We start from the raw sequence: 177,254 nt of genomic DNA, 5'->3' as shown, positions 1-177,254 counted from the left end.
CGTCAAGAGAGTCGGTAACACCCGAAGGCCCCTCACGGGGACTAAGGTGGGACCGATGATAGGGACGAAGTCGTAACAAGGCATCCGTAGCGGAAGCTGTGGATGGATCACCTCCTTTCTAGGGAGATATCAATTCTTAAATTAGTGCTCGCACTGTTTAGGAATATGAAGGTCGATCTTTTGAAAAGCAATTTTCATAAGATACAAATTACGTGTAATCGGCGCCTGTTAGCACAGAAACCTACGATATAAAAAAGACATCTTTATTAGATGTCTTTTTTTGTTCCGTTAAAATATTTTGCTAGCCGCCGCTTTATTTTTTTAATAATTTTTCTTAATCAAATTTTCACGATTTTTTAATCCTAATTTCATTTCCTTATTTTAAACTTCAGTTATCATTACGCCGGACGGCTGGCATATTTTATATAAGAATTTAAATATTATAAGTAATTTAAAAATTATGGAACTCCAAACAAAGATTTTTCTTTGGAAAATCAAAGCGGCAAGATTAAAAAGAAAAATTAAAAAAGCGCTGAAGACCGCAACGCAGGCCATTTTAATTTTAGCGGCGGTTTTTAGCCTGGCGCTTACTCCTCTAAATCAAACTCAAGGCGCGGCTGCCGGGTTAAATGCCAGCCACGACGTTACGGCCGTTAAAGAGCGGCGGGCAAGAAAAGTGACCCAGGCTGACCGGGAAGCCGCGGCCGCCGCCCGAGCATCATCTACGATCGAAAACAAAAATCAGGCTGTCCCCCAAGCCGTCCCCGGCGGGACTCCGGACTATTATAATACGGCAAACTATGCCAATAGCCCGATTTTGCGCAAGTTCGTCGACTCGCTGCCCGGCCTCGGATCGGCTAACGCCAATAACCTCGGCCAGTATATTTCGGTTGCCAATCCAGATACAGTAACTTATCCGGGATCGGATTATTATGAAATTGCCGTAAAAGAATATACTGAAAAGATGCATTCCGATTTGCCGGCCACCAAACTGCGCGGCTATGTCCAGTTAAATAAAGGTACGGACGCTAATGGCCAGAATACAATTTTGCCGGCGCCGATTCATTATATGGGGCCGACGATTGTCGCGACCAAAGACCGCCCGGTCCGAATTAAATTTACCAATATGCTTCCGACCGGCGCCGGCGGCGATCTTTTTTTGCCGGTTGATACGACTGTCATGGGAGCCGGACAGGGACCGTTAGACGCTAGCGGGAATTCCTGCGATCCGATGATGGCTCCTATGCCTGGCATGCCGGCTTGCGAAAGCTACAAGCAAAACCGCGCTACTTTGCACTTGCACGGCGGACGGACCCCCTGGATTTCCGACGGGACGCCCCATCAATGGATTACTCCGGCCGGTGAAAATACCGTTTATCCTAAAGGCGTGAGCGTAACTAATGTTCCTGATATGCCGGATCCGGGCCCGGGATCAATGACCTTTTTTTATTCCAACCAGCAATCAGCCCGGCTTTTATTTTACCATGACCACTCCTACGGCATCACCCGGCTGAACGTCTACGCCGGCGAAGCGGCCGGCTATATTCTACAGGACGCGGCCGAAAAGAATTTAGCAGCCACCGGAGCGATTCCGGCGGACCAGATTCCTTTGATTATCCAGGACAAAACTTTTGTCCCTGACCCGGTTTCTTTAGCCGCCACTGATCCCACTTGGGACACGGCTAAATGGGGAGGGAAAGGAAGTTTGTGGACGCCTCATGTTTATATGCCAAATCAAAACCCCAATATACCCGGCGGCGTTAACGCGTTTGGACGCTGGGATTACGGCCCTTGGATTTGGCCTCCTTTTAATATGATTACCCACCAGCCGATTACGCTTCCTGACGGGACGCTAATCCCGGGAACGCCTAATAATTCTATGGGCATGGAAGCCTTTATGGATACGCCGGTCGTTAACGGCACGGCCTATCCTTACGCTAATTTACAGCCGAAAGCATACCGCTTCCGGGTTTTAAACGCGGCCAATGACCGCTATATGAATCTTCAATTATACGTGGCTGATTCAGCGGTTACGGCTGCGGACGGCCGGACTAATACGGAAGTAAAAATGATTCCGGCTACGCCCGGTACCCCTGTTCCCGCTTATTGGCCTCCGATGGACGGCCGGGCAGGAGGCGTGCCGGATCCAGCGTCCGCCGGACCTTCGATGATTCAGATTGGAACTGAAGGCGGATTTTTACCGGCTCCGGTCGATATTCCCGCTACTCCGATCGGTTGGGATACAGATCCTAAAAGCGTAACGGTCGGCAACGTGAAAGAGCATGGCCTCTTGCTCGGTCCGGCCGAACGAGCGGACGTGATTATTGACTTCTCCGCTTTTGCCGGAAAAACTTTAATTCTCTATAACGATGCTCCGGCGGCTCTTCCGGCCGGCGACCCGCGCTACGATTATTATACCGGCAATCCGAATTTAACATCTACCGGAGGAGCGCCGTCTACATTGGCCGGCTATGGGCCAAACACAAGAACGGTAATGCAGATTCGGGTGGCGGCCGGAACACCTCAAGCGTTTAACCCGGTTTCGTTAAATACCGCTATACCGGCTGCTTTTGCCGCTTCCCAGGATCCGATCATCATTCCCCAGGCGGCCTATAATACCGCCTATGGAAAGACGTTCGCTGATAACTTCGGAAAGATTGCCGATACTTCAATGACCTTTACGCCAGACGGAGCGGCCGCTCCCTTGAATGTCGCTTTTCAGCCTAAAGCCATTATCGAGGAATGGGAGACTAATTACGGGAGAATGGTTTCTAACCTCGGCGTGGAGATGCCTTTTACCAACGGCATGAACCAGACTTCGATTTGGTACGGTTATTTGGATCCCGCCACCGAGCTTTTGAAAGATTCGGGAACTCCTTTGTCGCCGGTAGCCGGGGACGGAACCCAAATTTGGAAAATAACCCATAACGGCGTCGACACCCACACCATCCACACCCATCTCTTTGACATGCAATTGATTAACCGGGTGGATTGGGTCGGGGTGATAAAACCGCCAGAGGCCAATGAACTCGGCTGGAAAGATACGCTTCGGATGAATCCTTTAGAAGACGTGGTTATAGCCCTTAGGCCGGTGGCGCCGAAACAGCCATTCGGCGTTCCTGACAGCGTCCGGCTTCTAGACCCGACTATGCCGGCCGGATCAACCATGCAGTTTAGAAATATTGATCCGATTACCGGACAAGCGCCAGCCGTAACGGTCGCTAACAATCTAACCAATTTTAACTGGGAATATGTTTGGCACTGCCATTTATTATCGCACGAAGAAATGGATATGATGCGCCCGATACAATTCAGCGTGGCGAGCGCGGCGCCGTTCGCGCCTTCGGGGCTGACTGCCGCCTCAAACGGGGCGGGCGTCAATTTAAGCTGGAGCGATCCGACTCCGGCCGCGAGCGCGACAACGCTTGGCAACCCGGCGAATGAAATCGGATTTAAGGTTATGCGCGCCGCAATAACCGGCGGTATTCCCGGCGCTTATACTCAAATCGGTACGGCTTTGGCTAATGCCACTAGCTTCACTGACGCGGCGGCCGCTACTGGAAATTTTAGCTACCAAATCGTTGCTTATAATGCCGCCGGTTCAGCTACCTCCAGCCCGGCCAATACCCAGGTGACGATAAACCAGACAACATCCGCGCTGGCGTTAGCTCCCGGCTGGAATCTAGTTACTTTGCCGATCCAACCCGTTGATGCCCAAACCGGCCAGCCAATCAATTACACTGCCGACTCTTTCGGCGTCTTAGCCGGAGCTGACGTGGTAGTTAGCTGGAACGCAACTACCCAGCAGTATGCCAGCCATGTTGTCGGTTTGCCGATCGGTGATTTTTCACTTACTAACGGAATGGGATTTTTTGTCCACGTCGCGGCGGCTAAAACTCTGTCGATTATGGGAACTCCTTTTCCGCAAATTACGCCGGCGCTTTCGGCCGGCTGGAATGCCGTAGGGTTTAATGGCGCGGCCGCTACTACGGCCGAAGCGTACGGACTTTCGATTGGCGCTAATATTATTACCAAGTTTGACAGCGCCACCCAGCAATACTCGAGCCATATTATCGGCTTCCCGATTAATAATTTCACCATCAATCCTGGTGACGGCGTGTTCGCCCATAAATAATAGAAATGCCTAATACTCATTATTTTATGGATGAAATAATTACAAAGCTAATAAATTTATATATTTAATAAAACTAAAAAAATATGCGAAAGCTAAAGAAAATTATCCAAGCCGCGACGCTTTTCGCCTTAGTGGCGGCGCAACTAGCCTTTCCCATAGCCAAGGCGCCTAAAGAGGCCCAAGCCGCGCAAAACTGTTCCCTGAATTCATTTTACGGCACAGTCACTTATAACGGCGTAGCTACTGACGGTATAACCGTGACTTTAACTGACCTGACTAACGCCGCTTCGGCGCTTACTAACGTAACTTCAGGAGGCGGGATGTATTTGATTGAGTCGGCTAACCTAACGGCCTGCGCCGCACCCGGCGACCAAATTCAGATTTCTGCGACGTATAGCGGCGTGACCGCCACCCAAACCGTGGCTTATGCCGCTCAAGCTTTAACAAACGTTAATCTGGCTCTAACGGCTGTGGTCACTCCGGCTTTAACTAGTATTGCCGTTACTCCAGCTACGGCTTCCATTGCAGCCGGCGCAACCTCACAGTTAACTGCTAACGCGCTTGATCAAAACGGCGCGGCCATGTCTCCCCAGCCGGCTATTACCTGGACCACTTCTAATCCGGCCGTAGCAACGGTTAGCGCGGGAGGCCTGGTTACCGGCGTTAGTGCCGGCGGTCCGGTTATTATCACCGCCGCTTCCGGCGCGGTTTCCGGAACAGCGAGCATTACGGTTACGGCCGCGGTAATTCCGGTTTTGACCAGCATTTCAGTTACCCCGTCCGCCCCGCAAATAATTATCGGTTCAACAGTACAGCTAACCGCCGCCGGATTAGATCAAAACGGAACGGCTCTAGCCGCCCAGCCCGCATTTACTTTTACTTCTTCCAACGCGGGCATTGCCTCGGTCAGCGCCGCCGGATTAGTGACAGCAGTTACTTCCGGGTCGGCGATTATCACCGCCTCTTCCGGCGCGATAACCGGAACAGCGACGGTTAATGTTACCGCCACCCCGGTTACCCCGGTTTTAACTGCAATAAACGTTACCCCGGCCACTGCTTCGGCCACGGCCGGAGGAAACCAGCAATTTAGCGCCGCCGCTCTAGACCAAAATGGCGCGCCAATTGCCGCGGCTTTAAGCTGGTCATCCACTAATCCGGGCATTGCCAGCGTTAATGCCAGCGGTCTCGCAACCGCGGTATCGGCCGGATCAGTTACTATCACCGCCTCTTCCGGCGGAGTTTCAGGAACCGCGAGCTTTACCGTTACTACCGTAGTCCCGACTCCGGTTTTAACCAGTATAAATGTTACCCCGGCGACCGCTTCGATTAATGCTGCCGCTACCCAGCAGTTAACTGCCAATGCCTTGGATCAAAACGGCGCGGCCATGAACCCGCAACCCGTAATTACCTGGACTTCTTCCAATACTGCTATTGCTTCAGTTGATGCTACTGGACTGGTTACCGGCGTTAGTGCCGGCGGGCCGGTTATTATTACCGCTACTTCCGGCGCGGTTTCCGGAACAGCCAGCATTACCGTAACGGCTGTAGTAATTCCAGTTTTGACTACGATAAATGTTACTCCGAACACTCCAGCCATAACTGTCGGCGGAGCTAACGTCCAATTGGCCGCCAACGCCTTAGATCAAAACGGCGCGGCCATGGTGCCACAGCCAGCCTTTACCTGGACCTCGTCTGATCCGATGATTGCCATGGTTGACGCCGCTGGTTTAGTAATGCCCATGGCTGTTGGCACTGCCGTCATCACCGCTACCTCGGGCGCTGTGTCTGGTACGGCGACTGTTACTGTTTCTACTACACCAGTCACTCCGGTGATAACCACTATTAATTTCACTCCGATTGCCCCGTCGGTTATAGCCGGCGCTACTTCACAGCTAGCGGCCAGCGCCTTGGATCAAAACGGCGCGGCCATGGTGCCACAGCCAACCTTTACCTGGACTTCGTCTAATACAGCCGTGGCAACAATAGATGTTAATGGACTGGTGACAGCCGTTTCAGCCGGTACCGCTGTTATCACCGCTACTGACGCTGTTTCTGCGGTTAGCGGAACGGTTACAATAACTGTAACCGCGGCCGCCGCTCCGGTACTAACCACAATAAATATCACTCCGGCCGCTCCGTCGATTCTAACCGGCGCTACTTCCCAACTAACTGCTAATGGGTTAGATCAAAATGGAACCGCTATGAATCCCCAGCCTGCCTTTACCTGGACTTCAGCTAGCCCGGCCGTTGCTACGGTTAGCGCTACCGGCTTGGTTACTGGCGTTTCAGCCGGTACCGCGGTTATTACGGCGGCTTCCGGGGGAGTGAGCGGCAATACTACGGTAACTATTACGGCGATTGTTCCGGTCTTAACTACGATTAACGTCACTCCGGCCGCTCCGTCAATGGCAATCGGAACAACGGCTCAACTTGCTGCTAATGGATTAGACCAATCCGGTGCAGCCATGAATCCCCAGCCTGCCTTTACCTGGACTTCAGTTAGCCCGGCCGTTGCTACGGTTAGCGCTACCGGTTTGGTTACTGGCGTCAGCATAGGTACGGCCGTAATCACGGCTGTGTCAGGGAGCGTTAGCGGAAATGTTACAGTTACTATAACGGCCGCGCCTCCGGTCTTAACATCAGTTAATTTAACGCCGGCTCCGGTTTCAGTTATTGTTGGCGGCACCATCCAGTTTAACGCTACGACCCTTGACCAGAATGGAGCCGCGATGACTCCGGCGCCGTCCTTAACTTGGACTTCGGCCAATCCTTTGATCGGGACCATTAATGCCAGCGGCTTATTTACCGCGGTTGGTATAGGGACAACGACCGTGTCTGCCACCAGCGGGGCTATCACCGGTACGGCTAATATCACCGTTGCTTCGACCAGCCCATTATTAACTGTATTGACTATCAGTCCGGGAACCACGAGCTTAAATGTTGGCGGTACCCAGCAATTCACTGCTGCCTCGACTGATCAATTCAGCAACCCGCTTTTCCCCAGCCCAGCTCTTACCTGGACATCATCTGATAACGGGATTGGAACAATTAGCGCCTCCGGGTTATTCACTGCCGTAGCCGCCGGGACTGTTACAATTACCGCTTCAGGCTTAGCTTCAACTACTCCGGTCAACGCGACGGCTACTATTACTGTTGCCGCGCCAACTCCCCCAGCTCCTTCTGGCGGTAGTGGAGGAGGCGGCGGAGGCGGCGGACATAGCTCTCCTGCCCCGACTCATGTTGAATCCGTAAACGTATCTTTGGCCGTTAGCCCTTCCCAAAGCGGAGAGGCTGCCTATCATTTCGCTAACGGAACTGGAATTGAAATTCAGGTTCCGGCCGGCGCGGTCGCTAACACTACAATTTTTTCCGTCTTCCAGGGCGGGCTGTCAGACAATAATACTCCGATTGATACGGCCGGCGCTTTTCTTATTGGCGGCCAGGTATTTAATATCTCGGCCATGAGCGGAAACAGCCCGGTTGCCAGCTTTAGTAAGAATTTAGAACTGAATTTTACTCTCTTAAACATCCCTGATGACCAGCCGAATATCGGCGTGTTCTACTTTGACCCGGCCCAAGGCGCCTGGATCCTTATTCCGGATTTTTCCTACGACGCTTCTAAGAGCCAATTCTCGGTTTCAGTTAACCATCTGACCGAATTCGCGGTAATAAGGGTGCCTGGGCTGCCGGCCGCGGTAAAAGCTAAACCTAAGACCGCAAGCGGAGAAAGCTCTAACGGTTCGACCGGAGGGCAAGTATTAGGAGAAAAACGGTTCGGAGAAGGTTCGCTTCTACGCGGCCCGGATAAAAAGATATATGTAATATCGGGTGGAAATAAAGTGAGAGTTGCTTCCTTAGCTGAACTGAAGAAATACAAAGGCAAAAAAATCAATAACGTTTCGCAAAGCGAACTGGACAGATATCCCACTGCCAAATCCGTAAGCGCGGCAGCCGCCGGCGTAAAAAAATTTGCCAACGGGACCTTGATAAAAGCTAAGGACAAAAAGATTTACGTGATAAGCGGCGGAAAAAAAGTTCATGTTAAATCTTTATCCGATCTGAAGACCAAATACGCCAGAAAGACGATAATAAGCGTTGATGAGGCGTTATTTAGGAGCATCCCTTAAACAGCTTCCAGGCCTGGCCAATTGGAAATTACCAAAGAAAAACCCCTGTTTCATGCGCATGAAACAGGGGTTTTATTTTTCCGGCAAGGCGTTGATTTTTTTAGCCTTTTTTTGTATAATCATTATGCTTTTATTAGCCTTCATGGGAAATTAATCCATCTTAACTAATAATTAATGATGGATAAAAATCCCTATTTTTCTAAAATAAACCGCATGTTCAGCCGGATTTCGATTTCAAAAAAATATGTGGCCGCGCTCCATCTGACGGTAATTTTGGCCGCGCTCTATTTCACGAGCCTCTATAGCTACCTTTTATTCCATTCTTTGGCCGAGATCATAAACATAGTGGTGGCATTGGCGATTTTTCTTATAGTCTGGAATTCCTGGCGTTATATTGATAATGCCTATTTTTTGATTATCGGCGTCGCTTTGTTTTTTTCCGGCCTAATATACGCTTTCCACCTCTTGGCCTATAAAGGCATGAATATTCTTACTAACGACGCCAACCTGGCCACCCAGCTTTGGGTTTCCGCCCGCTACCTTGTTAGTATTAGTTTTTTTTCCGCCCCGCTATTCATAAATAAGAAGATAAGAATCGGAAAGATATTCACAATTTATTTGGTGCTTTTTACTCTGCTTTTTCTGTCAATTTTCTACTTTAAGAATTTTCCGACGGCTTTCGGCGCCGACGGCCTTACCCCTTTTAAAAAAATCAGCGAATTCGTAATTTGCGGATTTTTTATCGGCGCGATTATTTTATTGCGGCGGAAAAAGGAGCGCTTCGACCGCCGGGTACTCCAGATGATTTACGCTTCACTCGGTCTTATGGTCGCAACCGAGCTTTTCTTTACCCAGTATGCCTCTGTTTACGGCTTTATGAATCTTTTAGGCCATATGCTTATGATCGCGTCCGCCTATTTTTTGTATTTAGGAATCGTGGAAATCTCTTTAATGAAGCCCTACCGCCTTTTATTCAAAAATATCAAGGATTCGGAAACGGCTATCCGGGCGTCGGAAGAGCGCTATCTCACTTTGGTGGAAATGTCGCCGGAAGCTATTTTTGTCCATCGCGGCGGCAATTTCCTTTATCTTAATTCAGCCAGCCTTAAATTATTCGGCGCTCGGACTAAATCCGATCTGGAGAATAAAAATATTCTGGATTTAGTTATCGCGGAGGACAGAAAAAAAATGGCCGGTATCACTAATAGCCTTTTAGGGGCGGATATTAATTCCTCTTTCGCCGAGATCGGACTTATTAATTTAAAAGGAGAAAATATTGACGTAGAAATAAGGGAAAAGATGATTTTTTACGAAGACCAGGCGGCGGTGCAGGCATTAATGATAAACATTTCCGAACGAAAAAATATAGAGAAAGCGCTCTTAAACGAAAGGAACCGGCTGATCAATATTTTGGATACTATGCCGGACGGGGTTTATATTACCAGCTCCAGTTTTGAAGTCGAATACGTAAATCCGGCTTTCCGAAAGATTTTCGGCGAGGATTTTGCCGGAAAAAAATGCTACGATTATTTTCACGGCGGGGCATCCAAATGCTCCTGGTGCGAAGCGGATAAAGTTTTAAAAGGCGAAACCCTTCGTTTTGAGTCCAATCTTCTAAAAAGAGCGGGAAAAGAGTATGACTTGGTGGAAACCCCGCTTTATAATCCGGACGGAAGCTCGTCGGTTTTAACAATTTGCCGGGATATGTCAGTGGCGCATCAAGCGCAAAAACTAATTAAAGAATCCGAGCGGCGCTACCGGATGATCTTTGAAAATACGGGGACCGCAACCATTCTTTTTGACGATAACGGGAAGGCGGTTTTAGCCAATAGCCAGTTTGCCGGATTATCCGGTTATGAAAAAGAAGAGATTGAAGGGAAAATGGAGTGGGATAAATTAATTTATGAAAAAGACTTGGAGCGGGTCGGAGAATACCGGCGCATAAGGCTTTTGGATCCGGGGAAAGCGCCTAAATTCTACGAATATCATTTTAAAACTAAAGCCGGAGGCTTGAGGAATGTTTTTGCCACAGTGGAAAGAGTCCCGGAAATAAAGAAAACCATAGTCTCCCTTATCGACATTACGGAGAACAAAAAGATGAGGGAAGTTTTGAAAGCCAGCGAAAAGCGCTATAAGGCCATAGGAGAATTGATACCGTTCGGGATGTGGGAATGCGACGCCCAGGGCCGGTCGACGTATTTAAGTCAAAATTATCTGGATAAAATCGGCATGACTTTAGAGGAATATAAAAAAATCGGCTGGAAAATGATGGTTCATCCCGATGATTGGGAAAACGTCAGCCGGGATTGGAAAGAGTGCGTCGAAAAGGGGAATGAGTGGAGCCACGAGCACAGGATTAAAGACAAAAACGGGGCGTATTATACTATTCTAAGCAAAGGCGCGCCGATTAGAAATGAACTGGGGAGGATACTATCCTGGAGCGGAATCGATCTGGATATTACCCAAAGAAGAAAGGCCGAGGACGCCCTAAAGACTTCCCACGACGCCCTTGAGGACGAAGTCCGGCAAAGGACCGAAGAGCTGGTAAGCGCCAACGAAAAATTAACCAAGGAGGCCGAGGAAAGGGCTCGGGCCGAACGCATACTTGGACTAAAAACCGGAATTTTGGAATTTTTATCGAGCTCCTCGGACCGGAAAGAATACTTGGAATTTATCGTCGAATTTTTGAAAAAAGCCAGCCGTTGCCGCTATTTGGGAATCAGGCTCACAGACGGCGGGAAGAGGATCCCTTATGAAGCTTATCTTGGATTCAGCCGGGAGTTTTGGGAAAAAGAAAATTCCATTTCTATTGGCAAAGATGCGTGTGTTTGCACCCGGGTAATCGGCGGCGAATCATTTGAGGCGGATTTGCCCTACAAAACCGCTAAAGGTTCTTTCTATTGCGGCAACACGGCGGCTTTTGCGGCATCGTTAGGAGAAGAAGCAAAAAAGTTTTTTAGAGGAGCCTGCATCCAAAGCGGTTTTTTAACTATCGCGGTTATCCCGATTTACGATAATGATAAAATAATCGGTGCTATCCATATTGCCGACAAGAAAGAAAATCGGATTAATTCGGAAGAACTTGAAGCGATAGAATCGCTTACTCCGCTGATCGGCGAAGGAATTTCAAAGTTTAACCTGACGGATAAAATCAGCAGGCTGAACCAGGAGCTGGAAGGCCGGGTTTTGGAAAGGACGGAGAAGCTCGCTTTGATGAATGAATCGATGACCAAAGAAATCGTTGAGAGAAAAAAGATTGAGGAAGAAAGGGAGGCCCTGTTGAAACAGCTTGAACAAAAAAGCAATAATATAGAGAATCTGGCCCATAGCCTGAAAAAGGAAAGGGATATGCTGAAAATTATCATGGAAAATACCGGAACCCAGCTGGCTTATCTTGACCGCTATTTTAATTTTATCAATGTTAACAGCGCCTTTGCTCTTAGTTCCGGATATTCCAAGGATAAGCTGATGGGAAAAAATTATTTCCAAATTTTTCCCCACGAAGAAAACCAATCTATTTTTGAAAAGGTCCGCGATTCCGGAACGCCGGCCGAATTTAAAGCCCGGCCGTTTGTTTTCCCTCAACAGCCCTGGCGCGGCGTAACTTATTGCGACTGGACTTTGATTCCGATTAGGGGCGTAAACGGCCAGATGGAAAGCCTGGTGTTTTCCCAGATGGATGTTACTGACCAAAAAAGGAATGAAGAAAATCTAAAAATTCATACGACTAAGCTCGAGCATCTAACCGATGAGCTGGGTAAATTTCAGCTGGCGGTAGAAAATGCCTCGGATTTCATTTTTATAACCAATCCTGAAGGGCTGATCCTTTTTGCCAATAAAGCGGCTAAGGAGATGACTGGTTTTCTGCCATCCGAAATTATTGGCCAGACTCCCTCGATTTGGGAAGACGGGGCAGCCGAAGAAAGCTACGCCGATATTTGGAGCAAGGCCGGGGAAGAAAAAACTCCTTTCAGGGGCGAAGTGGTTAGCCAAAGGAAAAATAAAGAGCAGTTTATCGGGGAATTGAACCTTTCCCCGATTACAGACAGCTTCGGCAGCGTGATATTTTTTGTCGGGATAATGAGGGACATTACCAAAGCTAAAGAAATAGACCGGGCGAAAAATGAATTTATCTCCATGGCCTCGCACCAATTGCGAACGCCTTTGACGACCATAAACCTGTCCGTTGAACTTTTGATGAGAGGCATCTCTAGCATAATTAATGAAAAACAGCACGGTTATTTAAAAGAAATTTACTCCTCGGCCAGGCGGATGACTGATTTAATCAGCGTGCTTTTGAATGTTTCAAGGATTGAATTAGGAACTTTTGTAGTTAAAGAAGAGGTTTATGACTTGGTTGCTTTAGCCGATCGGATAGTTGAGGAATTGGACGAGCATCTGAAATCCAAAAATTTGAAATTGGAAAGGCAGTATGGCGTTCCCCGGCTGGATATAAATTTTGACATGAATATCTTTAGGATTGCCTTTGAGAACCTTTTGACCAACGCTGTCCGCTATACTCCGACCGGCGGGGAAGTAAAAATCGGCCTTGCCGTTAAAGGCGGAAAGGCCGTTGTGAGCGTTAAAGATTCCGGGTGCGGCATTCCCAAAGATGACCTGGACAAGATCTTCCTTAAATCTTACCGCTCGGAAAACGCAAAAAAAATCAGCTCGGACGGGACGGGCCTGGGCTTGTACATTGCCCGAAGCGTTGCCCGCCAGGCCGGAGCTGAAATAACCTGCGAGTCTTTAGAAAGCAAAGGCTCAACCTTCTACTTGTCTATTCCATTAAATGTTGAAGTGGCTTTAAAACAAGAGTCCTTAATTAGCGTTTAGCCGGTAGCCGATCCCGCGGACGGTTTCTAAAAGCCGGCCGTTTTTATCGCCGATTTTCTTTCTTAAATTAGTGACGTGGACGTCAACGACGTTCGAGAAAGAGTCAAAAGCGAAATCCCAGAGATTGGAAGTGATTTGTTCGCGGTTCATCACCTGGTTGGGATGGCGCATTAAATATTCGAGCATCGAGAATTCTTTTAAGGTAAGCTTTACTTCCTTATTATTCCGGTAAACTTTTTTTTCGGTCGTATTTAAAACCATGTCTTTTACCCGGATTTCAACCGGCAAGACGGGCTTGGGACGGCGCAGGAGCGCCTTAATCCTGGCAGTCAAAATTTCGAAAGAAAAAGGCTTGATTAAGTAGTCGTCAGCTCCGACATTCAGTCCGGAGACAATGTCGTTTACTCCGTCCCGGGCGGTAAGCATTAAAACCGGGGTAGAGATTTTTTTCTCCCGTATGGCCTGGCAGACTTCGATTCCGGTTTTTTTAGGCAGCATGATGTCCAAAATGATCAAGTCATAGTCGTCATGGTTCATTTCAATCCGGTTTTGTCCGGCTTCTCCGTCTAAAACGTAATCCACCGTATAACCCTCGGTTTCCAGCCCGTCTTTAACCAACTTAACGATGTTTTCCTGGTCTTCAACCATTAATATTCTCATAGATTTGCTTATTATTAAATATTAGTATAAATTTGTCAAAAAATCCAGTCAAAATTCAAAAGATGAGATTCTGCATCCATTCTATTAAGAATATATTAATTTTTGATTAAGGCCTTGATTTTATGCCGCTTTTTTGTTATTCTTATTAAGAACTTGCAAAAGTTCTGTTTTATTTGCAGGTGAAACGAGCCCCGCACTTGCTGGGCGAGTGAACGCCGAAAATATCGGTAAAATACAGATATTTTACAATGGGGCAAAAATAGGCTAGAGTTATATAAATGCTTTTTCATTCGGGCAACTAGCCTGCCTGCCGGCGAGGCAGGCTCAGCTGGTTACCTGCCCGAACGTACCGTTCGGTACGGGCGGGGAGCGCGTCCCTTTCTAAGAAATATAATTGAGGGCAACTAGCTCAGCTGGTTACCTGCCTCATCGGCAGGCAGGGAGCGCGTCCCTTTCTAAGAAATATAATTGAGGGCAACTAGCTCAGCTGGTTAGAGCGCGTCCCTGATAAGGACGAGGTCGGAGGTTCGACTCCTCCGTTGCCCACCAATCAATAGTCAATCTTCAATGATCAATTATCAATAAATATTGAAAATTGTAAATTGACAATTGAATATAGCGGGGTAGAGCAGCTGGCAGCTCGCCAGGCCCATAACCTGGAGGTCGGGGGTTCGAATCCCCCCCCCGCAACAAGTTAATCTTCAATTGGTAAATGGCCAATTTTCAATTAATTGAAAGATTGATAATTGTAAATTGATAATTGAATAAGCCTCGGTAGCTCAGTGGTAGAGCAAACGACTGAAAATCGTTGTGTCGTCAGTTCGATTCTGACCCGGGGCACAATTTCAGATCGAAAAATTCGGATGTCGTCCGGATAGGAACTTAGTCCGATATTCGACAGCTGAATTCTGAAAGCGGGCTGTCGTATACCGGTAGTACGCATGCTTTGGGAGCATGTTGACTGGGTTCAATTCCCAGCAGCCCGACAAAATAATTAATACGCGGGTATCGTATAGTGGCTTTTTATGACAGCCTTCCAAGCTGTAGAGGGGGGTTCGATTCCCCCTACCCGCTCCGTAATAAAACAAAAACAGGGTTTAGCGCCCTGTTTTTGTATCCTGAAGAAATGCTGATAGTTAATTTATTTCCACCCCCCGAGCTTTCAGTTCCGCCAGCTTCTTTTTTGAACATTCATCGCATCTGTACTGGGGAGCTTTGTCCTTAGAGCGGTCGTAGTTTTTGGCTTTAACCACCCGGAAGCCGCGGTCTTTTTTTCCGCAGTCGTGGCAAACTGTCTCTTCTTTTATCTCCCAATAAATCGGCACTATCTTGTTGGAAAATATATATTTATCCACCCAGAAGAAAATTAATCCGCCGATAAAATTCGCGGCAATAACCCCGTAAACTCCGGAGCCGAAAAGTAAAAGGCACGGATAAAGGGTAATGGAGGTTAACTGCCAGCGCCCCAGATAAAAAGCGTATTTTTTTACAAGATCGGTCCGGTCCGAGCTAAACAAGAATTTATCGATCCAAAAAAATATTAGCCCGCCGATCAGGTTGGCCATAACGGCCCCCTTTATCGTCGCTCCGAAATACATCGTAACCGGCAACATAACCGGAGTAGAAAGCTGCCACCTTAAAAGATACAGGGCGTAAATCTTCAAGCTGACTTTAGAAGCCATAATTTTATTGAAATTAGATTTAAGTCAACAATCGGCAGGCACTAATTGGAAGTTTTTGCTCTACTGTTATTTTAACCTATTTAGCTAATATTGAAAAGGATTTTTGATTTTGCCGATTGCGTAAACGGGATTACGCCATTTTAGACTCTACGAAGTGGTAAATTTTTTCTAAAACTTCTTCGCGGGTTAAATGGGAAGTGTCGAGGACAAAGTCATAATTTTTTTCTTCAAAGACGTCAATGCCGTAATACTTTTTATAGCGCAGGCGGTCGGATCCCATCCTTTTCCTTTGGCTGGCGATCAAATCTTCCAGGGTGTTTATATCCTTGTCTTCATTGCGATGGTTCTCTTTTTTCAGCTGATCAAAAATTCTTTGGGCGCCGATCATTTCATCGACGGCCAGGAATATTTTTAATGAGCGGGGGATGAAAATCCAGGAAGTTCGGCCCTCGATGACAAAATTGTCTTCGGTTTCTCCTAATTTTTTTTGGTATTCGTCCACCTCATTGTCGGTCGACGGGTCAGTCTCCCCAAGTTTATTGTATTCGGCCAAAGTCATGCCCCGGTCTTTGGCTTTTTGCCTGCGGATGCCGCCCATGTAATAGCGGGGCCAGCCCAATTTTTCGGCCAATTTTTTCGCGATGGTTGATTTTCCCGAACCCGGAAGTCCGCTGAATGAAATAATCATAAGCGCTTATTTAATAATTTCTAATAATTCTTTTAACTTTTTCGGCAATCCGGCCCGGAAAGTAAGCTCTTCACCGGACAAATTTTTTATGGAAAGCTCAATCGCGGCTAAAAATATCCTCCCTAAATCCAATTTTTTATTTTTTTCCCTCGAATCCTTGGTGCTATATAAATTATCGCCGACAATCGGGTTGCCATAAGCCGCCAGATGGGCGCGGATCTGGTGGGTGCGGCCGGTTTTTGGGCGGGCTTCAAGGAGCGTATAGTTAATATATCTTTTTATCACCTTAAAATGAGTAACCGCGATTTTCCCGGGCTGGTTAGCGGGCCGGGCGGCCATCTTTCCTTCGCGCGACCTTTCTATCGGGAAATCAATTACTCCCTCGTCCTTTTCGATTCGGCCGTAAACCAAAGCAACATAGGTTTTTTTAACCTCGCGCTCCATAAATTGCCGCTTCAGGTTTTCAAATGACGCCTGGCTCTTCGCGATAACCATAACTCCCGACACTTCCTTATCAAGGCGATGGACCACCCCGGGCCGGCAAGGGTCATCGCCGATTTTTTTTATGGCCGGGTATTTTTTTGCGACGATATCAATCAGCGAAGCTTTTATTTTCGGGTCATCGCCCGGCTGGCCGTGAACCGCGATGCCCGAGGGCTTGTTTATTATTAGAAATTCATCGGTTTCGCCAATTACTATTTTATCCAGCTGGATTTTAGGAATTTTTTTCGCCGGGACTCTTTTTTTCTCAATTAATTTTTCCTCCGAAGCTTTAGTATTTTTTCTTCCAGAGAGATCGACAACGTCCCCGGCCTTTAAGAAATAATGCGGCGCTACCGTTTTCCCGTTGACTTTTACCCCGCCCTCTTTTATTTTTTTTTGGATTTTGCTTCGGGAAAGCCCGGGCATTTTTCCCAAAAGAAAAATATCAAGCCTTTGTCCGGAACTGGTTATGTCGATATTATGCTTCATATCTAGTTTAATGCCTTTATGAAATTTTCCGCCATCTTATCAAGATTAAAATCCCTGTCAACCAGCGCGCGGGCGTTTTGCCCCAGCTGGGCCCGAAGGTTAAGATTCTGGAAAAGCTTAATTAATTGGCGGGCGAGCATTTCGCTTAAATCCATCTCAATTACGCAGCCGGTTTTGTTTTGGATGATTATATCTTCAAACCCGAGGCCAGCCGGAGCGATAACCGGAACTCCGTTAGCCATAGCTTTTAGGACGTAAGAAAAGTCAGTAAGCACCGGCTCTTCGCAAACTGAAATATATAATTCAAAACTGTCCAGCCATTTTTTAGGAAAATTTATTTTTTCCCCCGCCTGGCCGGCCGGTTCCGCGCCCGGGCCGGGTTGCCCCCCGGGGCTTATGAACCAGACTTGGTTGTCAATTTTTAATTTTTTTGCTATCCAGGACAAGTTTTTTCTCTCTTTCCCGTCGCCGATAATTACCAGCTGGAGATTAGGTATGGCCGAGGAGCATTCTTTTATCGCCTGGAAAAGGATTTCGGTTTTTTGCTTTTTATCCAAATCAACAACCGTGCCGACCGTGAAAAATTTGCGGTGAAAATTACTTTTGTCGGCTAGCGTCTGAAAAAGGCTGGTCTGGTCTTCTGCCGAGGATTTTATTCCCGGTACGACGATCCGAATCATCTCGTCTTTTACGCCGGCGCGCAAAAGATCAGTCCGGCCGGCGCTGGAAAAAGAGACTACTCTAGCGAGCCTGGACGATTTTAAATAACGCTTCAGAAATGATTTGTAAAACGGCATCCGGGAAAGCTTTAAAAAATTATGCCCGGGCAATTCGGCGAACACAAGCTGGATTCCCAGCCAGCGGGCCGCCGGAGACAAAATAAGCTTTTCCCTTAAACCAAAAACTATCAGGCTTTTTAGAGGTCTCTCCCTCGAGTGAAGGTAGAGCCTTAACAAAAAAAGGAAGCGCAAAAAAGGGAGGAGGATAAGAAACAAAAAATTTTTTGTTCCGCTTCCCAGCCGGGGGCCGAAAAAAAATTTTTTCCTTGAGCCGTTTAATTTTTCTAAAAAAGGCCCGTCCAAAGCGTCTTTGGAAGACCAAAAGAAAAGGCTCCAGCCGCTAAAGTACAATTTTTCAAAAACTTCCGCCATTACCGGGTCGAGACTGGGCGATGAATCGGCGATTAGAATATTTTTCATGGAATTTTGTTTATATCTCCCGCAACCGGCGCCGGCAGTTCTCTGTTTTTTAAGATTAACAGATCGTCTTTGGTTATTCCTTTTAATAAATAAAGAATCGTGAAATACGACAAAACCCCGGCGAACATTTTTAAGAACAGGTTTATTTCACCCAGCCAGGCAAGGAAAGCGTACATTAGGGCGGCGGCAAAAAAGGATTTGGCCAGGACTTTCCAATTCATCCTGAAGCCGGTAAATCTCCAGACAATATAAAAGGAAGAAAAAGCGATTAAGACTTCGCTGTAAACCGTAACCCAGGCGGCGCCAAAGTAGGAATAGCGCGGAATAAAAAGAAGGTAGCCGGCAACGGAGCTTAAGGCTGTAAAAATATAGGCCGGAAGTATGCTTTTTTGCTTATCAATGGCAATAATGGCGTGGGCGAAAATATTCCCCAAAAAGATCGCCCCGGCGGCCATCATTAAAATATTCAAGGCCGGCCCGGCGGCTAAAAAATCCCGGCCGGCCACCAGCTCCATGGTCTCGGAAGAAATCATCCAGGCGCCGGCCACTAAGGGAAAAGCCAATATCGCCATTATATCGAAAGATTTTTGGAGCACTTTTTTGAAATTTTCTTTATTGCCCTCGGACCAGGCAAGGGTTAAAATCGGCAGGATAATTCCGGAAAAAAGGAAAGGCAGTGTTATTAAGACATCAATGACTTTATAAGCGGCGCCGTATATCCCGACCTCGGCCTGGCTTTTTATCAAAGACAAGATCAAGGTATCGGTTTTTAAGTATAGAAGGTTAAAAGTGATGGTTAAGGCCAGCGGCCAGGATTTTATAATTATTTCTTTCCAAAGGCCCCAATCGAATTCTAGTTTGATCCGGACCAACCGGCGCGAGAACATAAAATGGAGGAAAAAACTTATGGCCGAAGAAATTACCGTTGCGGCTAAAATTCCGTAAAGCCCGTAATTCCGGCTGGAAGCGAAATAAATCCCTAATAGCAAAGCGATCCTTCCGGCCACTTCGGCGATGGAAACCTTGTCCATCCGCAAATGCCTCTGGAACAGCCCGACAAAGATTTGGTTTAAGGCGATGAAGAAAAAAGAAAGGGAAGAAATAAGGACGCCGATTTTAACGGCTGATTGGTAAGGGAAAAAAAATACAGCCAGCGGGCCGATTCCGATGAAAATCAAGGCTGAAAGCAAGCGGAAGGACAGCAAGTTATTTAATATTTTTTTCTCATCGGCGCCCTTGTGACTGGTTAGCTGGACTGTTACCAGGGTGAGCCCGAAATCGGCAATAATCGCGAAAAAGGAAAGAAAGGTGATAATGGTCGTATACTGCCCGAATCCGGACGCGCCTAAATACCGCGTCATTAAGGCAATCGAAAAAAGCCCCAAAACGGTAGCTATTACTTTACTCGCGGTTTGAATTATGGTGTTGTAGGCGACTCGGGTGGATAACCTCATATTTTCCTCCTCTTTGTTATTCTGCTCGCTTAAATAATAACCTTTTATTGTGAAAAATGCCAGGTTGGGGTATAATTACACGAGAACATAAAGATGCGGGAGAGTAAATAATTTAATTTCATATCGTTTATGAAAAATTCTTTCTTAATTGAACACAAAAAAGCGCCTTTAAGAAAAAGAAGCGTTTTTTTGGCCGTCTTTACGATTTGCCTTTTTTTCGGCGCTATTTTTCAAAATAATATAATGACTGTTTTGGCCGATGGAAATTTATGGAACACGGTCAAAGGAGGATCGTCAGGCAGCGGAGGCTCTCTTCTTGGCCAAGTGGGCACGGATGTTTATGGAAGCGAGGATCCGACATACCACCTTGAAGACGTCATCGTCGGCGTTATCAAGGTTTTTCTTTCCATTCTCGGCTTGGTTTTTCTCGTCCTGCTTGTTCTCGGAGGCTTTAAATGGATGATGGCCCGAGGGGATGAAGCCAAAGTAACCGAAGCAAGAAACCAAATAACCCAGGCGGTAATCGGCCTGACCATAATTCTTGCCGCTTATGCGATAACTTATTTTGTCTTCAATACTCTCACTAATGAAGTTATGTCCGTAACTTATTAATTTCCGGCTTATGGGTTGGTCTCCAAGAAAGTCGCTATTACTCCTCGTATTATTTTTCCTGTCGTTAGTTCTCGCTTTGTCCTTAGGCAAAAATTATCCGAAAAGCGAGCTCTCCTACGGTTTAACTTTTTCAAAGAAAAAAGCCAGCGACTTGGGCTTTGACTGGAAAAAGGTTTACTTATCTGTCTTGGATGAATTAAAAGTAAAAAAATTGCGCCTGGCCGCGTATTGGGACGAAGTCGAGCCGGCTAAGGGAAAATACGAATGGGCGGATTTGGATTGGCAGGTAAAGGAAGCGGAGAAAAGAAACGTTGAATTAATTTTGGCAGTCGGCTCCCGCCTGCCGCGCTGGCCCGAATGCCACTATCCCGGCTGGGCAAAAGACTCTTCAAAAGAAGAGACGGATTCGAGGCTATTGAATTATATTAAAGAAACTGTTAAAAGGTATAAAGACAGCAAGGCCGTTAAATACTGGCAGGTGGAAAATGAGCCCTTTTTAAACCATTTCGGCGAATGTCCGAACCCGGACAAAAATTTATTGGATAAAGAAATCGCTTTGGTTAAAAGCCTTGACAGCCGCGAAATAGTCATCACTGATTCGGGCGAATTGTCTTTTTGGATTTCGGCCGCCCGCCGGGCCGATGTCTTCGGAACAACAATGTACCGGGATACTTATTCCAAGCTTTTTAACACCTATATTCATTACCCGATTTTTCCCGGATTTTTCCATTTTAAAAAGAATTTAACCTCTCTTTTTGCCAGCCCGAAAAAATGGGTGGTAATTGAGCTCCAGGCCGAGCCCTGGGGGCCGGTTCCTTTCGAGAAATTGCCGCAAGCAGACCGCAACCGGACTATGAGCCTCGGCAAGCTGAAAGAGATGATAGATTTTTCTTCAAAAACCGGCTTTAACGAGTTCTACCTTTGGGGGGCGGAGTGGTGGTATTGGGAGAAAGAAACCAACCGCAATCCGGATTTGTGGAATGAAGCAAAAGAAATATTCGCGGATAATCAAAATAAATAAGGATTCAAAATATGGTTAAAGACCTGAATAAAAAATATTCCATCGGCGTCGATATCGGCGGGACCAATATGCGGGCGGTTTTGTTTGACGGTGAAAAAGTGATTAGCGATTATCTTTTGGCCACGCCGAAGGAAAGCCTGGAGAATTTTCTCATAATGCTGAAAGCCCTGGTTGAGCCCCTGATTCTGCGGGCGGAAAACGACAAAGTTAAAATAAAAGGCATCGGGCTTGGCGTAGCCGGCATGATAAGCCACAAAGACCGGCGGGTTATTAAGTCGCCCAACCTCTCCATTATTAATGATGTCAAATTGGCTTTCCAGCTGGAATCAAAAATAAAGATCCCCGTTTTTATCGAAAATGATACCTATTGCTTTACCCGGGCCGAAGCCAAATTCGGGGCCGGCAAAGGATATACCAACGTTTTCGGAATAATTATGGGAACCGGAATCGGCGGCGGCTGGTGGAATAACGGCAAGATTTACCGCGGCTTTCACGGGAGCGCTTGCGAACACGGGCATATGGTAATTGACTATAAAGAGGGGATAACTTTTGAAACGGCGTATCATAAATTAACCCAGAACAATCCGGCTTCTTTAGCCGAAGAAGCTTACCGCGGCGACACTTTGGCGCAAAAAGCCTTTAACGAGATCGGCCATGATTTAGGCATTGCCCTAGCCAATGTTGTTAACATGATCGACCCGGAAATAATAGTTTTAGGCGGAGGATTTTTCGAATCAAGCGATTTATTTTTAAAGCGCGCCAAAAAAGTCATGAGCCGTTCCGTAATGAATCCGGAAGCCAAAAAAATAAAAATCGTTAAGGCCGGGCTGGGCGTTTTTTCCGGCGCGATCGGCGCGGCGCTGTTAGCCGAATAGAGTCGGCTTTTTATGGACGAAAACAATTTTGACTAAAACTCATCACTCTTTTCAATAAAAAACGCGGCTAAATAGCCGCATTTTATTTTGCCAAACAAATATTCAGGCTGTATATGGATTAAATTTCTTCCAATTTTTCGCGGCGGACGAATCCGCCATTTTTACCTACTTGCTGTTTATAACATTATTAAAGACAAAGGCGATAATATTATAAGCCGAGAAAATAATAATTAAGCCAAGGGTCGCCCAAACCATCGTATCCCGTCCCTTTTTAACTTTTTCCGAGTTGCCCTGGGCTGTCATCCATATAAACCCGCCGTAAATAAACATAGCCAAGGCCAAAGATCCGACCAATCCCAAAGCCGCCCCAATAACTTTTCCTATTAAGGTTTGCGGGTCTTTCAAATCTCCTAAGGGGTTCGTAAGGGAGACGGTGGAACCGGAGGTGCTTGTGGTTGAATCGCTTGATGTTGAGCTAGAGTAGGAGTAATAATCACCACAACCGCTATTACAAGCAGCTTTTGATGCCGCGTCACCATTATAGGTTACATTTCCGGATTCGTCATAGCAGACACAGGTTCCGGCCATGGCAGAATGGGGGCCAACAAGAAAAAAAAGATAAATAGTAAAAAAAATTTTTATTAGATTTGAGGCCATAATATAATTATTTTTTTACCCCGTCCACTTGCGGCAGAGTAGTTCATTTAAAGTATACCAATTTTTTGAAAAAGAAAAAAGGGCACTCTTTTGGAATGCCCCTTTTTTGAATGTGCACTACATGAAGTCAACATCTATGATTGTGAAAAGACGTTGATTCTCACCGTATACCCACCCTCATCTTCGGCCCGTATTTTGAAGGTGCCGGGAAATTCGGGTGGAAGTTTGACGTCGTCACCCTTCATTCTTTTCGGTTTCCCGATATTAGGGATAACCGAGAAGTCGGGGTCGTCTTGCCCAGGCAAGCCTTTGGCGCTGAAGGAGAAATTCAATCCTTCCTTCACCTTAAACCAGCTGGTAGTCATTCCGGGTTTTAGGGTCACGCGGGTGGCTCCGGTTTCGTTGATGTAAACAACATCGCCCGACGAGCTTGTTCTGTGACCATTTCCGCCTCCGTTTCCTGACCACGGATTTACGTAGTCAATGGCGGATTTGACGGCCGTGGCGCCTTCCTTCATTCCATTTTTTGTTGCCTCCCAAGCGCTACCCACCTTTTTTTCATTGTAGGTAGGTATGGGGTCGGGAGCTCCAGCCACTACCACCTCGGCTTTTTCCGCAGCAGCTTTCGCCGCGGCGTAGGCCTTTTTTATTTCGTCCAAGGTTGCGGTCGGGTTGTTCAGCGTGGCTTCGACTGCCGCCAAAGCCATATCGGACTTTATTTTGTCCAATTGGGCTTTGGTTAGCTTTTCAGCCGCCTGATTGAGAAGTCCTTTCATTTCAGCCTCTTGGCGGTTGGTAAAACCGAGCATCTGGCCCGACAAATACAGCATGCCGACTATCAGGGAAATACAGATGCCAGGCCAGAGAATTTTGTATGACATTCTCCGGGACCACTCCTCTCCTTTGTCCCAGATGAAGGACATCACGGTGATGCAAATCATCACCACCGCAACCGGTCCCCACCAAGCGGGATCATTTCCTTCAAATATCTTGGTCAGGGAATTAACCCGGTAGATGATATACCGGAGCCAATTAATTACCACCACCAATGCAATGAAGGCGATGGGATTGGCCAGTACATTTTGGGGGCCATGGCGCCAGTAGATAATGGCGCCAACCAACATAATGAGCCCTGCCTCAAGTCCGAGGAGCTCGAGATATTGGATGTGGTAGAGACCACCAAATCCCGGGCGAAAGTAAAGGATTGCGGCCGCGGTACCGGTGACGGTAATAGCCGTAAATGCCAATACATTCCAGAGAGGGCTATTTCTGGTGATATACCTGGTCAAAACAAACCAGGCCACAACCCCGGAAAAAATCCCAACAGCGATAGAAAAATAAACCGCGGCGTAACCTCCGCCCACTGCCTGGGTGAGTTTCTGCATCCAGGGCGAAATCACAGGCTGTAACATTACCAGCCCAAAGATTCCGCTTCCGAAAATGGCGATTGTCAGCATTGACTCCCGCCAGTCCCCTGCTTTAGCCCGCTCAGTCGCCAGGGCGAGCAGGAGAATCCCCATTGACCATACTGCCAGAGTTTCAATGCTGGTCATGTTATTTCTCCTTATTTTCCTGAAGCTTTTTGAGGGCTTCATCTATACTTTTCCGTGCATTACCCAATTCAACATCTCGCAGTGCGCGAGTTTCCGTTTCCTTACTTACTACATCGTCCGAAGGGGACTGGGTCGGCGACTCTTCAGGTTTGAAGGCTTTTTCCACTCCCTTTTCAAGAGCTTTATAGCCTTTCCGCACGCCGTCCCCCGTGGCCTTACCGACCGAGCCGTCCTGAACTCCCTTGACTATTTCTTGGGCACTTCTTTGGACGTCAGCCCGGAAAATTTTTTCCCGCTTCTCGGCTTCTTCCCGCTCAACCTTTTCTTTGGCTTCGCGGGTTGTCTTTTCGGCCGGAGTCTCTTCCTTAACTTTAATCCCGACCTTTTCCTTCCCCCATGTAATAGGGTCTTTAAGAATACTTGCGTCAGGCTTAGTACCAGAGTACTTCCAGTAAAGCCCGCCGATAAGGAAAATCCCGACTAATACTGCAACGAAGGCGTAGACTCTGACATTCGAAGCAGTAATCCATCCACGGGTTGACGAAAAAGCCTGTCGAGCTTGTGGCGCTCTTGCTCTTGCGGCCGCCGTTGCTCCCCTAGCCATTCCGGGAACGCGCCTTGCTCCGGCCTTGATGCCCCTCCAGGCTATTGCCAGGGGAGCAGTCAAGATTTTTTTTCCGAGCCAAAGGACAAGAACAACAACTCCAAGTCCTATGGCTAAGGCCCAGCCCGGGTTAGTAACACTAAACACAACCCAGTCTTTGGCAGCGCCCAACAAATTCCATATGGTCAACAAAAAATTCCACATATCGTCTCCAGTCTGAGTTTATTTTTTAGCTTCCGGTTTCGATTTTTCGATTATCAGCTTTCCTGTCTCGTCTCTTCCCAGAAGGCGGAATATGGCGCCTATCAGGGATTCATAGAGAATGAAGCTGAAAGTGGTCAAGGGAGCGGGACCCTTGCCTTCTTTTTTATCCTTATCCTTTTGATCCTTAAAGGATTTCAACCTCTGGGCCAGTTCAATTGGTCCTGAAGTTAATAGGATCAGGATAAGGGCGATCAGCCACTTGATCGCGTCAAAGAAATCGCTCCCCGTGAAAAACAATCTTGCGGCTTCCGCATAAAGGTGCCAGCCCATGGTAGGCTCTGCCGATCCTTCAATGTCCGGCATGAAGGCCATATGATCAAAGCCAAATAGGATTAGCAGAGAAAGACTCAAATTCACTCCGACCATGGCCAAGCAGACATGGGTCATCCACCAAGGGAAGGAATCCTTCTTCGTCACCTTCTCGTAGATGTAAGAAGGCGGCCCGACTATCAGAAACAGAGTAGCCGCAATGAAAAGCGGCGCCCGGATGATGAAGTCGAAAAAAAGCGAGAGCATAGTAAGTACTCCGGCTATTTTCAAACCCCGCCGGGTATCAATGGCCTTACTGATAGTTGTAAAAAGACCTATCACCAGCCCAAAGATAACCGAGATCCAGAAGTTTCCGATAACGGGGAGAAAGTACCAAATCAAGATGGTCACTACATACATGATCAAAATGATATGTCCTTTATTGGTAAGGACGTGCTTTACGCCCTCAACCTGGTCTTGCACGGGGTTTCCTGCCGCGTCCAAGACAGGCATTCGTTTTAATGTTTGCCCGACTTTCTGTTCTTTGAATTGGGGCTTCATTTCTCCGCCCCAAAATTTTTCAGCTCTCAGCCGGTACCCTTTAGGCCCGCTCCAGTTATTTATTACTTTCCAGAGGCCGACGCAAACCAGGGTAAACGGGAGACCAACAACCACCAACAAGAAGAAAAGTAGGTTCCAATTCATGATAGATCCTTTCATATCAATAATTTCAGAAGTAAATCAATTTTTTAAGTTGTCAAAGAGCCGATTCTCTTAGACAACCAAACCCGAACAAAAATCTCATAACACATAACATTGAATTCATAGCCTTATTTTGATTTTGGTTACGCGCTCAATGTTATGTGCTAAGGCCTACATGAGGCAAAATTTGCCAGGCTTGGCTGAAAAAGGAAAGAGCTATTGACGGCTGAATGCCCAAATGGCGTAATTCCAGCCGATTTATAATTATAGCACAAATATCATAACTCGTCAATGATATGTGGCAATATTAGTTTAATATTAGCCATAATTCAGCAATCAGTTTGATTTATAGTTATCGTTTAAGTATAATAAGGTAAGAAAATAGCATTAATTTGTGATTATTTAAGTTTTGCTTCAATTTTTTTGGAATACATGAAATATTTTTTTATCTTAGGCAACCATCCGGCCCTTTCCTTAGCTGAACTCTTAGCAGTTTTAGGAAAAGACGGATTTATTACTGCCGGAAACGAGGCGGCGGTTTTTGAATTGGACGGGGGGCTGGACGCGGAAAAGCTGATTAAGAATTTAGGCGGGACGATTAAAGTCGGAATTATCGGCAACGAACTGGAGCAGGCTAACTCGGAAAAAATACTTTCCCGCCTGTCCGGGATTTTGCCTAGAGAAAAAAAAGAAGGGAAATTTAAGTTCGGGATTTCGGTTTACGGGAATTTGAAATTGAACGAGAAAAAAATGGGGATGGAAATAAAGCGCCTGCTAAAAGAAAAAGGTATTAGTTCGAGGTGGGTGATTAGTAAAGAAAAACAATTGTCGAGCGTGGTGGTAGATACTAATAAGCTGGTAACGGAAAACGGGATGGAAGTGGTAATTATGAAGATGGGCGGAAAAATTATTGTTGGAAAAACTTTAGCGGTCCAGCCTTTCCGGGAGTTGTCATTCCGGGATTACGGCCGGCCTTCTAGAGACGACCTGTCCGGTATGCTCCCGCCTAAGCTCGCGCAGATTATGATTAATCTGGCCGGTGTGGGAAATGAAGATGGACAGAACTATAAAGAGGGGGATAAGAATAAAGATGGATATGAAGATGGGCATAAGGAAAAATATGGCGCAGTCATCCTTGACCCCTTTTGCGGATCCGGGACGATTTTAACCGAGGCTATGCTTATGGGTTTTAATAATTTAATCGGGTCGGACATTTCCGAAAAAGCGATTGCGGACACGAAGGAAAACGTCCTATGGATGAAAGAAAAATTCCGCCTGCCGGAACCGGAGCTGGAATTGTATCAGAAAAGCGCGACCGAACTGTCAAAGTTTTTAAAGCCTGAATCGGTTAGCGCAATTATTACCGAGCCGTACTTAGGCCCCCAAAGAGGGCAGGTGGATTTAAGGAAAATAAAAAAAGAGCTGGAAGATTTGTATGGCCAGGCTCTTCTAGAATTTAAAAAAGTATTAAAAAAAGACGGGAAAATAGTGATGATTTGGCCGGTTTTCCACCGGGGAGAAGAATGGGTCCAGCTAAGCCCGAAGATAGACGGTTTTAAAATCGTTAATCCGCTTAAAGGCGCTGGCAATTCGAATGGCGGGTTTAAAGGATTAACTAATAGAGGAACTCTTATCTATGGCCGCGAGGGGCAAAAGGTTTGGCGGGAAATCGTTATATTGGAAGCTGAATAATAATTTAAAAAGCCGGGCCTGATTATTTTAATTTTTGTTCAATATATTGCCTAAAGCTCAAAATTCTTTGCTGGTCATCCGGCCTGACGAGGAACGGCATTACATCGCGGGCCATTACTTTCATATCAAGATCGGTAATTGCTTCCAATAGCTTTCTTCTTAATTCATCTTTATTCTTTATGCCGAGTTTTGCTTCCAGATAATCATAATTAAAGTCGGCCAAGCTCAAAAGATAAACCGTATCATAAAAATCCCGGCCTTTCATGCGCTTGCGGCCGAAGATGGCCCCGATTTTCATGGATAACAAAAGGTCGGGCGGGGTAAGCTTAATATTCCGAAAAACATCAAATTTTTGCAGTAAAAAATTATCCGGTTCATAATTAAAGCCGTGCGGCGCGGTATCAACCTGGATTAAAATTTTCTCGCCTTCAAGGGCGCTTAAATTATTTTCCTTCAACAGCTTGGGAATTTTTATATAACAGCGGAACGCGCCTTTAAAAACATTCCTCACCTCAACCTCATAGCTTTCAAGCTCAAGCTCTTTTTTTATTATCTCCGATAATCGTTTGAATTCATCTTCCGTAAGACCAAAATTATCAAAATCCAGATCCTCTGAAAAGCGCGTGCCGCCATAACAAATTTTAATCGCTGTTCCGCCAAGGAAAGACAGTTTAGGGCCGATCCCGCTTTTAAAAATTATATCCAAAATCTTATACTGCAGGTATTCCCGCAAAATTCCCCGGTCAAAACCGGACAGGTTTGGATAATATTTTTTTATTTCACTGATATTAATCATTCCATTTCTTTATAAATTTTTACAATTTTCCGAAATAAAACCTTAGAGCCGAAAGCTTCGGCATACTTAGCCATTTTTTCCTTATTGATTATTTCGTTAAACACTCCCTTGTTGATTCTTAATCCCTCTAAATCATTTTCATCCTTAATGTCGCTTCGCAGGTAAAGAAAATCTAAAAGCGCTTTTTCCGGCTCGGCGATTTTAAACGGCAATCCGGCCGTCTTAATAACGTTATAGCCAAAAAATAAATTTTCCTTGACGCTCCGATATTGAAAATTGCTGATTGGGGTTTTTATAAGTTTGGTCTTCCGGGAAGTTATGCTGGTTACCAGATAAACTATTTCCGGAATGAGATTGTAATATCTCATTGCGTATTCCAGGCTCAAGTAAGAGGGTTCAAACAGTTTGTTGGCAATAAAGCAAATCTCATTTTCTCCGATATTTTTATCAGTGAAAATATAATAAAGCTTAGAAAGCTTCTTTAGATGCCCTTTTTTTTGCCATTCATAAAAACGTCTGGAGTCAAAATCAGGAAAAACATTTTTAACTTCGCGTACATCTATAAGTATGCGATTATTGAAAGAATTCTTAAAGTCTATATATTTCATTTCCTTTATTAGTTAATTTTAACTAAAATCTGAAATGATTATAGCATATACAACAAATATGTCAAATAATGTGGCATTGCAGCGTCAAGTTTTCTTCTTGCCCTGTTGCCTTGTAATGCCGTTATCAGCATTTTAGTGCCGGCCCCGGTTACTCCTGATGATATCATTTATTTGGGCAGGAGAAAGCTTTTTAGCGAGTTCATCCGCTTGCTTTCGCGTCATTTTAAGTGTTTTGCGTCCTGTTCGGTGGTCACCAAACCCCCAATTCTAACCTTCTTGTCTCTGGACATGACTTCTCCTTATCTAAATATATTATTTGTTAACAAGAAAATTACAAATATCCCCATCCTGGATGATATATTCTTTGCCTTCGGTCCGGATCCAGCCTTTTTCTCTAGCCTGCGATTCTCCTCCGGCTTCCAAGAATTTTCTATAATCCATAACTTCAGCCCGGACAAAACCTTGGGAAAAATCCGTGTGGATTACTCCGGCCGCCTGCGGGGCTTTAGACCCGCGTTTTACGGTCCAAGCCCGGGTCTCGTCCGGCCCGGTCGTAAAAAAAGTAATCAGTCCCAATAATTCGTAAGAAGCGCGGATCAGTTTATCGAGCCCCCGTTCAGAAATGCCCAATTCGCTCATAAATTCTTTTTGCTCGTCTTCGTTTAAATTAGCGATCTCTTCTTCAATCTTTGCGTTGATTTTTATTATTTGCCCGTCCCATTTTGACGTATCCACCGGTGCGTCATTATCCGTGTTTAGCGCGTAGATAATCGGTTTTAAAGTTAAGAGGCTAAGGGACTTAATTATTTTTTTCTCTTCTTCGTTCAGATCAATCTGCCGGGCCGATCGACCGGCTTCCAGTCCGGCTTTTATTTTTTCAAGGATTTGCTTTTCCAGGATCATGTCCTTATTGCCGCTTTTAGCTTCTCGTCCGGCCCGGTCGAGCGCTTTTTCAACGGTTTTCATATCGGCAAATATGAGTTCCATGTTTATAGTTTCCTGGTCGCGCTCCGGATCAATTTTTCCCTCAACGTGGATTATGTTTTCATTGTCAAACGCCCGCACCACTTCGCAAATCGCGTCGCATTCTCTAATGTGCGACAAAAATTGGTTTCCGAGCCCTTCGCCTTTATGGGCGCCTTTAACCAAGCCGGCAATATCGACAAACTCAATCGCCGTGGGGATAATTTTTTTTGGCTTTGATATAGCGGCAATCTCTTCCAGCCGTCCGTCCGGCACGCTAACTACCCCGACATTCGGGTCAATAGTACAAAACGGGAAGTTTTCCGCCGCTACGCCCTTTTTGGTTAGGACGTTAAATAAGGTCGATTTTCCGACGTTCGGGAGCCCGACGATTCCGATTGAAAGCATATTAATATTTTTCTAGTCCTTTTTTATGGCTAATATAATTTACTAATCCAGCTTAGCAGGGATTTTGCCTTATTTCAATATCTGCCCCCTCCCGCGTTTTCATTAAAAGTGGTAGAATATGTATAGCTTGGGCCTCGAAGAAAATTAAAGCTCATGCTTACGCCGCCGGCTTTATATTAAGAATTTTTAATATCCAGGCATGAATTCGAAAAAAGATATAATTTCCTTTTCAATAATTGCCGTACTATTAGTTGTCGGCGTGGCTTCATATTTTCTTTTTACTAACGCCGGATGGATGAACTCTAGCCCATGGGACAAAGCGCAAAATGAAAATACCAGCATACTCCCGGCGGATTTAATTGGCATTATCGAAAAGAAGAAAAATAACGAGCCGTTGTCGCCTGAAGAAGAGAACGTATTGGATGAGGTAATAAAGGAAAAAGTTAAAAAACGGGTAGGCGAGATCCAAAAAGCGGCCGAAGGAAGATCTTATACCCAAGAAGAACTTAATTTTATTTATAATCCAAGCGTGATAGTAAAAAATGAATTAGGGATAGATTAATATGAAAGCCCATAAATTAACAATTTTAATAATAGCTTCGGTAGTTATTACTCTTGGACTTTCAATTTCTCTTCAATCCCTTTTGGCCGCCTGGATTTCTCCTAAAGAGACCGCGCCAGACGGAAATATTTCCGCCCCTCTAAACACTTCTTCGGCTTTCCAGCAAAAAGACGGCGGAATAATTTTAAATCATACCGGCGCGGCCGCTTCGAGCGGCTTATTGGTTGAAAACGGCAACGTCGGGATAGGGACGCTAGCGCCTGGATACCGATTGGATGTTGTCGGGGAAATCCGCGCTCAAAACGCCTGGCTGCGAACTACCGGAACGACTGGCTGGTATAACGAAACCTACGGCGGAGGCTGGTATATGTTTGACTCAAACTGGATAAGAGCCTTTAACAATAAAAACGTATGGGTGGATAATGTCCTGGGCAGTAACGCCGGATTAACTATTGGATACAGCGGAGCTCTTCCGCCATCAAACGGAGCGATTATTGGCGGAAACGTAGGCATTGGAACAACTAATCCTGGGCAAAAACTGGAAGTAAATGGAAAGATAAAAATAACCGACGGCAATCAGGCCGCCGGAAAGGTTTTGACCTCGGATGCTAATGGAGTGGGGACTTGGCAGGCTTCAGGCGGAAAAGCAAGAAAATATTACGCTTCTTTCAGCGGTTGTGGCTCAAATCGGGAATTGTTTGGCGTTCGTACAGACGAAGACGAAGAAGATACGCATCTTAGCATAAATGGCGGCAATGAACGTAGCGAAGTAAAATTGTACTTTTGTATGGAATTGCTGCCGGAAGATTTATACAAAGGATACCACACAGAGGCCCAATGTACTGCCGCCGGAGGAACCGTGTCGGGTGATTACTGTATTTTCCCCAGCTACTGCGCTTCTGGCTGGACTTATGTGGCTAATTGGTCAACTACTTATCCGCACGTCTGTAAAGGCGAAGCGGCAGTTAATCCGACTGGAGGAATGTGCCCCCCCGCGGATTGTACTACCGGAAGCCATGGTTGGAGCAACACTCCCCTGGAAACTCGCGACTATGGCGACGCATTTTATAACGGGGAAACGTCGAGTTGTGATATCATAAATAAAACCTGCTGGGCGAATTTTGCTCAAACCCTCTGCTATTAACCTCGGAATTATGTTAAACAAAGAAAAAATCATTGTTTTACTTCTGATATTTAATCTGATACTTGGGGTGTCGGCTTTTGGGATGTCGTTTTATCTGATTAAACTGTCTAATGCAGGGAAGTTAAATTCAATCAAGCCGGCGGATTCAGTAAATGCAAATGACGAAGCAGTCAAAGCCGGATCTGTAATACCGGATATCCAGCTGCCGGAAGATATAGATATTCAAGAGCTTGACCCAGTAGCCGGGGAGCTCGCGAGCTCATTCGCCCAAGCCTATGGCAAAGCTACTCTAAAAGAGCTAGGTCCGAAAATGACGGAGGAGATGAAGAAAGAGGAAGAGCAAAAGGAAAAAATAATTAGCCAATCAAAAAATCCGGCCGGCCAATATACCACTACCGAAGTTTTATCCCAGCAGGTGATTTCACTGGATGACAGCGCCGGAAAATATCTTCTTATGTTTACCTTAGAGCGCCAAGAAGCCAAAGCGGGAGAAAAAGGCGGCCGGAAATTTAACCAAGACTTGCTTCTGACGATAGTCCGCGTTGGCAACGGATGGAAAGTGGATAATGCCGAATGGCAAGAAGAAAGCCAGTAATTTAATTTGAATAATAGCGGAAAATGATGGATTTTTACCGGATTTTTGGCATAGATAGGCGAGACGCCGCCGACAATAAGCCGTAGCACGTCCGGTTTTGCTCCCGGCCAAGGGGGTTTGTTTCCCTATTTATTATAAAAATGGTAAAATATATATTGTACAGTCCGAGGGGAGGGGCAGCCTCCGGCCCGCTAAGATATTGCGTATTCGCATTGTTATTACTAACGCATGGATCCAAAGAAAGCCATAGTGTATTTGTCAATTATTGCCGCGCTAATGATAATCGGCGCGGATCTGTATTTTTTCATTGATAAAACCAGATGGACAAATCCGGAAGCCAAGGCTCCAAATACGATGGAGAAGGCTGTAAGCCCCCGGGCTGATTCAAATGGCATAATTGAAAAGAAAAAAAATAACCAAGCGCTTACGTCCAAAGAAGAGGAAATATTGAACGCGGCTATAGAAGAAAAAATAAGAAAACGGCTTGATGAGATCCGAGTCGCGGCTAGCGGAAGAAACTACACCCAGGAAGAAATGGATTTTATTTACGACCCAAGCGTAAAAATTAAAAATGAATTAGGGATACGCTAAAACTATATCTGACCCCGGGAATTCGGGATCACTCATTCGCAAGGAAGCGGAAAAACGGGCTTTTACGCTTCCCGCGCTTATATCATTTATGAGGACTCATAAATTAGTAATCTTATTCGCCGTTGCGATAATAGTTACTCTCGGGCTTTCCATATCCTTCCAGTCGCTCCTTGCGGTCTGGATTTCCCCTACCGTAGGTCCTCCAGGTGGAAATATCGACACCCCGCTAAACATATCTACCACCTTTCAAACAAAAAACGGCGGCTTATCGTTAAACCACCTCGGCGCCCCCACCACCAACGGATTGTTGGTTGAGAACGGCAATGTCGGCATCGGGACGCTAGGGCCAGGGGCAAAACTTGAAGTAAACGGGAATATTCTTCTGTCAAATGACTATATTGATCTGGGAACAGTATCAACCGATTCTACGGCAGGTGTTTATTGGCATACAGGAGGATCCGGGAATGACTATGGAATATACAGATCATCGGGGGCTTGGGTGGCGCCGTACGCGCAATTAACCCTTGACTGGCCAACCGGGATTGTTATGAACCCGGGGATGGCTTACGGCAAGAGCTTTGTCGATATTCAAGGCGGCGGATTAAGAGTTACCGCCGGCAACGTCGGCATCGGATCGACGGCGGCGCCGGGCATCGCTTCAGGCGGCGACACCGGGGCAAAACTTGAACTTACAACTACTAGCGCCGCGGGCGCGGCAGGAAACGGCGCACTAAGATGGTACGGGAATAATGGAGGGTATGTTGGCTGGATCGCAAAGGCCGACGCGGTCATTGATACGAATGGCTGGGCCGGCGCAAGATTGTCTTTTACAACTCCGAACAGTTCCGGCAATCCGCTGCAAACATTAACAATGAAAAATGGCAATGTCGGCATCGGGACGCTAGCGCCTATATCGGCTTTGCATGTCTATTCGGCTACGTCAGGGATTATTACTGACTCCGCGGCCGCCGACCAGGCGAGAGTCGGCTGGGCAAAGGACGGAACTTTGAAATGGCTGGGGTATGTCGCCGGAAGTTCCAATGATTTAAATTTCTGGGACGGAACGGATAACCGGGTTACTTTCAAAAGAGGCGGCAACGTCGGCATTGGAACGACTGAACCGACAAAAAGGCTGGATGTTGCGGGAGCTATTCACGCGTCTGGCGATATTTGCACTGACCAGGGAGGCGGTAATTGCTTAAGCACTATCGCAAGCGGGGTTTTGCCGGTAAATTTTGTTTTCGCGCATGCTACAGCCAACCGGTGGGATCATTGTCCTGCTGGATATGTTCAACTCTTTTCTTTAAATCCTTATTTCATTGACGATGAAGGCGATTACGGCTACCTCGGTTTTTATTATAAGGGTGGAACTAGTGTCGGTGGTAACTATCTAGAAGTATGCAGAAAACTAAATCCCGATGAGCTTTACGGCGGGATCCACACCGAAGCCCAGTGCACTGCCGCCGGCGGAACCGTGTACTGGGCTGATTATTGCCTTTTTACTGGCTACTGCGCTTCAGGCTGGACTTATGTAGCCAACTGGTCGGCTACTTACCCCAATACCTGCACCGGCGCCACAGGGGATGGCTGTCCCGGGTCGTCTTGTTCTACCGGAAGCCATGGTTGGAGTAACACTCCCGCAGAAACTTGCACCTATGGCAACGGATATTATGAATATGACGTTGGCTGCAACACTTCTTATATTACCTGCACGGCGAATTTTGCTCAAACCCTCTGCTATTAACCTGGAAAATTATGATAAACAAAGAAAAAATTATTGTTTTACTTCTGATATTTAATCTGATACTGGGAGTGTCGGCTTTTGGGATGTCGTTTTATCTGATTAAACTGTCTAATGCAGGGAAGTTAAATTCAATCAAGCCGGCGGATTCAGTAAATGCAAATGACGAGTCAGCCAAAGCCGGCTCTGCAATACCGGCTGACCAGTTGCCGGAAGATATAGATATTCAAGAGCTTGACCCAGTAGCCGGAGAGCTCGCCAGTTCATTCGCTTCAGTTTATGGCAATGCCTCCCTAAAAGAGCTAGGTCCAAAAATGACGGAGGAAATGAAAAAAAGGGAAGCGCAAAAAGAGAAAACGCTTAGCCGGTCAAAGACCCCTGTTGTCCAGATTACTACTACCGGGATTTTGTCCCAGCAAGTGATCTCATTAGACGATAAAGCTGGCATGGATTTGCTTATGCTAACTACTGAGCGGATAGAAAAAAAAGATGGAGGCGACCGGAAATTTAGCCAAGGCTTGCTTCTGACGATAGTCCGCGTTGGCAACGGATGGAAAGTGGATAATGCCGAATGGCAGAAAGAAAGCCAGTAGCTTAAACGTGAACACTAATTAGTTAAAAGCCGGATCCCCTCCGGCTTTTTTGGTAATTGATAAGATTTTCCTTAGTGCTTCGCGTAGAACCCGAAAAGATACAAAGTTATTTTTTTAAAAGTAAGTCATAGACTTCTTTTAGCTTTAGCGCTAAGACGGATTTGCTTTTGGATTGGGCCAGTGCCAAGGCGCCAATCCCCAATTTTTTTCTCAAATCCTCATCGCGAAGAAGCTCGTTTAGATATTTAGAGAACTCATTGTCGTTTTTAGCCTTAAGGCAATTTTCTCCGTGCTTGAGCCAGCCCTCGTAAACCGGGATGTCGCGGACCAAAATCGGCAAGCCTAAAGCCGCCGCCTCCAAAATAACCATCCCCTCGTTTTCTTCATAAGAGGGGAAAAGGAAAATGTCCAGCGCGTTAAAGCCCGCCAAAATATCGTCGATAAAGCCGGTAAAATTTACGTTAGCGGGCAGTTCGCCCGGAAGGGATTTTACCATCAGGCGGTTATATTTTTTTCCAATCCAGATAAATTTATTTTCCTTAAAGCCTTCGGCCAGTTTTAAAAAGGTGTCCGTGCCTTTTCTCGGAATTATCAGCCCGACCGTACCGACAGCCAGCCGCCCATCCAGCCCGAATAACTGCCGGCCGGCTTTTCTTTTTTCTTCACTTTTATAAAATTTGGCCAAATCAACGCCGTTTGACTGGACGATTAACTTTTTTTCGGGCAAGCCGTGGGCAATCATCAGTTTTTTGGTATATTCTGAAGGGCAAAGGATTACGTCGGCGAGATTGTAGGCGTAAACGAGATATTTTTTTATTGCCGGGTAGATAAAGCGGTTGATTCTAAAAACGTGCTTGGCGTCTTCGGGAGATACATGCGCCCAGACTATGATTTTTTTATTGAGCTTTTTTGCCCTTTTCATTAGATATATGGATTTAAACCAGGGGGTGTTAATCTGCAGAATATCGCAAGACGGATCCCAGCGGCCACTAAAAGGGATCGCGAGATGCTTTAGCATGTCTTCCTGATTTTTATAGGAAGACAAAAGCCCGGTGCCGATTTTTTTGTAAAAAAGGCCGCCCAAAAAATTTTTAAACTCGAGGTAAAGGCAAATTTTCATAATTGATTTGAGCCAGGGAATGGCTAGACTTGCCAAGCCGCTTCCTGGTGAATGAAATTATATCATCAGATATAATTATGCTAATAAAGAAGAATAATGCCCGATTAATTTTTCCGTTATTATTTTATTGGAAAAACGAAGCGCGATTTCTCTCGAGTTTTGGGAAAATTTATTTTTAAGTTTCGAGTCCCTCATTATTAAAATAATTTTTTCCGCCATTTCCTCCGGTTTATCGGGCTTGGCTAAAAACCCGTTTTTGCCGTCATTAACAATTTCCGGCAGGCCTTCGGCGGAAACCGCGACTATCGGCAGGCCGCAGGCCATAGCTTCCAAAACCGATACTGGCTGGTTTTCGCTTTTCGACGCGGTTATAAAAACGTCGGCGGCTTGCAGGGCTTTTAATAGCTGGCCTCCAAAAAGATAACTGGTAAAGATTACTTTATCACCCAGCTTAAGCTTCTTGACTAACCGTTCCAGATTTTCCCTTTCCGGCCCGTCGCCGATTATCATCATTTTCGCATCCTCCAATTTTCCTGACGCAATAGAAAAAGCCTTGATAGCCTGATCGATGCTTTTTTCATAACTCACCCGGCCCATATAGGAAACCACTCGCCCGCCAACGCCAAACTCCTTTTTAACTGATTTTTTTTCTTCTTCAGTTGCGGCCGGCTTGAAAAAAACCGTATCAATCGGATTGGGTAAAACTAAGGAAGGCTTGGTTAAGCCGTTTTCTTTCAACTGGTCGTTTAAGACGCGGGAAGGGTTTAAAACAAGATCACAGCGGTTGTAAAAACCGGCGGTATACTTCCAGGAAAGTTTTTTCGGAATTTTATAATCCAGCTTAATGTGCTTTAGATAGTAATCGTAGAAGGTGTGATGGGTGCCGACTAGGGGAACTTTTAACAGCTTAGAGCAAAGCACCCCTTCCCATCCGGCCCCGAAGGGCGTCTGGACATGGATAATGTCCGGCTGGAATTTTTTCACTTTTTTTAAGGAAAAGCTCGCTGGCAAAGTTATCCGGTAGTCGCTGTAAGCCCAGAAAGGAAGGGAGGGAAGAAGGATGACTTTAAACCGGTTGCCTAATTTTCTGTTCAATTCCGCTTCCGGCTCCTGCGAAACCGTAAAAACCGCGACCTCATGGCCGGCCTCGCTCAAATTAACGGCAGTCTGCCGGGCGACAGAAGCAACGCCGTTTACCTGGGGAAAATATGTATCGCTAAAAATCGCTATTTTCATAATTTTGGCTGGCAAGTCTCGCAATTTTAAATTTATGATACGAAGTTTTCTTTTAAGAACCTTAAAATAATTTCCGCCACTTCCTCCTGCATGTCGGTGGCGATAAAATGGCTGGGATTATCCAGGGTAAAAATTTTTACTTTAGGAATCGCTTCTTTTATTTCTTTTAATTCCTTTTTAGTGAGAAAGGGGTCGTAGCTTGAATGGATTATCCAAACCGGCGCTTTTATTTCCTTAATTAAACTCCTTAAATTTAAGTTAATCATGTGGGATACGAGCCAGAGGTTGACCGACAGAGGCATGGTTTTAAAGCCTTTCCAGACCGTATCCCAATAGCTTTTTCCCTTCCAGGGCTCGTAATAAAGATATTTTCTGCGACTTTGCCAAATTAAGAGCCAGGCTAAAATATTAGTAATCAAATCGGCCAAAGGAGAAGCCCAGCTGGGTCCGATGAATTTCAGCGGCCCGGCGTGATTGGCGCTTACAAGTATAATCCCGGATACCATGTCCGGGTGGCGCAAAGCGAAATCAAGAGAGATAGAACCGCCGAAAGAATAGCCGGCTAAAATTATTCTAGCTAGCCCCTCTTTTTTTAGAATTAAGTCCAAATCCCGGCTTAAATTTTCGAAGTTATAAAGCGATTTCCTTTTTCTTTTATCAGAATGGCCGTGCCCGCGGATATCGATTAAGAGGCTGTTGAATTTTTCATTGTCCAAGGCGAGCGCCGCCGGAACCCAAGTCCGGTGATTGGAAGACAGGCCATGCAAAAATACTACAGTCGGCCGTCCCGGGTGGCGGCTGTTGGTAAAATAAAATATTTCCCCTTTTCCCGTTTCGATTGATTTTTTTACTAATTCATCCTGATTCATAAATTTTTCAGAGGCCTATAGGCGCGGCCAGAATTTTTTCGACCGGTAAAGGTAAAGGAGGATGGCGGCAATAAAGGCAATACCGGCGAAAACGGCAAAATAGTCCATGGCCGATCTTACCCGGGATATGGCCCTGCCGAAATAATAGCCGATTAATAATAGGAATAAAGTTTTCGGCAGGGTGCCGAGGATATTGTAGCCGATAAATTTCCAAAAATTCATTTTAGCCGCGCCGGCCGCGACTAAGAATACTCCGCCGATCCCATGGGAAATTTTTCCGGCCAGAAGGGTTTTTCCGCCGTGGTCTTCAAAATGCTTCTCCAGGCTTTCTACCTGGCTGATGTCAAATCTTAGCAATTTCCCAAAGCGTTTTATGATCTGGGCTTTGCCGTAAAAACCCAAGGCATAATAAACCGCGTCGCCGACAATGTCGCCTAAGGATAAAATGGCATAAGCCGCCCAAAAATCCATTATTCCGATAGCGGTAAGGCTCCCGGTAATTACGGTTATGATCGGGCCCTCAAAAATTGAAATCGGAAAAAGCAGCATGTACCTGTACTGGATTATGCTGGCGGTGATTTGCGATAAGGTAAGAAGCATGAGCTTTCAAGTAAATTTCTACACCGTTTTATTATAGCAGTAAAGCCGAAAAAAATGCAAAAAAGTGCCAAGATTTAATAGATTTTTTTATATTTTCCAGCCCGTCCTTAATTAAAAATTAATTATTTTGGGCGATAATTTAGTAATGAATTATACCAATCCGCGGGCTTTATTTCCATAAGACGAAACCCATGGACGCCGAAAAAAATTACAGTCTGAAAAAAAATTGGGCGATAATTTTTTTAGCCGCCGTTTTTCTGTTTGGGGGCGATTTTTCTCTGGCCGCCGCCCCTTCTGAAAGCAAAAATTATATCGAAGGGGAAGTGCTGGTTAAATATAAAGAAAGTAAAATTGATTTGGACACTCCTTCGGGCCAAACCGCGGCTTCGGATTTGGCCGGGGGAAAATTCCTTGCTCGAAACGGGGACTTGGCTGAAGAAAACAGCGAAGTTTTGAAGATTAAAGATAGTAAGTCTGTCGAAGAAAAAGTAGCGGAATTAAAAAAAGATCCGAATATTGAGCTGGCCCAGCCCAACTACCGATATCATCCGCTTTCAATCGATTCCAACGACCCTTATAAAGATTATCTTTGGGCCATAGAGAACTTCGGGCAAAACGTCGGCGGAATTTCAGGAATCGATGGCGCGGATATTAAGGCTAATGAAGCCTGGAAAATTAGCGAAGGACAAAACGGCGAAGCAGTCGTCGCGGTAATTGATACCGGAGTTGCTTATAATCATCCGGATCTGGCGGCCAGCATGTGGGACGGGACTGGCTGCGCGGACGAGAACGGTAATGCGTTAGGCGGATGCAGCCACGGCTATGATTTTGAAGATAATGACCGAACGCCGATTCCAACCGGAAGTTTCCACGGCACCCATATCGCCGGAATTATCGCCGCCGCGAAGAATAACGCCAAAGGCATAACCGGCGTCGCTCCCCGTGCAAAGATTATGGCCCTAAAAACTTCCTTTACCACGGCCGAAATTGTCAAAGCCATCCATTTTGCCAAACAAAATAACGCGAAAATTATTAATGCCAGCTGGGGCGACGATTTCCAAAACGGAGCCTATACGCACGATTGCCTGGACCAGTTTTTGTACGATGCCATCGCGGATTTCCCGGGAATTTTTGTCGTTGCCGCGGGAAACCAAGCCCAAAACCATGATTCAGGCGACTTCGGCTCAATGATTTACCCGGCCGGGTTCCGAGTCGATTCATCGGCCGGGCCGGGATTAAAAAACGTCATCGTTGTCGCGGCGACTGGCCAGGATGACAGCCTGGCTTCGTTTTCCGACTATGGCAATCTTTCGGTTGACGTCGCCGCGCCGGGAAAAAATATTTTTAGCACCATCGCCGGGTCGGCCTCTACCACGCCGTTTTCGGAAGATTTTCAAACCGCTAATCCGCCCAATTTGCCCGGCGGCTGGGAGGCGGGCGGAAATATGGGAATCTATGATATAGCGAGTTCTACAGACTTTGTTTTATTCGGAGACTTGCGGCAAAATCCATATGACGGCGATTCAAATTACTTTGCTTCCTCGCCGGTAATTGATTTAAACGGCGCCGCCGGAGCCAAAATTGATTTTTGGGCGGCTTGCGATACGGAGTACCGGACTGACCGCTGGACCGATTACATGGCTTTAGAAATTAGTTCTGACGGCGCTACTTTCCAGGAGTTTAACCTTATTCCGTCTTTTGGAAGCAAATTCGACGAACCGACCCTGGACATCCTAAATTCCGAATCGCCTCCGGATCCAGCCGGGAGCGCCGCCTACCATTTTAAAGACGCGATCCTTCCGGCTGGATTTTTAACTTCCAATTTTAGATTCCGCTTCCGCTGGGTTTCCGACGGGCAGGATAATGATTATGGGGGCTGCTATATCGATAACATTAAAATAATCAAAGAATTTTTTTCCGACGGATCGGATGAACAATACGGTTTTATGCAGGGGACTTCTACGGCCGCTCCGCAGGCGGCCGGCCTAGCGGCTTTGATTTGGGGTTATAAGCCCGGATTGGACGCGGACAAGGTTAAGGATTTAATTTTAGAAACCGGCGATTCTTTGCCGCCGCTTGACGGAAAAATTGTTACCGGCAAAAGAATAAACGCATTAAGCGCCTTAGAAAGCTTAGCCCCTCCCGTAATTTCCAATATCCAAATCGCGTCAACTACCGCGGACTCGGCAATCGTTGCCTGGCTTACTGACAAGCCGGCCAAAAGCAAAGTCGCCTATGCAACTTCGACTATAGATTTTGACAATTCGGTTTTTGACGGCCAGCTAACTGTCAGCCACAACAGCCTGCTCGCGAATTTGTCCGCGAGCACGACTTATTATTTTTTCGTTGAATCGGTTGATGAATACGGTGATATCGCGACGAGCTCAATTCAGGCGTTTACCACGCTCCCGCCGCCAGACATTGTTATTTCCCCGTCTTTGCCAGCCTCACCCTATAATGGAGGCGGCCGGCCGGCCCAAAGTCCAGACAGGGAAAGAGAAGGTTCTGGCGGGAGTGGAAGCGGTGATGATAAAACCAGAGGCGAGAATATTGCCGATGGAGCAAGCGGCAATAATAAGAGTAAAGCCATAGATAGCGCCGATCAACCGCTTCTAAAGCCGGAATTTATAGCCGCAGAAAAACCGGCGGCGGTTATATTGGGAGAAAAAATTAAAAAAGACCCTTACAAAGAGTCTGCCGCCAAAAAAATATTTAAAAAAATTTATAAAAGGAATCCAAAGCCCGGCGATTTGAGCGACGATGCCGCCGTTTTGATAATCGCCTATGGGCCAAAGCCGGGCAAGAGAAACCTGGGGAGCGAAGCCAGCTCGATAAAGACTTTTATGGCCGTCTATGGGCGCCAGCCAAAATCCTCTTTTGATTGGGACATAATTCACGCCATAGCCTACAGCGGATCAAAGAGGTAAGAGCGCTTTATTATTTATTCGGTTGGGAATAGCCGCCCCGCGGCGGCCGCTTGCTCAAGGGTTGATTTTTTTCTAAAATCTGCTAAGATACTTCAAGTTAGGGATAGCCCCAAAGGCTATTCTTTTTAATTGACTAATATTAGCCAATAAATGAAAAGAATAACTAACAGCGAGCGCAAAAGACGGCTTAAGAAAAAGAAGCTAAAAAACCGCAGAAAATCAAATAAAGCCGCTATTATAAGCGCATCGCCCAAGCCATCCTTAAAGAGAACTAATCTGTTATTTACCCACCTTTTGGCCGGTATTACGTTTTTTATTTTCTTTTCCCCGTTTTCAGCCGCTCCGTCTCCGGACGCCAATGGGATAGAAGGCGAGAAAGAGGTGGCTTTAGCCAGCACTTTTGATTCTGACCCCCAGGATGCCGATTCAACCGAGGACGGGCGAATTTCGGCGGCTGAAGCTGAACAGAAAAGAGCCGAGAAATTAAAAAGGGAAGTCCTTTTGATTATCAAAGGCACTCCTATGGAGGCCATGACCGATGAGATAGCTAAGAGAGACCGGGCTACCGCCGCTTATATAGTCGGCATCGCCTTAAAAGAAAGCGAGTTCGGCTTTCATGCGCCGAGAAAAAGCAACAATGTCGATTGCTATAACTATTGGGGATACCGCGGCCGGGAAAATCCGACTAGAAGCGGCTACTCCTGCTTTGACTCTCCCGCCCAGGCGATAAGCGTCGTCGGCAACCGGATTGACTCGCTCATAAAGCAAGGCGTAAAAAACCCGGCCGGGATGGTTGTTTGGAAATGCGGCTATAGCTGCAGAGGATTTGACAAGGCCAGCGTAAAAAAATGGATTAATGACGTCGGCATCAACTATTATAAGCTTAACCCGGCTGACGGGCTCGCGAAGAAAGATTAAAACTGAAAAATTATTGGAAAATAAATGCCTTAATTAAGGCGTTTTTTTATTTACCGAATATAAAAACGTCATCAATTTTCGCCTTTAGCGCCCGCGCCACGTCATGCGCCAATTTTAAGGAAGGATTATATTTTCCTTGTTCCAAAAAAATAATAGTTTCCCGCCTGACCCCGGCGATGTTCGCCAGTTCTTCCTGGGTGAGTCCGAATTTTTGCCTTAATTCCTTGATTCTATTAGTCATAAGATTATTGTCCGCTGGCTTTGCCACAGACCGAATCCGGCATCGGGGATCTTGGATGGCCGTGCTCAACCCATTGGCCGTTTACACAGATCCAGCCGTCTTCTCCGGAAAATAGCCTTAACCCGGCAACGGTAAAGATTAAAATCAAAACCGCGGCCAGGATAAAATATAGGGTTTTCCGTCCGCCGGTAAAGGATTTATTTAAATAGCTAAAGATCAAACCATTTAAAAGAAGCAGGGAGCAAATCGAATAGGCTAAGGCCGAACCGACGGCCTCAAAAATAGGGTTTTCGCTCCGGAGGGCCAGTAAAACAAAAACTGCTATTGAGCCAATGATGGAAAAGATGGTTAATGACCAGCGGGCCGCTTTGCCGGCAATCTCATAATCCCTCTCATCCGCCACTACTTCTTTTACCTGGCGGCGCATTATCAAAATTAGGGCCATGGCGATTAATACGCCCGCGGCCGCGAGATAAAAATTGTTGATGATTACCGCCTGGGCTACTAAGGCGGAGAGGATGGCGGCCACGACAATTTTTAGCGCCCGGAATTTTTTAAGAGTCATAGGTTTTTAAGGTTAATTATTTCTAACTATTTATATGTTATATTATTCTAACATTAATGTCAAGAGCCGGAGGTAATAAGCTGGCATGCCCTTTTTATGATAATATGCCCACTCCAGCAAAATAAAAAAACAGAGCCTTGAACTGGCCCTGTTTTTTTATGGTCTAGTCTTGAAACGTCCTTATTCAATTTTTAAAATCTCATATATTACTTCCTTTTCGGCTAAGCGCACTTTTACCCGGTCGCCGGCCTTGCGGCCTAAGAGCGCCGAGCCTATCGGAGAATTGCGGGAGATTATTCCCTTGTCCGGGTCAGTTTCGGAAGAGCCAAGGATTTTATAAATTTTTTCTTTCCCCCGGACTAAAACCGTTACCTTGTGCCCGGCCTCAATCCGAAAGTTATTTCTCGGGCTGATAATTATTGCCTGTTTAAGATGGTCTTCCAGCTCAATTATGCGCTGGTTTAAGCCTCGGAGGCGCCCTTTGGCAATCTGGTAAGCGGCGTTTTCCGAGAAGTCGCCGTTTAGGGCATGGAATTTTACTTCTTCAATCAGGGGCGGACGCGACTTTAACATGCGAACCAGTTTTGACTTGAGCTCATTATATTTTTCCTCGGTCAGATGGGGGTCTGGCTTTAGATGGGTATATTTTCCTGGTTTTCTAATTGGCACTCTCATGGTTTTAATTATAATGCTATTAAATATTTTGGCAACAAAAAAAGGATGCAAGGCGCTTTGTACGGTAAGGGACTTTTGGGTCCGTTTCCCGCAACTTGCGTGTGCCTTACATCTATTTGGTAATTTTTTCGGTTATAAAAAAACAACCCTTGCCGGAAAGAATAAAAATTCCGGCAAGGGTGTGGCCCGGGCAACGCCCAGGCTAATCATTTAAAGGTTCATGTAGGTCTGCCTGCGTTGCAGGCCAGACTCGCTACCGGCTTGCCGCCTACCAGTTCTGGTTCCTCGGCAGGCTGGGCCGCGACCGTCAAAAGGATCGCCAGAAAAATTACGATCCCAACAATTATGAGTCCCAAACTTGCGAAAAATTCTTTCACTCTCATGGGAGGAACTCCTGTGTTTGAGGTTTATGATATAAAAATGGCCAGCCGATTAGATTACCATATTTGTTCGTTATAGTCAATGACAACAAAAAACAGGCCATCAAGCCTGTTTAAAGTTATTGCGGAGCGGACGGGGCTCGAACCCGCGACCTCTGCCGTGACAGGGCAGCGCTCTAACCAACTGAGCTACCACTCCAGGTAGTTTTTATTTTTTCTTTGCCACATCCTGATTTCCAGTACTTTTCTTTTTGGCGTGCGTTTGTCCGGTTTTCTGCTTCCCCAAGAATTGCGACTTGGAAATTTCCTCTGTTTTTTGTGGATTTTGTCTTTCCACGTTTATGATCTTTTATTCGGGTTTCTAAATCAGACGTCATACCGACGTATATTCTGCCTGATTCAAATAACAGAGCATAAATATAGAACATAACAGGGCAGCGCTCCCTGCCTGCCGGCAGGCAGGTAACCAACTGAGCTACCACTCCAGGTAGTTTTTATTTTTTCTTTGCCACATCCTGATTTCCAGTACTTTTCTTTTTGGCGTGCGTTTGTCCGGTTTTCTGCTTCCCCAAGAATTGCGACTTGGAAATTTCCTCTGTTTTTTGTGGATTTTGTCTTTCCACGTTTATGATCTTTTATTCGGGTTTCTAAATCAGACGTCATACCGACGTATATTCTGCCTGATTCAAATAACAGAGCATAAATATAGAACATAACAGGGCAGCGCTCCCTGCCTGCCGGCAGGCAGGCAACCAACTGAGCTACCACTCCAGGTAGTTTTTATTTTTTCTTTGCCACATCCTGATTTCCAGTACTTTTCTTTACTTAACTCCAGCTTAATGATTTTAAGCTATGGTTAATGTCCTCTGAAAAATAAAAATATCCCTTTACGGGTCAAAAATATATTAACAAAGAAAGTGCTGTTAGTCAATTAATGGCGGAGGCAGAAGCTTAATCCCGCGTTCGCTGGCGCAAAGCTTCATAGACTATTACGGCGGCGGAAACGGAAACATTCAATGAATCGATTTTTCCGTACATGGGGATTTTAACTTTTTCATCGGCCGCTTTTAGCCAGGCGTCTGACAAGCCCCGGTCTTCGGTTCCCATTAAAATTGCGGTCGGTTTTTTTAAATCAATCTGGGTGTAAAGTTTCTTTGCTCCCGGCGTCGTAGCTATGAGGGAAATGCCTTTGGATCCCAGGAACGCAAGAATCTCGCCGCGCGAACCAGCCGCGACCCGCGTAGTAAAAATCGTTCCCTGGCTCGCGCGAATGACATTGGGATTATATAAATCGGTCTTCGGATCAGAAATCAAAACCGCGTCGACACCGGCCGCGTCGGCGGTCCGCAGGATCGCCCCGAGGTTGCCGGGCTTTTCTACCGCTTCCAAAACTATTACCAGTGGATTTTTTGAAAGTTTAATGCCGGCTAATGAAGGAGGGGTTAAGCGCAGTATTGCCAGGACGCCGTCCGGATTTTCGCGAAAAGAAATTTTTTCAAAGACCGACGGCGAAACCTCAATCAGTTTGTCTGGTGGAAGATTAAATATTGGCCTGCCCTTTAAAAATTCGGGGCAAAAAAAGAGGGAATCGATATTATGTTCAGCTTGCAAGGCTAAATTTAATTCCCGGTAGCCTTCGGCGACAGCCAAGGCCTTGGCTTCGCGCTCTTTGCGGCTTGATTTCAGCTTGATTATTTCTTTTATTTTCGGATTTTCCCGGCTGGTAATAATTTTATGATTCATATAAGAAAACATTAGTATTTTTCCTCTTGCGCTTGACAACCCCAAATATGTGTGCTATATTGGTAAGTTCTCGTGGCAATAGCGAAAACATTGCATTATAGCAAACAAATATATAGTAAAATAGTGTAATTAATAGTGCAAAGGCCGTATTAAGCGGGCCAGGCACGACAAGCATGGGGATTTTCTCGTCACGTTTACCCGGTTCTTTAACTGGGGAAATGGTGATGGAAACTTCTTGCCTGCCCGCTTAATCCGGCCTTTTTTTATTGGCTTGGAACTGGCGGGGTTTCCCCGGAAGAAGGGACGGCAGGTGCGGGAGTCTGGATAGTACTTGAGCCGGTGCTCTGGACGGCGGGAGTCTGGACATTTGCTTCGGCCGATAATTTTTCCACCCCTAAAAGGCAGACTGCCTGCCAGGGGCGATAATGGGAAGAAAATCTTTTTTCTTTTGCCTCGCCCGAAGGATAGATGACTTTATAATCAAAATAGGCGTCCGCGCCGTTATGGGCTTTTTCCGTGCACTTTTTTTCGCCCGGCTTTAAGTCGGTGGTTTCAACGATTTTCTGGGGCGCGGGTTTAACAATGTTGTAGATAACGGGCTTGGTCTTCGTAATTTGGCGGCCGTCTTTAGCTCCCCAGAAATCAAAATATAAATAATTGCCTTCAATGCGGGACTGGATAAGGATGTAATTTCCCGTGTCATTTAAAAATTTTAAATCCGGCGCCGGATCATAAATCGTCGCGTCAGTTCCGGCCGGCTCATAATACTGGACCCGGTAAGAATGGTTGGCGCGAGCGGTAATCGGCAGGCCCGAAGCCAAAGCGGCGCGGAAAACCGTTGTTCCGATTTGGCACAGCCCGCCGCCGTATTCGGGAATGGTTTTGTTGCCTTTGATTACCAGCTCGGTGAAATATCCGGTAGTGCCGTCAATTTTGCCCAAAGCTTTAAGCAGTGAGAATTCTTCGCCCGGGCGGATTAATACTCCATTTAACTTATTGGCGCCGGTACGGATATTTTTTCTCCGGTTGGTCGGACTTCCGGCAAAATTCGATTCTCCGATTCCGACAATTTCTTTTATCCCGTATTCGTTTACGCTTTCTTGGCTTAAGCCGCTTTTGGTAACCTCGACCGCCAGCTCGACTTTATTATTTTTTTTGATAGCCAGCTCAAATTCTATTTTAGCCAGACTTTTTTCCAGGTCTAATTTTTGTCCGTCGTTTGATCCCTGGAATTCGGTAACGGCGCCATTCTCGATTTTAAACCTGGCATCCTGGGCCGCGATATCGATTTGCGGAGATACGTTTTTTTCCAGGTATTCCCTGAACTTATCTTCATCGATTCCAACCTTAATCTTGCTTAAAGCTGTATTTTCGCATTCCGCCGGATTGGCCTGGCAGTAAGCATAATCCTTTTTCAAGGCAAGGAAGCCCGCCAAGTCCTCTTTCGCGATTGGCCATTTTTTGTCCTTGCAGGTTAAAGTCAGCGGCGCCAGGCCGATAATGCTTTCCGCGCGGTTAATGGCGTCGCTTTCCAAAACTTCGCTATAGCTTACTTCGGGACTGGCAACTTGGCTAATTTCGACTTCAATCGGGGAGAAATTGGCCCGCCTTAAATTGCTTTTTAAAGAATTTAAAGCCTTGTCATAATTTACCAGCTGGCCGGACTGCTCCCGGGTAACGGCGAACGCCCCGTTTGCGTATTCAAGGCCGGCGCTTTTAGCCTGGACTTCTAGGGGAGTGAAGCCGTTTTCCAAAAGCTCTTTTATCTTTTCATCATTAGTTTCGACGGCTAAAAAAACTCTTTCCCCGTAAACCGCGGCGTTTAAGATATCTAAAAGGCCGGAGAAGAAGCTTGCCCCTCTTCCGTATTGGAAAATATTTTTTGAGGTCGCGTCAAGATCGAGACTGATTAAGTTAACGGCAATATCGGCGCTTTCCGCCAATGCCGGGTAAACGATAACTTGGCCGTTTCCGCGATAAAAAAGAATGCCGTTTTTATCAATCTCGGAAAATTTTTCTGCCAGGATGGAATTAACCTCATTTTGGTTTTTTCCGCCCAGATTAATATTGCCGGCGTAAACCCCGGGGTAGGCCTTGCCTTTATACTGGCTTTGAAAAATGAAAATAGCGGCGCATAGAATCCCCAAAAAAACTAATAAAGCAATAAAAAAAACGACTGCTAAACTAAGCAATCTGTTCTGCTTCCAACTGTCGAATTTGGCGGATAAGCTCGGCATTGATTTTGAAACAGGCTTCTTTCCCTTTTTTCCGGCCCGACGGCCTTAATTGTCAGGGCTTTCTTCTTCCAGATTTAAAATCTCATTTAAAACGTCTTTGGCCTTTTTTCTCTTTTCCTCCTCGGCTTCTTTCAAAGTTTTTAAGTCAAAATTGATCATCGCCCCCTCGTTTGCCGCTGGCAGAAGGCGGCGGGGAAAGGCTACCGTCTCTTTTCCGTCTTCGGTTTTTAAAATGGCTTCTTCCCCCTCGAAGCGATCGATTATGAAAATTATTTTCATGCCTTTAAGATTAGCCGGTATTTTCCCGTATCGCGGATTTTCCCCATCCGAAAATTCATTATAATATTTCTTTCACCTTAACCGAAATCTGCTTCATAGTCTTAGCCTTAGGCAAGACAATGGTAAGAATGCCGTTTTCCAAAGTAGCTTCGATTTTTTCCGCTTTTACTTCCACCGGCAAAATTACCGAGCGGGAAAAATTGCCCCAGTAGCATTCCCGGAAAAGGTAATTTTCTTCCCGGACAGTTTCTCCCATTTCCCGCCGTCCGCGGATGGTCAGCATATCATTGTTGATTGAAATGTCAATATCCTGGGGTTTTACGCCGGCGATGGTCGATTTTACTACGATATTTTCCGGAGTCTGGTAAACATCAATCGAAAGCTGGCCCTCGTCAAATTCTTCACCCAGCCATCCGTCTTCTTTGGCGCCTTCTTCGCCCCATTCCCCGGCTTCGGTTTCTCCTTCGGCCAGGTTGGTTATTTCAATTGCGTTATTGAGACCCGCTAATTTTTTGAAAAGATTAGCCATAGTTTTATTGCCGGGTTAGTTTTTTTAAGTTTTGCCTGCTTTCATTATATTATTTTTTTACGGTAGTAGCAAGGGGCAAGGGGGGGGGTCTAAAAGACTAAGGCGATGCGCAATTGTTGACTGGCCACTTTTAATCAGATATAATTAGTGCATAGCTTTGGGAAAGTCCCGTGAAAATCGGGCGCTGTGCCGCAACTGTAATTTTTGTTCCGCGCTATTTAGGCGAAGAACAAGGAAAGCCAGAACACCAAGGCCTAAAATAAATATTTTCTCTTCGAGCAAAGAGGAAAATAAATTCAGGCCTTTGTTTATTTTTTAGTTCAAGCTTTGGCTTTACAACAGTTGAATTTATTTACCCGCTCGAAAGGCGGGTTTTTGTATGATAAATTTTTCCAAAAAATTTAGAATGATTGTGTTGGCGGCTTTTTTCGTCTTTTTATCCTTAACGTTTATTGGAAATGCAGGCTGGCTGGATTCGGACGCCAATAAAGAACTGCCGGTCTCGGAAAAAATAAGCGGCGATTCTAATCTGGCCGCCGAAGAAAGCGCAGAGCCTCAAGGCAGTGTTTCGGAAGATGGTTTGGGATTAACCGATAATCCGGGGTTGAATGGTTATATAGAGAAGAAGACCTCGGCCGATTCTGACAAATCGAATAATCTGCCAAAAAAGGAAGTGGCGGGCAATAAAATTGGGTCAGATACGGGTTCCGCGGCGGTTAATCAATCTGTTTCGGCTGTAAATGAAACTGTGCCAGGCGGAGATGGCGCTCGCGAAAAGGAAGTAGAGATTGTCCAGTCAGAAAACATGTATCCGGCCGCGCTTTATATTGGCAGTGAAAAATTCGGCGCCTCGGTTTTGCCCAGAAGTACGGTTTATGATTTAATGGACAGCCTGAAAAATAAGGGAGCGCTGTCGTTTAGCGGGAAAAATTATTCAGGAATCGGGTTTTTTGTTGAAGAAATAAATGGAATAAAAAATAATCCCAAAACCGGAGAGTTTTGGATTTACTATATTAACAACAAGCCGGCTAACGTTGGAATTTCAGGGTATGAATTAAAGCCCGGCGATGTAATCAGCTGGAAGTATGAAAACGCAGAAAATCAGTTTTAAAAATTCAGGAATTATTATCCTGGCCGCGCTTATCCTAGCCGCGCCGTTTGGCGTTAGCGCCGCCACTATTCATTTAAGAATGGAAACCGCGGGCGAGAGCTTGTTTAATGGAGATATAAGCGTTTCCCCCTGCAAAGAAAGTCCGGACGCGGAGACCGAAACCTTAAACGCCAAGTGCGCCATAGAGCAATCGGGGCTTTTGAATAATTTCAGCTATTGGGGCAGCGACGCTTTTTTAAATTCAATCGGAACTTATGAAAACAATAAAGACGGCAACGGAATCTATTGGTCCTATTTTTTAAACCTGGACTATGGCATGCTAGCTTTAAACAAACAGATATTAAGCGAAAATGATTCTTTGCTCCTTGTTTATGATACAAACCCTTTAAAAATTGAAACTTCCACTACAACGCCGACGGTCGGCAGTGAGGTGGAGATAAAAGTTTATCAGTTTGGCTTGGACGCGGACTGGAATCCGGTTTGGAGTCCGTCCGCGGGCAGTAAGGTTTTGGTGGACGGAGCGGAAAATGAAGCGGCCGACGGAGGCTATAAATTTACGGCCGCTACAACAACTCCTTTAACTGTTTACGGAAAAAAACCGGGGTTTTTAGACAGCCCGGCCATAGTAATTAGCGGGCATGAGGCACCGGCCGAAGAACCAGTACCTGAAGCTGTTCCGATAAACAGCGGAATTAACGGCGGCGGGGGATACTTTTTGCCCTTGGAAAAAGCTTTTGATCTGGGAAAAGCCATAGAATTTTTAGCGAAGAATCAAAAGGAGGATGGGTCGTTCGCGAGTCCCATGATTACCGACTGGGCGGCGATCGCCTTTAGCGCTTACGGACCGGGAGAAAATTTAGAAAAAATAAAAAGCTATTACCAGGGCGCGTCGGATAGCGGTTTTGGCTTAACCGATTATGTCCGGCGGGCCATGGCTTTAATGGCTCTAAATATTAATCCTTACAACGGGTTAAAAATCGATTACATAAAAAAAATAACCAGCCAATTTGACGGCGTCCAGTTCGGCGATCCGGATTATAATAATGACGATATTTTCTCCCTCTTGGTTTTGGAAAATGCCGGGTTTGGCGCGGGCGATGAAATAATCGCCAAAGACGTAAACTATATTTTGTCAGGACAAGACGCAAGCGGCAGTTTTGGCGGAGTCGATCTGACGGCGGCCGCCATCCAGGCCTTGCGTCCGCTTTCCCAGGACGCGAAAATAGGCGAAGCGATAGCCAAAGCAAAAAGCTATCTGGCTGCGAGCCAAAAAGAAGACGGCGGGTTTGGCAACAGTTTTTCTACCAGCTGGGTTTTGATGGCGATAAATGCTTTGGGCGAGGATGCTGGTGGCTGGGCAAAAAACGGGAGCGATCCGAAAGATTTTTTAGCAGCCTTGCAGGCGGCTGACGGAGGGTTGGAAAAAGAAGACGCGCCGTTAGATACCAGGATCTGGGCGACGGCCTACGCGGTTCCGGCGGCTTTAGGGAAAGACTGGAATTCCTTAATGAATGATTTTTCCAAAGTCGAGGGCGTGAAAAATGAAATTCCGGCTGGAGAAAGCGTGAACGAAGAAAAAATAGAGGAAGGCGGTAAGGATAAAGAAAAAATTGAAGAGTTTGTCAAAGACGATAAGGATGATAGCGAAAAAAATGCTGATAAAAACGTTAATGAGGAGAAAAAGAATGAAGACCAGGCGAGCGAAGAAAAAGGGGAGGTGCTGGGAGTGAAGGTTGATTATTTGGAAAATTTTTCGGCGGCGGAAAAAGAAGAAATTTTAAAATCGTATTTTGACGCCTTTGGAAAAAACCCGGAGAGCGAAAGCGAATGGGAAGACGCGCGAAAAATCGCTAATGGCCGCTGGCCGTCCCAAAGAAATCCGGAACGCGAAGAGGCGGTAAAAGCGGATTTTGTTAAAATCTATCACCGCCAGCCAAACATGCTGGACTCTTACGATAACGCCGCCATAACTATCATGGCTTACGGCCTCCGCCCCCAAAGGGATGTTTTAAAGGAACAGGCGGCTTTAAGTACCTTTGCCCAGGTTTACGGGAGGTTGCCGATAAATTACCAGGATTGGAGTATAATCCGAGCTATAAGCTATTCGGGCGCCAGCCGATAAAGTTGACATATTGGCTAAAATTTATTAAATTATTAAGTAAGAAGATGCCTTTTAGGCAAGCGGGGCTAAAGCCCTTTTCTTTTGTTAGGCGCCCATAGTTCAATGGATAGAACACCAGCCTTCTAAGCTGGATATGTTGGTCCGATTCCAACTGGGCGTACCAGGCGCTGATTGGTTTTAAGTAATAAGGAGGTTGATATTCTGATTTTGATGGTAGTTGATAGAAGCAGACCACAATTCGTTCATTTTACATTATTATTACTGCTTGGTATAATTTAATTATGCCAATAGTTAAATGTAAAATTTGCGACAAAGAATTTTACTCAAAGCCTAATCATCAAAAGTTAGGATGGGGGAAATACTGCTCCAGGAAATGCAGTTCATTAGGAGTCAGGAAGGGGAAATATGTAATTTGTGGAATTTGCGGAAAAGAAGTTTGGAGAATGCCCAGGCATCTTAACGGATCGAAAAGCGGTAAGTTTTTTTGTTCCAAATCTTGTCAAACTAAATGGAGAAATGTATATTACTCCGGCGAAAATCATCCGCTATGGCAGGGTGGCACGTTTATTTATAGGAGTCTATTAATAAAAAGTAAAGTACGGTTGATATGCAAGAGATGCGGAACAGAAGATAAACGGGTTTTAGAAGCCCACCATATTGACAGTAATAGAAAAAATAATACGATACAAAATCTTGTATGGTTATGCAGAAACTGTCATCATTTAGTACATAACCATAAAGAAAAATTGTAAAATGGTGAGATTGGTGAAGTGGTATCACACTAGCTTGTGGCGCTAGCGTTACGGGTTCGATCCCCGTATCTCACCCAATGTTAGCTAAAAATTTGAATTTTTGAATTTAAAATCGCTTCATTGGTGGGGCGATTTTTAAGGTTAATAGTATGGCTGAAGAAGTAATTTTACGGTTCGACGAAGTCGCATTTGAATACGAGGAAAAAAAGCCGATTTTGGACGCGGCCAGTTTTAGCGTGCGAAAAAGCGCGAAGATTACTTTAATGGGCCAAAATGGCGCAGGCAAGAGCTCGATGTTCGCTTTAATCATGGGTGAATTAAAACCCAAGTCCGGCCGGGTTTCGGTTGCGAATAACGCGACTATCGCGACTGCCCGCCAGGTAATGGCCCGGGAAGATTTGGACTTAACCGTGGAACAATATTTTGCCAAAGCTTTTGAGATCGTGCCCGGCAACTTAGCTAGCCGAATTTCTAAAGTATTAGAGGCGGTAAACCTGGATGTGCCAACTGACCGGCGCGTCGGCGACCTTTCCGGCGGCCAGCAAGCCAGGCTCTTACTGGCTTTCGCTTTAATCCAAAATCCGGATATCCTACTGCTTGACGAACCGACCAATAACCTGGACCAAGAGGGAATTGACCATCTAATTACCTTCTTAATCATGTACGATAAAACCGTGATCGTAATTTCTCATGACGCCGATTTCCTAAATTGCTTTACTGAAGGCGTTATTTATCTTGATGTTTTTACCAAAAAAATCGAAACTTACGTCGGCGATTATTATTCGGTAGTGGAAGAAATCAGTAAAAGGGTCGAGCGCGAGCAGAGAAAAAACGCCCAGTTAAAAAAACAGATTATCGACCGCAAGGAAAAGGTAAATTTTTTCGCCAATAAAGGCGGCAAGATGCGCAAGCTGGCCAAAAAATTAAAAGATGAAACTGCCGAGCTGGAAGAAGATATGGTTGACGTCCGGCAGGAAGATAGAACTATCCGGCCGTTCGATATTCCGACCCAAGAAATTGTTGGCGAAATCGTTAAGATTAGCGCCGTGAAGATTATCTATAACCACGAGCCGCAGATAAAAAAAGTCGATAAAACTCTCCGCAAAAAAATGCACCTCTTAGTAACCGGACCGAACGGAGTGGGCAAAAGCACGTTTTTACGCTCGCTTGTTTCGGGCAAAAATAAAGAAGCGAAAATTTTGGAGCAGGTAAGAGTCGGCTATTATAGCCAGGATTTTTCTAACCTCGATTTTAACCAGACGGTTTTTGAATCGCTCCAAAGCGTTTTGGCGGATGGTACTGACACTCAAACCATGCGCTCGGTCGCGGCCGGGTTTTTAATTACTGGCAGCCTGATGGGCCACAAGGTTTCCGAACTTTCGGAAGGGCAAAAAGGGCTCTTGTCTTTCGCGCGCCTTACGCTTATGCGGCCCGGACTCTTAATCTTAGACGAGCCGACCAACCATATAAATTTCCGCCATCTTCCGGTAATCGCCAAGGCGATTAACGAATACGAAGGGGCGCTCATTATGGTAAGCCACATGCCGGATTTTGTTAAAGAAATAAAATTTGACGAGGTTTTGGATTTGGGAAAAGTCTAGTTTTTAGTGAAATATTTCCGGCCCTGCTCCGCCTTTATTAGCGTACGCAATTTAAGAGCTATGTTTATCTATTGCCCTAAATGCAAAAACAAGCTAAAAACAGAAAAAAACCAGCATTGGTGCTCCGAATGCGGTTTCAAATATTATCGCAATCCGAGTCCGGCGGTCGGGGTAATTTTAGTAAACAGTAAGAATCAAATCTATCTCATTAAGCGGGCCAAAGATCCGCGGGCAGGCTTCTGGGATTCACCCGGCGGGTTTATTAATTTTTATGAAACCGCCGAAGAGGCGGCCCGGCGCGAAGTAAAGGAAGAGATCGGAATCCAAATCGGCGAACTCTATTACCTTGGATCTTACACGAACGATTATTTATACCACGATATCGAATACGCGCCCCTGGATTTATTCTTTTTTGCCAAGGCAGAATTCGATGACGCAAAAAAATTTGATTTAGAAGAGATTCTGGAAGGAAAATTTTTCGATCTGGAAGACCTTCCGATGGACAAGATCGCGTTCAAATCCAACAAAAAAGCTTTGAAGGAGTATTTAATAATTCACCGCTAAAAAATATGAAAAATATTTTAATAATACTTTTAGCGCTAGCAGTGATGGTTTTGGGCGGGTACCTGGTGCGGCGAAGCAGCCTAAAGACCGACACTAGATCGGCTGGAAATGCAGATACTTCTTTGCCAAACGACAATACGCCAGCCGTTTCCGATAACCCAGCGCCCGGTAAACCGGCTTCAGGCGGAGCCGCGGATCAAACCGCCGGCGATCCGGCCGGTAATTTCGGCGGTCGGGGGCTAACTGAATTTCCCAGAGAAGCGTTGGCTGATAAAAATATTAAAAAGCTGGTACTTTCCGGCAATAAATTAAAAACGCTTCCGTCTGAAATCGGCGAGCTCCAAAGCTTGGAAGAGCTTTATCTTGATAATAATAATTTGGAAGGCGCTTTGCCGGCTGAAATCAGAAAAATGGCAAAATTGCGGATTTTAGACGCGCACAATAATAATCTTACCGGCATCCCGGCCGAAATAGGCCAGCTGAAAAATTTAAGATTTATTAATTTTAGCGGCAATGAAATCGATACTATGCCGAATGAGATTGAAAATATAAAAGACAACCTTCAAATTCTGAATTTATCGGAAAATAAATACAATCTGGACTCTATAAAGTCAATTGAGGAAAAACTCCCTAATACGCAGGTAATATTTTAAGCCTGTCGGAAAATCGCTTTGCAGACGGGGCAGCTTTTTACCGGAAGAAATATCGCGTTTAAAAGAAAAGAGCGTCTGGCCGCCTTAATTTAACGAGCCGCGGCTCTTCATTAAAATTTAATTATACTGCTATAATAATAAGGTATCTTATTTTTAACAAAAAAGTATGCCTCAAAAATTATATTCTCTCCCGTCCTTGTCTTACGAGTATGGCGCGCTGGCACCGGTAATGAGCGAAGAGCAGTTAAAAATCCATCACGATAAACACCACGCCGCTTACGTTATTGGCGCGAACGCGATTTTAGAAAAGTTGGACAAAGTCCATAAGGGTGAAATAGAAATTGACATAAAAGCGGAACTGAAGGCCTTGTCTTTTAATATTGGCGGGCATGTTTTACACTCTTTATTTTGGGAAAATTTGGCTCCTGCCGGACAAGGAGGCGGCGGCGAGCCTTCGGGAAAACTGGCGGATAAAATAAAAGAGGATTTTGGCGATTTTAACCGCTTTAAAGATGAATTCAATAAAACCGGAATTTCAGTCGAAGGGTCGGGCTGGGCGGCTTTGGCTTATTGCCGGCTGACCGATCGCCTTCTGCTTATGCAAATAGAAAAACACAGCGTTAACCTTTACCCGAATTTTAATATATTGATGGTGGTTGACGCTTTCGAGCACGCTTATTACATAGATTACAAAAACGATCGGGCAAAGTTTTTCGCCTCAATCTGGGATATAATTAACTGGGAAAAAGTAAGCGAACGATTAGGATAAAAAAATAGCAAAAAGTGTTCTTTGGGAAATAAAAAACGCCCCGGGTTGGATCCGGGGGTTTTTAGTAATGGAATGCGAAAAAATAATTATTTAGCGTTTTTCCAAAGATAACTGAAAATCTCCTTCATCGCTTCGGCGATTTTTTCGTTTTTGATGATAACGCCGGACGGATTTTTTTTGTCATAGGCGACAATGGAAACTTTTGAGCCGTAGATATTTACGTCAATATTTAAGTCTTTAAACAATTTGATGAATTTCATCTCTCTAAGCATCTTTTTCGCGTCTTTTAATTCCTTTCTTCCTTCCGCGCTTTCGGGAATTAAGTTTTTTATCCAAACGCCGTGCCCGATTCTTGCCGGCAAATACTCTTGGCGGAAAAATTCACCCAAGTTTTCGTAGGCGCTATGGTAATCGGTAATTCCGTAAATTAATTTTTTCGGGTTGTCGCGCCAGGTATCGGCGTAAAGGCTTCTGATTCCTTCGATTCCTTCAAAACATTTCATCTCTGAAAAAAGGGACGCTTTTTTATTTTTTGCTTGTTCGCCTACCCAATGCAAAAGCTCGCGGTTGTTTTTTTTCAGCTCTTTTTCTTTCCTTTCAGCCCAAAGCGCGAATTCTTCTTTTGAAATCGGCTGGAACCGAATTTTTCCCTCGACTTTGATTTTTGAAACCAAACCCTTGTCAGCGAGCTTTTCCAGGATGGGGTAGAGGGTGGTCCGGTTAATTAAGGTTTCTTTGGCGATTTTTTGGATTGAACAGTCTTCCAGCTTATACAAGCCGGATAAGACTCTTTTTTCGTTGTCATTTAGGTAGTTATTCATTTGCTTTAGCCTAGGTCATTTGTCAAATGTTGTCAACAGTTTGACAGTCTTTTACCTTCTTACTATGTTTTACCATGTCCATTATAGGGATGGATGCGGTCTTTAAAATATGCTGACAATGGATGAAAGGATATTAAAAATGCAACTCAAGGAACTGATTAAATTTAAGAAAGATGATGGAATAGTTATTCGAGGCCCAAACGTTCAGTCGAAAGCAATTATCAACCCAGCGCGCCATTTAAAGTATTATTCGGTTAACAAGGAAACCGAAGAAATCATGGCCCATAATCTCAAATGGGTGAAGAACGGCGAGGGAGATCCGCGTTTCCAGTTTGTCTACATTATGCTACCTACCTCCTGTAACCAAGTCTGCCGCGGCTGTTTTACCGGTCAGGATAAATCCAAATTGTTGGCCAATCTGGATGGCCCATTTTTTAGAAACGAGGAGCTTGAGGCAATACTCGGTACAGCCAAACAGGTTGGCGTTCAGGCCGTGATCTACGCCGGTGGAGGCGAACTTTTTACCTGGAAGAGCGCCTTTGATTATATTGACCGGATTATCGGACATGGGCTGGGAATGGTGATATTTACCAACGGAACCTTACTCTCAAACGCGGAAATAGCTTGGGTGAACGACCGGAATATCGCTTTGATCATATCGATCCGCGATACGATCGAAGCGAAGCATAACCAGCTCGTCGGGCGGCCGCATTTCCGGTTGGCTTTGAAAACGATTGAAGAATGCTTACGTCTGGGAATGCAGGGTGACGGGAGGCTGGCGGTTGAAATGCCGGTTACCATTAACAACGAGAATCGGGCGTTAAATGACCTCTTACCATTCTGCCGGGCGCTTGGCATTGTTCCCTGGATTGAGGAATTTATTCAGATCTCGACTTCAAATGAAGAGCAATCAGTCTGCCATGATTTTGGCCGGGCCCGTGAATTTTTCCAAAAAATGGCGGCCAAAGACGCCGAACTGGGAATTGTCTGGTCGCCGGAACACGGTACGCGAATGATTGATCAGCCGCAATGTCGCCGTCCGCTTTATTCGTTCACTGTTTACCCGAACGGCGATGTAGTGGACTGCCCAAGTCATAGCCGGAAGTACGGAAATCTGAAAGAGGAGCCGCTCGAGCGCATCTTGGATTCTGAGCGGGTGAGGGAGGTATTTAGATTATTTGAGTATTGCCCCTGTTCAGTTTTTTATACTGACGGGGATGAACAAATTCCATTGGCACTGCCTGATTACCTGGAGGAGTTGAGATGAGGCCGATAATGACAGAAAAAGAAAAAAATTTCCAAGTTATGTTTATCCATCCCCACAAGACCCGCTTTAGGTTTCAATTAAAGCGGATCGGGATGCCCAGCGGCATTCTTCAATTAGCCGCCTGTCTTGAAGAAGCCGGTATAAGCGTTGCGTTTTTGGACGCGGCAGCCGAAGGATTCGAGAATGAGCATCTTACCGGCGAAGTTTCCCCGATCGACGGAGAGCCTATTCTTCGTTACGGGCTGGAAATCGAAGAGATTCTGAACCGGATCGCAGCGGTTAAACCGGCTATTATCGGCTTGTCCTCCCTTACTACGTCCCAGTCCGATGTGGATGTTGAGCTGGGCAGGGCAATCAAGAAAGCCTTCCCCGAAATAACGGTAGTTACCGGCGGCTACCACGCCTCAACCAAGCCCGAGCAGTCTCTGGCTACCGGCGCTTTCGATTATTTGGTTAAGGGTGAAGGCGAGATTGCTTTCACTAGTCTGGTCAAGTCGCTTCTTGGCGGCGATCCGCCCAAGGAAAGGGTTGTTCAGGGCCAGCCGGTGATAAACCTGGATAGTCTGCCGTTGCCAGCTTATCATCTGGTTCGCAATATCCAGTACGGAGGCGAGCGGTTCCATGGTGGAAAGGCGCGAAATACGAAAGTTGCGGAGGTTTTCACAACTCGGGGCTGTCCATATAATTGTGATTTTTGCGCGGTGGAAACCGTGCACGGCCACAATCATCGCGCATATTCTCTGGAGTACGTGCGGCGCCTTTTCGACAAGCTCATGGAGGAAGGCTATAAAGAAGTCGTCATTGAAGACGACAACTTCATGGCCAATCCTAAGCGAGCCGTCCAGATAGCCGAGTTGCTCCATGAAGCGCGGTTGGACTGGACAGCCATCGGCGGAATTGGCATCCGCCAGCTTACCGTCCAAACAAACCAGAGCCTGGTCGTTAACCAGGAGTTGATTCAAAAAATGGCCGCTTGCGGCTGTTACCGGATCTATCTGGCGGTTGAAAGCGCCAGCCGGGAAACTCTCCGGTCGGTTAACAAGGGCAATCTTTATTGCGATCCGAAGATCGCAGAGCAGGTTGTGATGGCGCTTAATTCCGCTGGCATTGAAGTTTATGGCGGATTCATGATCGGCTTCCCGTCCGAGACCATGGAAGATGTGGAAAAAACAGTGCGCTATGCCGCCCGCCTTCGCGAGTGCGGCATGAAGTGCGCCGTCCTCTTCTTTGTCACTCCGCTTCCCGGTACGGCGTTGGGCCAGCAGCTGGAAAAAGCAATAGTTGGGTGCCAAGCTGACTATTGTTACGAAAGAAGTAACTACAATTCTCCTCATATCAAGGCGAAAACCTTGAACAGGGAGAGACGCAGGCTTCTTATTATCGCCAATGGCCCGGAACTGGTTCGGGCATGGGAAAGCGGAGGTCCCTGGCCGACCTAGATTCTTAGATTAGATCTTTAAAGTCTGACAGGCGACGCTCACCTGTCTTGATGCAAAACGCCCATAGATTTATCACGGGCGTTTTTTCTTTATTTATTACTAAACTAGAGCTTGAATAGTTTCTCGATAGCAGCAATTCCCGTTAAAAGTTTTGGGGTCGTGGCAGGGAAATTTTTCGATTATTATTTTTCGCAGCTCTTTGATGGAGTGGGTTTTTATATTGCCGACGATGTTTTCGTTGCCGACGCAGGGCGAGACCCGGCCGTCGCCATAAATGCACATAAATTCGACACAGCGGGAAGTAAGGAAGTTGTTATGTATTTCATGATGGAAGCCGTATTCTTCGTCAACTCTTTTTACAATTTTCTGGATTTGCCTTTTTTCCTCTTTGGCAAGCAATAGAGATTTATCAAAATTATTGCGGCCGCTCCGGCCAGAAGGGAGATAAAAAGAAAAGATTACCCATAAATTATTTTCCCGGCAATATCTTAAAGTTTTTTCCACCTCGCGCATATTTTTCCGGCAGACCACCATGTCGAAGCCGAGCCGCGTGGTGCCATCAGCTGCCGGTTTATTAAATCCTTCTTCAATTAGCATTTGTATCGCTTCGTTTCTTTGATCAAAATACTTTCCGGTTTTGTCGCCGACTACCCAGTTTTGAAAATCCTTATTCCAGAGGCTGTCGCATTTAGGGCAGACCGAAGCGCTGGTCGCGCTTATTCTCTTTACAAAATCCCTGTCCCTAAGCTTGGTAGCCGCATCGGTAAAAATTATCGGCTGGATGCCTTTTTTCGCCGTATATTCAATTATCTCGAAAAAATCCTGATCTAAAGTCGGTTCGCCCTCGCCTAAGTAGTCAATGGCGATAGTTTTCATTTCCGCGAGCTGGTCAATTATATTTTTTATCTCCTTTAGGGTTAAGGTCTTTTTTAACTTGTCGGTAAAACAATGGAAGCAGTCGTGCAGGCAGGCCGGAGTCATGGCTCTAAAATCAACCACCGGAAGGGAAGAAGCGTCCTTAAAATGCTCTTCAGTAATATTCCAGCCTTTTAAGACTGCGCCAATACCGATTGGCACCCGGCCCAAGCCAAAATATTTTTCTTTGGTTAATTCTCTTTTCATAAAACCCACCTCTCTAGTTAGCATAGACAAATTATAGGCATAATAATTTAATCTGTCCTTAATGGGGACATATTATATTAATTATTGACAATTAATGAGCTAATATTATACATTATTAATGACGACCTTTTTGACGACATAATTTATAATTAATATAAAATTTATGCTAAACTTAGAAGACATCGGCTTAAACAAAAAAGAAGCCCAGGTATATTTAAGCCTTCTAGAGCTAGGGGAATCATCTATCCAGCGCCTTTCCGAAAAATCAAAGATAAAAAGAACTACTCTTTATGACGTTATTGCAACTTTAAAAGAAAAAGCTTTGGTAGGCATTACTTCAAGAAAAAGTAAGAAGTATTATTACGCCGAGGACCCGCGGAAAATTGAGGGGCAAATTGAAGAAAAAAAAGAAAAATTTTTAAGAATGCTTCCGGAGCTCCTTTCGGTCTGCAACTTTATTGATCGGAAACCGAAAATCAGATATTTTGAAGGGATGGAAGGAATTAAAGAAGTGTACCGCGATACTCTAAATTATCCAAAATCGGAAACTATGGCTTGGGCTTCGCCTGAAGTGGCGACGAAATTCGATTTTGAATGGCTAAAAAGTTACATTGCCAAAAGGGTGGAAAAGAAAATCTGGCAGAGAGCGCTTTTTCCTGACCTGCCGGCCTTAAGAGGATTGAAAGATGATGATCAAAAACAGTTCCGTAAAACCCTTATGATCCCGCCCCAAGATTTTCCTTTTGACGTGGAAATAAATTTATACGCCAAAAGTAAAATCGGCTTTATGTCTTTCGAAGAGCAGATCGGATTAATTGTTGAGAGCCCGAAAATTTACAATACTCTAAAGAGTGTCTTTGAAATGAACTGGAAGTTATTTGAGAAGACAAATTAATTAATTGTTTGTAGTCAAGCGAAAAACATCTCCGACTAAACGGAGGTGTTTTGTTGAAAATTTTTTTACCTTTAGTAGCTATAGCCCCGGCCCCACATCGGCATCGGGACGGCGTGGAATACTCCGCCGGCAATCAGGGCGGCGACCAGGCCGATAATGATTATGGTAAAGAGGATGACGATAATGATTGACGCCCAGTTACGGCCGGTAAAAAAGGAAAGGCCGAGGAAGATTATTAGGAGCGGCCAGAGCTTTTCCCATTCAATATTAAAGCTGGCCGGGAGAAAGCCTAAATTTTTAGCAAGATATAAGAGGCCCAGGCCGATTAAGAATAATCCGAAAAAGAGTTTACCCGGGTTAAACCCGCCGCGGTGGCCGTTGCAACAACCGCCATGGCGATGGTGGTGATGGGAGTGATGGGGATGGGGGTGGCTCCAGCCTTTATTTTGCTCCGCCTCTTTTTCCTTTTTTTGATCAGTTGATTCAGGATTCTCTTTTTCTTTAAATTCGCCTTCTTGGAAATCCATATTATTGTTTATGCTTAATTAATAAGACTAGGCCGAGAAAAATAAATAGAAGCGGCCAGAGCATTCCCCAGCCGAACCAGCCGAAGATGAAAGGAAAAATTTCCTTCAGGAGGAGTAATATCCCAAAGAAAACGATTATCAGGCCGAAGATGTTTCTCATTCCCTGCCTCGGCTCTTCCGCGTTTACGCTTTCCCAATGCCGGGAAGCTCTAAACTCTTCCGCCATTTCCTTGGCCTTGGCGCCGACGTCATGGGCAAACTCCCGCACTTTTTCTTCCCGGAAAAACGGTTCACCGGTTGCCGGGCCTGATGAATCTGATGAAGCGGATTGGCTTTGGCCGGACGGCTGGCCGGCTGACTGATATCCAGGCTGGCCGGGCGCTGGCTCCAAGGGAATTACCAAAGCCAGAATCAAATAAATTATTATGCCAAAGCCGTTAAAGGCCAGTAAGATAAAAATAATTCTAATGATCGTGGCGTCAAAATGAAAATAATCCGCCACTCCGCCCGCTACGCCGAAAATTATCCGGTCAGTCCGGGAACGGTATAATTTTGAATCTTGAATGCTCATAAATTTAAGTAATAATAAGGTATAAGTTTTATGGTTTTAATATACCATAAAAATCCGGGAATGCAACCGGGGCGAGAGATATTATTAAGAAAGCGGATTGACACCTTTATGGCAATTTGTTATTATGTGAATAAGCTAGTTTAAGACTTTTAAACTAGCCTTTTTTATTAAAAATAAGGAAGAGTTAACAGTTGCTCCTATTTTTCTTGAACTCCCGGACGGGCGTGCATGATTATGCGGAGATAAACAATATATGTCGGAAATTTCAAACGCGATAAAACAAATTTGTTCAGAAAAAGGATTAAGCTATGACGCCGTTTTGGTTACGATTGAGGCGGCTTTGGCGGCGGCCTACCGCAAAGACTTTGGCAATCGGATGCAAAACATCAAGGTTGAATTTGACCCGGAAACGGCCCACATCAAAGCTTATGACGTTAAAACCGTTGTTCTTGATTTGACCGAAGAGGAATTGAAAGCCGAGGAAGAGGCGCGGGCGAAAATGGCGGAAAGAGCTGAAGAGGCGAGAGAAGGCAAGCCGAAAAGAAAATCCAGAGAAGAGGAAAAGCCAGTCGAGCTTGAAGTTAAACCGGCCGGGGGTGCCGAAGTTCCGGGAGCCGAAACCGGGGAAGAAGCAAGGAAGTTTAATCCTAAAACCGAAATTCAGCTAAAAGACGCTTTAATGCTGAAAAAAGACGCCCAACTCGGTGAAGAAATTAGGATGCCGCTGGAAGTGCCGGGCGAATTCGGGCGCATGGCCGCCCAGACCGCTAAGCAGGTTATTATCCAGAAGCTCCGGGAAGCCGAGCGCGACATGGTTTACGGCGAATTTAAAGATAAGGAAAAGGAAGTAGTCTCGGGCGTAATCCAGCGCCGCGAAGGCCGGGTGGTTTTAATTGATTTGGGAAAAGCTATCGGCATACTGCCCGCCGAAGAGCAGATTTACGGAGAGAATTACCGGCCGGGGCAAAGGATAAAAATTTACGTCCGGGAAGTGAAGCTCGGACCCCGCGGAGCGGAGATAATCCTATCTCGCACTTCAGAAGAAATATTGCGCAAAGTTTTTTATCTGGAAATTCCCGAAATCGCGAACGGCCTAATTGAAATAAAAGCCGTGGCCCGCGAAGCCGGTTCCCGCTCAAAGGTAGCGGTCGCGACTGACGCTGAAAATGTTGATCCGATCGGCTCCTGTGTCGGCCAGCGCGGCTCCCGGATCCAGACTATCATTTCCGAGCTGGGCGGGGAAAAAGTCGATATTATCGAATTCGATTCTGCTCCGGAAAAATTCATTGCTAACGCCTTGTCGCCGGCCAAAATCGTAAGCATTGCGCTAAATACTGAAGAAAAACGGGCAACGGTTAGCGTTAACGCCGACCAGTTTTCTTTAGCGATCGGTAAAAGCGGGCAAAACGTCCGTTTAGCCGCCCATCTAACCGGCTGGAAAATTGATATCGAGGAAAGCAAGAAAGCCAAGGAGGAATCCGCCTCTCCGGCGGACGGGGAAGGTGAAGAAGAACTGGACGGGGAAAAAGCGGAAAGCGCTAAACCTGCCGGAGGCGCGGATGGTGAAGCTAATAGCAAGGCTGAAGAGGCAGAGATGCCTGAAGAAAAACCCGAAGCCGAAGTATCCGTTGATGAAAAAAAAGAGAAAAAAACCAAAAAGAAACCGGCTAAAAAGAAAAAAGCGGCTGAAGCCAAGGAAGCTGAAGCCGAGACAGAAGAGTAAATTATAATTTAAATAAATTTAATCTAATTCGCTCGTCCGCCCAGAGCGGACTCGAACAAGCCGAATTATGAACACGATTTTCTTCGCTATTTTCGGAAGCGCGATCCTGGCCATTATTTATGGTGTGGTTTTAATCAGGATCATTTTAAAGCTTCCCTCCGGCAATGACAAAATGCAAGCCATTGCCAAAGCCATCCAAGAAGGCGCTAAAGCTTACTTGAACCGGCAGTATCGGACCGTGGCGATTGTCGCCGTTGTCCTTTTTCTCATTATCGGTTTTGTTCCGGGCTTAGGCTGGACAACCGCCGTTGCTTTTTTAATCGGCGCGGTTTTATCCGGCGCTACCGGTTATATCGGTATGAATGTTTCGGTCCGGGCTAATTTAAAAACCGCCGAAGCCGCCCGGTCAGGGCTTAAAAAAGCTTTGGCAGTCGCGGTGCAGGGCGGAAGCGTTACCGGCATGTTAGTCGTTGGACTTGCTTTACTCGGCACAGCCGGATTTTATTTTGTTACCAAAGATGTCCACGCCTTAATCGGTTTAGGTTTTGGCGGATCTTTAATTTCTATTTTTGCCCGTTTAGGCGGCGGAATTTTTACCAAAGCCGCTGACGTCGGAGCCGACTTAGTCGGTAAGGTGGAAGCCGGAATTCCGGAAGACGATCCGAGAAACCCGGCCGTAATCGCTGATAATGTCGGCGATAACGTCGGCGACTGCGCCGGCATGGCCGCTGACCTTTTTGAAACTTACGTGGTAACGACCATCGCCGCTATCATGCTCGGCTCTCTTCTTTTCGCCGGTTTTGATAACGCTATTATTTATCCTTTGGCTTTAGGCGCAGTTTCCATTATTGCCTCAATCATCGGCACCTTTTTTATCCGATTGGGACAAAGCCAAAACATCATGAACGCTTTATACAAGGGTTTGATCGCGGCCGGAGTTTTATCGGCCATTGCCTTTTATCCGGTAACCAATTACTTCATGAGCGCCAATCCGGATTATAGCGTTATGAATATTTACCTAGCTTCCTTAATCGGCTTGGCCGTAACCGCCGCTTTGGTAATAATTACCGAGTATTATACTTCAACTAAATATAAGCCGGTAAAAGACATTGCCCAGGCCTCGGAAACCGGACACGGCACCAACATCATTACTGGCTTGGCCGTTTCCATGAAATCCACTGCTTGGCCGGTTATCGTAATTGTAGCCGCGATTTTAGCGTCCTATAATTTAGCCGGAATTTACGGCGTGGCGATCGCCGCTATGGCCATGCTATCCATGGCCGGCATCATCGTTACTATTGACTCTTACGGCCCGATTACCGATAACGCCGGAGGGATTGCCGAAATGGCGGAGATGGGAGAGGATGTCCGAAACGTTACCGATCCTTTAGATGCGGTCGGCAATACAACTAAAGCCGTTACCAAAGGCTATGCTATCGGATCAGCCGCTTTGGCCGCTTTAGTGCTTTTTGCCGATTTTACCCACGCTTTGCCGGTTGGTAAATTTACTTTTGACATATCTAACCCCGGAGTCCTGGCCGGATTATTTATCGGCGGACTGCTTCCATATTATTTTGGCGCTTTGTCCATGCAAGCGGTCGGCCGGGCGGCCGGCGCGGTAGTGCAAAATGTCCGCGACCAGTTTAAAGCCAAGCCGGGCATTATGGCCGGCACGGAAAAACCGGATTATGGCCAGACCGTGGATATCGTTACTAAAGCGGCGATCCGGGAAATGATTATCCCGGCCCTGATTCCAGTGCTTGCGCCAATCTTGGTGGGTTTTGTCTTAGGTATTGAAGCTTTAGGCGGGCTTTTAGTCGGCTCAATCATCACCGGAATCTTTGTCGCTATATCTATGACTTCGGGCGGCGGAGCCTGGGATAATGCCAAGAAATACATTGAATCCGGAAACTTCGGCGGCAAAGGGAGCTTTGCCCACCAGGCGGCGGTTACCGGCGATACGGTCGGCGACCCTTATAAAGATACGGCCGGGCCGGCGATTAACCCGATGATCAAGATTTTGAATATCGTCGCCTTACTCATCATCGGATTACTCTTAGCTTAAACTTCGTTTTTTAAAAGAGGCGGGCATAGTCTTTTTCAAAGACGTAAAATTTTTTCCTGCGAAAAATTTTACTCCGATTTTTGGCAAATTCCGCCTGGGCGGACCAAGCAATTTGCCAAAAATAGGCTTCTCAAAAGACTATGCCCGCCTCTATACATATTGATTATGAATGTTCAAAAACAAAATTTAGGTAAATCACAGGTGGAATTGACCGTAGAAATATCGGTGGAAGAATTCGCGCCGTATGTCGAGAAGGCGGTGGAAAAAATCGCTAAAGACATAAAAATTGACGGATTTAGACCCGGGCACGCTCCGGCCGACATGGTGAAAAAGAAAGTCGGGGAGATAACTATCCTGGAAGAAGCGGCTAATCTAGCGATTAATAAAACTATCGGCGAGGTGTTCCGCGAACACCTGAAGGACGAACAGCCGATCGGCCAGCCAGACGTCAGAATTACCAAACTAGCGCCCAATAACCCCATGGAATACAAGGTGGCGGTCGTATTACTACCAAGCGTGGAATTGGGAGAATATAAAAATTTTGGTTTGAAAAAAGATGAGGTGAAAGTTAGCGATGAAGACGTCAATAAAGTCGTTGACCAGCTAAGGGAGATGAAAGTTAAGGAAACGCCGGTCGAGCGGGAAATAAAAGAAGGGGATAAGGTTATCGCTGACATTGAAATGTTTTTAGATAAAGTGCCGATTGAAGGCGGCCAGGGGAAAAACGCTTTTGTCATTATCGGCAAGTCAAACATTGTTCCGGGCTTGGATAAAAAATTAATCGGCGGAAAAAAAGGCGACACCCGGGAATTCAGCCTGCCTTACCCAGATAACTTCCATCAGAAAAATATAGCCGGAAAAATGGTTGAATTCCGGGTGAAAATAAATGACGTATTCGAGCGGGAGATTCCGGAGCTGGATGATGACTTAGTAAAAACTTTTGGCGCTAAAAATCCCGAGGAGCTTAAAAAAAATATCGCCGATAGCTTAAAGCAGGAAAAGAATCAGCAAACGGAAGTAAAGCTGGATGCCGATATCATGGAAAGAATCGTCAAAGGCTCTAAGTACGGCGATATCCCCGAAACGTTAGTTAATGAAGAAGCCCACGCCTTAATGCATGAGATTGAACACCAAATCCAGGGGCAGGGCGGAAAATTCGAAGACTATCTCGCGAGCCTAAAAAAATCCAAAGCCGAATTTATGCTGGACCTCGCGCCAGAGGCTATGCGGCGGGTAAAGATGGGCTTGGCTTTAAGGGAAATAATAAAGAAAGAAAAAATCGACGTTCCGATGGCTGAAGTAGATAAGCGCCAGGAAGAATTGATTAAGCAATACAAGGGCTACGAAAAGGTGGAAGAGCGGGTAAAGTCGGATGACTATAAAAGACAGCTTTATTCCGCCATGCTTAACCAAAAAGCGGTTGAAAATTTAAGAGAGTGGAATTTAGCTAATAAAGAAAAAGCGAGTGAAGAAAATATTGCCAGTAGGAAATAGATAATTTCCGGAATTGCGGCTGAACATGGTTATTTTTTCATGGTAACAACAATCTTAAAAATCCGTCCCGAACTGGGGCGGTTTTTTTGTCTTAATGGAAAGTTAAGGAGATTTTATCATAATATCAGGATATTTATTAATCAGGAAAATGCGTATATATAGTAGGGAAAATTATTATGAAAACTACTTATGAAAGTGCATCTGAAAAAACTTATCTTATCAGGCTTTGTAATCGCCGCCTTTGTTTTTTACTCGGCTTTTAACCGCTCCGCGGTAAAAAATACCGGCGGAGGATTGGTCCGGGCCGAAGAAAATAATTCTTCGGGGCCAGGCCAGCCGTCCGGCTTGGCGGGCTACAAAGACGGGCAATATGTTGGCGCCGCGTCCGACGCGTATTACGGCAATATCCAGGTTAAAGCCGTTATCTCCGGGGGAAAAATTACGGATGTGGTTTTTCTTGACCACCCCCAAGACCAGCAGACTTCAATACTGATAAATAACCAAGCCATGCCAATCCTGAAATCCGAAGCCATTAACGCCCAGAACGCCCAGGTCGATATAGTTTCCGGCGCTACCGATACGAGCCAGGCTTTTATCAGTTCGCTTTCTTCGGCCCTAAGCCAGGCATCGGGACAGACTTCGGTTCAGGCGGCCGGGAAATCTGATTCCGCGAATAATAGCGCTTCGCCCCGGGCTGCCGCCCCTTCTGCCCCTCCAGCTTCTTCAGTGCCGCCCTCTACAAAAATAACGGTAAAAAAACAAACAACCGCCTCTTCTCCGGCGTCTTCTTTAAAAGACGGGACTTATACCGGAGCTTCGTTTAATGTCTATTACGGCAATGTCCAGGTAAGGGCGACTATCGCGGGCGGGAAGATTACTAATGTCGCTTTTCTTGACTACCCCAAAGACCGGCAGACTTCGGTCTTGATAAACACCCAGGCTATGCCGATTTTAAAATCGGAAGCGATAAAAGCGCAAAATTCTAACGTTAACACTGTTTCCGGAGCGACCTATACCAGTACTGGTTTTAAACAATCTCTGGCTTCGGCTTTAAGCCAAGCCGCGGTTAAGACCCAAAGCCGGACGCAAGCCTCTGGCTCGCCAGCTCAAAGCCAAAACATAAGCCAGGCTCAAAGCCAGACTGTAAAACTCCCCCCGCCATCGCAGGAGGATGAAGGCGGGTATGAAGATGAGCGTGAATATGAAGACGATTAATTATTCTTTTTATGAAAGAGGCAAAGCCTTTGATGGGAACCGTAATTACTATTGAAATCGCCGACTCCGGAGCTGATTTAGGGGCGATGGAAAAAGCCTTTTCCTATTTTAGATACGTGGATGAGAAATTCAGCCCTTTTAAAGAGGAAAGTGAAATAACGAAAATCAACCAGGGAAAAATCGCCGAAGAAGACTGGAGCGAGGACATGAAGGAAATTTTCAAATTGGCGGAAATTACGAAGATTGAAACTGATGGCTTTTTTGATATCATGGCTGATGACGGCCGGATTAATCCTTCAGGAATTGTTAAAGGCTGGTCCATCCATAACGCCGCCCGGATATTACTGGATTTGAGGTACAAAAATTTTTACGTAAACGCCGGCGGAGACATTGAGGCTTACGGCAAAAATTCCCGAGAAGAGCCCTGGAGCGTAGGCATAAAAAATCCGTTTAACCAGGAGCAAATTGTTAAAGTGCTCCGTTTAAAAAATGCCGGTATAGCCACTTCCGGCACCTATATCCGCGGCCAGCACATATATAATCCTTTTAAAAGGGGAGAGCCGATTACGGAAATCGCGAGCCTGACGGTAATCGGACCGAATGCTTACGAGGCCGACCGGTTTGCTACTGCCTGCTTCGCCATGGGCAGAGACGGAATTTTTTTCATTGAGAAGCTCAAGGGCTTTGAAGGCTATATGATTGATAAAAACGGACGATCCACGTATACCAGTAATTTTCAAAAATATATTGACCCGAACAAAAATGAAGCTTAATTACTAGTTTGTCTTAAGTAAGTATGTTAAAAAGAATTGATAATTTCCTGAACAATATAACCATGTACCGGGTGACGCTTTACAGCCTGATATTTATCTGGCTCGCCGCCTTGGTCTTGAGCATTTTTAATGTTTTGTATTTTGCTCCGGCTGATTTAATTATTTCCGCCGCTTTTATACTCGCGGTTTGCGTTTTTTCCGATTTGGTTTTCGCTTTTGTTTTTGAGGCGCCGACCAATATTGATTCGGTATATATCACCGCCGCTATTCTCGCCCTGATAATTTCTCCAGTCAATCCGCTCGGAAACCTGGCCTTTCTCGCCTGGGCCGGGATTCTTGCCATGGCCTCAAAATACATAATCGCGCCCTATAAAAAGCATATTTTTAATCCGGCCGCGATCGCGGTCGCCCTGACCGCGGCGGCGATTAGCCAGCCGGCTAATTGGTGGATCGGCAACTTATATATGGCGCCCTTTGTGCTCATTGCCGGGCTGTTAGTAGTTAGGAAAATAAAAAGGTTTGACTTGGTTTTTACTTTTTTTATTGCCGCCTTGGTTTCTATTTCCCTGACTGGCCCCGCGAAAAACATTCCGACTTCGCTTTATCGCGCGGTTATTTCTTCGCCTTTAATGTTTTTTTCCTTTATCATGCTCACTGAACCAATGACTACGCCGCCGCGAAAAAGAATGAGAATTGTTTACGGCGCCCTGACCGGCCTTTTATTCGCACCGTCCATCCATATCGGCCCAATCTATTCCACCCCGGAACTGGCGCTCCTATTAGGCAACCTTTTTTCCTATTCAGTCGGCCCGAAGAAAAAATTCATTCTGGCCTTACTGAAAAAAAGAGAACTGTCGCCGGACATTTTTGAATTTTCTTTTAAGCCTGATTCAAAGGCGGTTTTTACGCCCGGCCAATATATGGAATGGACGCTTGGGCATAAGGGAGAGGACAGCCGGGGCATTCGGCGTTTTTTTACCCTGGCCTCTTCACCTACCGAAAAGGAAATCAAGCTCGGCGTAAAATTTTATCCCGAGCCGAGCAGTTTCAAGAGGTCATTCGCGTCTATGGGCGAGGGCAAGACTATTGTCGCTTCCCAGCTCGCGGGCGACTTTACGATGCCGGCCGACAGGAAGCAAAAATTGGTATTTATCGGCGGCGGCATCGGCATCACTCCTTTTCGGAGCATGATCAAATATCTCTTGGATACGAACGAGCCCCGGCCGATTGTCCTTTTTTATTCCAATAAATTCGCCCGGGATATAGTTTATAAGGACGTCTTTGACCAGGCTGAAGAGAAAATCGGCTTAAAAACGGTTTACCTGGTCACGGATAAGGACTCGGTTTTGCCAAATTGGTGTTATACCGGAAGGATTAATGAATCGATGATTATTAAGGAAGCGCCTGATTACCGAGAGAGGATTTTTTATCTTTCCGGCCCGCGGGGCATGGTACTCACCTTTGAAGAGCTTTTGAAAAAAATGGGTGTCAGGCGAAAACAAATCAAAACCGATTATTTTCCGGGGTTTGCTTAAAGCTATAAGCTTTCATGTTAAAGGCATCTTTTTATCAAAGAAAAAAGAGCCAATTGTCCGGACTGGCTCTTTATTTGAATTTTTGGCTGACCTAAGGCCAGCCACGGTTTAAAAGGAACGGTTAAAATTTTCGGATTCCAGGCCAAAACCGATGCCGTTTTTCGATTTCCGTCTTGAGTTTTTCAGCATAGCCGACGGTAGTATAAGGGTGATAGGCGCGGCCTTCATCAAAGAACTGCCAGACCGGCTCGGTTCCGAATTCCTCGGTTTCGTAAGGAAGGTTAGGGTTTGAGCTGGGATAGTCGGCCAGAATACTGTAAGACACGTAGTCCGGCTTTATTTCTCCAATCCGGTCAAGCGTCTTTTTAGCCCAATACCAGTCTTCCTCCTCGTTGTTATGGACTCCGAACATGACGTAGACGCCGATTTTCATCCCAATTTCTTTAGCAAACAGAGCTTTGGCAGTCACGTATTCGGGATCAATGCGCTTGCCAATCTTCCGGAGTGCATCAGGCGAAAGATTTTCCAGTGAAAAGGTGATATAGGAGCAACCGGCGACTACCATCAACTCCAAGACTTCGTCAGTTACTTCTTTGACCAGGGCGGTTTGGCAGCCCCATTCCAGAAAGTTAAGGCCGTTCGCGACTATCTGCCGGGAAAGTTCGGCGGTGCGCCGGGCGCTCGAGATGAAATTAACGTCGTTAAAGAAAAATGCCTCGTATCCAAGATCAGCAATTTTTTTCAGATGCTCAACCACCACCGGAACTTTCAGCGGAATGTAATCTTCGGTACCGCAGAAAAGACACCTCATATTACATCCCCTGGAAGACATGTATTGAACCATGCTCTTGCCCTCAAAAAGATGCTGGTCAAAACGGTAGCTCGGTTCATTCATGTCCAAGAGATGATAGGCCGGAAAAATCGTCCGCCAGTCGACCCGCATGTTTTTTCCGGTCATGATTTCAACCAAAGCGTTTTCGCCTTTCCGGTCGGTCACCACATGATCAATCCAGGGATACATTTTTCTGGTGATGTGTCCGCGGTAAGATTCGTGCGGGCCGCCGCTGATTGTAATGACTTGCGGGTACTGGTCATGGATTTGCTTCAGGGTGGCTTTGGCGCTGATGTTATTAGGCGTATAGCTCGTGATGCCGACATGGGTCGGGCAAAACTCACTCAATATTTTCTCCAGCTCCACAAAAGACCGCACGTTCAGGTCAAAGATTCTGACCGGAACAAAAGCTTCAATCGCGGCGGCCAGGTATGCCAAATTCAAGGGAGTCTGGCCGTTGATTTTTCTTTCAAAGTTCGGGTTGATAAGAAGCAGGCTACTCATGGCATGTCCTTTTTATGGTTTGAGGTTTTTTATTAAGGTTTGGGTTTTTAAAGGGCAGTCAAACTTTTTATAGCTTGACATATTAGTGTAACACATGAATAGTATTATGTCAATAATTTCGACAAAATAAGATAACAAGGAAGCTAATATTAGCGATAATAAAATAGCTATAATCTAGATTTTTTAAGGAATTTAATGGTTATTGTGATTAATTGCTCTTGACATTATTGTCAATTATGATATACTTAAAATGTAGTCGAAAATATCGACATTTTATGAAATATTAATAAATATGCTGGTTTCTACCCTGAAACAAATTGGACTAAATGAAAAACAAGCCCAGATATATGTAGCTTGCTTGGAGCTGGGCGAAACTTCGATAAAAGAGATAGCTAAAAAATCCGGGGTAAAGCGGACAACTATCTATGATTTTATTGATGATATGGTCAATTCCGGTTTTATTAAACAGACTGTGAAGGGCAAGAAGAAAAGATATGTTGCCACTGAACCGGATGAGCTAAAAATAGTTATTAAGAAAAGAGAGGCCTTATTATCCCAAATTCTTCCGCAGTTAAACTTAATCAATAATGTTGATCGAACCAAGCCTAAGATTTGGTTTTACAACGGAGTCGAGGGTTTAAAAGAAGTTTATTCGGATACGCTTAATTATAAGGGAGAGATTTTAGCTATTAGCGGGGAAGATGTTATTAAAGTAGTTGGTCTTGATTGGATTCTATCCTACGTTAAGAAAAGAGTTAAAAAGGGAATTCGGGTAAAAGGAATCGCCGCTACGACTGATTTTTTAAAAAAAGAAATAATGGACAAGGATAAGGAGCACTTGAGAGTTTCGAAATCAATTGATTATAAGAAATACCCGTTTCCGATCGAGATCAATATTTATGGCGGAAAAAGAGTATTCTTCGTTTCGGCCTTGGAGCAAACGGCGATAATTATTGAAGCGCCGGAGATCTATAAAGCCATGAAATCGTTTTTTGAAATGCTTTGGGATCATCTGCCAAAATAACATGCCAGCACAACCTTCTTGATCTAAAAGCTTGAGTTTGACAAAACCAGCTAAAATGCTATATTTATTCCAGTATGTCAAGAAAAAAGATGCTGACAATTCTAAAAAAATTCCAAAAAGCCCCGGAAAAAAGCAAGCTCCGCCGGGATTATTTTCGTGATTTTGAGAAAAAAATGATCTATCGCACCACCAAAACCGAAAATCCCGAGGTTACCTTTAGTATGGTAAAAAAAATATTAAATAAATTTTCAGCCTAAAAGAATGCGAAGGCAAGGCGAAACCAGCTACAAAGATACTTCATTCGGAATTATCCCACGCTCAAAACTAATTCCATTAGAAATAGAAGGGATTAAAAGAGCGTGGGATTTTGTATTAGCCAGCCGGAAGCGCGGAAAAATTCCTATTACTCCCGGCTTTATTTTAAAAACACACAAGGCTGGTTTTGGATGGATCTTTCCAAAAACCGCTGGCCGGTACAGGTCTTTAGATGTTAGAGTTTCAAATTATGAACCCCCGAAATTTTATCTCTTACCGCAACTGATGCTGAATTTTACTAATGATTTAAATATCCGGATGAAGCATATTCCTTTAATTGATGATGAAAGTTTTTTTGAAGAACTGGTTGGCTTATTGGCTTGGGCGCATCATCAATTTTTATGGATTCATCCTTTTAACGATTACAACGGAAGAATCGGCCGGCTTCTAATTAATATGATTTTATTGAACCTTGACTTGCCGCCTGCTGAATTAGAGGTTGAGACAAGGAGCGGAAGAAAAAAATATGTTGAAGCTCTCGGGGCGGCTGACCAGGGAAACAATAAAAAGTTAGAAAAGCTCATTTACTCGGCTTTAAAGGAGGCTTTAAGAAATTTGGATCAGAATAGAAAAACATGAAAGCTTTAGCCGAGAACAAAAAAGCGTTTTTTGATTATGAATTACTGGAAAAAATTGAAGCCGGTCTGGTTTTGTATGGCCATGAAGTAAAATCGATTAAGACCGGGCACGTCAGCCTGAAAGGCTCGTATGTTACTTTCAAGCTGTCATCCAAACCGGGAAAACTGCCTGAAGCCTACCTGATAAACGCCCATATTCCTTTATATAAATTCTCTAACCAGAAGTTGCCGCACGACCCTTTGCGCTCGCGAAAGCTTTTGATAAAGAAGAGCGAAATTAAGCATTTAATGGGCAAAAAGCAAGAACAAGGCTTGACATTAGTGCCCTTGAAAATATATACTGTACGTGGTCTAATAAAGCTTGAATTCGCGCTGGCCAAGGGAAGAAAAAAGCATGACAAGCGCGAAGTAATTAAGAAAAGAGAGCTGGACCGGAAGATTAGAACTTTGACAAGAAATAAATAAAATAGGGGATGATCGGATTCGATAATAATCATCCTTCTAGTATTCGGTGCAGGCGTTCCGGGAGCCTGCCAAACACCCGGAAAAACATAAGTGCAAAATCATTTGCCAGCAAGGTTAGCAACGGCGTTTTCGCTGTTCCAGCCTTCGCTCCTGTTGTAGCTTAACTAAGCCGCAACCATTCGCCCGGTGATTTCTGATATCCGGTAGCGGGTGTTATAACATCAGGATGCATCCGCGGCCCGCCTTTGGCAGCGGATTAAGACTTAATAGGCTAGCCGCTATTTGTTTTGTCTGGTTTTTAGGATAGCGGTTAAACAACAAACCGGAATATTTCCGTAAATGTGCTAGACAGTAGATTATTAGACGCGGGTTCGATTCCCGCCATCTCCACCATTTTTCCATTCTAGTCTAAAGGGTAAAGGCAATAGCAGACGTTTGTCTAAGCCTTTACTTTTTGTTATAATGGGAGATATGAGACCAAGAAGCTGGACAGAAAAAGAACTTCGCCAAGCAGTAAAAACGTCCTTAAGCATAAGACAAGTGCTGAAGAAATTAAATTTGCGCATGGCTGGAGGAAATTATACGCAAGTAAAAAAGTTCATAAAAAACTTGAAGATTGATGACAGTCATTTAAAGGGAAAAGGATGGAGCAGAGGATTAATAGGAATAGGAAAACCAAGAATAGCTTTAAATAAGGTTTTGGTTAAAAATAGTTATTTTCAAAGTTTCAAGCTAAAAAAACGCCTTTTTAAAGAAGGAATAAAACATCCAAAATGCGAAGAATGCGGCTGGGCTAAAAAATCTGCTGACGGGCGCATACCTTTAGAGCTTGATCACATCAATGGAAATAGCCGGGATAATAGATTAGTAAACTTAAGAATTCTTTGTCCTAATTGCCATAGTTTAAAACCGACTCATCGAGGCAGAAACAGAATGAGAAATGGTAATTAGGTCCAGTGGTGGAATTGGTATACACGCAGCACTTAAAATGCTGTGCCGCAAGGCATGTGGGTTCGACTCCCACCTGGACCACAAGTGTTCGCCTCTTAGTGGATTCTTACGAAGCTTGCACGTAAGAATTTACTTGGAAGCGGACTTACGCGGGTATCGTATAGCGGCTATTATGCTACCTTGCCAAGGTAGAGATGGGGGTCCGACTCCCCCTACCCGCTCAAAGAAAAAAGCAGCCCCCAAAAGGGGCTGTTTTTTGTTTTTTTAGCTAAACTTGCTATAATTAGACTTGTATCTATTAAATAAAGAAATCTATGTCTGTTGTTAGGAAGGGTGAAGGGTCGGCTGGTCGAAGTAAGGCCGAAATCCGTTCCCGGCCGAGAAGAAGTTTTTTATTTATTAAAAAAACGAAAATATGGAAATAAAGAGCTGGAAGTCAATATTCATAATAGCTTTTGTTGTCGGCGCCGCCACAGTCATTGTCTGGCTCGTTTCTGGCGGTAGCGGAGTCGCTAACTGGAATATTATTTCCAGAATCAAAACCAGGCAGGCCAATGAACCGACCACAAGCCAGGTAAAAACGGTTGACGGCGCGGTAAAGTTATATGTAAACGGCCGGGAATTAAATACCGCTTCCGCTCAATTATACTATTTTCCAGAACTTCGAGCCGCCGAGGATGTACCGGCGTATAGTTCGGCTGAATGGGTAAATAGAATGGAAAAAGTGATTGATGACGCCAAAAATAACGATACTAAAATTGTCATTCCCCAAATCTGGTGGTCTGATGTTGATAATGCCGCCGCGAGAACGAATAATCCGGAAACAAAGTATGATTTTGAGAGTCTGGACAAGACGATGGATTACGCGTCCCAAAAAGGAGTTTATATAATGTTAAGCTTATCCCTTCAGCGCTACGCGCCTGATTGGTGGCTCAAAGAAAACAATTTTCCTCCGCTTTATAACAAGGACAAGACTTGTGATTTTTGTGAAACAGATTCTTATGGCAATGTGTATGATAATCCCAGCATGAATAGCGACGTCACCCGAAAAGACTTCGGGGCATTTCTAAAAATTATTATTAACCGCTACAAAAATCATCCGGCGCTTATCGGCTGGGTAACCGGAATCGGCGCGACCAGCGAAGATAATTACGGGCCAAATTATCTCGCCATCGCTGGAAATCCCGGAGGAATTGGCGAGCTTGAACGAAAACCGCTGATGTTCACCGACTACTCGCCTTTTTTCCAAAGAAAATTTAAAGAGTGGCTAAAAGATAAGTACAAAACTAATTCAGCTTTGCAGACCGCCTGGAAAGATAATAAAATAGTATTGGACAAAGCTACTGTTCCCCCTTCCAAAGAACTGATCAAAGATTCGGACAAGTGGATGGGGCTTTTCCCCGAAGAGTCACAGCTGTGGCTAAGCGGCGATATAAATAATCTTACGGAAGAGGGAAAAGACTTTTACGAATTCCGGACTTTTATGGCAGACAGCAGCAGGAATTTTTACACCGATCTTTTTAAGGACAATGATCCAAGCCACATCCTTGTTTTTAATTCCGGCGGAAGTATTGCCGCTATGAATAACGCAAAAATTGACGGATTTATCCGGAATGATAATATCTGTTTTGACTGTTCATCATCATCAAAATTCCGCGAAGACCAATATCTGGGGATTATTTCTTCAGTAGAAAACGCCAATAAATACAAGAAGCTGTCTTTCTTTGGCTTTGAAAATGGCAGCGCCCAACAAACAAAGCGCGAATCCCCTGACCAAATTGCTTACGCGACGGCTATCGGGAAAGGAGTAAAATGCGCTGGCGGAATTTTTGGCTATGTTTCTGATCTGGCAACTAGGGGAGTCAGTATTTATCCTAGTTGGTTTTCCGAAAACAATCAGAAAGCGGTTAATGAAGTAACAAAATATGCTCCAGGAACGGATTGTTCCTGCCGGATAGTAAAAGACCTGTGGGAAAAGACGAGTTGTGATAGTGATCAGTCAAAAGATGGATGCCATTTTATCAGCAAGGCCTATAGCGAATATTGCCATGCCAGCGTTCCGGAATCTTCAGCTTCCCAGGATTTCAAACCGCCAGCCAACAATCCAGAGAATATAATCCCAAATGTAAACGCGCCTAAAAATAGCGGGCGATGCGGCGACGGGGTTTGTGATGACATAGAGAAAAAAGCCGGAGTCTGCCCGGAAGACTGCAAGGAGGGCTAAAATATTAAAGCCGGCTGAAATGCCGCCTCGGCTTCTGCCAGAGCTATTGAAACGGACGTAAAAAAATGAGAATGGCGATAAATTAAAAATCTTGAAGGCTTTGACAAAATTGACATTATCTCTGTATAATAGCCAGGAAAGATAACCTTTTTATTTTATGCGGAAAATTTGGAGAAGAGCCAAGCCAAAAGAAGAAAAGCGGTTTCGGGTCAATGATTTTATCAGGATTCCCCAGGTTTTTTTAATTGACGAAAATAATGTGAGGGTTGGAGTGGTCGCGATTGAGGAAGCGAGAAAAAAGGCTGAAGAAGCCGGCTTGGACCTGGTCGAAGTTGATCCGACTCCCAATCCTTCCATCGTAAAAATAATGGACTACGGGCAGTTCAAATATACCCAGGAGAAAAAGTCCAAAGCCAACCAGAAAGGGAAAAAAGCCGAACAAAAAAGCATCCGGCTGACAGTGCGCATCGGAAAGCATGACCTTAGCGTCCGGGTTGATCAAGGGGTAAAATTTTTGCAAAAAGGCCATCCCTTGCTTGTTGAATTACAGCTAAAAGGACGGGAAAAAGCCTATCCCCAGAAAGGGGAAGAGATAATGCGCGAATATCTGGCTGAATTGGAAAAAGCCGAGGGGCTTTCTTTGGTCCGCGACCAAGACTTGACAAAAAAGGGCGGAAGATTTACAATAGAGCTATCTAATAGGAGATAATTCTTCTAAATTCAGGTGTTTACCTGTTTTTTTATATTTACGGATATCTACAAAAGCCGTTAAACTTGGGCTACCCACGTTACGGTCCAATACTATGGGAAAACTGAAAACGCACAAAGCTACGGTTAAAAGGTTTAAAATAACCAAAAATAAAAAAGTCCTGAAAAGAAAAGCCGGACAGGACCATTTCAATTCCCGCGAATCGGGAAAAGTCACCCGCCGAAAGCGGAGAGACATTCTTTTGTCAAAAAGGGACGTGAAAAACATTAAAATGTTAATACCATATAATTAGAATGAAAAAGCCTGAATCCGGTGAAAGCCAGAGAAACAGCTTGAACCTCGATTCCTTACATAAATATGCCTAGAGTAAAACGCGCGAAAATTCACTTGAAGAAAAGAAGAAAAGTCTTATCCAGGACCAAAGGTTATAAATGGAGAAGAAAGAATACTATCAAACAAGCCAAGGAAGCCGTAGTTAAAGCCGGCGTCCATTCGTATATTGACCGGAGAAAGAAGAAGCGGGATATGCGCGGCCTTTGGCAGATAAGAATCGGGGCGATGGCAAGAAATTACGGATTAAGCTATTCCAAATTTATCCACGCCTTAAAAGAAAAAAATATCGGCTTGGACCGGAAAATTTTAGCCGATTTGGCGGTCAACGACAAAAAAGTTTTTGAAAAAATAATCGAAAAGGTGAAAGCTTAAAATTTTTCAATTATGAAATTTCTTCAAATAGTCCAGCCCATAATCGCCATCCTGCTAATGGCGGCCATTCTTCTTCAAAACAGGGAATCGGGGCTTTCGGGAGTTTTCGGCGGTTCAGGGACTGTTTACCGCACCAAACGGGGGGTGGAAAGAATACTTTTTATTTCGACTATCGTCTTGGCCGCGCTTTTCATTGGGGTCGGAATCCTTAATATGTTCCTTGGCAAGGCCTAAATTGCTATTCGCCTCGCGTCCCGTATCGGCTTGAAATTTTTGCCCGGCAATGTTATCCTATATACAGATATATTCTCCTAATTTTTAGGCGGCCGCTTCTCAACTCCTAACATAATTTCTAATTTTTTATTGCCTGTGGACTCTAAAAATTCGAAAAGCTCTAGTTTTTTTATAAGAATCGCGTCCCTTATCTCCCTGGGTAGGTTTAAAAATTTCTTTAATCGGGGGCTCTTCAAAAAGTTCGGCTCCATAAAAAGGGACGAAATCGACAAACGGCTCGTTTATTCTTTGTCCCCTTCAAAAATACCGACTCTCAAGCAGGTTAAATATTTAAAAATGTTTTTAAGCCCGCGCGAATCGTTCATAATGAAGATCTGCCTGGGCGTAATTATTTTAAACTTTTCTTTTTTGGGAATCCGCTTTTACCAAAATCATTTAAAAACCGTTCCCGAAACCGGAGGCGAATATCGGGAAGGGCTGGTCGGAACGCCGAAATATTTGAATCCGCTTTTTTCCTCCTTAAACGATGTTGATTCGGATATCAGCCAGCTGGTTTTCTCCTCGTTATTTAAAAGAGACCGGGAGGGGAAATTGGCCGGAGACCTGGTTGAAAGCTATAAAACAAGTCCGGACGGAAAAACTTACGATTTGAAAATCAGGCCGAACATCAAATGGCATGATAAAGAGAATTTAACGGTAGACGATATTGTTTTTACGTTTTCCGCGATAAAATACAGTGAATACAAATCTTCGCTTTATTCAAGTTTCGGAGGAGTTGAGCTTCAAAAAGTTGACGACCAAAATATCCGCTTTACTTTGACCGAATCTTATGCCGCGTTTTTAGACCTTTTAACTTTCGGCATTATTCCCCAAAGGCTTTGGGAGCAAATTCCGCCCAGTTCGGCGCGGCTGGCTGAATTGAACTTAAAACCGATTGGTTCCGGGCCTTATAAATTCAAATCCCTGGTTAAAGACAAAAATGGGAATATCCGGGCCATTAATTTAATCCTTAATCCGGATTATTACGGCCCCAAGGCTTATATTAAAGAAGTTGATTTTTATTTCTATCCGGCTTACGAAGAAATGGTCTCGGCTCTAAACGACAACCAGATTGACGGGATAAATTATCTGCCCAAGAGCATGAAATCTAATATTGTCGCCGCCGGCTCCTATAATTTCAACAAGCTCGTACTTCCCCAATTGACCGCCGTTTTTTTCAACCCGGCCAATAATGGGATTTTAGCCGATAAAAAGGTTAGGCAAGCCCTTAATTACGCGCTTCCTAAAGAAAAGCTCGTTAATGAAATTTTGGGGAAAGACGATTATAATTTAATATACTCGCCGATTTCATCCGACAGCCCTTACTATTTTTCCGAGATTAAAAAGTACGAAAATAATTTGGCTGAAGCCGAGAAACTTTTAAAGGATGCCGAATGGCAGTCGGGCGAATTAAATGATGAGGCGATAAAGAAGGCCCAGGAAGATTTAAATTCAAAAGACGCGGACGCCAAAGCTAAGGCCGAAACGATTATCGCGATGGGCAAAGGAAAATGGCTTTTAAATAAGAGCGGCAAATATTTTATCTTAAGGCTTACGACCGTTGATGTCGAGGAAAATTCTAAAACAGCGCAGTTTATAAAAGAAAGTTGGGAGAAAATCGGGGTGAAAGTTGAAGTCCAGCTGTTGCCGGTCGAAGAAATCCAAAATTTGGTGAAAAACAAGGATTATGAGGCGCTCCTTTACGGAATTACCCAAGGCGCCGACCCCGACCCCTACGCTTACTGGCATTCATCCCAGGCGGAGAAAGGGCTGAATATCGCCAACTACAGCAATAAGACCGTGGACGCGCTATTGGAAGACGCGCGAGCGACCCTAAACGCCGGCGTCAGAAAGGATAAATACAAAAAATTCCAGGAGATTATCGCTGATGACGTCCCGGCCATTTTTCTTTATTCCCCGATATACGATTATATTCAAAGCAAGAGCATTAAAAATTACGGGGTTATAAAGATATACGCGCCGGCGGACCGGCTTTCCGATATTAACGAATGGTATATAAAAACGAATAAGAAAATAGTCTGGTAACGGTTCTCATCAAGGGGATATGGTGAAATTGGCAGACACGCTAGCTTCAGGTGCTAGTGGCAGAAATGCCGTGAGAGTTCGAGTCTCTCTATCCCCACCAATTAAAAAACTACATCTCTTCATTTATTAATTAACTAAAAAAGATTGAATTGATGGAAAAGCGAGTTAGGCTCGCAATAAGAAAAATATGATTACAAAGTACAAACCAGCTTCCCGCCCGGGACACCCGGGAAGGGAAGCTAAACCGAAGCGTACCGGTTTTTCCAAAGATCCGGCCGCAAGAAAGATGGGCTTTCCTTTCCGGGGTGCAGAAACCGGAACAGAAACGGCCCGGCCGGTGATATCAACCGGACGGTTAGCTACCCCGCCGGCCTTCGCAGGAAGCAAAACGGCCGAAGCGGAAAAATTAAAGATTATCGTTCTCGGCGGCCTGGAAGAAGTCGGCCGGAACATGACCTTAATCGAATATGATAAGGAAATTATCATTATCGACATGGGACTCCAGTTTCCGGAAGAAGACATGCCGGGAATCGATTACATTATTCCTAATACCGCCTACTTGGAAGACAAGCTGGATTGGATTAAGGGGGTAATCATCACCCACGGGCATATGGACCATATCGGCGCCATTCCCCATTTAATGGGTAAAATCGGCAACCCGCCGATGTTTATGGGCAAGTTAACGGCTGGCTTGGTCAGAAACCGGGTTCAGGAATACAGGGATTGCCCAGTCTTAAATATCCAGGAAATCGACGAGAAAGACCATGTCCGGATGGGCAAAAGCTTTATGGTGGAGTTCCTTAGGGTAAACCATTCCATCCCGGATTCTTTTGCCGTGATTATTACCACTCCGGTCGGTAAAATCGTCCATACCGGCGACTTTAAGATTGATTACTCGCCGGTCAACGACAAGCCGGCGGATTTAAACCGGATCGCCCAAATCGGCGGCGCGGGCATCCTGCTTTTGATGGCTGACTCGACCGACTCCACCCACCCGGGCTACCAGGTCTCTGAATCTTCCATCGGCGACGAAATGGGAAAGATTTTCGAGAAAACCGACGGCCGGATTATTATCGGCACCTTTGCCTCGCAAATCAGCCGCGTCCAAAAAATATTTGATATCGCCGAAAGATTCGGGAAGCGGATTTTTCTCCAGGGGCGGTCAATGAATACGAACGTGGAAGTGGCCCACCAAATTGGCTACCTTAAATTCAATCCGCGAACACTGATAAACAACGAAAATGAACTGCGAAAAATCCCGGACAACAAAGTGATTGTCCTTGGAACCGGCGCCCAGGGCGAATCGAACGCCTTCTTGATGCGGGTCGTTAACGGCGAACACCGGTCAGTCCATTTGCAAGAAGGGGATACGGTTATCTTTTCTTCCTCGGTCATTCCAGGTAACGAACGGACCATCCAATCTTTAAAGGATATGATTGTAAGACAAGGCGCCAGGGTTATCCATTACGAAATGATGGACGTCCACGCCGGCGGCCACGCCAAGCAGGAAGATTTGAAGCTCATGATGCGGCTCTTTAAGCCGGAATACTTCATGCCGATTGAAGGCAACCACTTCATGCTCCGGGCCCACGCCGATTTAGCCGAGCAGGTAGGAATCTCCAAAGAAAAAATATTCGTCGCCGACAACGGCCAGGTGGCTGAATTTTCAAAGTCCCGGGAAGGGGCTACGGTCGGAAAGCTGACTAATAATAAGGTGGTAACGGATCACGTAATGGTGGACGGGCTCGGCGTCGGAGACGTATCTAACATCGTGCTCCGCGACCGGCGGGTTATGGCCGAGGACGGCATGATCGTAATTATCGCCACTATCGATTCTTCAACCGGCGATATTATCGGCAACCCGGACATAATTTCCCGCGGCTTTGTTTATATGAAAGAAAACAAGGAATTGATTGAAAAGACCCGGATGAAAGTGAAAAAGATGGTAAAATCTTTAGACGCTTCCACTCCGGCCGACGATGATTATCTGAAAAATAAAATTCGGAACGAAATCGGCTCATTTCTTTTCGGCCAGACTAAAAGAAGGCCGATGGTTTTACCGGTGGTGATCAGGGTATAAGGACGCGGACTGAACATAGAGCGAGTATTGTTTGATTTAAAGGGCGGCAGAAATGCCGCTCTTTATTGTGCCAAACAAAACACCGCCACTAGGGCGGTTTTTTAAACGCATTTTTTAATTTCTGGCGGGCTATTTTCTTACCAGCATGGCTTCGGCGTCGGCCCAGCGTTCATTCAGCTGATCTTCCATCTGCTCGTAATCGTCATCATCGGTGATTTTTCCTTTTTCCTGAAAATAGGCAATGGTTTCGTCGATAAACTGCTTGTAAGCCTCGCGGTCATAGGCGCCTTGCTCGCGCATTTTTTTCATTACCAGGTCGAAAATTTCCTGTTGTAAATCGTCCATATAGTTAGTGTTCAATTTGATTATGTCTGACGACATAATCTCGCTCGCTCGCCCCGCAAATGCGATGCGGGACTCACTCACTTCGATTATAACAAATATAAAGCAGATGTAAATATCATCTGTTTTTATTATTAAAATTCGGTTAATTTTTCACTATTTCAGAGGAAGATTGGGCTCGGTTTTTATCTTATCAAAGCGGGTATAGGCTTTCCTCTTAGCCCGGAAATATCCGGCCGAAGCGATCATGGCGGCATTATCGGTCGTGTATTTAAGTTCCGGGATGTGCAATTTAGTTTGCGGCAACTGTTTTTTTATGGCTTCGCCCATTTGTTTTCTTAATTCAATATTCGCGGACACTCCGCCGGCCAGCATTATGGTTTTTGTCTGGTTGGCTTTTGCGGCCTTGAGTGTTTTATGGATAAGTACGTCCACCGTCGCCTGCTGGAATTCATGGCAGTATTCAGGAATTTTATTTTTCCAATCCGGATCTTTTTTAATCTGATAGAGGAGTGCCGTTTTTAATCCGGAAAAGGAAAATTCAAAATTCGGCGAATCAATCATCGGACGGGGAAGATGGATGTCGCCTGGTCCTCTGCCATGAGTAAGCGCGGTCTGGGGTTTAGTAAACTTAATCGGTGTCGTGGTTTTTGCTTTTTCCGCTAGCTTGGCAATTATTGGACCGCCAGGGTAGCCGACGCCCATAATCTGCGCGGCTTTGTCAAAGGCTTCGCCGGCCGCGTCGTCCCGGGTCTCGCCAATGGTTTTATATTTCCCGTGAGCTTTCATTAAAACCAACTGCGTGTGCCCGCCGGATACGGTAAGTATTAAGGCTGGAAATTTGATATTAGGGTTGTTGATGAAGTTGGCGTAAATATGTCCTTCAATGTGGTTAACCGCTACCAAGGGCAATTTCCAGGCATAGGCTAAAGTTTTAGCGGTTTCGACGCCAACCATTAAGGATGTAACTAATCCCGGGCCAATAGTAACCGCTAAAGCGTCCGGCCTTTTTATTTTCGCCTTAGCCAAAGCTTCGTTTATAACTGGCAATATTTTTAGGACATGTTCCCGCGCCGCCACTTCCGGAATAACGCCGCCGTATTTTTTAAATATGCCGATTTGCGATGCGATGATATTTGAGAGAATGGTAACTTTTTCACCCTTTCCCTCGGCTACCGAGGCGGCGGTTTCATCGCAACTCGTTTCAATGCCTAATATTTTCATGTTAGTTTTTTGTATAATTTCAAATACTCACCAGCCGATTTTTTCCAGGAAAAATCTTTTTTCATGCCGTTAAGCTGTAATTTTTTCCACAGGCCTGGTTTATTATAGTACCTGTCCAAAGCTTTAATCAAGGCGTGGGCCAGGGCTTCGGACGTATAATTCTTAAAGCTAAATCCCACGCCGGGATTAACGGTATCTTTTAGTCCGCCGGTGGCGCGGACTATTGGAATACTGCCATAACGCATTGCAATCATCTGGGTTAAGCCGCAAGGCTCGAATTTTGACGGGACTAAGAACAGGTCCGAGCCGGCGTAGATTTGGCGGGCCAGCTTTTCATCAAAACGAATCAGGGTTTTTATATTTTTCGGGTATTTTTTCGCCAGATTTTTTAGCTGTTTTTCGTATTTTTTTTCTCCGGTCCCTAAAAATACAATCTGCCAGGGCTTTTTTATGGAATTAACCTGACTGATTAGCTTCTCGGTAAAAAGTTCAATGCCTTTTTGCCCGGTCAACCGCGTTACGACGCCGGCTAAAAGGATTTTTTTATCCGGTTTCCAGCCGAGTTTTTTCTGCAAAAATAATTTATTTTTTATTTTTTCGCGGATGGAACCTGACGTGAAATGGTATCGGACAAGCGGGTCTATTTGCGGGTTATATTCGGCCGTATCAATTCCGTTTAAAATTCCGGAAAGGGATTTTTTCTTTTTTTGCAGTTTTTTTTCCAGCCCGGCACCGAATTCATGGGTTAAAATTTCTTTGGCATAAGCCGGGCTAACTGTGTTTACGAGATTGGCTCCGAGTATGCCTTCGGCCATGAAATTTTTTCCGCCGGTTTTTCCCTGATTCGCCAGGTTGTGGATGGTGTACAAAATTTTTGTACGGCTATAGAAGCGGTTAATTTTTTTTCTGTCTTTAATCATGTCCGGAGCCAAGGCAGTATGCCAGTCATGGGCGTGAATGATCCCGGGCTGGAAGAATAAAAATTCCATGGCTTTGAGCGAGGCGCGGGTGAAAAAGGCAAAACGCCGAACGTTTACCGACTCATTATTTTTCTTCTCTGACATATAAATTTTTTTGGAAGAAAAAAAATAATGCTTGATCAAGTATACAGGAATTCTCGTTCCCGGAAGATACGTATTATAGAGGGAAAATTTTTCTTTCTTATTATTAAGATGAACGGATAAATTGTTAGTAATGAGTTTAACCGGATATTTTTTTATATCAATACAGCCGTAAAAGGGCAGACACATCCTAATCTCGCAGACGTCTTTGTCTAGAGCCTTAGGCAGGGCGCCCAAAACGTCAGCCAATCCGCCGACTTTGGCCAAAGGCGCGATTTCGGCTGAAAGAAAAAGGATTTTAATCCGCCGGCTGTTTTTAACGGGTGATGTTTTTTTCATTTTTTTGGAATACCATTAAATTTTTAGCTACCCACCAAACCGCTTTTTTCTCCGCCATTTCTTTCCGGACCACTCCGGTGAGCTTTGTCTTATACGTGAAGCCGCTAGCCTTAAGTTTTTTTTTCCAGTAGGCATGCGGCCTTTCGTTAATATGCCCGATTAACAGGTCTCCCTGGCCGGGCGTGGCGGCGGTATAAATAAGCGTGTCTGAAAGCCGGACCAGGCTGTTTATCAAGGTGTTTTCGCAAGTTTCGGGCAAATGTTCGGCTACTTCGACGCAAAGGCAAAGATCGAATTTTCGGCTTAATCTAAGGGGTTTGACAAGGTCGTGATATTTAATTTTATCGCCAACTAGTGAATTTTTTATTGCCGCCGGAGCGCCATCATAGCCCGATATTCCAATTCCTTTTTTTTCGAATTCCTTCAAATAAATCCCGATTCCGCAGCCGATGTCGATAACTGATTTAGGCCGGAAGCGCTTAATTAGAATATTAACCACGGCTTTAGCCGAAGACTCCTCAAGCTTTAGAGTCCGGTCAAAAAAACGCTGGTCATAAATACGGGTATCAACTGCCATGGATTTAGTTAATATCCAGTCCGGCCATCGTTTTAGCTAAGAGCTCTTTGGCTTTTTGGGGCTGGGGGTTATGGAAAAGGAAAAGGAAAATCGCGGTTCGAAAACTGGTCCAATAATAATAAGTTTTTATCCTTTCCGCTAAATCAGGCGTTAATTTAAGGTTCGTTTCATGAAGATAGGCGTCGAGAAATATTTTTTTTAGCTTTTCAATATATCCGCCGTCCTCGAATTTTTTCCGGCACTTATATTCGAGCTGTTGGATAAACGCGCCCAAGTCGCGGGCGAAATCGCCCAGGCAGATATCAGTAAAATCGATCATGGCGATTTTTTCTTCACTGACCCGGATAACGTTCTCTGAATGGGCGTCCCCATGGATTAGGCACCTGGCTTTTGTCTCATCCAGATGTTTTTCCTCGCGCCCTATTATTGCCTCGTAGCATTTGGCTACTGAAGCCAGCTGGTCCGGGTAACGGTCGCGAATTAAATTTAGCGTTTCTTTCCGCCCCGGGATTATAGTTTCCACCCGGCTGTTTATTTCGTTGAAATTCTGGGCCGCCCCGGCTGGAAGGCGGTGGAGCTTAGCCAGCCAAAGGGCGGTCTTTTTGACCAGGCTTTCGATTTCGGCAAAATTTTTGGATTGAATGTAATAGTAAAGGTTTTTTCCCCTGACTCCGCGGTAAAAAACAGCGTTATACTCGGACTCGAAAAAAAGCGGCCGGGGAATAGTGAAATTGCCGTCGGAGAAACTGGAGTCCCATAAAAAAGATAAAGCCGTAAAAACATTTTTTCTCGGTTCCGCGCTATGCGCCGACGTGTAAATAAGCAGTTTTACCGTTTCCCCGCTATTTTTTTTGAAAATTGTCTCGTATTCAAAGACAACATGATAAGCTTTATTCCAGATATTTTTTTTAATCGGATTGATAGTAATTTTTTCGATTGACCGAAAAGCCGGATAAAGCGGCAGAACTTTTTTTCTAAATAAATCGGCCACTAATTGCTCGTCCAGCAAATTGTAAATCTTGTTCATAACCATTTTTATTTTATTGCCTTTAATCCAAGGCGGATTTTTAGCTTATTCTCCTCTCCAATGCTTTTCCCAAATTAGCTTTTTAATTTCCAAAGCCATTTTTTCGGCTTTCAATTTGGTCTTTAAATCAGTTAATTTTTCCAGCGAACGGATTGAGCGCGTAAGCTCGTTTACGCCTTTTTCAACCTCATCCGGGCTCCAGGCTTTAGGCCCGAAAGAATGGCTAAAATCTTTTCCCGAGGCCCACCAAAAGCCGCAGCTTGAGAGCCCCCGGGCTAAATGCCAATAAGACCAATAGCTGGCGCCTGGTTCAGGCGCCGAAGCCTCGCTTTTATGCTTTAAATATTGCTTTTGGGCCAAATTAGCGAGCTTCCATAGTTTAACGTGGATTTTGTCGCTTCCGGACCAAAGGGAAAACGCTTCGCCTCTTTTTAATTCTTCCGCGGTTGTTTCCCAGGATGAAGAGACAATTTTTAGTTCCTCGGGCGGCTCTTTTTGGCAATCAATATACTCGGAAATAGAAGCGGTTTTAAGCTTATCATGGCTCAATAATTTTGCAAAATTCCTTGAATGATCATTGTGTTTTAAGCCGTAAAGCTCGGCATCAGTCGCGGTAATCAGGGTTTTTCCCTCAAGCTTTCCCCAGTCTTCGAGTAGGTGCTTAGGGATGTAGCCGGATGACCGGCGCCGGTTGCGGAAAACAACTTTCAGCCCGCTGTTTTTGTCCAAATAAATTTTTGACGTATCAATTTTCCCGAGCCCTTGCCCGGCCGAAATTTCGTCTAAAATTATCCATTCATATTCGAGCCTTTTTATCATTTTTGCCGCCTCCGGCGAATAGGCCATCTCGGGGAAAAAAAATCCCCTCGGCCTCGGGCAATCAAAAAATTTTTTTAAAATTTTTTCCTGCTCTTTTATCTGTTCAATCGCAACTTTACCGCGGATTAAGGGCAAAAGGGGATGGTAGGCGGCGGTTCCGGCGATTTCCAGCTGGCCCCTTGAAAAAAGCCGGGCAAACCTTTCGATTAGCGGCTGGTATTTGAGATCTTCGTCAAAACGGAGAAGGAGGCAGCCGGACAGGTTTATGGTGAATTTTACTTTCGGATTTTTTTCAAGGCAATCCAGGATATAAAAATAACTTTTTTCCGCCGCTTCGATAATTTTTTCTTTTTCAATATTGGCGGGCTGGTAGAAATGGAGGAAATTTATCCAAAGCATAAATGTCTGGTTAGGAAGGTATTAAAGGCGCGATGCCTAACCCAATAATCCCTGGCGCGGTTTGGCCGCAACCGGCTTAAAGGCTTGCTCGGTAATTTTTAAGCTCAATGCTTTGCGGTATAAGGTAATATATTTTTTGGCCGGTATTTCCCAGCTACTCGACTGCTTCATCGCCCGTCCGGCAATAGAGCGCCACATCGGCCGGTTTTTATATATTTCCAAAGCGATAAGAAGCGCGCCGTACAGGGAATAGGTATCAAAATTATTAAAGCTGAACCCGGTGCCTTGATTTTTTCTTATATCATAATTTTCCACTGTATCGTACAACCCTCCCACTTTCCGGACAATCGGCACGCATCCGTAGCGCATGGCAATCAGCTGGTTGATTCCGCAGGGTTCGTGGAAAGAAGGCAGGACAAACATATCTGAACCGGCATAAACCAAGTTTTCTAATTTTTGGTCAAAAGGCAGCCAGGCGAATTTTTTCGGATATTTTTTTTGGAAGCTTTTAATTTGGCTGATGTATTCTTTCTCGCCGTCGCCCATAACCACCAGCTGGACATCAAGCCTGGAGAGCTGGTCAAGAATTTTTACGATCAGCTGGAAGCCTTTTTGAAAGGTTACCCGCGAGGTTACGCAAACTAACGGAATTTCGCGGTTAACCGCCAGACCCAGTTTTTTTTGCAGGAATTCTTTATTGACCTTTTTGCGGTAGATGGTCTTGGTGTTGTAGTTTTTAACCAAGGTGCCGTCTTTGACCGGATTGTAGGCGTTGTAATCAATGCCGTTGATGATGCCGAAAAGCCGGTTTTCCCGGTTAGCTAGAATCCTATGGAGATCCTGGCCGAAATTTTTGGTCATTATCTCTTCCCGGTATTGTTCGCTTACGGTGTTAATGACGTCAGCGTTTAATATCGCCCGTTTGGCGAAATTCACGTATTCCAAATCCGGCGAAGCGAATCTCGGAATTTTGCTCTTGCCGTAATCTTTTTTTTCAGCCGGCACTTCCCACCAGTTTTGGCCGAATTGGAAAGCCAGGTTATGGATGGTGTAAACGGTTTTGGCTTTTTTTAATGAGGAAGATAATTTGAAGTCGGCTTTCAAATAATAGGGAATCAGGCCGGTATGCCAGTCGTGGCAATGGATAATATCAGCCTTGAATTTTAAAAGGGTTAAAAGTTTCAGGGCGGCTATATCAAAAACCAAAAAGCGGGCATTCTCGCGGCTTCCGCCATAGATCTTTTCCCGCTTGGAAAAAAAATTCGGCTCTTCGACAAAATAAATTGGAAGGTCTTCCATTAAAAAGCCCTTCCAAAAATTTATCTTAAATTCTTCCTTGTCGATTTTTACCCCGACGCCTTCGAAAATCAGCTTTAAATCATACTCTTCTTTGGCAATTATTTTGCCGTAAAGCGGAGTGATTACGATTATTTCATGGCCGAGCCTTTTAATCGCTTTTGGCAGGCTGCGGGCTACGTCCGCCAAACCGCCAGTCTTGGAAAAAGGCGCCACTTCACTGGCAATGGAAACAATTTTCATAACTGAAGTGAGTGATCCCCGCAAATGCGGGACTAGCGAATTAGATTATTTCATCAGAAATAATTAAAGCGAGGGAGTCCGCACGCTGACAGCGTGCGGACGAACAAGATTATATCTTAGGCGCAGACAAATTTTATCCGACAAAGTTAGGCCCGTCAACACTCGATTTAGGAAAATCGGCCGCTATTTTCTTTATCATCGCCCGGGTTATGTCCCGGCCGCCCAAACCGGCGATAAAGCTTTTAATTTGGGTTTTTCCCGCGAGGCTGATTGAACGGATGTCGGATGCCAGGGGGCCGAGATGCCCCAAAGAAATGGACTTGTCTAAAACAGCAACCTGCTTGGCAGTTTTTAAAATATCCGCGATCTCTTTATGAGGAAAGGGGCGGAAGCATTTAATTTTTAATACTCCGACTTTATTTCCAAAGCCGAATTTTTTCGAATTGATCTCATCCGCCGCTTCTTTCATTGTCCCTATGACCGAACCCAGGGCCACTAAAATAATTTTAGGATTTTTAGGGCCGTAATATTCGACAAAAGGGTTGGCCGACGAATGACTGCCGGAAGAATTAAGAATTTTTGCCAGCCGGGCGCCTTCCTCGGCTAAGGCGGTTGCGGAGCCTAGAACGTCCTTGCTTAAATCTTCCCGTATTTCCATGTAATCGTCCGGCGTGGCTAATGCGCCTAAAGTAACCGGATTAGCCGGATCAAGATATTCTCCAGCTTTCGGCCGGTAATCAGGGAGGAATTTTTTTATGGTTTTTTTGTCCGGAAGCTCCACCGGCTCAAAAGTATGGGTTAAAACAAATCCGTCCAAATTAACCATAACCGGAATTTTTAATTTTTCCGCGACCCTAAAAGCCAGAAGATGCTGTTCGATTGTTTCCTGGATATTTTCCGAAAAAAGCATAATCCAGCCGGCATCCCGGACCACCATCGCGTCGGACTGGTCATTCCAGATATTAATCGGCGCGGAAATAGCGCGGTTCGCCACGGTCATAACAACAGGGAGGCGCATGCCGGCAATATTAAAAACCACTTCGCACATAAGCAAAAGGCCTTGGGAACTGGTAGCGGTATAGGTGCGCACGCCGGTAGCTGACGCCCCGGCGACGATTGACGCCGCCGAAAATTCGCTTTCCGCCCGGACATACTCATAACCGGCCTGGCCGTCGGCTTTGAATTTTGCCAGGTCTTCAACGATGTGGGTCTGGGGGGTGATCGGGTAAGCCGAAACCACGCCCGGGCTAATGTCTTTTATCAGCCGGGCAATCGCGTTTGATCCTTCTAGTATTTGCCGCATATAAGAAATTTTCAATTATCAATTTCCAATTTATAAATTATTTAATGGTAATTACTTGCAATTCGGCAATCGCATGAATCATGATGATGCGCGGATTATTTATCTTCCAGCTCCATATCTATGGCTTTAAACGGGCATTCTCTCGCGCAGAGCCCGCAACCCTTGCAGTAGTCAAAATTGATTTTGGCTTTGGGCCGGGAAACGGCGCTGGCGGGAGCGGCCGCGCCTGGAGCTGTTTTAACTTTTTTTGCGTCTGTATTTTCCAGAGAAATTATTCCTTCGGGACAAAGCCGGGTGCAAATCCCGCAACCGGTGCATTTTTCCAAATCAACGCCAGGCTTAAAAGTCCGCCAGGCGCCGGTTTTGTTTTTGATAGTTGAATTGGGTTTGACTGATATCGGAAGCTTCATAAATAATTTAATGAATGCGGTTTAGCCGGATGCATGTTTATTTAATCGACGCGTAGGCTTTTTCAATAGCCGCTATATTTCTTTTTACCACTTCCGGGCCCTTGGATTCAAGCTGTTCCTTAATCGCCGCTTCAAGAGATTTTAAGCTAATGACCCCGGCAATTTTTGAAAGCGCCCCGAGAATTACCGTGTTTACAATGTTCCTCCCGATCGTATCCAGGGCGATTTTTGTCGCGTCAAAAGTGTGGATGCTGCTCGCGGGAAAACCGGCCAGCCGGCTGACTTCTTCCGGAAGTTTCGTCGTGTTTACAATCATTATAGCCTTGGCGGCCGCGCCTTCGGACAAATTGACCGCGCCCAAAAGCGTCGCGTCCTGGACAATAATTATATCCGGATGATATACATGCTCCCTTAACCGGATCGGCTTCGAGTCAATCCGCGCGAACGCCATAATCGGCGCGCCCCGGCGCTCCACGCCGAAATAGGGAAAGGCTTGCGCTTCTTTGCCGTCCAAAAAAGCGGCGACGGCGATTAGTTCGGCTGAAGTAACCACCCCTTGTCCGCCCCGGCCATGAATGCGTACTTGTATCATATAAATTTTTTCTGGTATAAATTATTCTATCATCTGGTTAATTAGCTTTTCCCAAATCGGCAAGGGTATATCTCCATATACCATATATCCGTTAATAATCCAAGTCGGCGTTCCGGACAGGGAAATTCTTTGCCCTTCCTGGGCGTCGTTTTTGATTAATTCCTGGTATTTTAAGCTATCAAAGCAGGTTTGGAACCGGCCGGTATCCGCGCCGATTTCCCGGGCCGCTTCGAGTATTCCGGCGGCGGTATTTATTCCCTGGTTTAAGAATAATTTATCATGCATCAGCCAAAACAGGCCCTGCTCCCCGGCGCAGCGGGCGCCATTGGCTAAATCCAGGGATTCGTCAAACTGCGGGTAGTCTTTAAAAACCAATTTTACGTCTTTATTGTATTTTATTACCAGTTCGCGGATCGTCGAAAAAGAATTTTTTGAATTGGGACAGGCAAAATCGGAAAATTCAATTATGGTCACTTTAGGATTGTTTGAGCCGAACCAATAATCGCCCTTGGTATTGATCTCGTATTTTGGGCCGCTTAATTGGATTTTTTGGGACTGATTTTTAAGATCGGCCTTCGCGTCGCGATAGATTCTGAATACGTAAAGGCCGAAAGCAACGGAAAAAGCCAGCACTAAAAAAAATGCGAAAAGAAAAATTATTTTTACCGCTTTTTTCCCCATTTGTCGGCTATCCTATCTTGGATTATAATAAAAGAAGTTAAGTTGATTATACCATTTTCCTTATGAACAAACAAAATGGGGGCGAACATGACCGCCTTTTAGCCGCCCTGGAAAAAAAACATGAAAAGCGAAAGAATAAAAAGCGCGCGAAAATGAAAGTTTCCGGCGGTAGCGTAAAAAAGCTGCAGGAGTTGATAATAAAGAAGACGGTAAAATAAAAAAGCTTTTTTGGCATATCTCTTAATAAGCTCTTGAAAATTCTCAAAAATTAGCTTAATATTAGGAGCATAATATTTTTGTATTAAAATTTTTAAGAATTATGAAATACGACCATAAAGCGATCGAGCCAAAATGGCGGAAAAAATGGGAAGAATGGGGGATTTATAAGACTGGCGAGAGCGTCGGGGGACGAGATGATGAAAAAAAGCCTAAGTACTACATTTTGGACATGTTTCCGTATCCTTCGGGCGCCGGACTTCATGTCGGCCATCCCAAGGGATACATTGCTACAGATGTGTACGCGAGAATGCGGATGATGCAAGGGTATAATGTTTTGCATCCTATGGGCTGGGACGCTTTCGGCTTGCCGGCGGAAAATTACGCTTTGGAAAATAAAACCCATCCGCGCGTTGCTACGGAAAAAAACGTTGAGACTTTTAAGCGCCAGCTCGCACAACTCGGGTTTACGTATGACTGGGACCGGGAAATAAATACTACTGACCCGGAATTTTATAAATGGACCCAGTGGATATTTTTAGAGATGTTTCGCCGCGGCCTGGCTTATGAATCCAACGAGCCGATTAACTGGTGCCCGTCCTGCAAAACCGGTTTGGCGAATGAAGACCTGGAGAATGGAAGATGCGAACGATGCGGGTCTGTTGTCGAAAAAAAGCCGATACGCCAGTGGGTTTTAAAAATTACCGCTTACGCCGATCGGATGCTTAACGACCTGGAAAAATTACCGGACTGGGAAGAGTCGATTAAGGTAATGCAAAAAAATTGGATCGGGCGGAAAGAGGGAATTGATATCGATTATGAAATTGAAGGCTTGGACCAAAAATTATCGGTATTCACCACCCGTCCGGACACTAACTTTGGAGCGACTTTTATTGTAGCCGCGCCGGACAGCGATTTTGTAACCAATAATCTCGATAAGTTCCCTAATAAAAAAGAAGCGGCCAAGTATGTTGAAGAGGCTAAAAATAAAAGTGAGATTGAGAGAATAAGCGAAGGCCGTGTTAAGACCGGAGTAGCAACTGGCTGGGCCGCAATCAATAATCTTACCGGAAAACGCATGCCGATCTATGTCGGCGATTTTGTCTTAGCCTCGGTCGGAACCGGAATTGTTGTCGGCGTGCCGGGCCATGACATCCGCGATTTTGAGTTTGCCCAGGCCATGGGACTCGACGTGATAAGAGTTGTTGTGGGAAAAGATGGTGATGCCTCGCCGATCACGAAACCGGAACAAGTGCAGGAAGAAGAAGGCGTTATGATTAATAGCGAATTTTTAGACGGCCTTGATATTCATGCCGCAACGAAAAAGATAATGGATTATATTGAAGAAAAAGGCTGGGGCCGGCGGACAGTCAGCTACAAAATTAAAGACTGGGTATTTTCCCGGCAAAGATATTGGGGTGAGCCGTTCCCGCTCGTTTACTGCGAGCATTGCAAGGCTGAAGTGGAAAAATATGTTTTTGAGCATCCTGATGTGGTGGAAAAAATAAAACATGCGGGAATTAAGGAAAAGGCGGAAAAAATAAATGGGTTTACCGCCGGAGAAATTATTAATCCGGGCTGGGTGGGCGTTTCCGAACTGCCGGTTACCTTGCCGGAAGTTGAGCATTACGAACCGACCGGAACCGGCGAATCTCCGCTGGCGAATATAAAGGAATGGGTGGAAATAAAATGCCCGAAATGCGGTGGCCCGGCTAAGCGGGAGACCAATACTATGCCGCAATGGGCCGGGTCATCCTGGTATTACCTTCGCTACATTGATCCGCGTAATAACGAAGCGCTGGTAGATAAAGAAAAAGAGAAATATTGGTCGCCGGTCGATTTTTACGTCGGCGGCGCCGAGCACGCGACGCGCCACCTAATATATGCCCGATTCTGGCACAAATTTTTATTCGATATCGGCGCGGTTAGTTATGACGAGCCTTTCACCCGCCTTCAGCATGTCGGATTAATACTTGCCGAAGACGGACGGAAAATGTCTAAGCGCTGGAATAATGTTATTAACCCGGACGAGGTGGTAGAAAAATTCGGCGCGGACGCTATGCGGGTTTATGAAATGTTTATGGGGCCGTTTTCCCAGCCGGTCGCTTGGTCGACGAATGGACTAATCGGCGGAAGGAAATTTTTAGAACGGGTGTGGAAGTTGAAAGAAAAAGTTGATGGAAAGGCTGGCGGAGGCAAGGATGCGGAAAGCGGAAAGGGAGCGCAGGCTGGTGATGATAACGCAGGCAGTGATGTAAATAAAATTGATAACTTACTCCACAAAACCATAAAAAAAGTCGGCGAAGATATTGAATCATTTAAGTTTAATACCGGCATTGCCCAGATGATGATTCTGGTCAACCATATGTCTGACGCGGAAAATATAACTAAAGGCCAATACGCGGCGCTGTTAAAAATTTTATCGCCGTTTGCCCCGCATTTGACCGAAGAACTCTGGAATGGGCTCGGGCACGCGGAAAGCATATTTAAGGAAGAGTGGCCGAAGTTTGATCCGGAGCTTATTAAAGATGAAACAATCGAACTCGTCGTGCAAGTCAACGGGAAAGTGCGCGACACGATTTCCGCCGCCGCCGATATTTCCGAGGAAGAGGCAAAAAAAATCGCGCAGGAAAGCGCGAATGTGAAAAAGTGGGTCGAAGGGAAAAAGATCGAAAAAGTTGTTTTTGTTAAAGGAAAGCTGGTTAGTATTGTAGCGAAATAGCAGTAAGCTCGCGCCGAAAAAATTAACAAATTAGAAATCTAATCCAAATTATTTTAAAGATGGGAATATCAATAGCGCCCCAAAAAGGGCGCTATTATAAATTGGCCAAAAGCCATTTTTTGCCTACCTTTTTTACTTTGAAATTAACTTTGGTTTTTTCACCGTTAAAATAGACTTCGGAAGTATAGATTTTTTCAGCTTCTTTTGAACTGGTTAAGGCCGAGGCCGAGAGAGTGTTTCCCAGGGCCAGCCGGCCTTCCTTATCCAGTTTGTCAAGAGTATATTTTACCGGGGTTTGGGCTTCGCTTGTAAAATAGCTGATGGCGGAAGAACTGCCTGAACGGATAGCGCTCGCGGCTGAATCGATAGTATCGCGGCTGTCCGAAGAAAATGAGTCGCCGGAAGATTTATCTTCTTCGCCGACAGATGGAATTCTGTCAATATCCGTATTTTTTATTCCCAGGGCCAGGCCTTTTATAACCTTTAGAGCCAGCGGAGAAGATCCAAAAAAATATCTCTTTTTGTCTTTTGGATTAAGATACCAAAGCTCGCCATGATTTTCAGCCTGGATAAATATTTTGCCCGAATTTTCTATTAGGAAGCTGGGATTAAAGGAAACTTTTTCTTTACCCAAGGGCGAATAGCCGCCTACAGCCTCCTCTTTATCATTATATCCGTCATTATCACTATCCTTATTATAAGGATCGGTCTTTAGGCTTGCTTCAAGGCCGTCCGAAAGGCCGTCCGCGTCCGAGTCCTTAATATCTTTATAAAAGTCTCCTAGCCCCAGGGGGATTTTTTCCAAGTCTTTGTCTTTGATGCCTATGGAAAATTTGGAAAGGTTATTATTTATATCAGTTAGGCCGTTTAGATAATATTTTTTTCCGTCTTTTGGATTAAGATACCAAAGCTCGCCATGGCTTTCGGCCTGGATTAAAAAATAACCTTTCAGCCTTCCGGCTAAATTATTTTCAGCCGATATTTGGACTGGAATCATCAACGCCAGGAGAGCGAATATTATCAGCAAGTGATTTTTCATATTTTTGGAATCCCAGGATGACTTGAATCGCCAAATTTGATATAATTAAAGAGTAAAGAATTGGCGTATGACAAAAGTTAGAAAAAGCTTATTTATATTTTCCGCCCTGATTATAATCGCGTCCGGGTATATAGTTTATGATTATTACCGATGGGGAAAATTTGTCCGGGAAATTAACGCCGGAGGAAGCTGCGCGGTCCAGGATGGCGGGAACATAACCAAGGTAATGCCCTGCGTCTTGGATACTCCGGCTAATTATCCGGTAACTTGCGAGGCTTCCTGCCCCTTGGTAACTCCGGTTTTTGAGACAGCCTGCGCCGGCTACACCGAATTAGATACCCAGAGCCAGCAGGGAACGACTTTTCTCGCCGTGCCAAAAGGTTTTGTCTATAAAGGCGGAGGCACGACTCCGACGATGGGCATGCAATACCTTTACTGCGGTTCATCCAACGCCTATCCTTGGGTAATTGGGATTCCGGGAGTGGCGAAGAATAATACTGATCGGGTTTTTGACTGGTTCAGGTATATTATAGCAGGATTTAAGGATAAGATTAAATAATTCGCCAAACGCCGGGCATGAATTTAACTCCCCAAATAAAATATCTTTGCGAGCTTTATGATATTGTCCCTTCGCGATCAAAGGGGCAAAATTTTTTAATCTCGGAAAAGATATATGACGATATTATCCAAGCGGCCGATTTAGAGCCGCACGACGTTGTTTTGGAAATCGGGCCGGGACTCGGGTTCCTTACCGCCAAACTGGCAAAAAAAGCAAAACGGGTAATTGCCGTTGAACTGGACGACAAACTGGCGCAGGTTCTAAGGGATGGGCTGAATATGCATAACGTAAAAAACGTCGAAGTGGTTAATAAAGATATTTTAACTCTGAAAGCCGGGGACCTTAAGCTGGAAGACAAAAACTACAAGGTAGTCGCCAATCTGCCATACAATATCACCTCGATTTTTTTAAGGAAATTTTTGTCGGAAGAAAAAGCGCGGCCCGAGTCTTTGACTTTGATGCTTCAAAAAGAAGTAGCGCAGAGGATTGTTGCTAAGCCGCCTAAAATGAGCATGCTCGCGGTTTCGGTCCAATTTTACTCTCTGCCGAAAATCATAAGGCAGGTTTCCAAAGGGAATTTTTGGCCCAGCCCGAAAGTGGATTCGGCGATTATAAAATTGGATAGCCGGCCAGAACGCATAGAAATTGATGAAAGAAAATTTTTCCGGCTGGCAAAATTCGGTTTTAGCTCGAAAAGAAGAATGCTAAAGAACAACCTGGCGGCCGGACTGCAGATCAATGCCGAAGAGGCCGAAGCCGGGTTAGAAGCAGTTGGCTTAAACCCTAAAATCCGGGCTGAAGGACTGACTATAGAAAATTGGGTAAAACTATTTGGTGAGTTAGGAAAGTTTATGGTATAATATCGGCAATGGATAGGTTATAGAACAGCGGCTCAAAAAGACCAAAAATTTAAATATACGCATTGCGAAAGCAATTACTATTTTCCCCATGCAACCAGACCCGGAAAATAGCCAATATGGCGATCCGCAGGGTAACCAACCGCCGCGGCCGCCAGAATTAGGCAAAGGCCAAAAGATAGCCGTAGCGGTTTTGGCCGTTTTTGCGTTGTTCGTGGTTGTTATATGGACGGTCCAGTTTAAAAAAAGTTTGACCCAGCCTTTTGTATATAACGGCGAAACCGATACCGCTGATAACGCCGCGACGAGCGCCTGTTCCGGACCGGACTGCCCGGAAACAGTCGCCAGGCAGAAATCCGCCGACACCGATCATGACAGCTTAAACGATTATGACGAGCTCTATATTTACCAGACTTCGCCTTATTTGGAAGATAGCGATTCGGACGGGATTTTAGACGGGGTTGAAGTAAAAAACGGGACTGATCCGAATTGTCCGGAAGGAAAAGTTTGCTACAAAAGTTCAATATCTTCCGGCGCCCAAACCCAGGCCAGTTCGACGCCCAATAGCGTCAACCTGGAAACTCTTCAGCAGATGTCCCAGCAGTTGGATGCTTTAAGCCCAGCGGTGCAAAATGAGGCCAGCCAGCAAACCAATTCAAATACGGGTAGCGACGCTCTTCAGCAATTAACCAGCGGACAAATCGACGCCAAAACTTTAAGGCAATTATTAATCGACCACGGCATGCAAAAATCAGTATTAGATAAAATAAGCGACGATGAATTGATTAAGAGTTTTGGGGAAGTGATGAGCCAGTAGTAGTAGCTATTTGAAGTTATTATAGTTTTCATATTTTAATAAAATGACTGAGAGGCGCGTAGAAAATAAATATAATTGTTCCAGTAAGGCAGTATTAATTCTTTTTATTGTTTTTGTTATTGTAGGATTATTTTGTATTAAAAATGTAAAAATTGCAAGCGCGCAGTCGGAGGGTTACGGAAGTGGATGGGTTGGCACTAATGGTGAAACTTCAGATCCATCAGCAGTATCTGTTGATGATAAGCAGGCAAATCGATCTTTGAGCGCACAACTAAAAACACTAATGGGTATAAAATCCAATCAGCCAACGATTTGGTCGTGGCAGAAATTATGGGATGAGAAGTGGAATCTTTTAAAAGAGGTCGGCGGAGCGGCTTTTAAAGCGGCATTGGGTTCTTTTTTAAATGAATTCGCTTACGAATCGGCGACTTATCTCGCTACCGGCGATACGGGCCAGGGATCAATGTTTTTCCAAAGCAGTTGGGAGGATTTTATCGCTGATGCCGGCGATGCCGCCGCCGGGGCGTTTTTGGAGAAAATGATAAGCGGTATTGGCAATACAACCGGCTGGTGGAAAGGCTTTAACGTCTGTGATCCGAATATATCGGTAAAAATAAAAATTGCCTTGGGACTTTATAACAAAACCTGGAGCAAACCAAAGTGTTCATTCTCTACCATGGCCAAGAACTGGAAGGAAAAACTATCTAGTGAAACTTTCTTAAGTGACTTTCAGAACATGTTCAATCCCTATGAAAACGACCTTGGAATTGCTTTGATTATGAATGCCGGGAGTACGGAATATATCACGGGATACGTCAAGAGCAAAGAAAAAACTAGAGACGAGGCAAACGGAATGAAAGCGGTTACGGAAAAGATAAGTAAATGGATTAAAACTCCAGCTGAAACGGTAAGGACTATGCAGGCGGCTGCTTGGGAGAAATCCACTTTTGGACAGACAGTATTCACCGGCACGGCGGCTGACGCGATTGATATTTTTATTAATACTCTTTTAGGCAAGTTAATGCAGCAATGGCTAAAGAGCGGATTAGTTTCAGACTATACCGCGGATATTGAAGTAACTGAACCGGACGCTGATTTTACCTCTTCTGAAGGCATAGAAGCGGCCGAGGCGCGATTCCGGTCTTTGACTGAACCGAGTTTCGGCGTCCGGGGAGATTATAATATTTTAAGCGAGCTTACTGTCTGCGCCAACCCTTCAAAAGCCGGACCGACCAACTGCGTAATAACCGATAAGTTCAGACAGGCAATAACTAAACGCCTTACAGTCGCCGAGGCTATAAAAGACGGATACTTAAAATCCAGCGGTAAATTCGGATTTTTGACCGGCGGATCGGCTGAAGCCGAGCCGAAATACAAGGATGAAGATTATCCTTACCGCTCTATGGTGATATTAAGAAAGTTTAGGATTATTCCGGTCGGCTGGGAATTGGCGGCTCAATATATTTCAAAAAATTCCGGCGTCGGTTCCTGCACTTTAGGCGATATGGTTTACTGCTTTGATGAAGTAAGCGCGGTTGACTACAAAAGCCTGAAGAGCGGAAGCTGTAAAATGGACAGCAAATGGTGCCGGGGGATGGTTGACCCGGGCTGGGTGTTAAAGGCCCCCTTAAATTATTGCCGGAAAGAAGGGGCGGGGCCGGAAATTGAATCGTCCCAAACGTCCGGCGACGGGGACGACAGCAAAGTGGAGATATCTCGAAACGATAATTATTGCGCTGACGAGCAGACCTGCGTTGACGAGGATACCGACGGATCGTGCAATTCTTACGGCTACTGCACCGAAGAAAGAAGAACCTGGAATTTTAACACAAAATCATGCAAACCGTTAAATAATACCTGCCAAAGCTTTAAGTCCGACAGCGGCAGTTCGGTTTCTTATCTGCAAAATACTCTGGATTTTAGCTCATGCACTGAAGCCAATGCCGGCTGCCGGGGGTATTGTACAGGCCTTTCAGGCATTAGTAGTACGGCTAGCTGGCAATGCGGAATCGGCAAAGAAGTTTATTTGAATAAAAACGCCGCTAAATGCACCCAGTCAAACGAAGGCTGCCACGAATTTATCCGGGCAACCGAGGTGGCCGGCGTAAATTTACTGCCTAATCCAAGCTTTGAAGAAGACTTGTCAGTCGGCGGCTGGTCCGGTTTTGGAACGGCATCGACGGACGGCGCGGCTGACAAAAACAAATCCTTAAAGCTTAACTCAAGCGGGTTATTAAAGCCGGTAGCGATCGGCTTAAGCGATTATTCCCTGGCCGACAGGACCTTGAGCTTTTCATTGTCGGCTAAAAATTGCGGGACAGAAGGAAAATTCGGCTTTTATGATTATAACAGCCTTGAGCTTTTAACCTCGAATTTAATATCAGATAATAGCGGCTGGCAAAGGCTTACCCTGACCTATACTTTTCCCGAAGATTATGGGTTTGCCAGCGAAGCCAACAGCCTGGAAATCGGCGTAAAGGACTTTAGCGGTTCGGATTGTTTAATTGACGCCGTCAAACTGGAATTCGGCGCATCCGCTACGGAATACAGCGATTATCAGGCCAGCGGAAAAGTCTATGAGAAATTTATGCCGGACTATTACGCTTCTGAATGCTATGAAAATTCAAGCGGAGCCACTCCGGATTATTCCTTAAAGTCCGGCGCCCCGTCCGCCTGTTCTAATTTTGCCCGCCGCTGCAACGAAGATGAAGTTGATTGCAATATGTATACTTCGGTAAAGGACGGCGGGAGCATACCGGCCAGCGTCCGAAAGACCGACCAGTGCCCGGCCGAATGCGTCGGTTATGATACCTATATCCAGAAAGAAGCCAAGTTCGATTCGAAACGCGACGAATATTTTATTCCGAAAAGCGCTAAAATTTGCGCCGCCACCGCGGTCGGCTGTGATCAATTCACCAACCTAGACGAGGCCGAGAAAAAAGGAGAAGCCCGCCAGAATTATACCTATCTCCGCCAGTGCATTAAGCCGGAATTGGTTTGTTCAAGCGACCTGGCTACTCCCTGTAAAAACGAAGTTTGCCCGACCGGGGGGACCTGCCAAGTGCCGGCCAGCGCCAAAGCCAATTGCTCCGAATTTTATACTTGGGAAGGTTCAAGCGAGTCAGGCTTCCAGCTGAAAGTCTTTAATCTGCAGGTTGACAGCAATGAATCAGGAAAAGATAATGGCGCTCCGGATGAATCGCCCGTCGTTTATACGAGCGACCAAATCGTTCCGGTTTATAATAACGATCCGGCCGTCACTTATGATGATCGGGGCGACTGCAACCAATATACTTACGGCTTGCCGATAACCGATGGAAGATATAATTCCAATTGCCGGCAGTTTTATAACCGGGCTGGAGAAATTTCCTATCATCTATATACCTCGACGATTTCCTGTTCGGATAATTGCCATCCTTACCGCCGGAGCGAAAATAATAATTTATATTCAGAAGAAGATTGCGAGGACCAATGCGGAAGCGCTTCGAACTACTGCGCCTGCGCTACCGCCTGCTCTGATTCGGCGGCTGAAGGAAAGTCAAGCTGTTTGCTTGAAGAGGGGCAGTATGTTTATTGCAAGAATGGCGGCAGATGGAATGTCAGCCAGGCGTCTTGCTTATACGCGGCCATTCCGGGCGAGGGAATAAGCTGTCAGGATTCCCAAGTCGGCTGCCGCGAATACTCGGGCAATCAGGGCAGTAATATGCGGACGATTCTAGCTAACAGCTTTGACGAGGATCAAGATTTTACCGGCTGGGACGGGCTTTCCGGATCGAGTATTGAGCCGAGCGCGACCGCCTTAAAAGTCGGAGGGAAGTCTCTTTTGGTTAAGGCTGGGACTGACGGCGCCAAGGCGGGCACCAGCGTCGAGTCGCTTCTCCATAGCGGTTATTCTTATACGCTTACTTTCTTGGCGAAAACTTCAGCCGCGGAAATCAACGTTTATTTCCTTGACGGCTACGGAACAACTACCCCGATGACCGGAGATATAATGACCGCCGAAGGCGGAGACTGGAAAATTTACCGCTATAATATCGATAATTTTTCCAAGGTCCAGGGAGATGAAAGCATTATTTTTTCGGCCGCCTCGGATTTCTATATAGACGACGTTAAGCTGGTGGAAATCGTCGACCGGTATTACCTGATAAAGAATTCATGGACAACGCCGGTTTCCTGCGACAACGCCCTTGATAATCCTGAAGGCAAAGAAACTTGCTATAATAACCGCTGTTCGCCCCAGGAGATGCTTTCATGCGACAAATATTCCGACCAGTCGGGAAAAATTGCCTATTTAAAGAGCTTTACCCGGTTATGCCAGGAATCGGCAATCGGCTGCGAGCTGATGATTGATACGAAAAATTATTCTAAAGCTGGCGGCGGCATCTGGAATGACGCTAACGGCGACGGCAATTGCACCGCTACGACCGGCGCGGTTAATGATAAGGCAGACTGCGTGAAAGTTGGAGGCGACAGTTATATTTACGCGGTCTATAATTCCAAATATAACTGCAATTCCGAAGACAAAGGATGCCAAAAGCTCGGTAAAAATTATAATTATGAAGGCCAGACCCTCCATACCGCTGCTTACCTGGTTAACGACCCGGACGAATATTCGTCCACGCTCTGTACAAAAGACGCCGAGGGATGCGACCAATGGAAATCCAGCTCTAGCGGAAGCTATAGTTATTTTAAAGACCCCGGCGACCAGGTTTGCGAACATAAAACTTTGACCGGGGGAACGAAGTGGTGGAAAAAGAAAATTAACCGCTGTGACGATGTAACGGCAAACGGGACAATCGAAAGCGGCGAAACGCAAATTTGCCAAACCGATTCAGACTGCGGAGCCGCCGGAACGGCCTGTGAAGAAGAAAGCGACTGCTTGGGCGGGAAAGGCGCTTGCATAGAAAAAAGCTGTTATTATAAATGCGTTGAAGACGATAATAGCTATGATTGCACCGATACTGGTACAGAACCCAGAACCTTTGGCAAAGGCGGAGCGGAGATTGACCAGACAAAAAGCGGATTTGCCGGAATCTGCCCGTCAAGCGAGTCGGGTTGTGGCGAGTTTATTGATCCGATGAGCAAGCCCTCGGTCAATTTGGTTTTCAATAGCGACTTCCAGGACATTGACGGCAATGGAACGAATGGGGACGGCTGGATTGGAAGCGGGCCCTGGAAACAGCCAATATCCCTGCAAAATAATACTCTTTACATAATCCGCGCCAACCAAATTTCTTCGGGCGAGTTTAAAGTCGGAGTCTCTTGCGAGGCAAAGATTTTCGCGCTAGGGACGGATTCGAGCTTGAGCGAGGCAGCCGAAGTGCAGACAAAGCACAATCAGAGCCAGTTATTTTACGTGGCCGACAACACAGGCTGCGAAGTTATCAGATATAATAAGGTAAAGGGGGATGAAGTCGTAGTTAAAAATACCATGATAAGTTATCAGCTAAAGGACAAGATTGATTATACGAGCTGTAACGGGCTGATTAATTACGACAAAGGGTGCGTGTTGTTTAACCAAAGAATTTTTGGATCAAGCGGCCTGGAGGAATTGCAGTATGACGCCGACTTAACGGTCGCCAGCTCCAGCGTTTCCCCCCAGTCCGGACTCCCGGGAAATTGGGATTCAAACAAGATAATTAAAGTTTCCCCTGACCGGGTCTGCGACAAGTGGCTCACCTGCCGCAGTTCGGTCGTAACCAAGGATGAAAATGGAAAAGAAAAGACAAGCTGTTTTGATATCGGCACCTGCAATTCTTTTGACGAATCCGGCAATTGCAACGGCTTTGTCAGCCCCGCAACTATAAGTATGCAGACCGCGATCGCCGGAAACTCGGCCTCTATCGCGAAATATGCCAATGTTTCCGGATACGCGAAAGTTGGGCTGGATTCGACGAGCAGTGATTTTAGAATGAGAGGGTTTTATCCGTTTGGCCAGATGAAGCAGGTGGGAGAAGCGGCCTGGGTGCCGAACGGAAATTTTGAAACCTACGGAACCAATAAATATCCGACCGGCTGGACGCCAGCTACCGGAAGCTGGTCTTCCAGCTTGTTTTCGGTAATAACCAGCCCTTACGCGGCCCAGCAGGAAGCCGGTATAAGCGGCAAGGGCGGAATTGGCTATCCAGTAGAAGGAGAGAGCTTTCTAAAATACTCCAGCGAAGAATTCAGCACTGGTCCGGTTTCGGAACAGATAGACGTAGAACCAGACACCGAATATATTTTGAGCTACGAGATTAACACTTTGAATTTCAGGTCCAACGGCAAACATCATGATATTAGGGCGGTAGTCACGGTACATGATCCGATGATAAGCATAAACAGCGCAAGCGACTGGAATAATAAGGCTTTTATAGACAATTCTTATAGTTCTCCCGGGCTGGAGTGGCATACGGTTGTAACAAAATTTAAGACCGTTTCTAAAGACGCTTCAATTAAACACAGAACCATAGCCTTGTGGCTGGGCGCGGTTGATATGACGACGGATCCCAATTTTCTTTGCCAGACTGACGGGGATTGCACCGGAAATATCTACATCGACGATATTAGACTTCGTCCGGCGCTTGAAGGGGCAAATGATCCCAGCCAGACGCCGTCGACCTTTAATATGCACCAATTATGCCGCCTCTACCCGGAAACGGATTCTTTGTCCTGCGATTATTTTAACGACTCGGGAGTTAGGGAAAAAGGCTGGCCCGGATATTGCCTGCAATTTGACCGTTCGCCGGGCTCAACGAAGAATTGCATTATGTGGTGGCCGGTCGATAAAGTAAAAGGCGACGGCATTGAAGAAGGCGCCGGGTATAATAACCGCTATCCTCTTTATTACGCGACCAATATGACTAAGCGCTATACTTGCGACACTGAAGAGCTGATTCCGATTAAAGTCGGAACAAAAGTTGAATACACCGGCGCTTCTTGCGATTCGCCTGGAGATAATAAGGGATGCGCAAACGAGGAGAAACAAAACCTAGTGAGTTTTTATAGTGGCGCGTCAGAAGTCTGTCCGGGCGAAGCTTCGGGCAGTGCTTACGGTTATTCCTACTCGCTTTCCGAATCAGGCGGCTCCTATACCCTAAAAACCACTTATTTGGGTTGTAAGCCTAAATTCGGCACAGCCGCAGAAACCGCGGTAGATTGTACTAAAGTTGAGTCAATCTATTCGGATGGAACAACCGATTACTATTGCCCGTCAAAAGCCACGCCGATTATAACTTATATACATGCCGCCTGCGGTCCGGGAGAATATATAACAGCAACCACAGACCGAAAAAAAATTTCCATGTATGTCGCGGCAAATATTGTTCAGGTTGTTACTCCGACCGGCCAAAATAAATTTTGGAGTTCGCGCGCTTACAAGGGAAGCAAATATAAAGTTTATTGCAGTAATAATTCCAAAACATGTGATTATGACGCTGATTATCCACCCTTTGGATCAGTCGTCCCGCCCACGGGATATGAAGACAACCCCTACGAGTGGGATCAGCTGGCAATGCTGGATTCGGATAGCGATGAAGCCAGGGCGGGTAGCAACGTTTCACCTGTCTATGTTAAGCGGCTTTTCGCGAAAAGCTACGGGGCTTGGACTTGGGACGCTACATCGGAAAAGTATCTGAAAGCTACCTCCCCGTCCTGGACGCCTCCCAGAATCTATTGTACCAGCGCTACCAGGCCGACTTTTAATCCCACTACCATGAAATGCACCGGGTATGACGGCGTTAGCGGAAGCTGTCTTTCGTGCGAAGCGGGATCATCGAAGACTTGCGACTATTGTTCCATACCGCCCAAAATTAAAAATTTGAAGATTGACAAGCAAGCTTCCTCCCAGGCCGTAAGGTCTAAGAACGGATTGATGAACTTGACTTTTAACTCTTTTGTTGACTCACAACAACTGCCAATGGTAATGCTTAGCGTAATTTGGGGCGACAAAGAATCAACGACTATTACCGGAGTCGAGATGTATGACCGCGAGGCTACTTCCAGTCCTCATTCGCTCTTCCATTTATACGATTATTGGGACATGAGAAAGAAAAAATATTCCTGCAAAGCCGGAGATATCGGCTGTGATCAAATATACTGCGGAAATAATAATGGAGCGGCCAGCAATTATAAAGGCGATGGAAATGGCGAGAGTTGCCCGGTTAATTCCGATTGCTGCATGGTTCAGCCGAAAGTAAAAGTGAAAGACAACTGGGGCTGGTGCTCCTTTAAGGTTGACGCGAGCGGAAATTATGTCGATACCCCGGTTTGGGCCAAAAACTGCATTAACGACTATAGCTACCAGCCGTATAACGGGTGGGTGGTTGTAACGGAAAGATAATTTTTTATGAGAATAGAAAGACATGGTTAAAATAATCCCATACGAAAATATAAAAGCCAAGATTTACCTGATTCGCGGGCAAAAAGTTATGATTGACCGGGATTTGGCCTTGCTTTACGGGGTTGAAACAGGAGCATTAAATAGAGGAGTAAAACGCAATACGGAACGCTTTCCTTCTGATTTTATGTTTCAATTAACAAAGAAAGAATTTGAAAACTTGAAGTGCCAAATTGGCATATCAAGTTGTAAAAATAGCGAAGATAAGCCAAACTTGAAGTCGCAAATTGCGACATCAAGTTGGGGAGGCACAAGAAAAATGCCTTATGCGTTCACCGAACACGGTGTTGCCATGCTTTCCAGCGTCCTAAAAAGCGAACGGTCGGTAGAGATAAATATAGCCATAATCCGGACATTCATTAAACTGCGGGATTTCGCTTTGTCATATAAAGCTTTGGCGGAAAAAATTAACGAATTGGAGAGAGGGATTAAAAAGCATGATAAGAAGATTACGGAAATATTCGCCGCGCTAAGGCTTTTGGCGCGAGACGAGGAAAAAGCGGGTAGAGAAGAAATTGGCTTTAAGGCGGTCTGACTGTGTGGTGCGTGATATAATAAAGGTGCGCTCATGCATGAGATTTAGTAATATGTATGCCCAACCAGAACGAAAACAATATGAATATGGCCGATAGAAAAATCAGCCGGACAAGCTTGATTCCCGTCGAGAGGATAGAAGGAAGAATTCTTCTAATGCGGGGAGAAAAGGTATTGCTTGATAAGGATTTAGCGGAGTTGTACGGTGTGCCAACTAAGGTTTTGAATCAGGCGGTAAAAAGAAATAAGGAAAGGTTTCCGGAAGATTTTATGTTTCAATTAACGTTGATGGAAACAGAATTTTTGATAAGGGAGGGAATAATAATCGAAGATCGTTCAAGGTCACAAATTGTGACCTTGAACGAGAAAGTTAGCGAAAATTCGCAAAATTCAAGGTCACAAATTGTGACCTCAAAGTCTAAAAGAGGCAAAAATATAAAGTATTTGCCTTACGCTTTTACCGAGCAGGGTGTCTCTATGCTTTCCAGCGTCTTAAAAAGCAAGAAGGCGATAGAAGTGAATATAACTATAATGCGCACATTCGTTAAGATAAGAAAGCTGGTTTATTCCTATAAAGATTTGGCGGATAAAATTGAAAAAATGGAGCGCGGCTATAATAAGCAGATTGCCAAAATTTTTGATATAATAAACAGGCTGGCAAGCGATGAGAAAGGGCGGAAAATCGGGGAAATCGGGTTTAAGGCGGTCTGAATGTATGGCGCGTGATATAGTCGTAAGTAGAGTCGCATGAAAATTTTCAGGATAATCTGATGAGAAGCGAATAATTGTATGCCCAACCAAAACGAAAACGCAATGAGGCAGAATGTTTTAGGCAATGAGCTTTCCGGTCCGGCTCAAAGCCAGCTAGCCGGAAGAAAATTAAAGGAGGACCAGATGGCCGGCCGCAATAAAGATAGAATCAGCGGACAGATGGGCGGAAGCCAGCTGGGAAACCGGCCACAGGCGGGAAAGGGAACTAATGAGGGCGGCATGAGCGAAGGTTTGGGAGGAGCTGGCGGGGGGCAAGAGGCCGATATGGGTGGCGGGAGGAATTTAAGGCAAGAACAGGCCAGAGCCAGAAACGCGCAAGCCCAGGAAGAAGAACAGTCAAATAAAGCGGCCCAGGCCGCGAAAAGCGGGCTTGGAAAAATTGTATTAAATTATTTTTTGAGCGCGATTCCGGGAGTTAATATAGTTTGGGCCGGCTGGAGATTTTTAAGGGATGGAAAACTGAATTTAAGGCCTGGGCAAAAAATCGTAATGGCTTTTTCCTCAATTTCGACTTTTTTATGGGTTATTTCTTTAATTTCCGGGGTAGCGATGATAACCGGATGGATTAGCAATCCCTTTAAGGCAATCGTAGACTTGGGATTTGGATCCCTCACCGCCTTGGCATCGTTTTTTATTCCCTTCGCTTTTTAGAGAAAATTGTCTTTCCGTCTATGAATTCAAAAAATAAGATGAAAATAAATAGAAAATTGTTGGCTAAAAACATTTTGGCTTTCTTGATTTTGCTTTTCGTCGTTTTTGTTTTTGCTTCGCATAGCATACATGCGGCGGGGGAAACTACTACTGACACTACTAAAACTTCTACTGATACTACCTCCGGATGGAATGGGGTTTGGAATACGGTAAGCGGAGGCATAGGCGGTGCAATAGCAACAGTAGTGGGCTGGATAGCACAGATTTTTTTAGCTGTTTTTGGCGTATTTTTAACTGTTTTAACAGCAATACTATTACAGGTTTCTTCATATAATAATATTATCAATGTGTCAGCGGTTACCAATGGCTGGGTTATTGTCCGCGATCTTTGCAACATGTTTTTTATTTTAATCCTTTTAATTATCGCCTTCGCGACGATTTTAAGGGTTGAGAGTTATAACGCGAAAAAACTACTCCCAAAATTATTGATAATGGCGGTTTTGATAAATTTTTCCAAAACCATCTGCGGGCTGATGATTGATGCATCCCAGGTAATAATGCTTACCTTTGTTAACGCCTTTGCCGCTTCGAAAGGGGCTTTGATTGATAAAACCCAAATATTGAACATTGGAGTAATAAGCAATGATGCTCTTAAAGATACCGCCAGCGGCTCAAAACAAATTGAAACTTTTAATATAGTAATTTCTCTTGTTTTAGGGGTTATTGCTTTGATTGTTACTGATATCGTAATCTTAGTGATGATTGCGGTTTTAGTTGTCCGGATAATAATGCTTTGGATATATACCATCCTTTCTCCGGCCGCGTTTTTATTATCCGCTTTTCCAGCCGGCCAAAAATACGCGAGCCAATGGTGGTCGGAATTTGCCAAATACGTTACCACTGGTCCGGTTTTAGCTTTTTTTCTTTGGTTAGCCTTAACTACGGCGACGGGGTCGGCCGGAACTCTCCAAACAGGATCAACCGGTATTTCAACTAGTGAAGTGTGCGGCGGTTTAAGTAAATTTTTTTGCTCGACAGGATTTCAAACCTACATTATCGTCATCGGTTTTCTAATGGGCGGGCTGATGGTCGCCCAGCAGGCCGGCGGGCTGATGGCTAAGGTGGCGGGGAAAGTTCAGGGGCTTGCTCAAAAAGCGGCGATGGCTCCGCTTAAATTGGGCGCGGCAGGAGCCGGAGCATTGGGCAGCTTCTTAATTGACAAGACCCATGAAAAAACAGGGGTGGACTTTAATTTAGCCAGAGTTTGGGGCGGGATAAAGGAAAAACGGGCCGAAAGAAAGAAAGAAAGGTACGCTTCCGGCATGAAAAAGGCCGAGGAAGTTATGGCTACGAAAGGAACATTTCGCGGTGCTTTAGCCATGACCGGAACGCCGGGAACGGCTTGGGAGCAAGTTACCAGCAAGAAAGGACTAAGACAGAGATTTTTGGGAGGAAAGAGGCTGGCGGCAAGAAGAGAGGTTCTTGAAAATGAACTTCCCCAGGTTAAATTTGAAGCCGAATATTCGGCTCTAACCGCAGTCAAGAAACGGGATAAAGCAATCGAATTGACAACGAGAATAGACGATCTGGATGATCAGATTGATACCGAGACAAATGAAGAAAAGAAAAACGCGCTTACCAAGGAGAGAGACAGTGAACAGCGTAAGCTTGACTTCGCTACAAACAACAATAACATGAATAGGGCTTTTACTGATGATGAAAAAGCCGAATATATAAATACTGCCATAGTGAAACAAAAAGAATATGACAAGAACGTTCCTATGTATGATTTCCAGGCCAGAGCGGCGGAACAGGCGGCGGTTAATGAGAAAATGGCCAAAATTAGGAATATTACCGACTCTTCAGAATTACTAAGAATCCTTAATGACGCGATAAACGAAAAAGATAAGGCTATGGTAAAAGCCATTACTAAATGGATGACTCAAAATTATGACGATAACGAATTTCTTAAGCCTTTGGCCGGTGATACCGGGTTTAAGGGCTTACAAAAATTAATGAGGGCCTTTTCCGGCACATTAAGCGACGAGGAAAAGAAGGCAGATCCCCGATTAGCCAACATGGACGCCGGACTTTCCCAGCAGGACGCTTTTGCTTTGGGCAGTGAAATCGCCATGCTGAATAAGAGGCAGGGCCATCATTGGATGGCTACCGGCGCTTATACGATGGAAAATGGAAAATGGAGAGAAATGAATGAAGTTGAGCATGCCGCTTTTGTCGCTACTGAAACCGGAAAAATGGATGCCAGAAACAGGGCAAGGAATTTTAACCGTCTGGATTACGGACATCACGACATTACCGGCAAATTCCATCTTGATGTCGGCGGTCTTATGATTCTAAAGTCATTCGATTCTCCTGACGGGCAGGAAAATTTAAAAAGAAATATTCAAGAAAGCGTGGCTAAGCATTTATGGAGCGAAAAAGATAAATTACAAAAAGCAGTTGATGACGGAATAATAAGTCCCGATATACTTAAAATAATTGAGGTAGCCGCGAAAGCTTCAATATCAAATTATAAAGAAGAGTTTGATAAATATGCGAACGCCCTAAAATAACAGTTTGAGTTAAAATGGAACCGAAAATAAATAAATCAAATCGTTTAAAATTTGCAGACTATTAAAGAGTTATGCCAATAAACAATCTAAACAATTCAAATACTCCGACGGCATTATTGGATAAAGATTTTTTTGAGTCTACAAAAAATTTATTCAAGAAGATAATTGAAGCTGATGACGCGCCGACGGCGCTTAAAGCCGGAAATTTATTAGAGAAAGCTCTTCTAAAACATAAAAATCTGGCGATACAAAACGGTCAGTTTTTTAATTATTATAGCAAGGCTTTGATAAATCTTAAATTCATCGCTCTTCCCCTGCTTGATTACGCTAGTATTTCAGCCCTCTTAAAAAATAATTTTACCAAGCATTACAATCTTGCGAAAGAAGGGTATGACGTAACTGATAAGGTAAAAAATAAATTATTGAATATTGAAATCACTGAAGAGAGAGACAGATGCAGGGAAACTTTAAAAAGGGCTTTGCTGGAAAATCGGGAAACAATTACTCCCCTAGCCTTGATAAAAACCGTCGGAGACTGGCTTAAAGATTATAATGGGAAACTTGGAACAGAAGTTGCGGATAATCTAAAAAGAAACCAATATTTTATAGATCTTAAACGCACGAAGGAATTAACAAATGAGGATACTGAAAATCTTAAAATTTTGTTTAATTTATATGAATGGCTAAAGCATTCTTCTTTTTCGCCGCAAGGATTTGAAGAGCATGTGCCGATGGCAATTGATGGGAAAAATTATATTTTTAAAGAGGGCGTGCTAGAGCCCATTGATAAAGAAATTGAAGAGGTGAGGGCGGTCTTGAAAAAATTAAACACTGGCGGAAATGCGCCTGACAAATCTTCTGAAGGCGCGGGAAATACGCAGCTGAAAAGTTTAAAAGAGTTAGTATTGGAATATCCCGCTGGTTCGCTTGAAAGAAGGGCGATTGAGGAAGAGATTAGGAAAATATACAGCCAAAGCGGATCAGCTTCGGGCGGAGGAAACGGGAATCCGTCCCAGCCGGTCAAACAGGATTTTGGCGGTTAATTGTCAAGGCTTGAAGTGCGGCCGGCAATAAGGTAAAGTATTCGAAGTATGAATAACAAGCTCAACATATTAGTTTCCGGGTCTTTGGCGTTTGACCGGATTATGGATTTTCCGGGGAAATTGACATTGTTGTTAGTAATTACTACAATTGTAGTATAAACATACTACAATTGTATCTGATGATATAATCCTCATTCGTTCGGAAGCGGCGAATTGATATTTGCCGTTTCCTCACTCATATCGGTTATGGTTAACTTTTTAAAATCCAAATTAAAAGCTAAACTTTACGCTTATTATTTTGATCATCCGGGAGCGGAATTGTATCTTAGGGAATTAGCGCGCCTCTTAAAAGAGGACGCTTCTAATTTGGCTAGAGAACTGAATAAGCTTGAAAAGAAAGGAACATTTGCTTCTGAATTTAAGGGAAAACAAAAATATTTTAAATTGAATAAAAATTATCCGCTTTACCGCGAATTAAAAAATATTATTGCTAAATCAGTCGGAATAGAAAGCGCGCTGGAAAAAGCTGTGAAAAATCTAGACGGCGTTTTGTGCGCATTTATTTATGGATCGCGCGCCCGTTCCGAGGATAAAGCCGGAAGCGACATAGACCTTTTTTTGATCGGCGCCGATATTAATAAGAGAGATTTATTGGAGAAAATAAGTTTAATTGAGAAAAAAATCGGCCGGGAAATTAATTACCGGATATTTTCGCCCAGAGACTTAGAAAAAGAAATTGAGAAGGGCAACAGTTTTATAGAGAATGTTGTAAAAAGCAAAAAAATATTTATAAAAGGAGATGAAAAAAACTTTAGAAAATTTAGCCAAAGCCGGTTTTCTTCAGAAAGAAAAAGGAATAAGATTCGACCAGATTATTAAGAGGATTGAAAGAGCTGGCAGGGATTTATTAAACGCTAAGTTGCTTATAGGAAGCGATAAAATTGGCGCTTACCGGATGGCCTATGACGCTATGCTCCAGGCCGGAATAGCGCTCGTATTTTTTTACGGTTATCGCCCGAAAGTCAAGGGGTTCCATAAAACAGTGGTGGAGTCTGCGGAAGCAATTATTGGCGCGAGCTATTCATCAATAATCAAAGAATTTGATCAGATGAGAAAAAATAGACATGAGATAATTTATGACGTCGGAATTGTGTCGGACACGGAGGCCGACGAGTCAATTAAAACGGCCGAAAATTTTATTGGTGAAATAAAAAATTATATTAATAAGCATAATCCGCAGAAAAAACTGCTTTGATTATGGCAAATAAAATTAAAAACATATTAGTTTCCGGGTCTTTGGCGTTTGACCGGATTATGGATTTCCCCGGGAAATTTTCCGACCATATTTTGCCGGACAAAATCCACAATTTAAACGTTGCCTTTAACATTAACGAGTTGAGGGAAAATTTTGGCGGCTGCGCCGGAAATATTGCTTATAATTTGGCGCTTCTTAATGAGCGACCTTTTATTTTAGCAACCGCCGGAACCGATTTTGGGTCGTACAAAAAATGGCTCAAGAAAAAAAAGGTGGACATTTCCCAAGTGAAAGAGATTAAGGAAAAACACACTGCTTCAGCCTATATTATTACCGACAAAGCCGATAACCAGATAACCGGGTTTAACATGGGAGCGATGAATGTAGCGCGGGGAAAAGAAGTCTTTAAGGGATTTAGCGCTAAGGCCTTAAAAAATAGCCTGGCCATTGTTTCGCCCGGCAATATAGACGATATGAGAGAATACGGCGGATACTACAAAAAAGCTAATATCAGATATATTTTTGATCCGGGACAAGCTATTCCGGCTTTAAAAAGCGAGGTAATTAAAAGGGCGGCGGAGGCGGCGGAAATTTTAATCGGCAATGATTATGAAGTAGAAATGATAAAGAAAAAGACAGGATGGACAAGCAAGCAATTAATTGATAAAGTAAGAACATTAATTATCACCAAAGGAGAGCTTGGATCGGAGATATTTATTAAAGGCAGGAGGATTAAGGTGCGCCCGGTTAAGGCGAAAGAACTAAAAGATCCGACTGGTGCCGGCGACGCCTACCGGGCCGGACTTTTGAAAGGACTGGCATCGGGATGGGATATGGAAAAGAGCGCTAAGCTCGCGAGCGTAGTCGCTTCTTACGCCGTAGAAAAGTACGGGACGCAAAACCACGCGTTTACCTGGAAAAGCGTGGCGGGAAAATTTTTGCAGGCTTATAATGAAAAATTGTAATATCAAAAAGTTTTAAAATTAAAAACATTGATTAGAAATATGAATTTTGACATTAAAGACATTAAGCTGGCCGAAGGCGGCAGAAAAAGAATCGAATGGGCGGAAAAGGACATGCCGGTTTTAGGGGCGATTAAAAAAAGATTCGCGCGGGAACTGCCGTTCAAAGGAATGAAAATGTCAGCCTGCCTGCACGTTACGGCCGAGACTGCGAATTTAGTGCGCACTCTTAAGTCGGGGGGAGCCGACGTGCTTTTATGCGCCTCCAATCCATTGTCCACACAGGATGACGTCGCCGCTTCTTTGGTTAAAGACTATGAAATCCCGACTTACGCGATTTGCGGAGAAGGCAAAGAATCCTATTACAAGCATTTAGTTGCGGCTTTGGATTTTTCGCCGAATATCACCATGGATGACGGGGCCGATCTCCTGTCTTTAATCCATACCAAATACAAAAAGCTGGCGCCGAAAATTGTCGGCAGTATGGAAGAGACTACAACGGGAGTCATTAGGCTGAAGGCGCTAGAAAAGCAAAAAAAACTGTTGGTGCCGATTGTGGCGGTTAACGATGCCAAGACCAAAAATATGTTTGACAACCGCTACGGCACCGGTCAATCGACATTGGACGGAATAATCCGCGCCGCCGACATACTGATTGCCGGGAAAACCGTCGTTGTTGCCGGCTACGGCTGGTGCGGAAGAGGGTTTGCCTCGCGGGCCCGCGGGATGGGAGCGAAAGTCGTTGTAACCGAAGTGGACAAAATTAAAGCTTTGGAAGCGGCGATGGACGGATTTGACGTTATGCCGATGCTGGACGCCGCCAAGGTTGGCGATCTGTTCTGCACTTTGACCGGCGATATTAATGTCCTTCGTGGCGAGCATTTTAAACTAATGAAAGACGGGGCGATGATATGCAATTCAGGGCATTTTGACGTTGAAATAAACATTCCGGAATTAAAAAAGCTGTCCAAAAAAATGAATAAAAATATAAGGAATTTCGTGGACGAGTATGTTTTAGGCCGCGCCCCAGCCAAAGGCGGGGCGGGCAAGCAAAAAAGCATCTATCTTTTGGGCGAAGGGCGCTTAATCAACCTGGCCGCCGCCGAAGGGCACCCGGCTTCGGTTATGGATATGAGTTTTGCGACGCAAGCTTTGGCATCCGAATACGTTGTAAAAAGTAAAACAAAGCTGGAGAAAAAAGTGTATAACGTCCCGGAAGAAATCGAAGACTGGATTGCCGATTTGAAATTAAAATCAATGGGGATTAGTATTGATAAGCTTACGAACGAACAGGAAAAGTATTTGAAGAGCTGGGAAATCGGAACCTAATTATAAATTTACAATTATCAATTAACAATTAGTTTAATAACGGAAAGTTAGCAGATGAGGATAGCGGGTTTTAATGGGAAACTATTTACTTTCTGTCCTCATTTACTCTACTTCCAAAAAAAAGAGTATGGAGAAAAATACGAGGCTTATTACGTCCGAGTCGGTTACCGAAGGGCACCCGGACAAAGTTTGCGACCAGATTTCGGACGGGATTTACGACGAGATGTTAAAGCAAGATCCGGATTCGCACGCCGGGATCGAATGTTTTTGCACTACCGGTTTGGTTTTAGTCGGCGGAGAAGCCCGGACCAAGGCTTATGTTAATGTTGAACAAGTGGTCCGCGACGTTTTGCGCGGGATTGGCTACGACAAGCAGGAATTTGGTTTTTGCTGTGATGATGTCGGGGTGATTGTAACCTTGCACGAACAAAGCCCGGATATTGCCCAGGGCGTGGACGAAGGCGCCGGAGAATTTAAAGAGCAGGGAGCCGGCGACCAGGGATTGATGTACGGCTTTGCTACCAATGAAACTCCGGAGCTGATGCCCTTGCCGATAATTTTAGCCCACCGATTAACCGCCAAACTGGCGGAAGTCAGAAAGAACGGAACTCTGCCATATCTCCGGCCGGACGGAAAAAGCCAGGTAACGGTTGAATATGATAACGGCAATGCCGTTAGGGTGGAAACTGTCGTTATCGCCGCCCATCACAGCGAAGCGGTTTCGAGCGAAGCGTTGCGCGAAGACATCCGCGAAAAAGTTATTAAACCGGTTTTGGGAGATTTATTAGACGAAAAAACCAAGGTATTTATCAATTCAACCGGCCGCTTCGTAATGGGCGGACCGCCGGCTGATGCCGGGCTTACGGGGCGAAAAATAATCGTTGATACTTACGGCGGAGTGGGCGCGCACGGCGGCGGAGCGTTTTCGGGAAAATGCGCGACTAAAGTGGACCGATCCGGCGCTTATATGGCGCGGTACGTCGCGAAAAATATAGTGGCCGCCGGGCTAGCGGATAAATGCCAGCTGCAAGTGGCTTACGCCATCGGTGTTGCCCAGCCGGTCGGGGTTTACGTAAATACTTTCGGCACCAATAAAATCGACGAGAATAAAATAATTGAACTGGTAAAAAAGCATTTTGATTTTAGGCCCAAGCAAATTATCGAGAAGCTTAATTTAAAGCGGCCGATCTATAAGAAGACCGCCGCTTACGGCCATTTTGGGCGGAATGATAAGGATTTTACCTGGGAAGCGACGGATATGGCGGAGACTTTAAAAAAAGAAGCTGGGTGCTAGACAAAAATTTTTCTTTTTCTCGCTGTGGAACTCGCCCGCCTGTCGGCGGTCTCAAACAGTCCTCGCTTCGAAAAAGAAATAATTTTTGTCTGCCTGTTATATGATGGAAAATATAAAAAACGATAAAACTAAATTTTTGGGAGCCGGGGCCATAATGCTCGCGGCACTACTTTGGAGCTTGGACGGGACTTTTATCCGGCCCAAACTTTACGCGCTTCCGGCCGGACTGGTGGTTTTTATTGAGCACGGTTTGGGGCTTATAGTGCTTTGCCCGTTTATATTTCTCGGTTGGGCGAAAATTAAGGCTTTGGGGCGAAAGGAGTGGGGCGCGATTGCCTGGGTTTCGGTTTTCGGCGGGCTGATCGGAACGCTTTTTATTACCAAAGCGTTTTTCGCGGCGGTTAACGGCGAAGTTACTTTTGCCACAGTAGTGATCTTGCAAAAGCTTCAGCCGGTTTTTGCCCTGATTCTGGCGCGCTTGGTATTAGGCGAAAAATTGAAAAAAGATTTTTATCTTTGGGCCGGGCTGGCGATTGTCGCCGCTTATTTTTTGACTTTCGGCAAGCTGGTGGACCCCCGGGAAATTATGATCACCCACCAGGCGGCGCTTTTTGCCGTAATCGCGGCTTTTGCCTTTGGATCTTCAACCGTGTATGGCAAGGGAATCGTCAATAAGCTGGATTTCGGGTCGACCGCGGCCCTGCGCTTCGCTCTGACTACGGTTTTAGCCGGAGGATATGTCTTATTTTTTGGCGGTTTTGCGGCCCTGGGACAGATTACGCCCGTCCAAACGAAGCTTTTTTTCCTTATTGTATTTTCAAGCGGCGCCTTGGCCATGTTTATCTACTATTATGGGCTCAAAAAAATAACCGCATCGGCCGCCACCATCTTTGAATTAGCCTGGCCGCTATCAGCCGTTATATTTGATTATTTTCTCAACCGGAATGTTTTAAATCCGGTTCAAATAGCCGCCAGTCTGGCGCTGCTCTTTTGCTTCTTCAGGATTGTGAAGAAATAGCCTGTCCATTTTCATCTTCCGACTGGAATATGTTATAATAAAGAGGATGTTTGACTACATCCAAAAATTCAAAGGGCTTCCCAAAGAGGTATACGAAAAATTGTCCGGTCCTAATACGACTTCAATAATTGATCGGCTGGAAAAAGAATATTCGGTCAGCCTGGCCAAACTCGTAATGCTCGCTGCCATAAAGGAGGTTCCGGTTAACGGCCTGGAAAATTACATTTCCGGTGAGTTTAATTTGGATTTTGAAAAAGCCAAAAAATTGACCGAAGCCTTAAAAAAGGAAGTTTTTTTTCAAGTAGCCGATTATCTTAAAGCCGTCCCGGCCGCGGTACCTGGGCCGGGAGGAAAAAAAGAACCGGCGGTGGAAATAAAATCCGTTTTTCCGGCTAGAGTGAAAACTGGAATGCCTGGCGCAAAACCGGTTTCGCCCGGACTGAAGGCTGGACCGTCAATCAGGCCAGTTGCCGAAACTAAAAAAGAATTTTCCGAACATAAAAATCCGCCGGCCTTGATTAAACCCGCCGCGGAAGCGGCGGCCAAAATCGAATCTGTCCCGGCTAAAATCGCGCCGGCTCGAATTGCCCTAAAGCCGCAAAGCGCGATAAAAGCCGCCCCGTTCTTTTTTTCGACCGAGGATGAGGAAGAGATTGGGAAACTTACCAGCAGGATGAGCGGCTATCTAAAAGATGATTCAACTATCTCCAGCATACAAAAGACGCTTGATTCGATTGTCCGCGAATTTGGGAATAATTTTTCGAGCGAAGATTCTGTCTCAAGGCTAAGGCAGATATTAAGGACCTATCTCCAGGGGATAAGAAACCGGCTGGAAACGAAACTGACTCTGCAAAAAGAATACAAGTCAGGAGGCATGGGGATTGATGATCAGCTGGCGGGAAACATCCTTTCTTTTATTGAGGACGGAAAAAGCGGCGGGGAAAAACCAAAGGATTCCCAAGAGCCGGCTGGCAATAATGGCCAGTCCGGGAAAATTTCCGCTTCCGGCGCGTTTCAATCTCCCGGGTTAAGGGATGTTGATTACAATCTGAAAAAAGAAATCGAAAAGAGGAAAGAAGAAATTTCAAAACTGGTCGAGAAAGACGGGCCGTCCGCGGAAACTGTTTCCAAAGAAAAAGCCCAAAGGATTAGAGAAGATTTATCCAAGGCAATACAGTCGGCTAAAAAAGAAGGCCTGCCTCTGAAAAAAACCGTTATCGACGCGGTCAGGCCGGCCCAAATCATAGCAAGCGGCCCAAGAAAACTGGCTCCGGACACTAGTCTTGGCGAGGCCGCCCCCTTTGCCAGGAGCGAGACCAACGGAAAGAGAAAAATTGAAGACGTAAGATACACTCCGAAAATTTTGACGCCGATTGAAGAGCTGAAATATTTGGACTTAATTAATTTCCGGCATCTTTACAAGGCTGATCCGGCCGAGGCGACGGGCAAAATTAAGGAAAAAATCGAACTTCTGGAAGAAGAAGAATACGCCAAAAGGCTCCAGGGGATTAGAGCCTGGCGCGAAAGCCCCTTGATGGGACTATATCTGGAGATGGGCCAGGAGGGCATTGCTAAGAAGAAAACAATGGCGGAAATGGTTGAAGTAAGGAAAAAAGACGGAAGGGATTATTTGACCGAAGATGAATTACACGCGATTATGGATTTTAACCGCGAATTAAGGTTTTAGTTTATGCAGCAATTTACCGTTCCCCAATTTATTGACGTTGAAGACAAAATTATCGGACCGATAACGACCCGGCAATTTATAATAATGCTTTCAGATTTTATTTTAATCGCCCTGTGCTACAAAATTTTTGATTTTGAGATGTTTGTGGTTATCGGTCTGCTCCTTTTATGCCTGGGCGGGGTTTTTGCATTTTTGAAAATTAACGGCCGGCCATTCCACTATTTTATTTTAAATTTCATAGAAACCTTAAAAAGGCCGCCCTTGCGAGTCTGGTCTAACTGGAATAGCGATCCGCTTTGGGTTAATACCGGCATAGAAACTAAGCCCCAGGATAAAATTCAATCCGAGCCGCACCGGACTTTCCCGAAATCCCGGCTGGCCCAGCTTTCTTTAATCGTTGATACGCACGGAGCTTATCGGGATGAGGAGGCCGGCGAGGAAATCAGTTCAATAAAATAGCCCGGCGGCTAGCAAAAAAACCATGGCAAAAAATAAATTAGCTAGAAATAACATTACTACTTCCACCCAGTCCTATCTCGATATTTCCGAGATCCGGGACAATACTTTAGTTATGAAAGACGGGACTATGCGGGCGGTGATTATGGTTTCCAGCCTGAACTTTGCCCTAAAATCGGACGATGAGCAAAACGCCATTGTCGCGGCTTACGTGAGTTTTCTAAATAATATCGAATTTCCCCTGCAGATCGTCATCCAATCGCGCGAATTGAACATCGAAAATTATATGAAAGACCTGGGCCAAAGGCAAAAAGAGCAGACTAACGAACTGTTAAAGATACAAACGGCCGAGTATATCCAGTACGTTAAAGAACTGATTTCAATAGGAAAAATAATGTCCAAGCATTTTTATATCATTGTTCCCTATAATCCGTTAAGCGACAAGCAAAAAGCCTTTTTTCCGAGGCTGATGGACGTTTTTCGGGCGGCGACGCTTGTCCGAATGAAGGATGAAATGTTTTTCAGGAGAAAAGTCCAGCTGGATTACCGGGCGGAGAATATAATAGGCGGCTTGATGTCCATGGGGTTAAACGCGGTCCAGCTGGATACCCAGGGCTTGATTGAGCTTTTGTATAATACCTACAACCCGGAAACTTCTTCTAACGAAAAACTGGTCGATACTGATAAATTAAGAATAGCCGACTAAGAAACAAAAAAATGTTTAATCCGAGAAAAATAGAAAAAGAAAATTTGGCCGAAGAAAAAAGGCTGAAAAAAGCCAATGAGGCGCAGGCAGTAGAAGCCGAGACCCAGCTGGCTGAAGAGATTATAATTGAAGAAAAAGCCTTCCGGCGGGGGACTTTGAGCATAAAGGATTTGATTTCCCCGGCTTCGATCGAGGTTAAACCCAATTATCTTAAGCTGGGAGAAAAATTTATCCGCACCCACTTCGTCATCGGCTACCCGCGCTATATCTCGGTCGGCTGGTTTGCTCCGATAATCAACCTGAATTCGACTTTTGACGTAGGGATGTTTTTTTATCCGGTCAATACGGCTATTGTATTGGAACAGTTAAAAAAGAAAGCCGGGATTTTGGCGGCGCAAATTATGTCTGATTCGGAAAAGGGGGCGGCTCGCGACCCATTGCGGGAAACCGCTTTGCGCGACGTTGAAGGCCTGCGCGACGCATTGACGCAAGGGATTGAAAAATTTTTCCAATTCGCGCTTTACGTTACAATTTACGGGGATACAAAAGAAGATATTGATAAGCTGTCAGACGAAGTTGAAAATATCCTCGGGTCGCGGCTGGTTTATTCCCGGAAAGTTTTTTACCAGGCCGAACAAGGATTTAATTCGACCCTGCCCTTGGGAAATGATGAGCTGGCTATCACCTTCAATATGAATTCTTCTCCGATTGCCTCGTCTTTTCCTTTTATTTCTTCAGAACTTACATCGGATGAGGGGATTTTATACGGCATAAACCGGCACAATAACAGCTTGGTGCTTTTTGACCGCTTCAGCCTGCAAAACGCCAATATGGTGGTCTTTGCCACTTCCGGCGCGGGAAAAAGCTATGCCATCAAATTGGAAGTGCTCCGCAGCCTGATGCTCGGTACGGACGTGATAATTATCGATCCGGAGCATGAGTATAAGCATTTATCGGACGCGGTCGGTGGAACTTATGTTAATATTTCTTTAGCCTCTGAAGCGAAAATCAATCCTTTTGATTTGCCCCGGGCAATCGGCGAGGACTCAAAGCCCCAGGACATTATAAGAAGCGCCGTCATTACCGTTAAAGGGCTTTTGCGCATTATGCTTGGGGGTATTACCCACGAAGAGGATTCAATTATTGACCGGGCGCTTTTGGAAACATACGCTAAAAAAGATATCACCCCGGACGCGGATATCGCCAAGGCCGAACCGCCGATACTAACCGACTTCCAGGAAATTATCGAAGGCATGGAAGGGGGCTCGGGCATCGCTTTGAGGCTGAAAAAATATACGGAAGGGACTTTTTCCGGGCTTCTTAATTCACCCACCAATGTTGAAGTGGACAACCAGCTGATCTCTTTTTCAGTCCGCGATTTAGAAGACGAACTAAGGCCGATTGCCATTTATACGATTATCAACTATATTTGGAATGTGGTCCGAAGCCAGCTGAAGAAGCGGATTTTGGTAATTGACGAGGGCTGGTGGCTCATGCAGCACGAGGACAGCGCCAAATTTATTTTCGCGCTGGTCAAACGGTGCCGAAAATATTATTTAGGCGTAACCACAATCACCCAGGATGTTAATGACTTTTTGACCTCGCCTTACGGCCAGGCGATTGTTACCAACTCATCAATCCAGCTTTTATTAAAACAATCTCCGGCGGCAATTGATTTGATCCAAAAGACTTTTTCTTTGACTGAAGGGGAAAAATATCTTCTTTTGGAGTCGGGCGTCGGGGAAGGGATATTTTTTGCCGGTTCAAAGCACGCGGCCATAAAAATTGTAGCCTCCTATACGGAAGACCAGCTTATAACCTCCGATCCGCGCCAGCTTCTGGAAATTGAAGAGGCTAAAAAGGAGTTTGCCCAAAGCCTTGAGTCTGGGGACGCGGAAAAAGGCGAGGGACAGAATGCTTAACGGATATTAATTAGAGTTTAATATGGATAAAAGGTTTTTCGGCTTCGGAATAATATTTATCAGCCTGCTTCTGCTCGCGGGGATTGTTTATGTATTTTTCTTTTACAATTTTAAAGCGCCCGCTCCGGAAGAATCCGACAGCACCATAACTGACCAGTCCCAGGAGCCGGCAATCGTCAATACCAATACTGCCGTAAATACCGGAAAGACGAATCAAACTGCGCCAAGGGTGAGAAAAGAAGAGATGAACCAGGAAGACTTAAAAAGAATGGCCGGATCATTTGCCGAACGGTTTGGCAGCTATTCGAACCAGTCCGACTATTCTAACATCGGAGATTTAATGGTTTTTATGACCAGCCGGATGGAAGAATGGGCTGGGCAATATATGAATGAAGCGGCAAAAAAAGGCGGAAATTTAAATATCTATTACGGCATTTCGACCAAAGCCGTTACCGAAGAAGTAAAAAGTTTCGATAAAGAGGCGGGGCTGGCGGTAATTCTTGTGGGAACCCAGCGCCGGGAGGCAACCGGGATGATGACGAACGCCTCCTCCTTCTACCAGAACATCGAAATCAGCTTTAAAAAAGAAGGAAGCGCCTGGAAAATCGATTCCGCGATCTGGCAAAGCAAATAAAATGGCGCCTTTTGCTAGAATCGAAGAATTCCGAAAGCGCATAAACCGGCTATCCGGCCTGGCACTGGATATAATTTTCCCCGTCGAATGTTTCGGTTGCGGCCGCGAAGGAGAGTGGATCTGCTCCGAATGTTTTCTCAATCTTCCCTTTAAAGATTCGCAATATTGCCTTGGGTGCAAGGCCGAAAGCCGGCTGGGGGAATTTTGCGCCGATTGCCGGAGGCGCTATCATCTGGACGGCGTTCTCATCGCCGGAGATTATGAAAACGAACTTTTGGCAAAATCCATTAAAAACATCAAATACCATTTAGTGAAGCAAGCGGCCGAAATCATAGGGAACTATTTGGCCGCTTTTTTAGTTAATGAAACAAAAAAATTAAAAGTTTCTTTAGCTGATTTAAAGGCCGGAAGAATTTGGGAAAAAGTGGAAGGCGCCCAAGATGCTCCCGGCCTTTTTTTTAACCTGGAAGAGGCATTAATTATCCCGGTGCCCCTGCACCCGCGCCGCGAGCGTTCCCGGGGCTTTAACCAGGCGGATATTATCGCCAGAACCGCGGCCCATAATTTGTCCATTCCATACTCTACTGGCGCGTTAATCAGGGTAAAACAAAAAACCCCCCAGGCAAAACTAGGGGAAGAAGAAAGAAAAAAGAATATTATCGGATGCTACGGCTGGTCCGGCGGCAGGCTGGGCGAAAAAGACGTGCTATTGGTTGACGACGTAGCTACGACCGGCGCGACGCTAAATGAGTGCGCGAAGACATTAAAAGCCAACGGAGCAAGAACGGTCTGGGGATTGGTAGTGGCTAAAGGGTAAGCTGGTGCACTCGCCAGCCTGCCTGCCGGCGAGGCAGGGAGTCGAAGGGGCGGAAGCCCCGTGCACCGCAGGTTCTCCTAATCTGGCAAATGTAAAATAATAAACAGCCCCAAAGAGACCGTTTATTATTATTGTGCACTCGCCAGGAGTCGAACCTGGATTACCAGCTCCGCAAGCTGATGTCCTATCCATTGAACGACGAGTGCATTTTAAATTGTTTGTGTCCTGCCTGCCTGCCGGGAAGGCAGGTCAATTGAACGACGAGAGCTTAATTAAAGACCGCCCGCAAAATGCAAGGCGGATTCTTTTATGCCGAAGAATATCGAAGTTAAAGCTTGAAAAATCGAGCCAGGCCCTCGGAGGCGGGCGGATGCAAACGGTCCAGGTCCTCCGGCAGGTATTTTAGCAGAATATCCCTGATTGGCAAGGGGTTCATATCCATTAAGGGAATTGAGAGCCGGTGCTTTATCGGGCTTTTGAATTCGAAGTACAGGTTTTTCACTTCGAACTTTGGCTTATAGACAATAGAAAAATTTTTAATGTCGTCGTAATCGTAGAATTTTCTTCCGACGATTACGCCTTCATCAGTAACATTCACCCGCACCAGATCCGGATCGCGGCCGTCATTTAAGATAATAATAATTGACGCCGTTATAACGATTAAGGCAAAAAGAAAATTCATGGTCCAGAAAGAATAAACCAAAAATAATGCCCCGATTATTCCGGCGATTATATACCATGCGCGTTCGCGCACGTGCTTATCATATTCCGGCACTGTCCAGGAAGAAAGGGAGTCGCCGGCATCGTTTGGTCTATTTTCGTCCGCCATATATAATTGACAATTTAGGCCTAATTTTATATAGTAATTATAGCAAAAAATACGATAATACGTAAAGAGAAAAGGAAATTGATGCCAAAAACCGAAGGAATTGATGGGTTTTTGGTTTTCTTTTCATTTGGAGAGGTGGTTGAGCGGCTGAAAACAGCACCCTGCTAAGGTGTTAGGTCTTAACGGGCCTCGAGGGTTCGAATCCCTCCCTCTCCGCATTTTTCTGAACAGGTATTAAAACTGTTCGGAGAAACTGAAGCGGTGGCAGCGTTGTTAAGCTGCCATCTGATTCGGAGGGATGCCAGAGCGGTTGAATGGGACAGTCTTGAAAACTGTTGAGCCTTTACGGGTTCCGTGAGTTCGAATCTCACTCCCTCCGCAAATAATGAGAAACTTCATTTTTTTGTTCTACCTTAATAGACGGCGGTCTTACAAGCAAGTCATGGACTAAGGCGCAAAAAGCAATTACAATACCAATGTGGTGTTTGGAGCATTCTTAATATCGCCGATAGCAAGCTAGTTGCCGGGAGCTGGTAACTATTGCCGCTTCACTTTGTTTTTTCCTCGGGCTGGCAATCATCGATAAAGTGCGAAACATTATGTACTATGGTTAAGAAAAAAAAATTGGAAATCGCGGTTTTTCTATGCGGAGCCGTGGTTATGATTTTTGAGCTGGTCGGATCAAGGGTCTTGGCGCCTTATCTCGGCATATCTATTTTCGTCTGGACAAGCTTAATCGGGGTAATACTCGGGAGTTTGAGCATCGGGTATTGGCTGGGCGGAATGCTGGCTGATAAAAACCCAAGCTTGAAAATTTTTTCCACCCTTGTCTTTCTTTCCGGAGCATCAATTTTTTTTACAATTATTGTCAAGGAGCCGGCTCTCCATTATTTTCAGGGATTTTTTAATCTGGAGCTGTCTTCTTTTATTTCTTCCTTAATATTATTTTCCCCGGCCAGTATTTTTATGGGGATGATTTCGCCCTATGCGGTCAAGCTGAAAATGGATAGCTTAAATTACTCGGGCGCGACCGTCGGAAATTTATATGCTTTGTCCACCGTCGGCAGTATTGCCGGAACGTTTTTGGCCGGGTTTTATCTTATTCCAAATTTCGGGTCTTTAAAAATATTGATTATTTTAGCAATTCTATTGGGATTTATTGCCATATACATTTATCCGAAAAGCCTTATCAAGACTAAAGTTTTTTTTATTTTACTTTTGCTGTCATCGCTCATCTTTGTAATTTATACTGGCAGTTTGGAGAAAAAGAGCGGACTAATTGACACGGACACAAAGTATAGCCGAGTTTTTATTTATCCCGGAGTCGACGCAAAAACAAAGAGAAAAACTTTGAATTTATCATTTGGACCGTACGGGACGCAGTCGGCCATATTTTTAGAGGGCGAAGATGATTTAGTTTTTGATTATACGAAGTATTATCGTTTAGCCAAATATTTTGCGCCAAAGCTTAAGAAATCTTTGATAATCGGCGGCGCGGGCTATACTTATCCGAGGGATTATTTAAAAAAATTTCCCGAGGCCGATCTTGATGTAGTAGAAATTGACGAGAAGCTCACCGAGCTGGCGAAGAAATATTTCAGGCTGAAAGATAATCCAAGACTAAAAATTTTTCATGAGGACGGAAGGGCCTTCCTAAACAAGACCGGCAATAAGTATGACGCGATATTTATTGATGCTTTTTGTTCGCTTTATGCCATCCCTTATCAGCTTACTACCAAGGAAGCAGTTGGAAAGACGTATGACGCGCTGAATGCCGGCGGTGTTGCGATAGTAAATATAGTTTCTTCAATAGAAGGCCCGAGCGGAGAATTTCTTCGGGCTGAATACGCAACCTATAAGAGCGTTTATCCCCAGGTGTATCTTTTTCCGGTAAGGAAGGCGAGCAAGGGAGAGGTAGGAAATATAATTTTAGTGGGATTAAAATCTAACGCAATTCCTAGCTTCCAATCGGACGATAGCGAGCTTAACGAGTATCTAAAGAATTTATATAAAGAAGAAATAAAAACAGACATGCCAGTTCTTACCGACGACTTCGCTCCGGTCGACTATTATGCCAGGAAGGCAGTATAAATTTTTTAATCCGATAGCACGAACTGGACGAGTCCGGTTTTTTTATTTTATCCACTGCTCAAAGTATTGCATTTAAAATTTTTTCTCCATATAATTAATATAATCAAATAAAAAAATATAAAAATTTTCATTCTTTTGTATTAAAATGAAAATCGCGGAATATGGCAAATGGAAATAACGGAAACATTGCCGGAAAAAAAATATTAGTCGTCAATACCGGCTCAATAAAGAAAAAATTTATTTTCCAGGAATTGAAGAAAATCGGCTTGAACATTCTGGTTTTAAACAAAGAAAAAAATTGGGCCCAAAATTACGTCGACCATTGGATTCTCGCTGACACCTATAATCATCCCGAATCGATCGAAGCGATAAAAGATTATTTATCCGCCAATAAAATAAAGCTGGACGGGGCGATTACTTTTTGGGAGGACGACATACCGCTACTCGCGAAAATATGCCGCGAGTTCAAGCTGGCCGGGAATTCCCTTGAAACGGCTATTAATACCCGGGATAAGTTCAAGATGCAGGAAATTTTAAAGCAGACCGGCTTAAACTGCATTAAGCAGAAACTGGTTAAGAGTTGGGCTGATTTGGAAGCGGCGATAAAAGAAGTCGGCCTTCCGGCGGTAATCAAGCCGGTTTACGGGGCGGACAGCCAGTTTGTCGTTCAGGTGACTAATGAAAAAGAAGCCGAAGACGCATATGATTATGTCTTAAAAAATTGCACCCCGGAATACGATCCGATTTTTAAATACAATAAAAAGCAGTTTGTTTATCAGGAATATATCGAAGGCCAGGAATTTTCTTTAGAATGCTACTCCCAGCACGGCGTCCCGCACGTGGTTGGCATCCACGAAAAAACCGCCATGGATTTGCCGTTTTTTATGGAAACCGGCGATTATCTTCCGCCGAGAGTTACGCCCGAACAGGAAGCTGAACTCGTAAAAGTTACCGAGTCGGCCTTGATAGTCTTGGGCGTCAGGGACAGCTTAGCCCACGTTGAAGTTAAATTATCCAAAGACGGCCTGAAAATAATTGAAATCGGGTCGCGGATGGGCGGGGATTATACCCAGGAAAATATCTGGCAGGTTTACAATTTTGATTTGATCAAGACCGGCTGTGAAATCGCCTTAAGGATGAACGTTACCACCCAGCCTAAAGAAGCGAGAAAATACGTCGTCGGAAAATTTTTTATTCCCAAGAGTTCAGGCATAATTACGAAGATAATCGGCTTCGAAGAAATTAAAAAACACGAGCAGGTAATTGAATATTTTCTTTCGAAAAAAGTCGGCGACAGCGTCTTGATTCCTCCGGACGGCTACGAAAACCTCGGCTGGGTAATCGTCGGAGGGTCTTCCTATACGGATGCCGAGCGGGCCATGGCGTATATATTTGAGAAGGTAGATATCGAAATCGCGCCTTTCAAAAGCTATTCGTCTTTCGGACGCACGGAAAGAAAAGACCGCTTCTCGTCAGCGCTTTTAACTAAAAACGCCTTGGTGCGCTCGGCTAAAATTGAGCATATCCGGAGCGTTTCAGATGAAGAATTGAAAAACCTCCATATCGGCATAGCCTGCAATCTGTATGACGAAAACTCGAATGCGGTGGATAAAGAATTTATGCTGGTGAGTAAAAACATTGAAAAGACGCTTTTGGAAAAAGGCTACCGGGTAACGCTTTTTGACTTTAACGACTTTTCCAAGGCTTTTAATGAATTAAAAGAATCGGACGTTGATTTGGTTTTTAACGTCTGCGAGCGGATTAACAATTTGAGCCTTCTCGAGCCGCACGCCGCTTCGGTTTTCGACATCCTCCAAATACCTTATACCGGCTCTAACCCTTTTACCTTATCAATCTGCATTGATAAAATCCGGGTAAAAATTTTACTCAATTACCATAACATTCCGACGCCGAAATGGGATTATGCCTATTCGCTTGATGATAAAATACGGGAGGATTTGCGCTATCCTTTAATCGTCAAGCCGGCCAATACCGACAATTCAATCGGCATTACCAATGATTCGGTAGTGACTAACGTTAAAGAGCTAAATCGCCAGCTTGAGCGGGTAATCGAAGAGCTTGACTCGCCGGCTTTGATTGAAGAATATATAGAAGGCGATGAATATGACGTGACCATAATCGGGAATGACGAAGAAGATTTGCGCGTTCTCCCGCTTTCTCGCTCCATCTTTAAGGAAATGCCGCCGGGCTATTGGCACATTTTTCCTTATGACGCTAAATGGTCGCAAAATGAGGCTTATGATTCCATAATAGTCCAGCAGCCTCCAAAGAATATTTCCCGCCGGCTCGAATCGCTTTTGACCGAAATGGCTCTGGACACTTATACTATCTTGGATTGCCACGATTACGGACGGGTGGAAATAAGGGTGGATGACAATGACAATCCTTATGTCTTAGAATTAAATCCTAATTCGTCGATCAATATCGGGGACGTTACTCCGGATTCGGCCGCCCTTATCGGCCTCGACTATGGAAAATTCCTTGAAGAGATAATAAAAATGACCATTCGCCGCTACAAAGACCGGCCGCCTTATTACCACTTGCAGTCTTCCTTTTAGAAATGTCCCTGACTATGAAATTAAAAATAATAACCAGCCTCCCCGAAGCCAAAAAAGCTTGGAATGAAATAAGTCCCGATTTGTCGATTTACGACAATTGGGATTTTCGCTTTGCCTTTTATAAACATTTCAATCACCCCCTTCATTTTTACGCCTGGTATGACGGGAGCAAACTGGTCGGGCTTTTACCGCTCCAATATTATGAAAATGAAGATTGCTACGAATATTTCAGCGAGGATTTTATGGAGGACAACCGTTTTTTCGTTAAAGCCGGGTACGAGAAATATATTCCGCGTTTTTTAGAAGAAATTAAAGAAAAGGTGATTATTTATGACCTCGTAGGGAAGGGTGAATTTATTGCCGGCTTGCCGTTAGAGGATTATAAATATATTCTTCCGCTAAAAAATTTGAAGAATTTTGAAGATCACTTAGCCAATTCTTTTACTTCAAAAAGGCGCCGCCAATTTTTAAAACTAAAAAGTGAAATGGAAAAAAATAAAATTGAGATAATTTCCAATGATTTTAGCGATATTGATTCGCTTTTTAGCCTGAACATAAAGCGCCACAAAGAAGAATCTTATCTGAATGAGCCGCCGAAAAGGGAAACCCTAAAAGAATTACTAAAGAATTTTAATGTTCATTTTAAAACTTTCAAAGTTAACGGAAAAAAAGAAGGAGTTTCCTACGCAATTCTCTATAAAGGTACTTACGTCTATCTTTCAGTCGGCTCGAATATCAAAGACTATTCCGGCCTGGGGGCTTATATCGGCATGGTAAACTTTGATTACGCGATTTCTGTCGGCGCGAAAGTTTTTGACGCCGGGTTAGGCGATTGCGGCTGGAAAAACCTATGGCACTTCGATAAAATACCCCAGTATGAATACGAAAATAAATTACAAAAATGAGCAAATAACGCCGGATAAAACTGTAATGGGAATCAGGGCTTACTGCCGGACCGACGGTTTTAAGCTCGAAGTTTTTAACGGCCAGGACGGATTTTTAAAATACCCAGGGCGGATTTTCGAAAATTTCCCCCAGCCGGAAAAAGATTTTTTAATTGATAACCTGGTTTACGCCCGGACTGGTACCCTTCCTTTGGTTCTAAACAAGGGTCTGGCGTTTAATACCCGCCGGCCTTTCCTTAAAAAATTTATCGACTGGGGAATAGAAAAAGATTTGGGCCGGATTGCCGATATCACTAAAGGTTCGGCGGCGCGGCTGGCCGCTAAGCTTAAACGCCGTCCGGCGCGCTTTATTTCAGAGCCGGCGATTAACCGCCTTCCTAATTTTAAAAAAACGGCCGAAAAGGGGTTACTAGCGCTTTCCTTTGGCAAGGAGAGCCTTCTGTCCTACGGTCTAGTTAAAGAGATTGGGCTGGATTTCGCGGTTACTACCGACTTGGACGAAGAGAATTATACCCGCCGTTCCTGGCGCCAGAGAAAATTGATTTTTAAAAAATTCCAGCAAAAGGAAAGAAAGGCGATAATCGGTTTTCGCGACAACCTGGACTGCATTCACTTTAATAAGGAGTTTATTAAGCGGCCGATTGGGGAGCTGGAAAATATTAACGGCATGCTGGCTTTTGCTTTGGAGCTAATGCCTATCGCCTATCACGAGGGGGCAAAGTATATTATTTTCGGCAATGAAAAGAATTTAAACCATTGCTACCTAAGCCGGGAAAATATCAAATGCTATCCTTCTTTTGACCAAACGGCCGCATATACGAAAAAATTTAACCAAATACTCGAGAAGTTGACCGGCGGCCGGCTAGAAATAATAAGCTTGGTTGAAGCAATTTACAATCTGGCGGAAGTAAAAATTCTTTACAGCCGCTACCCCTGGCTTCTTGAATACGCCATGTCCTGTTATCCTAAGGAGGACTCTTCCGGCCGCTGGTGCTTAAATTGCCCCATGTGCGCGCTCGCCTTCCTTTACGCGGCCGCCGTTGGCGGAGATCCGAAAAAAATGGGGATTGGAAAGAATATGTTCGGTAAAAAGGAAAAAAATCTCTATCCGATTTTCTCCGATAAGATTTCCGGGCCTTACGAAAAACCTAAGGAAGCTAAAGAAGAACAGCTTTTAGCGTTTTTAATGGCTTATCGCCAGGGCTTCAGGGGCGATCTGATTGAGTTGTTTAAGAATAAATATCTTAGTGAAGCGCTGAAGCGGGAAAAGGAATTAAGGCAAAAATTTTTCGGCGTTTATAAACCGGTAAATTTGCCGAAAAATTTTCAAGAACCGATTTTAAAAATATTCAATGAAGAGTTAAAAATCTTAAGATAATCTGATAGCGTTATGTTCATACTGCCAAATTCATACTTTAAAATTAAGACCGCTAAGAATAAGGGCCGGGGCGTCTTTACTTTAAAAGAAATTGAGCCCGGAGCGGTTATCGGCGACTATCTCGGAAGAGTGGTAAGCGACGAAGAAAGCGATATTTTCGAGGATAAGCACGGTTTTTACGCCATGGACTTTACGAATGGCTTATGTATTATTCCCGACCTTTCCTCCCCGGGCGTTCATCTTATAAACAACTCTTGCTCGCCGAATTGCGACGCTATTCCTTATAAGGAGCATGTGATATATTACGCGTTGCGCCGCATCTTTCGGGGCGAGGAGCTGACAATCAGTTATTTCTTAGATCCTTTGGACAAGGAAGATGAACAAGTATACCCATGCTATTGCGGCTCTCCTTTGTGCCATGGGACTATGTACGTATCAAAGGAAAGGGCGGAAAAACGAGACAGTTTTCTTGATAAGTTTCATAGTAATCGCAATGAAATGAAAATCGGCCAGGGAGAGGATCTATTGCCGCTAAAAAAATATCCCAAGCAGGTTAGGGATTATATGGAATTCGATATTTTCGGATGCTGGAGAAAGAAGCCTTATTTATGTTCTGATAAAGTTTTGCCCGGAAAGAAAGAATTGAGAAAGAGGATCAGGGAAAGCGGACGGTGCCTTGATTTTAAGAATTTGAATATTCGGATATATGGGATAATGAACGGATTGATTATTTCCTATTAAAAGGTTTTTTTAAAATAAAAAATGTCATGGAACATGGCATTTCATGAAATTCCGCCGCTCGCCTCAAATATGCCTGGAGGGTTCGCTAGGAATTATAAAAAAACCGCCCCGCGAAACGCGGGGCGGCCTGTAAAACAGTTAGTCTCTGACTAGAACCGTTACTTTGGCTTTCTTTGATTTAAAGAAGTTCTGGCTAAAAATTACGGCTTTTTCCGCTTCGAAAAATTTGCAACTGAATATATCTATAAAAGCTTTTTTGTAGGGTTCATCAAAGTGGGCGGTGATGGACGAAGTTTCGATGAATTGCATGAATGAATAACCTTCTGAAACCGTTACCCCATCCCCAAAGCGGTCTATATGGGTTTCCCCGTGCCGCTTCATTCCGATTTCTTTACAAAGCTCTATCACGAACTTTCTTATTTGTTCCTCGGAACTGATTAAGCTTAAGTCGCATTCGTAAAGATCGATAACCGCGTGCAGTCCCCAGGCTTTGTCCGGTCCGAAATCATTTTCGGTAAGGGTCTGGAGCTGCGTTCCTTGATAAGTTTTTTCCATAGGCCTTTTTTCTAAAGGTTGAAACTAGCTAGGCTAGTACCCTCGTCCCAATCCACCGGCTGGGCGGATTGGATGGGATAATTGCTTTAGCAATAAATTAAATTAATTATCTAAAACATTTTTTCCGAAACTGGCTGTCCCGGTTAAATATTCTATCTATAATAAATTATTTTTCTGAAAAATGCAAGTATATTATTATTATAAATCTATTTTAATAAAGACGCAATACTATTTTTAACAATTTTCCGGATTCTTGGGAGACCGGGAAGGAAAATAAAGTATGGCTAATCTCGATTCCAATATTATCGAACTAAACCGCTTGGGCAGGGCGACCGCCCGCCTGTTAAAGAGGCTCGGGGTGGAAAATATCCGCGACCTCATATTTTATTTTCCTTTTCGCTATGATGATTTTTCCCGGCAAGTTTTAATCAGCGACTTGAAAATCGGCGAAAACGCCAATATAATCGCCCAAATCGAGCTCCTGCAGAACAAGCGGAGCTTTAAAAAAAGAATGCATGTTACCGAAGCGCTGGTAACGGACCAATCCGGAAGCCTAAGGGTTATTTGGTTTAACCAGCCTTTTATTACCCGGGTCTTACAAGTCGGGGATATGGTATCGCTTGCCGGAAAAGTCGAGGAAGATTACGGCGGGTCAATGATGAGCTCTCCGATTTATGAAAAGGTCAGGCCAGTTATCCACAGTTCGGAAAAAAAATTCCAGCCTGGAGTGCGGACAGATGCCGGAGCCATCCACACCCAGGGTTTGGTTCCTAATTATCACCTGACCGGCAACCTTACCCAGAAGCAACTAAGATATATCATCAGGCAAGCCATCCCTTTGGCCGTCCAAATTCCGGACTGGATGCCGATTGAAGTAAAAAGGAAAGCCGGACTCCTTTCCTTAGCCGACGCGCTTAAGCTAATCCATTTTCCCAGAAATCAAAAAGATATCGAAAAAGCCAAATTGAGACTTTCTTTTGACGAACTATTTTTAATCCAGCTCCAATCCCAGCTGATGAGAAGGGAGATGGACCAAAGCATTGCCCCCAGAATCCGATTTTTTGAAAATGAAACCCGGGAATTCGCGGCCGGACTGCCTTTTACCCTGACCGATGCCCAGCGCAAAACCGCCTGGGAAATATTAAAGGATTTGGAGAAGGAGCGGCCGATGGCGCGCCTTTTGTCCGGCGACGTTGGGAGCGGGAAAACCGTCGTGGCCATGATCGCAATGCTGAATTGCGCTTTAAACGGAAAACAGGCGGTTTTAATGGTGCCGACGGAAATTTTGGCCAACCAGCATTACGAGACAACCAAAAATTATTTTAAGGGGCAGAAATTTAAAGTCGGCATTGCGACTAAAAGCGAAAAGAAACTGGACGCCGATATTGTTATCGGCACCCACGCCCTAATCCAGGAAAAAATAAGCTTTAAAAATTTAGGTTTGGCTATAATCGACGAACAGCACCGTTTCGGCGTCGAGCAAAGGAAAGCTTTAATAGAGAGATCTTCAGCCAAGGGAATATCCAAAAATTTTTCACCCCATTTTTTATCAATGACCGCCACCCCGATTCCGAGGAGCCTGGCCCTGGCGCTGTACGGCGAACTGGACGTTTCTGAAATAAGAGAAATGCCCAAAGGCCGAAAAAGAATCCTTACCCGGATTGTGCCCGAAGAAAAAAGGGAAGCGGCTTACGGATTTATCCGCCAAAAAATAAAAGAAGGGCGGCAAGTTTTTGTCATTTGCCCTTTAATCGATCCGTCCGACAAGCTGGGGGTTAAGTCGGTGAAAGTTGAATTTGAAAAACTGGATAAGCATATTTTTCCGGATTTAAAAATCGGGCTCTTGCACGGGCGGATGAAATCGAAAGAAAAGGAAAAGGTTATGGGCGGGTTTTTAAAAAATGAAGTTAAGATTCTTGTTTCCACCTCGGTAATTGAAGTCGGGATCGATTATCCTAACGCCGTTATTATGATGGTTGAAGGAGCGGATCGGTTCGGTCTGGCCCAGCTGCACCAGTTTAGGGGAAGGGTGGGCCGGGGAGAGCACGAATCCTATTGTTTTCTTTTTACCGACAGTTCTTCAGAAAAAACCCTTCTGCGGCTCGAAGCTATGGCCCGGACTAATGACGGCTTTGAACTGGCGAAGATGGATTTGAAATTCCGCGGACCGGGCGAAGTTTATGGTACGGCTCAAAAAGGCTTTCCGGAGCTGAAAATGGCCTCGCTTTTTGATTACCAGCTGATGCGCGCCGCGAAAATGGAAGCCGAAAAGCTGATTGGCGCGGATGCCAGTCTGAATAAATGGCCATTATTAAAAGCGCAGTTGGGAGAATGGGAAAAGAGCGTGCATATGGAATAGTAATCCGCCCGGAGTATGCGTTTGACAAGTTATTATATCCCTGATAAAGATAATGCAATAAAACACAAAAATTTTAAAACATCTAATGTTCCTTGGTAGTTTACAGGGTAGAAAGGAGTGATGATTAAGAAGCGAGGTTGTTTTCCGTTTGTTATAACTGATGAAATATTTTGGAGGGAAAAATGCGAGTCGACACGGTTTATGATAAAGAATTCAGGAAGCGTTATAATGGGTGCAAGAGTAGTGGGCCGCTAGCGAAACCGGTGGCTACCGCTGTTTGTCCCATTACCCGGACCGAACTTCCTATGAGCAATCCGGAGTTAAAAATTCTCCAGTTCGAAGGCGGGAGTACGGTAGCGGTCAAGTTTAGCGCTTTCTGCCAGCGGCTCCGGGATATGGAAGTGCCGCCGCCGACAGTTCATTCTCGCGAGAAGGTTGTAGATATTACTCGGTGGCTTGGAAATCAAAAACTGCCACCAAAAAAAATCATGGAAGTTAACTCATTTCTCCTATCAATTGGAGGCTGTATCAAAGCGTAGCCATTTCCCGTGATCATGCGGAGTGTGGAGCGCGCCTATCCCATGGGAGCTCTTCATGCTCACGGGATTGAGTAAAGGTCACCCCTCCTTCCTTTGCTCGAAACCGTTGCTTCTTTCCTCCCGAGGCCGGATGGGTTGTCCATTCGGCCTCACCCCTCCAGGTTTGCTCATTTCCAGCCCGGGAATTCATTTTGGAATAACCCGGGCAAAACTCTAAAGCCGGAAAAGAAGAAAAGGCCTTTCTTCCTCCGGCTTTTTCTTTAATTCATTTAATATCATGATTGTTTTAGTAATTCAATTATTTCCCGAAGATTTTTTATTTTCACGATCTCCAAGCCGCCAGTCTTAATATCCGCGTTGGGAATAATGGCCCGGGAAAAGCCTAAACGGGCGGCTTCATTTAGCCGCTGTTCCAGATTTCTTATATTCCGGATTTCTCCGCCCAAGCCGACTTCGCCCAAGGCAATGGTCTTTCGGTCAACGTCGAGATTCAAAAGGGAAGAAGCGATGGCCATAGCAACGGCTAAATCCAGGCCCGGATCATTTATTTTCAGTCCGCCGACGATGTTTAGGATGACGTCCTGGGCTGATAAATTTACGCCCGCCCGCTTGTTTAAGACCGCGGTAAGAATGGCCAGGCGGTTCAAGTCAAAGCCTGAAGCCCGGCGTACCGGATAGCCGAAGATAGTTTTAGTCGCCAACGCCTGGATTTCAACCAAAAACGGCCGGGTGCCTTCAATTACGCAGCTTATGACCGAACCGGACATTTTTTCTTCGTGCGAATCGAGAAAAATAAGCGAAGGGTTTTTTACTTCCTGAAAGCCTTCGCCAGTCATCTCAAAAATTCCCAGCTCGTTAATAGACCCAAACCGGTTTTTAGTTGCCCGCAGTATTCTATAGTTGGCGGTTTTGTCCGTTTCCAGATAAATTACCGTATCGACAATATGCTCTAGCGTTTTCGGTCCGGCGATCAGGCCGTCTTTGGTAATGTGGCCGATTAAGATTACCGCTATGTTTTGCTTTTTGGCCATTTCCATGATTTGCGAAGTCGAGGCTCGGATTTGGGAAACGCTTCCCGGCTCGGATTCAAGAGCAGTGGTGTAAATTGTCTGGATTGAGTCAAGGATAACAACCGCCGGATTATATTCCGTAACCGTGGCGATTATTTTTTCCACGTGCGTTTCATTGAGAAAGCTTACTTTTTTTTCGTCGATGTTTAATCGGTCAAATCTTAATTTAATCTGTTCGGCCGATTCTTCGCCGGACGCGTAGATCACCGGCCTATTGCTATCTAGCGAACTGGCGATTTGGGCGACGATCGTGGATTTCCCGATTCCCGGCTCTCCTCCAAGTAAAATTAGCGAGCCGGGAACGATTCCTCCGCCCAAAACCCGGTCCACCTCGCTAAGGCTCGTAGTTATCCTTTTAAAATTTCGGGTATCTACTTGGGCAAGATCGATTGGTTTTTCCGCCGGTAGACTGTGCCTTTTAGACTCTTCTTCCTTTTTATCTATAGTTTGCGTCTGCAGAGTCCCCCATTTCCCGCATTCTAAACAGCGCCCGCTCCATTTTAGAGATTGGGCGCCGCAGTTTGAGCAGACGTAAATTGTTGAAATTTTTGCCATTAAATTTTCGCCTTAAGGTTTTGAATTTTTTACCATATCTATCAGCTCCTGTTCTTTTAGTTCGCCGGTAATCCTGTCGCCGTTAATGTAGACCGTCGGCGATCCGGATAATTCGAGGGTTTCGGCTTCGGTTAAATTATCGACCACGGCTTTGTTCATTTTATGGCCATAATAACACTCTTTAAATTTGTCCATTCCCAAGCCCAGGGATTTGGCCAGATTTTCAAATGAATTTTCGTCCAAATTTTTAAGATTGTCAAATAGTAATCCGCCGTATTCCCAGTATTTGCTTTGACTGCCGGCGCAGCGGGCCGCGGTAGCCGCCTGCCAGGAAAGGGAGTTTAAATCAGCCGCCGGAAAATCTTTCCAGATAAACCTTACTCGGTTTGGAAAAAGCCCCACTGCTTTTTTAATAATTTCCGAATTGGTTTTACAGGCCTCGCATTGGTAGTCTCCGAATAAGACGATCACCATCGGCGCTTTTTCATTCCCGATGCTCGGATCGGCACTGTTAACAAGAGGCTGGGTCAGATAATCGCTAAATTTCGGAATCCGGGTTATCAAGGGATCGTCTTTTTGGTTTTCAGGCGCCGCAAGGCCCGAACCCCCGGATCTGGGCGAATTTATATTCATATTCGCTTCAATGACGGATAATCTCCAAATTATTATTATTCCCAGCACCAAAACCAGGTTTAAGAGGGCGCCTGCGACGAAAAGTTTAACCGGAAAATCATTTTTCTTATTTTTAGAAATTATTGCCATAGTCTTGTTTCTTTATTGAAGTTAAAATTTTTTATTGGCGGCCAATATTCCAAAAAGCCGCTACTCCAGCCTTATTTTATAAATTTTTCCGGCCGGATCGCTATAATACAGGTTGCGGCCGTTCTCGGATAACATCAGATTATGCATTGAGACCGGGATTTCCGGTATAGCGATCAATTTTTTCAGTCCGGTGTAGGTGTTAACCAGATAGACTTTGTCCGGCGTAGAATTTCCCAGTTCGGGATATAGTCCCGCCCCTTCTTCAATCTTGTCCGGAACTGCGCAGTAGACCGATTCGGCATCGGCGTAAACGCATTTGTCCGCCCAAGTCTCCACCTGCAGGTTTTTCCTCCCGCTGCCGATAGATTCGCTCTGGGCATTGGCCGCCCAAAGCACCGGTTTTAAATCGCTCGCGGAGGAAAAAATGCTATAGAGCAAGCGGTCGCCCCGGGGAGACCAAAGGTATTTAAAACCTCTTCCTTCTATAGTCATGGCTGTGAAGTTCTCATTATTTAAGCCGATAAAAATAACTTCCTGCTGGTTAAGGCCGGTTGATTCAACGTACAGCGCGACCGACTGCTTATTCGGAGACCAGGAAGGAAAGACCTGATCGCCATTTTCTCCCAAAGGCTCTATAGCCTTAGATCCGGTGCCGTCATCGTTCGCTATTGCCAGCCAGTTATTAGAGGCGTCCGTCCCCATGCTTTTCATTACGACTTGATCCCCGGTCGGAGCAAAATCGTAATCCTGCCAATGGCTGGGGAGGGTAACTTGTTTTTCGGTTTTAAAATTATAGAGAATGTTGGCGCCGTCAGGGTATTCTAATATGGCCTTGTCGCCAACCGGCGCCCAATAGACATTTTGGACGTCATAAAATACTTTATCGCTCAAAGCTTGGCTCTCACCGTCAGAGTCGAGACGGTAAAAGCGCCCGTCCTTTTTGTTGTAAAATTCAATTGAACCGTCTTGGGCCAGTTTTTGGCCGAAACTTTCTTCCGAGGATAAAAGCTGGGTTTTAGTTAGTCCTCCGTTAGCGATGTTATCGCCCTTCTGTTCCGAAATACCGCCTGTTTCCAGTATCCCCGAACCTCCTTCGCCGACTCCGGCCTGGCCGGAAGACCCGCCCGCCTGGGGAAGCCGGGACCCGGGGGTAGAAGTTCCGGTAGGGAGGGTTTCCAGAGGAGCGGAAATGGAACGGAAGAAGAAGTGGTAAATAAGAAAACCGAACAAAAAAGCCGCCGATATAAAGCCCAATATTTGAAAAGCTTTTTTGTATTTTGACAAAAGAAACATAGGGCTTTGTTATTTGGCGGGAAAATTAGTTTTATGGTATAATTAAGCTCAAGAAATCCTTCTGGCCGCGTTTGCTCAAGCTTTATTAATATTATATAATAATATAAGATAACGAGCAACCGGCTTTATATTTTTTAAGCTTTTATTATTTATGTTTTTTTCCAGTTCAGAGAAAAGTTATCTGGGGGTGGATGTAGGGGCTTCGGGAGTTAAGATTGTCCAGCTAAGAAAAGAAGGGAGCAAGGTCCGGTTGATTTCATACGGCGTCGGGGAAATAAAAAACGCCCAGCTGGATGCCAATTGGCAAAACGAAAATGAAAAAATCGCCCGGATGCTTAAAGAAGTTTGGAAGGAAGCGGGCATGGATTCCAAAAGCGCTATTGCCGCATTGCCTACTTACGCGGTTTTTTCTTCAGTCATTACTTTAACCAACGTCGACATTAAGGATATTGATTCAGCCGTGAGATGGGAGGCTAAAAAAGTCATCCCTCTGCCTTTAGAAGAGATGGTTATAGATTGGGTTGAAATAAAAGACGACGCACCCAAAGGAAAAAATTTAAAAGTCCTTCTAACCGGGGCGCCGAGAAATCTTATAGAAAAATACATGGCGATTTTCAAGGCGGCGGATTTTGAATTGATCAGCCTGGAAACCGAAACCCTGTCCTTAATCCGTTCGCTCGTCGGGAACGATAAATCCAGCCTGGCCGTCGTTGAAATCGGAACCAACACAACTGATATTTTTATAGTCGAAAAAGGCATTCCGGTTTTAAGCCGCTCGATCGACGTCGGAGGCTTAACCATTACCAAAGCTGTCGCCCAAAGCCTGAATGTAAACCTGGATCGGGCCGAGCAGTTTAAATTCGACCTTGGAATAAGCATGCTTGAATCAAACGACAGCTCAATCCCGCAGACTATTATTGAGGCCATAACCCCGATCGTAAACGAGATTAAATATACTTTAAGCCTTTACCAGGGAAAAAGCGGGGGAAATCTGGAAAAAGTTATTCTTTCCGGCGGATCGGCCCTGCTTATTAATTTTACCAACTACTTAACCGGAATTTTGAATTGCAAAGTCTTTATCGGCGATCCCTGGGCAAGAGTATATTGCCCGGTGGATTTAGTGCCCAAACTAAAAGAGCTCGGGCCGCGGCTGGCTGTATCCGTCGGGTTGGCCATGAGGGAAATGTAAAAGCAGTTTACGATTGTTTTCGCCGCCGGCGGATTGCCAATTGAAAAATTATGGAGAAAGAAATCGATTTTCTTCAAAATCCAAAAAAAAGAAAGCATTCTTCGGGCGGACAGCCCCGGGGGGAAGTAGAATGGACCGCTCCCGGCCCGGCTTTAATTCGCAACCTGGAAAACGAAAAAAAGCCCTTTTGGAAACGGCTGAAAAGTTATATTTTCCCTTTTAGCAAAAATGCCGTTAAAGATGATAGCAGTGAAGAGGAAGAGACGGAGATAAAAAAAGAGGCTCCCGCGCTAAAGCTTTCAAGGCCGGTGATTACCAGGGCGCCCGAAAATAAAATTTTTACTTCCAAAATCCATAAAAATGAGAATCCATCCGTTGGCGCTATAAAAAAAGAAACTCCGGAAATCCGGCCCGTTTACCCCGCCATAAAGTCCGAGAATTTTCCGGCCCCTTCAAAGTTAAATGTTTTTTTTGCCTCATTTTTTCGGAAGCTGAAAGCCGCTTCTGCCAGACTTAAAAAGACAAAGTATAAAATAGAAGACCCGACCCCGATTGACCCTAAAAACGAAAAGAAAATTGACCTCACAAAAACCCTTAAAGCGCCGCCAGCGGAAAAACAAAAGGGAGAGCCGAAAAAAATCGGAGGCTTGGAAGGCGTAAAAGAATGGCCGGAAGAAAGCTTTAAGGGGACTAATCTTATTAAAGGGATAAGAGCCGGCGATATTAGCCGGAAGGCCGTTACTACTTTGGCGCTAACGCTGGCTTCGATTTTAATTTTGGCGGCCACCTATTTCGGAATCCCCTATTGGTACCAGGCCCAGGCTGAAGAAAAAATGCTGGTAAGTGAAAAGAGCGAAAAATTGAAAGCGGAAATCAAGTCTAAAGAAGAGGAGATGGAAAAGTTTCTTGCCTTTGAAAAAAGACTGGCATTGGCTAAATTGCTTCTAGACCAGCATATATATTGGACCAGCTTCTTTGATTTCATGGAAAAGAATACTTTGAAAGACGTTTACTTTGGAGCTTTCGACGCCGAGGCCAGCGGCGACTATACTTTAGAAGCCCGGGCCAGAGATTTTAAGGACATAACTAAACAAGTAGAAATTTTGAAAGAAAATAGCCTGGTCAAGGAGGCAGGATCCGACGGCGGCGATTACGGCTCCTTTGTGAGCGAAGCCAAAGATCCGTCAGGCAAGCCCAAAAAAGCCGAAGGCGTAAACTTTAAATTGAGATTAGTCTTGGACAAGAGTATTTTTTATATTTTTAAAAATTAGCTATGGAGAAGCCTGTTTCCTCAAAAGCTATCATTTCGCCTAAAAATGAGTCCAAACTCGGAATTTACATAAAATACTCGGGCTGGTTTAATTTGGCTTTGATCGTTTTAATCTTAGCCGGAGGCGCTTATTTTATATTAAAGCCCCGGTTTGAAAAAGCCCGGGCAGACGCGGACACGGCTCCGGTTTACGAGGAATACGCAAGCTTCCAAAGGGAATTAGACAAATTAAACAAGAGAAAAGATTTATTTAAAGATATATCGCCCGAAGACATGGACAAAGTGGCCAGGCTCATCCCTGACGAGGAAAATTTAGAAAAATTATTTCCTTTGCTTGAGGCTTTGGTGGAAAGAAGCGGCATGATACTCGTCTCCTTGAAAACCGAAGCCGTAGAAGAAAAAGTATATAAGACCCGGGCTGAAGTGCAACAAGAGGAAGAAGCGCCTCAAGTTATCCAGGAGGAGGAAAAAAGCGAATCGCTTCCTCCGGAAATTAAAGTCGTTAAAATTTCTTTAGAAGCCGGCGGCGCCGACTATTCCAATACAAAAGGGCTTTTAAGGGCATTTGAAAATAACTTAAAGCTTATGGATGTTAAAAAGGTCAATTTTAGCGAAGGAAAGAGTTGCAGGCTGGAGATAGAAACTTATTATTTAAAGAAGCCGGCAGCTAGCCAAATGTAAATTTTATGCTTCTTGCCAAAAAAGCCAGCTTGAAAAAAATCGCGATTTATTCCGCTGTCATAGCTATAATGGTTATCGGGACCGGAGTAATGGTTTATAATAATTATATAGCCGGCTCCAGCGGGCAGGGAGAGGAATTAGTCGGTCCCGAAATTGAATTATTGGCCGCCAGCCAGGAGAATGTAAATGGAGAACCGGCGCAAACCGCCCAGCCGGAAGCCCGGACAAATCCAGAAATGAAAAAAGGATCATCCAGCGTGGAAATTATCGAAAATCAAAAGTTTAAAAGTTTAAAAGAGATAATACCGGAGGAATCAAAATCTAAAATAGGAAACCCCTTCCCATTTAAGCCATATGAATAGTATTCAGGAAATATTGATCAATAAAAAAAAGTTGACCCGGGCGCAAGCGGAAGAGTTCGAAAAAATGGCGGCGGCATCGGGAAAAACTATTGAAGACATACTTCTCGACAAAGGTGATTTTGACCAGGAGGAATTGACTAAATATAAAGCCGAGAGCTTAAACATCCCTTATTACAGCCTGATAGGGAAGCGGATAGACGACAAGGTAATAAATCTTATCCCTTTTGAAGTGGCTGAAAACTACCGTACCATTTGCTTCGATAGATCCGGGGAAAAGCTTTTAATCGGCCTGGTTGACTCGGAAAATTTTAAGGCGGTTGAGGCGATTGATTTTTTAGCAAAAAAGGAGGGAGTAAGAGCCGAATACTATCTCATCTCGCCTTTAAGCTTCGATCAATCGTTCAAGCAGTACCGTTCCTTAAAAAAGGAAGTAAGTACGGCGCTGGAAAGAAAAGCCAAAGAGAAAGAAGGCGAGAAAAAAGACGATAGAAGCTCGGTCGAGTTCCAGGAAGTGATTAAAAGCGCGCCGGTGGCGAAGATTGTTTCCGTAATTATCCGCCACGCGGTTGAAGGGCGGGCTTCAGACATCCATATCGAACCGATGCCTAAAGAGAGCCGGGTGCGCTACCGGATCGACGGGATACTCCATACTTCCCTGGTAATGCCTAAAGATATTCACAGCGCGGTAGTCGCCAGAATTAAAGTTTTATCCAACCTGAAATTGGACGAAACCCGGATTCCCCAGGACGGCCGGATTAGGGAGTCAATCGGCGGGAAAGAAATTGATTTCCGGATTTCTATTTTACCGCTAACAAGAGACGAAGAAAAAGTGGTTATGAGAATTCTTGACGTAACTAAGGGCGCGCCGGAATTGGAAACTTTGGGCTACCGCGGGGAAGGATTGGCGATTATCCAGGCGAATGTCAAAAAAACCATTGGAATGCTTCTGGTTACCGGGCCAACCGGGTCGGGAAAATCGACTACGCTCTTTTCCATCTTAAATAAATTAAACAGGGAAGGGGTTAATATTTCTACCCTGGAAGATCCGGTTGAATACCAGATACAAGGCGTCAACCAGTCGCAAACCCGCCAGGAAGTCGGCTTTACCTTTGCTTCAGGCATCCGGTCGCTTTTAAGGCAGGATCCGGACATCCTGATGGTTGGCGAAATTCGGGACAACGAAACCGCGGAATTGGCAATCCATGCCAGTTTAACCGGCCATTTTGTCCTTTCCACCCTGCATACCAATGACGCGGTCGGCGCCGTCCCCAGGCTTTTGGATATGAAGGTAGAACCCTTTCTTTTAGGGTCAACCTTAAACGCGGTCGTCGCCCAGCGGCTGGCGAGAAAAGTTTGCAGCCATTGCAAGGAAGAGCAGAAACTCCCCAAAGAAGCTATGAATAAAGTCAGGGAGATATTCGACGCTATCCCCGAAGCCTCCTTAAAAAATGCTTTTGAAAAGCTAGACAAGGAAAATTTAGTTTTTTACAAAGGCAAAGGCTGTCCCCGGTGCGGGAATACCGGCTATAGCGGGCGCATAGCCATCGCCGAAGTCTTAGACGTTAACGACAAGGTTAGGGAATTAATTTTTAATAAGACGAAAAATTTCACCTTAAAAGAAGTAAGGGCGACCCAAACTTTTATGACCATGAAGGAAGACGGCGTGATTAAGGCGCTTTTGGGTTTGACTTCTATTGAAGAGATTTTCCGGGTAATTCTTGATTAAATAATCAAGCCGCGTTTAACCGCTTTACAGTTTTAAACTAAAAAACCAAAAAGTTAATTCCAAATTTTGACGGCTGGTTTTGAAGATGTATAATATAAAAATATGGGGAAGAAAAAAATACTAATCGTGGAAGATGACAGTTTCCTGTTGACCATGTATGCCAATAAGTTCGAGATGGAAAATTTTGAGGTTTTGATGGCCGAAGACGGGAAGAAAGGCTTGAAGCTTGCCCTAAAAGAGCGGCCGGATTTGATTTTATTGGATTTGATTTTGCCAATTATGGACGGATTCGAGGTCTTGAAAGAAATTAAGGCCGATGAAAAAGTAAGAAGGATTCCGGTGATTTTACTGACCAATTTGAGCCAGAGAGAGGAAGTGGACCGGGCGCTTTTGCTAGGCGCCCAGGATTACATGATTAAAGCCCATTTTATGCCGTCCGAAGTCGTCGAAAAAGTTAAAAATGTTTTGAAAATAAGATAGATCATCCAATCCATGGAAACATCTTCGGCTTATTTAAATAAAATACTGTCCCAAGCGGCAAAAAAAAATGCCATTCTTTTGCATTTGACTGTCGGCAGCAAGCCGCAGATGAAGATCGGCAGCCAATATGTTAACGCCGATGATTCAATTGTCGAGACGGAAACTTTGGAAAAGATAATTGAACAAGTGCTTACTGAAAAAGAAATGGAAAAACTCCAATCCGGCCGGGAACTGGTTACGGTAAAAGAAATCGACAAAAATTTGCGTTTTCGGATAAATATTTATTACCAGAGGAGCCTGCCGGCGATTACTTTCTATTATATAAGCGATCAGGTAAGGAGCCTTCAAAGCCTGAATTTTCCGCCGGCCATCGCCAACTTCGCGGATGCCCCATCCGGGCTTTTGATTATCGCCGGCAATTTCGGTTCAGGAAAGACCCAAACCGCCGCTTCTTTCATTGAAGAAATAAATAAGAGCCAGGGGAAGCATATAGTTACTATCGAGGAGTCGATTGACCGGCTGTTCGTTTCCAAAGAATCAATCGTGGAACAAAGGCAGGTCGGTCAGGACGCCCCGTCCTTCACCGATGCCATAAAATATTGCTTAAAGGAAGATTTAGACTTGGTTTTCGTTAATGGCGCCAAAGAAGAGCTGGATAAATGCCTAATACCTATTATTGAACTCGCTTCGGGCAATTCCAAGGTGATTTTGGAGATGAATGCCGACAGTTCAGTCGAGATAATCGACCGGCTGGCGAATATTTTGTCAAAAGGCTTGTCTCCCGAGTCTTCCCGCTATACTTTAGCCGATAATTTGTTCGGGATAATAGTCCAAAAAATAATTTATGGCCGCGGCGGAGAAGCCTTTATGGCCGCGGAAATACTGATTGCCGATCCGGTGGTGAAATCATATATCCGCGAAGGGAAGTTCCAGCAGATTGAAAGCGTTATTCAGACTTCAAAAAAAGAAGGGATGATCAGCATGGAGAAAGCGATCAACAGCCTAATCCAAAAAGGAAAAATCAGCCAGCAAGACCTATAATATGCCCGTATTTAAATATAGAGCCACCAACCGCTCCAAAGAAACCTTGACCGGCTTGGTTGAAGCCGAGAGCCTTGAATATGCCGAAGAAATATTAAAGGACAAAGGGCTTTCAATCGTATTTTTATCTTTGGAAGGCCAGGAAAAATCCGGCGGGTCAGGGCTTCTTAACCGGATAAAATCCAAGGAAGTCGTAATTTTTTCCCGCCAATTTTCCGTACTGATTTCGGCTAACGTGCCTTTAGTCCAAGCTTTGAAGATTCTTGTGGATCAAACCGCCAACCCCAGGTTTAAAATTATAATCTCGCAAGTTTCTGATGAAGTGGACGCCGGCTCCCGGCTTTCAGTCGCCTTGGCGCGCCGGGGCAATCTTTTTAATGATTTTTTTGTAAGCGTCGTCAAGTCAGGGGAAACCTCGGGGAAATTGGACGAGGTATTAAACTATCTGGCTGACGAAATGGAAAAAGACTATGACATGATGTCAAAGATCCGGGGAGCGATGATCTATCCGGCCTTTGTTTTATCCGGGCTGGGAGTCGTCGGGTTTTTAATGCTTACTTTCGTCGTTCCCAAGCTTACTGATATTATGTCCCAGTCGGGCGGAGAACTGCCTTTGGCGACGAGAATTTTAATCGGCGTTTCGGGTTTTTTGGGGCATTATTGGTGGATGGTTTTAGCGGGCGTTTTTGGCGCGTTAATAGGATTTAGATTTTTAATAAGGACGACCAAGGGAAAATTTGTTTATGATTCAATCCGGTTGAGGCTGCCGATTTTCGGAAAATTACTCCAAAGGATCGCCCTGGTCAGATTTACCCGTTCAATGAAAACTTTGATCGCCGGAGGCGTTACCATAATCGACAGCTTGTCGATTGCCGCCGACGTGGTTGATAACGAAGTTTATAAAAGAATCATCCAGGAAACGATTAAAGAAGTCGAGGACGGCAATTCGATATCAACCGTTTTCATAAAGTCAAAAGAAATTCCCATTATGGTTTCCCAGATGATGAGCATCGGGGAAAAGACCGGAAAATTAGACGTAATATTGGGCCGGATTACTGATTTTTACGGCCGGGAAATAGAAAATATAGTCGCCAACCTAATGACCTTAATGGAGCCTATTATTATGGTAGTCATGGGCCTCGGCGTCGGGCTTATGGTTGCGGCTGTTATTATGCCGATGTATAATATGGCTAGCCAGTTCTAGTTAATTTTCCGCAACGATTAATTAAAGTTTTAAGAATAATTAAACTTTATGACCCAGAGAAAAAAAGCCGCGTCTGGTTTTACCCTGATCGAACTTTTGGTGGTAATAAGCATTATCGGACTTTTATCTTCTTTCGCCGTGGTTTCGCTAAATAGCGCCAGAGCCAAGGCGCGGGACGCTCTAAGAAAAGGCGATATGGCCCAAATACGAACGGCCATGAACCTTTATTACGACGATAATACTGCTTATCCGGCCTGCGGAACTTATAATGCCGGAGTGCCTGACTTTGGGGCGACTAACGCCTGCTATTCCGGGGCGTTAACTACCGCTTTGACCGGCGGGACAAGGCCATATCTCGCCAGCCAGCCGGCCGATCCAAGAAATTTGTCTAATGACCCGGCAATAAGCGCGGTTTATATATATAGTTACGTGAGCAACGGGAGCGAATACGCCCTTACCTACCATCTAGAAGAGGAAGTGGATTTAAAAGTAATCCGGGGCTGGTAGTATTTTTGATGAAAAAACTTCCGGGCAAACACCTTGTTAACATTTGTTTATATTTGAGTTTTTTTATGGTATACTGTGGATAAGTCATAAACAGGCGAGCCGCCTGTTGTTAATCCATATAGTTTATTAATTTTTAATAACTTGTGATTGCTGGTTTAATTCCTGGGATTAAATTAACAATTGCGAACCTTAGGAGAGGGGGTGAATTATGAGAAAACAAAAAGGCTTTACTTTAATCGAATTATTGGTGGTTATCGCAATTATCGGCCTCTTGTCAACCTTGGCTGTTGTTTCTTTGAACAACGCCAGGCAGAAATCAAGAGACGCCCGCCGGGTTTCTGATGTTAAGCAAATTCAGACGGCCTTGGAGCTGTTTTATAACGACGTGAACGGATACCCTCAAACCGCAGGCGTCACTACGGGAGGCACTGTAACCGGTCCGACGTCTACCGGAACTACCGTTTACATGTCAGCGGTGCCAACTAACCCGACGCCGCGTCCGACAGGCGGAACTGATTATACCTACACCAATACTCTTAGCGGAGCCAGCTACACCCTGACTTACCAGTTAGAAGGCGCTTCCGGAGGATTGATTGCCGGCGCTCACACCGCCACTCCGGCTGGATTAGCTAATCCGTAATCTTAAACTGTTTACTGGTTTAACACCCCATCCTTTAAACCTAGGACGGGGTGTTTTTATACCCTAGAATTCGCCGGCGCCAGGCCGGTGCGCGGCTTAATTAAAAAGCGATGATGACATTTTGCCTTGCTTTGCTATAATCTAAGCATATGAAAGTTAATTTTTTGGTGCCGACAACCGGAATCACCGGAGGGATCAGGGTGATTTTTGAACATGCTAACCGGCTCGCCGCCAGGGGCTATGAGATTAATATTATTTATCCTTATGTGCTCGGCCGGGAGGCCGGAACAAAGGAAAAAATAATCGGCCGGCTAAAAAAAATTCGGCGCGCTATTTTCGCCCTGGCTGATCTTAATAAAATAAAGTGGTTTGACCTCAATCCGAAGATAAAAGTTATCAGGGTCCCGGATCTCTCCGAGAAATATATCCCCGAAGCGGACGCGACCATAGCGACGGCTAATGAAACCGCTGATTGGCTGGCTTTATGTTCGGCCCAAAAAGGGGAAAAGTATTATTTTATCCAGGATTATGAAACCTGGACAAGGGATAAGGAAAAAGTTGACGCCACCTGGAGGCTGCCCTTAAAAAAAATCGTAATTTCCGGGTGGCTGAAAAAAATAGGAGAAGAGAAATTCAAGGAAAGAATATACGGGGTGGTCCCGAACGGGGTGAATATAGAAGATTTTGATAATCCGAAAAAAAAGTTCAATAAAAATAAAAAGGTATTATTAATGTACCATCTCCTGGAGAAAAAAGGTTTCAAAGACGGGCTGGAAGCTTTTAGCAAGGCTCAAAAAAAGCATCCGGAAATAAGCCTTGTTTTGTTTGGCGCCTATCCCCTAAAGGAAAAGGAGCTATTGGGTTTTAAATATTATTTTCAGCCGTCAAGAGAGCGGTTAAGAGAGCTTTACTCAACCTCCGATATTTTCCTCTGGCCGAGCCGGGCAGAAGGCTATGGCCTTCCGCCGATGGAAGCTATGGCTTCGAAATGCGCGGTAATTTCAACCGATACCGGGGCGGTTAGGGAATACGCGATTCCGGGCGAATCAGTCATCTTGGTCCCGGCCTTACGCCCCGGCTTAATGGCCAGCGAATTAATCGGCTTAATTGAGGATGAGGAAAAATTAAAAAAAATTGCCTTAAATGGCTATGATAAAATCAAGGAATTCGGCTGGGAAAGAGCGTCAAAAATTTTAGAAAGCATAATTAATCCCTTCTTTTCAGGCGGTCAAGAACCGCTTTTGGATGGCGGAGGTAAAAGAAAAGGCGCGGATAGAAAATAGTGCTCGCGCTCCATTCCACCCCCCAGGAATTAAGGCAGCCCGGGCAATTGGCGATAGCTTTCCTTGCTTCCTTGGCTTTCTCGCCATTCCAAATTTTTGCCGGCGATTCATTGCGGACATTCCCAAGTATAGAATCCCAATAGCTTAAGCAGGGGACGATACTGCCGTCGCATTTCATGGCAAAAAAAGTTTCAGCGGCGAAACATTTGAATTTAATCGGCTTTTCCCCTAAGAGCTTTAACCATTTTTCCCGGATTATAGTGTTCGGCTGGGCTTCGACCGCTTTGAACATCTTCTTTAAGTTAGCTTCTTTTTCCATATTGTCATTTTCGTAAAAAGAAGACTGGTTATACCACTGGACCATTAATTCAATATCCTTCTCATCTAAATATTTTTTTACGTCTTCCCAGCCTTCCAGCGTTAAAGGCGAGAGGGTTAAGCCGGCGACGATTGATAAATAATGCGGGTATTTTTTCCTAAGCCGTACAAGCTCGTTTAAAAGATAATCCACTTTATTGAAGTTGCCAGGCACTCCCCTTATTTCATCATGCTTGGCGCCGAGCGCGTCAAGCGAAACGCCGACGTTGATTTTAATTTTTTCTTCCAGGACGGTTTCGACGATTTTAACCACCCGTTCAGCCAGGATTCCGTTAGTGCTTAGATCGAGGCTGGCTTTAGGGAAAATTTCATGTTCCAGCCTTATTAGGTCAATAATATCGCCGCGGAGGATGGCTTCGCCGCCCGAGTTGATAACAGTTTCAACTTCGCTAAAAAGCGGGTCGCTAAACGCTTTTCTTAACTCCTCTAAAGTTAAGGTGCGGGAGGGCGTTTTTTTCTCCCAGATATGGCAATGGGTGCAGTGGGAATTGCATTTATCCGTCACCTCATACCAAATCCACTTAGGTTTTAGCGTTTGGCCGAGGCTATGATTAATAAAATTTCTGTTGCCTTCGGCAAATCTATTGGCTATTTTTTTCGCTAAATAAAGTTTATTTTTAAGCACAAGTTTAAATTAACTCATTTATTATTTTATTTTTGGGCCTCAATATACATTATTCCTGACCGGGGAAATATTATCAGGTTCAGGGGAAAAAATATCCCGGCCATCAAATAGGGAAGCGCGACTACCCCGGCAAAACGGCCGGTTTTATAAATTATTTTTATTGCCAGTTTTTTTATTGATTTTTCTTCATTAGCCGGGATATTTTTTCCTTCGGATATGTTTTTTAACCCCGAAGCTTTGTGAAATTTTAATTTCCGGGCTAAAATTTCGAGGAATAATTCGTATAATTTGTGGAATCTGTCAATGTAACAAATATCAATCTTTGTATAACCGGCCAGGCGAAGGAGCCTTGTTATCGCCTCCGCGTTCCAGCGGCTAAGATGGTGATAGGGATAATCCCAGCTTGACAGGTTGGCCCAAGGCCTTTCTCTTCCCGGAATGCTTAAAACCAAACGGCCGTTTTCTTTAAGGATTTTTTTTGCCTCGGTTAGAATCATCAGGGGGTTGTCGACGTGTTCGAAAACTTCAAATACAGTTATAAGATCAAACCGCGGAAGGCCGGAGTTTTTAAAAAATTCTTCAAGGTTGAGGTTAAATATATTTTTAAAGCCGAAATTTTGGATAGCGATTGCAATCGCGTCTTTATCAAAATCGGTTCCGTAAACTTGGGCTCCCCGTTTTCCCAATTCGGCCATAAATTCTCCGGTTCCGCAGCCCAAGTCGAGCGTTTTAGCGTTTCTTAAGAGATCGCCGCGCCGGCTAATTAACTTTTTATGATAAGCATGAATCTCCCTGGGTTTTTCGCCGTTTTTTACGTTATGTACATCGCCTTGTTCGTACCAGCCGGCTCCGGGATTTTTGAAAGGAAGCCAAAATTGCCCCAGGCACAATTGGCACAGATAAAGAGAAAACGTCCCGTCTCCGCTTTTATAATCTTTTAAAAATTTGAATGCCGATTTTCGCTGGCATAAGGGACAGGAGCTTTCAGGCTGGTAAAAAGGCATAGGCTGAAAAAATAATATTGGTGAGCTGGAGGGAATAAATAAAATGTATCAAACTAACCCGGGAGTGTCAATTTGTCGCGCTATTATCATCAGGGTGAAATATATCAATGTCTTATGGTATAATATAATAATACATGAATAAAGAAAGGATTGTTAAAATTTGCGATGCCGCGATAAATTGGCTCATTTTGGCAATTATTTTTTTAGTCCCTTTATTTTTTAATATTTTTTCATATACCACCTTTGAAATCGATAAAATCGCTTTATTCAGGATTCTCGTCGAAACCGGACTTTTCTTGTATTTGATTAAAATCCTCATTACCGGAAAATTGGCCTTGGCCAGAGGCAAGGCTTTTTATATATTCTTAGCTTTGTTTTCGGCAATTTTTATCCTTTCCAATCTTGTTTCAGAGTACAAGCTAATAAGCTTCTGGGGATCTTATTGGCGGGGGATGGGCCTTTTTACCTATCTTCATATTTTCGCTTTTATTTTTTTAGTCTATCAGAATTTGGAGACAGACGGAGAAAATAAATCTTCTTCGTCTTTGGACTTAAAAAAAATTTTTTTGGCGGCGGTTCTTTCGGCCTTTTTCTCGAGCCTTTACGGCCTGGCGCAAGTATACGGCTTTGATTTTTTAAGGTGGGAAGAAAATCCTTTCGGAACCACTCTCCGCGCCAGCTCTACTCTGGGACAGCCTAACTTTCTCGGGTCTTATCTTTTATTGGTTTTACCGCCGGCATTTTACTTGCTGGTTTATTCAAAAAATAAAAAAGCAAGAATTTTTTATCTTCTGGCTCTGGTTTTCCAGCTTTGGGCCCTTGTTGCTACTTACAGTCGGGGAGCCTGGCTTGGCTTAGCCGGATTGATGGCCGGACTGTTTCTTATCCGCGCCATAAAATCTTACAAAAAGCTGACTTTAGCCGGCCTTTTAATCGTTTTAGTCCTTTTTACCGCCTTATTTAACTTTAAGGTCATTGATATTTATCGGGTGGAAAAATTCAATTATAACCAGGATTTCACCCTGCTTTTAAGGCTGGAAAGCTTTACCAACCTGGCCGAGGGAAGCACCGGAATGAGGGCGTATTATTTTAAAGCGGCCTGGTCGATTATCAAGGAAAAATTATTATTCGGCCATGGCCTGGAAACGCAAAGATACCTTTTTCACAAATACTACGAACCGGACTACGCGGTTTATGAAAAGATTAATGTTTATCCTGATCGGGCCCACTCTGAAATCCTTGACATACTGATTGTGAGCGGAGTCGCGGGCTTTTTTGTCTGGTTTAGCTTATTCGGCTATCTTCTATATCTTGCCTCTAATTTTAGTAAAAGCGCGCTCCCGATAAGAAAAAAAAGAATATTGGCGGTCCTATTTTCGGCAATTTTTTCTTATTGCGTCTCGATCCTTTTTGGCTTTGCCGTTATCACAACCGCCGTATATTTTTTCCTTTACCTGGCGATTATTTTTAAAATGACGGGAAATAATTTTTCGCCGGAGGAAAATTCCCGAATTTTTGAAAAAGAATTTTTTATAAGGAAAAGCATCGGCTTTATACTGGCCGCCACCCTCCTTTTGTTTCTGGGTTATATGGTTTACGGACTAAATATTAAGAATCGGCTGGCCGATTGTTATTTCCGCATGGCCATGGTCAATACGAAGACCGGAGACGCTTCCAGGGCTTTAGGGTATTATTATAAGGCCATTGACGCAAACCCCGGTGAGTCTTTCTATCCGTCAAACATGACTATTTTTCTCATTCCGGCTGTAAGCCAGATTAACGATAAAGAAAAGGAAATTATTCTCCTCGAAAGGTTTAAGGAGAGCCTTTTGGGCAGAGGATATGATAATTTATATTTTGAAGGGAAGGTCAGATTCGGCGTTCTCCTTGGAGAAATCGGGAAATTGAAAGGCGGGTCGGCTGAAGAATGGAAAGAGGCGGATAAAGTTTTTTACGAAATATTACAAAAGGCGCCGGGATTTGCCCGCCCTTATTATGATTGGGGGAACATTTATTTCAGCCAAAAAAGATATAGCGAGGCCTTAAACAAATATTACGAAGCTCTGATCCGGTATCCTGACACGAACCACCCGCAATTAAATAATGAGCATCGCCAGGATATTGTCGATGAAATGTCGCTTGTCTATGAAAAGATAATCGATATTAAAATAATAAACAGGGATTTTAATTCGGCGGAGAAAATTTATAAAAAAGCCATTCGCTTGGCCCCTTTTAACTACGAGTTTCTTGCCCGGCGATCGGAGATGCTTCGCCTGGAAGGAGAAAACGATGAATATATTAAGTCCCTTAAGCACTTAAGAGCCCTTTATCCCGGCCTGAATTGGGAGCCATTAAATAAAATAAGCCAATAAATTATGTTATTTTTCGCTTTTTTTTTCGGCCTTATCATCGGTTCGTTTTTAAACTGCCTGGTTTGGCGGATGCATACTGGCGAAGGGCTCTTAAACCGCTCCTATTGCCCCAAGTGCAAAAAGCAAATCGCCTGGTACGACAATATTCCGGTTCTAAGCTTTCTGGCATTAGGCGGAAAATGCCGGCATTGCAAAAAGAAGATTTCATTCCAGTACCCCTTAGTCGAGCTATTAACCGGAATTCTTTTTGCCTTGGCTTTTTATTTGAATTATCAAAGAGACTTTGCCGGACTGGGAGAAGGGTATCGCGCGCTGGATTTTTTTTCGGCTTTCGATGCGAGATTTATTTTAGAGATTCTGCGGGATTGGTTTTTTATCGCGGTCATGATAATAATTTTCATCTATGACCTGCGGTGGTATCTGATTCTGGATATTATTACTCTTCCGGCCTGTTTTATCCTTTTTTTACTAAATTTAACGCTTGGGGTTTCCTGGCTGAACCTTCTATTATCTGGTATAATTGGAGGGAGCTTCTTTCTGGCCCAGTTTTTGGTTTCCCGGGGCAAATGGATTGGGGGAGGCGATATCCGGCTGGGACTATTGATGGGTTTGGCTTTAGGCTGGCCCAACGTCCTGGCGGCCATACTGCTTGCCTATTTTATCGGATCAATCGCCGGGCTGGGACTTATTCTGACCGGCCGGAAAAAATGGGGCTCGGAAGTCCCCTTGGGAGTTTTTCTTTCGTTCGCTTCGGTAATAACTTTATTTTGGGGGAGTGAAATGCTAAATTGGTATCTCAAACTTTTTTATTAATATGGCCCGAACAGTAAAAAAACTTTCAATTTTACTAATTGCTTTGGCGGCCGTATTTTTCTTCCGCGGGTCACGGATAGACGTGGGCGATGCGATTTTATATTACCTATCCCAGTCTCACGCGAAAATTGCCCAGGCCGGAACGAGCGAAAATATAACCGGTTTTGCCTGGTCGGAGAATTTCGGCTGGGTAAGTTTTAATTCGAGAAATTGTGATACTGACGGCAATGGGACGATTGAATCGGCTGATAATCGGCCAGCCGGATGCCAGGCGATTGGCACGAACATACCGAGCTACGGCGTTAATATCGCGGGAAACGGCGACGTTTCCGGTTTTGCCTGGAGTAATAATCTAGGCTGGGCCGCTTTTGAAAGAATAAAAGTCTGCAGTACTGATAAAACCCGTCCCTGCACCGGGGCGAGCGACTGTCTCTCGGGCACCTGTAATTTTATCAACCCGCCCGGCGCGCCGTATAATACCGGCGGCGGAAAAATCGCCAGTTTCGATTCGGCGACCGGCCAATTAAACGGCTGGGCCTATATTCTTTCTTTGGGCGATGATGGCTGGCTGAAGTTAAGAAAATATTCAAGCGACTCGGGATCAAGCTATGGGGTTTCTTTTAATTCAGCCACGGGAGAGTTTAGCAATTTTGCCTGGAACGGCAACGCAGTGCCGGGAATCGGTTTGGGCTGGCTAAGCTTTAATTGCGCCGATACATCTTCCTGCGCCGCCTCGGATTATAAAGTCAAATGGCCGACATTTTTAGCAGTAAGCATCACTTCAGTTGACCAATATGGAGAGGGTGTTTGCGATTCCTGTTCTTGCTTAATAGTTAACTGGAGTCTTGATTCAGGAATCGCGGAAGGATTTAATGTCTTTAAGGATACAACCCTGGTAAGCGATTCAGACGGCCTTTTCCCTGACGTCCGCTCATTCCCCCACACCGGATTAGACGCCGGAACTAGTTATGCTTACCGGGTGGTGGCCTACAGCGGCCAGATTTATGCCACCAGTTCACCAGCAACCGGAACAACGAGCACAGTTTGCCAGATGGACAGCTCGCTTATTACCGCCTCTTCTTCCTGCCCGAATTTAATAAAATTGGGCTGGACGGCCCCGGAAACGGCTTGCACTATCAGTCATTACGACGTTGCCCGGTGCAAGTGTGGAGTTGGAGATCCATTATGCAGCAACTGCCCGGATTCAGACTCCGCTCATTTTACTCAAATTGCCTCCGGCGGCTGTCATGAGCCATCGGCGCCAAGGTGCACTGACTCAAGTTTCGCTACGAACGAAGTAAGTAACTATTTCCGCTATATCATAAGAGCCCATTGCAATTCCGGCAATGTTGACGGCGACTGGTCGCAAGCTTCGGAAAAAATTCAGCCCTGTCCGAAAGTACCGACTAAATGGATAGAAAAAAAGATTGAATAATAAAAAAATGTTTCTACGGATAAACAATAAAGGCTTTACCATCGTAGAAATGCTGGTAAGCGTTTTTATCATCGCTTTGCTAACCGCGATTTTTTTGGCCAATTACCGGTCGGGCGGCGGCAACCTTGAATTAAAAAATGCCGCTCAAAAAATGGCGAGCGACATCCGTTTAGCCCAAAGCTATTCTTTAAACGGCAAGCGCTTTTTAAATAGCTCCGATTGGGGCGTATATTTTAACAAGCCCGGCAACGCCTATAGCCTTTTCGCCGATACTTGTTCGCCTAAGCCCTGCACTCCCGGCTGGAGCGCCGGGGAAAATTATTTAACAATCCCGCTGCCCGCCAATATTGAAATCAGCCAGATCTCAAGCGGCAATACGGCCACGGTAGTTTTTATCCCTCCGGATCCGGATATCCTGATAAACGGGAGCGCGAGCGAGGCGACAATTACCCTGCGGAACAAAAAAACTTCAAATACTCTGATAGTCCACTTTAATAAGCTGGGCTTGATTGAGGTGGAATAATTTATCTCCGGCCGGAAAAAATATGACGAGAAAAAAGCTAAAAATCGGAAAATACTTAAAAATCGCGTCCGGTTTTTCTATTTTAGAAGTAGTCATCGCCATTTTTATTATTACCATGGGCCTTGTCGGCATTCTTTCTTTAGTTGAGCTGAACCTAAAGGCCAACTATATAAATAAAAATAACCTAATCGCTTCAATGCTCGCCCAGGAAGGTTTAGAATTGGTCAGAAATAAAAGGGATTATAATTTTAAAAACGGCTTGGCTTTTGACGCCAATATCGCGGCTGGAACTTACGCCATAGATCCGGAAAATATGACAGCTGTTACCGGCGGGATAAGCGACCCGGCCGCCCGGCTGAAATATAATACGGCCGGATATTTTTGTCATGGCAATTGGTCCGGGGGATTAACCTGCAACGGCGCTAATTCTCCTTTTTCCCGGCTCCTTACCATAACTAAAACTGGCGGCTATTTAAATGTCCGATGCCAGGTGCGCTATTCTAAAGGAAATAGTAACTATGAATATGCCGTTCAAAACCAGCTTTATGATTGGAAATAAAAGAGGGTATGCCATGGTCGAGATGATCGTGGCGATCGGATTGTTCGCCGCCATTGTCGTTATCGCCGGCGGTACTTTTCAGTCGGTCATTATTGGCCAGCGCAGCACCCTAGCCGCCCAAAATATCGAAGAGGCCTTAAGGTACAGCCTGGAGATGGCCAGTAAAGAAATTAGGAACGCCCAGATTAATACAAGCGAATGTTCTTTAGTCGGCGCAGGAAACATATATAATACTAACGCGGCGAAGAGCGAACTTTATCTAAAAAATAAAGATAATAAATGCGTCCAATACTACCTGTCTGGCGGCCAGCTCTACGTTAGCCGCGGAACGGACAATCTTCCAATTACTCCTTCAAGCATGAATATTACTTCCCTGAAATTCATTGTCCGCCAGGGGGCCGCCGTCCAGCCGTCCGCCACAGTTTTAATCTCCGGCTATGTTTTAGGGCAGAATATGCAAAGGCAGGAAATGAAAATGCAAACTACCATATCTTCAAGATATTATTCCGATTAAGCGTATGCTAAAACGGTTGAAAAAAAATAACAAAGGGAACATAATATTGGTAACCTTGATGATTTTAACCGCGGTTTTAACCGCTTGTTTGGGGGCGGCCGCCCTGGTTGCCCAAGGAATAATCCTTCACAGGACCCAGAAAGGCTCGACCAGCGCTTTTTTCGCTTCCGAGACCGGTACCGAAAAAATATTGTGGGAAATAAGAAAAAATAATTTTCAATTTTTGAGGGCCGATGGATCTGGTTGCCAGGCGAATGATTATATTAATTTTTCGGCCGACTGTTTTGAGGACCAAACTATCTGCTGCCAAGCGGCTCAAAGCCTAGTTCTGCTCTCAACCGGCGCCACTTTCGAAGTTAGAAGCATTGCCACCACGCCGGAATATATCATCCACTCGACAGGCGAATACAGCGGATCAAAGCGGATGATTGAAATAACTATTCCTAAAGAATAAAATATATCAAAATTATATATTCTCATTCATTCGGCCGTTCGGAGCGGACTATTATTTCGATTATGGATAATAAAAAAACAAAAGAAAGAATCGAAAAATTGCGGAAAGAAATTGAGCGCCACCGCTATCTTTACCATGTCCATGACCGGATTGAAATTTCGGACGCGGCTTTAGACAGCCTGAAAAACGAACTACAGAAACTGGAAGAAGAAAATCCGGAATTAATCACGCCGGATTCGCCGACGCAACGGGTAGGGGGAAAGCCTTTGGATAAGTTTAGGAAAGTCCGGCATAGCTCGCCGATGATGTCTTTATTTGACGCTTTTAGCCGCGAGGACATGCTTGCCTGGGAAGAAAGAATAAGGAAAATTCTGTCAGCTTCGCATCCTGAAAGCGTGAAAATCGAATATTTTTGCGAACTGAAAATGGACGGGTTAGCCACGGCTTTGGTTTATGAAAAAGGAAAATTAATTTTAGGCGCCACCCGCGGGGACGGAATTATCGGGGAAGATGTTACCGGCAATATAAAGACCGTGGAGAGCATTCCTTTAGAGCTTCGGATTCCGGCTTTGGATGAATTAAAAAATACGGGAGCAGATAAAGATGTTTTGTCAGCGATCCAAAAAGGCCGGATTGAAGTCAGGGGAGAGGTGATAATGACTAAGAAGGTATTGGCGGAATTGAATAAAAAATTAAAAAAAGAAGGAAGGCCGCTACTTGCCAATCCGAGGAACGCCGCCGCCGGATCCATCCGGCAATTGGACCCGAAAATCGCGGCGGGAAGAAAGCTGGATTTTTACGTTTACGCGGTGATTAATAATTGGGAACTTGGTGAATACGCGGAAGAAGGCGGAATCGCCCGGGCGATCGGTTTAAAAGTTTTTAGTAAAAATAAATTGTGTAAAAACTTAAAAGAGGTTTTTGAATTCCATGACAATTGGGAAGCCCATCGCGATAGCCTGCCCTTCGAGTGCGACGGCGTGGTAGTTAAAGTGAACGACCTTTCATCGTGGCCCAAGCTTGGAACCGTCGGCAAGGGGCCGCGCTATATGATGGCCTATAAGTTTGCCGCGGAGCAGGCGACGACCAATGTGCGCGAAGTGATTTGGAAAGTCGGCCGGACCGGGGTTTTGACGCCAACCGCGGTTATGGACCCGGTGTCAGTCGGCGGCGTAACAATCACCCGGGCGACTTTGCATAATATGGACGAAATAAGTCGTCTGGGTTTAAAAGTTGGCGATACCGTAATAATTGAGCGGGCCGGAGACGTTATTCCTAAGGTAGTGGAAGTGCTAAAGCGCCTGCGGACCGGAAAAGAAAAAGAAATCCAGGTACCGAAAAAATGCCCGATGTGCGAGGGCGGAGTGGAAAAAGTTCCGGGCGAAGTCGCCTATAGATGCAAAAACAAAAATTGCTACGCCGCCCATTTGCGGTCCATGTTCCACTGGGCGTCGCGCGGAGCGGTAGATATTGACGGCCTCGGGCCGAAAATTATTGAACAATTAGCTAAAGAGGGATTGGTGAAAGATATTAGCGATATATATACTTTAAAGGCTGCAGACCTAGAAGGCTTAGAGCGGTTTGCGGAAAAATCAGCGGAGAATTTAATTAAAGCGATTAACGAACGGCGCGAGATTAATCTAGCCCGATTTATTTTCGGGCTTGGCATCCGGCATGTCGGCGAAGAAATGGCTAACGAGGTGGCCAAAAAAATTAGCCTTAACAGTAAAAAAATCTCTGATTTTTTAAAGCTGGCAGAAGCAATGGGCGCTTTAGACTGGCAAAAAGTAAAGGATATCGGGCCGAAAGTAGCCGAGAGCCTCTACGCATGGTTCCATGACAAGCATAACGCGGAACTGCTCCGTAGTCTGGAAAGAAACGGCGTCCAGGTTGCGCCTCCAAGAATTGAGGCGAAAAAGCAAAAACTAGCCGGCAAAATTTTTGTCCTGACCGGTTCATTAGAAGGTTTGACAAGGGACGAGGCAAAAGCTAGAATACGAGAATTAGGCGGGGAAGTTTCCTCGTCGGTTTCGAAAAATACGGATTATCTTGTGGCTGGCAGTGAGCCGGGGAGCAAGTATGATAAGGCGAGGAAGTTGGGAGTGAAAGTAGTTGATGAAAAAGAGTTTTTAAAGTTACTAAGTTAAATTTTTATTTTTTCAAACCGTTCATTGAGAAAATTATTGAATTTTTAATAAAATTCTTAACAAGATTTTTAACTCGCTCGGCTCCGCTTCGCTCTAACAGAAAAATCTTATAACAGAATTTTATTAAAAATTTTAAACATAATTTTCTCGCATTCACTCTTTTGAAAAAAATAAAAATTTACTATATGATTTTTAAGTTAATGAAAATTTAATAAGATGGCGTCGATAGAGTCTTCCTTAACCAATCGAATTATAAATAAAAGTGCGGAAAAGCCGGAAGAAATTGAAGATGATCTTGCCGTTGGCAATAAAAAGGCTGAATGGCTGTTGCCGCATAGAGGATTAAAAGGAATTAATGAGGCTCTTTTTACGCTACTAAAAACCGAGGAGGAGCCCGGCGGAGAGAAGACTAACTGGAAAGAATTGCATAAAAAGGTCAAACCTTTTGAATCAGCGCTGGAAATGTCAGCCAATATAAGAGAAGCGATTAGATGTTATATTGAATTGAAAATTCCCCGGCTAAAAGAAGAAATTCCCCGGCTAGCTCCATTAACGGACAAGGAATTATTAGACGCCATAACCAATAATTGGTTTGAGGGGAGAATTGAAGAAGAGCTATCCGGACAAAGAGGAGAAATCCTTTTGATGGTCTTAGCTCAAATTTCCAGGCGGATGGAAACAACGGCTTATAAAAATATTTTAGAAAAGGCGAGCGGCGAGGATTTAAAAAAAATCGGCTTGGATGACGCGGAAAGAAAATTAGCGGCAAAAGTTTTGACGGTTTCGCAGAGCGCTAATCCGCTCTATATCCGTTTTAGAGCTTATGCTCAATTATCACCCAAACCGCCGGCCCGGGCCACGGGAACCGGACTTTATTCTCCGGTTGATCATAAGCTCCACACCATCGCCGAGTTATTTCCGAAAGAAACCCTAAGTATCAGCCAGGGTTTTAATTCGATAGCCGAGGATTATGAAGCCTGGAAAGACAAGTCCGGGGCGGAAATTTTCCGGCAATATTTAGTCGAGCTAAGCGATTATTTTTTAGAAACTGATCCCAAAAAAGCCCTTAAAATGGATGAAAGCCTGGACAGAAGCTATGAGCGCCTGCTAGAATCAGGTTTTCCGATAATAATAACTTCTCTTCGGGGCGGGTACAACAAAGAACCATATTTTGATCCGGAATTAAAAATATCTATCGCTACGGCTGATTTAAAAGAACGGGAGGAATCTTATTCAAAGGCAAGAGACGCAATGGCCGGATCCTTAGGCCAAATTGGAGCGGAAAAAGATAAAAGACAGCTTAGAAAAGCTAAAATAAAAAATTTAATATCAATCGGCAATTATGGAGTCAACCTTACTTTTAACTACGCGGGCCATGAGTCGCCGATTGTAGTTTTTCTAAATGACCAGATTGAAATTTATGACAAGGATTTCCCGGAATTTATAGAAAGATATATAAACACCGGCGATAGTTTTAGCGGCTTGTCCGATACCGAGAAAAGACTGTTGATGGAAGAAATATCCCGAACCAATACTGTCTTTCATGAATTATCCCACGGCATTCATCCGCACGCTAAAGCAAAACATTTAAAAGAAGAGACTTTAGACCCAGCCGAAGAAATAAAAGCGGAAATTTTATACCGCGCGCTGATTCCGGAAATTATTAAAAAAGGGGGTTTGGAGGGGACGGCTCGGCAATGGGCCAACGGAATATTGGCTACCTCGCTTCAATATTTAAAAGGGGAAACCGAAAAAAATCCATATTTTAGGGCCGCGGTATATTCTTTAAACGATCATTTGGCAAAAGGAGTTATCGGAATTAAAGATGGTAAGATGGAAATAAAAAATTACCAAGAGTTTTATGAGTTATATAAAGAACAAGCCCGGGAAATTCTCTTAATTTATGAAAACCTGAAATCCGGCCAGGCTGAAGCAAATAAATTGGTTACTTATAGAAGCGAACCTAATAAGGAATTAAGCGAGTTTATAAAAATTTTAAAAGGCAGCGAGGTATAAATATAATACTAATAAGTTAAGGGTATGGAATTAACTAAAAAAGAAATTGAGCATATTGCTAAATTGGCGCGGCTGGATTTAACGGAGGAAGAATTGAAAAAATACGGCGGACAGCTCGAAGGGATTTTGGGGTATATTGATATGCTGAAAGAAGTCGATACAACCGGAGTGGAGCCGACGGCGCAAGTTACCGGATTGGAAAATATGTTGAGAGAAGATAAAATCGAAGAGTGGGACAAAGCCGAGGTAGAGGCGGCCCTAAAAGATTCTCCGGACTGCGAAGGCCGGTTTGTTAAAGTTAAAAAAGTTTTTGGATAATAATAACGCAAGCCGTGAAAACATGAAGCATGGTCAAGATGAAATATGAATTTAAATGAACTAACAATAAAACAAGCTGGCGAAAAACTGGACAAGGGCGAAATCAGTTCCGAAGAGCTGGCTGCCGATTGCATAGCGCGAATCAAAGGCATTGATACCAAAGTCAAAGCCTGTTTAACGGTGTGCGATGAAGAGGCTATGGAGGCGGCTCGTGAAGCTGATAAACGCCGCGCTAAAGGCGAGAAAGGCGAATTGTTAGGCGTTCCAATGCTTGTTAAAGACAACATCATGACCGCGGGCATCCGGACAACGGCCGCCTCAAAAATTTTAGATAATTATATCGCCCCTTATGACGCGACAGTAATTAAAAGACTGAAGGACGCTGGCGCGGTAATTCTCGGGAAGACTAACCTGGATGAGTTCGCCCACGGCGCGTCAACCGATAACTCGGCTTATGGGGCAACTCATAACCCGTGGGACTTGGAACGGGTGCCGGGCGGATCTTCGGGCGGATCTGGCGCCGGAGTGGCGGCCGATATGTGCGCTTTTGCTTTAGGCACCGATACCGGAGGGTCAACCAGGTATCCGGCTTCATTTTGCGGCATTGTAGGGCTAAAACCAACCTATGGCCGGGCTTCCAGGTTTGGTCTGATAGCCATGACCAGCTCGACTGACGTTCCCGGAGTACTCGGAAAAACCGTGGAAGATACCGCAATCGTATTAAGGACAATAGCCGGCGAAGATAAAAATGATGCTACCACTGTTCCGTCCAAAGTCCCAGACTATGCCAAGGGCCTGGATAAATCAATAAAAGGAATGACTGTCGGCTTGCCGGATGAATATTTTATTGAAGGGGTGCATACTGGCGTAGTTGAGGCGGTGAATGAGGCGATAGAAGCTTTGAAAAAGCTCGGAGTAAAATTTAAGAAAGTCAGCTTGCCCCACACGAAGTATGCTATCCCGGTTTATTATATTATCACCCCTTCGGAAGTCAGTTCTAATCTGGCGCGCTTTGATGGAATCCGTTACGGATTTTCAGAGCAAAACGGCGCTAAAAATTTATTTGAAATTTATTCGAAAAGCCGGGGCAAGGGATTTGGGCCGGAAGCTAAGCGGAGAATCATGCTCGGTACTTACGCATTGTCGGCCGGTTATTATGATGCTTACTACCTGCAAGCCCAAAAAGTAAGAACTAAAATTCGGGAAGAGATGTACGCGGCCTTGGAAGATGTGGACTGCCTCTTAACCCCGACCGCGCCGCACCCGGCTTTCAAAGTCGGTCAGCAGGTGGATGATCCGTTAAAAATGTATTTGGAAGATATTTTTATGGCCGGCCCGTCTTTAGCCGGCTTGCCTGCCATATCCGTTCCTTGCGGGTTTGCCGTTCCGGACGACGGGAAAATTCCGATGCCGGTCGGGATGCAATTAATCGGCAAGCGCCTCGACGAAGCGACAATCCTCCGGATCGGCCACCAATACGAAAAAGCCACCCAGTGGCATAAAGCGAAGCCCGGCATTTAGATAGAAAATTTAATTACTCTAAAATATTATATGTTCAAATTAAAATCACCTCTGGGAATTTTAAGCATAGTTTGCGCCCTGTCAGTTTTGACGGTTGTTTCCGTATTGCTACTGCCGGAAAAAAAGAATAGCGCGGAAAATAATTTGGAGAATTCGATAAAGGAAAACAACATCCTGCCTGCTGAAGCCGAAAATCAGGAAGGCAAGCTTTCGGAGATTTCCGACAAAGACCATCTTTGGGGTGATTTGAATAATCCGGTAAAAATGGTAATCTATAGCGACTTTGAATGCCCCTTTTGCGGAAGGCTTGCTGATACCGTGAAAAAGGTCATGGAAAATTATCAGGGAAAAGTAGTAATCGCTTTCCGCCACCGGCCGCTCGCCATGCATTCTTCCGCTTTATCCGCTGCTATGGCTTCCGAATGCGCCGCTGAACAGGGAAAATTTTGGGAAATGCATGATATGTTATTTCAAGACGCGAAAGACAAAAATTTATCCGCTGACCAATTTAAAAAAGACGCAAAAGGTTTAGGCTTGGCTGAAGAACAATTTAATACCTGCTTGGATAGTGATAAATATAAAGAAAAAGTAGAGAGCCAATCGGCCGAGGGAAGAGCGGCCGGCGCCGAGGGCACCCCGACTTTTTTCATCAATAATTATATTTATCCGGGCGCCTATCCTTTTGAAGACTATACCGGCAATGACGGAAAACAGAATGCAGGAGTAAAAACGATTATTGATAAGTTATTGCAAAACAGTTAGTCTGTTTTGATGCCTGTTGCGGAATGCGCGCTGGCGTGCATTAGTCCCGGAAATTAATAAATTGGAGAGGTCGCCTAGTGGCCGATGGCGCGCGCTTGGAAAGCGCGTAGGGTGTAAAAGCTCTCGAGGGTTCGAATCCCTCTCTCTCCGCCAGATGGAAATTATCAAAGACAAAATTTCAATTAATGACTTAAAAGAAAAGTCAAAAAGGCTTGGCGACTTTGTTAAAGCCGTGGTTGACGTGGAAAAAGGGATTATGGCCGTTGACGCTGAGTTTCACGCCGATCTTGAAGCCTTGATGCTGGAGCAGGGTTCGGGCCAGAAATATTTATGGGGCATAAATATTTATCCGGAAGAAACCGGAGAGGCCTTCGTGGAATTCGATTCCATGATAAACTTGCGGCCAGGGCAAGAAAACCGGAGCCGGGGAGTGGAAAGCGAGGAAATAAGAAAAAAAATAATTATTATCGTCAATAATTTAATTGAAAGATGAACTATACTCACAAACAAGCCGCTGAAGGCCGATGGTTTAAATTTAGCATATTTGAACAGATGGCCAATATCGGCTCGGAAGTGGAGCGGACGATTATTTGGCGCGAGAAAAATAAGGATTACAGCGAGAAAGCTTTTTTTCGGGCGCTGGAATTAATTGATTTAACTTTGGCAGACAAAAAAAATAAAACCCGCGGGCGCTTAAAAGAGCTGGCGCGGGTAAGGGAGATGCTTTGCGATTATTTTATGGGTGATAACCAATGGAGTTCAACCGACGATCTCTGGCGAAAATACTTTTATCCTTTTAACTGGGCGGCCAGATCGAATCATTAATTTTATTTTGGAACTTTAGCCGGCTGTTCAAAGAATGATATGGCAAAAGTAATTTTTAACGGAAAACTGATCGATGAAAAAGAAGCAAAAATCCCTATTGCCGACAAGGGGTATTTTTTTGATTTTGCCGTCTATTCATCGATAAAAGTCATCCAGGGAAAAGTATTTTTTCCCGATTATCATGTTGACCGGCTTTTTGAATCAGCCGAACTGATCGGATTGAAGCACCTTTTTAAGCGGGAAGATGTGGTAGTTTGGCTAAATGAGCTGGTGAAGGCCAACAGCATTAAAGATTCCTTACTCCGAATCGTTTTAATTGGAGACCCGGATGAAAAAGGCGAAGAAAAATTGTTCATTTTTCAGGTTACAGGCTTAACTTTTTATCCGGATAAGCTCTATAAACAAGGCGCGAAAGCAATTACTTACCCTGGTGAAAGGCGGATTCCCCAGTCAAAGACCAAAGATTTGCTTTTAAGCTTTTTAGCTTATCGGGAAGCGAGGAAAAACGGAGCTATTGAGGCATTGCTTATCGACAACGAAGGATTTATCCGGGAAGGGACCCGGAGCAATTTTTTCGCGATAAAAGGGAAGGCTCTTTTTGTCCCGCCGGCGGAAAAAGTTTTAGAAGGGATTACAAAAAAAATTGTTTTAGAAGCGGCGAAAAATGATTTTGAAATCAGGCATGAGGGCATAAAACCGGAAAATTTAAAAGATTACGATGAAGTATTTCTGACCAGCACTTTGTTCAATGTTATGCCGATAAAGATTATTGACGAATTGGTTATGGAAACCGATTTTTCCAGGACTAAATTAATCAGCCGACTTTTTAAGGAATTTTACAAAAAGAATTTGTAAAAATAAGGTTTAATCGAATTTTATTATTAAAATACCTCTATGAAAAAAGCATTATTGGCAATAGTCATTATTGCCGCGATCGCAGGAATTTATGCCTGGTCCTCTTATAACCGGCTGATTTCTTTAAACGAATCGGCGGACAACCAATGGGCCCAAGTCGAAAGCCAATACCAAAGGCGCTATGATTTGATTCCCAATTTAGTTGAATCGGTTAAAGGCGTTATGGCGCAGGAACAAAAGGTTTTTTCCGACTTGGCCGACGCCCGGACCCGCTACGCCGGAGCCGGTGATGACAACCAAAAAGCCGGGGCGGCAACCCAGGTAGAAGGAGCTTTGGCCCGGTTATTGGTCGTTATGGAGAATTATCCCCAGCTGAAATCAGCCGAGAATGTCCAAACTTTGATGGCCCAGCTGGAAGGAACGGAAAATCGGATCAGCGTGGAAAGGAAAAGGTATAATGATACGGCGAAAGACTATAACTTAATGATTAAGAGAGTGCCTTCAAAATGGATTGCCGGCATGTTCGGATTTGAGGAGCGGAATTATTTTGAAGCCCAGACCGGAGCGGAAAACGCTCCTAAAGTCGACTTAAATACTAACCAATAAGGCATGAAATGCCCAAGGTTATTAATTAGCCTCGTAATATTTTTGGTTCTAGCCCTGCCGGTTCTAGCCTATTCCAGCCCCGGAAAGCCGAGTGGCTTGGTTAATGATTTTGCCGGAGTTTTAGGCGATAAAGGAGCGCTTGAAACCAAGCTCGATAGCTTCAAAAAAGAAACCGGAAACGAAATCGCCGTCGTAACTATAAAAAGCCTGGATGGCGACTCGATCGAAAATTACGCGTCAGAGCTATTTAGTGAATGGGGAATCGGTGAAAAAGGAAAAGATAACGGAGTATTGGTATTGGCAGCTATTAATGATCGGAAAATGAGAATTGAGGTCGGTTATGGACTGGAAGGAAATTTGACCGACGCGCAAACAAGCTGGATTATTAACGATATAATGAAGCCGGCCTTCAGAAGTGAAAAATATTTTATGGGCTTCGATGGCGCAGTTGATAAAATAATCGCCGCCGCTAAAGGCGGGGTAATTCCTTCAGCTTCGGCTGAAAAAAAATCAATTTTTAGTAAAATTAACGGCGATACAATTGAATTTTTAATATTCCTCATTTTCATCGTTTTTAGCTGGCTGGCCAGCATCTTGGCCAGGAGCAAATCCTGGTGGCTTGGAGGAATAATCGGCGCAGTTATCGGAATTGTAATTACCGTCTTTAAAGGATTTTTATTTTTTGGCTTAATTTCTATCGGGATTCTTTCCGCCCTGGGGCTGCTTTTTGACTACGCGGTTTCCTCCTCTTTTAGCAAAAGTAAAAAATTAGGAAGCCGCATCCCGTGGTGGGCCGGCGGCGGATTCGGCGGCAGGGGCGGCTGGGGAGGGGGATTCGGCGGATTCGGCGGCGGAAGCTCGGGCGGGGGCGGATCAAGCGGGTCATGGTAATAATAAAAAATGCAAACAGCAAAATAAAAGACGAAAATGAAAAACAAAGCCAGGGAATGGTTTAAAAGATACTGGGCGGCCGAGCTATTGGCGGCGATCGGAGCTTTTTCGTGCTCCGGCCTTTCTTATCTTATTACCGGCGACCGGACTTTTTCCGCTTACGCGGGAGTAATTGGCGAGAATATCGGCTTTTATCTATTTATCCTGTTGCGCGATGTTTTTGAGACCGAAAAAAAAGACCGGGAACTAAAATTAAAATATGGCTTTCGCGGATTTTTAAGAAACGTGAAGGATATGATAATTGAATTCGGCCCGGCGGAAGTTTTAGACAGCCTGTTTATCCGGCCGTTTTGCCTTTATATTTTTCCCGTTTGGATAGGGAATTACGGGTTAGGAATTTTAGCGGGAAAGTTCGCCGCCGATGTCACTTTCTATATCCCGACCATAATTTCACATGAATTGAAAAATCGGTATTTAAAGACCTAAATCTTCGTATTTAAAAACCGTCCCTATTCTGCGGGACGGTTTTTGTTTACGGGCTTGTTGCTTGACAATGCAAATTAATCTGCCGGCTTAGCCGGAGCATAGCTTAGTAAATTTCCAAATACTGGTCATGCTCCCATTTGGAAACGTAAGTTTTGTAGCCGTCCCATTCGCATCTTTTCGCGGTAATGTATTGGTTATAGATGTGCTCTCCCAAAGCGGTTTTTACTACTTCATTTTCCTGCAGGGCCTTGATTGCGTAGCGCAGATTTTCCGGCATATTGCCGACGCCTTTTTTCTTGGCGTCCTCATCGGAAAATTTAAAAATATTTTCTTCAATCGGTTCGGGCGGATTTTTTTTGTTTTTTATTCCGTCCAATCCGGCGGCGAGCATTACGGTAAACGCCAAATATGGATTAGTCGACGGGTCCGGGCATCGGAGTTCGCACCGGACCGCCTTTTCTCTTCCCGGAGTATAGCGCGGAATCCTTATTAGCGCCGACCGGTTAGTCTGGCCCCAAGCAACATAAACCGGCGCTTCGTATCCCGGAATCAGGCGCTTGTACGAATTGACTAGGGGATTAGTAATCGCCGAAAAGCCGCGGGCGTGATAAAGCTGGCCGGCGATAAAATTCAGCGCGATCTCGGATAGATGGTACTTATTGCCGGCATCAAAAAATAAATTTTTTTCTCCTTTTAAATCAAAAAAACTTTGGTGGACATGCATGCCGGAACCGTTTATGCCCTGAATAGGCTTGGGCATAAATGAAACATGCAGCCCGTGCTTTTGGGCGATGGCTTTTAAAGCGTAGCGGAAAGTAACCGCCCGGTCGGCAGTAGTTAAGGCGTCAGCGTACTTAAAATCAATTTCATGCTGGCCGATAGCGACCTCATGATGCAGGGCCTCAACGTCAATATTTAACGCTTGCAAAGTTAAAGTCATTTCCTGCCTGATTTCTTGGGCTAAATCGGTGGATAAATCAAAATAGCCGGCCGTATCATGCGGCAGGGCGGTAATCGTCCCGTTATCTTTCTTGAAAATGAAAAATTCCAATTCCGGTCCGACATTGTAAGTAAATCCCATTTCGGCGGCGATGGCCAATTGTTTTTTTAAAGCCTGCCGGGGATCACCGGGAAAGGGAGAGCCGTCCGGCAAATAAACATCGCAGATAATCCGCGCCGTATTTTTTTGCCAGGGGAGGATGGCAAAAGTGGGGAGGTCCAGCTTTAAAAACATGTCCGATTCGAAGATTCTCATAAATCCCTGGATTGACGACCCGTCAAACCAGACATTGTTGTCGATAGCCTCCTCAAGCTTGGTCGCGGGAATAGTTACCGCTTTAACGATTCCCAAAATGTCCGTAAACTGGAGATTAATAAATTCTACTCCCTCCTTTTTGGCTCTTTCCAGGATTTTATCCTTGGCCATAATTTTAGGCCCCTGCCTATGAGCTAACCCGCTCAAATGCTCGAGGCATTAAATAAATGAAGTCCGCTTTAGGCGGCCTTCTCTAAATATTGGGTGTTGTTATTATTGCCCTTCAAAAATTGCTTGATGCTGTGCGCGGCAATGGCGCCTTCCGAAGCGGCGGTTACAATTTGCCGGAATTTGTCCGAACCGGTAGTTAAATCCCCGGCCGCCCAAATCCCTTTGATCGAGGTTTTTCCCGAAGTATCGATGATTACATATCCGCCTTCATCCAAATCAACTTTGCATAATTTCAGAAGTTCAATATTGGGAGCGGCGCCAATCTCGATAAAAACGCCGTCAACTTTCAGTTCATTCGATCCGTCATAAGGTTTGTCCAGCCGGATGCTCTCCACTTTATCGCCGCCGGTAATTTCCAGGACATTGGTTGAATAAATGATTTTAATTTTCGCATTGTTTTTTACCAGATTGCCCCAGTAATCCTCGGCCCGCAGTTCGTCGCGGCGGTGGATTAGGTAAACTTGCGACGCCAGATCGGCTAAAAAGACCGCGCCTTCAGCCGCCGCGTCGCCGCCGCCGATTACAGCTACGGTTTTCCCCCGGAAGAAGAATCCGTCGCAGGTGGCGCAGTAGGAAACGCCCCGGCCGTGGAATTTTTTTTCCCCTTCGATTTCCAGCCGCCGATGGGCCGTTCCCATGGCTAAAAGCATAGTTTTAGCCTCGAATTTTTCCGCTTTTTGGGTTTCAATATTAAAATGGCCGTCTTTCCGTTCGATGGTTTTTACTAAAGTCGGGACAATTTGGGCTCCCAGGCTTTTGGCATGCTCTTCTGAATTTTTAGCAAATTCCTGGCCGTTTAAGAGCTTTGTTCCCAGCCAATTGCCGATTTCATGCGTCTCCGAAGTCAGTCCGCCAGGAAAGCCAAAAACTACGTTTTTTAAACCGTAGCGGGAAGCATAAACCGAGGCGGACAGTCCGGCTGGACCGGCGCCGATTATTGCAATATCGTACATAATGTATTTAGTTTAGCCAATAATTCTTTCCCTGTCCAATTTATTTTACCGCCTCTTCAACTTCAGGCTCCAAGACTTCTATCGGCCTAAAGCCGATAAAATCTTTGGCAACTTTTCCGCTTCGAAAAAGCTTGAGGTTGGGGATGCTTTGGATCATGTATTCCATAGCCAAGGCCTGGTGATCCGGCTCCTCAACATTTAATTTAGCCACTTTAAGCTTGCCGTCCAGGCGGGCGGCCAGTTCATCCAAAACCGACGCCATCATCCGGCAGGGGCCGCACCAGGGCGCCCAAAAGTCCACTAATACCGGCAAATCGGATTTTATCACCTCTTCTTCAAAGTTTTTATTAGTAAGGGTTATCGGGGTGGGCATATTTTTAATTTATTTTAAATAAAGTTTTTAAATACCTTTCGCTGTTGTTAGCGTCAATTTTATGGCAAATGAAGTCATCCTTTAAAAGCTCAATTCCAAGCATAGCCGCGGCCTCGCGAATGGCCGATATTTGGGTTATAATATCAATACACTCCTTTTTTTCCCCGACCATCCGGCGAATCCCCCTTATTTGTCCTTCCAGGCGCGATATCCGGTCAAGGACTTTTCTGGACTGCTCTTCACGGCTAATTTTTCCGGGCATTTCTTTCATAAGTATAAAATGATATTATTAAGAAGAAATTAATGGGGAAAAAACTGTAAAAAAATATCCAAGTAAAAGAGGATGTTTTTAGTTTGACTCCTAATACCCCTAGGGGGTATATTAGATGAAGAGTTTTTCTTTGTCAAGCGGTGCTAAAATTAAAATTAGATCATAATATTTAAAAAATTAAGGGCAAAAAATTATGGATTTAAAAGCCGAATCTTTAAAGCTTCATAAAAAGTACAGGGGGAAAATCGAGACTAAAGTTAAGGTGCCTTTAAAAAATAGACATGACCTGGCTTTGGCCTATACTCCCGGAGTGGCCCAGGTGTGCCTGGCTATAAGGGAAAATAGAGAACGGTCATGGGAATTAACCAACCGGGCTAACACCGTTGCCATAGTAACCGACGGAACGGCGATTTTAGGCTTGGGAAACATCGGGCCCGAGGCCGGGATGC

Annotated in this window: 155 protein-coding genes, 15 tRNA genes, 1 rRNA gene, 1 other RNA gene and 1 riboswitch (1 of these 173 cut by a window edge); of the genes, 116 read left to right on the top strand and 56 right to left on the bottom strand. The window is 44.9% G+C overall.

What is annotated here, in order from left to right; genetic code table 11:
- From WC715_02345 to WC715_02330, 4 genes are all read left to right on the top strand, one after another.
- Window positions 1–118, top strand: a 16S ribosomal RNA gene (locus WC715_02345); the annotation flags it as partial.
- Between the two features lie 342 nt (window positions 119–460).
- Window positions 461–4,135 (top strand): hypothetical protein, encoded by a 3,675-nt coding sequence (locus WC715_02340; GenBank protein ID MFA6171275.1) that lies wholly within the window; start codon window positions 461–463, stop codon window positions 4,133–4,135.
- A gap of 83 nt (window positions 4,136–4,218) precedes the next feature.
- Window positions 4,219–8,262, top strand: coding sequence for an Ig-like domain-containing protein (locus WC715_02335; GenBank protein MFA6171274.1), 4,044 nt, complete (start codon window positions 4,219–4,221; stop codon window positions 8,260–8,262).
- A gap of 174 nt (window positions 8,263–8,436) precedes the next feature.
- Window positions 8,437–13,098, top strand: a complete 4,662-nt coding sequence (locus WC715_02330) for a PAS domain S-box protein (protein MFA6171273.1) — start codon at window positions 8,437–8,439, stop codon at window positions 13,096–13,098.
- On the opposite strand, the gene WC715_02325 is transcribed toward WC715_02330, so the two are convergent.
- Window positions 13,084–13,758, bottom strand: coding sequence for a response regulator transcription factor (locus WC715_02325; protein ID MFA6171272.1), 675 nt, complete (start codon window positions 13,756–13,758; stop codon window positions 13,084–13,086). The two genes, WC715_02330 and WC715_02325, sit on opposite strands and share 15 nt — an antisense overlap.
- 472 nt (window positions 13,759–14,230) lie before the next feature.
- Here WC715_02325 and WC715_02320 point away from each other — a divergent pair.
- From WC715_02320 to WC715_02300, 5 genes are all read left to right on the top strand, one after another.
- Window positions 14,231–14,307 (top strand) — tRNA-Ile (locus tag WC715_02320).
- Window positions 14,308–14,375: 68 nt separating this feature from the next.
- Window positions 14,376–14,448 (top strand) — tRNA-Met (locus tag WC715_02315).
- Between the two features lie 78 nt (window positions 14,449–14,526).
- A tRNA-Phe gene (locus WC715_02310) sits at window positions 14,527–14,598 on the top strand.
- Window positions 14,599–14,673: 75 nt separating this feature from the next.
- Window positions 14,674–14,744, top strand: a tRNA-Pro gene (locus tag WC715_02305).
- A 15-nt stretch (window positions 14,745–14,759) separates the two neighbouring features.
- Window positions 14,760–14,832: transfer RNA gene (locus tag WC715_02300), tRNA-Gly, on the top strand.
- Window positions 14,833–14,894: 62 nt separating this feature from the next.
- Here the strand turns inward: WC715_02300 and WC715_02295 are convergent.
- The 5 genes from WC715_02295 to WC715_02275 form a co-directional block, all read right to left on the bottom strand.
- Entirely contained in the window at window positions 14,895–15,440 is a 546-nt protein-coding gene (locus WC715_02295) for a hypothetical protein (protein MFA6171271.1), read from the bottom strand.
- A gap of 130 nt (window positions 15,441–15,570) precedes the next feature.
- Entirely contained in the window at window positions 15,571–16,128 is a 558-nt protein-coding gene (locus WC715_02290; protein ID MFA6171270.1) for a cytidylate kinase family protein, read from the bottom strand.
- A gap of 6 nt (window positions 16,129–16,134) precedes the next feature.
- On the bottom strand, window positions 16,135–17,100 hold the full coding sequence (locus tag WC715_02285; GenBank protein ID MFA6171269.1) for an RluA family pseudouridine synthase: 966 nt from the start codon (window positions 17,098–17,100) through the stop codon (window positions 16,135–16,137).
- A 2-nt stretch (window positions 17,101–17,102) separates the two neighbouring features.
- Window positions 17,103–18,299 (bottom strand): glycosyltransferase family 4 protein, encoded by a 1,197-nt coding sequence (locus tag WC715_02280; protein MFA6171268.1) that lies wholly within the window; start codon window positions 18,297–18,299, stop codon window positions 17,103–17,105.
- A complete protein-coding gene (locus WC715_02275; protein ID MFA6171267.1) occupies window positions 18,296–19,753 on the bottom strand; it encodes a flippase in 1,458 nt (485 codons plus the stop codon). The genes WC715_02280 and WC715_02275 overlap by 4 nt, the downstream gene beginning before the upstream one ends.
- 129 nt (window positions 19,754–19,882) lie before the next feature.
- Here WC715_02275 and WC715_02270 point away from each other — a divergent pair, with 129 nt between their 5' ends.
- The 3 genes from WC715_02270 to WC715_02260 are packed head-to-tail and all read left to right on the top strand — an operon-like array spanning window position 19,883 to window position 22,261.
- Window positions 19,883–20,365 (top strand): hypothetical protein, encoded by a 483-nt coding sequence (locus WC715_02270; GenBank protein ID MFA6171266.1) that lies wholly within the window; start codon window positions 19,883–19,885, stop codon window positions 20,363–20,365.
- Between the two features lie 10 nt (window positions 20,366–20,375).
- The gene (locus WC715_02265; GenBank protein ID MFA6171265.1) at window positions 20,376–21,386 is read left to right on the top strand and encodes a beta-galactosidase; all 1,011 of its coding nucleotides are present in this window, start codon (window positions 20,376–20,378) and stop codon (window positions 21,384–21,386) included.
- A gap of 11 nt (window positions 21,387–21,397) precedes the next feature.
- The gene (locus WC715_02260; protein ID MFA6171264.1) at window positions 21,398–22,261 is read left to right on the top strand and encodes an ROK family protein; all 864 of its coding nucleotides are present in this window, start codon (window positions 21,398–21,400) and stop codon (window positions 22,259–22,261) included.
- Between the two features lie 165 nt (window positions 22,262–22,426).
- Here WC715_02260 and WC715_02255 read toward each other — a convergent pair whose 3' ends face one another.
- The 4 genes from WC715_02255 to WC715_02240 form a co-directional block, all read right to left on the bottom strand.
- Entirely contained in the window at window positions 22,427–22,918 is a 492-nt protein-coding gene (locus WC715_02255) for a pilin (GenBank protein ID MFA6171263.1), read from the bottom strand.
- A gap of 134 nt (window positions 22,919–23,052) precedes the next feature.
- Window positions 23,053–24,471 (bottom strand): hypothetical protein, encoded by a 1,419-nt coding sequence (locus WC715_02250; protein ID MFA6171262.1) that lies wholly within the window; start codon window positions 24,469–24,471, stop codon window positions 23,053–23,055.
- A gap of 1 nt (window position 24,472) precedes the next feature.
- Window positions 24,473–25,279 carry a hypothetical protein gene (locus tag WC715_02245; GenBank protein MFA6171261.1) on the bottom strand — a complete coding sequence of 269 codons (807 nt, stop codon included), beginning with the start codon at window positions 25,277–25,279 and terminating at the stop codon, window positions 24,473–24,475.
- An 18-nt stretch (window positions 25,280–25,297) separates the two neighbouring features.
- Entirely contained in the window at window positions 25,298–26,308 is a 1,011-nt protein-coding gene (locus WC715_02240; protein ID MFA6171260.1) for a hypothetical protein, read from the bottom strand.
- A gap of 414 nt (window positions 26,309–26,722) precedes the next feature.
- Here WC715_02240 and WC715_02235 point away from each other — a divergent pair, with 414 nt between their 5' ends.
- On the top strand, window positions 26,723–27,982 hold the full coding sequence (locus WC715_02235; protein MFA6171259.1) for a methyltransferase domain-containing protein: 1,260 nt from the start codon (window positions 26,723–26,725) through the stop codon (window positions 27,980–27,982).
- Between the two features lie 22 nt (window positions 27,983–28,004).
- Here the strand turns inward: WC715_02235 and WC715_02230 are convergent, their stop codons facing one another.
- The 3 genes from WC715_02230 to ychF form a co-directional block, all read right to left on the bottom strand.
- On the bottom strand, window positions 28,005–28,778 hold the full coding sequence (locus WC715_02230; GenBank protein MFA6171258.1) for a nucleotidyl transferase AbiEii/AbiGii toxin family protein: 774 nt from the start codon (window positions 28,776–28,778) through the stop codon (window positions 28,005–28,007).
- Window positions 28,775–29,386, bottom strand: a complete 612-nt coding sequence (locus WC715_02225; protein ID MFA6171257.1) for a hypothetical protein — start codon at window positions 29,384–29,386, stop codon at window positions 28,775–28,777. The genes WC715_02230 and WC715_02225 overlap by 4 nt, the downstream gene beginning before the upstream one ends.
- Window positions 29,387–29,698: 312 nt before the next feature.
- Window positions 29,699–30,757 carry a redox-regulated ATPase YchF gene (ychF, locus tag WC715_02220; GenBank protein MFA6171256.1) on the bottom strand — a complete coding sequence of 353 codons (1,059 nt, stop codon included), beginning with the start codon at window positions 30,755–30,757 and terminating at the stop codon, window positions 29,699–29,701.
- A gap of 199 nt (window positions 30,758–30,956) precedes the next feature.
- On the opposite strand from ychF, the gene WC715_02215 reads away from it, so the two are divergent.
- The 6 genes from WC715_02215 to WC715_02190 all read left to right on the top strand — a co-directional run bounded on the left by WC715_02215 (window position 30,957) and on the right by WC715_02190 (window position 35,983).
- On the top strand, window positions 30,957–31,319 hold the full coding sequence (locus WC715_02215) for a hypothetical protein (GenBank protein MFA6171255.1): 363 nt from the start codon (window positions 30,957–30,959) through the stop codon (window positions 31,317–31,319).
- Between the two features lies 1 nt (window position 31,320).
- Entirely contained in the window at window positions 31,321–32,463 is a 1,143-nt protein-coding gene (gene pilV, locus WC715_02210) for a shufflon system plasmid conjugative transfer pilus tip adhesin PilV (GenBank protein ID MFA6171254.1), read from the top strand.
- 10 nt (window positions 32,464–32,473) lie between these two features.
- A complete protein-coding gene (locus WC715_02205; protein MFA6171253.1) occupies window positions 32,474–33,058 on the top strand; it encodes a hypothetical protein in 585 nt (194 codons plus the stop codon).
- 228 nt (window positions 33,059–33,286) lie between these two features.
- On the top strand, window positions 33,287–33,649 hold the full coding sequence (locus tag WC715_02200) for a hypothetical protein (protein MFA6171252.1): 363 nt from the start codon (window positions 33,287–33,289) through the stop codon (window positions 33,647–33,649).
- A gap of 88 nt (window positions 33,650–33,737) precedes the next feature.
- Window positions 33,738–35,393, top strand: a complete 1,656-nt coding sequence (locus WC715_02195; GenBank protein ID MFA6171251.1) for a hypothetical protein — start codon at window positions 33,738–33,740, stop codon at window positions 35,391–35,393.
- 11 nt (window positions 35,394–35,404) lie between these two features.
- Window positions 35,405–35,983 (top strand): hypothetical protein, encoded by a 579-nt coding sequence (locus tag WC715_02190; protein MFA6171250.1) that lies wholly within the window; start codon window positions 35,405–35,407, stop codon window positions 35,981–35,983.
- A gap of 106 nt (window positions 35,984–36,089) precedes the next feature.
- Here WC715_02190 and WC715_02185 read toward each other — a convergent pair whose 3' ends face one another.
- From WC715_02185 to WC715_02170, 4 genes are all read right to left on the bottom strand, one after another.
- On the bottom strand, window positions 36,090–37,103 hold the full coding sequence (locus WC715_02185) for a glycosyltransferase family 4 protein (GenBank protein MFA6171249.1): 1,014 nt from the start codon (window positions 37,101–37,103) through the stop codon (window positions 36,090–36,092).
- A 75-nt stretch (window positions 37,104–37,178) separates the two neighbouring features.
- Entirely contained in the window at window positions 37,179–38,339 is a 1,161-nt protein-coding gene (locus WC715_02180) for a glycosyltransferase (GenBank protein ID MFA6171248.1), read from the bottom strand.
- A 32-nt stretch (window positions 38,340–38,371) separates the two neighbouring features.
- Window positions 38,372–39,208, bottom strand: coding sequence for an alpha/beta hydrolase (locus WC715_02175; protein MFA6171247.1), 837 nt, complete (start codon window positions 39,206–39,208; stop codon window positions 38,372–38,374).
- A gap of 15 nt (window positions 39,209–39,223) precedes the next feature.
- Window positions 39,224–39,808 carry a DedA family protein gene (locus tag WC715_02170; protein ID MFA6171246.1) on the bottom strand — a complete coding sequence of 195 codons (585 nt, stop codon included), beginning with the start codon at window positions 39,806–39,808 and terminating at the stop codon, window positions 39,224–39,226.
- A gap of 191 nt (window positions 39,809–39,999) precedes the next feature.
- Between WC715_02170 and WC715_02165 the strand changes: the two genes are divergently transcribed.
- Both WC715_02165 and WC715_02160 read left to right on the top strand, forming a co-directional pair.
- A complete protein-coding gene (locus WC715_02165; protein MFA6171245.1) occupies window positions 40,000–42,735 on the top strand; it encodes a S8 family serine peptidase in 2,736 nt (911 codons plus the stop codon).
- A 150-nt stretch (window positions 42,736–42,885) separates the two neighbouring features.
- A complete protein-coding gene (locus tag WC715_02160; GenBank protein MFA6171244.1) occupies window positions 42,886–43,653 on the top strand; it encodes a hypothetical protein in 768 nt (255 codons plus the stop codon).
- Window positions 43,654–43,699: 46 nt separating this feature from the next.
- Here WC715_02160 and WC715_02155 read toward each other — a convergent pair whose 3' ends face one another.
- The 10 genes from WC715_02155 to WC715_02110 form a co-directional block, all read right to left on the bottom strand.
- Window positions 43,700–43,894, bottom strand: coding sequence for a helix-turn-helix transcriptional regulator (locus WC715_02155; protein ID MFA6171243.1), 195 nt, complete (start codon window positions 43,892–43,894; stop codon window positions 43,700–43,702).
- Window positions 43,895–43,898: 4 nt separating this feature from the next.
- Window positions 43,899–44,459, bottom strand: a complete 561-nt coding sequence (locus WC715_02150; GenBank protein ID MFA6171242.1) for a DUF2178 domain-containing protein — start codon at window positions 44,457–44,459, stop codon at window positions 43,899–43,901.
- Between the two features lie 180 nt (window positions 44,460–44,639).
- A complete protein-coding gene (locus WC715_02145) occupies window positions 44,640–45,134 on the bottom strand; it encodes a GreA/GreB family elongation factor (protein ID MFA6171241.1) in 495 nt (164 codons plus the stop codon).
- Between the two features lie 505 nt (window positions 45,135–45,639).
- Window positions 45,640–45,713 (bottom strand) — tRNA-Asp (locus WC715_02140).
- Complete coding sequence (locus tag WC715_02135; protein MFA6171240.1) at window positions 45,691–45,942, bottom strand: GIY-YIG nuclease family protein; 252 nt, start codon at window positions 45,940–45,942, stop codon at window positions 45,691–45,693. The genes WC715_02140 and WC715_02135 overlap by 23 nt, the downstream gene beginning before the upstream one ends.
- Window positions 45,914–46,228, bottom strand: coding sequence for a GIY-YIG nuclease family protein (locus WC715_02130; GenBank protein MFA6171239.1), 315 nt, complete (start codon window positions 46,226–46,228; stop codon window positions 45,914–45,916). Before WC715_02130 ends, WC715_02135 begins: the two co-directional genes overlap by 29 nt.
- A gap of 237 nt (window positions 46,229–46,465) precedes the next feature.
- A complete protein-coding gene (locus WC715_02125) occupies window positions 46,466–47,257 on the bottom strand; it encodes an RNA methyltransferase (GenBank protein ID MFA6171238.1) in 792 nt (263 codons plus the stop codon).
- Window positions 47,258–47,520: 263 nt separating this feature from the next.
- On the bottom strand, window positions 47,521–49,494 hold the full coding sequence (locus WC715_02120) for a VanW family protein (GenBank protein MFA6171237.1): 1,974 nt from the start codon (window positions 49,492–49,494) through the stop codon (window positions 47,521–47,523).
- 45 nt (window positions 49,495–49,539) lie between these two features.
- Entirely contained in the window at window positions 49,540–49,773 is a 234-nt protein-coding gene (locus WC715_02115; GenBank protein ID MFA6171236.1) for a DUF3006 family protein, read from the bottom strand.
- Between the two features lie 58 nt (window positions 49,774–49,831).
- Window positions 49,832–50,302 (bottom strand): Hsp20/alpha crystallin family protein, encoded by a 471-nt coding sequence (locus WC715_02110; GenBank protein MFA6171235.1) that lies wholly within the window; start codon window positions 50,300–50,302, stop codon window positions 49,832–49,834.
- Window positions 50,303–50,434: 132 nt separating this feature from the next.
- Window positions 50,435–50,599: riboswitch (adenosylcobalamin (AdoCbl) riboswitch) on the top strand.
- Window positions 50,600–50,681: 82 nt separating this feature from the next.
- Between WC715_02110 and WC715_02105 the strand changes: the two genes are divergently transcribed.
- From WC715_02105 to WC715_02070, 8 genes are all read left to right on the top strand, one after another.
- Window positions 50,682–51,413 carry a DUF4430 domain-containing protein gene (locus tag WC715_02105; GenBank protein MFA6171234.1) on the top strand — a complete coding sequence of 244 codons (732 nt, stop codon included), beginning with the start codon at window positions 50,682–50,684 and terminating at the stop codon, window positions 51,411–51,413.
- A complete protein-coding gene (locus WC715_02100; protein ID MFA6171233.1) occupies window positions 51,388–53,535 on the top strand; it encodes a prenyltransferase/squalene oxidase repeat-containing protein in 2,148 nt (715 codons plus the stop codon). Before WC715_02105 ends, WC715_02100 begins: the two co-directional genes overlap by 26 nt.
- An 88-nt stretch (window positions 53,536–53,623) precedes the next feature.
- A tRNA-Arg gene (locus tag WC715_02095) sits at window positions 53,624–53,698 on the top strand.
- A gap of 593 nt (window positions 53,699–54,291) precedes the next feature.
- Window positions 54,292–54,362: transfer RNA gene (locus tag WC715_02090), tRNA-His, on the top strand.
- Window positions 54,363–54,436: 74 nt separating this feature from the next.
- Window positions 54,437–55,888: an ATP-binding cassette domain-containing protein gene (locus WC715_02085; protein ID MFA6171232.1), complete on the top strand. Its 1,452-nt coding sequence runs from the start codon at window positions 54,437–54,439 to the stop codon at window positions 55,886–55,888.
- 60 nt (window positions 55,889–55,948) lie between these two features.
- Entirely contained in the window at window positions 55,949–56,452 is a 504-nt protein-coding gene (locus WC715_02080) for an NUDIX domain-containing protein (protein ID MFA6171231.1), read from the top strand.
- A gap of 5 nt (window positions 56,453–56,457) precedes the next feature.
- Complete coding sequence (locus WC715_02075) at window positions 56,458–57,105, top strand: leucine-rich repeat domain-containing protein (GenBank protein ID MFA6171230.1); 648 nt, start codon at window positions 56,458–56,460, stop codon at window positions 57,103–57,105.
- 166 nt (window positions 57,106–57,271) lie between these two features.
- The gene (locus WC715_02070) at window positions 57,272–57,874 is read left to right on the top strand and encodes a superoxide dismutase (GenBank protein ID MFA6171229.1); all 603 of its coding nucleotides are present in this window, start codon (window positions 57,272–57,274) and stop codon (window positions 57,872–57,874) included.
- Window positions 57,875–57,960: 86 nt separating this feature from the next.
- On the opposite strand, the gene WC715_02065 is transcribed toward WC715_02070, so the two are convergent.
- Window positions 57,961–58,695, bottom strand: a complete 735-nt coding sequence (locus tag WC715_02065) for a helix-turn-helix domain-containing protein (GenBank protein MFA6171228.1) — start codon at window positions 58,693–58,695, stop codon at window positions 57,961–57,963.
- Window positions 58,696–58,804: 109 nt separating this feature from the next.
- Between WC715_02065 and WC715_02060 the strand changes: the two genes are divergently transcribed.
- Window positions 58,805–59,962, top strand: coding sequence for an SPASM domain-containing protein (locus WC715_02060; GenBank protein MFA6171227.1), 1,158 nt, complete (start codon window positions 58,805–58,807; stop codon window positions 59,960–59,962).
- Window positions 59,963–60,000: 38 nt separating this feature from the next.
- Entirely contained in the window at window positions 60,001–61,401 is a 1,401-nt protein-coding gene (locus WC715_02055; protein ID MFA6171226.1) for a radical SAM protein, read from the top strand.
- Between the two features lie 99 nt (window positions 61,402–61,500).
- Here the strand turns inward: WC715_02055 and WC715_02050 are convergent, their stop codons facing one another.
- Window positions 61,501–62,523 carry a radical SAM protein gene (locus WC715_02050; protein MFA6171225.1) on the bottom strand — a complete coding sequence of 341 codons (1,023 nt, stop codon included), beginning with the start codon at window positions 62,521–62,523 and terminating at the stop codon, window positions 61,501–61,503.
- A gap of 163 nt (window positions 62,524–62,686) precedes the next feature.
- On the opposite strand from WC715_02050, the gene WC715_02045 reads away from it, so the two are divergent.
- Complete coding sequence (locus WC715_02045; GenBank protein ID MFA6171224.1) at window positions 62,687–63,418, top strand: helix-turn-helix domain-containing protein; 732 nt, start codon at window positions 62,687–62,689, stop codon at window positions 63,416–63,418.
- 71 nt (window positions 63,419–63,489) lie between these two features.
- Here the strand turns inward: WC715_02045 and WC715_02040 are convergent, their stop codons facing one another.
- Window positions 63,490–63,945 carry a DUF5668 domain-containing protein gene (locus WC715_02040; GenBank protein ID MFA6171223.1) on the bottom strand — a complete coding sequence of 152 codons (456 nt, stop codon included), beginning with the start codon at window positions 63,943–63,945 and terminating at the stop codon, window positions 63,490–63,492.
- A 1-nt stretch (window position 63,946) separates the two neighbouring features.
- The gene (locus WC715_02035) at window positions 63,947–64,516 is read right to left on the bottom strand and encodes a PspC domain-containing protein (protein ID MFA6171222.1); all 570 of its coding nucleotides are present in this window, start codon (window positions 64,514–64,516) and stop codon (window positions 63,947–63,949) included.
- Between the two features lie 253 nt (window positions 64,517–64,769).
- On the opposite strand from WC715_02035, the gene nusA reads away from it, so the two are divergent.
- From nusA to WC715_02005, 6 genes are all read left to right on the top strand, one after another.
- Entirely contained in the window at window positions 64,770–66,239 is a 1,470-nt protein-coding gene (nusA, locus tag WC715_02030) for a transcription termination factor NusA (protein MFA6171221.1), read from the top strand.
- Window positions 66,240–66,306: 67 nt separating this feature from the next.
- Window positions 66,307–68,304, top strand: a complete 1,998-nt coding sequence (locus WC715_02025; protein ID MFA6171220.1) for a sodium-translocating pyrophosphatase — start codon at window positions 66,307–66,309, stop codon at window positions 68,302–68,304.
- A 165-nt stretch (window positions 68,305–68,469) separates the two neighbouring features.
- Window positions 68,470–69,798, top strand: coding sequence for a trigger factor (tig, locus tag WC715_02020; GenBank protein MFA6171219.1), 1,329 nt, complete (start codon window positions 68,470–68,472; stop codon window positions 69,796–69,798).
- Between the two features lie 189 nt (window positions 69,799–69,987).
- A complete protein-coding gene (locus WC715_02015) occupies window positions 69,988–71,013 on the top strand; it encodes an FMN-binding protein (protein MFA6171218.1) in 1,026 nt (341 codons plus the stop codon).
- 11 nt (window positions 71,014–71,024) lie between these two features.
- Entirely contained in the window at window positions 71,025–71,786 is a 762-nt protein-coding gene (locus WC715_02010; GenBank protein ID MFA6171217.1) for an FAD:protein FMN transferase, read from the top strand.
- Between the two features lie 23 nt (window positions 71,787–71,809).
- A complete protein-coding gene (locus WC715_02005) occupies window positions 71,810–73,321 on the top strand; it encodes an RnfABCDGE type electron transport complex subunit D (protein MFA6171216.1) in 1,512 nt (503 codons plus the stop codon).
- Between the two features lie 121 nt (window positions 73,322–73,442).
- Here WC715_02005 and WC715_02000 read toward each other — a convergent pair whose 3' ends face one another.
- Window positions 73,443–74,657 (bottom strand): radical SAM protein, encoded by a 1,215-nt coding sequence (locus WC715_02000; protein ID MFA6171215.1) that lies wholly within the window; start codon window positions 74,655–74,657, stop codon window positions 73,443–73,445.
- A 292-nt stretch (window positions 74,658–74,949) separates the two neighbouring features.
- Here WC715_02000 and WC715_01995 point away from each other — a divergent pair, with 292 nt between their 5' ends.
- The 16 genes from WC715_01995 to WC715_01920 all read left to right on the top strand — a co-directional run bounded on the left by WC715_01995 (window position 74,950) and on the right by WC715_01920 (window position 86,027).
- Entirely contained in the window at window positions 74,950–75,681 is a 732-nt protein-coding gene (locus WC715_01995; GenBank protein ID MFA6171214.1) for a helix-turn-helix domain-containing protein, read from the top strand.
- Between the two features lie 74 nt (window positions 75,682–75,755).
- Entirely contained in the window at window positions 75,756–75,938 is a 183-nt protein-coding gene (locus tag WC715_01990) for a hypothetical protein (protein MFA6171213.1), read from the top strand.
- A gap of 4 nt (window positions 75,939–75,942) precedes the next feature.
- On the top strand, window positions 75,943–76,575 hold the full coding sequence (locus WC715_01985; protein MFA6171212.1) for a Fic family protein: 633 nt from the start codon (window positions 75,943–75,945) through the stop codon (window positions 76,573–76,575).
- Window positions 76,572–77,039, top strand: coding sequence for an SsrA-binding protein SmpB (smpB, locus tag WC715_01980; protein MFA6171211.1), 468 nt, complete (start codon window positions 76,572–76,574; stop codon window positions 77,037–77,039). The genes WC715_01985 and smpB overlap by 4 nt, the downstream gene beginning before the upstream one ends.
- Before the next feature lie 4 nt (window positions 77,040–77,043).
- Window positions 77,044–77,432, top strand: a transfer-messenger RNA (tmRNA) gene (gene ssrA, locus WC715_01975).
- A 78-nt stretch (window positions 77,433–77,510) separates the two neighbouring features.
- Window positions 77,511–77,990, top strand: a complete 480-nt coding sequence (locus tag WC715_01970) for an HNH endonuclease signature motif containing protein (GenBank protein ID MFA6171210.1) — start codon at window positions 77,511–77,513, stop codon at window positions 77,988–77,990.
- A tRNA-Leu gene (locus WC715_01965) sits at window positions 77,990–78,071 on the top strand. Before WC715_01970 ends, WC715_01965 begins: the two co-directional genes overlap by 1 nt.
- Before the next feature lie 68 nt (window positions 78,072–78,139).
- A tRNA-Gly gene (locus WC715_01960) sits at window positions 78,140–78,211 on the top strand.
- 194 nt (window positions 78,212–78,405) lie between these two features.
- Window positions 78,406–80,214 (top strand): beta-galactosidase, encoded by a 1,809-nt coding sequence (locus tag WC715_01955; GenBank protein MFA6171209.1) that lies wholly within the window; start codon window positions 78,406–78,408, stop codon window positions 80,212–80,214.
- 157 nt (window positions 80,215–80,371) lie between these two features.
- Window positions 80,372–80,923 carry a translation initiation factor IF-3 gene (gene infC, locus WC715_01950; protein ID MFA6171208.1) on the top strand — a complete coding sequence of 184 codons (552 nt, stop codon included), beginning with the start codon at window positions 80,372–80,374 and terminating at the stop codon, window positions 80,921–80,923.
- Window positions 80,924–81,017: 94 nt separating this feature from the next.
- Entirely contained in the window at window positions 81,018–81,215 is a 198-nt protein-coding gene (gene rpmI / locus WC715_01945; protein ID MFA6171207.1) for a 50S ribosomal protein L35, read from the top strand.
- A gap of 65 nt (window positions 81,216–81,280) precedes the next feature.
- On the top strand, window positions 81,281–81,628 hold the full coding sequence (gene rplT / locus WC715_01940) for a 50S ribosomal protein L20 (GenBank protein MFA6171206.1): 348 nt from the start codon (window positions 81,281–81,283) through the stop codon (window positions 81,626–81,628).
- 12 nt (window positions 81,629–81,640) lie between these two features.
- Window positions 81,641–81,862, top strand: coding sequence for a preprotein translocase subunit SecG (gene secG / locus WC715_01935; protein ID MFA6171205.1), 222 nt, complete (start codon window positions 81,641–81,643; stop codon window positions 81,860–81,862).
- Between the two features lie 135 nt (window positions 81,863–81,997).
- Window positions 81,998–83,947 carry a peptide ABC transporter substrate-binding protein gene (locus WC715_01930; GenBank protein MFA6171204.1) on the top strand — a complete coding sequence of 650 codons (1,950 nt, stop codon included), beginning with the start codon at window positions 81,998–82,000 and terminating at the stop codon, window positions 83,945–83,947.
- 13 nt (window positions 83,948–83,960) lie between these two features.
- Window positions 83,961–84,047, top strand: a tRNA-Leu gene (locus tag WC715_01925).
- Between the two features lie 87 nt (window positions 84,048–84,134).
- Window positions 84,135–86,027 (top strand): ribonuclease J, encoded by a 1,893-nt coding sequence (locus WC715_01920; GenBank protein MFA6171203.1) that lies wholly within the window; start codon window positions 84,135–84,137, stop codon window positions 86,025–86,027.
- Window positions 86,028–86,156: 129 nt separating this feature from the next.
- Here WC715_01920 and WC715_01915 read toward each other — a convergent pair whose 3' ends face one another.
- From WC715_01915 to WC715_01865, 11 genes are all read right to left on the bottom strand, one after another.
- The gene (locus tag WC715_01915; protein MFA6171202.1) at window positions 86,157–86,372 is read right to left on the bottom strand and encodes a hypothetical protein; all 216 of its coding nucleotides are present in this window, start codon (window positions 86,370–86,372) and stop codon (window positions 86,157–86,159) included.
- 153 nt (window positions 86,373–86,525) lie between these two features.
- Window positions 86,526–87,593 carry a tRNA (adenosine(37)-N6)-threonylcarbamoyltransferase complex transferase subunit TsaD gene (tsaD, locus tag WC715_01910; protein ID MFA6171201.1) on the bottom strand — a complete coding sequence of 356 codons (1,068 nt, stop codon included), beginning with the start codon at window positions 87,591–87,593 and terminating at the stop codon, window positions 86,526–86,528.
- Window positions 87,590–88,993 (bottom strand): glycogen/starch synthase, encoded by a 1,404-nt coding sequence (locus tag WC715_01905; protein MFA6171200.1) that lies wholly within the window; start codon window positions 88,991–88,993, stop codon window positions 87,590–87,592. The genes tsaD and WC715_01905 overlap by 4 nt, the downstream gene beginning before the upstream one ends.
- Entirely contained in the window at window positions 88,971–89,570 is a 600-nt protein-coding gene (locus tag WC715_01900; protein ID MFA6171199.1) for a methyltransferase domain-containing protein, read from the bottom strand. Before WC715_01900 ends, WC715_01905 begins: the two co-directional genes overlap by 23 nt.
- Before the next feature lie 4 nt (window positions 89,571–89,574).
- Window positions 89,575–90,597, bottom strand: coding sequence for an aminoglycoside phosphotransferase family protein (locus WC715_01895; protein MFA6171198.1), 1,023 nt, complete (start codon window positions 90,595–90,597; stop codon window positions 89,575–89,577).
- A gap of 45 nt (window positions 90,598–90,642) precedes the next feature.
- Window positions 90,643–91,815 carry a hypothetical protein gene (locus WC715_01890; GenBank protein ID MFA6171197.1) on the bottom strand — a complete coding sequence of 391 codons (1,173 nt, stop codon included), beginning with the start codon at window positions 91,813–91,815 and terminating at the stop codon, window positions 90,643–90,645.
- A 36-nt stretch (window positions 91,816–91,851) separates the two neighbouring features.
- Window positions 91,852–93,354 carry a glycogen/starch synthase gene (locus WC715_01885; GenBank protein MFA6171196.1) on the bottom strand — a complete coding sequence of 501 codons (1,503 nt, stop codon included), beginning with the start codon at window positions 93,352–93,354 and terminating at the stop codon, window positions 91,852–91,854.
- Window positions 93,355–93,487: 133 nt separating this feature from the next.
- A complete protein-coding gene (gene porA / locus WC715_01880) occupies window positions 93,488–94,657 on the bottom strand; it encodes a pyruvate ferredoxin oxidoreductase (GenBank protein ID MFA6171195.1) in 1,170 nt (389 codons plus the stop codon).
- A gap of 95 nt (window positions 94,658–94,752) precedes the next feature.
- Window positions 94,753–95,067 carry a 4Fe-4S binding protein gene (locus WC715_01875; GenBank protein MFA6171194.1) on the bottom strand — a complete coding sequence of 105 codons (315 nt, stop codon included), beginning with the start codon at window positions 95,065–95,067 and terminating at the stop codon, window positions 94,753–94,755.
- Window positions 95,068–95,104: 37 nt separating this feature from the next.
- On the bottom strand, window positions 95,105–95,659 hold the full coding sequence (locus tag WC715_01870; GenBank protein ID MFA6171193.1) for a 2-oxoacid:acceptor oxidoreductase family protein: 555 nt from the start codon (window positions 95,657–95,659) through the stop codon (window positions 95,105–95,107).
- 21 nt (window positions 95,660–95,680) lie between these two features.
- Complete coding sequence (locus tag WC715_01865) at window positions 95,681–96,340, bottom strand: DsbA family protein (protein ID MFA6171192.1); 660 nt, start codon at window positions 96,338–96,340, stop codon at window positions 95,681–95,683.
- 62 nt (window positions 96,341–96,402) lie between these two features.
- Here WC715_01865 and WC715_01860 point away from each other — a divergent pair, with 62 nt between their 5' ends.
- Both WC715_01860 and leuS read left to right on the top strand, forming a co-directional pair.
- On the top strand, window positions 96,403–96,558 hold the full coding sequence (locus WC715_01860) for a hypothetical protein (GenBank protein ID MFA6171191.1): 156 nt from the start codon (window positions 96,403–96,405) through the stop codon (window positions 96,556–96,558).
- A gap of 101 nt (window positions 96,559–96,659) precedes the next feature.
- Window positions 96,660–99,278 carry a leucine--tRNA ligase gene (leuS, locus tag WC715_01855; protein MFA6171190.1) on the top strand — a complete coding sequence of 873 codons (2,619 nt, stop codon included), beginning with the start codon at window positions 96,660–96,662 and terminating at the stop codon, window positions 99,276–99,278.
- Between the two features lie 94 nt (window positions 99,279–99,372).
- On the opposite strand, the gene WC715_01850 is transcribed toward leuS, so the two are convergent.
- Window positions 99,373–100,317 carry a thrombospondin type 3 repeat-containing protein gene (locus WC715_01850; protein MFA6171189.1) on the bottom strand — a complete coding sequence of 315 codons (945 nt, stop codon included), beginning with the start codon at window positions 100,315–100,317 and terminating at the stop codon, window positions 99,373–99,375.
- A gap of 67 nt (window positions 100,318–100,384) precedes the next feature.
- Between WC715_01850 and WC715_01845 the strand changes: the two genes are divergently transcribed.
- The 21 genes from WC715_01845 to WC715_01745 all read left to right on the top strand — a co-directional run bounded on the left by WC715_01845 (window position 100,385) and on the right by WC715_01745 (window position 128,579).
- A complete protein-coding gene (locus tag WC715_01845) occupies window positions 100,385–100,876 on the top strand; it encodes a hypothetical protein (protein ID MFA6171188.1) in 492 nt (163 codons plus the stop codon).
- A gap of 17 nt (window positions 100,877–100,893) precedes the next feature.
- Complete coding sequence (rsmA, locus tag WC715_01840; protein ID MFA6171187.1) at window positions 100,894–101,736, top strand: 16S rRNA (adenine(1518)-N(6)/adenine(1519)-N(6))-dimethyltransferase RsmA; 843 nt, start codon at window positions 100,894–100,896, stop codon at window positions 101,734–101,736.
- Between the two features lie 88 nt (window positions 101,737–101,824).
- A complete protein-coding gene (locus WC715_01835; GenBank protein MFA6171186.1) occupies window positions 101,825–102,550 on the top strand; it encodes a thrombospondin type 3 repeat-containing protein in 726 nt (241 codons plus the stop codon).
- Between the two features lie 283 nt (window positions 102,551–102,833).
- Window positions 102,834–110,870, top strand: coding sequence for a hypothetical protein (locus WC715_01830; GenBank protein ID MFA6171185.1), 8,037 nt, complete (start codon window positions 102,834–102,836; stop codon window positions 110,868–110,870).
- A gap of 22 nt (window positions 110,871–110,892) precedes the next feature.
- Complete coding sequence (locus tag WC715_01825) at window positions 110,893–111,462, top strand: ORF6N domain-containing protein (protein ID MFA6171184.1); 570 nt, start codon at window positions 110,893–110,895, stop codon at window positions 111,460–111,462.
- Window positions 111,463–111,518: 56 nt separating this feature from the next.
- Window positions 111,519–112,172 carry an ORF6N domain-containing protein gene (locus WC715_01820; GenBank protein MFA6171183.1) on the top strand — a complete coding sequence of 218 codons (654 nt, stop codon included), beginning with the start codon at window positions 111,519–111,521 and terminating at the stop codon, window positions 112,170–112,172.
- A gap of 78 nt (window positions 112,173–112,250) precedes the next feature.
- Window positions 112,251–112,883, top strand: coding sequence for a hypothetical protein (locus WC715_01815; GenBank protein MFA6171182.1), 633 nt, complete (start codon window positions 112,251–112,253; stop codon window positions 112,881–112,883).
- A gap of 20 nt (window positions 112,884–112,903) precedes the next feature.
- Window positions 112,904–115,456 carry a hypothetical protein gene (locus tag WC715_01810; protein ID MFA6171181.1) on the top strand — a complete coding sequence of 851 codons (2,553 nt, stop codon included), beginning with the start codon at window positions 112,904–112,906 and terminating at the stop codon, window positions 115,454–115,456.
- 71 nt (window positions 115,457–115,527) lie between these two features.
- A complete protein-coding gene (locus WC715_01805; GenBank protein ID MFA6171180.1) occupies window positions 115,528–116,499 on the top strand; it encodes a hypothetical protein in 972 nt (323 codons plus the stop codon).
- A 246-nt stretch (window positions 116,500–116,745) separates the two neighbouring features.
- Window positions 116,746–117,378: a nucleotidyltransferase domain-containing protein gene (locus tag WC715_01800; protein MFA6171179.1), complete on the top strand. Its 633-nt coding sequence runs from the start codon at window positions 116,746–116,748 to the stop codon at window positions 117,376–117,378.
- Window positions 117,299–117,754: a HEPN domain-containing protein gene (locus tag WC715_01795; GenBank protein MFA6171178.1), complete on the top strand. Its 456-nt coding sequence runs from the start codon at window positions 117,299–117,301 to the stop codon at window positions 117,752–117,754. Before WC715_01800 ends, WC715_01795 begins: the two co-directional genes overlap by 80 nt.
- Window positions 117,755–117,756: 2 nt before the next feature.
- Entirely contained in the window at window positions 117,757–118,719 is a 963-nt protein-coding gene (locus WC715_01790) for a carbohydrate kinase family protein (GenBank protein MFA6171177.1), read from the top strand.
- Window positions 118,720–118,758: 39 nt separating this feature from the next.
- On the top strand, window positions 118,759–120,045 hold the full coding sequence (gene ahcY / locus WC715_01785) for an adenosylhomocysteinase (GenBank protein MFA6171176.1): 1,287 nt from the start codon (window positions 118,759–118,761) through the stop codon (window positions 120,043–120,045).
- A 127-nt stretch (window positions 120,046–120,172) separates the two neighbouring features.
- Entirely contained in the window at window positions 120,173–121,339 is a 1,167-nt protein-coding gene (gene metK, locus WC715_01780) for a methionine adenosyltransferase (GenBank protein MFA6171175.1), read from the top strand.
- A 100-nt stretch (window positions 121,340–121,439) separates the two neighbouring features.
- Window positions 121,440–122,357, top strand: coding sequence for a DMT family transporter (locus tag WC715_01775; protein MFA6171174.1), 918 nt, complete (start codon window positions 121,440–121,442; stop codon window positions 122,355–122,357).
- Between the two features lie 46 nt (window positions 122,358–122,403).
- On the top strand, window positions 122,404–124,044 hold the full coding sequence (locus WC715_01770) for a hypothetical protein (GenBank protein ID MFA6171173.1): 1,641 nt from the start codon (window positions 122,404–122,406) through the stop codon (window positions 124,042–124,044).
- A gap of 3 nt (window positions 124,045–124,047) precedes the next feature.
- Entirely contained in the window at window positions 124,048–124,503 is a 456-nt protein-coding gene (locus WC715_01765) for a PrgI family protein (protein MFA6171172.1), read from the top strand.
- A 22-nt stretch (window positions 124,504–124,525) separates the two neighbouring features.
- Window positions 124,526–125,206, top strand: a complete 681-nt coding sequence (locus WC715_01760; GenBank protein MFA6171171.1) for a hypothetical protein — start codon at window positions 124,526–124,528, stop codon at window positions 125,204–125,206.
- A gap of 11 nt (window positions 125,207–125,217) precedes the next feature.
- A complete protein-coding gene (locus tag WC715_01755) occupies window positions 125,218–127,128 on the top strand; it encodes a DUF87 domain-containing protein (GenBank protein ID MFA6171170.1) in 1,911 nt (636 codons plus the stop codon).
- Between the two features lie 22 nt (window positions 127,129–127,150).
- Window positions 127,151–127,762, top strand: coding sequence for a hypothetical protein (locus WC715_01750; GenBank protein ID MFA6171169.1), 612 nt, complete (start codon window positions 127,151–127,153; stop codon window positions 127,760–127,762).
- Window position 127,763: 1 nt separating this feature from the next.
- Window positions 127,764–128,579: a ComF family protein gene (locus WC715_01745; GenBank protein ID MFA6171168.1), complete on the top strand. Its 816-nt coding sequence runs from the start codon at window positions 127,764–127,766 to the stop codon at window positions 128,577–128,579.
- Between the two features lie 134 nt (window positions 128,580–128,713).
- On the opposite strand, the gene WC715_01740 is transcribed toward WC715_01745, so the two are convergent.
- A tRNA-Arg gene (locus tag WC715_01740) sits at window positions 128,714–128,785 on the bottom strand.
- A gap of 122 nt (window positions 128,786–128,907) precedes the next feature.
- Complete coding sequence (locus tag WC715_01735) at window positions 128,908–129,408, bottom strand: hypothetical protein (protein MFA6171167.1); 501 nt, start codon at window positions 129,406–129,408, stop codon at window positions 128,908–128,910.
- A 129-nt stretch (window positions 129,409–129,537) separates the two neighbouring features.
- Here WC715_01735 and WC715_01730 point away from each other — a divergent pair.
- The 7 genes from WC715_01730 (at window position 129,538) to WC715_01700 (ending at window position 137,102) form a co-directional block, all read left to right on the top strand.
- A tRNA-Ser gene (locus WC715_01730) sits at window positions 129,538–129,624 on the top strand.
- Window positions 129,625–129,700: 76 nt separating this feature from the next.
- Window positions 129,701–129,787: transfer RNA gene (locus tag WC715_01725), tRNA-Ser, on the top strand.
- A gap of 227 nt (window positions 129,788–130,014) precedes the next feature.
- Window positions 130,015–131,499 (top strand): fused MFS/spermidine synthase, encoded by a 1,485-nt coding sequence (locus tag WC715_01720; protein MFA6171166.1) that lies wholly within the window; start codon window positions 130,015–130,017, stop codon window positions 131,497–131,499.
- A 161-nt stretch (window positions 131,500–131,660) separates the two neighbouring features.
- A complete protein-coding gene (locus WC715_01715; GenBank protein MFA6171165.1) occupies window positions 131,661–134,078 on the top strand; it encodes an ATP-grasp domain-containing protein in 2,418 nt (805 codons plus the stop codon).
- 14 nt (window positions 134,079–134,092) lie between these two features.
- The gene (locus tag WC715_01710) at window positions 134,093–134,983 is read left to right on the top strand and encodes a GNAT family N-acetyltransferase (protein MFA6171164.1); all 891 of its coding nucleotides are present in this window, start codon (window positions 134,093–134,095) and stop codon (window positions 134,981–134,983) included.
- On the top strand, window positions 134,955–136,361 hold the full coding sequence (locus WC715_01705) for a hypothetical protein (GenBank protein ID MFA6171163.1): 1,407 nt from the start codon (window positions 134,955–134,957) through the stop codon (window positions 136,359–136,361). The genes WC715_01710 and WC715_01705 overlap by 29 nt, the downstream gene beginning before the upstream one ends.
- 12 nt (window positions 136,362–136,373) lie before the next feature.
- On the top strand, window positions 136,374–137,102 hold the full coding sequence (locus WC715_01700) for an SET domain-containing protein (protein ID MFA6171162.1): 729 nt from the start codon (window positions 136,374–136,376) through the stop codon (window positions 137,100–137,102).
- Window positions 137,103–137,240: 138 nt separating this feature from the next.
- On the opposite strand, the gene WC715_01695 is transcribed toward WC715_01700, so the two are convergent.
- A complete protein-coding gene (locus tag WC715_01695; protein MFA6171161.1) occupies window positions 137,241–137,657 on the bottom strand; it encodes an S-adenosylmethionine decarboxylase in 417 nt (138 codons plus the stop codon).
- 280 nt (window positions 137,658–137,937) lie between these two features.
- Between WC715_01695 and recG the strand changes: the two genes are divergently transcribed.
- Window positions 137,938–140,016: an ATP-dependent DNA helicase RecG gene (gene recG / locus WC715_01690; protein MFA6171160.1), complete on the top strand. Its 2,079-nt coding sequence runs from the start codon at window positions 137,938–137,940 to the stop codon at window positions 140,014–140,016.
- Window positions 140,017–140,830: 814 nt separating this feature from the next.
- On the opposite strand, the gene radA is transcribed toward recG, so the two are convergent.
- Genes radA through WC715_01675 form a run of 3 tightly spaced genes read right to left on the bottom strand, consistent with a single transcriptional unit; the run spans window position 140,831 to window position 144,235 of the window.
- Window positions 140,831–142,180, bottom strand: a complete 1,350-nt coding sequence (gene radA / locus WC715_01685) for a DNA repair protein RadA (protein MFA6171159.1) — start codon at window positions 142,178–142,180, stop codon at window positions 140,831–140,833.
- A gap of 12 nt (window positions 142,181–142,192) precedes the next feature.
- Window positions 142,193–142,942, bottom strand: coding sequence for a thioredoxin domain-containing protein (locus WC715_01680; GenBank protein ID MFA6171158.1), 750 nt, complete (start codon window positions 142,940–142,942; stop codon window positions 142,193–142,195).
- Between the two features lie 60 nt (window positions 142,943–143,002).
- Window positions 143,003–144,235 (bottom strand): hypothetical protein, encoded by a 1,233-nt coding sequence (locus tag WC715_01675; protein ID MFA6171157.1) that lies wholly within the window; start codon window positions 144,233–144,235, stop codon window positions 143,003–143,005.
- A 151-nt stretch (window positions 144,236–144,386) separates the two neighbouring features.
- Between WC715_01675 and pilM the strand changes: the two genes are divergently transcribed.
- The 11 genes from pilM (at window position 144,387) to WC715_01620 (ending at window position 154,618) form a co-directional block, all read left to right on the top strand.
- Complete coding sequence (pilM, locus tag WC715_01670; GenBank protein MFA6171156.1) at window positions 144,387–145,424, top strand: type IV pilus assembly protein PilM; 1,038 nt, start codon at window positions 144,387–144,389, stop codon at window positions 145,422–145,424.
- Window positions 145,425–145,474: 50 nt separating this feature from the next.
- A complete protein-coding gene (locus WC715_01665) occupies window positions 145,475–146,695 on the top strand; it encodes a hypothetical protein (GenBank protein ID MFA6171155.1) in 1,221 nt (406 codons plus the stop codon).
- A 2-nt stretch (window positions 146,696–146,697) separates the two neighbouring features.
- Window positions 146,698–147,375, top strand: a complete 678-nt coding sequence (locus tag WC715_01660; GenBank protein MFA6171154.1) for a hypothetical protein — start codon at window positions 146,698–146,700, stop codon at window positions 147,373–147,375.
- 5 nt (window positions 147,376–147,380) lie between these two features.
- Window positions 147,381–147,737, top strand: coding sequence for a hypothetical protein (locus tag WC715_01655; protein MFA6171153.1), 357 nt, complete (start codon window positions 147,381–147,383; stop codon window positions 147,735–147,737).
- Entirely contained in the window at window positions 147,730–149,463 is a 1,734-nt protein-coding gene (locus tag WC715_01650) for a GspE/PulE family protein (GenBank protein MFA6171152.1), read from the top strand. The genes WC715_01655 and WC715_01650 overlap by 8 nt, the downstream gene beginning before the upstream one ends.
- Before the next feature lie 102 nt (window positions 149,464–149,565).
- Window positions 149,566–149,943, top strand: a complete 378-nt coding sequence (locus WC715_01645) for a response regulator (GenBank protein MFA6171151.1) — start codon at window positions 149,566–149,568, stop codon at window positions 149,941–149,943.
- A gap of 12 nt (window positions 149,944–149,955) precedes the next feature.
- Window positions 149,956–150,984 (top strand): ATPase, T2SS/T4P/T4SS family, encoded by a 1,029-nt coding sequence (locus tag WC715_01640; GenBank protein ID MFA6171150.1) that lies wholly within the window; start codon window positions 149,956–149,958, stop codon window positions 150,982–150,984.
- 1 nt (window position 150,985) lies between these two features.
- Entirely contained in the window at window positions 150,986–152,188 is a 1,203-nt protein-coding gene (locus WC715_01635) for a type II secretion system F family protein (protein ID MFA6171149.1), read from the top strand.
- Between the two features lie 48 nt (window positions 152,189–152,236).
- Window positions 152,237–152,695: a prepilin-type N-terminal cleavage/methylation domain-containing protein gene (locus tag WC715_01630; GenBank protein MFA6171148.1), complete on the top strand. Its 459-nt coding sequence runs from the start codon at window positions 152,237–152,239 to the stop codon at window positions 152,693–152,695.
- Between the two features lie 208 nt (window positions 152,696–152,903).
- Entirely contained in the window at window positions 152,904–153,335 is a 432-nt protein-coding gene (locus WC715_01625; protein MFA6171147.1) for a prepilin-type N-terminal cleavage/methylation domain-containing protein, read from the top strand.
- A 149-nt stretch (window positions 153,336–153,484) separates the two neighbouring features.
- A complete protein-coding gene (locus tag WC715_01620) occupies window positions 153,485–154,618 on the top strand; it encodes a glycosyltransferase family 4 protein (protein ID MFA6171146.1) in 1,134 nt (377 codons plus the stop codon).
- Here the strand turns inward: WC715_01620 and WC715_01615 are convergent.
- Window positions 154,542–155,621 carry a radical SAM protein gene (locus WC715_01615; protein MFA6171145.1) on the bottom strand — a complete coding sequence of 360 codons (1,080 nt, stop codon included), beginning with the start codon at window positions 155,619–155,621 and terminating at the stop codon, window positions 154,542–154,544. The two genes, WC715_01620 and WC715_01615, sit on opposite strands and share 77 nt — an antisense overlap.
- 26 nt (window positions 155,622–155,647) lie before the next feature.
- On the bottom strand, window positions 155,648–156,625 hold the full coding sequence (locus WC715_01610) for a class I SAM-dependent methyltransferase (GenBank protein MFA6171144.1): 978 nt from the start codon (window positions 156,623–156,625) through the stop codon (window positions 155,648–155,650).
- A 134-nt stretch (window positions 156,626–156,759) separates the two neighbouring features.
- On the opposite strand from WC715_01610, the gene WC715_01605 reads away from it, so the two are divergent.
- From WC715_01605 to WC715_01515, 19 genes are all read left to right on the top strand, one after another.
- On the top strand, window positions 156,760–158,997 hold the full coding sequence (locus WC715_01605; GenBank protein MFA6171143.1) for an O-antigen ligase family protein: 2,238 nt from the start codon (window positions 156,760–156,762) through the stop codon (window positions 158,995–158,997).
- Between the two features lie 3 nt (window positions 158,998–159,000).
- Window positions 159,001–159,810 carry a prepilin peptidase gene (locus WC715_01600; protein ID MFA6171142.1) on the top strand — a complete coding sequence of 270 codons (810 nt, stop codon included), beginning with the start codon at window positions 159,001–159,003 and terminating at the stop codon, window positions 159,808–159,810.
- Window position 159,811: 1 nt separating this feature from the next.
- A complete protein-coding gene (locus tag WC715_01595; GenBank protein MFA6171141.1) occupies window positions 159,812–161,245 on the top strand; it encodes a hypothetical protein in 1,434 nt (477 codons plus the stop codon).
- 7 nt (window positions 161,246–161,252) lie between these two features.
- The gene (locus WC715_01590; GenBank protein MFA6171140.1) at window positions 161,253–161,768 is read left to right on the top strand and encodes a prepilin-type N-terminal cleavage/methylation domain-containing protein; all 516 of its coding nucleotides are present in this window, start codon (window positions 161,253–161,255) and stop codon (window positions 161,766–161,768) included.
- A gap of 22 nt (window positions 161,769–161,790) precedes the next feature.
- Window positions 161,791–162,327, top strand: a complete 537-nt coding sequence (locus tag WC715_01585; GenBank protein ID MFA6171139.1) for a hypothetical protein — start codon at window positions 161,791–161,793, stop codon at window positions 162,325–162,327.
- Window positions 162,314–162,841, top strand: coding sequence for a hypothetical protein (locus tag WC715_01580; protein MFA6171138.1), 528 nt, complete (start codon window positions 162,314–162,316; stop codon window positions 162,839–162,841). Before WC715_01585 ends, WC715_01580 begins: the two co-directional genes overlap by 14 nt.
- A gap of 4 nt (window positions 162,842–162,845) precedes the next feature.
- Window positions 162,846–163,295: a hypothetical protein gene (locus WC715_01575; GenBank protein MFA6171137.1), complete on the top strand. Its 450-nt coding sequence runs from the start codon at window positions 162,846–162,848 to the stop codon at window positions 163,293–163,295.
- Window positions 163,296–163,357: 62 nt separating this feature from the next.
- The gene (ligA, locus tag WC715_01570) at window positions 163,358–165,442 is read left to right on the top strand and encodes an NAD-dependent DNA ligase LigA (protein ID MFA6171136.1); all 2,085 of its coding nucleotides are present in this window, start codon (window positions 163,358–163,360) and stop codon (window positions 165,440–165,442) included.
- Window positions 165,443–165,658: 216 nt separating this feature from the next.
- Entirely contained in the window at window positions 165,659–167,458 is a 1,800-nt protein-coding gene (locus WC715_01565; GenBank protein ID MFA6171135.1) for a hypothetical protein, read from the top strand.
- A gap of 24 nt (window positions 167,459–167,482) precedes the next feature.
- Window positions 167,483–167,776: an Asp-tRNA(Asn)/Glu-tRNA(Gln) amidotransferase subunit GatC gene (gene gatC / locus WC715_01560; protein ID MFA6171134.1), complete on the top strand. Its 294-nt coding sequence runs from the start codon at window positions 167,483–167,485 to the stop codon at window positions 167,774–167,776.
- A 45-nt stretch (window positions 167,777–167,821) separates the two neighbouring features.
- A complete protein-coding gene (gene gatA / locus WC715_01555; protein ID MFA6171133.1) occupies window positions 167,822–169,297 on the top strand; it encodes an Asp-tRNA(Asn)/Glu-tRNA(Gln) amidotransferase subunit GatA in 1,476 nt (491 codons plus the stop codon).
- Window positions 169,298–169,327: 30 nt separating this feature from the next.
- On the top strand, window positions 169,328–170,059 hold the full coding sequence (locus tag WC715_01550; protein MFA6171132.1) for a DsbA family protein: 732 nt from the start codon (window positions 169,328–169,330) through the stop codon (window positions 170,057–170,059).
- Window positions 170,060–170,122: 63 nt separating this feature from the next.
- Window positions 170,123–170,212: transfer RNA gene (locus WC715_01545), tRNA-Ser, on the top strand.
- 1 nt (window position 170,213) lies between these two features.
- A complete protein-coding gene (locus tag WC715_01540; GenBank protein ID MFA6171131.1) occupies window positions 170,214–170,552 on the top strand; it encodes a DUF5674 family protein in 339 nt (112 codons plus the stop codon).
- The gene (locus tag WC715_01535; GenBank protein ID MFA6171130.1) at window positions 170,549–170,884 is read left to right on the top strand and encodes a hypothetical protein; all 336 of its coding nucleotides are present in this window, start codon (window positions 170,549–170,551) and stop codon (window positions 170,882–170,884) included. Before WC715_01540 ends, WC715_01535 begins: the two co-directional genes overlap by 4 nt.
- 39 nt (window positions 170,885–170,923) lie before the next feature.
- Complete coding sequence (locus WC715_01530) at window positions 170,924–171,739, top strand: aminotransferase class IV (protein MFA6171129.1); 816 nt, start codon at window positions 170,924–170,926, stop codon at window positions 171,737–171,739.
- A 39-nt stretch (window positions 171,740–171,778) separates the two neighbouring features.
- Window positions 171,779–172,345, top strand: a complete 567-nt coding sequence (locus WC715_01525; GenBank protein ID MFA6171128.1) for a LemA family protein — start codon at window positions 171,779–171,781, stop codon at window positions 172,343–172,345.
- Between the two features lie 3 nt (window positions 172,346–172,348).
- Window positions 172,349–173,236, top strand: coding sequence for a TPM domain-containing protein (locus WC715_01520; GenBank protein MFA6171127.1), 888 nt, complete (start codon window positions 172,349–172,351; stop codon window positions 173,234–173,236).
- 36 nt (window positions 173,237–173,272) lie between these two features.
- Window positions 173,273–173,722, top strand: a complete 450-nt coding sequence (locus WC715_01515; protein MFA6171126.1) for a hypothetical protein — start codon at window positions 173,273–173,275, stop codon at window positions 173,720–173,722.
- A 103-nt stretch (window positions 173,723–173,825) separates the two neighbouring features.
- Here WC715_01515 and glnA read toward each other — a convergent pair whose 3' ends face one another.
- The 4 genes from glnA to WC715_01495 all read right to left on the bottom strand — a co-directional run bounded on the left by glnA (window position 173,826) and on the right by WC715_01495 (window position 176,805).
- Complete coding sequence (gene glnA / locus WC715_01510; protein MFA6171125.1) at window positions 173,826–175,148, bottom strand: type I glutamate--ammonia ligase; 1,323 nt, start codon at window positions 175,146–175,148, stop codon at window positions 173,826–173,828.
- A 68-nt stretch (window positions 175,149–175,216) separates the two neighbouring features.
- The gene (locus WC715_01505) at window positions 175,217–176,161 is read right to left on the bottom strand and encodes an FAD-dependent oxidoreductase (GenBank protein MFA6171124.1); all 945 of its coding nucleotides are present in this window, start codon (window positions 176,159–176,161) and stop codon (window positions 175,217–175,219) included.
- Window positions 176,162–176,201: 40 nt separating this feature from the next.
- Window positions 176,202–176,534 (bottom strand): thioredoxin, encoded by a 333-nt coding sequence (trxA, locus tag WC715_01500; GenBank protein MFA6171123.1) that lies wholly within the window; start codon window positions 176,532–176,534, stop codon window positions 176,202–176,204.
- A gap of 4 nt (window positions 176,535–176,538) precedes the next feature.
- Window positions 176,539–176,805, bottom strand: coding sequence for a metal-sensitive transcriptional regulator (locus tag WC715_01495; protein ID MFA6171122.1), 267 nt, complete (start codon window positions 176,803–176,805; stop codon window positions 176,539–176,541).
- A gap of 193 nt (window positions 176,806–176,998) precedes the next feature.
- Between WC715_01495 and WC715_01490 the strand changes: the two genes are divergently transcribed.
- Window positions 176,999–177,254: the start of an NADP-dependent malic enzyme gene (locus WC715_01490; GenBank protein ID MFA6171121.1), read on the top strand. Its footprint extends 878 nt past the window's final position; 256 of the gene's 1,134 nt are visible here — the first part of the coding sequence; it begins with the start codon at window positions 176,999–177,001; the stop codon falls past the right edge of the window.

The organism is Patescibacteria group bacterium, assembly GCA_041661505.1.
Taxonomy (GTDB): domain Bacteria; phylum Patescibacteriota; class Patescibacteriia; order Patescibacteriales; family JBAZCA01; genus JBAZCA01.
Note: the sequence above shows the minus strand (reverse complement) of the source record. Positions and strands in the feature narration are given on the sequence as shown.

Bases quoted from the DNA above. Each gene is read 5' to 3' on its own strand.
- WC715_02340 (MFA6171275.1), top strand. From the start codon at position 461: ATGGAACTCCAAACAAAGATTTTTCTTTGGAAAATCAAAGCGGCAAGA.
- WC715_02335 (MFA6171274.1), top strand. From the start codon at position 4,219: ATGCGAAAGCTAAAGAAAATTATCCAAGCCGCGACGCTTTTCGCCTTA.
- WC715_02330 (MFA6171273.1), top strand. From the start codon at position 8,437: ATGATGGATAAAAATCCCTATTTTTCTAAAATAAACCGCATGTTCAGC.
- WC715_02325 (MFA6171272.1), bottom strand. From the start codon at position 13,758: ATGAGAATATTAATGGTTGAAGACCAGGAAAACATCGTTAAGTTGGTT.
- WC715_02295 (MFA6171271.1), bottom strand. From the start codon at position 15,440: ATGGCTTCTAAAGTCAGCTTGAAGATTTACGCCCTGTATCTTTTAAGG.
- WC715_02290 (MFA6171270.1), bottom strand. From the start codon at position 16,128: ATGATTATTTCATTCAGCGGACTTCCGGGTTCGGGAAAATCAACCATC.
- WC715_02285 (MFA6171269.1), bottom strand. From the start codon at position 17,100: ATGAAGCATAATATCGACATAACCAGTTCCGGACAAAGGCTTGATATT.
- WC715_02280 (MFA6171268.1), bottom strand. From the start codon at position 18,299: ATGAAAAATATTCTAATCGCCGATTCATCGCCCAGTCTCGACCCGGTA.
- WC715_02275 (MFA6171267.1), bottom strand. From the start codon at position 19,753: ATGAGGTTATCCACCCGAGTCGCCTACAACACCATAATTCAAACCGCG.
- WC715_02270 (MFA6171266.1), top strand. From the start codon at position 19,883: ATGAAAAATTCTTTCTTAATTGAACACAAAAAAGCGCCTTTAAGAAAA.
- WC715_02265 (MFA6171265.1), top strand. From the start codon at position 20,376: ATGGGTTGGTCTCCAAGAAAGTCGCTATTACTCCTCGTATTATTTTTC.
- WC715_02260 (MFA6171264.1), top strand. From the start codon at position 21,398: ATGGTTAAAGACCTGAATAAAAAATATTCCATCGGCGTCGATATCGGC.
- WC715_02255 (MFA6171263.1), bottom strand. From the start codon at position 22,918: ATGGCCTCAAATCTAATAAAAATTTTTTTTACTATTTATCTTTTTTTT.
- WC715_02250 (MFA6171262.1), bottom strand. From the start codon at position 24,471: ATGACCAGCATTGAAACTCTGGCAGTATGGTCAATGGGGATTCTCCTG.
- WC715_02245 (MFA6171261.1), bottom strand. From the start codon at position 25,279: ATGTGGAATTTTTTGTTGACCATATGGAATTTGTTGGGCGCTGCCAAA.
- WC715_02240 (MFA6171260.1), bottom strand. From the start codon at position 26,308: ATGAAAGGATCTATCATGAATTGGAACCTACTTTTCTTCTTGTTGGTG.
- WC715_02235 (MFA6171259.1), top strand. From the start codon at position 26,723: ATGAAATATTTTTTTATCTTAGGCAACCATCCGGCCCTTTCCTTAGCT.
- WC715_02230 (MFA6171258.1), bottom strand. From the start codon at position 28,778: ATGATTAATATCAGTGAAATAAAAAAATATTATCCAAACCTGTCCGGT.
- WC715_02225 (MFA6171257.1), bottom strand. From the start codon at position 29,386: ATGAAATATATAGACTTTAAGAATTCTTTCAATAATCGCATACTTATA.
- ychF (MFA6171256.1), bottom strand. From the start codon at position 30,757: ATGCTTTCAATCGGAATCGTCGGGCTCCCGAACGTCGGAAAATCGACC.
- WC715_02215 (MFA6171255.1), top strand. From the start codon at position 30,957: ATGAATTCGAAAAAAGATATAATTTCCTTTTCAATAATTGCCGTACTA.
- pilV (MFA6171254.1), top strand. From the start codon at position 31,321: ATGAAAGCCCATAAATTAACAATTTTAATAATAGCTTCGGTAGTTATT.
- WC715_02205 (MFA6171253.1), top strand. From the start codon at position 32,474: ATGTTAAACAAAGAAAAAATCATTGTTTTACTTCTGATATTTAATCTG.
- WC715_02200 (MFA6171252.1), top strand. From the start codon at position 33,287: ATGGATCCAAAGAAAGCCATAGTGTATTTGTCAATTATTGCCGCGCTA.
- WC715_02195 (MFA6171251.1), top strand. From the start codon at position 33,738: ATGAGGACTCATAAATTAGTAATCTTATTCGCCGTTGCGATAATAGTT.
- WC715_02190 (MFA6171250.1), top strand. From the start codon at position 35,405: ATGATAAACAAAGAAAAAATTATTGTTTTACTTCTGATATTTAATCTG.
- WC715_02185 (MFA6171249.1), bottom strand. From the start codon at position 37,103: ATGAAAATTTGCCTTTACCTCGAGTTTAAAAATTTTTTGGGCGGCCTT.
- WC715_02180 (MFA6171248.1), bottom strand. From the start codon at position 38,339: ATGAAAATAGCGATTTTTAGCGATACATATTTTCCCCAGGTAAACGGC.
- WC715_02175 (MFA6171247.1), bottom strand. From the start codon at position 39,208: ATGAATCAGGATGAATTAGTAAAAAAATCAATCGAAACGGGAAAAGGG.
- WC715_02170 (MFA6171246.1), bottom strand. From the start codon at position 39,808: ATGCTTCTTACCTTATCGCAAATCACCGCCAGCATAATCCAGTACAGG.
- WC715_02165 (MFA6171245.1), top strand. From the start codon at position 40,000: ATGGACGCCGAAAAAAATTACAGTCTGAAAAAAAATTGGGCGATAATT.
- WC715_02160 (MFA6171244.1), top strand. From the start codon at position 42,886: ATGAAAAGAATAACTAACAGCGAGCGCAAAAGACGGCTTAAGAAAAAG.
- WC715_02155 (MFA6171243.1), bottom strand. From the start codon at position 43,894: ATGACTAATAGAATCAAGGAATTAAGGCAAAAATTCGGACTCACCCAG.
- WC715_02150 (MFA6171242.1), bottom strand. From the start codon at position 44,459: ATGACTCTTAAAAAATTCCGGGCGCTAAAAATTGTCGTGGCCGCCATC.
- WC715_02145 (MFA6171241.1), bottom strand. From the start codon at position 45,134: ATGAGAGTGCCAATTAGAAAACCAGGAAAATATACCCATCTAAAGCCA.
- WC715_02135 (MFA6171240.1), bottom strand. From the start codon at position 45,942: ATGTTCTATATTTATGCTCTGTTATTTGAATCAGGCAGAATATACGTC.
- WC715_02130 (MFA6171239.1), bottom strand. From the start codon at position 46,228: ATGTTCTATATTTATGCTCTGTTATTTGAATCAGGCAGAATATACGTC.
- WC715_02125 (MFA6171238.1), bottom strand. From the start codon at position 47,257: ATGAATCATAAAATTATTACCAGCCGGGAAAATCCGAAAATAAAAGAA.
- WC715_02120 (MFA6171237.1), bottom strand. From the start codon at position 49,494: ATGCCGAGCTTATCCGCCAAATTCGACAGTTGGAAGCAGAACAGATTG.
- WC715_02115 (MFA6171236.1), bottom strand. From the start codon at position 49,773: ATGAAAATAATTTTCATAATCGATCGCTTCGAGGGGGAAGAAGCCATT.
- WC715_02110 (MFA6171235.1), bottom strand. From the start codon at position 50,302: ATGGCTAATCTTTTCAAAAAATTAGCGGGTCTCAATAACGCAATTGAA.
- WC715_02105 (MFA6171234.1), top strand. From the start codon at position 50,682: ATGATAAATTTTTCCAAAAAATTTAGAATGATTGTGTTGGCGGCTTTT.
- WC715_02100 (MFA6171233.1), top strand. From the start codon at position 51,388: ATGAAAACGCAGAAAATCAGTTTTAAAAATTCAGGAATTATTATCCTG.
- WC715_02085 (MFA6171232.1), top strand. From the start codon at position 54,437: ATGGCTGAAGAAGTAATTTTACGGTTCGACGAAGTCGCATTTGAATAC.
- WC715_02080 (MFA6171231.1), top strand. From the start codon at position 55,949: ATGTTTATCTATTGCCCTAAATGCAAAAACAAGCTAAAAACAGAAAAA.
- WC715_02075 (MFA6171230.1), top strand. From the start codon at position 56,458: ATGAAAAATATTTTAATAATACTTTTAGCGCTAGCAGTGATGGTTTTG.
- WC715_02070 (MFA6171229.1), top strand. From the start codon at position 57,272: ATGCCTCAAAAATTATATTCTCTCCCGTCCTTGTCTTACGAGTATGGC.
- WC715_02065 (MFA6171228.1), bottom strand. From the start codon at position 58,695: ATGAATAACTACCTAAATGACAACGAAAAAAGAGTCTTATCCGGCTTG.
- WC715_02060 (MFA6171227.1), top strand. From the start codon at position 58,805: ATGCTGACAATGGATGAAAGGATATTAAAAATGCAACTCAAGGAACTG.
- WC715_02055 (MFA6171226.1), top strand. From the start codon at position 60,001: ATGTTTATCCATCCCCACAAGACCCGCTTTAGGTTTCAATTAAAGCGG.
- WC715_02050 (MFA6171225.1), bottom strand. From the start codon at position 62,523: ATGAAAAGAGAATTAACCAAAGAAAAATATTTTGGCTTGGGCCGGGTG.
- WC715_02045 (MFA6171224.1), top strand. From the start codon at position 62,687: ATGCTAAACTTAGAAGACATCGGCTTAAACAAAAAAGAAGCCCAGGTA.
- WC715_02040 (MFA6171223.1), bottom strand. From the start codon at position 63,945: ATGGATTTCCAAGAAGGCGAATTTAAAGAAAAAGAGAATCCTGAATCA.
- WC715_02035 (MFA6171222.1), bottom strand. From the start codon at position 64,516: ATGAGCATTCAAGATTCAAAATTATACCGTTCCCGGACTGACCGGATA.
- nusA (MFA6171221.1), top strand. From the start codon at position 64,770: ATGTCGGAAATTTCAAACGCGATAAAACAAATTTGTTCAGAAAAAGGA.
- WC715_02025 (MFA6171220.1), top strand. From the start codon at position 66,307: ATGAACACGATTTTCTTCGCTATTTTCGGAAGCGCGATCCTGGCCATT.
- tig (MFA6171219.1), top strand. From the start codon at position 68,470: ATGAATGTTCAAAAACAAAATTTAGGTAAATCACAGGTGGAATTGACC.
- WC715_02015 (MFA6171218.1), top strand. From the start codon at position 69,988: ATGAAAGTGCATCTGAAAAAACTTATCTTATCAGGCTTTGTAATCGCC.
- WC715_02010 (MFA6171217.1), top strand. From the start codon at position 71,025: ATGAAAGAGGCAAAGCCTTTGATGGGAACCGTAATTACTATTGAAATC.
- WC715_02005 (MFA6171216.1), top strand. From the start codon at position 71,810: ATGTTAAAAAGAATTGATAATTTCCTGAACAATATAACCATGTACCGG.
- WC715_02000 (MFA6171215.1), bottom strand. From the start codon at position 74,657: ATGAGTAGCCTGCTTCTTATCAACCCGAACTTTGAAAGAAAAATCAAC.
- WC715_01995 (MFA6171214.1), top strand. From the start codon at position 74,950: ATGCTGGTTTCTACCCTGAAACAAATTGGACTAAATGAAAAACAAGCC.
- WC715_01990 (MFA6171213.1), top strand. From the start codon at position 75,756: ATGTCAAGAAAAAAGATGCTGACAATTCTAAAAAAATTCCAAAAAGCC.
- WC715_01985 (MFA6171212.1), top strand. From the start codon at position 75,943: ATGCGAAGGCAAGGCGAAACCAGCTACAAAGATACTTCATTCGGAATT.
- smpB (MFA6171211.1), top strand. From the start codon at position 76,572: ATGAAAGCTTTAGCCGAGAACAAAAAAGCGTTTTTTGATTATGAATTA.
- WC715_01970 (MFA6171210.1), top strand. From the start codon at position 77,511: ATGAGACCAAGAAGCTGGACAGAAAAAGAACTTCGCCAAGCAGTAAAA.
- WC715_01955 (MFA6171209.1), top strand. From the start codon at position 78,406: ATGGAAATAAAGAGCTGGAAGTCAATATTCATAATAGCTTTTGTTGTC.
- infC (MFA6171208.1), top strand. From the start codon at position 80,372: ATGCGGAAAATTTGGAGAAGAGCCAAGCCAAAAGAAGAAAAGCGGTTT.
- rpmI (MFA6171207.1), top strand. From the start codon at position 81,018: ATGGGAAAACTGAAAACGCACAAAGCTACGGTTAAAAGGTTTAAAATA.
- rplT (MFA6171206.1), top strand. From the start codon at position 81,281: ATGCCTAGAGTAAAACGCGCGAAAATTCACTTGAAGAAAAGAAGAAAA.
- secG (MFA6171205.1), top strand. From the start codon at position 81,641: ATGAAATTTCTTCAAATAGTCCAGCCCATAATCGCCATCCTGCTAATG.
- WC715_01920 (MFA6171203.1), top strand. From the start codon at position 84,135: ATGATTACAAAGTACAAACCAGCTTCCCGCCCGGGACACCCGGGAAGG.
- WC715_01915 (MFA6171202.1), bottom strand. From the start codon at position 86,372: ATGGACGATTTACAACAGGAAATTTTCGACCTGGTAATGAAAAAAATG.
- tsaD (MFA6171201.1), bottom strand. From the start codon at position 87,593: ATGAAAATATTAGGCATTGAAACGAGTTGCGATGAAACCGCCGCCTCG.
- WC715_01905 (MFA6171200.1), bottom strand. From the start codon at position 88,993: ATGAAAAAAACATCACCCGTTAAAAACAGCCGGCGGATTAAAATCCTT.
- WC715_01900 (MFA6171199.1), bottom strand. From the start codon at position 89,570: ATGGCAGTTGATACCCGTATTTATGACCAGCGTTTTTTTGACCGGACT.
- WC715_01895 (MFA6171198.1), bottom strand. From the start codon at position 90,597: ATGAACAAGATTTACAATTTGCTGGACGAGCAATTAGTGGCCGATTTA.
- WC715_01890 (MFA6171197.1), bottom strand. From the start codon at position 91,815: ATGCTTTGGATAAATTTCCTCCATTTCTACCAGCCCGCCAATATTGAA.
- WC715_01885 (MFA6171196.1), bottom strand. From the start codon at position 93,354: ATGAAAATTGTTTCCATTGCCAGTGAAGTGGCGCCTTTTTCCAAGACT.
- porA (MFA6171195.1), bottom strand. From the start codon at position 94,657: ATGCGGCAAATACTAGAAGGATCAAACGCGATTGCCCGGCTGATAAAA.
- WC715_01875 (MFA6171194.1), bottom strand. From the start codon at position 95,067: ATGAAGCTTCCGATATCAGTCAAACCCAATTCAACTATCAAAAACAAA.
- WC715_01870 (MFA6171193.1), bottom strand. From the start codon at position 95,659: ATGATACAAGTACGCATTCATGGCCGGGGCGGACAAGGGGTGGTTACT.
- WC715_01865 (MFA6171192.1), bottom strand. From the start codon at position 96,340: ATGGGGAAAAAAGCGGTAAAAATAATTTTTCTTTTCGCATTTTTTTTA.
- WC715_01860 (MFA6171191.1), top strand. From the start codon at position 96,403: ATGAACAAACAAAATGGGGGCGAACATGACCGCCTTTTAGCCGCCCTG.
- leuS (MFA6171190.1), top strand. From the start codon at position 96,660: ATGAAATACGACCATAAAGCGATCGAGCCAAAATGGCGGAAAAAATGG.
- WC715_01850 (MFA6171189.1), bottom strand. From the start codon at position 100,317: ATGAAAAATCACTTGCTGATAATATTCGCTCTCCTGGCGTTGATGATT.
- WC715_01845 (MFA6171188.1), top strand. From the start codon at position 100,385: ATGACAAAAGTTAGAAAAAGCTTATTTATATTTTCCGCCCTGATTATA.
- rsmA (MFA6171187.1), top strand. From the start codon at position 100,894: ATGAATTTAACTCCCCAAATAAAATATCTTTGCGAGCTTTATGATATT.
- WC715_01835 (MFA6171186.1), top strand. From the start codon at position 101,825: ATGCAACCAGACCCGGAAAATAGCCAATATGGCGATCCGCAGGGTAAC.
- WC715_01830 (MFA6171185.1), top strand. From the start codon at position 102,834: ATGGGTATAAAATCCAATCAGCCAACGATTTGGTCGTGGCAGAAATTA.
- WC715_01825 (MFA6171184.1), top strand. From the start codon at position 110,893: ATGGTTAAAATAATCCCATACGAAAATATAAAAGCCAAGATTTACCTG.
- WC715_01820 (MFA6171183.1), top strand. From the start codon at position 111,519: ATGCCCAACCAGAACGAAAACAATATGAATATGGCCGATAGAAAAATC.
- WC715_01815 (MFA6171182.1), top strand. From the start codon at position 112,251: ATGCCCAACCAAAACGAAAACGCAATGAGGCAGAATGTTTTAGGCAAT.
- WC715_01810 (MFA6171181.1), top strand. From the start codon at position 112,904: ATGAATTCAAAAAATAAGATGAAAATAAATAGAAAATTGTTGGCTAAA.
- WC715_01805 (MFA6171180.1), top strand. From the start codon at position 115,528: ATGCCAATAAACAATCTAAACAATTCAAATACTCCGACGGCATTATTG.
- WC715_01800 (MFA6171179.1), top strand. From the start codon at position 116,746: ATGGTTAACTTTTTAAAATCCAAATTAAAAGCTAAACTTTACGCTTAT.
- WC715_01795 (MFA6171178.1), top strand. From the start codon at position 117,299: ATGAAAAAAACTTTAGAAAATTTAGCCAAAGCCGGTTTTCTTCAGAAA.
- WC715_01790 (MFA6171177.1), top strand. From the start codon at position 117,757: ATGGCAAATAAAATTAAAAACATATTAGTTTCCGGGTCTTTGGCGTTT.
- ahcY (MFA6171176.1), top strand. From the start codon at position 118,759: ATGAATTTTGACATTAAAGACATTAAGCTGGCCGAAGGCGGCAGAAAA.
- metK (MFA6171175.1), top strand. From the start codon at position 120,173: ATGGAGAAAAATACGAGGCTTATTACGTCCGAGTCGGTTACCGAAGGG.
- WC715_01775 (MFA6171174.1), top strand. From the start codon at position 121,440: ATGATGGAAAATATAAAAAACGATAAAACTAAATTTTTGGGAGCCGGG.
- WC715_01770 (MFA6171173.1), top strand. From the start codon at position 122,404: ATGTTTGACTACATCCAAAAATTCAAAGGGCTTCCCAAAGAGGTATAC.
- WC715_01765 (MFA6171172.1), top strand. From the start codon at position 124,048: ATGCAGCAATTTACCGTTCCCCAATTTATTGACGTTGAAGACAAAATT.
- WC715_01760 (MFA6171171.1), top strand. From the start codon at position 124,526: ATGGCAAAAAATAAATTAGCTAGAAATAACATTACTACTTCCACCCAG.
- WC715_01755 (MFA6171170.1), top strand. From the start codon at position 125,218: ATGTTTAATCCGAGAAAAATAGAAAAAGAAAATTTGGCCGAAGAAAAA.
- WC715_01750 (MFA6171169.1), top strand. From the start codon at position 127,151: ATGGATAAAAGGTTTTTCGGCTTCGGAATAATATTTATCAGCCTGCTT.
- WC715_01745 (MFA6171168.1), top strand. From the start codon at position 127,764: ATGGCGCCTTTTGCTAGAATCGAAGAATTCCGAAAGCGCATAAACCGG.
- WC715_01735 (MFA6171167.1), bottom strand. From the start codon at position 129,408: ATGGCGGACGAAAATAGACCAAACGATGCCGGCGACTCCCTTTCTTCC.
- WC715_01720 (MFA6171166.1), top strand. From the start codon at position 130,015: ATGGTTAAGAAAAAAAAATTGGAAATCGCGGTTTTTCTATGCGGAGCC.
- WC715_01715 (MFA6171165.1), top strand. From the start codon at position 131,661: ATGGCAAATGGAAATAACGGAAACATTGCCGGAAAAAAAATATTAGTC.
- WC715_01710 (MFA6171164.1), top strand. From the start codon at position 134,093: ATGAAATTAAAAATAATAACCAGCCTCCCCGAAGCCAAAAAAGCTTGG.
- WC715_01705 (MFA6171163.1), top strand. From the start codon at position 134,955: ATGAATACGAAAATAAATTACAAAAATGAGCAAATAACGCCGGATAAA.
- WC715_01700 (MFA6171162.1), top strand. From the start codon at position 136,374: ATGTTCATACTGCCAAATTCATACTTTAAAATTAAGACCGCTAAGAAT.
- WC715_01695 (MFA6171161.1), bottom strand. From the start codon at position 137,657: ATGGAAAAAACTTATCAAGGAACGCAGCTCCAGACCCTTACCGAAAAT.
- recG (MFA6171160.1), top strand. From the start codon at position 137,938: ATGGCTAATCTCGATTCCAATATTATCGAACTAAACCGCTTGGGCAGG.
- radA (MFA6171159.1), bottom strand. From the start codon at position 142,180: ATGGCAAAAATTTCAACAATTTACGTCTGCTCAAACTGCGGCGCCCAA.
- WC715_01680 (MFA6171158.1), bottom strand. From the start codon at position 142,942: ATGGCAATAATTTCTAAAAATAAGAAAAATGATTTTCCGGTTAAACTT.
- WC715_01675 (MFA6171157.1), bottom strand. From the start codon at position 144,235: ATGTTTCTTTTGTCAAAATACAAAAAAGCTTTTCAAATATTGGGCTTT.
- pilM (MFA6171156.1), top strand. From the start codon at position 144,387: ATGTTTTTTTCCAGTTCAGAGAAAAGTTATCTGGGGGTGGATGTAGGG.
- WC715_01665 (MFA6171155.1), top strand. From the start codon at position 145,475: ATGGAGAAAGAAATCGATTTTCTTCAAAATCCAAAAAAAAGAAAGCAT.
- WC715_01660 (MFA6171154.1), top strand. From the start codon at position 146,698: ATGGAGAAGCCTGTTTCCTCAAAAGCTATCATTTCGCCTAAAAATGAG.
- WC715_01655 (MFA6171153.1), top strand. From the start codon at position 147,381: ATGCTTCTTGCCAAAAAAGCCAGCTTGAAAAAAATCGCGATTTATTCC.
- WC715_01650 (MFA6171152.1), top strand. From the start codon at position 147,730: ATGAATAGTATTCAGGAAATATTGATCAATAAAAAAAAGTTGACCCGG.
- WC715_01645 (MFA6171151.1), top strand. From the start codon at position 149,566: ATGGGGAAGAAAAAAATACTAATCGTGGAAGATGACAGTTTCCTGTTG.
- WC715_01640 (MFA6171150.1), top strand. From the start codon at position 149,956: ATGGAAACATCTTCGGCTTATTTAAATAAAATACTGTCCCAAGCGGCA.
- WC715_01635 (MFA6171149.1), top strand. From the start codon at position 150,986: ATGCCCGTATTTAAATATAGAGCCACCAACCGCTCCAAAGAAACCTTG.
- WC715_01630 (MFA6171148.1), top strand. From the start codon at position 152,237: ATGACCCAGAGAAAAAAAGCCGCGTCTGGTTTTACCCTGATCGAACTT.
- WC715_01625 (MFA6171147.1), top strand. From the start codon at position 152,904: ATGAGAAAACAAAAAGGCTTTACTTTAATCGAATTATTGGTGGTTATC.
- WC715_01620 (MFA6171146.1), top strand. From the start codon at position 153,485: ATGAAAGTTAATTTTTTGGTGCCGACAACCGGAATCACCGGAGGGATC.
- WC715_01610 (MFA6171144.1), bottom strand. From the start codon at position 156,625: ATGCCTTTTTACCAGCCTGAAAGCTCCTGTCCCTTATGCCAGCGAAAA.
- WC715_01605 (MFA6171143.1), top strand. From the start codon at position 156,760: ATGAATAAAGAAAGGATTGTTAAAATTTGCGATGCCGCGATAAATTGG.
- WC715_01600 (MFA6171142.1), top strand. From the start codon at position 159,001: ATGTTATTTTTCGCTTTTTTTTTCGGCCTTATCATCGGTTCGTTTTTA.
- WC715_01595 (MFA6171141.1), top strand. From the start codon at position 159,812: ATGGCCCGAACAGTAAAAAAACTTTCAATTTTACTAATTGCTTTGGCG.
- WC715_01590 (MFA6171140.1), top strand. From the start codon at position 161,253: ATGTTTCTACGGATAAACAATAAAGGCTTTACCATCGTAGAAATGCTG.
- WC715_01585 (MFA6171139.1), top strand. From the start codon at position 161,791: ATGACGAGAAAAAAGCTAAAAATCGGAAAATACTTAAAAATCGCGTCC.
- WC715_01580 (MFA6171138.1), top strand. From the start codon at position 162,314: ATGATTGGAAATAAAAGAGGGTATGCCATGGTCGAGATGATCGTGGCG.
- WC715_01575 (MFA6171137.1), top strand. From the start codon at position 162,846: ATGCTAAAACGGTTGAAAAAAAATAACAAAGGGAACATAATATTGGTA.
- ligA (MFA6171136.1), top strand. From the start codon at position 163,358: ATGGATAATAAAAAAACAAAAGAAAGAATCGAAAAATTGCGGAAAGAA.
- WC715_01565 (MFA6171135.1), top strand. From the start codon at position 165,659: ATGGCGTCGATAGAGTCTTCCTTAACCAATCGAATTATAAATAAAAGT.
- gatC (MFA6171134.1), top strand. From the start codon at position 167,483: ATGGAATTAACTAAAAAAGAAATTGAGCATATTGCTAAATTGGCGCGG.
- gatA (MFA6171133.1), top strand. From the start codon at position 167,822: ATGAATTTAAATGAACTAACAATAAAACAAGCTGGCGAAAAACTGGAC.
- WC715_01550 (MFA6171132.1), top strand. From the start codon at position 169,328: ATGTTCAAATTAAAATCACCTCTGGGAATTTTAAGCATAGTTTGCGCC.
- WC715_01540 (MFA6171131.1), top strand. From the start codon at position 170,214: ATGGAAATTATCAAAGACAAAATTTCAATTAATGACTTAAAAGAAAAG.
- WC715_01535 (MFA6171130.1), top strand. From the start codon at position 170,549: ATGAACTATACTCACAAACAAGCCGCTGAAGGCCGATGGTTTAAATTT.
- WC715_01530 (MFA6171129.1), top strand. From the start codon at position 170,924: ATGGCAAAAGTAATTTTTAACGGAAAACTGATCGATGAAAAAGAAGCA.
- WC715_01525 (MFA6171128.1), top strand. From the start codon at position 171,779: ATGAAAAAAGCATTATTGGCAATAGTCATTATTGCCGCGATCGCAGGA.
- WC715_01520 (MFA6171127.1), top strand. From the start codon at position 172,349: ATGAAATGCCCAAGGTTATTAATTAGCCTCGTAATATTTTTGGTTCTA.
- WC715_01515 (MFA6171126.1), top strand. From the start codon at position 173,273: ATGAAAAACAAAGCCAGGGAATGGTTTAAAAGATACTGGGCGGCCGAG.
- glnA (MFA6171125.1), bottom strand. From the start codon at position 175,148: ATGGCCAAGGATAAAATCCTGGAAAGAGCCAAAAAGGAGGGAGTAGAA.
- WC715_01505 (MFA6171124.1), bottom strand. From the start codon at position 176,161: ATGTACGATATTGCAATAATCGGCGCCGGTCCAGCCGGACTGTCCGCC.
- trxA (MFA6171123.1), bottom strand. From the start codon at position 176,534: ATGCCCACCCCGATAACCCTTACTAATAAAAACTTTGAAGAAGAGGTG.
- WC715_01495 (MFA6171122.1), bottom strand. From the start codon at position 176,805: ATGAAAGAAATGCCCGGAAAAATTAGCCGTGAAGAGCAGTCCAGAAAA.